The organism is Bordetella genomosp. 10, assembly GCF_002261225.1.
GTDB lineage: Bacteria > Pseudomonadota > Gammaproteobacteria > Burkholderiales > Burkholderiaceae_B > Bordetella_C.
On sequence record NZ_NEVM01000005.1, the window covers coordinates 2797597 to 3025938 of the forward strand.

The 228342-nt window shown below is 68.2% G+C and carries 197 protein-coding genes, 1 tRNA gene, 1 pseudogene and 1 riboswitch (2 of these 200 cut by a window edge); of the genes and pseudogenes, 103 read left to right on the top strand and 96 right to left on the bottom strand.

Annotated elements, in window-relative coordinates; genetic code table 11:
* The 10 genes from CAL29_RS28545 to CAL29_RS28590 form a co-directional block, all read right to left on the bottom strand.
* Positions 1–1040, bottom strand: partial view of a TonB-dependent siderophore receptor gene (locus tag CAL29_RS28545; protein ID WP_143277764.1) — the start only. Its footprint begins 1237 nt before the window's first position; the window shows 1040 of its 2277 coding nt (coding positions 1–1040); it begins with the start codon at positions 1038–1040; its stop codon lies beyond the left edge, outside the window.
* 334 nt (positions 1041–1374) lie between these two features.
* Positions 1375–2364 carry a FecR family protein gene (locus CAL29_RS28550; protein ID WP_094856250.1) on the bottom strand — a complete coding sequence of 330 codons (990 nt, stop codon included), beginning with the start codon at positions 2362–2364 and terminating at the stop codon, positions 1375–1377.
* Positions 2365–2453: 89 nt separating this feature from the next.
* Positions 2454–2963, bottom strand: a complete 510-nt coding sequence (locus CAL29_RS28555) for an RNA polymerase sigma factor (RefSeq protein WP_094856251.1) — start codon at positions 2961–2963, stop codon at positions 2454–2456.
* A 94-nt stretch (positions 2964–3057) separates the two neighbouring features.
* Entirely contained in the window at positions 3058–3339 is a 282-nt protein-coding gene (locus CAL29_RS28560) for a DUF3325 domain-containing protein (protein ID WP_094856252.1), read from the bottom strand.
* Entirely contained in the window at positions 3336–4991 is a 1656-nt protein-coding gene (locus tag CAL29_RS28565; protein ID WP_094856253.1) for a PepSY-associated TM helix domain-containing protein, read from the bottom strand. The genes CAL29_RS28560 and CAL29_RS28565 overlap by 4 nt, the downstream gene beginning before the upstream one ends.
* Entirely contained in the window at positions 4988–5266 is a 279-nt protein-coding gene (locus tag CAL29_RS28570) for a DUF3649 domain-containing protein (RefSeq protein ID WP_094856966.1), read from the bottom strand. The genes CAL29_RS28565 and CAL29_RS28570 overlap by 4 nt, the downstream gene beginning before the upstream one ends.
* Positions 5267–5292: 26 nt before the next feature.
* The gene (locus CAL29_RS28575) at positions 5293–6009 is read right to left on the bottom strand and encodes a DUF4198 domain-containing protein (protein ID WP_094856967.1); all 717 of its coding nucleotides are present in this window, start codon (positions 6007–6009) and stop codon (positions 5293–5295) included.
* 72 nt (positions 6010–6081) lie between these two features.
* Positions 6082–8556, bottom strand: a complete 2475-nt coding sequence (locus CAL29_RS28580) for a TonB-dependent receptor (protein ID WP_179284210.1) — start codon at positions 8554–8556, stop codon at positions 6082–6084.
* A gap of 189 nt (positions 8557–8745) precedes the next feature.
* Positions 8746–9750, bottom strand: a complete 1005-nt coding sequence (locus CAL29_RS28585) for a FecR domain-containing protein (protein WP_256977784.1) — start codon at positions 9748–9750, stop codon at positions 8746–8748.
* A gap of 26 nt (positions 9751–9776) precedes the next feature.
* Positions 9777–10322 carry a sigma-70 family RNA polymerase sigma factor gene (locus CAL29_RS28590; RefSeq protein WP_094856255.1) on the bottom strand — a complete coding sequence of 182 codons (546 nt, stop codon included), beginning with the start codon at positions 10320–10322 and terminating at the stop codon, positions 9777–9779.
* 465 nt (positions 10323–10787) lie between these two features.
* On the opposite strand from CAL29_RS28590, the gene CAL29_RS28595 reads away from it, so the two are divergent.
* The 3 genes from CAL29_RS28595 (at position 10788) to CAL29_RS28605 (ending at position 13984) form a co-directional block, all read left to right on the top strand.
* Positions 10788–11741 carry a YncE family protein gene (locus CAL29_RS28595; protein ID WP_256977785.1) on the top strand — a complete coding sequence of 318 codons (954 nt, stop codon included), beginning with the start codon at positions 10788–10790 and terminating at the stop codon, positions 11739–11741.
* Positions 11742–11751: 10 nt separating this feature from the next.
* Positions 11752–12717, top strand: a complete 966-nt coding sequence (locus CAL29_RS28600) for a sterol desaturase family protein (protein ID WP_094856257.1) — start codon at positions 11752–11754, stop codon at positions 12715–12717.
* Positions 12718–12865: 148 nt separating this feature from the next.
* Positions 12866–13984: a Fic family protein gene (locus tag CAL29_RS28605; protein WP_094856258.1), complete on the top strand. Its 1119-nt coding sequence runs from the start codon at positions 12866–12868 to the stop codon at positions 13982–13984.
* 101 nt (positions 13985–14085) lie between these two features.
* Here CAL29_RS28605 and CAL29_RS28610 read toward each other — a convergent pair whose 3' ends face one another.
* Positions 14086–14976, bottom strand: a complete 891-nt coding sequence (locus tag CAL29_RS28610) for a LysR substrate-binding domain-containing protein (RefSeq protein ID WP_094856259.1) — start codon at positions 14974–14976, stop codon at positions 14086–14088.
* Positions 14977–15110: 134 nt separating this feature from the next.
* Here CAL29_RS28610 and CAL29_RS28615 point away from each other — a divergent pair, with 134 nt between their 5' ends.
* Both CAL29_RS28615 and CAL29_RS28620 read left to right on the top strand, forming a co-directional pair.
* Positions 15111–15953 (top strand): class II aldolase/adducin family protein, encoded by an 843-nt coding sequence (locus tag CAL29_RS28615; protein ID WP_094856260.1) that lies wholly within the window; start codon positions 15111–15113, stop codon positions 15951–15953.
* A 79-nt stretch (positions 15954–16032) separates the two neighbouring features.
* A complete protein-coding gene (locus CAL29_RS28620) occupies positions 16033–17346 on the top strand; it encodes an MFS transporter (RefSeq protein WP_094856261.1) in 1314 nt (437 codons plus the stop codon).
* A 55-nt stretch (positions 17347–17401) separates the two neighbouring features.
* Here the strand turns inward: CAL29_RS28620 and CAL29_RS32230 are convergent, their stop codons facing one another.
* The gene (locus tag CAL29_RS32230) at positions 17402–19024 is read right to left on the bottom strand and encodes an IclR family transcriptional regulator (protein ID WP_094856262.1); all 1623 of its coding nucleotides are present in this window, start codon (positions 19022–19024) and stop codon (positions 17402–17404) included.
* A 127-nt stretch (positions 19025–19151) separates the two neighbouring features.
* Here CAL29_RS32230 and CAL29_RS28630 point away from each other — a divergent pair, with 127 nt between their 5' ends.
* The 5 genes from CAL29_RS28630 (at position 19152) to CAL29_RS28650 (ending at position 23573) form a co-directional block, all read left to right on the top strand.
* Positions 19152–20126: a Bug family tripartite tricarboxylate transporter substrate binding protein gene (locus tag CAL29_RS28630; RefSeq protein ID WP_094856263.1), complete on the top strand. Its 975-nt coding sequence runs from the start codon at positions 19152–19154 to the stop codon at positions 20124–20126.
* A 9-nt stretch (positions 20127–20135) separates the two neighbouring features.
* Positions 20136–21344: a CaiB/BaiF CoA transferase family protein gene (locus CAL29_RS28635; RefSeq protein ID WP_094856264.1), complete on the top strand. Its 1209-nt coding sequence runs from the start codon at positions 20136–20138 to the stop codon at positions 21342–21344.
* A gap of 16 nt (positions 21345–21360) precedes the next feature.
* Positions 21361–22524, top strand: a complete 1164-nt coding sequence (locus tag CAL29_RS28640; protein WP_094856265.1) for an acyl-CoA dehydrogenase family protein — start codon at positions 21361–21363, stop codon at positions 22522–22524.
* A 352-nt stretch (positions 22525–22876) separates the two neighbouring features.
* Positions 22877–23257, top strand: a complete 381-nt coding sequence (locus CAL29_RS28645; RefSeq protein WP_094856266.1) for a type II toxin-antitoxin system RelE/ParE family toxin — start codon at positions 22877–22879, stop codon at positions 23255–23257.
* On the top strand, positions 23238–23573 hold the full coding sequence (locus tag CAL29_RS28650) for a helix-turn-helix domain-containing protein (protein WP_094856267.1): 336 nt from the start codon (positions 23238–23240) through the stop codon (positions 23571–23573). The genes CAL29_RS28645 and CAL29_RS28650 overlap by 20 nt, the downstream gene beginning before the upstream one ends.
* Before the next feature lie 75 nt (positions 23574–23648).
* Here CAL29_RS28650 and CAL29_RS28655 read toward each other — a convergent pair whose 3' ends face one another.
* Positions 23649–25946, bottom strand: coding sequence for a TonB-dependent hemoglobin/transferrin/lactoferrin family receptor (locus CAL29_RS28655; protein WP_094856268.1), 2298 nt, complete (start codon positions 25944–25946; stop codon positions 23649–23651).
* Positions 25947–26100: 154 nt separating this feature from the next.
* On the opposite strand from CAL29_RS28655, the gene CAL29_RS28660 reads away from it, so the two are divergent.
* The 5 genes and pseudogenes from CAL29_RS28660 to CAL29_RS28680 form a co-directional block, all read left to right on the top strand.
* A complete protein-coding gene (locus CAL29_RS28660) occupies positions 26101–29919 on the top strand; it encodes a cobaltochelatase subunit CobN (protein ID WP_094856269.1) in 3819 nt (1272 codons plus the stop codon).
* A 145-nt stretch (positions 29920–30064) separates the two neighbouring features.
* Positions 30065–30730: a hypothetical protein gene (locus CAL29_RS28665; RefSeq protein ID WP_094856270.1), complete on the top strand. Its 666-nt coding sequence runs from the start codon at positions 30065–30067 to the stop codon at positions 30728–30730.
* Positions 30731–30775: 45 nt separating this feature from the next.
* On the top strand, positions 30776–31375 hold the full coding sequence (locus CAL29_RS28670) for a MotA/TolQ/ExbB proton channel family protein (protein WP_094856271.1): 600 nt from the start codon (positions 30776–30778) through the stop codon (positions 31373–31375).
* Between the two features lie 103 nt (positions 31376–31478).
* Positions 31479–31862 carry a DUF2149 domain-containing protein gene (locus CAL29_RS28675; protein ID WP_094856272.1) on the top strand — a complete coding sequence of 128 codons (384 nt, stop codon included), beginning with the start codon at positions 31479–31481 and terminating at the stop codon, positions 31860–31862.
* Between the two features lie 228 nt (positions 31863–32090).
* Positions 32091–32294 (top strand): annotated as a pseudogene (locus CAL29_RS28680) (hypothetical protein); the annotation flags it as partial.
* Between the two features lie 21 nt (positions 32295–32315).
* On the opposite strand, the gene CAL29_RS28685 reads toward CAL29_RS28680, so the two are convergent.
* The 3 genes from CAL29_RS28685 to CAL29_RS28695 all read right to left on the bottom strand — a co-directional run bounded on the left by CAL29_RS28685 (position 32316) and on the right by CAL29_RS28695 (position 36649).
* Complete coding sequence (locus tag CAL29_RS28685) at positions 32316–34736, bottom strand: TonB-dependent siderophore receptor (protein WP_179284211.1); 2421 nt, start codon at positions 34734–34736, stop codon at positions 32316–32318.
* Between the two features lie 331 nt (positions 34737–35067).
* Positions 35068–36054 (bottom strand): FecR family protein, encoded by a 987-nt coding sequence (locus CAL29_RS28690; RefSeq protein WP_143277768.1) that lies wholly within the window; start codon positions 36052–36054, stop codon positions 35068–35070.
* A gap of 91 nt (positions 36055–36145) precedes the next feature.
* Positions 36146–36649 carry an RNA polymerase sigma factor gene (locus CAL29_RS28695; RefSeq protein ID WP_094856275.1) on the bottom strand — a complete coding sequence of 168 codons (504 nt, stop codon included), beginning with the start codon at positions 36647–36649 and terminating at the stop codon, positions 36146–36148.
* A 526-nt stretch (positions 36650–37175) separates the two neighbouring features.
* On the opposite strand from CAL29_RS28695, the gene CAL29_RS28700 reads away from it, so the two are divergent.
* From CAL29_RS28700 to CAL29_RS28775, 16 genes are all read left to right on the top strand, one after another.
* Positions 37176–37679: an excisionase family DNA-binding protein gene (locus CAL29_RS28700; RefSeq protein WP_179284212.1), complete on the top strand. Its 504-nt coding sequence runs from the start codon at positions 37176–37178 to the stop codon at positions 37677–37679.
* Positions 37679–38317, top strand: a complete 639-nt coding sequence (locus tag CAL29_RS28705; RefSeq protein ID WP_094856277.1) for a PIN domain-containing protein — start codon at positions 37679–37681, stop codon at positions 38315–38317. Before CAL29_RS28700 ends, CAL29_RS28705 begins: the two co-directional genes overlap by 1 nt.
* A gap of 126 nt (positions 38318–38443) precedes the next feature.
* Positions 38444–39019 carry a helix-turn-helix domain-containing protein gene (locus CAL29_RS28710; protein ID WP_094856969.1) on the top strand — a complete coding sequence of 192 codons (576 nt, stop codon included), beginning with the start codon at positions 38444–38446 and terminating at the stop codon, positions 39017–39019.
* Between the two features lie 4 nt (positions 39020–39023).
* Complete coding sequence (locus tag CAL29_RS28715) at positions 39024–39566, top strand: GNAT family N-acetyltransferase (protein ID WP_094856278.1); 543 nt, start codon at positions 39024–39026, stop codon at positions 39564–39566.
* Between the two features lie 216 nt (positions 39567–39782).
* Entirely contained in the window at positions 39783–40274 is a 492-nt protein-coding gene (locus tag CAL29_RS28720) for an Hsp20/alpha crystallin family protein (protein ID WP_094856279.1), read from the top strand.
* 303 nt (positions 40275–40577) lie between these two features.
* On the top strand, positions 40578–41495 hold the full coding sequence (locus CAL29_RS28725; protein ID WP_179284213.1) for a LysR substrate-binding domain-containing protein: 918 nt from the start codon (positions 40578–40580) through the stop codon (positions 41493–41495).
* A 95-nt stretch (positions 41496–41590) separates the two neighbouring features.
* Entirely contained in the window at positions 41591–42757 is a 1167-nt protein-coding gene (locus CAL29_RS28730; RefSeq protein WP_094856281.1) for an acyl-CoA dehydrogenase family protein, read from the top strand.
* 42 nt (positions 42758–42799) lie between these two features.
* Entirely contained in the window at positions 42800–43972 is a 1173-nt protein-coding gene (locus CAL29_RS28735) for an ATP-grasp domain-containing protein (protein ID WP_094856282.1), read from the top strand.
* Positions 43962–44825, top strand: a complete 864-nt coding sequence (locus CAL29_RS28740) for a succinate--CoA ligase subunit alpha (RefSeq protein WP_094856283.1) — start codon at positions 43962–43964, stop codon at positions 44823–44825. The genes CAL29_RS28735 and CAL29_RS28740 overlap by 11 nt, the downstream gene beginning before the upstream one ends.
* A 10-nt stretch (positions 44826–44835) precedes the next feature.
* Complete coding sequence (locus CAL29_RS28745; protein ID WP_094856284.1) at positions 44836–46260, top strand: aldehyde dehydrogenase family protein; 1425 nt, start codon at positions 44836–44838, stop codon at positions 46258–46260.
* A 37-nt stretch (positions 46261–46297) separates the two neighbouring features.
* On the top strand, positions 46298–48082 hold the full coding sequence (locus tag CAL29_RS28750; protein ID WP_094856285.1) for a thiamine pyrophosphate-binding protein: 1785 nt from the start codon (positions 46298–46300) through the stop codon (positions 48080–48082).
* 55 nt (positions 48083–48137) lie between these two features.
* Positions 48138–49106 (top strand): Bug family tripartite tricarboxylate transporter substrate binding protein, encoded by a 969-nt coding sequence (locus CAL29_RS28755; RefSeq protein WP_256977786.1) that lies wholly within the window; start codon positions 48138–48140, stop codon positions 49104–49106.
* On the top strand, positions 49103–50152 hold the full coding sequence (locus tag CAL29_RS28760) for an NAD-dependent epimerase/dehydratase family protein (RefSeq protein ID WP_094856287.1): 1050 nt from the start codon (positions 49103–49105) through the stop codon (positions 50150–50152). Before CAL29_RS28755 ends, CAL29_RS28760 begins: the two co-directional genes overlap by 4 nt.
* Entirely contained in the window at positions 50149–50961 is an 813-nt protein-coding gene (locus tag CAL29_RS28765; protein WP_179284214.1) for a sugar phosphate isomerase/epimerase family protein, read from the top strand. Before CAL29_RS28760 ends, CAL29_RS28765 begins: the two co-directional genes overlap by 4 nt.
* A gap of 13 nt (positions 50962–50974) precedes the next feature.
* A complete protein-coding gene (locus CAL29_RS28770) occupies positions 50975–51427 on the top strand; it encodes a carboxymuconolactone decarboxylase family protein (protein WP_179284215.1) in 453 nt (150 codons plus the stop codon).
* Between the two features lie 18 nt (positions 51428–51445).
* Positions 51446–52474, top strand: coding sequence for a Bug family tripartite tricarboxylate transporter substrate binding protein (locus CAL29_RS28775; RefSeq protein WP_143277770.1), 1029 nt, complete (start codon positions 51446–51448; stop codon positions 52472–52474).
* 5 nt (positions 52475–52479) lie between these two features.
* On the opposite strand, the gene CAL29_RS28780 is transcribed toward CAL29_RS28775, so the two are convergent.
* The 3 genes from CAL29_RS28780 to CAL29_RS28790 are packed head-to-tail and all read right to left on the bottom strand — an operon-like array spanning position 52480 to position 57094.
* A complete protein-coding gene (locus tag CAL29_RS28780; RefSeq protein ID WP_256977787.1) occupies positions 52480–53940 on the bottom strand; it encodes an efflux transporter outer membrane subunit in 1461 nt (486 codons plus the stop codon).
* The gene (locus CAL29_RS28785; protein WP_094856291.1) at positions 53937–55916 is read right to left on the bottom strand and encodes a MacB family efflux pump subunit; all 1980 of its coding nucleotides are present in this window, start codon (positions 55914–55916) and stop codon (positions 53937–53939) included. The genes CAL29_RS28780 and CAL29_RS28785 overlap by 4 nt, the downstream gene beginning before the upstream one ends.
* Positions 55910–57094 carry an efflux RND transporter periplasmic adaptor subunit gene (locus tag CAL29_RS28790; RefSeq protein ID WP_094856292.1) on the bottom strand — a complete coding sequence of 395 codons (1185 nt, stop codon included), beginning with the start codon at positions 57092–57094 and terminating at the stop codon, positions 55910–55912. Before CAL29_RS28790 ends, CAL29_RS28785 begins: the two co-directional genes overlap by 7 nt.
* A 461-nt stretch (positions 57095–57555) precedes the next feature.
* Between CAL29_RS28790 and CAL29_RS28795 the strand changes: the two genes are divergently transcribed.
* Positions 57556–58860 (top strand): SLC13 family permease, encoded by a 1305-nt coding sequence (locus CAL29_RS28795; RefSeq protein ID WP_218831909.1) that lies wholly within the window; start codon positions 57556–57558, stop codon positions 58858–58860.
* On the opposite strand, the gene CAL29_RS28800 is transcribed toward CAL29_RS28795, so the two are convergent.
* Positions 58815–59738, bottom strand: coding sequence for a LysR family transcriptional regulator (locus CAL29_RS28800; protein ID WP_094856293.1), 924 nt, complete (start codon positions 59736–59738; stop codon positions 58815–58817). The genes CAL29_RS28795 and CAL29_RS28800 overlap by 46 nt on opposite strands.
* Before the next feature lie 196 nt (positions 59739–59934).
* Here CAL29_RS28800 and CAL29_RS28805 point away from each other — a divergent pair, with 196 nt between their 5' ends.
* The 12 genes from CAL29_RS28805 (at position 59935) to mdoH (ending at position 75389) form a co-directional block, all read left to right on the top strand.
* Complete coding sequence (locus CAL29_RS28805; protein WP_094856972.1) at positions 59935–61404, top strand: NAD-dependent succinate-semialdehyde dehydrogenase; 1470 nt, start codon at positions 59935–59937, stop codon at positions 61402–61404.
* Positions 61405–61474: 70 nt separating this feature from the next.
* Positions 61475–63112, top strand: coding sequence for a GMC family oxidoreductase (locus tag CAL29_RS28810; RefSeq protein ID WP_094856294.1), 1638 nt, complete (start codon positions 61475–61477; stop codon positions 63110–63112).
* Positions 63113–63283: 171 nt separating this feature from the next.
* Positions 63284–64447: an ABC transporter substrate-binding protein gene (locus tag CAL29_RS28815; RefSeq protein ID WP_094856973.1), complete on the top strand. Its 1164-nt coding sequence runs from the start codon at positions 63284–63286 to the stop codon at positions 64445–64447.
* Positions 64448–64560: 113 nt separating this feature from the next.
* On the top strand, positions 64561–65439 hold the full coding sequence (locus tag CAL29_RS28820) for a branched-chain amino acid ABC transporter permease (RefSeq protein WP_373559841.1): 879 nt from the start codon (positions 64561–64563) through the stop codon (positions 65437–65439).
* The gene (locus tag CAL29_RS28825; RefSeq protein ID WP_094856296.1) at positions 65436–67199 is read left to right on the top strand and encodes a branched-chain amino acid ABC transporter ATP-binding protein/permease; all 1764 of its coding nucleotides are present in this window, start codon (positions 65436–65438) and stop codon (positions 67197–67199) included. Before CAL29_RS28820 ends, CAL29_RS28825 begins: the two co-directional genes overlap by 4 nt.
* A 9-nt stretch (positions 67200–67208) precedes the next feature.
* Positions 67209–67931, top strand: a complete 723-nt coding sequence (locus CAL29_RS28830; RefSeq protein WP_094856297.1) for an ABC transporter ATP-binding protein — start codon at positions 67209–67211, stop codon at positions 67929–67931.
* Positions 67932–67944: 13 nt separating this feature from the next.
* The gene (locus CAL29_RS28835) at positions 67945–69135 is read left to right on the top strand and encodes a CaiB/BaiF CoA transferase family protein (RefSeq protein WP_094856298.1); all 1191 of its coding nucleotides are present in this window, start codon (positions 67945–67947) and stop codon (positions 69133–69135) included.
* A gap of 11 nt (positions 69136–69146) precedes the next feature.
* Complete coding sequence (locus CAL29_RS28840) at positions 69147–70088, top strand: hydroxymethylglutaryl-CoA lyase (protein ID WP_094856299.1); 942 nt, start codon at positions 69147–69149, stop codon at positions 70086–70088.
* A 77-nt stretch (positions 70089–70165) separates the two neighbouring features.
* Complete coding sequence (locus CAL29_RS28845) at positions 70166–70567, top strand: hypothetical protein (RefSeq protein WP_143277771.1); 402 nt, start codon at positions 70166–70168, stop codon at positions 70565–70567.
* 119 nt (positions 70568–70686) lie between these two features.
* Positions 70687–70950: a DUF1488 family protein gene (locus tag CAL29_RS28850; RefSeq protein ID WP_094856301.1), complete on the top strand. Its 264-nt coding sequence runs from the start codon at positions 70687–70689 to the stop codon at positions 70948–70950.
* 394 nt (positions 70951–71344) lie between these two features.
* The gene (locus CAL29_RS28855; protein WP_373559842.1) at positions 71345–72856 is read left to right on the top strand and encodes a glucan biosynthesis protein G; all 1512 of its coding nucleotides are present in this window, start codon (positions 71345–71347) and stop codon (positions 72854–72856) included.
* On the top strand, positions 72837–75389 hold the full coding sequence (mdoH, locus tag CAL29_RS28860) for a glucans biosynthesis glucosyltransferase MdoH (protein ID WP_094856303.1): 2553 nt from the start codon (positions 72837–72839) through the stop codon (positions 75387–75389). Before CAL29_RS28855 ends, mdoH begins: the two co-directional genes overlap by 20 nt.
* A gap of 24 nt (positions 75390–75413) precedes the next feature.
* Here mdoH and CAL29_RS28865 read toward each other — a convergent pair whose 3' ends face one another.
* The 5 genes from CAL29_RS28865 to apaG all read right to left on the bottom strand — a co-directional run bounded on the left by CAL29_RS28865 (position 75414) and on the right by apaG (position 80683).
* Positions 75414–76364 (bottom strand): D-2-hydroxyacid dehydrogenase family protein, encoded by a 951-nt coding sequence (locus tag CAL29_RS28865; RefSeq protein WP_094856304.1) that lies wholly within the window; start codon positions 76362–76364, stop codon positions 75414–75416.
* A gap of 141 nt (positions 76365–76505) precedes the next feature.
* Positions 76506–77384 (bottom strand): DsbC family protein, encoded by an 879-nt coding sequence (locus CAL29_RS28870; RefSeq protein ID WP_094856305.1) that lies wholly within the window; start codon positions 77382–77384, stop codon positions 76506–76508.
* Positions 77385–77611: 227 nt separating this feature from the next.
* Entirely contained in the window at positions 77612–78781 is a 1170-nt protein-coding gene (locus tag CAL29_RS28875; RefSeq protein WP_094856306.1) for a UbiH/UbiF family hydroxylase, read from the bottom strand.
* Positions 78778–80166 (bottom strand): murein transglycosylase A, encoded by a 1389-nt coding sequence (mltA, locus tag CAL29_RS28880; RefSeq protein ID WP_256977788.1) that lies wholly within the window; start codon positions 80164–80166, stop codon positions 78778–78780. Before mltA ends, CAL29_RS28875 begins: the two co-directional genes overlap by 4 nt.
* A 142-nt stretch (positions 80167–80308) precedes the next feature.
* Complete coding sequence (gene apaG, locus CAL29_RS28885; RefSeq protein WP_094856307.1) at positions 80309–80683, bottom strand: Co2+/Mg2+ efflux protein ApaG; 375 nt, start codon at positions 80681–80683, stop codon at positions 80309–80311.
* Between the two features lie 185 nt (positions 80684–80868).
* Between apaG and rpe the strand changes: the two genes are divergently transcribed.
* The 4 genes from rpe (at position 80869) to CAL29_RS28905 (ending at position 85986) form a co-directional block, all read left to right on the top strand.
* Positions 80869–81570 carry a ribulose-phosphate 3-epimerase gene (gene rpe / locus CAL29_RS28890; protein ID WP_094856308.1) on the top strand — a complete coding sequence of 234 codons (702 nt, stop codon included), beginning with the start codon at positions 80869–80871 and terminating at the stop codon, positions 81568–81570.
* A gap of 103 nt (positions 81571–81673) precedes the next feature.
* Positions 81674–82369: a phosphoglycolate phosphatase gene (locus CAL29_RS28895; RefSeq protein ID WP_094856309.1), complete on the top strand. Its 696-nt coding sequence runs from the start codon at positions 81674–81676 to the stop codon at positions 82367–82369.
* Between the two features lie 296 nt (positions 82370–82665).
* Entirely contained in the window at positions 82666–84186 is a 1521-nt protein-coding gene (gene trpE / locus CAL29_RS28900; protein ID WP_094856310.1) for an anthranilate synthase component I, read from the top strand.
* Between the two features lie 159 nt (positions 84187–84345).
* A complete protein-coding gene (locus CAL29_RS28905; RefSeq protein ID WP_094856311.1) occupies positions 84346–85986 on the top strand; it encodes a hypothetical protein in 1641 nt (546 codons plus the stop codon).
* A 37-nt stretch (positions 85987–86023) separates the two neighbouring features.
* Here the strand turns inward: CAL29_RS28905 and CAL29_RS28910 are convergent, their stop codons facing one another.
* Both CAL29_RS28910 and CAL29_RS28915 read right to left on the bottom strand, forming a co-directional pair.
* A complete protein-coding gene (locus CAL29_RS28910; RefSeq protein ID WP_094856312.1) occupies positions 86024–87130 on the bottom strand; it encodes an AbrB family transcriptional regulator in 1107 nt (368 codons plus the stop codon).
* Complete coding sequence (locus tag CAL29_RS28915; RefSeq protein WP_094856313.1) at positions 87127–87579, bottom strand: MarR family winged helix-turn-helix transcriptional regulator; 453 nt, start codon at positions 87577–87579, stop codon at positions 87127–87129. The genes CAL29_RS28910 and CAL29_RS28915 overlap by 4 nt, the downstream gene beginning before the upstream one ends.
* Positions 87580–87689: 110 nt before the next feature.
* Here CAL29_RS28915 and gnd point away from each other — a divergent pair, with 110 nt between their 5' ends.
* Entirely contained in the window at positions 87690–88934 is a 1245-nt protein-coding gene (gene gnd, locus CAL29_RS28920; protein WP_256977789.1) for a phosphogluconate dehydrogenase (NAD(+)-dependent, decarboxylating), read from the top strand.
* 145 nt (positions 88935–89079) lie between these two features.
* Positions 89080–89823: a 6-phosphogluconolactonase gene (gene pgl / locus CAL29_RS28925; RefSeq protein WP_094856315.1), complete on the top strand. Its 744-nt coding sequence runs from the start codon at positions 89080–89082 to the stop codon at positions 89821–89823.
* 24 nt (positions 89824–89847) lie between these two features.
* Here the strand turns inward: pgl and CAL29_RS28930 are convergent, their stop codons facing one another.
* Complete coding sequence (locus CAL29_RS28930) at positions 89848–90996, bottom strand: FUSC family protein (protein WP_094856316.1); 1149 nt, start codon at positions 90994–90996, stop codon at positions 89848–89850.
* A gap of 547 nt (positions 90997–91543) precedes the next feature.
* Here CAL29_RS28930 and CAL29_RS28935 point away from each other — a divergent pair.
* Genes CAL29_RS28935 through trpC form a run of 3 tightly spaced genes read left to right on the top strand, consistent with a single transcriptional unit; the run spans position 91544 to position 93978 of the window.
* Entirely contained in the window at positions 91544–92113 is a 570-nt protein-coding gene (locus CAL29_RS28935; protein ID WP_094856317.1) for an anthranilate synthase component II, read from the top strand.
* A 35-nt stretch (positions 92114–92148) separates the two neighbouring features.
* A complete protein-coding gene (trpD, locus tag CAL29_RS28940; protein ID WP_094856318.1) occupies positions 92149–93174 on the top strand; it encodes an anthranilate phosphoribosyltransferase in 1026 nt (341 codons plus the stop codon).
* 15 nt (positions 93175–93189) lie between these two features.
* Positions 93190–93978: an indole-3-glycerol phosphate synthase TrpC gene (gene trpC / locus CAL29_RS28945; protein ID WP_094856319.1), complete on the top strand. Its 789-nt coding sequence runs from the start codon at positions 93190–93192 to the stop codon at positions 93976–93978.
* Positions 93979–93994: 16 nt separating this feature from the next.
* Here the strand turns inward: trpC and CAL29_RS28950 are convergent, their stop codons facing one another.
* Entirely contained in the window at positions 93995–96151 is a 2157-nt protein-coding gene (locus CAL29_RS28950; RefSeq protein WP_179284216.1) for a sigma-54-dependent Fis family transcriptional regulator, read from the bottom strand.
* Between the two features lie 277 nt (positions 96152–96428).
* Here CAL29_RS28950 and adh point away from each other — a divergent pair, with 277 nt between their 5' ends.
* Both adh and CAL29_RS28960 read left to right on the top strand, forming a co-directional pair.
* Positions 96429–97958, top strand: coding sequence for an aldehyde dehydrogenase (gene adh, locus CAL29_RS28955; protein ID WP_094856321.1), 1530 nt, complete (start codon positions 96429–96431; stop codon positions 97956–97958).
* 95 nt (positions 97959–98053) lie between these two features.
* Entirely contained in the window at positions 98054–98476 is a 423-nt protein-coding gene (locus tag CAL29_RS28960) for a DUF779 domain-containing protein (protein WP_094856322.1), read from the top strand.
* A gap of 20 nt (positions 98477–98496) precedes the next feature.
* Here CAL29_RS28960 and CAL29_RS28965 read toward each other — a convergent pair.
* From CAL29_RS28965 to fdnG, 7 genes are all read right to left on the bottom strand, one after another.
* A tRNA-Sec gene (locus CAL29_RS28965) sits at positions 98497–98592 on the bottom strand.
* Positions 98593–98679: 87 nt separating this feature from the next.
* Positions 98680–100782 carry a selenocysteine-specific translation elongation factor gene (gene selB, locus CAL29_RS28970; protein WP_256977790.1) on the bottom strand — a complete coding sequence of 701 codons (2103 nt, stop codon included), beginning with the start codon at positions 100780–100782 and terminating at the stop codon, positions 98680–98682.
* Positions 100779–102401, bottom strand: coding sequence for an L-seryl-tRNA(Sec) selenium transferase (selA, locus tag CAL29_RS28975; RefSeq protein ID WP_094856323.1), 1623 nt, complete (start codon positions 102399–102401; stop codon positions 100779–100781). The genes selB and selA overlap by 4 nt, the downstream gene beginning before the upstream one ends.
* 3 nt (positions 102402–102404) lie before the next feature.
* Positions 102405–103385: a formate dehydrogenase accessory protein FdhE gene (gene fdhE, locus CAL29_RS28980; protein WP_094856324.1), complete on the bottom strand. Its 981-nt coding sequence runs from the start codon at positions 103383–103385 to the stop codon at positions 102405–102407.
* Positions 103386–103560: 175 nt separating this feature from the next.
* Positions 103561–104277: a formate dehydrogenase subunit gamma gene (locus CAL29_RS28985; protein ID WP_094856325.1), complete on the bottom strand. Its 717-nt coding sequence runs from the start codon at positions 104275–104277 to the stop codon at positions 103561–103563.
* Positions 104270–105172: a formate dehydrogenase subunit beta gene (fdxH, locus tag CAL29_RS28990; protein WP_094856326.1), complete on the bottom strand. Its 903-nt coding sequence runs from the start codon at positions 105170–105172 to the stop codon at positions 104270–104272. The genes CAL29_RS28985 and fdxH overlap by 8 nt, the downstream gene beginning before the upstream one ends.
* 13 nt (positions 105173–105185) lie before the next feature.
* Complete coding sequence (fdnG, locus tag CAL29_RS28995; protein WP_143277772.1) at positions 105186–108254, bottom strand: formate dehydrogenase-N subunit alpha; 3069 nt, start codon at positions 108252–108254, stop codon at positions 105186–105188.
* Positions 108255–108653: 399 nt separating this feature from the next.
* On the opposite strand from fdnG, the gene CAL29_RS29005 reads away from it, so the two are divergent.
* On the top strand, positions 108654–109163 hold the full coding sequence (locus CAL29_RS29005; RefSeq protein WP_094856329.1) for an acyl-CoA thioesterase: 510 nt from the start codon (positions 108654–108656) through the stop codon (positions 109161–109163).
* Between the two features lie 22 nt (positions 109164–109185).
* Here the strand turns inward: CAL29_RS29005 and CAL29_RS29010 are convergent, their stop codons facing one another.
* Positions 109186–110796, bottom strand: a complete 1611-nt coding sequence (locus tag CAL29_RS29010; RefSeq protein ID WP_256977791.1) for a response regulator — start codon at positions 110794–110796, stop codon at positions 109186–109188.
* 391 nt (positions 110797–111187) lie between these two features.
* Here CAL29_RS29010 and CAL29_RS29015 point away from each other — a divergent pair, with 391 nt between their 5' ends.
* Positions 111188–113068, top strand: coding sequence for a glycoside hydrolase family 15 protein (locus CAL29_RS29015; RefSeq protein ID WP_094856976.1), 1881 nt, complete (start codon positions 111188–111190; stop codon positions 113066–113068).
* Between the two features lie 61 nt (positions 113069–113129).
* Positions 113130–114233, top strand: coding sequence for a DNA topoisomerase IB (locus tag CAL29_RS29020; protein WP_094856331.1), 1104 nt, complete (start codon positions 113130–113132; stop codon positions 114231–114233).
* Positions 114234–114320: 87 nt separating this feature from the next.
* Here the strand turns inward: CAL29_RS29020 and ppk2 are convergent, their stop codons facing one another.
* The 3 genes from ppk2 to CAL29_RS29035 all read right to left on the bottom strand — a co-directional run bounded on the left by ppk2 (position 114321) and on the right by CAL29_RS29035 (position 117517).
* The gene (ppk2, locus tag CAL29_RS29025) at positions 114321–115232 is read right to left on the bottom strand and encodes a polyphosphate kinase 2 (protein ID WP_373559820.1); all 912 of its coding nucleotides are present in this window, start codon (positions 115230–115232) and stop codon (positions 114321–114323) included.
* Positions 115233–115323: 91 nt separating this feature from the next.
* Positions 115324–116877 carry an MDR family MFS transporter gene (locus CAL29_RS29030; RefSeq protein ID WP_094856332.1) on the bottom strand — a complete coding sequence of 518 codons (1554 nt, stop codon included), beginning with the start codon at positions 116875–116877 and terminating at the stop codon, positions 115324–115326.
* A 145-nt stretch (positions 116878–117022) separates the two neighbouring features.
* A complete protein-coding gene (locus tag CAL29_RS29035; RefSeq protein WP_094856333.1) occupies positions 117023–117517 on the bottom strand; it encodes a MarR family transcriptional regulator in 495 nt (164 codons plus the stop codon).
* Positions 117518–117653: 136 nt separating this feature from the next.
* Here CAL29_RS29035 and CAL29_RS29040 point away from each other — a divergent pair, with 136 nt between their 5' ends.
* Positions 117654–118400: an aldolase gene (locus CAL29_RS29040; RefSeq protein ID WP_094856334.1), complete on the top strand. Its 747-nt coding sequence runs from the start codon at positions 117654–117656 to the stop codon at positions 118398–118400.
* Positions 118401–118490: 90 nt separating this feature from the next.
* Here CAL29_RS29040 and CAL29_RS29045 read toward each other — a convergent pair whose 3' ends face one another.
* The gene (locus CAL29_RS29045; protein ID WP_094856335.1) at positions 118491–119282 is read right to left on the bottom strand and encodes a MetQ/NlpA family ABC transporter substrate-binding protein; all 792 of its coding nucleotides are present in this window, start codon (positions 119280–119282) and stop codon (positions 118491–118493) included.
* A gap of 245 nt (positions 119283–119527) precedes the next feature.
* Here CAL29_RS29045 and argB point away from each other — a divergent pair, with 245 nt between their 5' ends.
* The 3 genes from argB (at position 119528) to slmA (ending at position 121891) form a co-directional block, all read left to right on the top strand.
* Positions 119528–120430 carry an acetylglutamate kinase gene (gene argB, locus CAL29_RS29050; protein WP_094856336.1) on the top strand — a complete coding sequence of 301 codons (903 nt, stop codon included), beginning with the start codon at positions 119528–119530 and terminating at the stop codon, positions 120428–120430.
* Positions 120430–121173, top strand: coding sequence for a pyrimidine 5'-nucleotidase (locus CAL29_RS29055; protein ID WP_094856337.1), 744 nt, complete (start codon positions 120430–120432; stop codon positions 121171–121173). The genes argB and CAL29_RS29055 overlap by 1 nt, the downstream gene beginning before the upstream one ends.
* A 133-nt stretch (positions 121174–121306) precedes the next feature.
* The gene (slmA, locus tag CAL29_RS29060) at positions 121307–121891 is read left to right on the top strand and encodes a nucleoid occlusion factor SlmA (RefSeq protein WP_094856338.1); all 585 of its coding nucleotides are present in this window, start codon (positions 121307–121309) and stop codon (positions 121889–121891) included.
* Between the two features lie 28 nt (positions 121892–121919).
* On the opposite strand, the gene CAL29_RS29065 is transcribed toward slmA, so the two are convergent.
* A complete protein-coding gene (locus tag CAL29_RS29065) occupies positions 121920–122972 on the bottom strand; it encodes a Bug family tripartite tricarboxylate transporter substrate binding protein (RefSeq protein WP_094856339.1) in 1053 nt (350 codons plus the stop codon).
* Between the two features lie 118 nt (positions 122973–123090).
* On the opposite strand from CAL29_RS29065, the gene CAL29_RS29070 reads away from it, so the two are divergent.
* From CAL29_RS29070 to CAL29_RS29080, 3 genes are read left to right on the top strand one after another with little or no spacing between them, the layout of a single operon-like run.
* Positions 123091–124824, top strand: coding sequence for an IlvD/Edd family dehydratase (locus CAL29_RS29070; protein ID WP_094856340.1), 1734 nt, complete (start codon positions 123091–123093; stop codon positions 124822–124824).
* Between the two features lie 39 nt (positions 124825–124863).
* Positions 124864–125580 (top strand): GntR family transcriptional regulator, encoded by a 717-nt coding sequence (locus tag CAL29_RS29075; RefSeq protein ID WP_094856341.1) that lies wholly within the window; start codon positions 124864–124866, stop codon positions 125578–125580.
* A complete protein-coding gene (locus CAL29_RS29080; RefSeq protein ID WP_094856342.1) occupies positions 125577–126533 on the top strand; it encodes a 3-hydroxyacyl-CoA dehydrogenase family protein in 957 nt (318 codons plus the stop codon). Before CAL29_RS29075 ends, CAL29_RS29080 begins: the two co-directional genes overlap by 4 nt.
* A 110-nt stretch (positions 126534–126643) precedes the next feature.
* On the opposite strand, the gene CAL29_RS29085 is transcribed toward CAL29_RS29080, so the two are convergent.
* The 5 genes from CAL29_RS29085 to gpmA form a co-directional block, all read right to left on the bottom strand.
* Positions 126644–128053, bottom strand: coding sequence for an FAD-binding oxidoreductase (locus tag CAL29_RS29085; RefSeq protein WP_094856343.1), 1410 nt, complete (start codon positions 128051–128053; stop codon positions 126644–126646).
* 67 nt (positions 128054–128120) lie between these two features.
* Positions 128121–128870: a HesA/MoeB/ThiF family protein gene (locus CAL29_RS29090; RefSeq protein ID WP_094856344.1), complete on the bottom strand. Its 750-nt coding sequence runs from the start codon at positions 128868–128870 to the stop codon at positions 128121–128123.
* Positions 128871–128949: 79 nt separating this feature from the next.
* Complete coding sequence (locus CAL29_RS29095) at positions 128950–130440, bottom strand: S41 family peptidase (protein ID WP_094856345.1); 1491 nt, start codon at positions 130438–130440, stop codon at positions 128950–128952.
* Positions 130441–130474: 34 nt separating this feature from the next.
* A complete protein-coding gene (locus CAL29_RS29100; protein WP_094856346.1) occupies positions 130475–132016 on the bottom strand; it encodes a murein hydrolase activator EnvC family protein in 1542 nt (513 codons plus the stop codon).
* Positions 132017–132021: 5 nt separating this feature from the next.
* Positions 132022–132774, bottom strand: a complete 753-nt coding sequence (gene gpmA, locus CAL29_RS29105; RefSeq protein WP_094856347.1) for a 2,3-diphosphoglycerate-dependent phosphoglycerate mutase — start codon at positions 132772–132774, stop codon at positions 132022–132024.
* 170 nt (positions 132775–132944) lie between these two features.
* Here gpmA and CAL29_RS29110 point away from each other — a divergent pair, with 170 nt between their 5' ends.
* From CAL29_RS29110 to CAL29_RS29130, 5 genes are all read left to right on the top strand, one after another.
* Positions 132945–133361, top strand: coding sequence for a rhodanese-like domain-containing protein (locus CAL29_RS29110; protein ID WP_094856348.1), 417 nt, complete (start codon positions 132945–132947; stop codon positions 133359–133361).
* Between the two features lie 91 nt (positions 133362–133452).
* On the top strand, positions 133453–133710 hold the full coding sequence (gene grxC / locus CAL29_RS29115; protein WP_094856349.1) for a glutaredoxin 3: 258 nt from the start codon (positions 133453–133455) through the stop codon (positions 133708–133710).
* Between the two features lie 82 nt (positions 133711–133792).
* The gene (gene secB / locus CAL29_RS29120; protein WP_094856350.1) at positions 133793–134305 is read left to right on the top strand and encodes a protein-export chaperone SecB; all 513 of its coding nucleotides are present in this window, start codon (positions 133793–133795) and stop codon (positions 134303–134305) included.
* Entirely contained in the window at positions 134289–135434 is a 1146-nt protein-coding gene (locus CAL29_RS29125) for an NAD(P)H-dependent glycerol-3-phosphate dehydrogenase (RefSeq protein ID WP_094856351.1), read from the top strand. Before secB ends, CAL29_RS29125 begins: the two co-directional genes overlap by 17 nt.
* 67 nt (positions 135435–135501) lie before the next feature.
* A complete protein-coding gene (locus CAL29_RS29130; RefSeq protein ID WP_094856352.1) occupies positions 135502–136506 on the top strand; it encodes a Bug family tripartite tricarboxylate transporter substrate binding protein in 1005 nt (334 codons plus the stop codon).
* A gap of 15 nt (positions 136507–136521) precedes the next feature.
* On the opposite strand, the gene CAL29_RS29135 is transcribed toward CAL29_RS29130, so the two are convergent.
* Entirely contained in the window at positions 136522–136992 is a 471-nt protein-coding gene (locus tag CAL29_RS29135) for a tRNA (cytidine(34)-2'-O)-methyltransferase (protein ID WP_094856353.1), read from the bottom strand.
* A gap of 83 nt (positions 136993–137075) precedes the next feature.
* Positions 137076–137921, bottom strand: a complete 846-nt coding sequence (locus CAL29_RS29140) for a ComF family protein (protein ID WP_256977792.1) — start codon at positions 137919–137921, stop codon at positions 137076–137078.
* A 157-nt stretch (positions 137922–138078) separates the two neighbouring features.
* Here CAL29_RS29140 and CAL29_RS29145 point away from each other — a divergent pair, with 157 nt between their 5' ends.
* Together CAL29_RS29145 and CAL29_RS29150 are read left to right on the top strand one after the other, a co-directional pair.
* The gene (locus CAL29_RS29145) at positions 138079–138996 is read left to right on the top strand and encodes a methyltransferase domain-containing protein (RefSeq protein ID WP_256977793.1); all 918 of its coding nucleotides are present in this window, start codon (positions 138079–138081) and stop codon (positions 138994–138996) included.
* A 212-nt stretch (positions 138997–139208) separates the two neighbouring features.
* Positions 139209–140186 (top strand): Bug family tripartite tricarboxylate transporter substrate binding protein, encoded by a 978-nt coding sequence (locus CAL29_RS29150; protein ID WP_094856355.1) that lies wholly within the window; start codon positions 139209–139211, stop codon positions 140184–140186.
* A 282-nt stretch (positions 140187–140468) separates the two neighbouring features.
* On the opposite strand, the gene CAL29_RS29155 is transcribed toward CAL29_RS29150, so the two are convergent.
* The 7 genes from CAL29_RS29155 to rsmB form a co-directional block, all read right to left on the bottom strand.
* The gene (locus CAL29_RS29155) at positions 140469–141734 is read right to left on the bottom strand and encodes a YbdK family carboxylate-amine ligase (protein ID WP_094856356.1); all 1266 of its coding nucleotides are present in this window, start codon (positions 141732–141734) and stop codon (positions 140469–140471) included.
* 312 nt (positions 141735–142046) lie between these two features.
* On the bottom strand, positions 142047–143474 hold the full coding sequence (locus CAL29_RS29160; protein WP_256977887.1) for a TrkH family potassium uptake protein: 1428 nt from the start codon (positions 143472–143474) through the stop codon (positions 142047–142049).
* Between the two features lie 120 nt (positions 143475–143594).
* On the bottom strand, positions 143595–144974 hold the full coding sequence (gene trkA / locus CAL29_RS29165; RefSeq protein WP_094856358.1) for a Trk system potassium transporter TrkA: 1380 nt from the start codon (positions 144972–144974) through the stop codon (positions 143595–143597).
* 7 nt (positions 144975–144981) lie between these two features.
* Positions 144982–145692 (bottom strand): response regulator, encoded by a 711-nt coding sequence (locus tag CAL29_RS29170; RefSeq protein ID WP_094856359.1) that lies wholly within the window; start codon positions 145690–145692, stop codon positions 144982–144984.
* Between the two features lie 12 nt (positions 145693–145704).
* Positions 145705–148023, bottom strand: a complete 2319-nt coding sequence (locus CAL29_RS29175; protein WP_094856360.1) for a sensor histidine kinase — start codon at positions 148021–148023, stop codon at positions 145705–145707.
* The gene (locus tag CAL29_RS29180) at positions 148020–148625 is read right to left on the bottom strand and encodes a DUF4390 domain-containing protein (RefSeq protein WP_179284267.1); all 606 of its coding nucleotides are present in this window, start codon (positions 148623–148625) and stop codon (positions 148020–148022) included. Before CAL29_RS29180 ends, CAL29_RS29175 begins: the two co-directional genes overlap by 4 nt.
* Before the next feature lie 18 nt (positions 148626–148643).
* Positions 148644–150038: a 16S rRNA (cytosine(967)-C(5))-methyltransferase RsmB gene (rsmB, locus tag CAL29_RS29185; protein WP_094856361.1), complete on the bottom strand. Its 1395-nt coding sequence runs from the start codon at positions 150036–150038 to the stop codon at positions 148644–148646.
* Between the two features lie 331 nt (positions 150039–150369).
* Here rsmB and CAL29_RS29190 point away from each other — a divergent pair, with 331 nt between their 5' ends.
* On the top strand, positions 150370–150732 hold the full coding sequence (locus CAL29_RS29190) for a hypothetical protein (RefSeq protein WP_094856362.1): 363 nt from the start codon (positions 150370–150372) through the stop codon (positions 150730–150732).
* A 129-nt stretch (positions 150733–150861) separates the two neighbouring features.
* Positions 150862–151311, top strand: coding sequence for a PA2169 family four-helix-bundle protein (locus CAL29_RS29195; protein ID WP_094856363.1), 450 nt, complete (start codon positions 150862–150864; stop codon positions 151309–151311).
* Between the two features lie 60 nt (positions 151312–151371).
* Here CAL29_RS29195 and CAL29_RS29200 read toward each other — a convergent pair whose 3' ends face one another.
* Positions 151372–152307 carry a hypothetical protein gene (locus CAL29_RS29200; protein ID WP_143277773.1) on the bottom strand — a complete coding sequence of 312 codons (936 nt, stop codon included), beginning with the start codon at positions 152305–152307 and terminating at the stop codon, positions 151372–151374.
* A 215-nt stretch (positions 152308–152522) separates the two neighbouring features.
* Here CAL29_RS29200 and CAL29_RS29205 point away from each other — a divergent pair, with 215 nt between their 5' ends.
* Both CAL29_RS29205 and rimO read left to right on the top strand, forming a co-directional pair.
* A complete protein-coding gene (locus tag CAL29_RS29205) occupies positions 152523–152774 on the top strand; it encodes a helix-turn-helix domain-containing protein (RefSeq protein WP_094856365.1) in 252 nt (83 codons plus the stop codon).
* 213 nt (positions 152775–152987) lie between these two features.
* Positions 152988–154304 carry a 30S ribosomal protein S12 methylthiotransferase RimO gene (rimO, locus tag CAL29_RS29210; protein WP_094856980.1) on the top strand — a complete coding sequence of 439 codons (1317 nt, stop codon included), beginning with the start codon at positions 152988–152990 and terminating at the stop codon, positions 154302–154304.
* A gap of 104 nt (positions 154305–154408) precedes the next feature.
* Here rimO and CAL29_RS29215 read toward each other — a convergent pair whose 3' ends face one another.
* The gene (locus CAL29_RS29215) at positions 154409–157804 is read right to left on the bottom strand and encodes an RHS repeat-associated core domain-containing protein (protein WP_143277774.1); all 3396 of its coding nucleotides are present in this window, start codon (positions 157802–157804) and stop codon (positions 154409–154411) included.
* Positions 157805–157974: 170 nt separating this feature from the next.
* The gene (locus CAL29_RS29220; RefSeq protein WP_094856367.1) at positions 157975–158523 is read right to left on the bottom strand and encodes a ferritin-like domain-containing protein; all 549 of its coding nucleotides are present in this window, start codon (positions 158521–158523) and stop codon (positions 157975–157977) included.
* A 316-nt stretch (positions 158524–158839) separates the two neighbouring features.
* Here CAL29_RS29220 and CAL29_RS29225 point away from each other — a divergent pair, with 316 nt between their 5' ends.
* The 3 genes from CAL29_RS29225 to CAL29_RS29235 are packed head-to-tail and all read left to right on the top strand — an operon-like array spanning position 158840 to position 160666.
* Positions 158840–159427, top strand: coding sequence for an LOG family protein (locus CAL29_RS29225; protein ID WP_094856981.1), 588 nt, complete (start codon positions 158840–158842; stop codon positions 159425–159427).
* Between the two features lie 4 nt (positions 159428–159431).
* Positions 159432–159986 (top strand): hypothetical protein, encoded by a 555-nt coding sequence (locus CAL29_RS29230; protein ID WP_094856368.1) that lies wholly within the window; start codon positions 159432–159434, stop codon positions 159984–159986.
* A gap of 53 nt (positions 159987–160039) precedes the next feature.
* Positions 160040–160666, top strand: coding sequence for a pyridoxamine 5'-phosphate oxidase family protein (locus CAL29_RS29235; RefSeq protein WP_094856369.1), 627 nt, complete (start codon positions 160040–160042; stop codon positions 160664–160666).
* Between the two features lie 43 nt (positions 160667–160709).
* Here CAL29_RS29235 and fmt read toward each other — a convergent pair whose 3' ends face one another.
* Together fmt and def are read right to left on the bottom strand one after the other, a co-directional pair.
* Positions 160710–161645: a methionyl-tRNA formyltransferase gene (fmt, locus tag CAL29_RS29240; RefSeq protein WP_094856370.1), complete on the bottom strand. Its 936-nt coding sequence runs from the start codon at positions 161643–161645 to the stop codon at positions 160710–160712.
* Positions 161646–161647: 2 nt separating this feature from the next.
* Positions 161648–162160 (bottom strand): peptide deformylase, encoded by a 513-nt coding sequence (gene def, locus CAL29_RS29245; RefSeq protein WP_094856371.1) that lies wholly within the window; start codon positions 162158–162160, stop codon positions 161648–161650.
* Positions 162161–162361: 201 nt separating this feature from the next.
* Between def and dprA the strand changes: the two genes are divergently transcribed.
* Positions 162362–163642 (top strand): DNA-processing protein DprA, encoded by a 1281-nt coding sequence (gene dprA, locus CAL29_RS29250; RefSeq protein WP_094856372.1) that lies wholly within the window; start codon positions 162362–162364, stop codon positions 163640–163642.
* Between the two features lie 71 nt (positions 163643–163713).
* Positions 163714–164622, top strand: coding sequence for a hydroxymethylglutaryl-CoA lyase (locus CAL29_RS29255; RefSeq protein ID WP_094856373.1), 909 nt, complete (start codon positions 163714–163716; stop codon positions 164620–164622).
* 20 nt (positions 164623–164642) lie between these two features.
* Here the strand turns inward: CAL29_RS29255 and CAL29_RS29260 are convergent, their stop codons facing one another.
* The 8 genes from CAL29_RS29260 to CAL29_RS29295 all read right to left on the bottom strand — a co-directional run bounded on the left by CAL29_RS29260 (position 164643) and on the right by CAL29_RS29295 (position 174384).
* The gene (locus tag CAL29_RS29260) at positions 164643–165674 is read right to left on the bottom strand and encodes an amino acid ABC transporter substrate-binding protein (protein ID WP_094856374.1); all 1032 of its coding nucleotides are present in this window, start codon (positions 165672–165674) and stop codon (positions 164643–164645) included.
* A gap of 134 nt (positions 165675–165808) precedes the next feature.
* On the bottom strand, positions 165809–167071 hold the full coding sequence (locus tag CAL29_RS29265; protein WP_094856375.1) for a phenylacetate--CoA ligase family protein: 1263 nt from the start codon (positions 167069–167071) through the stop codon (positions 165809–165811).
* Positions 167072–167132: 61 nt separating this feature from the next.
* Entirely contained in the window at positions 167133–167963 is an 831-nt protein-coding gene (locus tag CAL29_RS29270) for an ABC transporter ATP-binding protein (RefSeq protein ID WP_094856376.1), read from the bottom strand.
* 59 nt (positions 167964–168022) lie between these two features.
* Positions 168023–169351 (bottom strand): ABC transporter substrate-binding protein, encoded by a 1329-nt coding sequence (locus CAL29_RS29275; RefSeq protein ID WP_179284217.1) that lies wholly within the window; start codon positions 169349–169351, stop codon positions 168023–168025.
* Positions 169352–169482: 131 nt separating this feature from the next.
* On the bottom strand, positions 169483–170547 hold the full coding sequence (locus CAL29_RS29280; RefSeq protein WP_094856378.1) for a branched-chain amino acid ABC transporter permease: 1065 nt from the start codon (positions 170545–170547) through the stop codon (positions 169483–169485).
* Positions 170548–170567: 20 nt separating this feature from the next.
* Positions 170568–171497, bottom strand: a complete 930-nt coding sequence (locus tag CAL29_RS29285; RefSeq protein WP_094856379.1) for a branched-chain amino acid ABC transporter permease — start codon at positions 171495–171497, stop codon at positions 170568–170570.
* A gap of 18 nt (positions 171498–171515) precedes the next feature.
* Complete coding sequence (locus CAL29_RS29290) at positions 171516–172319, bottom strand: ABC transporter ATP-binding protein (protein WP_094856380.1); 804 nt, start codon at positions 172317–172319, stop codon at positions 171516–171518.
* Positions 172320–172437: 118 nt separating this feature from the next.
* On the bottom strand, positions 172438–174384 hold the full coding sequence (locus tag CAL29_RS29295) for an AMP-dependent synthetase/ligase (protein ID WP_179284268.1): 1947 nt from the start codon (positions 174382–174384) through the stop codon (positions 172438–172440).
* 303 nt (positions 174385–174687) lie between these two features.
* Here CAL29_RS29295 and CAL29_RS29300 point away from each other — a divergent pair, with 303 nt between their 5' ends.
* On the top strand, positions 174688–175392 hold the full coding sequence (locus tag CAL29_RS29300; protein WP_094856382.1) for a Crp/Fnr family transcriptional regulator: 705 nt from the start codon (positions 174688–174690) through the stop codon (positions 175390–175392).
* A gap of 112 nt (positions 175393–175504) precedes the next feature.
* On the opposite strand, the gene CAL29_RS29305 is transcribed toward CAL29_RS29300, so the two are convergent.
* From CAL29_RS29305 to CAL29_RS29325, 5 genes are all read right to left on the bottom strand, one after another.
* Positions 175505–176227, bottom strand: coding sequence for an ABC transporter ATP-binding protein (locus tag CAL29_RS29305; protein WP_094856383.1), 723 nt, complete (start codon positions 176225–176227; stop codon positions 175505–175507).
* 68 nt (positions 176228–176295) lie between these two features.
* On the bottom strand, positions 176296–178218 hold the full coding sequence (locus tag CAL29_RS29310; protein WP_094856982.1) for a branched-chain amino acid ABC transporter ATP-binding protein/permease: 1923 nt from the start codon (positions 178216–178218) through the stop codon (positions 176296–176298).
* 2 nt (positions 178219–178220) lie between these two features.
* Positions 178221–179093, bottom strand: coding sequence for a branched-chain amino acid ABC transporter permease (locus CAL29_RS29315; RefSeq protein ID WP_094856983.1), 873 nt, complete (start codon positions 179091–179093; stop codon positions 178221–178223).
* A gap of 135 nt (positions 179094–179228) precedes the next feature.
* On the bottom strand, positions 179229–180461 hold the full coding sequence (locus tag CAL29_RS29320) for an ABC transporter substrate-binding protein (RefSeq protein ID WP_094856384.1): 1233 nt from the start codon (positions 180459–180461) through the stop codon (positions 179229–179231).
* A gap of 421 nt (positions 180462–180882) precedes the next feature.
* Positions 180883–181518 carry a LysE/ArgO family amino acid transporter gene (locus CAL29_RS29325; RefSeq protein ID WP_094856385.1) on the bottom strand — a complete coding sequence of 212 codons (636 nt, stop codon included), beginning with the start codon at positions 181516–181518 and terminating at the stop codon, positions 180883–180885.
* Between the two features lie 239 nt (positions 181519–181757).
* Here CAL29_RS29325 and CAL29_RS29330 point away from each other — a divergent pair, with 239 nt between their 5' ends.
* On the top strand, positions 181758–182714 hold the full coding sequence (locus CAL29_RS29330; RefSeq protein WP_094856386.1) for a LysR family transcriptional regulator ArgP: 957 nt from the start codon (positions 181758–181760) through the stop codon (positions 182712–182714).
* A gap of 22 nt (positions 182715–182736) precedes the next feature.
* Entirely contained in the window at positions 182737–183300 is a 564-nt protein-coding gene (locus CAL29_RS29335) for a copper chaperone PCu(A)C (protein ID WP_094856387.1), read from the top strand.
* A 49-nt stretch (positions 183301–183349) separates the two neighbouring features.
* Here CAL29_RS29335 and CAL29_RS32160 read toward each other — a convergent pair whose 3' ends face one another.
* Positions 183350–183475 carry a hypothetical protein gene (locus tag CAL29_RS32160; RefSeq protein ID WP_256977794.1) on the bottom strand — a complete coding sequence of 42 codons (126 nt, stop codon included), beginning with the start codon at positions 183473–183475 and terminating at the stop codon, positions 183350–183352.
* Between the two features lie 82 nt (positions 183476–183557).
* Positions 183558–184364: a YggS family pyridoxal phosphate-dependent enzyme gene (locus tag CAL29_RS29340; protein WP_094856388.1), complete on the bottom strand. Its 807-nt coding sequence runs from the start codon at positions 184362–184364 to the stop codon at positions 183558–183560.
* A gap of 197 nt (positions 184365–184561) precedes the next feature.
* Here CAL29_RS29340 and CAL29_RS29345 point away from each other — a divergent pair, with 197 nt between their 5' ends.
* Positions 184562–185806, top strand: coding sequence for an aminotransferase-like domain-containing protein (locus CAL29_RS29345; RefSeq protein WP_094856984.1), 1245 nt, complete (start codon positions 184562–184564; stop codon positions 185804–185806).
* Positions 185807–185897: 91 nt separating this feature from the next.
* On the opposite strand, the gene selD is transcribed toward CAL29_RS29345, so the two are convergent.
* Complete coding sequence (gene selD, locus CAL29_RS29350) at positions 185898–186959, bottom strand: selenide, water dikinase SelD (RefSeq protein WP_094856389.1); 1062 nt, start codon at positions 186957–186959, stop codon at positions 185898–185900.
* 121 nt (positions 186960–187080) lie between these two features.
* Between selD and pap the strand changes: the two genes are divergently transcribed.
* The 6 genes from pap (at position 187081) to CAL29_RS29380 (ending at position 193946) form a co-directional block, all read left to right on the top strand.
* The gene (gene pap / locus CAL29_RS29355) at positions 187081–188565 is read left to right on the top strand and encodes a polyphosphate:AMP phosphotransferase (RefSeq protein WP_094856390.1); all 1485 of its coding nucleotides are present in this window, start codon (positions 187081–187083) and stop codon (positions 188563–188565) included.
* Positions 188566–188613: 48 nt separating this feature from the next.
* Positions 188614–189078 carry an HIT family protein gene (locus CAL29_RS29360; protein ID WP_094856391.1) on the top strand — a complete coding sequence of 155 codons (465 nt, stop codon included), beginning with the start codon at positions 188614–188616 and terminating at the stop codon, positions 189076–189078.
* A gap of 80 nt (positions 189079–189158) precedes the next feature.
* Positions 189159–189629 carry an STY0301 family protein gene (locus CAL29_RS29365; protein ID WP_094856392.1) on the top strand — a complete coding sequence of 157 codons (471 nt, stop codon included), beginning with the start codon at positions 189159–189161 and terminating at the stop codon, positions 189627–189629.
* 58 nt (positions 189630–189687) lie between these two features.
* On the top strand, positions 189688–190443 hold the full coding sequence (locus tag CAL29_RS29370) for a uracil-DNA glycosylase (RefSeq protein ID WP_094856985.1): 756 nt from the start codon (positions 189688–189690) through the stop codon (positions 190441–190443).
* Between the two features lie 325 nt (positions 190444–190768).
* Positions 190769–192652 (top strand): DEAD/DEAH box helicase, encoded by a 1884-nt coding sequence (locus CAL29_RS29375; protein WP_094856393.1) that lies wholly within the window; start codon positions 190769–190771, stop codon positions 192650–192652.
* Between the two features lie 121 nt (positions 192653–192773).
* The gene (locus tag CAL29_RS29380) at positions 192774–193946 is read left to right on the top strand and encodes a class I SAM-dependent methyltransferase (protein ID WP_094856394.1); all 1173 of its coding nucleotides are present in this window, start codon (positions 192774–192776) and stop codon (positions 193944–193946) included.
* Positions 193947–193950: 4 nt separating this feature from the next.
* Here the strand turns inward: CAL29_RS29380 and CAL29_RS29385 are convergent, their stop codons facing one another.
* A complete protein-coding gene (locus CAL29_RS29385; protein WP_094856395.1) occupies positions 193951–195054 on the bottom strand; it encodes a CCA tRNA nucleotidyltransferase in 1104 nt (367 codons plus the stop codon).
* On the bottom strand, positions 195051–197354 hold the full coding sequence (locus tag CAL29_RS29390) for a lytic transglycosylase domain-containing protein (protein WP_256977796.1): 2304 nt from the start codon (positions 197352–197354) through the stop codon (positions 195051–195053). The genes CAL29_RS29385 and CAL29_RS29390 overlap by 4 nt, the downstream gene beginning before the upstream one ends.
* Before the next feature lie 24 nt (positions 197355–197378).
* Between CAL29_RS29390 and CAL29_RS29395 the strand changes: the two genes are divergently transcribed.
* The 5 genes from CAL29_RS29395 (at position 197379) to CAL29_RS29415 (ending at position 202551) form a co-directional block, all read left to right on the top strand.
* Positions 197379–198005 (top strand): 5-formyltetrahydrofolate cyclo-ligase, encoded by a 627-nt coding sequence (locus tag CAL29_RS29395; RefSeq protein WP_094856396.1) that lies wholly within the window; start codon positions 197379–197381, stop codon positions 198003–198005.
* Between the two features lie 423 nt (positions 198006–198428).
* Positions 198429–199859, top strand: coding sequence for a circularly permuted type 2 ATP-grasp protein (locus CAL29_RS29400; protein WP_094856987.1), 1431 nt, complete (start codon positions 198429–198431; stop codon positions 199857–199859).
* 6 nt (positions 199860–199865) lie between these two features.
* The gene (locus CAL29_RS29405) at positions 199866–200834 is read left to right on the top strand and encodes an alpha-E domain-containing protein (protein WP_094856397.1); all 969 of its coding nucleotides are present in this window, start codon (positions 199866–199868) and stop codon (positions 200832–200834) included.
* A gap of 16 nt (positions 200835–200850) precedes the next feature.
* Positions 200851–201651, top strand: a complete 801-nt coding sequence (locus CAL29_RS29410) for a transglutaminase family protein (protein ID WP_094856398.1) — start codon at positions 200851–200853, stop codon at positions 201649–201651.
* A gap of 36 nt (positions 201652–201687) precedes the next feature.
* Positions 201688–202551 carry a proteasome-type protease gene (locus CAL29_RS29415; RefSeq protein WP_094856399.1) on the top strand — a complete coding sequence of 288 codons (864 nt, stop codon included), beginning with the start codon at positions 201688–201690 and terminating at the stop codon, positions 202549–202551.
* Between the two features lie 52 nt (positions 202552–202603).
* Here the strand turns inward: CAL29_RS29415 and metF are convergent, their stop codons facing one another.
* The 7 genes from metF to CAL29_RS29450 form a co-directional block, all read right to left on the bottom strand.
* Positions 202604–203446: a methylenetetrahydrofolate reductase [NAD(P)H] gene (gene metF, locus CAL29_RS29420; RefSeq protein ID WP_094856400.1), complete on the bottom strand. Its 843-nt coding sequence runs from the start codon at positions 203444–203446 to the stop codon at positions 202604–202606.
* Positions 203443–203781, bottom strand: coding sequence for a phage holin family protein (locus tag CAL29_RS29425; RefSeq protein WP_094856401.1), 339 nt, complete (start codon positions 203779–203781; stop codon positions 203443–203445). The genes metF and CAL29_RS29425 overlap by 4 nt, the downstream gene beginning before the upstream one ends.
* A 166-nt stretch (positions 203782–203947) precedes the next feature.
* The gene (ahcY, locus tag CAL29_RS29430) at positions 203948–205366 is read right to left on the bottom strand and encodes an adenosylhomocysteinase (protein WP_094856402.1); all 1419 of its coding nucleotides are present in this window, start codon (positions 205364–205366) and stop codon (positions 203948–203950) included.
* Between the two features lie 141 nt (positions 205367–205507).
* Positions 205508–205639: riboswitch (S-adenosyl-L-homocysteine riboswitch) on the bottom strand.
* A 104-nt stretch (positions 205640–205743) separates the two neighbouring features.
* Positions 205744–208206, bottom strand: coding sequence for a TonB-dependent receptor domain-containing protein (locus CAL29_RS29435; RefSeq protein ID WP_094856403.1), 2463 nt, complete (start codon positions 208204–208206; stop codon positions 205744–205746).
* 279 nt (positions 208207–208485) lie between these two features.
* Complete coding sequence (locus CAL29_RS29440; RefSeq protein ID WP_256977797.1) at positions 208486–209505, bottom strand: FecR family protein; 1020 nt, start codon at positions 209503–209505, stop codon at positions 208486–208488.
* Positions 209506–209535: 30 nt separating this feature from the next.
* Positions 209536–210114: a sigma-70 family RNA polymerase sigma factor gene (locus tag CAL29_RS29445; RefSeq protein WP_256977798.1), complete on the bottom strand. Its 579-nt coding sequence runs from the start codon at positions 210112–210114 to the stop codon at positions 209536–209538.
* A gap of 82 nt (positions 210115–210196) precedes the next feature.
* Positions 210197–211210 carry a glycosyltransferase family 4 protein gene (locus tag CAL29_RS29450; protein WP_094856405.1) on the bottom strand — a complete coding sequence of 338 codons (1014 nt, stop codon included), beginning with the start codon at positions 211208–211210 and terminating at the stop codon, positions 210197–210199.
* A gap of 246 nt (positions 211211–211456) precedes the next feature.
* Here CAL29_RS29450 and CAL29_RS29455 point away from each other — a divergent pair, with 246 nt between their 5' ends.
* Positions 211457–212104, top strand: a complete 648-nt coding sequence (locus CAL29_RS29455) for an OmpW/AlkL family protein (RefSeq protein WP_094856406.1) — start codon at positions 211457–211459, stop codon at positions 212102–212104.
* Here CAL29_RS29455 and CAL29_RS29460 read toward each other — a convergent pair whose 3' ends face one another.
* The 4 genes from CAL29_RS29460 to CAL29_RS29475 form a co-directional block, all read right to left on the bottom strand.
* Positions 212105–212275, bottom strand: a complete 171-nt coding sequence (locus CAL29_RS29460; protein WP_094856989.1) for a DUF1289 domain-containing protein — start codon at positions 212273–212275, stop codon at positions 212105–212107.
* A gap of 289 nt (positions 212276–212564) precedes the next feature.
* On the bottom strand, positions 212565–213815 hold the full coding sequence (locus CAL29_RS29465) for an ABC transporter substrate-binding protein (RefSeq protein WP_094856407.1): 1251 nt from the start codon (positions 213813–213815) through the stop codon (positions 212565–212567).
* Between the two features lie 107 nt (positions 213816–213922).
* The gene (locus CAL29_RS29470) at positions 213923–214807 is read right to left on the bottom strand and encodes an alpha/beta fold hydrolase (RefSeq protein ID WP_094856408.1); all 885 of its coding nucleotides are present in this window, start codon (positions 214805–214807) and stop codon (positions 213923–213925) included.
* Positions 214808–214994: 187 nt separating this feature from the next.
* On the bottom strand, positions 214995–215897 hold the full coding sequence (locus CAL29_RS29475) for a LysR family transcriptional regulator (RefSeq protein ID WP_094856409.1): 903 nt from the start codon (positions 215895–215897) through the stop codon (positions 214995–214997).
* A 233-nt stretch (positions 215898–216130) separates the two neighbouring features.
* Between CAL29_RS29475 and CAL29_RS29480 the strand changes: the two genes are divergently transcribed.
* A complete protein-coding gene (locus CAL29_RS29480; RefSeq protein WP_373559843.1) occupies positions 216131–217600 on the top strand; it encodes an SGNH/GDSL hydrolase family protein in 1470 nt (489 codons plus the stop codon).
* Here the strand turns inward: CAL29_RS29480 and metK are convergent.
* The gene (gene metK, locus CAL29_RS29485; RefSeq protein WP_094856410.1) at positions 217519–218682 is read right to left on the bottom strand and encodes a methionine adenosyltransferase; all 1164 of its coding nucleotides are present in this window, start codon (positions 218680–218682) and stop codon (positions 217519–217521) included. The two genes, CAL29_RS29480 and metK, sit on opposite strands and share 82 nt — an antisense overlap.
* A 271-nt stretch (positions 218683–218953) precedes the next feature.
* On the opposite strand from metK, the gene CAL29_RS29490 reads away from it, so the two are divergent.
* From CAL29_RS29490 to xerC, 5 genes are all read left to right on the top strand, one after another.
* Entirely contained in the window at positions 218954–219817 is an 864-nt protein-coding gene (locus CAL29_RS29490; RefSeq protein ID WP_094856991.1) for a lysophospholipid acyltransferase family protein, read from the top strand.
* 224 nt (positions 219818–220041) lie between these two features.
* Positions 220042–220908, top strand: a complete 867-nt coding sequence (locus tag CAL29_RS29495) for a lysophospholipid acyltransferase family protein (protein WP_256977888.1) — start codon at positions 220042–220044, stop codon at positions 220906–220908.
* Between the two features lie 137 nt (positions 220909–221045).
* Entirely contained in the window at positions 221046–221963 is a 918-nt protein-coding gene (dapF, locus tag CAL29_RS29500; RefSeq protein ID WP_094856412.1) for a diaminopimelate epimerase, read from the top strand.
* Between the two features lies 1 nt (position 221964).
* Positions 221965–222630: a DUF484 family protein gene (locus tag CAL29_RS29505; protein WP_094856413.1), complete on the top strand. Its 666-nt coding sequence runs from the start codon at positions 221965–221967 to the stop codon at positions 222628–222630.
* Between the two features lie 284 nt (positions 222631–222914).
* Complete coding sequence (xerC, locus tag CAL29_RS29510; protein WP_256977802.1) at positions 222915–223844, top strand: tyrosine recombinase XerC; 930 nt, start codon at positions 222915–222917, stop codon at positions 223842–223844.
* A gap of 57 nt (positions 223845–223901) precedes the next feature.
* Here xerC and CAL29_RS29515 read toward each other — a convergent pair whose 3' ends face one another.
* From CAL29_RS29515 to aztA, 5 genes are all read right to left on the bottom strand, one after another.
* Entirely contained in the window at positions 223902–225119 is a 1218-nt protein-coding gene (locus CAL29_RS29515; RefSeq protein ID WP_256977803.1) for a nickel/cobalt transporter, read from the bottom strand.
* Positions 225120–225215: 96 nt separating this feature from the next.
* Positions 225216–225950: a DUF1007 family protein gene (locus CAL29_RS29520; RefSeq protein WP_094856414.1), complete on the bottom strand. Its 735-nt coding sequence runs from the start codon at positions 225948–225950 to the stop codon at positions 225216–225218.
* Entirely contained in the window at positions 225950–226957 is a 1008-nt protein-coding gene (locus CAL29_RS29525) for a metal ABC transporter substrate-binding protein (protein ID WP_094856415.1), read from the bottom strand. The genes CAL29_RS29520 and CAL29_RS29525 overlap by 1 nt, the downstream gene beginning before the upstream one ends.
* A 21-nt stretch (positions 226958–226978) precedes the next feature.
* Complete coding sequence (locus tag CAL29_RS29530) at positions 226979–227851, bottom strand: metal ABC transporter permease (RefSeq protein WP_094856416.1); 873 nt, start codon at positions 227849–227851, stop codon at positions 226979–226981.
* Positions 227842–228342, bottom strand: partial view of a zinc ABC transporter ATP-binding protein AztA gene (gene aztA, locus CAL29_RS29535; RefSeq protein ID WP_094856417.1) — the 3' portion only. It continues 237 nt past the right edge of the window; the window shows 501 of its 738 coding nt (coding positions 238–738); the start codon falls outside the window, past its right edge — the gene reads right to left on this strand; the stop codon is at positions 227842–227844. Before aztA ends, CAL29_RS29530 begins: the two co-directional genes overlap by 10 nt.

Sequence of the window (228342 nt, forward strand, 5' to 3'; positions counted from 1 at the left end):
TCGAGGCTGGAATTGGTCGACCTGGAGACGTCGGGAAGGCCGCCCGTGATATATCCGGGCAAGCCATTGAAAACCGGGCTGGCCTTGCTGTACTGGGTCGTGGCGGAAAGCGTCAGCAGCGTGTCCGGCGTCAGGTCCGCTTCGATCACGCCATAGGCCATGCCCAGTTTTCCATGGGACCGATCGTAGAAATAATGCTGGTCCTGGCCGACGACCACGGCGCGCCCGCGCACCGTGCCCGACTCGTTGAGGGGACCGCTGGCATCCAGTTCGGCCCTGCGGTAATCCCACGAACCCAGCGACAAATTCGCGGAAAGCCGGGTTTCGGACGTCGGGCGCTTGCGCACCATGTTCACCACCCCGCCGGGTTCGCCCGAGCCTTGCAGCAGTCCCGATGGCCCCCGCCATATCTCCACCCGGTCGTACATGGACATATCGAAGGCTTGCAGGGCGCCATTGGCGTTATAGGCGGGGATGCCGTCGTATTGGCCCAGCAGGTTGTAGCCGCGCGAGTAATACCACGCATGCCCGCCCGTATCGGTTCCGCCCGAGTATGCCGAATAGACGCCGGGCGCCCAGGTCATCACCGCGTCGATGTCGCGCATATTCTGGTCGTCCATGCGCTGGCGTGTCATGACGCTGACCGACTGTGGAATCTCCCGTGGCGCCAGCGGCAATTTGCCTATCGTCATCGCATTCGTCGTGTACGAGCCGGTGCCTTCCGTCGTCGGATCCTTTACCGGAGCGCCGACGACACTGACGGACGAGAGTTGCGTAACGGCGCCGGACTTGTCGGCGGCGAGAAGCGTGATGCTGTTGCCCTTGCGCCGATACGTTATTCCCGTCCCTTCCAGCAGCCGTTGCAGCGCCTGCTCGGGAGACAATTGCCCGTATACGGCAGGCGCGGAACGTCCCTTCACCAGATCGGGGGGATAGAAAATCTGCAGCGATGCCTGCTCGCCCAACTGTATGAGCGCATCTCCCAGCGGCGCCGCCGGAATGCTGATCCGAATCGGCGCATCCTGGGCCAGGGCCGCCACGGGCGTTCCGCATAAACCGATCAGGATGGCGACGAGCGCGCCGATGAACCGCCATGATTGCCGTCGAATGGACAGCCTTGTCGTGCAGGGATGCCTTTGAAGCCTTGAGGTAGACACGATGAATCACGTTCCGGAGATATCGCTGCGCGTGTTCGCGCCAGTCCCGTCGTCGCGGGGCCACAGAGCGCAGGCAAGGTCCGCCCTCCGTTAGCTTTGACGGTTGGGAAGAAAAAAAACCGGAACGGCTACGGCGCCTCTTTTTGAAACAAGATGAAACTCATCAATGGCGCGGTGTCGCGGGCGTTTTTCCCACGACGATTCAAGCGACGGAAACTCAGCGAGGCGCGATCATGTATCCGCCGTCGGCGTCGCGAACGATGCGCAGCGCCGCGATGGCGGGCAAGGCATCCAGCATCGACTCGGGGTCGTCGATGCCGAGCGTGCCAGCCACGCGCACGGAATTCAGCCGCGGGTCGGCGATGCGCAGCGGTTTTCGCAGATAGCGGTTCAGCTCCGCCACCACGGTGACCAACGGCGTATCCTGGAAGACCAGACGCCCGCGTTGCCATGCGGTCGCGGCGGCGACATCGCCTTGATGGGCCGGCTGCAATCGGGCGCCTTGCAGTCGCGCCACCTGGTCCGCCGCGAGCTGGGTCGTCTGCCGATTCCACCAGTGTCCTGTCGAAAACCGCACGCTGCCGCTGCGGACGGCCACCGATACTCGATCGGCGTCGATCCGCACGTTGAAGACCGTGCCCGTGACGAGGACTTCGGCCTGGTCCGCCGTCACGATGAATGGACGCGACTTGTCCGGATAGACCGTGAACAGGGCTTCCCCCGCTTCCAGGAGAACTTCCCGCCGGGTCGCGTAGAAGCGAACCGTGGCGCGCGTGGCCGTGTTCAAGGAGAGTACCGATCCGTCGGGAAGACGCACTTCCCGCCGCTCGCCTTGGGCAGTGGAAAGGTCAGCCGTGAAATCGGGAGGACCGTCATGCCACTGCGTCCAGGCGATGCCGGCGACGACCGCAGCGGTACAGGCCGTGCCCAGGCCCCATACGAACCCGCGCCGGCCGTAGACCGGCGCGACAGCCTTTTCGGTTTGCCCCAGCATGGCACGCATCTTTTCGCGAGGCACGTTGTCCGCGGCCGTCCAGATGGTTTCGAGAACGCGGCAATGCCGGTCGTTGTGGGGGCTCGCGGCGCGCCATGCTTCGTATTCCGCGCGCTCCGCGGGCGTCAACGGTCGCAACTGCATGCGCGAAAACCATTCTATGGCCTGAGCGCGGGCAGCTTTGTCCGCGTCATCGCTGTATGGATCGGTCATGGCAAGGGTAGCCCTCGGACGGGTCCCGGATGGCAGGAAACAAACGGTCCTTTCATACGCTTGACGTTTCGCTGGCAGGAAATCCGGAATCAATGAGAGGCGTAATTCTGCAAACGATCATACAGGTGATCCAACGCCCGCTTCATATACTTCTCCACCATGCTCTGGGACAGCCCCATCGTCAACGCGATTTCCTCTTGCGTGCGCCCTTCGATCTTGTTCCAGATAAACACCTGGCGGCATTTGAGCGGCAGTTCTTCCAGGGCTCGCTGAAGCGCATCATTGAGCAGCGAGGCACGGACGGTTGCCTCCGCGTCGGTCCCGTGCGGATGTTCGTGCTCGGCCAGTTCATCCAGGGTAACGGTCTCGATCACGCTGCGGCGGCGATGGATGTCCACCAATTTATTGTGGGAGGCCCGGCCCAGGTATGCACGGAGATCCTTGACCGCGCCGACGCCATTTTCCAGCATGCTGAGCACCGCGTCGTGCACGGCGTCCTCGCGATCCGAATGGGAGTGCCGGGAACGCGTGGTCCACAGGCCGAGCAACTCGCCGTAATAGGCGAGCCATCCATGTTCGGAAGAGCGGCGACGGGACATGGCGATGGAAAGTGCGCTGGGCGGAGTTGCAATTATTGCAAACAGTTCTCATTTCGACAAATATTCTGCCTGGGAACGCTGCATCCGCTGCCGCTCAGCGCGCCTTGAACCGCTCCCACGCGATCAGCGCCAGGAGGACCAGTCCGGCGCCCAGGCCGATGTGCCCGCACCAGGCCACCAACCCCAGCGACCAGCCTTGGGCATGGACGGCGATGGCGAGCGAGGCGGCGAGCGCCCCCCACCCACCGATGCGCAACAGGCTGCTCGGGCCCGCGCCCAGTTCGCGGCTGAACAGGTTCTGCTGATGCCGGTCCATCGCCAATGCCAACAACGCAAAGGCGATCAGCGACACCAGGGCTGTCAGGGCATGGCTCATCGCGGGGACGTCCCGGGCACCTGGCCAGAAGCGGGATCGCCGGCCGCTGGCGCGCTGGCGGACTTGGACACCGGCCGCGCCGGTTTCGTCCTGGGCCGGTGGCGCAGGGTGCGCAACGCCAGCATGGCATGCAGGGCGGCCAGCGCCCACAGGGTCAGTTCGAAGCCCGCGAATACCCAGTCGCCCTGCGCCACGCTACGCCACAGGGGCCGGCTCGTCGTCACCGCGCTCACCACGGGCAGCAATGCCAGCAGCCCGGCGGCGGCCCACAGCAGTTCGACCCAGGCCCGCTTTGCGGGCCGCAGCAGCGCCCACGCCAAGGCCAGCCCCCAGGCGATGAAGAACACATGGATCTCCCAGTCGGCGCGCTTGGCCAGATGCGGCGCCAACAAGCGGTTGGCCCACAGCAAGGACGCCGCCGCGACGGACAGCCCCGCGATCGACGCGATGTTCAAGCGTTCCACCAACCGGAAGCCGAAATAGGGCTTGTCGGGGTCGGGCAGCCTGGCCCGTCGCTTGACGGTCCACAACACCAGCCCGGTGCCGACCATCGCCGTCCCCGCCAGGCTTACCAAAAAGTACAGCCAGCGCACCGTGGCGTCGGCAAAGCGCCCCATGTGCAACGCATACAACACCCCGCGCGTCTCGGCCATTGCGCCCACCTTGTCCCTGGTCTGGAGCAGCTCGCCGCTGGCGCCGTCGAACAGCATGTACTGCGGGCTGACCGATGCGCGTTCGAAGTCGCCGCGCAACACGGCCACCCGGGCCGCCGCGTCGCCAGGGTGGTTGACGATCACGCGGCCGACGTTGTCGCGGCCCCAGCGCGCCTGGGCCTGGCGCACCATATCGGCCACCGATGCCAGATCCGCCTTGTGCCCGCTGGGCTTGCCGGGCGGGATACGCGCGCTCATCTCGGCGGTCAGCGCCTGGCGCTGCTTGAAAGCCGCGTCGGCCCCCCACGGCATGTACAGCAGCATCAGCGTAATCAACCCGCTATAGGTGATCATCAGGTGAAAGGGCAGTCCGAAAACGGAGAGCGCGTTATGTGCATCCAGCCAGCTCCGCTGCCCCTTGCCCCAGCGGAAGGTGAAGAAGTCGATGAATATCTTCTTGTGCGTAATCACCCCGCTGACGATGGCCACCAGCATGAACATGGCGCAAAAGCCCGCGATCCAGCGGCCCCATAGCGGCTTCATGTAGTGGAACTGAAAATGGAAGCGGTAGAAAAAATCGCCGCCCTCGGTGTCGCGGGCATTCAGCTTCTGTCCCGTGGACGGGTTCAATACCGCGGTCCTGAAGCCGGCACGGCCGGGCACATTCGGATCGAGCCAAAAGACGTTCACCACATTGTTGCGTTCATCCGGCAGGCCGATATTCCACGTCGGGCTGGCAGGCGCCAGCGTGGCGAACGCGCCCACGATGCGTTGCGCCACCTCGGCCGCGTCCGGCACGTGCCGTTGCGCGGGCAGCTCGGGACGCATCCATTGCGACATCTCGTCGCGGAAGTAGGCCACGGTGCCCGTGAAAAACATGGCGTAGAGGATCCAGCCCGCCAGCAGACCCGCCCAGATGTGCAGATCGGACATCGTCTGGCGGATGCCGCGCGGCTGCGGCCCTGCCTTGCCTGCCTTGGAATCGCCATGAGAGGTCATGAGGGGACTCCCGCGTTCCAGACGGACCAGGCCGCCAGCCCCAGCGGCAACGCGGCCACCAGCAGCCCCACCCAGGCGCGCGTGGCCGAGCGCACCGCGAAGACCCAGACGACCGCCAGCGTGTAGACCAGGAAGCTAAGCAGCATGCCGGCGAATACGGCCTGGGTGCGATCGATCGGCAGGACCACGGCCGCCACGCTGGTCAGCGCCGCCAGCCCGTAGCCGCCAAACAGGGCAGCCACGATGCGCGCGACGAGCGGCCCCGCGCCGAGCATCCGGCGCGCCTTGACGAACACCGTATTCACTTGTTCGGCGTTGCCGCCGGGCCAGCGGGAATCGGTGGCACGCCGGCGGGCTTCACGTAGGTGAGCGTGGTCACATGATTGATGCCGTCATACTTCTCCCCGGCACGCTCGCCCGGCACGCGCTCGATATGCATCGCCTCCGCAACGTACTGCCCCTTCCAGGGCATATCGAACTTCACCAAACCCTGTTCATCGGTGTGGCCTTCCTTTCCCCAACCTGATTGGGTGAGGAGGACGACCTTGGTCCTGGGCAGCGGCTGCCCCTTGAAGGTGAGCCTGAATTCGCCCGGTTGGCCGGTGGGCACCAGGTCGAGCGTCAGTTTCGGGGACTGCTCGGCGAAGCCGGTGATCAGGCGCGCGGCGGGGTAAAACCAGCTCGTCACTTCCTTATCGCCCTGCTTGAACTTGCGCAGCGGGAAATTCGCGTCTTCGGCCACGATGGATTGGCCCGTCTTGGCGGCGAAGGGCAGCGCGAAGCCGCTGGCGGTCTTGCTGCCGTCGGCGCTCGTGTCCTTGCCCTGGGCAGAAAGCAGCGTGGCAGTGGGTTTGCCGAATTTGTCCAGCAGACCGGGAGAGGCTTCGCGCAGGTTCTCCCCGAATTCGCCGAACCGGATCACGGCGTTGCCCTTGGCGGGCTGTTCGAGCCAGATCTGGTGCGCGTTTGCCGTTGCGGCGAGGGTGGCCAGGCTCAGTAGAAGGAAAGTCTTGCGGATCATTGTGTTCTCCATTTATCTATCAAGGAAGATGGCTGCCGTCGCTCGCGGCGTAGCGAAAGGCAGGCTTATTCAGAAATCCACCGAGGCCGACAGCATGAACGTGCGCGGCGAGCTCATCACCGCGCCACCGTTGACGGCAATCCAGTAGTCTTTGTTGAATACGTTTTCGACGTTGCCGCGAAAGGTGACAGCCTTGCCGGCGATGCGGGTGGTGTAGCGCGCCCCCAGGTCGAAGCGCGTCCAGCCGCTGACTTGCTGGGTATTGGCGGCGTCGAGATAGGCGTTGCCCGTTCGTATGACCCGACCGCCGACCGTCAGGCCCGGCACCCCCGGCACGGCCCAATCGAGGCCCAGATTGGCTTGCAATTTAGGCACCCCCGGAGCGCGATTGCCATTATTCGTCCCGCCAGCGGTGTTGGTCAGCTTGGCATCGATGTAGCTCACGCCGCCCATCATGCTCAAGCGCGGCGTCAATTGGCCGAAGACATTCCATTCAATGCCGCGATTTCTCTGTTTGCCGTCCCGGCTGTATTCCCGTGTGGCCGGGTCCACGATCTGGCTCGGCTGCTTGATCTCGAACAGGCTTATGGTCGTCGCAAAGTCGCCGAAATCCTTCTTGACCCCCACTTCGTATTGCCTGGTCTTATAAGGGGGAAAGACAGTGCCGTTGTCGGGCGAGGTCGGGTCATTGACGACAGAGCCCTGCAGCAGCCCTTCGATGTAATTGGCATACAACGAAAGATCGGAAAGAGGTTTGACCACCAGTCCGACCATGGGCGTCAAGGCGTCGTCTTTATAGTCAACGCCAGTGGTCAGGACTTCTTGCTCGACATATTGCTTGCGGACGCCCGCGATGACGTTGAGCCGGTCTTCCATGAATGAAAGCGTATCGGCAACGGCGACGCTCTGCCTGTCGACAGTGGAAAGATCGCCCCACGTACCTGTCCGGAGTTGGGCAGGCAACCGCCCGGTCGTGGGTTCGTAGATATTTCCCGAAACCGTAGGGCCGCTGATGCTTCGTCCGCCGGAACGTTGCAGGTTGCGCTGATGGAACCGATCGGCGGTCAGCGCCAGTTTGTGCTGCACCGGGCCCGTGGCAAAACGGATCTGCGTGCCCACCTGGATGTTGGTGTTGTCCATGCCATAGGCATCGGAGGCCAGCGTGCCCCGGTAGTCGCCGTTCGGCATGACATTCGCGATCTGGGTGGTGACCACGTCCGAACGCTGCCGCAGATGTCCCGCCGCCACGTAGGCGGACACGGCATCGCTGAAATCGTATTCGGCGCGGAAGGCGGCCGACGATTCCTCGTGCTCGGCCTCGCCGCCCAGCAAGACGGCGTTGCTGGACCGGGGCGCGTCCGGAATATCGGCCGTGGCGAAAGAAAATGAAAAGGGAGAGATATTGCGCAGCCTGGCCTTCTGATGCAGCAGGTCCAGAGACAGGCGCAACCGCTCGCCCCGATAGTCCAGGGCGACGGCGCCCATGCCGAGGTGGCCGCCCTGCTGATCGATCGGCGTGTCGCCATTGCGATACACGGCATTGACGCGGATGCCCCAGGCATTGTCCTCTCCAAACCGCCTTCCCACATCGAGATGGGTATTGATCTGGCTGTCGGACATATAACCGGTAGTCAACCGGGTCAGGGGTTCATCGGCGGCTCGCTTGGGAACGAGGTTTATGTCGCCCGCGATGCTGCCACCCATGCTGTTGAGCAATGCGTTCGGCCCCTTGAGCACTTCGATGCGTTCCAGGGCCTCGACGGGCTGCCGATACATCGGGAAAATGCCGCGCAAGCCATTGAATGAAGCATCCGCCGTGCTAAACGGCAAGCCGCGAATGAAGAAGGCATTGGACGCCTGGCCGTACTTGCGTCCCGAATCCCTTACCGACGGGTCCCCCACCAACACATCGGCGATCATCTGCGCCTGCTGGTTTTCCATCAGCTCGGCGGTGTAGCTGGTCTGGTTGAAAGGCGTATCCATGAAGTCCATGTTGCCCAGCAACCCCACGCGACCGCCACGCGCCACCTGCCCTCCCGCATAGGCTTCGGGCAGGCCATCCGCACGGGCGGCTTGCGCCGTGACCGTGACGGCCTCCAGCGTGCTCACGGTGGGCGCTTCCGCGCCTCCCGGCGCCGGCCGCAGCAGGTAGCGCCCGCGTGCATCCGGCACGGCTTGCAGGCCAGTGCCTGCCAGCAGCGCGGCGAGCGCGGCCTCGGGCGTGAAGATGCCTTGCACACCGGAACTGTTCTTGCCTTGGGCGAGTTCCGTGCTGCCGGAAAGCAGCACGCCCGATTCGGCAAGAAAGCGCATCAGCACCGCGTTCAGCGGTCCGGCGGGAATATCGTAGCTACGGGCGGCCGCCGCGCCGGGCTGAGTTGCCGGCGCGGACGCGGCGTGCTGCGCATACGCGTGGCCCGCCCAGCCGGCGCCGATGGCGACGCCGCCGGCCACCAGCAGGTGCGTGGCCAGCGGCGGGGACCTGCGGATAAAGCGCGGGGGATGCGCCGACCTGAAACGGCCATGCGCTGGGTGACGAGACATGTTTACCTTCCTCGGTTCAAACGAATGAAGCATCGGACCGAGACTCGTCGCCATTCCCGCCTTGCGGCATGCCATTGCCTGCCGATCGCCGACTTGTTTCGATCTCACCAGGTAAACCGGATGAAAGGAAAAAATGTGGAAATGGCTTGGGCGGATTTCGCCATAGAATTTTGTAACCACCGGAGGACACTAAGAAGCGCGCGCCTCGATCGTCGTCCACCAGGGCAGAGGACGACGGATCCGGATGGGAAGCGACTTCTGGAGCATGGCCAAGGCGCCGTCCACATCGTCGAGCGGGTAACTGCCGAGAACGGGAAGCCCTGCGACGTCGGGCGCCACCGCCATGTGTCCGTGGCGGTAGCGGGATAGTTCTGCGACGACCTGGCCCAGCGGTATGTCCTGCGCGAGAAGAACGCCGCGAGACCAGACTTCGCGCGCGGGATCGGCGGGGACGATCGCTTCCAGCCGGTCGGCGGTGAAACGCACCTGCTGGCCGGCGCCTATGGTGGCGTTTCCGGCGGCGGCGCTTCCTGCAGCGGCGCGTCCGGCGCTCGCGGCCAGGGTGATCTGGACGGCGCCCTCGTAGACGGCCAATAGCGTGCCGCCCTCTCCGTCCAGCCGCACATTGAAGCGCGTGCCCAGCGCGCGCATGCGGCCTTGGGCCGTATCGACGACGAAGGGGCGGGCCGCCTCCGCGGCGGTCTGGATGAGGATTTCGCCGGCACGCAAGCGTAGCCGGCGCAGGCTGGCGCCGTAGTTCTGGTCGAAAGCGCTGGCGCTTCCGAGCCAGACCCGGGTGCCGTCGGCCAGACGGACTTCGTGCCGCTCGCCGGTACCAGTGCGGTAATCCGCGGCCCAGGCCAAGAGGGCATCCACCGCGCCGGGTTGCCGCCAGAGCGTCCAGCCAAGCGCGCTGCCCGCGCCGGCGATGGCGGCTACGCCGAGCACGACGCGGCGCCGGGCGAGCCGGCGATTGGCCAGTTGCAGCGCGTCGGCGGCCTGGCGCGGCGAAGCATCGGCCTGCAGAGACCGGAAGCGTTGACTGACGCGCTCGACGACGGCCCACGCGGCACGGTGGTCCTCGCTGCTGGCCAGCCAGCCTTGCCAGCGCGCACGGTCGGCGTCGATAACCGTTCCGGAGTGCAGCAGCGAGAACCACGCGGCGGCCTGCTCCATCGCCTCGTGCGAAGGCATGGCGGCGCCGGCGTGTAGCAGGACGCTCACGGGATGGTGGCGCCGGCCTGGGCCAGGTTGCGCGCTTCCAGCCGCATGCAATGGAGCATGGCCTGGGTGAGATAGTGTCCGACCATGCGCGAGGACACGTCCAGTTCGCGTGCGACTTCCTGATGCGTCATGCCGCACGCCACCGCCAGGACGAAGGCGCGAGCGGCCTTGGGCGGCAGATGGCGCAACATGGCGTCGATTTCATACAGAGCCTGAAGCACCGCCGTCTGGTCTTCGGCCGAGGGGGCATACGCCTCGGGCCGCGCGGCCAAGGTTTCCAGCCAGGCACGTTCGATTTCGCGGTGGCGCCAGAGATCGATGCACAGGCCGGAGGCGATGGTCCTCAGGTAGCTTCGGGCCTCCTGGCTGCTTTCGAAGCATCGTGGGCGGGTGATCAACCGCACGAACGTGTCGTGCGCCAGGTCCGCCGCATCAGCCGCATCACCCAGGCGAAAGCGCAGCCACCCCTGCAACCAACCATGGTGGTTGGTGTAGAGCGTTTCGACTTGTTGTTGCGGAAGCGGGACCGACGCGGCGCCCATGAGGCCTTTCCTTTGCCTCATATCCGACAAAAAGAGGCGATGTGAATGAGAATTAATATGATTCTATCGAATTTCAGCCACAATTCAACAAAAGGCACGGGACGGCCAGGCAATGCCACGATGGAATCGTTGTGAACGGTTCCGCGGTTTTCCTATCCAAGAATCAGTCCGCACTGAGTCCACACCGGCCGCCGGCTTCCCGGAAGACGCTCCCGCCGCCCACGAGGGCGGCACAAGCTCGCCGGGTGTCGGCCGCGATCTGTGGGCCACGATCCTAGTCGGCCGATTGAAAGCTTGAAACACTATAGTTTTTGTATACACGTCTCTCCCGCGCACGGTGCGCCGTGCAACCTTTGCCTTGCGCGCATCACTCCGCATTTCGGACCTTACATTCCAATGAAGTCTTCCCGTCGTAAGTGGCTTGGCCGTGGTCTTGCCCTCCCCCTGGGCTTGAGCCTGCCACCGTTGCTTTCGCTTCGTCCCATCCTCGCCGCCGCGGCCGCGCCAGCCCCGGCACTCGCCATCGTCATGAATTCCGGCGAGGCGAGCGTGTCGGTCATCGACATGGCCACGCACAAAGTCGTGCGCACGCTGCCGACGCTGCGGGAGCCCAGCCACTGGGCGCTGGCCCCCGATCGCAGCAAGCTCTATATCGCCGACGCCAGCGGCAACGCGCTGTTCGTCGTGGATCCGCGCGACGGCACGGCGATCGGCCACAAGACGATCGCCGACCCCTATCAACTCGGTTTCAGTCCGGACCATCGCTACCTGGTCGTCAATGCGCTGCGCCTGAACTACGTCGATTTCTATCGCGCCGACGACCTCACGCTCGTGAAACGCTTCAAGGCCGGCAAAATGCCGAGCCATCTCGATTTCACGCCGGACTCGCGCACCAGCTTCAGTTCGATGCAGGAGTCCGACAGCGTGGTCGCCTTCGACCTCGCCAATATGACGGTCCGCTGGACGTCGAAGGTTGGCGCGACGCCCGCCGGCGTGCTGTACCACAACGGCAAACTGCTGGTCTGCGTCATGGGGGCCGACTACGTCGCCGAACTCGATCCCGCGGACGGCAAGATCCTGCGCAAGATCAAGACCGGCGTGGGCCCGCACAATATTTTCCTCACGCCGGACGGCAAGACGCTGTACGTAAGCAACCGCATCGGCGGCTCGCTCGTCGCGCTCGACCCCAATACCTACGCGCTGCGCCGCACCTATCCTTTTCATGCGTCGGGTCCCGACGACATCGGCGTCGCGCCGGACGGCAAGCTGTGGGTCACGCTGCGTTTCCGGGAGCAGGTTGCCGTGCTCGATCCGGCCAGCGGCGACTACGAAACGATCGCGGTCGGCCGCTCTCCGCACGGCATTTATCTCACGACCGAACTGAACCGTTCCGGCCTCATCACGGCCGAAACCCTGTAGCAAGCCCGCCATGCTGACCTTCATCGACAGATTCTTCAATATGGTGGCCGGCGAGATCGATCAGTATCTCGTGTTGCCGTTGCTTTATCGCTTCGGCTGGATGCAGTGGGAAGAACTCTCTTTCGACTGGGCGCTCATCTGCGTATACGGCTTTTTTGCCGTGATCGCGACATATGCCGTGTGCTGGCCGCTCGAGGCCTTTTTCCCGATCGAACGCTGGGAAAACCGCAAGGCCGTGCTGACCGATGCGTTCTATACCATCCTCAACCGGGTAGGCGTGCTGCCGGTCTTCAGTTTCCTGCTGTTCTACCAGGTGCAGGTGTGGGTCAACGGTTTCCTCGTGAGCCAGGGCTATATTCCGCCGACGCTGGAGACGATCTTTCCCCCCTTGTTCGGGCACCCGGTCGTCACTTTCATCTGCTATGCGCTGATCCTCGACTGCGCGGACTATTGGCGGCATCGGCTATCCCATATGTTCCGCAGTTGGTATGCGCTGCACGCGCTGCATCACGCACAGCGGCAGATGAGCTTCTGGTCCGACGACCGCAATCACCTGCTGGACGATCTCGTCGCCGGCGTGTGGTTCGGCGTTGTCGGACTCGCCATCGGCGTTCCGCCGCTGCAGTTTCCCCTGCTCTTCCTGTTCATGCGCTTTATCGAAAGCCTCAGCCACGCGAACATCAGGCTCTCGTTCGGCTGGCTCGGCGACAGGCTGCTGGTGTCGCCCCGTTTTCACCGGCTGCATCACGGCCTGCGCGCGGCCGGCCGCAACTCGTGCAACTACGGCGCGGTCTTTCCGTTCTGGGACATGCTGTTCGGCACGGCGGACTTCTCGGACGAGTATCTACCCACCGGCGACAAGCGCGCGCCGGAATCGATGGCAACGGGGAGTTATCTGGAGCAGCAGGTGGGCGGCCTGCGGTTCTTCCTGGACGAATTCAAGGCCGCGTCCCGCAAAGCGCACCGGGGTTCGTGAGGCCAGAGGGCGGGAATTTGCCGCATGCTGAATGAGCTACGGTTTCGATACCGCAGGCCAGGTCAATGCGGTGAATAACGCCCCTATTCTCCGTATAATCTGCGGAGAATAGCTTGCTCTTGCGGCGAATCGGCTGTTTAATCTCCGCATGAATCGCGGAGAAAGTCTCTATATCTGGCAAGCCCCCGACTGGCCGGCCTGGCGCTACGACCTGTCGGCGCTAGCCGGGCCGTTGGCCGCGGCCAGCCGTGCCCAAGGCGTGCTGCTGGGCCGTCTGGCCGACGTGGGCATGGCGCTGCGCGACCAGGCCAGCCTGGCCGCGTTGACCGAGGACGTGGTGAAGACCAGCGAAATCGAGGGCGAGGTGTTGAACGTCGTATCGGTGCGCTCGTCCATCGCCCGGCGCCTGGGCGTGGACATCGGCGCGGTCGCGCCGGTGGACCGGCACGTCGAGGGCGTGGTCGAAATGGTGCTCGACGCCACCTCCGGCGGCACCGACCCACTGACGGAGAAGCGCCTGTTCGGTTGGCACGCAGCGCTGTTCCCGACCGGCTATTCGGGCATGACCAAGATCGCCGTGGGTCAGTGGCGTGGCGATGCCGGCGGACCGATGCAGGTCGTATCCGGTCCGGTGGGACGACACAGGATTCACTTCCAGGCGCCGCCCGCCGATGTGCTGCCTGTCGAGATGGCACGCTTCCTGGCGTGGGCCAGCGAGGAAACCGACGAGCCGATGCTCATCAAGGCCGGGCTGGCGCATCTGTGGTTCGTGACGCTGCATCCGTTCGACGACGGCAACGGACGCATCGCCCGCGCCGTGGGCGATCTGTTTCTCTCTCGTGCCGACGGCAGCCCGCAACGCTTCTATAGCCTATCGGCGCAAATCCAGCGCGAGCGCAAGAACTACTACGACATGCTGGAGCGCACGCAGAAGGGCTCGCTGGACGTCACCGGCTGGCTGTCGTGGTTCCTCGATACGCTGGCTAGCGCGGTAGCCAGTGCGCAGACCACGCTGGATGCCGTGCTGGCCAAGTCGCGGTTCTGGCAACGATGGGCGGGCCTGCCGCTAAACGAGCGGCAGGTAAAGCTGCTCAACCGCCTGCTCGACGGCTTCGACGGCAAGCTCACCAGCAGCAAGTGGGCCGCCATCGCCAAGTGTTCGCCCGACACCGCGCTGCGCGACATCACGCAATTGCTCGAACTGGGCGTGCTGGAGAAGTCGCCGGGCGGCGGGCGCAGCACCGGCTATGAACTGGCGGGCGGCTGAGGGGGGGCGAGAGATACGGGATACGTACTGGCCGGGACGAGATCCGATCGCGTGCGGCGTAATGCGGATTGGTATCCAGGCCCGGCACGAAACACCGCGACTCAATCCTGCGCGGCCTTTTCCAGCAGCCACGCCCGGAAGGCCGCGACCTTCTTCTGGCCGAGTTCGTTCTTCCGGCACGACAGGAAATGCGTGTGCCGCCGGAACCGCACCAGCGACGCGTCGCGGATTTCCACCAGTTCGCCGCGGCGTAATTCCCGCGCGGCCAGACGCGTGCTTTCGAGCACCACGCCCATGCCGTCGGCCGCCGCCGAGATCGCCATCGCCGCGCGGTCGAAGGACGGCCGCGGACGTTCCGGCAACGGCAGCTTGTTGGCCTCGAACCAGTCGCGCCATTTCAGCGGGCTCAGGGGAGAGTCGATCAGCACCGACTCGCGCAACAGCCGGCGGATGTCCACGGCGCCGGCCAGCAGCTCGGGCGCGCACAGCGGCACGGTAGGCTCCTCGCCCAGCGACACCACGTCGACCCCGGGCCGTTCCAGCGCGCGGCCGTAGGAGATCGTCGCGTCGACCTCATGTATCTGGTTCAAATCCAGCGCTTCCGATCCGGTCGTCAAGCGGATGGTGACGCCGGGACAGGCATGCGTGAAGTCGCTCAGTTTCGGGCCCAGCCACTTCACCGCGAGGCTGGGCGAGCAATGCACGGCCAGCACTTCCTGGCTGGGCGACAGCGTCACCTCCGCACAGGCGGCCTCCAGGGCGTTGAATACGCGCGTCAGGCTGTCGAGCAGGCGCGTGGCCGCGGGCGTGAGTTCGACGCGACGGTTGCGCCGCAGGAACAACGCCAGCCCGAAGTGCGCTTCGAGCTCCTTGATCTGATGGCTGATGGCCGAGGGCGTCAGGTGCAGTTCCTGTGCGGCGAGAGTGAAACTTTCCAACCGGGCAGCGGCCTCGAACGCCCTCAGCAAAACGAAATTGGGCAGGCGTCTCATGAATGAATCGAAATAACTGGATTACCCGAATAGTTGAATGGCATTCACAATTCCATGAACAGTCTTTGTTTGTCAATCGGTAAACGCCCATGTGACCATCGGCCGTGCTTTGACCTACATCAAGGAGACAAATCATGGCCGCAGTCATGGAACGCCCCGCGACCGCCCTGGACCTGGGCGACCGCGTTTCCATCTACCAGCCCGAGCAGAAGGGGCTGATATTCCCTGAAATCCCCGAATTCCCGAACCACGCGGAGCACCGGCAGTACCGCAAGGAACATCTGGTCGGCGCCTGTCGCGCCTTCGCCCTGCAAGGCTTCGACTACGGTTTCGCCGGCCACCTGACCGTGCGCGACCCCGAGCATCCCGAGCTGTACTGGACCAACCCCATGGCCGTGCATTTCTCGCAGGTGAAGGTGTCGAACCTGATCTGTGCCGACCACCAGGGCAAGGTGGTCGAAGGCCGCCACGCGATCAACCGCGCCGGCTTCGTGCTGCACGCGGCCGTGCACGAGATGCATCCCGACATCGTCGCCATGTGCCACGCGCACACGCTCTACGGCACCGCCTTCGCGGCGCTGGGCAAGCCTATCGCGCCCATCAGCCAGGACGCCGCCGCCTTCTTCGAAGACCACGTCGTCATCGGCGACGAGGCCGGCCAGGTCGCCGTGGAAGTCAAGGCGGGCAACAAGGTCGCGCACGCTTTCAAGGGCGTGAAGGCCGCCATCCACCAGAACCACGGCCTGCTCACCGCCAGCCGGCACAGCATCGACGCCGCCGCGTTCTGGTTCATCGCGCTCGAACGCTGCTGCCAACAGCAGTTGATGCTCGACGCAGCCGGCATCACGCCGCGCCTGGTGTCCGAGGAACGCTCGCGCTACAGCCGCGAACACGTCGGCAGCGACTACATCGGCTGGCTGCACTTCCAGACCATCTGGAACGAACTGGTCAACACCCAGCCCGACATGTTCGACTGACGCGGCCGACGCCCCGGCCGCCCCGCCGGACCACCGGCGGGGCGCGACAACTATTCCTACAAAAAACGAGGAGACAACCATGAACTCGGTTTCCGCAGACGCGCTGGACGCGCGCACCGCGAAGTCCGACGAGGACCGCATCTATTCCAAGGTCACCTGGCGCCTGGTGCCCTTCCTGCTGCTTTGCTACATCGTGGCCTATCTGGACCGCGTCAACGTCGGCTTCGCCAAGCTGCAGATGCTGCAGGACCTGAACTTCAGCGAAGCCGTCTACGGCCTGGGCGCCGGCATTTTCTTCATCGGGTATTTCATCTTCGAGGTGCCCAGCAACATCATCCTGCACAAGGTCGGGGCGCGCATCTGGATCGCGCGCGTCATGTTCACCTGGGCCATCGTGTCCGCGGCGATGATGTTCGTGACCACGCCCGGCATGTTCTATCTCCTGCGCTTCCTGCTCGGCCTGGCCGAGGCCGGCCTGTTCCCGGGCGTCATCCTGCACCTGACCTACTGGTATCCGGCTCAGCGGCGCGGCAAGATCATCGCCATGTTCATGACGGGCATTCCGCTGGCCGGCGTGATCGGCGGTCCCATCTCCGGCTGGATCCTGCACGCCATGGGCGGCGTCAACGGCTGGGCCGGCTGGCAATGGCTGTTCCTTCTGGAAGCCCTGCCCTCCTTCATCCTCGGCTTCTTCGTGCTCGGCTACCTGGACAACGGCATCAAGACGGCCAAATGGCTCACGCAGGAAGAAAAGGACGTGCTGAGCACCAACGTCACCAATGACGCCAGGCAGGTCGCCTCGCACTCGCTGCGCGACGGCTTCACCAACCCGAAGGTGTGGCTGCTGTGCGGCATCTACTTCTTTTTCATCATGGGCCTGTACGGCGTGGGCTTCTGGCTACCCACCCTCATCAAGGACTCCGGCGTGAGCGACCCGCTCGTCATCGGCATCCTGACCGTGCTGCCCTACGCCATCGCGGCCATCGCGATGGTCTGGGTCGGCCATAGCTCCGACGCGCACCGCGAGCGCCGCTGGCACATCGTCTGGCCCGGCATCATCGGCACCATCGGCTGGCTTTGCGTGGTGCAGGTCGGGCATAGCAACGTCGCGCTGGCCATGGCCGCCCTTACCGCCGCCACGGTGGGGGTGCTGGCCACGCTGAGCCAGTTCTGGTGCCTGCCCACGGCCATCCTCAGCGGCGCGGCCGTCGCGACGGGCGTGGCGGTGGTCAATTCCACGGGTAACCTGGCGGGCTTCGTCAGCCCCTACGTGATCGGCTGGATCGTCGACAAGACCCACTCGACCAATATCGGCGTCTACACGCTGGCGGCTTCGCTGCTGATCGGCTGCCTGCTGCCGCTGGTGCTGTCGAAGAAACTGGTCAACCGTTGATCCTCAAGGCCTGCCACGCCAAGGCGGCAGGCCTTTGCAGGATCGAGGAGCACGCTCATTCACCCACCAGTTCCTTCTGAATAAGCGCGGCGATTCCTCTCAAGGCGGTGGCGATCGCCTTTATCTGCGCTTGCGTGGAACAACGCTCCTTGAGCATTCCGCAGTTCAGTACATACGAGACGCCATCGACCGGCACGGCCAGGGGGACGGCCACCGCGACGATCTCGGGGCGGAAATCGTTCGAACTGCACCAGCCTTGCTGCTTGCAGGCCTGCGCGGACTGCAACGCGGCGCGGGCGTATCGCGCGTAGGCCTGGGGCTGCTCCAGTCCGATACGGCGCAGGACATCGTTGCGCTCTCCTTCGCCCGCGCTTGCGATCCAGGCGCGTCCCATCGCCGTGAGCAGCATGGGCATCGGCGCGCCCGTGTCGGGCGGCAGAAATCGCGCGTCCGTGCGCCAGGCCGTCTCCACGTAGACCATGCTGGTTCCGTGCCGGCGTCCCAATGAAACGGCTACGCCCAGTCTTTCGGATAGCGCAAGCATGTGCGGGCGCGCGATACGCCGTACCCGCAGGCTCGACAGCATCGGATATGCCAACGCCAGCGTGGCCGCCCCGAGCCGGTAACGCCCGGTGGCGGCATCCCGGCGCAGATATCCTCTCTCGCAAAGGGTGTACGTTATCCGGGTAATCGTCGAGGGCAGCGCCCCGGTTCGGCGCGCAAGCTCCCGCGTGCCTATGTAGGCATCGTTGGGACCGAAACACTGCAGAACGTCGATGCCGAGCGCGAGCGTTCGCGCGAAGGTGCCATCCCTCGGGTCCGTCAGCCACTTGCTTTGGTATTGGTTTTCGCGCCACGCGAACGGAACCGCCTCGCCGGCCTGGGAAAGCGGTTCGTCCGGCGACTCGTTGGCCTCGGACCAATCTGCTTCGATACGGGCCGCGAGGGCAAGCAGCCGCGGGCCGACGACACGGCGTAGATCGGCCGGACCCAACCGCCGGGCCGCCATTCCGCAATTGAGCACCATCCGTTCCCCGAGCACGTCGATGGACAGCGGCACGGCCACCGCGTGCACGTCGGGCAACCAATCGCCTTCGGACCAGCAGAAGCCATGGGTTGCCAGTTGCTCGCCCGCGCGATGAACGATCGCCGACACGCGTTGCGCGGATACGGCCTCGGCCGCCCGCAGGCCTGCCTTAACCTCGGCACGCTCCCGTGCATGCGCCGAAGCCAGCCATGCCCGGCCCATCGCGGTCTTCAGCATCGGGAGCGGCGCGCCGACGTCGGGCTGGAAGCTGACGGGGTCATTGCTGCGCAATGTCTCCACGTACACCATCCGGAAGCGGTCCCGGACCCCGAGCGATACGGAAGCGCGCAAGGACTCCGCCAGATGCTTCATCGGCAGCCGTGCCAGGCGGCGCAGGCGCAGTTGCGCCAACAGCGGGTAGCCGAGCGTCAGGGTCGCGGTGCCTAGCCGATGGCCTCGCCCCCCTGAAAGCTGCTCCACCAGGCCGCGGGTGGCCAGCGTCGTCGTCATCCGGGTAATCGTGGCCTTGGACAGGCCGGTACGCCGGGCGAGTTCGCCATTGCTCAACACCTGCGGGCCATTGGCGTATGCCTCGGCGACATCGAGCCCATGCGCGAGCGTCGTCGCGAAGCGGGGATCACGGTCTTGCATTTGATGGGAGGTGGCGTCGTCGTGTTCAACATATTAAAACAAACCTGGATCGGCGCATCGCCCCTTCGTACTCTCCGTAGTCCGAACCGGGAGGCACGTCGCTTCGCGGTGGGGATGGAGACAAAAAATGATCAAGACCCTTATTTCCGCCGCGCTCGCGATCTGCGCGGCGTCGGTGCATATGAGCGCGGTGGCGCAAGACGAATATCCAACGAGACCCATCAAGATCGTGGTGCCCTTCGCGCCCGGCGGGTCCGCCGACCTGGTCGGCAGGTTGATTGCGGACGAGTTGCGGCGCGAGCTGAAAGAGACGGTGGTCGTCGAGAACCGTCCGGGCGCGGGCGGCAACATCGCCGGCGATTACGTCGCGAAGTCCCCCGCTGACGGCTATACGCTGCTCCTTGCCGCCACCGGCCCCATCGTGGTGAATCCGAGCCTGTACACCAAGATGTCCTACAACCCGCTCAAGGACCTGGCGCCCGTGGCGTTGCTGGCTCGCGAGCACAACCTGATGGCGATCAACCCCGCGGTGCCGGCGAAGAACGTCAAGGAATTCATTGCGTACGCCAAGGCCCATCCGACCAGCGTTTCCTTCGGCTCGCCCGGCAACGGAACGCCCGCGCATCTCGGGGGCGAGTTGTTCAACCGCATGGCGGGCACGACGATGACCCATATCCCGTACAAGGGCAGCGGCCCCGCATTGAACGACCTGATTGCCGGCCAGATCACCGTGATGATCGACAACATGCCGGCCTTGCTTCCCCAGGTCCGGTCAGGCCGCCTGCGGGCGCTCGGCGTAGCCAGCGAAAGCCGCGCATCGGGCGCGCCGGATATACCGACGATTTCCGAATCGGGGCTGCCCGGTTTTGTCGTGACCGCATGGAAGGGGCTGATGGCGCCCGCGGCGACGCCCCAGCCCATTATCCGCAAGCTCAACGAAGCCGTTGCGCGTTCGATGGAGAAACCGGAAATCCGCAAGCGGCTTCTGGACCTGGGCGCGGAACCAGGCGGCGGAACGCCCGAGGAATTCGCGGCGCTGATCGCGAAGGAGTCGGAGAGCTGGGGCGCCCTGGTGAAATCGACCGGCGCGCACATCGATTGAGGATGGGACATGAGCATCGACACTACGAATGGCCCCTTGCGCGGCTTGCGCATCCTTGACATGGGAACCGTGGTTGCGGCGCCGTTCGCGTCGTCCTTGTGCGCGGATCTGGGCGCGGAGGTCGTGAAGCTGGAGTTGCCCGACGGCAGCGACCCGCTGCGTTTTCTTGCGCCGGTGGAGCCCGAGCACGCGCTGTATTGGAAAGTGCTTAACCGTGGCAAACGCGGCATCTCCCTGGACGTGCGCAAGCCGCAGGGACGAGCGCTTTTCCTGCAACTGATCGAGGACTTCGACGTGCTGGTCGAGAATTTCCGGCCCGGCACCCTGGACCGCTGGGGCCTGGATTTTGCCACCCTGCAAGCGCATAACCCGCGTCTGTCCGTATTACGGCTGACCGGCTTCGGCCAGGACGGCCCCTACGCCAACCGGCCGGGTTTCGCGCGCATCTTCGAAGCCATGAGCGGACTGGCCAACCTCACGGGCGAGGAAGGCGGCTCTCCGTTGCACATCAATTTCCCGCTGGGGGATTCAGTCGCGGGCCTGTTCGGCGCGTTCTCTATCGCCGCCGTGGCCGCCGAACGGGCGCGATATCCCGACGCACCCGGACGGGACGTAGACCTGTCCGCCACCGAGGCGCTACTTCGCGTGCTGGAGCCGTTGCCCGTCGAGCGGGAACGCACCGGCACCGAGCGCGCACGAAGCGGCGCGCGCGCGACCTATACCGCGCCGTCCAACATCTATCGCACCAAGGATGGCGTCTGGATCACGATCGTCGGCTCCTCCGACGCCACCTTCCGGCGGCTTTGCGCGGCCATGGGGGAGCAGGAACTCGCCAACGACGCGCGCTTTGCCAGCAATCCGCAGCGCATGGCGCACCTGCGGGAGCTGGACGACCGCATCGCGGATTGGTGCGCGCGACATGCGCAAGCCGAACTTTGCTCGCTGCTCGATTCGCATTCGGTCCCCTGCTGCAAGGTCTACTCGATCGACGATGTCCTGGAGGATCCGCACTTCAAGGCCCGGGGCGCCCTGGTCCGCCTGCCCGATCCGGCGCTCGGTTCACTGCCCGCGCCGGCCACCGTCCCGCGATTCAAGGGATCGCCGATGAGCGTACCGCGCACAGGCCCCGACGTCGGCGAACACAACGCCGAGATCTATGGCGCGATCGGCGTGTCCGCCGAAGAACTCGCGCGCCTGCGATCCCTGCAAGTCATCTGAGCATCAGGAGCCCGCCATGATTCGTGACGCTTCCGCATTCGAACAGACCATACATTCCCTACGGCGCTTTGTGCGTGACAAGCTCATCCCCAGGGAAGCCGAAGTCGAGCAACGCGACGAGGTTCCCGACGACCTCGTGGACCTGCTGGCACGCCAGGGATTCTTCGGCTGGTCGATTCCCGAGGACTGGGGTGGCGCGGGCATGACCACCGAGGAACTGGTGTTGGCCGCCATGGAGCTGTCGCAGGCCTCCGTGGCGTTTCGCGCTCGCGTCGGCACGAATACCGGCATCGGATCGGAGGCGCTGGTCGCGGATGGCACGCCGGAGCAAAAGGACCGCTATCTCCCACGCCTGGCTCGCGGCGAGATAACGGGGGCCTTCGCCCTGACTGAACCGGAAGCCGGTTCGGATGCGACGGCCTTGAAGACTTCCGCCATCCGCGATGGCGATCACTACGTGCTCAACGGTTCCAAGTGCTTTATCACCAATGCGCCGATCGCGGGGGTCTTCACGGTGATGGCTCGCACCGACCCGCGGGATCCGACCGCGAAGGGAATCACCGCCTTCCTCGTCGACCGCGATACGCCGGGCCTGAGCACCGGCCCGGGCTATGAAAAGATGGGACAGGCCGGCTCTCCCGTTTCGGAAGTCTATTTCGATGGATGCCGGGTGCCGGCGTCGAACGTGATCGGGGGGCGCGAAGGGATGGGCTTCAAGACCGCGATGAAGGTCCTGAACAAGCAGCGCATCCATTTGGCCGCCCTATGCACGGGGCCCGCGATTCGCATGCTGGACGAGGCCATCGCCTGGACTGTCCAGCGCCGCCAGTTCGGACAAAGCATCGCGAACTTCCAGCTCGTGCAGGCCATGATCGCGGACTGCCAGACGGAGATCCAGGCAGCCAGGGCGCTCATCCTGCAAACGGCACGCGAAAGGGACGAAGGAAAGGACGTGACCATGCAGGCGTCGATCTGCAAGTATTTCGCATCCGAGATGTGCGGCCGGGTCGCGGACCGGTGCGTGCAGATGCTCGGAGGCACCGGCTTCATCCGGGGGAATCCTGTCGAGCGCTTCTACCGCGATGTCCGCCTGTTCCGGCTTTACGAGGGCACCAGCCAGATCCACCAGCTCAATATTGCAAGGCGCACGATTTCCCTGGCGGGGTTCAAGCTGGAATGAGGCAGGGCGAGTAAATATCGATCCCCGCCTGTCGCGAACGCAGGTGGCTCAGAAAGCAGCGGCGGCGAATGCGACGCCTGCGACGCAAACTGGTCGGTGAACGCTTGACTGGAACGCGGACACGCTCGAACGATACTTAGCGCACACGTCGGACGAAAGCTCGGCAGCGGCCATGACCGCGCGACCTTCGTCGCACAACGCAAAGCGATAGGGCAGCAACGGGCCGACTTCCTGAACGCACAGGAAGTCGAGAAACTGCCTTCCGCAGTCAACGCATTGCAGTTCATCAGCGAGTCTCCGACGGTTGAACTACGAGCCCAACCGTAAATATCCTGGAAATGGTATATTTGGCATGACCGATGATCGTGAACGGCCGCTGCTATGGATTGGCAGCAGCAAAAAGGACTTGCTTGGCTTGCCGGCTCCAGTGCGCCGCTTTTTCGGTCACGCGCTGGATTTTGCCCAGCGAGGCGAACAGCATGATGCCGCCAAGGTGCTCAAGGGTTTCGGTGGCGCGGGCGTCCTGGAAGTCGTGGAAGACGACGCCGATGGCACTTATCGTGCCGTCTATACCGTACGCTTTCAGGAAGCTGTCTTCGTGCTCCACGCCTTTCAGAAAAAAAGCAAACGTGGCATCCAGACACCCCAGGCGGATATCGCGATCATCCGCCAGCGACTGAAGGTCGCGGCAATCGTGGCACAGGAGTTGAAGGATGAAAAAGCGCATCGTTGAAGGAGTAGAGGTCGAGGTCAGCACTGGCAACGTGTTTGCCGATCTTGGGCTGCCCAACGCCGACAAGCTCAAGATCAAGTCCGGCCTGACCGTTGAAATCACCAAGGCCATCCGCGAGCGTGGATTGACCCAGGTGGAAGCCGCGAAGCGCATGGGCCTGACGCAACCCAAGGTCTCCGCCCTCCTGCGCGGCGAATTCTCCGATTTCTCCGAACGCAAACTGATGGACTGCCTGAATCGGTTGGGCTACGACATTGAAATCCGCGTCCATCCCGCGCAAGAACCCTTGGGGCACCTGACCCTTACCTGCGCTTGAACAGTTGGCGGCCATGCTCCCAAGAAGGGGCAGCCGCCTTTTACCCGGCGGCTCGAGTCCTCCGCCTGCCTCCACTCAGAACGTCACCCGCAAGTTCGCCGAGACCGTCCGGCCGGGGGCGGTGTAGGCGGCCAGGCGGGCGTCGTTGCCGGTCAGGCCGCTGACCATGGACCAGTCGTAGTAGCGGCGGTCGAACAGGTTGTAGACCGCCAGGTACAAGGTCGTGCGTTTGTTGACGTGCAGGTAGCCGGTCATGTCGACGGTGGCGTAGCCGGCGGTCGTCAGGGGCACCGGCGCGGTGGGGCCGGTCTGCGCCAGGTCGCGGTCGACGCGTCGCTTGCCGGCGACGAAGTTGCCGGTCAACTGGGCGCCGTAGCGTCCCGCGCCGCCGTCCCAGCGCAGGCCCGCCACCAGCTTGAAGGGCTGGATGCTGTTCAGCGGCTGGTCGTTGGTCTTGTCATTGCCCATGGACCACTGGGCCGCGCCCAGCAGGTTCCATCGATCGGCGGCGTCGATCCACTGGTTCAGCGACAGCGATCCCTTGGCCTCGACGCCGTAGATCTCGACCTCGCCGATATTGCGCGACTGAAAGCGGCGGATGGCGCGCGGACCGCCGCTGGCGCCGGGCGGAATGTAGGCGATCATCTGGGTGTCGATGAAATCCCGGTAGCGGTTGTAGAAGCCGGTCAGGTCATAGGACCCGGCCGGCGATTCGCCGCGAATGCCCAGTTCGACGCCGCGGCTGCGTTCGGGCCTCAGATTCGGCGCCGGCACGAAATCGTGGATGAAGGTGGCCACCGGCACCTGCCCGATCCGGTTCAACTGATCGTAGGTGGGCATGCGGAAACCCGTCACGTAGTTGGCATAGACCACCTGCCGCGGCCGCCATTCGTAGCTCAGGCCCAGGCGCGGCGTGACCGCGCTTTTCGACAGGCTGACGGGCTTGCCGCCGGTCACGTTCGCATTGGCGAATTCCTCATCGGGCCGCGGCGTCAGCCGGTAGTAGTCGTAGCGCGCGCTGGGCGTCAGCTTCAGGCGGCCGTCGCCAAAGGAAATCTCGTCTTCGACGAAGAAGCCGACGTTGCGGACATCGGTATCGGGCGCGATCTTGCGCGGGTAGACGTCGCCGTCGACGACGTGCGTGGACGCCCCGCCGGCCGCGGCGCGCTGGCTGGCGTCGTTGTAAAGGCTGATGGACTTGCCCAGCAGGTCGACGCCGGCCACCCAGCGGTGCGTCGTCGCACCGAGCTGGGCATGGCCGTTGAGCTGGAAGGAACCGGACCATTGCGGCTCGCGGTAGGACAGCAGCGAGTCGCGCAACAGGGGCCGCGCGCCGCCGGGCGGCAGGCGCAGCTCCGAGGTGCGCTCCCTGCTGGTGCTGTGCTGGTAGTCGACCTGCGCCGTCAGCGTATCGAACCAGCCCATGTCGGCGTCCCAGCGATAGGCCAGCCCCAGCCGCGCGCGGGTGCTGTCGTCGTCCGCCGAACTGCGCGCGATGCGCGTGCCGCCGGCGATCGGCACGGCCAGCGAACGCTGGTTCGTGCGCACGGTCTGGTCGTAGTACTCCCCCGTCAGGGTAAGCGTCTGCGCCGCGCCGAGATCGACCATCGATTTCAGCAGGAAACTCTGCTCGTGCGTGTCCTGCGGGTTGGGCGTCACGTGGTGATCGTTGTTCTCCAGTTCATGGCCCTCGCGCAGCGTGGCGCCGATCAGGGTTTGCGTCGGACCGGCGCGGAACGCCAGGTTGGCCGTGGTCGAGCGGCTCTGCGTGGCGCCGTCGTAGCCGATGGCGGCATCGCCGGCGAAATCGCGTCCCTCGTCGAGGAAGTCCGTCGGCGACAACGTGTGGAACAGCACCACGCCGGCCAGCGCGTCGCTGCCGTACAGGCTGGACGCGGGGCCGCGCAGGATCTCGATGCGCGACAACGAGGCGGGGTCGAGCTTGAGCTGCCCCAGGTTGGCGCCGGCCGCGACGTAGCCGTTGGGCAGGCGCACCCCGTCCACCAGCATGGCCAGGCGCTGCCCGCCTATGCCGCGCACTTCGATGCCCGCCTCGCCGCCACGGCCGCGCGGCTCCTGCTTGACGGCGATGCCCGGCTCATAGCGCAGGGCGTCGCGGAAATCCGTGACGATGTTTTCGCGCAACTGCGTCTGGTCGATGACGTCGATGGTCGCGGGCGTGGTCAGCGCGTCGGTGGCGCGCCGCGTGGCGGTCACCGTGACGGGCGCCATTTCCGTGGCGGCCAGGGTGGTGGCGGGGGTCGCGGCGGCGGTCGATGCCGGCTTGAGATCCTGTTCCTGTGCTTCCGCGCCGACCGCGAGGGTGCTGGCGATGGCAAGAGCGAGTGGGGTCCAACGAAAACGGGCGGCCATGAATCGTGTCGCTAAAACGTGAAGATGAGGTGAAGGAAATTTGAATTAAAATCGATACGTTATAACATTTCATTTATATCGGGTAGCATTTGTGGAAAATGGACGGTCGATTGTGAAGAACGGACCCGGGCCGCGACGCGCCTGGCGCCGGGTCATGCTAGGGGGGTTGGTGGTGGCGGTGGTTCTGACGCTGGGCGCCGGCTGGCGCTTCTGGCTGGCGCCGACGCGCGTCGCGCTGGTCCACTATCCCGATTTCCAGGCGGCCCGCATCGTCCAGGCGCGCCCCGGGCCCTTCGTGCGGGTCGATGCGCTGGATACCGGCAAGCTGGCCGAGCTGCGCGGCTACGACCTGGTCCTGATGTTCGGCCGCGGCCTCGCCCTGGACGACGCGCAGCGCGCGCAACTGCGGGCGCTGGCCGGCGCGGGGACGCGCATCTACGTGGAAGCGCCGACCAACCCGCAACTGGACTACACCAACCTGGCCGGCCCCGACCGCGAGGCCGTGGCCGGCTATCTGCGCAACGGCGGCCCGTACAACTACGCCCAGTTGCTGAACTACGCGCGCGCCAGGCTGGACGGCAAGCGGCTGTTCGCGCGCGCGGCCCAGCCGCCGCGCGCCGTGCCCCATGACGTTTTCTTCGGCCTGGACGACGAGGCGGTGTTCACGGATTTCGCGGCCTTCCAGGCGTGGCGGCAGCGCCAGCCCGGATGGCAGGCGGGCCGGCCGCGGCTGGCGCTGCTGACCAGCGTGCCCGGCCCCTTCAACGCCAACCGCGATCAGGTGGACGCGGCCATCCGCGCCTTCGAGGCCGCCGGTTTCGACGTGGTCCCCATCGCGGCGATGCAGCGGCGGCTGGAATTCCTGCGCCAGGTCGAACCGGCCGCGGTGGTCTACATGCCGCACGGCCGCCTGGCGCCGGGACAGGCCGACGAAGCCGGCCAATGGCTGACACGGCACGACGTGCCCGTCTTCGCCCCGCTCACGGTGTTCGACGAAGAAAGCAAGTGGCGCGCCGACCCGCGCGGCTTCGAGGGCGGACTGCTGACGATGTCGGTCACGCTGCCCGAACTCGACGGCGCCATCGCGCCCATGGTCATCGCGGCCCAGGAACGCGACGAGCACGGTTTCAAGGTGTTCCGCGCGCTGCCGCGGCGGCTGGAACGCTACGCCGCGCGGGTGCGCAACACCGTGGCGCTGCGCGCCATGGCGAACGCCGACAAGAAACTGGCGATCTACTACTACAAGGGGCCGGGACAGAGCGCCTTGACCGCCGGCGACCTGGAGGTCGTGCCCTCGCTGTACGCCCTGCTGCGGCATCTGCGCGCCCAGGGCTATCGCGTCGACGGCCTGCCGGATACGGAGGCCGGCTTCGCGCGGCTGCTGCAGGAACGCGGCCCCAACATCGGCCCCTATGCCAAGGGCGACTTCGCCGACTTCGCGCGCCACGCCGACCCGGCCGCCGTGTCGGCGGCGCAACTGCGCCAGTGGTGCGGCGCCAGCCTGGCGCAGGTCTTGTGCGACCAGGCGGCGCAGCGCTACGGCCCGGCGCCGGGCGACTACCTGCGCATCGGCGACCAGGTCGCGGTGGCGCGTGTGCCACTGGGCAACGTGGTGTTGCTGCCGCAGCCGCTGCCCGGCATCGGCGAGGACACCTTCAAGCTGGTGCACGGCACGCAGTTGGCGCCGCCCTGGCCTTACGTGGCCTCGTACCTGTGGACGCGCAACGTGTTCAAGGCGGACGCCATCCTGCATTTCGGCACGCACGGCAGCCTGGAATTCACGCCGCGCAAGCAGGTCGGCCTGTCCGGCATGGACTGGCCCGACGCGCTGATCGGCGACATGCCGCACGTCTATCTCTACACCATGGGCAACGTCGGCGAAGCCATGATCGCCAAGCGGCGCAGCTACGCCACCATCGTGTCGCACCTGACGCCGCCGCTGCGCGAAGGCGGCGCGCAGTCCGCCTACAAGCGGCTGGGCGACCTGCTGCAATCCTGGGACGCCGCGGCCAACCCCGCCTTGCAGGCCGAGTACGCGCGCGACGTGCAGAGCGAGGCGATCGCCCTCGGGCTGCACCGGGACATCGGCCTGCCCGCCGACGCGCCCTGGACCGCGGCGCAACTGCACCAGTTGGACGAGCACATGGAATCGCTGGAGCATGCCCGCATCACCGCGGGCCTGTACACGCTCGGAACGCCTTATTCCGACGCCGGCCTGGACGCCACGGCGCGCCTGATGGGGCGCGACCGGCCGCAGGCGATTCCCTCCTACCGGGACCTGCTGGCGCGCAGTCCCGCGCTTGAACTGGCGGCGCTGGACAATGCCCTGGCCGGCGGCTACACGCCGCCCTCGTCCGGCGGCGATCCGCTGGTCAACCCCGACGCGCTGCCCACGGGCCGCAACCTGTATTCGATCGACGCCGAGCAGACGCCATCGACGCAGGCCTGGCGCGTGGGCCGGCAACTGGCCGACCAGTTGCTGGCGCGCCACCGGGCCGAGCACGACGGCGCGTGGCCGAAGAAAGTCGCCGTCACGCTGTGGGCCGGCGATTTCATCCAGACCGAGGGCGCCACGCTGGCGCAGATCCTTTATCTGCTGGGCGTCGAGCCGGTGCGCGACCCGTCCGGGCGCGTCGCCGGCCTGCGCCTCATTCCGCGCGCGGCGCTCGGCCGGCCGCGCATCGACGTCGTGGTCCAGACCTCGGGCCAGTTGCGCGACCTGGCGGCGTCGCGCCTGTACCTGATCGAACGCGCCGTGACGATGGCCGCCGGCGCGCAGGAGGACGACAACGCGGTGGCGCAGGGCGTCGCCGCGGCCGAGCGCCAGCTCAAGGAACGCGGCCTGGCGCCCGCGGACGCGCGCCGCTACGCCTCGGCGCGGGTGTTCGGCGGCATCGACGGCAACTACGGCACCGGCATCATGGGCATGGTGGAGGCGGGGGACCGCTGGCAGAGCGATGCCGAGGTGGCGCGGACCTATCTGCACAATATGGGCGCGACGTTCGGCGCGGGCGATATGTGGGGCGCCTTCCAGCCCGGCGTCTTCGAGGCGGCGCTGGCCGGCACCGACATGGTGGTGCAGCCGATCGGCTCCAATACCTGGGGACCGATCTCGCTGGACCACGTCTACGAATTCATGGGCGGTCTCGACCTGGCGGTGCGGCAGGTCACGGGCCGCGATCCCGCCGCGTATTTCAGCGACTACCGCGATCCGGCGAAGCCGACGGTGCGCGAAGCAGGGGCGGCCATCGCGCTGGAGGCGCGGGCGACGCTGCTCAATCCCGCCTACGTCGAGAGCATGGCGCGCGGCGGCGCGTCGTCGGCCGAAACTTTCGCCGAGACCTTCCGCAACGTGTACGGCTGGAACGTCATGAAGCCGTCCGTCATCCAGCCGCAGTTGTGGGACGCGCTGTATGCCGCCTATGTGCGGGATGCCGGCGGCCTGGGCGTGCATGCCTTCTTCGAACGCGCCAACCCCTATGCCTTGCAGGAGATGACGGCGGTCATGCTGGAGACCGCGCGCAAGGGCTACTGGAAGCCGGACGCGCAGGCGCTGCGCGACACGGCGCGCCTGCACGCGGACCTGGTGGCCCGTCACGGCGCCAGCGGCACCGGCTTCGTCAACGACAACGCGGCGCTGCGCGCCTTCATCGCCGGCCAGCTCGACGCGAACGCGCGCGCGGGCTACGAGGATGCCTTGCAGCGCGCCAACGAAGGCGGCGCCATCGATACGGACAAGGGGCTGGTGTTGCGCAAGCAGGACGACGTGGGCGGCGCGTCCCAGGCCGCGGCCCAGCCGGCCGGCGCCACGCCCGCCCAGGCCGCTCAGGCCACCCGCACCGAATCTACAACTAGCCCCACGAACGAGCGCCACGCGGCATCCGTGGGCCTGCTGCTGGGCCTCCTGCTGGCGCTGGCCCTGGCCATCGTCTGGCTGCGCCGGCGCCATGGCGGCGCGGGAGGTGGCCGATGAACGGGCCGGACTGCACCAAGCGCGAATCCTCCTTCGTGGAGACGCCCGCGCAGCGACTGGAGGACGCGCCTATGCACGCGCCGGGTCTACTCACGCGCGAATCTTCCCTTGAGGAAGCGTCGCGCAACGGCCGGAGGACACTTCCATGAACCTGCCTGACGCCCTGCTGCTGGTGCTAGGCCTGGCCTGCGTCGTCCTGGCCATGGCGCAGATGGCGGACCTCGGGCCGGCGCGGCTGGGTGTGCTGGCGTTGGCGCTGGCCGCCATGCTGGTGCTGACCGGCGCCACCGCCAGCCGCACCAGCGTGGCCGAACTGGGCCAGTGGCTGGCGCTGCCGCAACGGCGCCTGGACCTGGCGGCGCTGCTGCTGGTCGAAGCCCTGGTCTTCGGCAGCCAGGCGGTGGCCGCCGCGCAAGGCCGCGCGGCGTTGCGCTGGCGCCTGCTGGGCGCGGTGCCGCCGCCGTCCCTGCTGATCGCCTTGTTCCTGGCGCAGGTGTGGGCGATGCTCGCCATCGACGGGGTCGATTTCGACGTCCTGGCCTGGATCTGCGCCGTTGTGTTCGCCGCCCTCTTCGCCGGCGGCGCCGTCCTGCTGCGCTCGGCCCTGCCCGATCCCCTCATGCGCACGGGCCTGCGCCTGCTGCTGCACGCGGTGCAGGTCGCCGCCGGCCTGTGGCTGGCGCGGCCCGCGCAGCCGGCCCAGCCGCAGCCGACGCCGGCCATGTGGGACCGGCTCGCCCTGCTGGCCGCGCTGGTGCTCGCCCTGGTGGCGCTGGGCTGGCTCGCACAGCGCTGGCGCGCCGGCCGATGACCCTCAACGACAAACCCGACCGCAACCCCAACCGGAAACGCTGACTTGGAACAACTGATACAGACCCTTTCGTGGATCGCCGCGGCCCTCCAGGTGCCCGTGGTGGTGGCCATACTCTATCTGCTGGCGCGCGGCCTGATCGCCCTGGGCGCGTTCTACGGACACTGGTCCGACCGCTTGCGGCGCCGCCGCCGCATGGCGGCGCATCCCGACGGGCAGGCCGGCGCCGAGGCGGCCGCGCTGGCGGCGGCGTTGAGCGGCCCCGGCAGCAAGCCGGACGCCCTGCAGCGCGCCGCCGAGGCCCTGCAACGCAAGCCCGGCGACGCCGCCTGGCACGAGCGCGTACTCACCGAATTCGAACTGCAAAGCGACCGCCAGCTCGGCCTGTACCGCACCATGACGCGCATCGGCCCGCTGCTGGGACTGATGGGCACCCTGATCCCGCTCGGACCGGCCCTGGTGGGCCTGGCGGCCGGCGACATCACCCTGCTGGCCCGCAAGATGGAAGTGGCCTTCGCCACCACGGTGGTGGGCCTGGTGATCGGCGCCATCGGCTTCCTGCTGCACCAGGCCGCCAGCCGCTGGGCGCTCGACGATCTTTCCCTGCTCGAATACTTCAGCAGCAAGCTTCGGGAGGCGGCATGAGACAGCCTGTGCCAACCCCCGGTAGCGAGATGAGGTCTTGGGCCGCCCCAAGCGCGCCTCCTCCCTCGGGGAGGAGGCCGCGCAGCGGCAGGAGGGTAGTCCAATGAAACGGCGGCGCTCCCTGCTGCGCGGCGACCGGGCCGGCGACGAGATGGACCCGCTGGGTTTCCTCATCAATCTGTTCGACGTGGCGCTGGTGTTCGCGCTGGCGCTGATGATCGCCCTGGTGTCCAACCTCAAGATGGCGGACCTGCTGACCTCGCGCGATTTCACCATCGTGAAGAATCCCGGCAAGCCCGATATGGAGATCGTCACGCGCGCCGGCGGCAAGGTCTCGCGCTACGTGGCGGCCGATGCCAAGGCGGGTTCGCGCCAGGGCCAGCGGATCGGCACGGCGTACCGGCTCGACAGCGGCGAGATCATCTACGTCCCGGACGCCGGGACGGAGGGAGGGACGGAGGCGGGCGGCGGCGCAGATAAACATTGAAGCGGCGGCCGCCGTAATCGGCCGCGGGCAAGCCCGAGACAAGGATCCGCAAGGCCGTCTCATATCTCAGAAATCGAACTGCATAGAGAGCATGAAGATCCGGCCGACGCCGAGCGCGAGCCCGTAGCTTGCATCGGCATTGGCCCAGTAGGCACGATTGAACAGGTTTTGCACATTCGCCCGAATCGTGACCGGTTTGCCATTCTCACGGTAGCAGACGTAGGGTAGGCCAACACCCAATCCGTGCCGTCATGGACGACGCTGGACCTGGGCGCGCGCTACAGCACCAAAGTCTATGGCAAGGAAACCACCTTCCGCCTGACCGTGCTGAATGTCTTCAACCGTGCCTATTGGTCAGGCGTGGCGTCGTACGGGACGATTTCGCAAGGGATTCCACGGACGGTGATGCTGTCTGCTTCCGTGGATTTCTAGCATCTTCGCGCCGGCCGCGATTCAGTAGCTGGCCCGCACGGTCAGCATGACACTGCGCGGCGCGCCATATTCGGCGAAGAGCGTATACGGCGCACGGCTGTAGTATTTCCTATTGAAGACGTTATTGACCGTCACATCCGCCTGGACGTGCGAATTGAACTGATAGCCCACCTTGGTGGAAAAGGTGGCGTAACCGCCCTGGTGGTATTGGGGTTTGAACCGCCAGGTATTGCTTTGCACGTACATGCCGCCGCCGACGCTGAATCCCTGCAATGCCTCTTGCGTGAAACGGTAGGTCGTCCACAGTTTGAACAGGTGTTGAGGCGTCTCGCCGCTATACGATTGCCCCTGGGCGGTAGGGCTGGACAAGTATCGCGTATTGGCCAGCGTATAGCCCGTGACGATATTCCAGTTCGGTAGCGGCGAACCGGACAGTTCGGCTTCCCAACCCTGGCTCCGCACCGCGCCGCTGTCGACGTAGTAGCCGGCGTGGGTTTGATCGCTGACTGCCAGGTGATCGCCGTTGATGCGGAACGCGGCAATCGTCGCGTTAAGCCGGTTGTCCAGAAAACCGCCCTTGAGCCCGACCTCGTATTGCTCGCCGGTGAACGGCTGGATGGCTGCTCCCGAATACGTGCTGGACGTCTGGGCGGAAAAGATTTTCGAATAGCTGGTATAGGCGGAAATCTGGGGCGTCAGCGCATAGATCAAGCCGCCGTACGGGACGAACTTCCCGTTCTGTTTCGCCACGGTGTTCCAACTGGTGTCGGTCGGCAGGGTCGTTCTCGTCCTCTCCCGGAAGAAGACATCGCGTCCTCCCAGGACCAAGGAAAATTTGTCCGTCAGGTGAGCGTGCACCTGGCCATAAAGGCTGTATTGCTCGATTCGCGTCCGGGTTCCCGATGTATACGGCAAATCCGGTTCCGGGATGCGCGGCGAAAAAATATCGTATGTCCCGATATTCTGCGAGGCGCTCAGGAATTTGTAGTTATACGAAGCGTAGCTGGCGCCCAGCAGGACATCATTCTTGCGTCCCAGGACGGTAACCGGCCCGGACACGTGGGCGTCCACGCCTAGCCAATCGTCCTTTACGTCCTGCCTTTGACCGTAATAAGCGGCGGTATTCGTGCCGGCGACGGGCGTATTGGTGTAGGCATATTTGTAGTACGCGTCGTACTCGTGCGACAAAACGGTTGCCTGCGCGTTCCAGCCGTTGTCGAACCGGTGTTTCAGCGTCGCGTTGGCTTCCTTGATCGTCGTGTACGATCGATTCCAGTCGGGACCGAAATTCTGCGACCACCCTCTTGGGCCTATCACGAGATGGTTCGCGGAATCGTAGCCCACGCCAAAATCGAATCGGTAGACAGGCGCCGTCTGATATCCCGCGGATAGCGATACGGTTGTTCTTGGGTCGATGTCGTATTCCAGTACGGCGTAGCCCATGCCTTCCCGGGAACGCTCGCCGTCAAGATACGAGTTGCCCTTGCTAGCCACGCCGACCACGCGTCCGCGCAAGGTGCCTTCCTTGTTCAACGGCCCCGACACGTCCACCATTTGCCGATAATTCGCCCAGGAGCCAATGGATGTTTCGCTCTTGATCTGGAACGTGTCGGTGGGCATCTTGCGCACCAGATTGACGCTGCCGCCGAACGAACCCTGCCCATCGAGCAGGCCCGCCGGTCCGCGGAAAGTCTCGACCCGGTCGTACATCGCCATATCGAATTGCGACAACCACTGGATGCCGCTGACGATAGACTGTCCATCCAGCAGCACATCGACGGGAAATCCGCGTGCGTTGTAGTACGCCCGGGTGCCCGCCCCCATCGTTCCCGCATAGCCGATCGACGAAACACCCGTCGTGTAGAGCATGGCATTGTTGATGGTCGTGATGTTCTGGTCGTCCATCTGTTGGCGGGTCAGGACGGAAACCGAACTCGGAATGTCTTTCAACGATTGGGCGTTGCCGAACATCGTGACCGCATTCGCCGCGTAGGAGCCCGACCCTTCGGTCGTGGCGCCGGTCGCCGGCGCGCCGATGACCGTTACCTCGGGCAATTGCGCCACGGAAGACGACGAGCCGGGCCTGGACAACGTAACGGTCTTTCCACTCGTCCGGAACTCGATGCCCGTGCCGGCCAGCAGCTTCTGTAGCGCCTGGTCGGGCGTCATCGTCCCGGAGACGGCCGGGGCGTTCAATCCCTGCACGGTTTCCGGCAGGTAGTAGAGCTGGATGTCCGTTTGCTGCCCGAGCTGAAGCAGCGCCCGGTTCAGCGATTGCGCCGGAATATCGATCCTTACCTGCATGCCGGCTTGCGCATGCGCCGCCGGCGGCGCCATGCCAAAGGCCAGCGCCACCGAAATGGCCAATGTGTTCAAGGCCGCGCCAACGGGCTTGCCACGACGATTCCCCGCCGTCGTCTTCCGGATGTCCTGACTGTTCACGGTTTTACTCTTGTCTGACGAATACGACGCACAACGCGCCAAACCCTTTGGCCAAAGGTTCATGGGAGCGGCCATGCTCGACACATGGCGCGCGTCCTTATCAGGTAAGAGTTTTCAGGGCCCCGAACCCCGTAAAGTTTTCGCCGGGCAAATAGAAACTATTTGTATCTTCCATGGCGCGGAACCCCTCCCTTCCACCCGGGAAGCGTTTTCAAATCAACGGGCTATGAAAAAAGGCCCCCACGCCGCGCGGCTGCGCCGCTTGCTGCCCCCCGAGGGGGCGTTTTTCATCTTGGGAGCGGCCCGGCGATGAAAAATTTCCACGGGGAAATCAGCGCGCCACGATCTCGCTGCCGCCGTCGTCGCGCTGCACCACCCGGACCGGCGCGACGGTGGGCAGCACGGCCAGGAAATCATTGGTGTTGTCCACGCTGAACACCCCCGCGATGCGCAACTGGCGCAAGGCGCCTTGCACGCGGATGGGGGAGCCGCGATAGCGGTTCATCTCGTCCACCACCTGGAACAGCGGCGTGCCGTCGAAGACCGCCTTGCCTTGCCGCCAGGCCGTCAGCGCCGCCACGTCCATGCGCCTGGCGTACAGGTCCCCGGCGTTCGCCGTGACGTCGACGCCGAGCCCCGCCGTCAACGTCGCGGTATGGCGATGCCACCAGGAACCGGTGGAAACCTCCACGGAACCCGACTCCACCGTCACCGTCATGTCGTCGGCGTCGCGCCGCACGTTGAAACGGGTGCCGGTCACGCGTACGCGTCCCACCCCCGTCTCGACGATGAAGGGGCGCGCCTTGTCGTGGCTTACCTCGAACATCGCCTCGCCTTCCTCCAGGACCACGACGCGCTCGCCTTCGTAGAAACGCGCCGTGGCCGACGAAGCGGTATTCAAGGTCAGCACGGAGTCGTCGGGCAGCACGATCTGGCGGCGTTCGCCGCGCTGCGTGGCGTAGTGATCCGTGAAGGAAGGCTCGGCCCGCCACCATTGCGGCGCAAGCACGGCGGCGGCCACCGCGGCGGTACAGACGGTCCCCATTCCCAGGGCCAGATAGCGACGCCGCGACGCATCGGGCGCGGCCCGGCCATCCGCGACGATGGCGCGCAATTCGCGGTCGGGCACGGCTTCGGCCACGCGCCACACCTGGCACATCTCCTGGTACGCCTGCTCGTGGCGCGCGTCCGCCTGGCGCCACCGCTCGAATAGCGGCCGCTCGGCGTCGCTCATCAGACCGCCGTGCTCGCGGGCGAACCAATATGCCGCGGCATCATGGGGGTCGTTCGGGATCTCCAAGGCGTCAGGGGTTTCCATGATGTTCAATGTGCCGGCATGCTCGCACCGTCGTCGCTGGTCCTTTCTTCATGAGTAAGACATCCGGGACAGGCAAATCCCGTAATGCATGTTAGTGGGAAAACCTCTGTAGCCGCCCGTGGATATGCCGCATGGCGCGCGCCAGATATTTCTCGACGCTGCTGACCGACAACTGCATGTGGTCGGCGATTTCCGGCACGGTCCAGCCCTCCAGGCGATGCCAGGCAAAGACATGGCGGCAGCGGGGCGGCAGTTCGTTCAAGGCCGCCATCAACGCGTCCGACAACTGCGCGGCCCGTATGCTGGATTCCGGATCGTCCAGCACGGGATGATCGGTTTCGTTCAGTTCATGCAGGGGAATGGCCTGCTCGCGGACCTGCGCGCGGTACTGGTTTGCCAGGCCATTGTGGACGCTGCGATGCAGATAGGCCCGCGGATCGCGAATAACCGAAACATCGCCCTCCAGCATATTGGCGATGGCATCGTGCGCCGCATCCTCCGCATCGAGCCCGTTCCGGGACCGGCGCGCCCACGTCCCCAGCAGCTCGCGATAATAGGCGAGCCAGCCGTGTTCGGGAGAGCGGCGGCGGGACATGGCGATGTAAAGCGAAGCGAAGGCGGCTGGACACGGGATGCGGGTTGAGGAGGAATATTAACAATAATTCTCATTTTCATCGTGTGGTTTTTGGCGTCGACCGCCCCGTGACAAAAGGCTCTCACCGGGGAGCAAGCGACGCAGGCCGCACGGCGCTGGGGGCATGGACGGCGCCAGGCATCGTTCGATCTATCGCCAGGGCACCAACGAGCAGGCCAGGTGACCTACGGAAGCGGAAGCGTGTGAGCATGACGCTACTACCCACCCGTGCGCCCCACGCCGCCGCATAAGCACAATCGCCCTGCCCCATCGGCGAGACGCAGATCACGGACTTTGCATGACAGACTCCCCCCTGAAAATGAATGACCTTGAGAATGACCTGGACGTTTCGAGATTTTCGTTTCTTCGGGAACGAGCCTATACTGCCTGCATGGCTTCCGAGAAATCCCTCGCCCGATCGCCTCAGCGCGTAAAGCGCGGCCCTTCCCAGCTCGCTCATGAGCTGAAGACGGGTCGCCCTATGGTCATGGAATCGTTGGAAAGCGTCGTGCTGACGGCGCTCAAGACGGTGCCGCGGCGGCAGGCGAAAGCGAACTCGCAGGACCAGGTCCAGGAACGCACAGTCAGGATGCGCCGACAAGGCGAGCCGGACCGCCGCTTCCTGGTGGCTTATGCCATCGACCCGAACGATAGTGAAGCGGTCATTTTCCGCATCCGGCCAGCCACGAGCCGCGACCTGGGGCCGGCGCGTACGCCCATGCTGTCCACCCAGCAGGCCGCGGATCAGCTCAACGTGAGCCGACCCTACGTCGTCAAGCTGGTCGAAGACGGCGTATTCCAGGGTGTCGAGCGCACCCAGGCCGGCCATCGCCGCATCCCCGCGGCGGAAGTGGCGCGTGTCCAACAGGCGATGCAGGTTTCGCGCCGCACCGCGCTGAAGCGCGTGGATACCCTTACCTCCGACCTTCGGCAGCAGGAACTTGACGAGGCGCGCACGGCCTCGAAGCGTCGCTGGGTCAAGACCGCCTGATGGCCCAAACCGCATTGCCGGCGGCTGCCTTGGTGCGGCCCGGTCAGGTTCCCTTGGTCTATCTCGACGCCAACGTCCTGTTGCCACAATACCTGCGCAGCGTTTTCCTGGACCTGGCCGACGCCGGGCTCATCAGGGTCTACTGGGGCCGACAGGTATTGGAGGAAGTAGGCCGCAACCTGGTCCAATCCGCTTTCGGCAAGACAGCTCGCCAGGCCGTCCGCCTGCTGCGCACGATTACCCAGGCCTTTCCCGACGCCCTGGTGCTCGGCAGCGAGCCACTTGAGCCCCATTTCGCCCGCAGCACGGATCCCAAGGATGCCCACGTCGCGGCGGGCGCGTTGAAATTGAGCCAGGCAGTCTATGCCGGTCAGCCAGTCGTCCTGGTGACGAGCAATACCAAGCATCTGCCGCAGTCGGCTTTCGACGGCACACAGGTTCGATCCGCACGGCCGGGCGCCTTCCTCGTCGCGCTGCTGGCCGCCCAGCCGCAAGTGGCGACGGTGCTGGCGGCCATGCTCACGCGCTTCAGGAAACCCACGGTCAGTCAGGAAGATTTCCTGATGATCCTGGACCACGCCGGCTGTTCCATGTTTGCCACGGCATTGGCCAAGCATTGGGGATTCAAGGCTGTCTAGATGCGGGCAGGCTGTCTAGATACTGGCTTGGAAGCGATGTCCTCCGGTAGGCCAGATTGACGTCTAGAATGATTTCCATAAAAATGGATGAAATATCTATTTTTGTGGATGACGATGGACACCAGCATGGACATCAACCAGATCATTGCGTTGCGCGTTCGGGATCTGCGAAGCCAGCGGGGCTGGTCGCTGGACGTTCTCGCCAGCCGCAGCGGGGTGAGCCGCTCCACTATCTCCTTGATCGAGCGGGGTGAGAGCAGTCCGACGGCCATTGTCCTGGACAGGTTGGCCACGGCGCTTAATGTGCCGCTTGCGTCGTTGTTCGAGCAGCATGCGCGGGAAGACAGTCCTTCCCCCCTCTCCCCGGCCGGCCAGCAGGCGGTTTGGACGGACCCGGCGTCGGGATATGTTCGCCGCCACCTCTCCTCGGCCGTTCCCTGCCCGACCCAACTGGTCGAGGTTCTCTTTCCCGCCGGCCAGCGCGTCTCGTACGAGACATCGCTACAGGAATCCGACGTTATCCAGCAATTGTGGATGATCGGCGGAACGATGGAAGTGCGCGTGGGAGAGACGACGTGGCAATTGCAGAAAGGCGATTGCCTGACCATGAAACTGGATCGGCCGAACGCCTTCCATAACCCCGGCCGTGTGACGGCACGCTATCTCGTGGCGCTGACGAGGCTTTCCCCCGAAGGAATCTAAGACGATGGCTGAAATGAAAATTCGTTCTATCGGCGCCGGCGAGGCGCGAGCCTTGGCGGAAGCGCTGGCTGAAGTGCTGATGGATTGCGTTGCCGGCGGCGCCTCTGTGAGCTTTACCGCGCCGCTTTCGAAAGCGCGAGCCACGCAATTCTGGATGGGCGTCGCCGATGAAGTCGAGCGCGGCAACCGGATCCTGCTGATCGCCGAATCGGATGGCGGACGCGTCGCCGGCACCGTCCAGATCGTCACCGGGCAGCCAGAGAACCAGCCCCATAGGGCCGACGTGTCCAAGCTGCTTGTGCATCGCGACTTCCGGCGCCACGGCGTCGGAAGCAAGCTGATGGCGGAGGTGGATGTCGTCGCCGCGCGTTCGGCGCGCACCGTGTTGGTCCTGGACACCGAGACGGGCAGCGATGCCGAGCGGCTCTATGTGCGGGCCGGCTGGACGCGCGCCGGCTCGATCCCCGATTATGCGTTGAGGCCGTATGGCGGCCTGGCGGCGACGACTTACTTCTATAAGCAATTGCCGCCTTCCGATCCTCGCTGACGTACAGCGCCGCTGAAGTGCTGATCCGCTGAGCCGCCGACGTCCTGACCCCATAACCTGCCGGCCAGGAACCCGATAACGGCCCCCCTTGAACCCGCGCAGCGCCACCCTCATATTGGCATCGTGGCCAGCCCAAAGGGCTGATGGAAGCTTGATCAACCGCGGCGCCATCCTGCCACGCGGACGGCGCCCGCCACTTTCGATGAGGAGAAGATGATGAGCATTCGTGATCTTATTCCCTCGGGCCGTAATGCTCAGGTGCCTGCCAATACCCGCGACAGCGAACGCAATCCCTTCCTTTCCCTGCATCGGGAAATGAATCGATTGTTCGACGATGTCTTTCGCATCTACGACGCCGGCTCGCCCGCCGGCCGGGCCTTTGCGGGATGGCCCAACATCGAGGTCGCCGACGAAGAGAAAGCCGTGCGCGTGACGGCGGAGCTGCCCGGCATGGAAGAGAAGGACGTCGAGGTCATACTCGAAGACGGCACGCTGACGCTGCGTGGGGAAAAGCGCAACGAATCCGCGAACGCGTCGCGCCAGTTCTCCGAGCGGTTCTACGGCCGTTTCGAGCGGGCAATCTCGCTGGGTTATGAAATCGACGAAGACCAAGTCAAGGCCAGCTTCAAGAATGGCGTCCTGACCGTGACGCTGCCCAAGAGCGAACGCGCCCAGACGCGCGCCCGCCGTATCGCCGTCGACACCTGACGCCGTGGCGGCGGGGCTTCGGCCCCGCCGCCATGGGCCCGCGGCGAAACCCGGCCGCCGTCGTGTTCGAGAGCGCCGTCCTCGCCATCGACCTGGCTCCAGGTCCGTCCTCGCGCGGACGACGGATCCGCGGAAGTATTTCTTGCGCGCCGCAACATCGTAGCCCCCGTAGATCGGCAACGCCTCCCGCCGTGGAATAACCGTAATAGCCGGAATATCCGGATTCCAGGCCCGGTGATACGATCGGCGCCATCGCACGCCTCCACTGCATGCCTCCATCGCATGCCCCGACCGGCATCCTTCATGACGCGCCGCATCCCTCCCCTCAATCCCCTGCATTCTTTCGAAGCGGCGGCCCGGCATGGCAGCTTTTCGCGCGCCGCCACGGAGCTTTCGGTGACGCCGGCCGCCATCAGCCGGCAGGTGAAGCTGCTGGAAAACTATTTCGGCGTGGAATTCTTCGAACGCGAACCGGGCGGGGTGACGCTGACGCCGGAGGCGCATGCCTATGCCCGGGCGCTGAGCAAGGCATTCCGCCAGATTTCCGCCGCCACCGAGGAGTTCCGCACGCAACACACCTCGATCATCCTGACGATACAGGGCTACACCACTTTCCTGGTGCGCTGGCTGGTGCCGAAGCTGCCGGATTTCCAGGCCCAGAACCCCCATATCAAGGTGCGCCTTATCAGCGGCTCGGCGACGCTGTCCCCTCGCAAGGAAAGCGACGTCATGATCCGCTACGGCGGCCCGGGCCAATGGACCGGATACGCCCGCGCCACGCTGCTGTTCCAGGACGAACTGGTGCCCGTGTGCAGCCCCCTGCTGCTGAAAGACCAGGGCGGCCTGCCCGCGCCCGAGCAGATCGCGCGCATGCCGCTGCTGCTGCTGGACGCGCGGCGCCAGGACTGGGCCGACTGGTTTGCGCTGAGCGGACTGAAGCCGCCCCGGGAAGGATTCCAGACCTTCGAGGACCTGACGGTGGCGCTCGAATTCGCGCGCCGGGGACTGGGGGTGGCCCTGGCCCAGCGGCGCTATATCGAAGAAGAGCGGGCCGCCGGCAACCTGGTCGAAATGTCCGACGTCGTGCTGCGGCGCGAGCTGGGCTACTACGCCCTGGCCCGCGCCGACAGTTCCGGCAAGAGCAAGATAGAGGCCTTTTTCCGCTGGCTGGAGAACCACGTCCAGCAAACGTCCCCAGGCCGCCAGGCTAACGAAAAGTAAGCCTCGGGCCTACATAAGATCGTTTGAAGCGCCTGGCGGCCCGCCCTAGACTGCCTGTCAATCACCTCATCACCGACAGCGCGGGAGGAAGCCTGGTGGACCCCATCATCAACGAACAGCGCCGGCTCATGATCGAGTCGGTGCGCAATCTGGCGCAGAGCAAGTTCAGGGAGCGCGGCCTGCGCTATTTCGACGGCACCTTCCCCTGGGAAAACATCAAGGAGCTGGCCGACCTGGGCGTGCTGGGCATGTCCGTGCCGGAGGAATACGGCGGCCTGGGGCTGCCGGTCTTCGACACGGCGCTGATTCTCGAGGAGATCGCCAAGGTCTGCTATGTCACGGCCATGGCGGTGCTGGGCGAGGCCGGCGTGCAAACCCGCGTGATCTCGACCTACGCGCCGCGGGAAATCCGCGAACGCATCCTGCCCAAGGTCTGCACGGGCGAGTGCATCCTGGCCGTCTGCATGACCGAGCCCCACGCGGGCACCGACGTGGCCAATTACCGCACCAATACCGTCGTCAAGGGCGACCGCCTGGTGCTCAACGGCACCAAGACGCTGATCAGCCGCGCCGCCGAGGCGGGCATGTTCGTGGTCTTCACCCGGGTCGACGGCAAGCCCGGACGCGAAGGCATCGGCTGCGTGCTGGTCGAGCCCGACACCCCGGGCTTCGCGGTGACGGGCACCTATCACACGATGGGCGGCGAGAACCTGCACGAGGTCCAGTTCAACGATTGCGAGCTGCCGCTGGAAAACCTCGTCATCCGCGAAGACGGCTTCCGCAAACTGCTGACCGCCTTCAATACCCAGCGCTGCCTCAACCCCAGCATTTCCCTGGGCCTGGCCGAAGGCGCCTTCGACGAAGCGGTCAAGTACGTCAAGGAGCGCAGCATCTTCGACAAACCCATCAGCGACTACCAGGGCGTGCGCTGGAAACTGGCCGACATGTACCGGGAAATCGAAGGCGCGCGGGGGCTGCTGTACAAAGCCTGCCTGTCGGCCAGCCCCTTCCCCGACCCCTTCCTGTCGGCGGTCGCCAAGATCACCTGCAACGAAACGGCCATCAAGGTCACCAGCGAGGCCATCCAGGTCCATGGCGGCTACGGATTCACCGACGAATACCTGGTTTCCCGGCTCTTCCGCGGCGCGCGCTACGGCACGCTCGGCGGCGGCGCCACGGAAACGCTCAAGGACCTGATCGCCAAGAAAATCATCAACGAAGGGGATTCGCCGGACGGCATCCTGTCACTGGCAATGGTTTGACCCCCTGAGATCCGGCCATGAACGGACAAAGAGGAGACACGCATGTTGTTATTGGAGGTCGACGGCAAGCGGCTGTTCCGCGCGGCCGGCATCGCCACGCCTGAAGGCGTATTGCTGGCCGAGGCGGCGCCGCCCGCATCCCTGCCCGGCGCGGGCCCCTGGATCGCCAAGGCCCAGGTGCCCGTGGGCGGCCGCGGCAAGGCCGGCGGCGTGCTGCCCGTGGCCGGCCTCCAGGCGCTGCCCGAGGCGCTCGGCAAGCTGCTGGGACTGGAGATCAAGGGCTGCGTCACGCGCGAAGTCCTGGTCGAGGAAGTGGCGGCGGGCGACGAGCACTATCTGTCCATCATGGTCGACGCCGGCGCCGGCGGCATCCGCCTGATGCACACCGCGCACGGCGGCATGAACGTCGAATCCCACGCCCCCGCCGGCGATGGCTTCGACGAACTGCTGCCGCTGGACCGGCAAGCGGTCGCGTCCGCCATTTCCCGGCTGGTCCAGCGCCAGCCGGCAACGCTGCGCGACGGGCTGCAAGCAACGGCATCCCGGCTGGCCGACCTGTTCTTCGAGCGCCAGTTGATGCTGGCCGAGATCAATCCGCTGTTCGCCCTGCCGGATGGCCGTTTCGTCGCCGGGGATGCCAAGGTCGTCATCGACATGAACGCCCTGCCCGCGCAGCCGGAACTGCGCGAGCTCATCGAACGGGGACGCGAGCGCTATCCCGATGCCTGGCGCAAGCTGGCCGAGGACTTCGATTTCGTCGAGATCGACCGCCAGGGCCAGGTCGGCCTGGTGACCACCGGCGCCGGCCTTTCGATGATGCTGATCGACGAAATGGTCGGCCGCGGACTCAAGCCCTTCAATTTCTGCGACATGCGCACGGGCCAGATGCGCGGCAGTCCCGCGCGCCTGCTGCGCATCTTCGACTGGCTGGAAGCGGCGCCGGACGTGCGCGTGGTGCTGGTGAACATCTTCGCCGGCATCACCGACCTGTCCGAGTTCACGCAACTGCTGATCGACGCGCTGCACGAACGGGCCGCTTTCCGCCGCCCCATCGTGGCGCGCCTGGTGGGCAATGGCGAGGCGGCGGCGCGGCGCATCGTCGCCGCCCATCCGGATCTCCACATACGCTTCGAGCCCGACCTGGAACGCGCCATCGCGCTGACGGCCGAGCTGCTGGCCAACCCGCTTCCGTCCCGGGCAAATCATGCTGCTTGATCTGAACGAAGAAACCCCTGTCATCGTGCAAGGCATATCCGGCCGCATGGGCCAGAAGCACGCCGCGCTGATGCAGCGCTACGGCACGCGCATCGTGGGCGGCACGGGCCGCGTCAAGCCGGGAGAGACCTCGGACTTCCCCGTGTTCGCCGATTGCGCGCAGGCCGTGCGGGCCACTGGCGCCGTCGCCAGCATCGCGCTGGTGCCGCCGGCGGCGACGCTGGCCGCCGTCGCCGAGGCCGCGGAAGCCGGCATCGCCGTGATCGTGACGGTGGCCGAAGGCGTGCCCGTGCACGATGCCCTGCGCATCCGCGCCCTGGCCCGGTCGGCCGGCATGCATTGGCTCGGCGCGTCCACGCCGGGACTGTGCATCCCGGGCAGGATCAAGATGGGTTTCCTGCCCGACGTGTCGCTGAAGCCGGGGCGGATAGGCATCATGTCCAAGAGCGGCACGCTTTCCTACGAGGTGGGCTGGCGCATGGCGGCCATCGGCTTGGGGCAAAGCGCGTGGATAGGCGTGGGCGGCGACCCCGTGAAAGGCACCCGCTTCGCGGACCTGGCCCCGGGCTTCGCCAGCGATCCGCGCACGGACGCCGTGGTGCTGGTCGGGGAAATCGGCGGCAACGAGGAAGAAGAATTCGCCGACGCCTGGCAAGCCCTGGGCAGCCCCAAGCCCGTCCACGCGCTGATCGCCGGCGCGCAGGCCAAGGAAGGCATCAGCATGGGCCACGCCGGCGCCATGATCATGGGCGAACAGGGTTCGCTGCTGTCCAAGCAGCGCAGCCTGCGCGCCGCGGGGGCACGCGTGTACGACACCGTGCAGTCGCTCATCGACAGCCTGGCCGCATCCTAGGAGCAACGCCATGCGCATACCAGAGAAGGCGGCGCTGTATATCGACGGCGAGTGGGTGGACACGGACAGGCGCCGTCCGGCCGTCAATCCGTATACGGGCGAGGAAATCGCCACCGTCTGCGAATGCCCGCCAGCGCTGCTGTCCCGGGCGCTGGCCGCGGCGGCGCGGGGCGCGGCCGACATCGCGGCGATGGCGGCGCGCGAGCGCGCGAGCCTGATACGCCAGGCCGCCGCCGCCGTGCGCGGCCACGCCGACGAACTGGCCCATCTCATGGCCGTGGAGACCGGCAAGCCGCTTGCCGACGGCCGCACCGAGGCCTTGCGCAGCGCCGAAACGCTGGAGCTTTCCGCCGAGGAAGGTCTGCGCATCGAAGGCGCGCACATCCCCATGGAAAGCAGCGCCATCGGCGCCGGCAAGATCGGCGTGAGCCTGCGCTTTCCCGTCGGCGTGGTGGCGGCCATCACCCCCTTCAACGCGCCGGTCAACCTGACCGCCCACAAGCTGGGCCCGGCCTGGGCCGCGGGCAACGCCGTGGTTCTCAAGTCCTCCCCCATGGCCGCGCTGACCCTGCAGCGATATGTCGAGATCCTGGCGCAGGCGGGCATCCCGCCGGGCTGGCTGCAATCGATCCAGGGCGACGAAGCGGCGATCGGCCTGCTGCGGGCGCCCGAGGTCGACTTCATTTCCTTCACGGGTTCGAGCCGGATCGGCGAACAGGTGAAAGCCGGCAGCGGCCTGAAGCGGGTCGCGCTGGAACTGGGCGGCAATGGCTACACCATCGTCGCGCCGGACGCCGACCTGGAAGAAGCGGCGCGGACCTGCGCGCGCAACGGCATGCGCCTGGCGGGCCAAAGCTGCATCTCGGTGCAGAACGTGTGCGTGCACAGGTCGATATACGAAGAATTCGCGCGCAGGGTCGCATACCACGCGTCGACGCTGCGGGCGGGCGACCCGCTGGACGCCGCGACGGACGTGGGGCCCGTCATCAACGCGCATTCCGCCGGACGCATCCAGGGCCTGGTGGACGATGCGGTGCGGTCCGGCGCGCGGCTCATGCTCGGCGGAACGCATCGCGGCGCATTGGTGCAACCGACGGTGCTGGCCGACGTGCCCGCGGCATGCCATGCGGTGCGCGGCGAAATCTTCGGGCCGGTGGTGGCGTTGATGCCCTACGACGACATCCAGGCCGTGTTCTCGCAGATAAACGCCGGACCGTTCGGCCTGCAAGCCGGCATTTTCACAGCCTCGCTGCCCCTGGCGCTGGAGGCGGCCAGGAAGCTGCGCATGGGCGCGGTCATCGTCAACGGCTCCTCCACCTGGCGCTCCGACCAGGCCCCCTATGGCGGCGTCAAGGCCAGCGGCATCGGCCGCGAGGGGCCGCGCTTCGCCATCCGCGAAATGACCGAGGAGAGATTCGTCGTGTTCAACGCATGACGACACTCGCGCACGGAAACAGCCAGGAAAAAACATCATGTCCAACACGAGCAAAGGGTCCGGGATCATCGTCGATCACCTGATCGCGGAAAAAGTGCCTTTCCTTTTCGGGCTTTGCGGCCATGGCATCGTGGGCTTGATGGACGCGGCCCGCGACCGGCAGGACCGCATCCGCACGGTGTCCGTGCACAACGAGCAGATCGCCGGTTTCGCCGCGGACGCCTACTATCGCGTCACCGGCCAGCCCGCCGCGACCTTCACGTCCTGCGGTCCCGGCTCGATCAACATCCAGATGGCCATCGCCAATGCGATGTTCGATTCGTCGGCCGTGTTCGCCATCACCGGCAATATTCCCACCCAGCAATTCAACAAGGGGCCCTTCCAGGAACTGGTGCATCACCACCAGGCCGACTTCGTCACGGCCATGCGCCCCTACGTCAAGCGCAGCTTCCAGGCCACGCGCGCCGACATGCTGCCGGCCATGATGCGGCAGGCCTATACCGCCATGCTGGCGGGCCGTCCCGGACCGGTGCACCTGGACGTGCCCTTCAATGTGTTCGAGGAAACCGCGGCGCACGAACCGGCCCGGCCGCATGGGCAGCGCCTGGACTACCGCGCCGCCGTGCCGCCCGGCGCCATGGCGCGCGTGCTCGACCTGCTGGGCCAGGCCGAACGGCCGCTCATTCTCGCCGGCCATGGCTGCCTGGTCGGGCGCGCCGGCCAGGCCTTGTCCGAGGCCAGCAAGGCGTTGAACGTGCCCGTGGCGACGACGCCGCAGGGCAAGGGCATCCTCGACGACGCCAACCCGCTCTACCTGGGACCGACCGGCCGCGACGGCGGCTATCCGGGCAACCGGGCCGCGCGCGGCTGCGACGTGCTGCTGGCCGTGGGCACCCGTTTCGGCGACCGCGGCACCAGCAGTTGGGCCGAGGGCGTGACCCACGGCGCGCGCACGCGCATCGTCCATATCGACATCGACCCGAACGTGCTGGGACGCAATTTCGATACGGAACTGGGCCTGGTGGCGGACGCGTCGAGCTTTTTCGAACAATTGGCCGACGCCGTCCGCGCCCGTCCCCTGCCCGACAGCCAGGCCAGGCGCGACTGGCTGTCCGCCACGGCGAAATGGCGCGCCCTGTGGCAGGAAGCGCTCGGCCCGGGCCGCGGCAGCGACGCGACGCCGATCCATCCGGGCCGGGTCGTGGCGGAGCTGGCCGGCGTCGTGCCGCGCGACGCCGTGGTGCTCTCCGATATCGGGCAACACCATAGCTGGATGGTGCAGCAGTGGCCGGTGCGCGACCCCGGTCGGTTCCTGCAATCGGGCGGCTCGGCCACCATGGGCTTCGGCGTGGGCGGCGCCATCGGCGCGCAGTTCGCCGCGCCGGATCGCAAGGTCGTGGCGGTGGTGGGCGACGGCGGCATGCTGATGCACGCGAGCGCGGTCGCCACCGCGGCCGAATACGGCCTGCCCATCGTCTGGGTGGTATGGAACAACAAGGGCTACGTCTCGATCCGCGACCTGCAGAAAGGCTTCTTCGGCAAGGACCGCGAATTCGCCACGCGCTTCCGCGACCGTGGCACCGAAGGAGACCTGTTCAGCACCGATTACGCCGTGCTGGCCCAGGCAATGGGCGCGCACGGCGTTCGCGTGGAGCGGCCCGGCGACCTGGCCGAACAGGTGCGCTGCGCGCTCGCCCGGGACCAGCCGACCGTCCTGGACGTGCGCGTCGATGCCAATGCCCATCGGTACACAGCCGGCGCGTGGGACATGCCGCCCCTGACCGGCCCCAGGCCGGATTTCGATCCGGATCCACAGCCATGAAGTGATTCCAGAAGCGCCGCCCATGAAGCGCCGGGCCATCATCGAGGAGACTAAGGTGAAGACATCCAGAAGGACTTTCATTGCGTATGCAGTGGCCGCTGGCATGCTGGGGCCCGGCATTGCGCGGGCCGCCTACCCGGAGCGCCCGATCACCATCGTCGTGCCGCTGGCCGCCGGCGGCGTCACGGACATCGTGGCGCGCTACGTCGCCCGGGAACTCAGCCAGGCGCTGAAGACATCCATCGTCATCGAGAACCGGCTGGGCGCCGGCGGCGGCGTCGCCGCCGAATATGTCGCCAGGGCCGCTCCCGACGGCTATACCCTGGTCGCCGGGACCGTCAGTTCGCACGCGATAAACATGTCGCTGTACAAGAACCTGACCTACAACAATCTGCGCGACTTCGCGCCGGTCACCATGCTGGCGGCCGGGCCCAACCTGCTGGTGGTCCACCCCAGCCTGCACGTCAAGACCGTCGACGAATTGATCGCCTACCTGAAGGCGAATCCCGGCAAGGTCAGCTACGGATCGACGGGGGTGGGCACGTCCACGCACGTGCTGGCTGAGTTGTTCAAGATGATGACCGGCACCAGCATGACGCACGTGCCCTACAAGGGCAGCAGCCAGATGATGACCGACCTGATCGCCGGCCGCGTGCAACTGGCGTTCGACAACATGCCCACCGCCCTGGCCCAGGTGCGCGCCGGCACGCTGGTTCCCCTGGGCGTCACGTCGGCGGAACGCTGGCCCAAGGAACCCGCCATTCCCACCATCGCCGAGACCCTGCCGAAGTTCGTCGCGACCTCCTGGCAGGGACTGTTCGCGCCGGCGGGGACGCCGCCCGCCATCGTCGAGCGCCTGTCCGCCGAGGTGCGGAAGATCCTGGAAAGGCCGGAAACCGTAAAGCGCTTCCGCGAGCTGGGCACCAACGCCGTCGGCATGGATCCCGCGGCGTTCACCGCCTTCGTGCGCGAAGACACGGCGCGCTGGGCCAAGGTGGTGAAGGAATCGGGTGCCTCCCTATGAAATCCGCGCTCATCGTCGGGGGATCCGGGCTGGTGGGCGGACACCTCCGGCAGGAACTGCTCGCCCGGGGCGGATGGTCCGTCACGGCGACCCAGCGCGCGGCGCCGCCGCGCCAGCCTGGCGACCATCGCATCGTTCGGCTGGACCTGCTGGACCCGGCCTCGATCGCGCGGGCGATGGACGAGACCCCGCAGGTGTCGCACGTCTTTTTCCTGGCGCGCGTCTGGCGCCCGGGCTATGTGATCGAGCGCGACGAGAACACCCTGGTGCTGGAACGCCTGCTGGACCGCTTGCAGGACCGCCCGGAACTGGAGCACATCCAGCTCATACACGGGCTGAAGTGGTACGGCTCGGTGCAAGGGCCGTTCCGCACGCCGGCACGGGAGACCGACCCCGTGGCCGGCCGGCATTTCTACTACGAGCAGCGCGTGCTACTCGATGCGCGGCGCCAGGGCCGGCCCTGGCACTGGTCGACCCTGCGTCCGCATTGCGTCAGCGGCGTGGCGCTGGGCAGTCCCAGCAACGTCATGCTCGGCATGGCCGTCTACGCCACGCTGATGAAGGCTTCCGGCAAGCCATTGGCGTTTCCGGGCAGCGAGGCGGCGTTCGCGGCGCGGCTGAACTACACCGACGCGCGCCTGCTGGCGCGGGCCATGGCCTGGGCGGCCACGGCCCCCGGGGCGCGCGACCAGGACTTCAACATCGCCAATGGCGACACCTTCTCGTGGCGCCAGGTCTGGCCCGCCATCGCCCGCTATTTCGGCATGGAAGCGGCGCCGGCGCATCCGGTCAACTTGAGCCGGGACATGCCGGCGCTGGCCTCGGCCTGGCGTTCGCTGGCCGCGCGGCACGATCTCGCGGAAGCCGACCCGGCGCGGCTGGTGGATTGGAACTTCATGGACGCGACGCTCGCCCTGGCATGGGACCAGCCCATGTCCCTGGAAAAGATACGCGCGCACGGCTTTACCGAGACCGTGCACACGCCGGCCATGATCCTCGACATCTTCGACGCCTATCGCCGGCTAAGGATATTGCCCCTCCCATGAACCGGATCGCCTTCACCACCATCACGGCCGGCGGCTCACTGGCGGAGAAGGCCAGGGCCATGCGCGCCGCCGGCTTCACCGCCACCGAAATCTGGGCGCGCGACCTGTTCGAGCACCTGGAAGGCCCGGAGGCGGCGCTGGGCTGCCTCGAAGACGCGGGACTGGCCGTGACCGCCCTGCAGGCGATACGCAACGTGGAAGGCTGTCCGCCCGGCAAGCGGCGCCTGAAGTTCGACATCGCCGAGCGCATGATGGACCTGGCATGCCTGGCCGGCACGCCCATGATCACCCTGGCGGCCAATCTCGATCCCCAGGCAAGCGGCACGGCCGCCAACCTGGTGGACGACCTGGGCCGATTGGCCGAGCTCGCGGCGCGGCGCGGCTTGCGCATCGCCTACGAACCCATCGCCTGGGCGCCGTTCGTGAATACCTGGCGGCAAGGCCTGGCATTGGTCGAGCAGGTAGGCCACGATGCCCTGGGCCTGCAACTCGACGCGTTCCATGCCTTCGTGCGCGGACTGCCCATCGACCTGGCCGCCATCCCGCCGCAGCGGCTTTTCCTGGTGGAAGTCAGCGACCTGGTTCCCAGCGGCCTGTCCGCCCGCGAAATCAGCCGGGGACATCGCCTGTTCCCGGGCGAGGGCAGCGCGCCGGTGCGGGCCTTCGCGCAGGACCTGCGGCGCCACGGCTATGCGGGCGACGTGGTCGTCGAGGTCTTCAACACGGAATACCTCGCGCAGGACCCCGCGTCCGTCATCGCGCGAGCCTGGCGCAGCATGCAGCCCTTGTTCGGGCCAACCTTTTCTTGAGGATGCCTCTTCCATGAAAGCCGCTTTCGATCCCGTGGGCGTGGCCAGCCGCCGAGGCGTGCTGGGCGACGAGCATGTGTCGTCCCTGCAATCGCAAACCAGCGAATTCGACCAGGCCTGGAACATGTACGTGACCAACGTCAGTTGGGCCGGCACCTGGTCGAGAAACATCATCGACCGGCCGACATTGAGCCTCATCAGCCTGGCCATGCTGGCCGGCGCGGGGCAGATGGAGGAGTTCGAACGCCATGTGCGCAATGCGCTGGAGCGCACCGGCGTGCCCTTGCCGCAATTGCGCGAAGTCCTGCTGCACATAGGCCATTACTGCGGCATCCCCACGGGCGCCGCCTGCTTCGCCATCGTGCGCAAGGTGATGCGCGAACTGGGCGTCGACGCGGACGCGCGCGACATGCCCGACGTGACGGACGTCTACCGCACCACACGGGCCAGCGCGCCCGAATTCTGACCATCGGGAAGGACACTCGTGAAACCTATCCATACTCCACGCGGCGACGCGCGCTTCGCGCCGGCCCTCGATGCACGGCGGCGCATGCTGATGGCCGGTGGCGCTGCCGCCCTGGCCGGCTGGCACCTCGAGCCGTTCGCGCAGCAGGCGCCGCTGCCCAAGATGATTTCACTGATCGTGGGCTTTCCGCCCGGCGGTCCGAACGACCTGATCGCGCGCCTGCTCGCGCCGCCGCTGTCGGAACGCATCGAGCGCAACGTCGTGGTCGAGAACCGCCCGGGCGCCGACGGCGAACTGGCGGCCGCCTACGTCGCGCGCGGCCCGGTCGACGGCGGCATGCTGCTGTTCGCCTCGGCCGGCGCCATGACCATCAGCCCCGCGCTGAAGAAGGACCTGCCCTACGACCCGATGAAGGACTTCGCGCCCGTCGCGCGCGTGGCCAGCAGCCCCATGGTCATGGTGGCCAATCCCGCGCGGCCCTACAGGACGGCCGCCGACGTGATCGCCGCGGCCAGGCGCGCGCCGGGCAAGATCACCTATGCGTCGGCGGGCGTCGGCAGCCCGACCCACCTGGCCGGCGCCCTGCTGTGCAACCTGGCCCGGATAGACATGCTGCATGTTCCCTACAAGGGCGGCGGCCCCGCCCTGACGGATACGGTGGGCGGCCAGGTCGAGCTTTACTTCGCGGGCGTATCGACCGCGCTGCCCTTCATCCAGAGCGGCAAGCTGCGGGCCCTGGGCGTGACCGGCTCGGCGCCGCTGGCCTCGCTGCCCGGCGTGCCGCCCCTGGCCGACACCCCCGACCTGAAGGGTTACCTGATCGACAATTGGTACGGCGTGCTCGGGCCCGCCCGGCTGCCGGGCGCGCGCGTCGCCCTGCTCGGCGACGCCATCGAGGCCTGTTTGAAAGACGACAACCTGCGCAAGAAACTCCAGGTGCAGGGCGTGGAGCCCGCGCTGGCGCGCAATGCCCGGTTCGGGGAACTGATCGGCGCGGATATCGCCAAGTGGAAGACCCTGGTCCGTGCGCTGGGCCTCTCCACCTGACCCCGCTACCTGGCGCCTTGAACGGCGGGGGCGTCCTGCCGCCAGCCGCCGCCCAGCGCCTTGTACAAGGACACCGACGCCTGCAGGCGCGCGAGGCGCAGTTGCACCGCGGCGTCCTCGGCGGCGTATTGGGAGCGCTGGGCGTCCAGCAGCGTCAGCAGCGTTTCCGCGCCGGCCCGGTAGTGCGATTCCGCCAGCCGCACCGTCTCGCGCGCCTGGGCCACGACCTCGTCCTGGTCCCGTTGCTGGCGCGCGTAGCCGTCCAGGGCATTGAGCGCCGTCTCCACGTCGCCCAGGGCGTTGACGATGGCGCCGCGATAGTCCGCCAGCAATTCCTCGCGGCGCGCCAGCGCCAGGTCGCGTTGGCCGCTCAGGCGACCGTTGTTGAAAATGGGCGCGACGAGGCCGGCCGCGAGATCGTGGATGGGATGATCGAACAGGCCGCGCAGATGGTCGTTGCCGTAGCCGAAAGAGGCCGTCAGCGTCACGTTGGGCAGCATGGCGGCGCGGGCCACGGTGACGTCGGCGTCGGCCGCGGCCAGTTGGCGTTCGGCCTGGGCCAGGTCCGGACGCTGCGTCAGCAGATCCGCCGGCACGCCCGCGTCGGCCACCGGCGCGCGCAGGGCGTCCAGCGTCGTCGCGGCGACGGCGAAGCCCTGCGGCGGCCGGCCGGCCAGGATGGCCAATGCGGTCTGGCTCTCGCGCGCCTGCTGCGCGTATAGCGTCACGGCCTGGCGCAGGCCGGCGACCAGGCCGCGCTGCTGGCTCAGGTCCAGCGCCGTGGCCGCGCCCGCGCGGTACTGCGAATCGATGAAAGCGAGGATGCGTTCGCCGGCGGCTAGGTTGCGGCGGGCGATATCGGCGCGCTCGCGCAATGCGAGCGTTTGCAGATAGGTGTTGGCGACGCCCGCGGTCAGCGTCATCAGGACGGCGTCGCGGCTGTACTCGGTGGCGGTCAGCGTGGCGAGCGCGGACTGCCGGGCCGCGCGATTGCCGCCCCACAGGTCCAGTTCATAACTGGCCGAAAGCGCGGCGGTGTAAGTGGAATAGGCGGAATAGCCGGCCTGCTTCGCGCGCTCGGCCTGGAAATTGCCCTCGACCTCGGGCAATAGCGGCGCGCCCGCAATGCGGGCGGATGCCTCGGCCTGGCGCACCCGCGCCACCGCGGCGGCGACGTCATAGCTGCCGGCGCGCGCCTGGTCGACCAGGCGGGACAGCTCGGGATCGCCATAGCCGCGCCACCACGCCGCGTCCACGCGGGCCGCGTCGGGCGCGTTCGGGGCGTTGGGCGTGGCGGCCACATTGGGCGCCTGCCAGCCGGCGGGCAGGTCCAGGCCCGCCTCCGTGTGCGCCACGGGCAGGCCGCAGCCACCCAAGGCCAGCACTCCGGCCAACATCGCGGCCAGCGCCGTCGCCAAAGGCAGCTTGCGCATCGCCGCCGGCAAGGAAAGTCCACGCATCGTCATTCGCTCGCCAACGCCACGACGGGGTCCAGCCGCGCCGCCTGCCGCGCCGGCATGAACCCGAAGATCAGGCCCGTCGCCAAGGCGCAGGCGAAGGCGCCCAGGATGGCCCGCACGGAAAAGATCACGGGCGCGCCGGCGGCGATCAGGGCGATGCCTATGCCCAGTCCGATCACCACGCCCGCCGCGCCGCCCACCAGCGACACCACCACCGCCTCGCTCAGGAACTGGCGCTGGATATCGCGCTGGCGCGCGCCGGTGGCCATGCGGATGCCGATCTCCCGCGTGCGCTCGCGCACCGTCATCAGCATGATGTTCATCACTCCTATGCCTCCCACCAGCAGCGAGATGGCCGCGATCAGCCCCAGCATCATGGTCAGGGTCTGCTGGGTCTCCTGCTGCGCCTGCACGGCCGCGGCCGCGTTGAATATCTTGAAGTCCTGCATGTGGTGCGCCTCGGTCAGCGCCTCCGTGATGAGCTTTTCCGTCGCGGCGGACTTGGAGACGTCGTCGAGCAGCACCGAGATCCAGGACAGGTTGGTGATGCCCAACACCCGCCGGCTGCCGGTGGAGAAAGGAATCAGCACCACGTCGTCGTCGTCGGAATCTCCGGTGATCGCGCCCTTCTCCTTCATCTCGCCGATGACCTGGAAGGGCACGTTGTTGACCAGCACGTATTGCCCGATCGGATCCCGTTCGCCGTACAGCCGCTGGCGCACTTTCTTGCCCAGGACGATCACGGTTGCCAGTTGGCGGTCGTCCGCCTCGGTGAAGAACAAGCCGCGCGACGGCTCCCAGTTCAGGATGGCGGGCGCGTGGCTGGTCACCGACCAGACCGAGACCGAGGTGTCGACGTTGCCGGCGCGCAGCGTGACCTGGCCCTTGAGGAAAGGAATCGCATCGGCGACGTTGGGCACGCGCCGCACGATGGCCACGTCGGCCTCCGACAGGGTGCCGCCCGGCGCACGCGGGTTGTCGCTGCCCGGGATGACGTACATGCGCTTCGTCCCGTAGATGGCCATTTTCTCCAGCACCTTGGCCTGCGTGCCCGCGCCGATGGCCAGCATGACGATGACCGACGCCACGCCGATGATGATGCCCAGCAGCGTCAACAGCGTGCGGAAGCGGTTCACCGCCAGGGCGCGCCGGGCCGAGACCAACGCCTCGCGCATATCGGCCCAGGCGCTGGCGGTGTGCGAGACGCCCTCCGCCATGCGCGCGGCGAAGTCGCGGGTCGCCGCCGGCGTGGCCGGGGGCGTGGCCGCCGCGCCGCCGGAATCGGCGATCACGCGGCCGTCGCGCACCTCGATGATGCGGCGCGCCTGCCCGGCGACGTCGCGGTCGTGGGTAATGAGGATGATAGTGTGGCCGGCGTCGGCCAGTTCCCTGAGCAAGGCCATCACCTCCGCCCCGCTCTTGCTGTCCAGCGCGCCCGTGGGCTCGTCGGCCAGGATGATGTGGCCGCCGTTCATCAAGGCGCGGGCGATGGAGGCGCGCTGCTGCTGTCCGCCGGACAACTGGTTGGGCAGGTGCTCCATGCGCTCCTCCAGGCCCAGGCGGGCCAGCAGGGCGCGCGCGCGGGCCTCGCGCTCGCGCGCCGAGCCGCCGGCGTAGACAGCCGGCACCTCGACGTTGCGCAAGGCATCCAGGGTGCGGATCAGGTGATAGCCCTGGAACACGAAGCCGAAGGCCTCGCGGCGCAGCCAGGCCAATTCGTCGGCGGAGAAGGTGGCGATGTCCTGCCCGGCGTAGCGATACTCGCCGGCGGTGGGACGGTCCAGGCAGCCCAGTATGTTCATGAGCGTCGACTTGCCCGACCCGGACGCCCCCATGATGGCGACGAACTCGCCCTCGGCGATGGACAGCGACACGCCGCGCAGCACCTCGGTCGCCGGGCTGCCGTCCGCCCCGCCGTAGGACTTGCGGATATCGCGCAGCTCGATCAGCGCCGGCGTCCGTTCCGCGCCCGCCGCTACCATTGGACCTTCCCGTCCGCGGCGCGCACGCGGTGGATCGCCGTGATGATGCGGTCGCCCGCCTGCAAGCCCGACAGCACTTCCGCCTGCAGGCGGTCGCGCACGCCCGTCCGGACTTCGCGGGCGGCGATATGGCCGTCGGCTTCCTGGACCTGCGCGGTGTAGACCCCCGGCTTGTCCGCCACGGGATGCAGGGACGGCAGGGGCGCCAGCACCACGTCCTTGGCCGCGCTTTCGACGAAGAACACCTGCGCGCTCATTTGCGGCATCAAGGCGCCGTCCGCGTTGTCGACGTCGAACAGGACGGTGTAGAGGACGACCTTGCCGGCGCCGGAAGCGGCCGCCGTTTTCTGGCTGCTGCCCGAGGTATCGGATTCGGGCGGATTGGGCGGCGCGGGCAGGATCTGGCGCACGCGCCCCGTCCAGCGGCGGTCCTCGCCCAGGGTCTTGAAATAGACCGCCATGCCCGGCTTGACGCGCCGCACGTCGGCCTCGGACACGTCCGTCCAGACGGTCATCGACGAAAGGTCGGCGATGCGCAGGATCTTGGGCGTCTGGTAGGTGGCGTTCAGCGTCTGCCCTTCGCGCGCGTCCAGCGTGACGATGGTGCCCGGCATGGGCGCATAGATACGGGTGTAGCCCAGTTGCGCCTGGTCGCCCTTCAGGGTGGACGAGGCGCCGGCGATCTGGGCCTTGAGGTTGGCGACGCGCGCCTCGGCCACGCGCAGGTCGGCATAGGCGGTCTGCACGTCCTCTTCGCGGGTGGAGCCTTCGCGGGCCATGCGTTTCTGGCGTTCGTACTGCTGCCGGGCCAGGGCGCTCTGGGCCTCCTGCTCGGCGCGCTGGGCGCGCAGGCCGTCGAGCGCGGCGACGTCGGCGTCGACCTTGGCCTGCTGGACCGAGGGGTCGATTTCCACCAGCAGGTCCCCCTTGTTGACCTTGTCGCCCGGCTGCACGGCGATGCGGCGGATCTCGCCGGAGGCCTGGGCGCCCACGTCCACATAGCTGCGCGGCTGCAGCGTGCCCAGCGCGGTGACGTTGACCTCGATATCGCCACGGGCGATGGCCACGGTGTCGACGACCTCGCGCGTGCGCAGCAGGGCCCAGGCGCAGAGCGCCAGGAGAACGATGACGACGGGGATGACGATGCGGGAAAGCGGCCGTTTCGATGACTTGGGCATTCAGTGTCTCAATGCGGGAAATTCCGTCTCGTTCGAAGACTGCGATTCAGCGGCTGCCGCCCTGTTCCGCGAGGGAGCGAAACGGGGCATCTTATAGACATAGACGCACGAGCGAGGCATTTCCCCCACTTTCCGCGGAAAAAATTTTCGTCAGGCATCGGCATGCGGATCGAGCGCCGGGCGGCAAGGGGCCGATGCGGCGCTCATAGTACAAATAAGAATCAATATTAACAATGAGATGCGGCGCGGGAATCTCCGCCGCCTGACGTTTGGCTGTCGGCGCAACCCGCCGGCGGGCTGACGCCGGTCTTCATCGTCGGGCGATGACGCGCCGACGCACCGGCCATCGCCAGTAGCACGCGCATCCCGGCCGCCGCCGCGCGATTTTTCAATTTGCCCGTTTCGCTTTATTCTCCGCGCCAAACATGAGCCGAACATGAGCATGGGACGAGGAGACATTCGTGGATCATGGCTTGCTGCCGGCCGCCATCCTGGTGGCCGTGACCATCGCGCTGTGGGCGACCGCGCGCCTGCCCGAGTATCTGGTCGCCTTGCTGTTCTTCGCGGCCGCCGCGATCCTGCATGTCGCGCCGGTCGACGTCGTCTTCTCCGGCTTCGCCTCGGCGGCGTTCTGGCTGGTGCTCAGCGGCTTCGTGCTGGGCCTGGCCATCCGCAAGGTCGGCCTGGCCGATCGCATGGCCGGCGCGCTGGCCGCGCAATTGAACGGCTCGTGGCCGCGCATGGTGGGCGGCGTGATCCTGCTGACCTATGGCCTGGCCTTCGTCATGCCGTCGAACATGGGGCGCATCGCCCTGCTCATGCCCATCGTGATGGCGCTGGCCGATCGCGCCGGCCTGGCCGAGGGCAGCCGCGGGCGCTATGGCCTGGCCCTGGCGGTCGGCATGGGCACCTACCAGTTGTCGGCCAGCATTCTTCCGGCCAACGTCCCCAACCTGGTCATGGCGGGCGCGGCGGAACAGGCCTATGGCCTGCATTTCGCCTATCTCTCGTATCTCTGGCTGCATGCGCCGGTGATGGGGATACTGAAGGGCCTGGCGCTGCTCGGCTGCATCTGCCTGATGTTCCCCGCGCGGCCGCAGCCCGTCGCCGCCGGCGCGGCCCGCGCGCCCTTGAGCCGTGGCGAAAAGCGCCTGAGCGCGCTGCTGGCCATTACGCTGGCGCTGTGGATGACCGACGCCTGGCACGGCATTTCGCCCGCCTGGGTGGGCCTGGCGGCCGCCTGCGTCTGCCTGCTCCCCCGCGTGGGTTTTCTCAACGGCGACGAATTCGCCGCCGGCGTGAATATCCGCACCTGCATCTACGTCGCCGCCATCCTGGGCCTGGCCGCGGTGGTCACCGCCTCCGGCCTGGGACATGCCATCGGACGCTGGCTGCTGGCCCTGCTGCCCCTGGACCCGGCGCAGCCGCTGCGCACCTTCTACGCGCTCGTCGGCCTGACCGGCGTGCTCAATTTCGTCGTCACCGCCAACGGCGTGCCGGCGCTGTTCACCCCGCTGGCGCAGGCGCTGGCCGACGGCAGCGGGCTGCCCCTGCTGACCGTGCTGATGATCCAGGTGATCGGCTACGCGACGCCGGTCCTGCCCTACCAGGCCGCGCCCTTCGTCGTCGCCATGGGCATGGGCAAGGTCCCGCCGCGCGCGGGCCTGGCGCTATGCCTGGCCGTCGCCCTGATCACCGTCGTCGTGCTGGTGCCGCTGGACTACGGCTGGTTCAAGCTGCTCGGCTGGCTGCCCGCGCCGTCCTGAAACGCAAGGTGGTGGACGAAGAGCTTGGCCGCGGTCGGCAAGGCATCGAAGGCGCGCACGCAAATCTGGATCTTGCGCCGCGCCCAGGCCTCCGACAGCGGGATGATGCGAAAGTCGAACATCACCGAATAACGACGCGCGATTTCCAGCGGCAGCACGCCCACGCCCAGCCCCGAATTGACCATGAAGCACAAGGCATCGAAACCGGTGCATTGCACCTTGAGCCGGATGGTGCGCTTCTCGTCGTCGGCGGCGTTCGTCAGCACGCGATTGATCGCGCTGCCGCGATGCAGGCCGATGAAGTCGTAGTCCAGGGCATCGGCGAAGCGGAAGCCCGGCTTGCCGGCCAGCGGATGGCCGGCCGGCACCACCAGGGCCAGGACATCCTCGCGATAGGGAAACACCTCGACGTCGTAGCCGGCGGCTTCCCCGGAAAAAATGCCGACGTCGGCCGCGTTCTCCGCCACGGACTTGATGATGGTGGACGTGATTTTTTCTTCCAGGTCCACCTGCACATTGGGATACTCGCCGAGAAATCGCTTGATATCGTCGGGCAGGAACTGGGTGATGGCGGAAATATTGGCCTGCACCCGGATGAAGCCGCGCAGGCCGATCGCGTATTCGCTCATGTGCACGGCGATTTCGTCCAGCTCGTGCAAGGCGCGGCGCGCCATGATGGACAGCTCCATGCCCGCCGGCGTCGGCCGTATGCCCTTGTTCGTGCGTGTCAGCAGCCGGATGCGCAGCGTTTCTTCCAGTTCGCTGATGCGCTTGCTGACGGCGGCCGCGGCAATGTGCTCGCGTTCCGCCGCGGCGGCGATGGTGCCCAGTTCAACCACGCTGATGAAGAGCTTGAGGGAAAGCGGATCGAGACGCATGGCACGCGAAAAAAAACCGGAGGCGCGCCTATTGTAGCCACGGCGCTGTCTTGCCATCGCGAACGGCGATGGCAGCATCACAAATCGCTGCTTTTGGCCGGTGCAAGGCCGTTGCTAGACTGCGGAAAAATACCAGCAGGCGGCGGCTTTCCCCCTGGAAAACGGCGTGCCGCCGGAAGAAGCGAGCGAGACAGGCATGACTTTGAATGACGGCCAGTTGCTGCGGCAGCAGGCATATATCGGCGGCGCCTGGTGCGATGCCGACGACAAGGCCACCATCACGGTGCGCAATCCCTACGACGGCAGCCCGCTGGGCACGGTCCCCAACCTGGGGGCGGCCGAGACCGCGCGCGCCATCGCGGCAGCCGATGGCGCCCTGCCCGCCTGGCGCGCCAAGACCGGCAAGGAACGCGGCGCCATCCTGCGCAAGTGGCACCAGTTGATCGAACGGCACAGCGACGACCTGGCCCTGCTGCTCACCCTGGAGCAGGGCAAACCCCTGGCCGAGGCCCGCGGCGAATTGAACTATGCGCTGTCCTTCGTCGAATGGTTCGCCGAGGAAGCCAAGCGCATCTATGGCGACGTCCTGCCCACGCCGCGCGGCGACCAGCGCCTGCTGGCGATCCGGCAGCCGGTCGGCGTCGTGGCGGCCATCATCGCCTGGAATTTCCCTTCGGCCCTGGTCACGCGCAAGGTCAGCCCGGCGCTGGCCGCCGGCTGCACCGTGGTGCTCAAGCCTTCCGAGTTGACGCCCTTCACCGCGCTGGCCCTGGCCTGGCTGGGCGAGCAGGCCGGCATTCCGCCCGGCGTCCTGAACGTGGTGACGGGCGACCCGGCGCCCATCGGCGGCGAGCTCTCGGGCAACGCCACGGTGCGCAAGCTCACCTTCACCGGATCGACCGCGACCGGCCGGCTGCTGATGCAGCAGAGCGCGTCGAACATCAAGAAACTGTCGCTGGAACTGGGCGGCAACGCGCCCTTCATCGTGTTCGAGGACGCCGACCTGGACGAGGCCGTCCAGGGCCTGATGGCGTCCAAGTTCCGCAACGCCGGCCAGACCTGCGTCTGCGCCAATCGCGTCTATGTCCACAGCGCGGTGGCCGCGGCCTTCGGCGAGAAACTGCGCGCCGCCATCGAAGGCATGAAATTGGGCAATGGCCTGGAGCCGGGCGTGACCATCGGTCCGCTGATCGACCGGCGCGCGGTCGACAAGGTCGGCCGCCTGGTCGCCGACGCCACGGCCAAGGGCGCGCGCCTGCTGGCCGGCGGCGATCTCGCCCAACCCGGCACGCTGCTGTTCCAGCCCACGCTGCTGGACGGCATCACGGACGGCATGGACATCGCGCACGAAGAAATCTTCGGCCCGGTGGTCGGCCTGAGCACTTTCGAATCGGAAGCCGAGGCACTGGCGCGGGCCAACGACAGCGAGTCGGGCCTGGCCGCCTATTTCTATACCGCCGACATGGAACGGGTCTGGCGCGTGATGGAAGCCTTGGAATACGGCATCGTCGGCGTGAATACCGGCGCCGTCTCCAACGAAGTCGGCCCCTTCGGCGGCGTCAAGGAATCCGGCGTGGGCCGCGAAGGCTCCAAATACGGGATCGAGGAATTCCTCGAACTCAAGTACGTCTGCCTCGCGGGCAAGTCGCTCGGCGCGGCGGCGTGAACCGTTCGGGCCTTTTTTCTTTCAGTGGCAATTCTTGCGTGGACAGGCGGCCGCCGCCTGCGGACAGGTCATGAATCCAGCACAGCAGGCATCCTTGCGCGATGCCGACAGCTTCGATTACGTCATCGTCGGCTCGGGCGCGGCCGGCGCCATCCTGGCCAATCGCCTCAGCGCCGGCGGCGCCTCGGTCTGCGTGCTGGAGGCGGGCCCGCCCGACCGCAGTCCCTTCCTGCATATCCCGGCCGGCTTCATCAAGGCGGTATTCAACCCGACCTACGCCTGGCAGTTCTCCAGCGAGCCCACGCCCCTGACCAATGGCCGCCGCGTCCCCATCCCGCAAGGCCGCACGCTGGGCGGGTCCACCTCCATCAACGGCCTGGTCTACAACCGCGGCCAGGCCGCCGACTACGATCACTGGGCCAGCCTGGGCAATGCCGGCTGGTCCTATGAAGAGGTGCTGCCCTATTTCAAGTCCATGGAACGGCGCGCCGGCGGCGACGACCGCTATCGCGGCCGCGACGGCGAACTGCCGGTCAGCGACATCGACTGGATACATCCCCTGTGCGAGGCCTTCATGGCCGGCGCGCAGGAACTGGGCATGCCGCGCAATCCCGACTACAACGGCGCCAGCCAGGCCGGCGTCGGCTACTTCCAGCGCACCATAGACCGCGGCTGGCGCATGAGCACGGCGCGCTGCTTCCTGAAGCCGGCCCAGGCGCGCCACGCGCTCACGGTGCGCACCCACGCCCAGGCCACCCGCATCCTGTTCGACGGACTGCGCGCGGCCGGCGTGGCCTACTGCGACCCGCGCCAGCCCTCGGCCGCGCGCGCCGTGAAGGCGCGCCGCGAGGTCATCGTCTCCAGCGGCGCCATCAATACGCCCAAGCTGCTGCAGCTCTCCGGCCTGGGACCCGCCGAATTCCTGCGCGGGCAAGGCATCGCGGTCGTGCGCGACCTGCCCGGCGTGGGCGAGAACCTGAGCGACCATTATTCGGTTCGCGTGGTGGCGCGCGTGAAGAACATGCAGACGATGAACCAGTTGGTCAAGGGCCTGCGGCTGGCCGGCCAGATCGGCCGCTGGTTGCTGAAGAAGCCCAGCATCATGGCGCTCAGCCCCTCGCTGCTGCACTATTTCTGGCAGTCGCGGCCCGGCCTGGACGCGCCCGACCTGCAAGGCGTGTTCACCCCCGCCAGCTACAAGGAAGGCTATGTCGGCGTGCTCGACGACTTTCCCGGCATGACCACCGGCATCTGGCAGCACCGGCCGCAAAGCCGCGGCCAGGTGCGCGTGCGCTCCAGCGATCCGATGCAGGACCCGGTCATCAATGCCAACTACCTCGCGCATCCCGACGACCAGATCACCCTGGTGCGCGGCATCCGCCTGGCGCGCAGCCTGTTGCAGTCGCAGGCGCTGGCGCAGTATTTCGATGGCGAATCGCTGCCCGGCGCGCTGTGCCAGTCGGACGACGAATTGCTCCACTTCGCGCGCCAATACGGCGTGTCGTCCTATCACGTCAACGGCACGGCGCGCATGGGTCCCGCCGACGATCCGCTGGCGGTGGTCGACCCGCAGTTGCGGGTGCGCGGCGTGCAGGCGCTGCGCGTGGTCGATTCCTCCGTCATACCGGCCATGCCGTCGGCGAACATCTGCGCGGCGACCATGATGATAGGCAACAAGGCCGCCGACCTGATCCGGCGCACCGGGTAGGCGTCGAATAAGCATCGAATAGGCATCGAACCCGTTACCCACGCAGTCCACCACGAACGCAGTCCCCGGCAATACGAGCCCATACCTATCGCGAGTCGCGCCGCCCGGGCGGCGTCCTCGAAGGAGAGAGACACAGTGAACAAGACCTTCATCAAGCGCGCGCGCATCGCCATGCTGGCGGCCGCCCTGGCCGGCGCGAGCGCCGCCGCCCTGGCCGACGACATCAAGATCGGCTTCAACAGCGACATGTCGGCCACCGGCAGCGCCGACTTCGGCATCTCCGCCCTGGCCGGCGCGCGCCAGGCCGCCGACGAACTGAACGCCGCCGGCGGCGTGCTGGGCCGCAAGGTCGTGATCGTCGCGCGCGACGACGTCGGCGCTCCGCCCAAGGCCATCCAGAACACCAACGAACTGGTCGACAACGAGAAGGTCAGCGCCATGATCGGCGGCGTGAACTCGGGCAATATGCTGGCCTGGCTGCACATCGTGCAGCAGAAGAAGATCCCCACGATCTCGCCCGTGGCCACCGCCACCGACATCACCGCGCGCTACGCCAAGCAGCCGCCCAACTACATCTTCCGCGTGTCCATGCGCGACCGCGACCAGATCGCCCTGCTGGCCGCCTATGCCGCGCGCGCCAGCAAGAACGGCAAGGTCGCCATCATCGCCGACACCACCGGCTACGGCCAGCAGGGCGCCAAGGACGCGCAGGAAATCCTCGCGCTGCACAAGATCACGCCCGTCGCCAACGAGAAGTTCGGTCCCAAGGACACGGACATGACCTCGCAGTTGAACAAGATCAAGGCCGCCGGCGCCGACACGCTGATCGTCTACGCCCTGGCCGACTCCAACGCGCACGTCATGCGCAGCCTGGAGAAGATCAACTACTTCCCGGTGACGCTGGCCTCCTGGGCCAACCTGAGCTCGCCCTTCCTGCGCATCGCCGGCCCCGACCTGGCGAAGAAGATGATCTTCACCGCCTCCATCACGGAAGACTCCTCGCCGCAATCCAAGGCCCTCTACGAGACGCTGCTCAAGCGCGAGGGCCGCGTGCCCACCTACGTGATGGCCGCCCAGGCCTACGACTCGGTCAAGCTGTTCGCCGCCGCCATGGAACAGGCCAAGTCCACCGACGGCGACAAGGTGCAGGCCGCGCTGGAGAACCTGGCCCAGGCCAAGGGCGTGATCAAGACCTATGAAAAGCCGTTCAACGCCCAGAACCACGAAGCCCTGTCGGTGAAGGACTTCCGCCTGGTGCGCTGGATCGACGGCAAGGTGGTCTCGGTCGACGACGACATCATCAAGGCCATCACGCCGGACGACCTGAAGCTCTAAGCGCCGCGTTCTTATCGTTACCGCGTCCTGCCCCCGCCGCCGCGGCCGGGGGGCGGCCGCGCCAGAGGGGCCCCAGCATGCAGATACTACAAGCCATATTGAGTGGATTGGCCATGGGCAGCGTCTATGCCCTGGTCGCGTTCGGCTTCAGCATCACCTACACGACCACCAAGACCTTCAACTTCGGCCAGGGCGCGTTCCTGGCGCTGGCCGGCCTGATCGGCGTCAGCGCCATCGTGCTGTTCAGCCAGGGCCGCCTGACGGGCTTCCCCGATCCGTCCGACGTCACCTGGGGCGCCTTCCTCTTCGCGCTGTTCGCCGCCATGCTGGTGCTGGCCCTGCTCGGCTACCTGCTCTACGCCACCGCCATCAAGCACTTCGTGGGCGAAGCCGGCCTGTCCTGGGTCATGAGCACCATCGGCTTCGGCATCATCATCCAGAACCTGGCGCTGCTGATCTGGGGCCCGGCGCCCATCGCGCTGGCGTCGCCCCTGGGCGACGGCATCGTCAACGTGCTGGGCACCGGCGTGCGACCGCAGGAAATCCTGGTGTTCGGCACGACGCTGGTGCTGATGATCGTGTTCGACTGGCTGTTGCACAAGACCAAAATGGGCAAGGCCGTGCGCGCCGTGGCGTTCAGCAAGACCACCGCCAGCCTGATGGGCATCAACGCCAACGCCGTGGCCATCGGCGTCTTCGCCATCAGTTCCGCGCTGGCCGCGGTGGCCGGCGTGATGGTGGCGCCCATCGCCACCGCGTCCGTGTTCGTCGGCACGCTGCTGTCGCTGAAGGCCTTCTCCGCCGCCATCCTCGGCGGCCTGGAAAACCCGCGCGGCTGCATCTTCGGCGGCTTCCTGATCGGCCTGCTCGAATCGCTGATCGGGCTGTGGTACTCGAACCTGCGCGAGATCGCCGTCTTCGGCCTGATCATCGTCGTGCTGTATTTCCGCCCGGCCGGCATCCTGGGCCGCGTGCACGCGGAGAAAGTATGAACCTCGCCAAAATCCTCGCGCCGCTGCTGGTCGCCGCCGTGGTCGTCGGCGTGGCCTATTCCGGCCTCAACGACTTCTACCTGCTGATCCTGTTCAACATCGGCGTCTACTACATCGCCGCCACCGGCTTCAACATCCTGGTCGGCCAGACCGGCCAGAAGTCGCTCGGCCACGCCGGACTGTTCGGCGTGGGCGCCTATACCGTCGCCCTGCTGACGGTGAACTACCAGGTCGACCCGTGGCTGGCCCTGCTGGCCGCCGTGGCGGTGTCGGGCGTGTTCGGCGTGCTGATCGCCATCCCGGCCCTCAAGGTGAAAGGCCCCAGCCTGGCGATGGTGACCATCGCGTTCGGCCTGCTGATCGAGAAAATCGTCTCGGAGTGGACCGACGTCTTCAAGGGCCAGGAAGGCTTCTACGGCATCGCCGGCCTGTCCTTCAACGGCGCGCCGCTGGACGGCCGCCAATGGGTCATCGTGGTGGTGGCGATCGGCCTGCTGCTGCACGCCATGACCTCGCTGCTGCTCAACGGCCGCTTCGGCCGCGGCTTCGCCGCCGTGCGGACGTCGGAAATCGCCGCCGAAAGCGTGGGCATCAGCGTCTACCGCTTCAAGATCCTGGCCTTCGCCATCAGCGCCATTACCTGCGGCATCGCCGGCGGACTGGTGGCGCAGCAGAACCAGTACATCAACTCGGACTTCGTCAATTTCAACCTGTCGGTGTTCTTCCTGGTGCTGGTGCTGTTCGGCGGCCGCACGCCGGCCGGCTCCTTCCTGGGCGCGGTGGTGCTGACCGTCATCGACGCCATGCTGGCGCGCTGGCCCGAAGTGCAGCATTTCGCCTATGGCCTGATCCTGCTGTTCGCGCTGTACGCCATGCCCGAAGGGCTGTCCGGCCTGCTGGCCAGGATGCTCCCCCGCCGCAGCAAGCTGTCCGGCGCCGACCGGGCCCAGGCGGGCGCGTGGTCGCCGGTCAAGCCGGCGGCCGGCCACGCCGCCGGCGGCGCGCTGCTGGAAGTCCAGGACCTGTACAAGGCCTTCGGCGGCGTGGTGCCGACCAACAAGGTGTCCTTCAGCCTGAAGCGCGGCGACATCGTATCGTTGATCGGCCCCAACGGCGCCGGCAAGACCACGACGCTGAACCTGCTGTCCGGCCTGGTCAAGCCCGACGCCGGCGCCATCAATTTCCAGGGACGTCCCCTGGTGGGCCTGTCCGCCAGCCAGATCGCCGCCGCCGGGATCGGCCGCACCTTCCAGAACCTCAAGCTGTTCGAAGGCCTGACCGCGCTGGAAAACGTCATGGTCGGCTTCTACCGCGTGCAGAAATCCGGCTTCCTGGCCAACCTGCTGGGCCTGCCCGGCGCCCTGGCGGAAGAACGCCGCATGCGGCGCGAGGCCTACGCCATCCTCACGTTCTTCGGGCTGCAGCGCTACGCCGACGACATCGCCAACAGCCTGCCCTACGGCCTGCAGCGGCGCCTGGAGATCGCCCGCGCGGTGGCCGCCATGCCGGACCTGCTGCTGCTGGACGAGCCGGCCGCCGGCCTGAATCCGGCCGAGACCGACGAACTCACCGAACTCATCGTGAAACTGCGCGACAAGGGCCTGACGGTGCTGCTGATCGAACACCACATGGACCTGGTGATGGCCATTTCCGACCACATCGTGGTGCTGGACTACGGCGTGAAGATCGCCGCCGGCCTGCCCAACCACATCCAGGAAAATCCCAAAGTCATCGAAGCCTATCTGGGCGCGGCGGCATAGGAGACGGCCATGACCCGATTGCTCGATATCAAGAACCTCGCGGTCAGCTACGGGGCGGTCAACGCCCTGAAGCAGGTCTCCCTGCACGTCGACCGCAACGAGATCGTCACCATCATCGGCGGCAACGGCGCCGGCAAGAGCACCATGATGCGGGCCTTGTCCGGCATCGAGAAGTCCACCGGCCAGGTGCTGTTCGACGGCCGGGACATGGCCGGCATCCCCGCCCACAAGCGGGTCGGCCTGGGCATCGCCCACGTGCCCGAAGGCCGCCAGGTCTTCCCGGACCAGACGGTGTTCGACAACCTCCTGCTGGGCGCCTTCCTGCGCCGCGAACCGCTGGACGCGCTGATGCCGGAAATCGAGGCCTGCTTCGCGATGTTCCCGCGCCTGAAGGAGCGGCGCGCCCAGTATGCCGGTACGCTGTCGGGCGGGGAGCAGCAGATGCTGGCGATCTGCCGCGCATTGATGGGCAAGCCGCGCATCCTCATGCTGGACGAACCTTCGCTGGGGCTGGCGCCGCTGATCGTGGCGGAGATCTTCCGTATCATCGAATCCCTGAAGGAACGCGGCATGACGATCCTGCTGGTCGAGCAGATGGCCAACCAGGCCCTGGCCATCTCCGACCGCGCCTACGTGCTGGAAGTCGGCAACATCGTCATGGAAGGCAGCGGCCGGGAACTGCTGGCCAGCGACCGCGTGCGCGAGGCCTATCTGGGCAAGCAGAAACACTGATTCAAGAGGCTATATGTCAACCAAACCTTTGAGCGGCATCCGCGTGCTGGAACTCGGTCAACTCATCGCCGGCCCGTTCGCCGCCAAGATGCTGGGCGAATTCGGCGCCGAGGTGATCAAGATCGAACCGCCCGGCAAGGGCGATCCGCTGCGCAACTGGCGCCTGCTGCACGACGGCACCTCGGTATGGTGGCAGGCGCAGTCGCGCAACAAGAAATCCGTCAGCCTGGACCTGCGCCAGCCGGAAGCGCAGGACCTCGTCCGCGCGATGATCCGGGACGTCGACGTGGTGGTGGAGAACTTCAAGCCGGGCGCCATGGAGAAGTGGGGCCTGGGCTGGGAAGACCTGCGCGCCATCAACCCGCGCCTGGTCATGCTGCGCGTCTCGGGCTACGGCCAGACCGGTCCCTATCGCGACCTGCCCGGCTTCGGCGCCATCGGCGAAGCCATGGGCGGCCTGCGCCACCTCAGCGGCGAACCGGGCCGCACGCCGGTGCGCGTCGGCGTTTCCATCGGCGACTCGCTGTCGGCCCTGCACGGCGTCATCGGCATCCTGCTGGCGCTGCGCACCCGCGACCAGACCGGCGAAGGCCAGATGATAGACGTGGCGCTCTACGAGTCCGTCTTCAACATGATGGAAAGCCTGCTGCCCGAATACGCCGTCTTCGGCGAGGTACGGCAGCCGGCCGGCAGCAGCCTGCCCGGCATCGCGCCCAGCAACGCCTATCGCTGCCAGGACGGCAAGTACGTATTGATCGCCGGCAACGGCGACAGCATCTTCAAGCGCCTGATGGGCGTGATCGGCCGGCCGGATCTCGCCGAACTGCCCGAACTGGCCAACAACAGCGGCCGCGTGCGCCACGTCGAAATGATCGACGCGGCCATTTCCGAATGGACCGGCCGCCATGGCATGGACCACGTGCTGCAGTGCCTGAACGACGGCCAGATCCCCGCCGGCAAGATCTACGACGTGGCCGACATCGCCACCGACCCGCACTACCGCGCCCGCGACATGATCCTCGACGGCCAGCTTCCCGACGGCACGCCCATCCAGTTGCCCGGCATCGTGCCCAAGCTGTCGGCCACGCCCGGCGAAGTGCGCAGCCCCGCGCCCACCCTGGGCCAGCACACGGACGAGGTGCTGGAAGCGCTGGGCGTGGACGCGCAGCGCCGCGCCGACTGGCGCGCGCGCGGCATCATTTGAGGAGCGGCGCCATGTCCACGCAAGCCGAACGCGGCAAGAAAATCCACATCCAGGAAGTCGCCCCGCGCGACGGCTTCCAGAACGAAAAGCAGTTCATCGAGACCGAGGACAAGATCGCCTTCGTCGACCGCCTGTCCGCCGCCGGCTACGCCAAGATCGAGGTGACCTCCTTCACCTCGCCCAAGGCCATCCCCGCGCTGCGCGACGCCGAGATCGTCATGCACCGCATCCGGCGCAACCCGGACGTGGTCTATACCGTGCTGGTGCCGAACGTGCGCGGCGCGCAGCGCGCGCTGGAGTGCAACGTCGACGAGGTGAACCTGGTGATGTCCGTCAGCGAAACGCACAACCAGGCCAATCTGCGCATGACCCGCGCCCAGTCCCTGGACCAGTTGGCGGACGTCATCTCGGCGGTGCGCGACAGCCGCGTCGCCATCAACGTCTCGCTGTCCACCGTGTTCGGCTGCCCCATGGAAGGGGACATCGATCCTTACCAGGTCTTCGAGCTGGTGGGCCGCTTCGCGGCCCTGGGCGCGCACGGCGTCACCTTGTGCGACACCACGGGCATGGCCTATCCCTCGCAGGTGGCGCGCATCGCCCGCGAAACGCGCCGGCTGTTCCCGGACCTGGCGCTGACCCTGCATTTCCACAATACGCGCGGCATGGCGCTGGCCAACACCATGGCGGCGCTGGAGGCGGGCGTCGACCGCTTCGACGCCTCGCTGGGCGGGCTGGGCGGCTGCCCCTACGCGCCCGGCGCCAGCGGCAACGCCTGCACCGAGGAACTCGTGCACATGCTGAACCTGATGGGCTACGACACCGGCATCGACGTGCAGCAACTGCTCGACATCGGCGCCGCCCTGCCCGGAATGGTGGGCCATGACGTGCCCAGCCAGTTGCTGAAGGCCGGGCCGCGCTCGAAGCTGCATCCGGCGCCGAGGCAAGGCAACTGAACAGGCGAGGCGGCATGGCGCTTGCGCCGCCGGAGATTCATTTCAATGCCCTTTCCACCCTCGGCAAGGAGATAGACATGAAGCTTCGCCGCCTGGCCACCACCCTGGCCATTGCCTCGTTCTGCGCCGCGGGCGCCGCGCAGGCGCAAAGCCTGACCCCCGCCGTGCCCAGCACGCCGAATTCCACCACGGCCACGCCGCCGAACACCGCTCCCGTCACCCCGGTCCCCCCGTCCACCGCGAATCCGGCGGCGAGGAGCTCCGGCGCCCACGCGCCCACGGGCGCCCGCAACGGCAATGCCACCCATCGTGGCAGCACATCGGGCGGCGCCAGGAGCCCGGGCACGATGAATCCCGGCATGGCGAATCCCGCCACGACGAATCCGGGCGTGCCGAACTCCGGCGCGACGAACCCCGGCGCCGGGGGTAATATGGCCGGGCCGAGCAATTCCGCCCCCGCCACCGGCGGCTCCCGCTAAGCGCGGGGAGCGCCGTCGCCCTGGCGCCGTCCACGGCCGGCGGCGGCCCGTTTCTGACCATCATGCGCACGCCTCGCGGCGACGCGCATGGTGTTCGTTTCACGCACGGGAGATGCAATATGGGAACTTTTGCCAGCGCGACCAATGCCCAGGTCAAGGACGACGACATCGTCTTTTCCCTGACCGTCAAGGGCGAGCCACGCAAGTTTGAAATTTCCGGCGATGCCCTGCGGGAATGCTTCGGCGCCGAGGACGGCACCGGCAGCGCCCTGCTCAAGGCCTTCGAACGCGGCAGCGAACGCATCCGCGCCGCGGCCGAGGAAGCGCTCAACGCCCCCACCGATGGCATCACGCCCCTGGGCACGGGGGATTTCGACGAGTAGGCAGCCGGGCGGCGGACCGGACCGCCACATGACAAAGGATGACGAAGGCCGCGCCTCGCGCGGCCTTCTCGTTGCGCCCCACGCGGCCGCGGCATGGCCCGCTCGGGCGCCGGCCGACCCAGGGCCCGGGCCTATCGGATGGCCTTCCCGATCCGGCGGATTTCGCCTCGTCCGCCGCCCCGGCGCGCTGAAGTAAGGGATAACGCCTCGCAAGAATTTATTTCACGATTCCCGGCCTGCCAGCCCAATCACCGTGGACATTGTGCAAAAATCGCGCTGTAACATCCTTCCCACCTTCCGGAGCCAGAGGCCGACCCACGTGTTCTCGCTTTCCTATCGCCGGTTGACCGGCGCGTTGTCTGCTCTTGCCTTAACGACGGCCATGTTCGCCGGAATGGGGGTCGCCCAGTCCGCGCGCGCCTTCTCGTTTTTCGATGTCATGAAACAGGCCAGGGAACTGGCCGACAAAAGCTACAAGGCGCCCGAGCCGAACCTGCCCGATTCGCTGCAGGAGTTGAAGTTCGCCGGCTACCAGCAGGTGCGCTTCAAGAACGACCGCCTGCACTGGCGCGGGGCGGGCACCAAGTTCCAACTGAACTTCTATCACGAGGGCATGCACTTCAATACCCCCGTGAAGATCAACGAGATCGACGCCGCCGGCGTGCATGAGATCCAGTTCGATCCCAACGATTTCGATTACGGCAGCCTGAAGCTGGACCCGTCCGCCCTGAAGAACCTGGGCTTCGCCGGCTTCCGCGTGCTGTACCCGGTCAACAGCCCGGACAAGAAGGACGACGAACTCGCCTCCTTCCTGGGCGCCAGCTATTTCCGCGTCATCGGCAAGGGCCAGACCTACGGCCTGTCGGCGCGCGGCCTGGCCATCGACACGGCCCTGCCCTCGGGCGAGGAATTCCCGCGCTTCCGCGAATTCTGGATCGCCCGTCCGGCCCCCGAGGACAACTACCTCACCATCTACGCACTGCTCGACTCGCCGCGCGCCACCGGCGCCTACCGCTTCGTGCTGCGGCCCAACAGCGAGGACACGGTGATCGACGTCAAGGCGCGCATCTTCCTGCGCGACCAGGTGGGCCGCCTGGGCGTGGCGCCGCTGACCAGCATGTACCTGTTCGGCTCCAACCAGCCTTCGCCGGTCGCCAACTATCGCCCCGAGATGCACGATTCGGATGGCCTGGCCATCCACACCGGCAACGACGAATGGGTGTGGCGTCCCTTGAACAACCCGCGCCGCCTGCAGGTCAGCGCCTTCTCGGCGGAAAATCCCAAGGGCTTCGGCCTGCTGCAGCGCGGCCGCGAGTTCAGCCGCTACGAGGACCTGGACGATCACTACGAAAAGCGGCCCAGCCTGTGGATCGAGCCCAAGACCGATTGGGGCAAGGGCAGCGTGCAACTGATCGAGATCCCCACGAAAGATGAAACGAATGACAACATCGTCGCTTTCTGGGTGCCCGAGAAGCCGCCCGGCAAGGGCGAGCCGCTGGACGCCGACTACCGCATGACCTGGACGATGAACGACAGCAAGGCGCACACCACGCCGCTGGCGTGGGTCATGCAGACCCGCCGTTCGCGCGACGAAGTCAAGGGCGCGGACCTGGTGCGCCGCTCCGACGGCAGCATCACCTTCGTGGTGGACTTCGTCGGCGACTCGCTCAAGTCGCTGCCCGCGGACGCCACCATCACCGCCGACACCTGGGTCGACGGCAACGGCCAGATCGTCGAAAACAGCGTACGTCCCAATAGCGTGACGGGCGGCCGCCGCCTGACGCTGCGGGTGAATGTGAAAGACCCGACCAAACCGGTGGAAATGCGGGCTTTCCTGACCAACGGCCAAGCGCCCTTGTCGGAAACCTGGAGCTACCGCCTGCCCAATGAACCTGAAGCAAAATAATCCCCCCTCCCTGGACGACGTCTCCGACTACCTGAACCGCCTGTCCCTTCCGCCCGAAAACCGCGAGGCGTTCGAGCGGCTGGCGGCGGAGGCCGCCGGCGCGGGCGACGCGCCCCTGGCCGCGGTGCACCGCCGGCTGGCCGACGGCGCACCGCCGGCCGGCGACGTGGTGGCCGCCTCGGCGCGCGGCCGGCTCGCGGCCGGCGACGCGGTGGACCAGGAGGCGGCCCAGCGCGCGACCCAGACCGAGACCGCGGGCATCTGTCTGCCCTCGGCGCCGCCGCTGAACCGCACGGCCATGTCGCCCGAACCCTGGATCACCAACCCGCTGGTGCGGGGCTGGCGCCGCCTGCGCGGCCAGGCCCCCAGCACGGCGGAGGACTACAACGCCGTCAGCCCGAGCATGGACCCGCGTTGGCGCCAGGCCGGCAGCCGCCGGCGCCTGGCCCTGCTGTTCCTGGTGGTCGTGCAGACGGTCATCGCCACCTACTACATGAAAGGCGTGCTGCCCTACCAGGGCAGGCAGATCCTCGAAGTCGGCATTCTTTTCCTGTTCGCCCTGCTGTTCTGCTGGGTGTCGGCCGGCTTCTGGACCGCCATGATGGGCTTCCTGCAACTGCTCATCGGCCGCGACCGCTACAGCATCTCGGCGCGCGGCGTCGACGACAAGGCCATCGAGCCCGGCGCCCGCACGGCCATCGTCATGCCGATCTGCAACGAAGACGTGTCGCGCGTCTTCGCCGGCTTGCGGGCGACGTACGAATCGCTGGCCCAGACCGATTCGCTGGACCGCTTCGATATCTTCGTCCTCAGCGACAGCTACAAGGCCGACATCTGCGTGGCCGAACAGCGTGCCTGGGTCGAGCTGTGCAAGGCGGTGCAGGGCTTCGGCCGCATCTTCTACCGGCGCCGGCGCCGCCGCGTCAAGCGCAAGAGCGGCAATATCGACGACTTCTGCCGCCGCTGGGGCGCCAATTACCGCTACATGGTGGTGCTGGACGCCGACAGCGTGATGACGGGCGACTGCCTGAAGAAACTGGTCCAACTGATGGAAGCCAGCCCCGACGCCGGCATCATCCAGAGCTCGCCGCAGGCCAGCGGCATGGACAGCCTGTACGCCCGCATCCAGCAATTCGCCACGCGCGTCTACGGCCCGCTCTTCACGGCCGGCATGCACTACTGGCAACTGGGCGAATCGCACTACTGGGGGCATAACGCCATCATCCGGCTGGCGCCGTTCATGCGCCACTGCGTGCTGGCGCCGCTGCCGGGCAAGGGGTCGTTCTCCGGCGCCATCCTCTCGCACGACTTCGTCGAAGCGGCCCTGATGCGACGCGCGGGCTGGGGCGTGTGGATCGCCTACGACCTGCCGGGCAGCTATGAGGAACTGCCGCCCAACCTGCTGGAGGAATTGCAGCGCGACCAGCGATGGTGCCACGGCAACCTGATGAACTTCCGGCTGTTCTTCATCCGCGGCTTCCACCCGGTGCACCGGGCGGTCTTCCTGACCGGCGTGATGTCCTACCTGTCGGCGCCGCTGTGGTTCCTGTTCCTGCTGCTGTCGACCGCGCTGCTGGCGGTGCATACGCTGACCGAACCGCAGTACTTCGTCGAGCCGCGCCAGCTCTTCCCGATCTGGCCGCAATGGCATCCGGACAAGGCCATCGCCCTGTTCTCGACCACCTTCGTCCTGCTGTTCCTGCCCAAGATCCTGGGCGTGGTGCTGGTCTGGGCGCGCGGCGCGCGCCTCTACGGCGGCCGCGCCAGCGCCCTGCGCAGCATGCTGCTGGAAGTGCTGTTCTCCATGCTGCTGGCGCCGGTGCGCATGCTGTTCCACACGCGCTTCGTGGTGGCGGCCTTCCTGGGCCTGTCGGCCAAGTGGATTTCGCCGGCGCGCGACAACGACCAGACGACCTGGGGCGACGCCTTCAAGCGCCACGGCGGCCAGACCTTGCTGGGCATCTGCTGGGCCGCGCTGGTGGCGTGGCTCAACCCGGTCTTCCTGCTGTGGATGGCGCCCATCCTGGCCGCCCTGCTGTTGATCATCCCGCTGTCGGTGTTCTCCAGCCGCGTCGACCTGGGCCGCCGCGCCTACCTGAACCGGCTGTTCCGCATTCCCGAGGAAACCCAGCCGCCGACCGAGCTGCAGGCCACCCGGCGCTATACCGCGCAAAACCGCGGCGTGGCGCACATCCCCACCTTCGAGGATGCGGTGGCCAACCCGACCGTCAACGCCCTGGCCTGCGCCATGGCCGGCGGCCGCCACCGCCCCAACGCGCTGAACGAAGCGCAGCGGCGGCAACAGGTGGATCGCGTGCTGGACCTGGGCGTGGACGTGCTGACCGAGCCGCAGAAGATCAAGCTGCTGGACGACCCCGTGGTGCTGGCCCGCGTGCACGCCGGCATCTGGAACAGCCAGGCCGAGCATGCGGTGCACCTGCGGCAGCGCACCGCGCCGCCGCCGCCCGAGGAGGCCGCCCCGGCCGAACCGGACGAGACGGATGCGATGCAGGCGCGGGTGCAGATGGCCTGAGCGGCGCCCGGGCTATCCGGGCTCTCAGAGTTCGCGAATAGGCTTGCCGTCCGCCCAGGCCTGGATGGCGGCCACGGCGTTGGCGTAGAAGGCGCGGAAGTTGTCTTCGCTGACGTAGCCCAGGTGAGGCGTCAGCACCACGTTGTCCAGCTTGCGCACCGGATCGTCGGCCGGCAAGGGCTCCACGCTGAACACGTCCAGCCCCGCGCCGGCGATGCGCTTGTGGCGCAAGGCGTCCATCAGGGCATCCTGGTCGACCAGCCCGGCGCGCGAGGTGTTGACCAGGAAGGCGCTGGACTTCATCGCCCGCAGGCATTCGGCGTCGACCACGTTGCGGGTGCGGTCCGACAGGATCAGGTGCACGCTGACGACGTCCGAGGTGGTGAACAGATCCTGCTTGCTCACGTAGGTCGCGCCGCCCTCCTGCGCCCGCTCCGGCGTCAGGTTGGGACTCCAGGCCACGACGTCCATGTCGAAGGCCTTACCGACGCGGGCCACCGCCTGGCCCAGCTTGCCCAGGCCCAGCACGCCCAGGCGCTTGCGGGCCAGCGGCACGGGCATGCCGGTCTGCCAGCTTCCGCGACGCATGTTCGCGTCCTCGGCGCAGAGGTTCTTGAACAGGCCCAGGATCAGCGTCCATGCCAGTTCGGCGGTGGCGTTGACGGCGTTGCTCGCGCCGGGCGCGCCGCACACCGTGACGCCGCGCGCCTTGCAGGCAGCCATGTCGACGGCGTTGTTGCGCAGCCCGGTGGTGACCAGCAGGCGCAGATTGGGCAGGGCATTCACCAGCGCCGCCGGGAAAGGCATGCGCTCGCGCATGATGACGATGACGTCGAACGGTTGCAGCGCGTTGGCGCGCTCGGCTTCGGGCAGGGGTTCACGGAAGACCCGCACATTGGCTTGCGGGCCCAGCGCCGACCAGTCGGCGTAATCGGCGGCGACGCCGTGGTAGTCGTCAAGAATCGCGATATTCAAAACCGTCTCCTGGAAAGGGAAAAATCAGGGGCGCGAGCCGGGGCAGGTTGCCGGTACTGAGCTTCCCTTAGCGCGGCGCCGCTCGTGGTCGGCGCATCATGGGCAGTCTCGTAGATTTGGATTCGGTGCGAGCGTTTCAGGCTACTTGGCGTCCAGGCGCGCCTGCAATTCCTCCAGCGGCAGGGCGCCGCTGACGCGCGCCCCGTTGGCGAAGAACAGCGTGGGCGTGCCGCGCACCATCAGCTTCTGGCCGAGCGCCAGCAACTTGTCCACGGGCGCGTTGCAATTCGCGGTCGGCGGCGTCTTGCCGTGCAGCATCCAGTCGTCCCAGGTGGCCGCCTTGTCGGACGCGCACCAGACGTCGCGCGTCTTGGTCTTGGAATCCGGCGCCAGGATGGGGTAGAGGAAGGTGTAGATGGTCAGGTTGGTCTGCCCTTCCAGCGTGTGGCGCAACTGCTTGCAATAGCCGCAATTGGGATCCTCGAAGATCGCCACCTTGCGCGCGCCATTGCCGCGCACCTGCTTGATGGCGAGGTCCAGCGGCAACTGGTCGAAGGGAACGGCGCCGATCTTCTCCTGGCTGGCCCGCGTCATGTCGCGGCGCGTGGCGGCGTCGATCAGCGGTCCTTCCATCACCCAGGAAACGTCCTCGTTGGTGTAGACCAGGTCCATGCCGATCTGCACTTCGAACAGGCCGTAGGGCGTCCGGCGCACCGCGGTGACCTGCATGTCCGGGAAACGCTGGGCGAAACGGTTCTTGACGGCATCGTCCACCGGATCGGCCGCGCCCCGCATCTGGCTCGTGCCGACCGTCTTGGCGCCGGCGGGCGCCGGCCGGTCGGTGCCGTAGACCTTGCTGCCCGGCGCGCCGGCCTGCCCGGTGCCGGTGACCTTTTCACCGGCCGCGGCCGGCTGGCCCGCCGATTGCGTGGAAACGGTCTTGTCCTGCGCCTGCGCGGGCGCCGTTAGGGCCAACGCGGCCGCCAGGGCCGCGACGGCGGACCAGCATCGAAAATTCATTACATCTCCCAAACAAGATAGGCAAGACAGCGGCGCCACGGGGGCGATACCGGAGCAATACAGGGCCGCCGATACGGCGCCACATACGGCGCCACTATAGCGGCAGCACGGCGGCGATACCGAGCCCCCGGTCCCGGCGGACACAGGGGTTGGACACCGATCCCCCGGCGCGGTTCAGCGCCCGGCGGCATCCCCGGCCCCGGTTATTCACGGCCCTTGCATGCCGATCATAGCCCGGAGGCTTGCGCGATCAGGCGGCGCTTGAGCGCGGGCGTCCGGTCCACCCAGGACATGCCGGTATTGCGCAGCCAGGCCAGGGGCGCGGCGCGGCTGCCGAACAGGCGATGCAGCCCATCGGTAGCCACCCGCATGGCCAGCAGCGGCTCGGCGCGGGCGCGGCGATAGCGGCGCAATACGCGGATATCCCCGGCGGAGCGGAACGATTCGCGGCCGGCAACCGCTTCTGCCAGCGCCAGCGCATCGCCCAGCCCCAGGTTCAAGCCCTGGCCCGCCAGCGGGTGCACCCGATGCGCGGCGTCGCCCACCAGGGCCACGCCGGGCGCGATCATCTGCGATTGCTCCAGGAACAGCGGAAATCCGTGCACCGGCGCGTTGACGGCCAGCCGGCCCAGGCGGCCGCCGGTGGCCAGCGCCAGGTCGGCCTCCAGGCGGGCGGCCTGCTGCGCCGGTGGCAGCGCCAGGATGACCCGAGCCGCGGCCGCGCGCAGGGACCAGACCAGGGAAACCTGGGGGCCGCGCGCGCTGTCCGGCAGCGGCAGCAGCGCCAGCACCCCGTCCTCGCGGAACCATTGCAAGGCGGTCCCCCGGTGCGCGATCTCCGCGTCCAGATGGGTGACCAGGGCGATGTCGTCATAGGGACGCGATTGCTGCCGCAGGCCGGCGGCCTCGCGCAGGGGCGACCCCGCGCCATCGGCGCCGATGGCCAGGTCGGCGCGCAATTGGCCGCCCTGCTCGGTCAGCACCGCGCCGTTCTCATAGCCGACGCAGCGGTCCTGGATCCAGGAAATACCCGACAGGCGGGCGGCCTGCATCAGCACGCGCTCGATTTCGCTGGACTCGGCGATCCAGGCCAGTTGGGGCACGGCCGCCTGCCAGGCGTCGAGCGTCACGCCGCCATCGGCGTCGCCATGGATTTCCATGGCCTGCACCGGCATGATGCGCTCGGCCGGCAGCGCGTCCCAGATGCCCAGCTCGGCCAGGAAACGCTGGCTGGCCGGCGAAATGGCGTACACGCGCGGATAGTAGGGGTCGCCGGCCGGCGGCAGCGGCGCGGGCGCGGGGGCCAGGATGGCCACCGGCTGCTTGCGCCTGCCCAGCGCCAGCGCGGTGGCCAGGCCGACGATGCCGGCGCCGCAAACCAGAATTTCCTTGCTCATCGCGCCGACGGCTCCCCTGCCTGTTTGGGCCACAACACCCACATCTGGCCGCGCTGCTTCATGCGGCCCGCCAACTGGCCGGCCTCGTCGCCGTAGCCCCAGTAGAGATCGGTGCGCGCCGCCCCGCGTATGGCCGTGCCCGTGTCCTGGGCGAACACCAGGCGGTCGAACGGCTGCTCGGACGCCGGCATCGTGGTGTCCAGGAAAACGGGCGTGCCCAGCGGGACGAAGCTGGCGTCGACCGCGACCGAGCGGCGCGGCGCCAGCGGCAGGCCGTAGGCGCCGCGCGGCCCCAGCTCGGGATCCGTCACCGGCTCCTCGCGGAAGAACACCACCGCCGGATTGGCGTTGAGCATTTCCTGCACGCGGCCCGGATTGCGCTGCGCCCAGGCGCGGATGTTCTGCATCGACGCCTGGTCGGCGGTCATCTGGCCTTTTTCCACCAGCCAGCGGCCGATCGACATATAAGGCTGGCCGTTGTGATCGGCATAGGCCAGGCGTATGACCTTGCCGGCGTCCGGCCCGTCCGTCAGCAGGACGCGGCCCGAGCCCTGCACCTGCAGGAAGAAGTTATCCACGGGATCGTCGACGTAGACCAGCGCGGGCGGCCGGCGCGCCGGGTTGGCCTCCATGGCGGCCCGGGTGTCGTAGGGCACCACGCGCTTGCCGTCCAGCTTGCCGCGCACCCGCTTGCCCGCCAGTTCCGGGTAGATGGCGCCCAGGTCCACGGTCAGCAGGTCGGCCGGCGGCGCGTACAGCGGCCATCGGTGCAGGCCGCCCTGGGTGCGCGAACCCCGCACCAGCGGCTCGTAGTAGCCGGTGACGGTATTGCCGGCCGGCTTGCCGTCGGCGCCCAGCAGGCGCCAGGGCTGCAGATAGGTCTGCAGGAAGCGCCGCACGCTTTCGGGATCGTTCGCCGCGGGCATGCGGGCCGGGTCGATGGCGGCCGCGCAGACCGGCTGCCAGGCGCGCGGGGCCGCGCGCGCGGGCACGGCCAGGCTGCCCGAGGTGGGCCGCATCAGGCCCTTGCAGTTGCGCAGGAACAGCGGCCAGAAATGCGCGAGGTCGTCATCGCGCCAGCGCGGCAGGTCGGCGTAGTTGACGCGCTGGAAGCGGCCGGCCAGGGGCCGCGCCGCGGTGTCCGGCAGGGCCGACAGGGGAGGCACCGTCAGCGGGCTCTCCGGCGCGGCCACGGCGGGCCCGGCCGGGGTTTCGGGGCTTTCCGGTTCGGACTGCAGGGCCGAGCAGCCGGCCAGGAGGACGCTGGCGGCCAGCAGGGTTGCCCCGGCCAGGGAGCCCCACGCGGCGCGCCCGGCATCGCCGGCCGCCGCGGAGGGCGTTCCCGGCCGGGCGGGGCCCGAGGCCGGGAAAACGAAACGCTTCATGCGGGTAAATCTTCGGGAGTTCTGAGGCATACGGTTAGATCCAGGCCCAGGGCCGGCCACGGGGCCGGCCGGTCGCGCCATGCGGGCGCACACGGCCGGCGCCTGCCCCGACCGGGGTCGGGAGGCCGACGCGAAGGCGCTTTCAATGCAGGGTGCGGGGCATCGCCAGCAGGAATTCGGGAATGGCCACTTCGAACGGGATGCCGTTCTCGCCGACGCAATGGTAGGTGCCGCGCATGGTGCCGACCGGAGTAGGCAGCGGACAGCCGCTGGTGTATTCGAAGGTCTCGCCCGGCGCCAGCAGCGGCTGCTGGCCGACCACGCCCAGGCCGCGCACTTCCTGCACGCGCTCGTTGCCGTCGATGATGATCCAGTGGCGGCTGATGACCTGCGCCGGGTGCTGCCCGGTGTTGGTGATACGGACCGTGTAGGCGAACACGTATTGCTGCTCGCCCGGGTCGGACTGGTCGGGCACGAAACGCGGCTCGACAGTCACGGAAAGATCATAAGGTTTCACGGGATTTCCGGCTCTCCAGATGGCCTGACTGCGCGCCCGGCGGAACGGGGAGGAACGCGCGGCGCGGCCAGGAGGCCGCCCCGCCCGCCGCGTCCGCCGCGGCAAACTGCAATAATGGCACATTATCCCCCGAATTCCCGCCGCCCTCCCCGCTGTCCGTTCTCCTTGCACGAGCGCCGCCGATCATGTCCCTGACCCCCGCCCCCCGCATCGCCCCCAGCATCCTGTCCGCCGATTTCGCCCGCCTGGGCGAGGAAGTCCGCAACGTCGTGGAGGCCGGCGCGGACTGGATCCACTTCGACGTCATGGACAACCATTACGTGCCCAACCTCACCATGGGCCCCATGGTCTGTGCGGCCATCCGGCCGCACGTCAAGGCGCCGATCGACGTGCACCTGATGGTCGAGCCGGTGGACGCCCTGATTCCCGAGTTCGCCAAGGCCGGCGCCGACATCATCTCCTTCCACCCGGAAGCCACGCGGCATATCGACCGCACCCTGTCGCTGATCCGCGACCATGGCTGCAAGGCCGGGCTGGTCTTCAATCCGGCCACGTCGCTGGAGCACATGGACTACGTGATGGACAAGCTGGACCTGGTGCTGATCATGTCGGTCAACCCCGGCTTCGGCGGCCAGAGCTTCATCGACAACGCCCTGGTCAAGCTGCGCCAGGCGCGCGCCCGCATCGACCGCTGGACCGAGGCCGGCGGCCACCACATCGCGCTGGAAGTCGACGGCGGCGTGAAGGTGGAAAATATCGCGCAGATCCACGCCGCCGGCGCCGACACCTTCGTCGCCGGTTCGGCGATCTTCGGCAAGCCGGACTACAAGGCGGTCATCGACGCCATGCGCCAGGAACTGGCGCGCGCCAAGACGCTGGCGGCCTGAACGCCGCGCCGCCGCGCCACCCGCAGCCACGCCGCACCGCCGGTCCTTCACGACAGCGCGGCCCTCGCCTCCCCCTCAACGCCTCCTGTACAGGAATCCCACCATGACCCTCTTCCGCGCCGCCTTGCTGGACCTCGACGGGACCTTGCTCGATTCCATTCCCGACCTGGCGATGGCGGCCAACGCCATGCGCGTGGAACTGGGCATGGACGTCCTGCGCGAGGACGTCATCGCCACCTTCGTCGGCAAGGGCGTCGATAACCTGGTGCGCCGCACGCTGGCCGCCTCGCTGGAAGGCGAGGCCTGCGATGAAGCCCTGTTCCAGCGCGCCCGCGAGTCCTTCTACCGCCACTACCACCTGGTCAACGGCGACAAGGCGGTGGTGTTCGACGGCGTCCTCGACGGCCTGAAGGCCATGCGCGAGCTGGGCCTGAAGCTGGCCGTCGTCACCAACAAGCCCACCGAGTTCACGCTGCCCCTGCTGCAACGCACCGGCCTGGCCGGTTTCTTCCAGGCCGTGGTCTGCGGCGACACCTGCGAGCGCAAGAAGCCGGACCCGCAGCCCGTGCAGCATGCCTGCGCGCTGCTGGACGTGGCGCCCGAATACGCCGTCACCATCGGCGACTCCCTGAACGACACCCAGGCCGGGCGCGGCGCCGGCACCCGCGTGCTGGTGGTGCCCTACGGCTACAACGAAGGCGTCGACGTGCGCACGCTGGAAGTCGATGGTATAGTTGCCACGCTGGTCGACGCCGCCGACTGGATCGCGCGCGATGGCGCCGTCCTGAAAACGGCCTGATGCCGGCCACGCGCCGCGGCCGGGCTCCATGCTCCCGCGGCGGCCACCCTGAAAGCAGCACCCCACACTCGCAAACGTCAACGATCATGATCGCCCTGACCCTGTCGCAACCCGCTCGCGCCACCTGGCGCTGGTGGCGTTTGTCTTCCGGGTGGCGATGACCGACGCGCCGCGCTGAACGTATTCGTACGGCGCCGCGCACAGCAGGACGATCCCCAAGCCCGGAACCAGATGATGGCCGGGCTTTTTGCTGTTTACTACGCCCGGCCGGCAACGAAACCCCACCCGAGACCGACATGACCGAACTGGAATTCAAAGCGCTGGCCAAGGAAGGCTATAACCGCATCCCCCTCGTGGCAGAGACCTACGCCGACCTGGATACGCCGCTGGCGATCTACCTGAAACTGGCCCACGCCGGCCCGCAGGGCGGCCGCATGAGCTGCCTGCTGGAATCGGTGGTCGGCGGCGAACGCTTCGGCCGCTATTCCTTCATCGGGCTGCCCGCCAGCACCGTGATCCGCGCGCAAGGCACGCTGACCGAGGTGCTGCGCGACGGCCAGGTGGTGGAGACCCACGAAGGCGATCCGCTGGCCTTCATCGAGCAATACCAGGCCCGCTTCAAGGTGGCGCTGCGCCCGGGCATGCCGCGCTTCGCCGGCGGCCTGGCCGGCTATTTCGGCTACGACACGGTCCGCCACATCGAGCCGCGCCTGGGCCCGGCCGTCAAGCCCTTCCCCGCCGGCATGGACGAAGGCACGCCGGACATCATGCTGCTGCACGTCGACGAACTGGTCATCGTCGACAACCTGGCGGGCCGCATCTACCTGATGGTCTACGCCGATCCGCGCCAGCCCGAGGCCTATGGACAGGCCCAGCGGCGCCTGCGCGAACTGCGCGCCAAGCTGCGCAAGCCGGTGGAGATCCCGTACAGCCACGCCAGCATGCAGACCGAGGAGCGGCGCGACTTCAAGAAGGAAGACTACCTGGCGGCCGTGCGCCGCGCCAAGGAATACATCGCCGCCGGCGACCTGATGCAGGTGCAGGTGGGCCAGGTCATCGCCAAGCCCTTCCGCGACGCGCCGCTGTCGCTCTATCGCGCGCTGCGGTCCCTGAATCCGTCGCCGTACATGTACTTCTGGAATTTCGGCGACTTCCAGGTGGTGGGCTCCTCGCCCGAAATCCTGGTTCGGCAGGAACGCGTGGTCGACCAGGGCGCCGAGAAATCGCAGATCACCATCCGCCCGCTGGCCGGCACGCGCAAGCGCGGCGGCACGCCCGAGGAAGACGCCGCGCTGGCCGCCGAACTGCGCGCCGATCCCAAGGAGATCGCCGAGCACGTGATGCTGATCGACCTGGCGCGCAACGACGTCGGCCGCGTCGCCGAGGTGGGTTCGGTCAAGGTGACCGACACCATGGCCATCGAGCGCTATTCGCACGTCATGCACCTGGTCTCCAACGTGGCGGGCAACCTGAGCCCGGAGATGACCAGCATGGACGTGCTGCGCGCGGCCTTCCCCGCCGGCACGCTGACCGGCGCGCCCAAGGTGCGCGCCATGGAATTGATCGACGAACTGGAACCCGTGCGCCGCGGCATCTACGGCGGCGCGGCGGGCTACCTGAGCTACGGCGGCGAGATGGACGTGGCCATCGCCATCCGCACCGGCGTGATCAAGAACGGCACGCTCTATGTGCAGGCGGCCGCCGGCATCGTGGCCGACTCCAGCCCGGAAGCCGAATGGGCCGAGACCGAAGCCAAGGCGCGCGCCGTCCTGCGCGCGGCCGAGCAGGTGCAAAACGGGTTGGACGAGCCGATCTGAACGGGGACTGGCGTCGTGTCCCGGAAGTGGGCGGGACACGGCGCCGGCCTGTCCTGACGGGGACGAACCTATCGTCCCAGGCGGTTACTCACCAGCGCAATAGGGCCGGCCGGGCATGCGAGCCCGGCCGGACTTCCAACCTGTTGAGAGGCCTCCGCCATGACTTTCCCGCCCCCGCTCGCCGGCTCCGGCCCGGCAGACGTTGTATTAGAGCCGGCGCAGATCCAGGCGCTGCGGCGTCTCGGCCCGCCCGTGCCGGCCATCACGGTCAGGAAGGGCACGCAAAGAGCCCTGTTCCGCTCGGTCGAATACTTTCTCATGATGGACACCGCGGAGGTCCGCGCCATCATGTCCGGGGCGCATCCTGAAAAGCGCGCCATGCGCCCCGGCACCGATCCGGCGCCTGCCGCCCAGGACAGCGCGGGGGATGACATGGGGGCGTCGCGTCTTGATTTTCCCCGGTTTGCCCGTCTTCCCGAGTCCGCGGACGCCGCTCCCGGCAGCCGCCGACCGTCGTCGGCGTCCCTGGCCTCGCTGGCGCTTGCGTCGGAGGATGCGTGGAACCTTGGGTCCGATATCTCGTCGGACGCCGGCTATGCCAGCAGTTCCAACGAAGAGGCGTGGGCGTCCCGGGATGACGTGTCCCTCCCTTCGAGCCGCAGCGCTTCCTTCCGCGGTGCATCTTTCCGTGGCGCCTCCCTCCACGACGTGTCTTTCCGTGACGCCCCCGTACCTGGCGATGCCCTTTCGGCCGCCGATACGGATCCGCCGCGGTTGGCGCATGCGCCGCCGCCCGTGCCCAACGCGCTGCTCGACCGCGACGGCGCTTCGTGCGACAAGGCAAACGAAGCCGCCCGGCTCATGGATCGATTGCCCGAGGAAATCCGCATGGCGCCGATACAGACGGCCTGGGCCAAGGCGCGCCGGCTGCGCCAGGACCTGACCCGGCTCGCCAGCCTGGACCAGCAGGCCGAGTACTACCGCAACGGCGGATTCATCGAGGAAGGGGGAAAGGCGAAAGGCTCGGGAGACGGCCCGCTGCGCAGCGTCGCAACACTTTGCCAGCTCCTGGAATACCCCTCCTACGCGGACATCCTCGCATCCTTTCCGGCATGGCCGCAGACCTCCGGCTTCCTGAAGTCCTGGGGCAACCAGGACGCGTACCAAGTCCAGGATGCCGCCACCGGCGACGCGGACGCATACACGCTGCTGCGCGCGGAATTCGTGGAACATCTGGCTTGCCTGGAACAGGTGCTCCTGCAAGTGAAGGAAAGAAAGCATCCTGCCTTGCGCTTGCCGCCGCTGGACGTGCCGCCCACGGCCGACGAACTTTCGCCATCTCGGCCGTATGGAAAGGCGCCGTCCGCGGCAGGACAGCGAGCGCGTGCGCCGAGGATGGTCAGGCTGTGGACCGGAATCCGGCAGCGTCTGCCGCAGATGCGGCGTCTGCCGGCCGCGATCATGGGGATCGTCCATCGCGCCAGGGAAAGAATCCGTGCCTGGTTCGGGCCCGCGCCAGGCGGCGATATCCTGTCGAAGGACATCGGTGCCCCCTTGATCCCGACGGAAGCCGCCGCCAGCCCATCTCCGGCGCGAAGACTCCGGCCAGCCTTCACATGGCCGGGCGCGACAGGAGCGACCGAAGCGACCGCTGAGCCCGGCGAATACCGGAGACTGTCCGAGGACAACTTCAGCGATATTGCTTTTATCGACGAAGACGAGACGGATGGCGCGCCACCCGCTATCCCTGCCGCGCGCACTGGCATGGCGGCACGCGACGCGAACGCCCTCTCGCGATAGCCACGGAGCCCGACGCGCGGCCTGTCGACACGGCCTGCTACAGGCCCTCGGCCGGCCGGCCGCGCGTGACGCGGGCGGCGATGAAGCGGGCGATGGCGGGCCCCGTCATCACCACCAGCACGAAGCGCAGCGTCTGCATCGCCAGCACGAAGGACATGTCCACGTCGTGGCTGGTGGCCGCGATGATGGCGACCGAGTCGGCGCCGCCGGGGCTGGTGGCCAGGTAAGCGGTCAGGGGATCGATGCCGGCCCAGTCCACCAGGGCCACGGCGAACAAACCGCAGATGCCGATCAACAGGAAAGTCGACACCAGCACCTTGGGCAGCGCCCGCCACGCCACCGCCAGGATGGGACGGGTGAAGCGCAGCCCGATATTCCAGCCGACGACGGCGTACGCCAGGGCGAGCAGCCAGGGGGGCAGTTCCAGCGTCACCCCTTCCACCAGGTGCAGGACGATGCCGATCGCCATGGGCAGCAGCAGCGCGCCGGCCGGGATGCGCAGCACGCGCCCCAGCCAGGCTCCGCCCAGCGCCAGCAACAGCGTGCCCAGCAAGGACCAGGGCGACACCGGCGGAAACCAGTCCATCGCCACGGGCGGCGGCGCTTCCGGCGCGCCGCTCTCCACGAAGACGTGCGCCACCAGGGACGCGACCACGGCCACGCACACCACGCGCAGGTATTGCATGAACGCCACCAGCCGCGTATCGGCGCCGTAGGATTCCGCCATCAGGGTCATCGCGGCGGCGGCGCCGGGGGACGCGCCCCACACCGCGGTGGTGCCCGGAAACACGCGCAGGCGCGCCAGCAGCCACCCCAGGCCATTGGCCGCGACGGTCACGGCGGCCACGCCGCCGAAGAACAAGGGCCACTTGTCGCCCACCGTGCCCACGACCGAAGGCGGGATGCCGCGCGCGATCATGCAACCGATCAGGCCCTGCGCCGCGATGAACAAGGAACCGGACAGATGCACCTGCATGCCGGCCATCATCGCCAGCACGGCGGCCAGCATGGGGCCCAGCATCAGGCCGGCCGGCAGGCCCGCATGATGCAGCAGCGCGGCCAGCAAGGCGGACACGGCGGCGAGCAGGCCCCAGGCGCGCAGGCGGGGCGGGACGATGCGAGGCAGGGACAGGGCTCTGTTCATGCCTGCGCCAGCCTTTCCAGCAATTGCACGGCCTGCGCCAGCGTCTTGCGCTCGGCCGGGTCCAGGCGCGCATGGATGGCGCCGGACAGCCAGTCCTCGCGCACCGCCCGGTGCGTCTTGAACCAGGCCTGGCCCTTGGGCGTCAGCGACCACAGGGTCTGGCGGCCATCGTGCGGGTCGGCGACGCCTTCCGCGTAGCCGCCTTCGTGCAGGGCGGCCACCAGGGCGCCCATCGTCTGCGGCTTCACCCCTTCGGCGCGCGCCAGCGTGCTCACCGTGGCGCGGGCCAGCCGTTCCAGTTGCGCCACCACGCTGATCTGCGGCCACGTCAGGGCCGCCGCCGGCGCCTCCTCGCGCAAGCGCCGGCGCAAACGGCTCATGGAGGCGCGCAGGTCGGCCGCGATGCGCAGCGTTTCCTGGGTGCCCGAACGGGCGCGCGGGGTGGTCATGGAGATGCCTGGACGGATGGACGTCCTCGGGAAAGGACGCCCGGAAAGCCGAAACACGCCGCGGGATGACGAGAGACGCCGCCGCGCGGCCTGGGTCGGGAAGGGAATATATGAAGTTTACCTTCAAAGGTTGCCTGTATAAAAGCGATAAATGCATATCCGCGAAGGTAGAACCGCCGGCGCCCGCCCGGCAGCCGCCGGACCGCCCGGGAACCGCCTCGTTATCTCCCGCCTGCTCGCGGGCGTGGCGGCGAAACGGCAATCGCGGCACGACAGCTAGGCGTCAGATCCGCCGGCGCGATAAAGTAGCGGGGGTCGGGCCGGGCGGCCGGCCAGCGTCGCCGCCCTCATGGGCCCCTGCCTTGGAAGGAAAGAACATGCACATAGGATTGATCGGCCTGGGCCGGATGGGCGCCAACATCGCCCGCCGCCTGCTGCGCGGCGGCCATGCCGTGACCGGATACGACCGCGCCGAGGCGGCGGTCGGCGCCCTGCGCGCCGATGGCGGCGGCGGCGCGGCCAGCGTCGCCGAACTGGTGCAGGCCCTGCCCGCGCCGCGCGCGGTATGGGTCATGCTGCCCGCCGGCGCCATCACGGAAGCCACCATCGACGAGCTGGCGGGGCTGATGCAGCCCGGCGACGTCATCATCGACGGCGGCAACACCATGTACAAGGACGACATGCGGCGCGCCCGGGCCCTCGCCGGCCGCGGCATCGAGTATGTCGACGTCGGCACGTCCGGCGGCGTGTGGGGCCTGGAGCGCGGCTACTGCATGATGATAGGCGGCGAGAAAAAGGTGGTCGACCACCTCGACCCCATCTTCGCCTGCCTGGCGCCCGGCCTGGGCGACATCCCGCGCACGCCCGGCCGCGAAGGCAGCGACCCGCGCGCCGAACAGGGCTACATCCATGCCGGCCCCGCGGGCGCCGGCCATTTCGTCAAGATGGTGCACAACGGCATCGAATACGGCCTGATGCAGGCCTACGCGGAAGGCTTCGACCTGCTGCGTTCCAAGGGTTCGGACGCCCTGCCCGAGGACCAGCGCCTGCCGATCAACGTCGCCGACGTCGCCGAGGTGTGGCGCCGGGGCAGCGTGGTGTCGTCCTGGCTGCTCGACCTGACGGCCATCGCGCTGGCGCGCGACGCCGAACTGAGCACCTTCTCCGGCGAAGTGGCCGACAGCGGCGAAGGCCGCTGGACCATCGACGCGGCGGTCGAGCAGGCGGTGCCGGTGCCTGTCCTGGCCGGCGCCCTGTTCGCGCGTTTCCGTTCACGCCAGGAACATACGTATGCGGACAAGATCCTGTCCGCCATGCGCTTCGGCTTCGGCGGCCACGTCGAGAAAAAGGACTAAGCTCAACGACTCCCGGGCATGCCGTATGCATGTCCCGCGCGCCGGTTGCCGCGTGAAGCCCGACGGCCGGCGCGCCTGGATGGAACCGCCCCCCTGGCCCCAACCCTCGGGACCTCTCCACGAGGTCCTCAACCTGGAGCAAGCCATGACCGGATCTTCCCGTACTCCCGCCGCCAGCGGCACCTTGCATGTCTACGCCACGCCCGCCGAATTGATCGAAGGCGCCGCCAAGTGGCTGGTGGAACACATCGAGGCCAGCGAGGACCGCTACGCCCTGGCCCTGTCCGGCGGGTCCACGCCCAAGCCGCTGTATGAAAGACTGGCCCGTCCCGACCTGGCCCGCCGCATCGACTGGAAGCGGGTCCACCTGTTCTGGGGCGACGAACGCTTCGTGCCGCACGATCACCCGGACAGCAACTACCGCATGGCGAAGCTGGCGCTGATCGACCACGTGCCCATCCCGCCCGCCAACGTGCATGCCGTGCCCACCGACGGCACGCCCGAATCGGCCGCGCAACGTTATGCGCAGACGTTGCGCGATTTCTACGGCGCCGACCGGCTGGATCCCAACCGCCCGCTGTTCGACCTCAACCTGCTGGGCATCGGCGACGACGGCCACACCGCCTCCCTGTTTCCCGGCGCGCCGCAGTTGCTGGAGGAAAAGGAATGGGTGGCGGCAGTGGTCGGCCAGAAGCCCGAACCGCGCATCACGCTGACCTATCCCGTGCTGGACAGCGCCGACACGGTGGCCTTCCTGGCCCAGGGCGCGGCCAAGCGCGAGCCGGTCGCGCGGGCGCGCCGCCACGATCCCAACACGCCGGCCGGCCTGGTCGCGCCGCGCGGCGACCTGCTCTGGTTCCTCGACAAGGCGGCGGCGCCGGCGCAATAAGGCCAGGACCGGGCAAAGCCGGGCTCACGCGTCGCGCGACCCGAGCAGCGCCCGCAAGGCGTCCTCCAGTTGCTGGGCGTTGTCCCGCACCAGGGCCCACTCGGGCGCCGGCATGGACGCGTCCGCGGCGGCGGATTGTGGCCGCGGGCCCATATGAGCGCGCCGGGCCGCCCCAAGCGCGAATCCTCCCTCGGGGAGGCGGTCGCGCAGCGACAGGAGGGCAGTCCAGCGGGCGCGCGGGTCGTCGTCATTGAGCACGACCACCGCGGACTCCTTGGCCAGCGCCATGCAACTGTCGGACAGCCATTGGCAATACGCCGTCACCGCGGCGGGCGGCGCCGTATTCGTATGCGAGATGGCGCGGCTCAGGCTTTCGGCCAGCAGGAGCGCCACGGCATAGGCGCGCACCGCATGGCGATCGTAACGGCGCGCGACGAAGGCGATGCGTCCGGCATTGAGCCGTCCCCGCAGCGACCAGCGCTTGCTGACCTGCGCCTCCGCCACGGCGGCGCGCAAGGCGGCCAGGGATTCCTGCGCCTGCTGCAGGCGGCCCAGCGCCGCCTCGGCGGCATCGCCGCTGCGCGCCTCGCAGGCCTTGAGCGACCGGTCCAGGCCATTGCCGATCTGCAGCAGGAAGTCGGAGGCGGCGCGCCCTATGTCCTTGAAGGGGTTGGACGTGAACAGCACCTGGCTGAACAGCAGCCCGACCGCGGCGCCCAGCAGGACGTCGAGCAGGCGCGTGCCGCCCGCCGTGCTTGGCCCCATGGCCAGCACCAGCGCCACCGACACGCCGGCCTGGATAGGCACCACCGGCGTCGGGCCGATGACGGCGCCCGCCAGGATGGCGAAGAACATGCCGACGCTCATGCGGACCAGCGGGTAGGTGTCCGGCAATTGCCACATCAGCTCGCCCATCACGATGCCGAGCGCGCAGCCGATCACCAGGTTGCGCGCCTGCTTGAGGTGGCTGGGCACGCCCGGCGCCAGGCACACCACGGCGCTGACCAGGGCAAAGGTGGGGTGCTGGTGGCCCCACAGCCGCACCGCCAGGAGCCACGCCACCGCGCAAGCCAGCGCGGTCGCCAGCGCATCGCGCGCGGCCAGCCGGGCCCGTGAAGGAAACGTGGTGGTGATCTGGCGCCAGGCCAAGCGTAGACGAACGAGCCAGTGCAACAATAGACTCCCGAAAGACGGCGCTCATCGTTATCGGCCTGGTCCGTGCCGGGCCAGGCCGCTAGACTTATATCACGGCGCGCAACGCCGTTCCCGCACGGTCCGCTGGCGTCCATTCCCAAGGTTCATGGTAGAATCACCGCCAAGAGAGAAACCTCAAGGGGCTGGCTGTATCCGGCCTCTTCGACTCACAGGATTTTCCGGTCTGCCATGACCCGTACCGCTTCGACCTGCATTGCTCAATGGTGGCGCTTCCAATAGGAAGCGGCACGTCGTTGCGGACATTCCCGCACCTTGCCGCCGTAACGGCTAGCAAGGTATAGCGCTCTCCGGCACGGCGGCTCCAACACCCAAGGAGACGCTCGATGCCCTCAGATCCTTCCCGCCATAGTCTGCTGCCTCGCACGAAGCCGGCGCTGCGGTCGCGCGCGCCCAGGGCTTCCACATTCCGGGCTTCCATCCCCTGAAATCCCGTGCAGACGCGTATGGCGCTGTGTATAACGACGACGGATTCCTGAAGTTTTATCTTCCAGATCAAGGATTTGCAATGTCTAAACTCCTGATGCTCGACAACTACGACTCCTTCACCTACAACCTCGTGCAGTACTTCGGCGAATTGGGCGAGGACGTCAAGGTGGCTCGCAACGACCAGATCACCCTGGAAGAAATCCACGCCATGAAGCCGGACCGCATCTGCGTCTCGCCCGGCCCCTGCTCGCCCAACGAGGCCGGCATCTCGGTGGCGCTGATCAAGGAATTCGCGGGCAAGCTGCCCATCCTGGGCGTGTGCCTGGGCCACCAGGCCATCGGCACCGCCTTCGGCGGCGACATCGTGCGCGCGCCGCAGATCATGCACGGCAAGACGGTGCGTATTACGCATACGGGTACGGACATATTCACGGGCCTGCCCTCGCCCTACACGGTGATCCGCTACAACTCGCTGACCATCGATCCCGCCACGCTGCCGGACTGCCTGCAGGTGACCGCCACGGCCGAGGACGGCGACATCATGGGCGTTCGTCATAAAACGCTGCCGATTTACGGAGTACAGTTCCATCCGGAATCGGTATTGAGCGAGCATGGCCACGCGCTCATGCGCAACTTCCTGAACCTGTGACGACAAGCCGCGAACAAGCCGCAAAGGCGTAGACCATGACCATTTCCCCCACCGAAGCGCTGACCCGTTGCATCGAGCATCGTGAAATCTTTCACGACGAAATGCTGCACCTGATGCGTCTATTGATGCGCGGCGAGATGTCGCCGCAGATCGCCAGCGCGCTGCTGATGGGCCTGCGCGTCAAGAAGGAAACGGTAGGCGAAATCACCGCCGCCGCCCAGGTCATGCGCGAATTCGCGACCCCGGTGGAAACGCCCTATCCGGAACAACTGCTGGATATGTGCGGAACCGGCGGCGACGGCAGCCACACGTTCAACATCTCGACCACGGCCATGTTCGTGGCCGCGGCGGCCGGCGTGAAGATCGCCAAGCACGGCAATCGCAGCGCGTCGTCGTCCTCCGGCAGCGCCGACGTCCTGGAAGCCCTGGGCGCCAACCTGCAATTGACGCCCGCGCAGGTGGCCGAGTGCATCGAGGCCACGGGCATCGGCTTCATGTTCGCGCCGGCCCATCATGGCGCCATGAAGAACGTGGCGGCGGTGCGCAAGGAACTGGGCGTGCGAACCATTTTCAATATCCTCGGTCCATTGACCAACCCCGCCTCGGCGGCCAACCAGTTGATGGGCGTGTTCCATCCGGACCTGGTCGGCATCCAGGTGCGCGTGCTGGAGCGGCTGGGTTCGCGCCACGTGCTGGTGGTGCATGGCAAGGACGGAATGGACGAGGCTTCGCTGGGCGCCGCCACCATGATCGGCGAGCTGAAGGACGGCGTCATCAGCGAGTATGAAATCCATCCGGAAGACTACGGGCTATCCATGATGTCCAATCGCGGCATCAAGGTGTCCAATCGGGAGGAATCGCGCGCGCTGATCGTCGAGGCCTTGTCCGGCAAGGCCGGGCCCGCGCGCGACATCGTCGCATTGAATGCCGGTCTGGCGATTTACGCGGGGAATGGCGCGCCTTCCATCGACGCGGGCTTGAAGCTCGCTTTTGAAACCATTGCTAACGGCGCTGCCCGGGACAAGTTGGAACAATTCTGCGCCTACACCCGGAAGTTCTGAACGGGAACATTTGAGATGAACGACATTCTTGCGAAGATCCTCGCCGTCAAGGCCGAGGAAGTCGCCACCGCGCGCCAGATGCGCAGCGAAGCGGAGTTGCTGCGCGAAGCGCAGGCCCGCCAGGACGTGCGCGGTTTCGCGCAAGCCATCGAAGACAAGATCGCCGCCGGCAAGCCCGGCGTCATCGCCGAGATCAAGAAGGCCTCGCCCTCGCGCGGCGTATTGCGCGAAAACTTCAACCCCGCCGAGATCGCCGCGTCGTATGCGGTGCACGGGGCCGCCTGCCTGTCGGTGTTGACCGACGTGCAGTTCTTCCAGGGTTCGCACGATCATCTGCGCCAGGCCCGCGCGTCCTGCCCGCTGCCGGTGCTGCGCAAGGACTTCGTCATCGATCCCTACCAGATCATCAAGGCGCGCGCGCTGGGCGCGGACTGCGTGCTGCTCATCGCGGCGGCGCTGACGCCCGCCCAGCTCAAGGAAATGGAAGCCTGCGCGATGGAACTGGGCATGGACGTGCTGGTGGAAGTGCACGACGCGCAGGAACTGGAAGTGGCGCTGGACATGCGCACGCCGCTGCTGGGCATCAACAACCGCAATCTGCGCACCTTCGAGACCTCGCTGCGCAACACGCTCGACCTGCTGCCGCGCATTCCCGCCGGCCGCCGCGTCGTCACGGAAAGCGGCATCCTCAAGCCCGAGGACGTCCAGTTGATGCGCTCGAAGGGCGTGGACGCCTTCCTGGTCGGCGAAGCCTTCATGCGCGCGCCGGACCCGGGCGCGGAACTGGCGCGGCTGATCGCCTGACGCCTGGCGGACGCCCTCAGGCCACGCCGTTCTTGACGCGGCGGTACAAGGTGCTGCGATGCACGCCCAGGCGGCGCGCGGCTTGGCTGACGTTGCCGCCGCAGGCCTGCAACGCCGCGCGGATGGCGGCGTCGGTTTGGCCTTGCAGGGTGCCGGCCGCCGCATCGCGGTCCAGGACCGGCAAGGCGCCGCGGATATCGGCCGACAACATATCGACCCGCACGTCCTCGTCGCCGGCCAGCACGCGCAGCGTCCGCAGGGTCGTCGACAACTGGCGGAAATTGCCCGGCCATGCGTAGTCGGCCAGCAGGCGCATCACGTCGGCGGGCAGGCGCGGGCCGGCGTCGGGGGCATTGCCGGACGCGCGCCACAGCGCGCGCACGATGGCGGCGCGGTCGGCATGCTCGCGCAGGGCCGGCAGGCGCACCGTGTATTCGGCGATGCGGAAATACAGATCGCTGCGGACCGGGCCGCTCACGGCCAAGGCCGGCGCCGCGCGCGCGGTGGAAATGCCGCCCGCGCCCGCCATGGCGCCCATCCCCGCCGCGCCGGCCGCACCGATGCCGTCGCCATGGCCCGCGCCGATGTCCAGCGCCTGGTGCGTGGCGCAGATCAGCGCGAAATCCACAGGCACCGCCCGGCCGCCGCCCAGCGGCGTGACTTCGCGCGCCTGCAGCACACGCAGCAGCCGCGCCTGCAAGGGCAAGGGCATGTCGCCGATCTCGTCCAGGAACAGGACCCCGCCGTGGGCCTGGCGCAGCAGGCCCTTGCTGCCCTGGCGGCGCGCGCCGGTGAAGGCGCCGTCCTCATAGCCGAACAATTCCGATTCGATCAGGGTTTCCGGCAGCGCGGCGCAATTGACCGCCACGAAAGGACCGCCGGCGCGCGCGCTGCGCTGATGCATCTGGCGCGCGAAGACCTCCTTGCCCACGCCCGTCTCGCCTTGCAGCAGCACCGCCACGCCCGCATCCAGCAGGCGCACCGTACGCGCCAGTTCGCCCAGGGTGGCGGGATCGAACCAATAGGATGGGGACGGAGCGGCCCTGCCACGCGCGACGGCGCGCGCGTCGTCGCCGTCTTGCGCATCGCGATTCCGTGCGCGGCGATCTTGCGGCAGGCCGTCCGGCGCGGGGCGATCCTGCGCGGGATGCGCGGGTTCGCGGGTGACCGGCGCCGCGGGAGGAACCGGGGGCACGGGCGGATCGGTCCGCACCGGACTGACGGGGGTGACGCCGCCGATGCCGATCAGGCTCGCCTCGCGCGCCGGGCCGGCCGGGCCATGGCCGGGCCAGCGCACCTGCGCGTGCAGCATCCGCCCGTCCTGGCGGTGCAGGCGCCCGTCGGCGGCGGCCTGGCCGGGCGTTCCCGCGAAAAGGTCGTCGTAGCGGAACACGCCCAGGCCGGCGCGGTCGATGCCGAGCAGGGCCAGCGCGTGGCGATTGGCCGCCGCCAGCACGTCGCCGTCGAAAGCCAGCAAGGCCGCGGTGTCGCGCGCCAGGCCGTCGGGCCGCTCGTGCAGGCATAACAGCATGCAAGACCCCGCCAGGTCCTCGAACAGCGCGCGCTCCACCCTGTCGATCGCCGCGCGCAGGCTGTCGCCCGCGCCGGCCCAGCGGCCGTCGGCATGGCAGGTCAGGTCCAGCAGGCCCAGGGTGCGGCCGGCGGGGTCCAGGATGGGCATGGCGGCGCAGGTGAGCACCCGGTTGGGCTCGAAATAATGCTCGGCGCCCTGCACGGCGATGGCGCGGCGTTCGACCAGCGCCGTCCCGATGGCGTTGGTGCCGGCCGCCGATTCGCTCCAGCAGGCGCCGGGCGCCAGCGCCAGCAGGCTGGCGCAGTCGAGAAAGTCGAGGCTGCCGCCGCTGTCCAGGACCAGGCCGGCGGCGTCAGTGAGCACCACCAGTCCGCCGGCGTCCCGCGCCCGCCGCTTCATCTCCGCCATGACCGGCCCGCACAGCCGGCGCAAGGCCGCGTGGCGGTCCAGTTCCTGGCGCAGCTCGGCCTGGGTCAGCAGTTCCGGCGGGCGGGCGCCGCGCATGTCCTGCCCGGACTCGGCGCAGCGGCGCCATGAGCGCAGGATGGGTTCGGCCAGCACGTGTTCCGGGACGACACCCTTCTGCCGGAACAGCCGGCGCGCGGCACTGAGCGCGGCCTGGTGGGACGGGATGGACATGATGGTCTCCGGTAGGCGTTCTGCGACACCTGTCGCCGTCCGCTGTCGCAAAACGCGACAGGGCGGTCCGGCGCGCGCCAGCGGCCGGCGATTATCGCGTACTTTCGCACGCGCCCCCGCCCTTGTCCACGCGCGTAACGTTCCTATACGTTCGTTCCCATACGTTCCGCGGCCGGGCCGGGACCGCCGCGCCGGATTGGCATGCATATTGCAAGAAGGAGAAGCAGGCCCGTCGCAGGGCTGCCCCCCAACCCGGGGCCATTCGAAAGGAGACACCATGGACACCGCTACCCGCGTCGCGCCGGATGCCTACGGCACGCCCGTCAATTTCAAGAAACAGTACGACAACTTCATCGGCGGCGGCTGGCAGGCGCCCGTCGAGGGACAGTATTTCGACAATGTGACGCCGATCACCGGCCAGGTGCTGTCGCGCAATGCGCGCTCCACCGCGCGCGACATCGAGCTGGCGCTGGATGCGGCGCACAAGGCCGCGCCCGCCTGGGGCAAGACCTCGGTGGCCGAGCGGGCCCGCATGCTGTCCCGCATCGCCGACATCATCGAGGCCAACCTGGAACTGCTGGCCACGGCGGAGACGTGGGACAACGGCAAGCCGATACGCGAAGCGCGCGCCGCCGACATCCCCCTGGCCGTCGACCACTTCCGCTACTACGCGGCGGCCATCCGCGCGCAGGAAGGCGGGCTCTCGGAAATCGACGCAGATACCGTGGCCTACCACTTCAAGGAGCCGCTGGGCGTGGTCGGCCAGATCATTCCCTGGAACTTCCCCATCCTGATGGCGGCCTGGAAGCTGGCCCCGGCGCTGGCCGCCGGCAATTGCGTGGTGATCAAGCCGGCCGAGCAGACGCCCACCGGCATCATGGTGCTGGCCGAGCTCATTGCCGACGTGCTGCCGCCGGGGGTGCTCAACATCGTCACCGGCTTCGGCCTGGAAGCGGGCAAGCCGCTGGCGTCCAACAAGCGCATCGCCAAGATCGCGTTCACCGGCGAGACCACCACCGGCCGCCTGATCATGCAGTACGCCGCGCAGAACCTCATCCCCGTGACGCTGGAGCTGGGCGGCAAGTCGCCCAACATCTTCTTCGCCGACGTGGCCGCGCAGGATGACGATTTCTTCGACAAGGCCATCGAGGGTTTCGTGATGTTCGCGCTGAACCAGGGCGAGGTCTGCACCTGCCCCAGCCGCGCGCTGATCCAGGAATCCATCTACGACCGTTTCATGGAGCGCGCGCTCAAGCGCGTGGCCGCGATCAAGCAGGGCAACCCGCTGGACGCCGACACCATGATAGGCGCGCAGGCCTCCAGCGAGCAGTTGGAGAAGATCTTGTCCTACCTGGATATCGGCAAGCAGGAAGGCGCCAAGGTGCTGGCCGGCGGCGCGCGCGCGCAACTGCCGGGCGAGTTGAAGGACGGCTATTACGTGCAGCCCACGGTGTTCGAGGGCAAGAACAATATGCGCGTGTTCCAGGAGGAAATCTTCGGGCCGGTGGTGGCGGTGACCTCCTTCAAGGACGCCGACGACGCGCTGGCCATCGCCAACGACACGCTGTACGGCCTGGGCGCGGGGGTCTGGTCGCGCGACGGCAATACCGCCTATCGCATGGGACGCGCGATCCAGGCGGGCCGCGTGTGGACCAACTGCTATCACGCCTATCCGGCGCACGCGGCGTTCGGCGGGTACAAGCAGTCGGGCATCGGGCGCGAAAACCACAAGATGATGCTGGACCATTATCAGCAGACCAAGAACCTGCTGGTCAGCTACAGCCCGAAGAAACTGGGCTTCTTCTGAAGCTTTTCTGAAGCGGGACGCAACGGGAGCGAGGCGGGGCCGGACGGTGCGAAGCCGCCCGGCCCCGCCTTGCGACAACATCGGAGCAAGGCATCATGTCCCAGGCAGATCTTGAACAACGCGGCGCGCCCGGCGGGCAGGCCGCTCGCACGGCGGCGCGCGAGGACGGCGATGGCGGCAAGGTCACGGCCACGCCCGCCGCGCTGGCATTCATCGCGGAGCTGACGGCCGAATACGGGCCCATCATGTTCCACCAGTCCGGCGGCTGTTGCGACGGCTCGTCGCCCATGTGCTATCCGCAGGGCGAATTCCTGCTGGCCGACCACGACGTGCTGCTCGGTGAAATCGGCGGCGCGCCCTTCTATATCGGCGGCGCGCAATACGAAGCGTGGAAGCACACCGATCTGATCATCGACGTCGTCCCTGGACGCGGCGGCATGTTCTCGCTGGACAACGGCCGGGAAAAACGCTTCCTCACCCGCTCGTCCATCTGCGCCGTGCCGCCCGCGAAGACGTAGGCGGCGGACGATTCGTTCAATGGCGGAAGGCAGCAGGAGTCGAACCTACCTGGGAACGGCTGACGCCCCCAACCGGGTTTGAAGCCCGGCCGCGCCACCGGGCACGGATGCCTTCCCCGGCGGCAAGCGCCAGAACCTGTCTGGCACATGCCGGCGAAAAGGGATGAAAGGGAAACATGGGATGCGTGGCGCACAGCCGCGCATCAGATTTCCCATTGAGTGTCGGCACGCAGCAGATGCGTGTCGCGCACGCGGCGAGTGTATCCGACGCGGTCGAAGAACTCCAGGATCTGGATCGCGCGCTTGCGGCCCAGGCCCGTGGCGTCGCGGAAGGCCGCCGCCTCGACGCCCTGCGATACGCGATTCGGCGACGCGGCCTCGGCCCGCGCCGCCAGCCGCGCCACCAGCGCCGCCAGTTCGCGCACGCGATCGCGGTGATAGAAGAGATCCTTGACCACCTGGCTGGCCTCGCCGCGCCGCATCAGCTTGCGCAGCAAGGTCCGCACGCGTTCTTCGGACTGGTTGTGGCGGCGCGCCAGGTCGCGCACCCAGGGCGGATCGTAGGCGCCCGCCGCGAGGTCGGGCAGCAGCCGCGCCGCCAGCGCCTCGTCTTCCTCGCTCAGCGTCGCGCTATGCCCGGGCAGATGCAGCCAGGGACCATTGCGCTGGAGATCGCCGTCGCGCAGCAGGTCATCGACCAGCGCGCGCAGCAGCGCATCGTCCAGCGTGGGCCAGGCCATGCGGCGCAGGCGGCTGATGTCCGCGCCCGGCTCGTCGGGAAGGTCGTCGTGGAACTTGCGCAAAGCGCCGAGCGCCGCATCGCGCAAGGCATCGCGATGCCGGCGCAGGATGACGATATCGCCGATGCGCAACGCATCCGCGGGCAAGCCGGACGGCGCGGGTTTTGCGGCGGCATCTTGCGCGGTCGGCGTCGACGGCGCCAGGCCTTCGATCGGCCGGCCGGCGAGGCGTTGCAGGTCGGCGATGCGGATGCCCAGCGGGGCTTCGGCCAGGAGGGGAGCGAGGCCGCCATCCGCCAGCAGGGAAGCGACGGCGTCCAGCCAGGCGAGGCGCGCGGGCGCGCGGCGCTTTCGGTCGGGCGCCTGCGGGTCGAGCACGACGCCGCCGCCTATGGTGCGCGTGGCCTGGGCATTGCGCGCGATGAAGCGGTCGCCCGCGCTGGCGCACACGGGCCTGTCGAAGACCAGTTGCACGCGGCCGCCGGCGCCGGGCGCCACGGTATCCGCGGTCAGGGGCACGACGTGCGCCAGGCGCCGGGCGGCGCCCCAATGGATGTGCAGCGGCGTCCAGGCCTTGACGGTGGTGCCGGCGTCGGCCAGCAGGCGCAGGTCGACGTCGATGCGGGTGGACGGCGCCATCGCGCGGGCATCGGCGATCCAGTCGCCGCGCTCGATGGCGCGGGTGTCGATGCCGGCCAGGTTCAGGGCGCAACGCTGGCCCGCCACGCCCACGCTGGCGGCGCGGTTCTGCGCATGCAGGCTGCGCACGCGCACGGGCGTGCCGGCGGGCGCCAGCACCAGCGCCGCCGCGTCCTCGCCGCCCGCGTAGCCGTCTGGACGTTTGCCATCGTCCGTAGAACGGCCGTCCTGCCGCTGGCTGTCCTGCTGTGAGCCGTCCTGCCGCGGGCCGTCTTCCGCCTTCGCCGTCTTGCCCGGCGCCGCCACTTCCAGGCGTCCGCCGAAGACGGTCCCCGTGACCACGGTGCCGTGGCCCGGCAGCGTGAACACGCGATCCACTGCCAGGCGGAAGAAGCCGTCCTCGCGCCGCGCGGGCAAGGCGGCGGCGCAGGCGAACAGGTGGTCGCGCAGTGCCGCCACGCCTTCCCCGTCGGCCCCCGCCTGGGCATTGACGGGAAATACCGGCGCGTCGGCCAGGGGGGAGCCGGCCAGCAGCGCGCGCGCCTGCATCCCGACTTCCGCCACCCGCGCCGCGTCGACGCGATCGATCTTGGTAATCGCCACCGCGCCGCGGGTCACGCCCACCAGATCCAGGATGGCGAGGTGTTCGCGCGTCTGCGGCATGACGCCGTCGTCCGCGGCAATGACCAGCAGGCCGAAATCGATGCCGCTGGCGCCGGCCACCATGGTGTGGACCAGCTTTTCGTGGCCGGGCACGTCGATGAAGCCCAGCACCTGCCCGTCCGGCGCGGGCAGGTAGGCATAGCCCAATTCGATGGAAATGCCGCGCGCCTTCTCTTCCTTCAGGCGATCGGTGTCGACGCCGGTGAGCGCGCGCACCAGCGTGGATTTTCCATGGTCGATATGACCGGCGGTGCCGACGATCACGGCTGGCGCGCCTTTCCGGACGCGTCCGGACGGTCCGCCGCGGCGGGCGTGGCGGACGTGGCGGACGTGGCGGGCGCGGGCGGCGAGGAAGACGACGGCCCGTCCCGCAGCGAGGACGACGACCCGCCGTTCGGTGCGGTTGCGAGGGAGGACGCAGGGGAAGCCGCGGCGGGCCGCGCCGGATGCAGTCCCGCCATCAGTTGCGGCAACTGCGCCGTGAAGGCCGCTTCGTCGTCCGCCTCCAGGCAGCGCAAGTCCAGCCACAGCGCGTTATCGGCGATGCGCCCGATGACCGGGCGCGGCAGGCCGCGCAAGGCTTCCTCCAGCCGGCCCAGGGCGCGGCCCGCGCGCGCCTTGCCGGCGGCGCGCACGGCCAGGCCGCAACTGGGCAACTGGTCCACCGGCAGCGCGCCGCTGCCGATCTGGCTGAACATCGGCGCCACGCTCGCTTCGTAGGCATCGCCCATGGCCGCCTGCAAGAGCGGCGCCAGGCGCATGGCCTGGGCCTGCATCTCGGCCTGCGGCCGTGTCAGCAGCCGCAGCGTGGTCAGGCGCTGGGGCAGCAGCTCCGGCGCGCGGTACAGCGCCAGCACCGGCTCCAGGGCCGCCAGCGTCAGCTTGCCCACGCGCAGCGCCCGCTTCAGGGGATTCTTCTTGATCTTGCGGATGAGGTCGGCGCGGCCGACGATGAGGCCCGCCTGCGGGCCGCCCAGCAACTTGTCGCCGCTGAAGGTGACCAGGTCGGCGCCGGCGGCGATGGTCTCGCGCACGGTGTCCTCGCGCGGCAGGCCCCACTGGGTCAGGTCGACCAGGGTGCCGCTGCCCAGGTCCACCGCCGCCGGCAAGCCCTTGGCATGCGCGATGCGGGCCACCTCGGCGATGCCCACGCTGTGGGTGAAGCCGGAGATGGCATAGTTGCTGCAATGCACCTTCATCAGCATGGCGGTGCGCGGGCCGATGGCGTTCTCGTAGTCGGCGGCGTGGGTGCGGTTCGTGGTACCGATTTCGACCAGGCGCGCGCCTGCCCGCTTCATGATGTCCGGCACGCGGAAGGCGCCGCCGATTTCCACCAGCTCGCCGCGCGACACCACGACTTCCTTGCGTTCGCCCAGCGCGTTGAGCATCAGCAGCACGGCGGCCGCGTTGTTGTTGACCACGGTGGCCGCCTCGGCGCCCGTCAGCTCGCGCAACAGGTCCACGATGAGATCGTCGCGATCGCCACGGCCGCCGCTGGCCAGGTCGAATTCCAGGTTGGCGGGCGCGGTCAGCGCCCGCGCCACGGCCTGCACCGCCACTTCCGGCAACAGGGCGCGGCCCAGGTTGGTGTGCAGGACGGTGCCGGTCAGGTTGAAGACCGCTCGCAGGCGCGGCGCGTTCAAGGCCGCGAGCCGCGCGCCGACGGTGTCCGCCAGCCGCGCGGGATCCAATTCGGCGGCGGCAGCGCCAGCCGCAGCGCCGCCGTCCGTCCCCGCCGCCAGCACCGCCGGCCGCAGTTCATCCAGCCGCGTCCGCAACGCCGCCAGGGTGGCACCGCGCCCGTACTGGGCGGCTAGCGCCGCCAGCGCGGGCGCGGCGAGCAGGCGATCGACGGAGGGAATACGAAGCACGCCGTCCGCCATGGCCTACTCCCGCGCCGCCGCCGCCGCCGCAGCCTCCTCATCCCCGTCTCCTTGCCAGAGAAAGGGATTGCCGCTGGCGCGCTGGTAGCCCGCCTCGCCCACCAGCACGTCCAGGCCCAGCGTGGCCAGGTCGTCGGCGACGGGATCGACGTTCAGGTCCTTGTCCTGCGAGAAGATCTTGCGATAGCTGTGGCAGCTTTCGCAGGTCTCGGCGCGGGCGGCCTCCTTCTCCGGGGCGCGCCCCTCCGCCTCGATGCCCCGGTAGGCGATGTCCTTGGTCTCCCCGCAGGTGGTGCACTTCACCCGCACCACGTGCCATTGCGTCGCGCACAGTGCGCAGCACAGGTAGCGGTAGCCGTCATGCTGGCCGCCCACGCGCACCACGCTGGCGACCGGCAGCGACCCGCAGACGGGGCACAGGCCGTAGGGGCTGACCACCGGCAACTGCGCGGCATCGAAGCGGCAGGCCTGGTCGGTGGCGTACACCTGCAACGCGGCCATCAGGAAAGGCGCCGTCGCCACGTCTATCTGCCCGCTGCCCTCGCCCACCAGGGCGGCGGCCGCGCGGTCCAGCCCTTCGGGGTCGTCCCGCACGGACAGGCGCAGGTCGGCGCAGATGGCGCGCGCGGGCGCGGGCACGCCCGGCGCGGCGTCCAGATGGTCCAGCAACTGCAACAGGATGCCGCGCCAGGCCGGATCGTTCGGGATCTCGGCCGCCGCCACCGGCGCCATGCCGTGCGCCTGGGCCAGCGCGATGCGCTGCGCGTCCACCGCCGGCGTCTCGCAGTCCGCCAGGGCGGCGTGCTGGGCATCGGCCAGCGCGGCGATCAGCCGCAGGTAGTCGCCGATGGCGCTGTCCTGCGCCAGTTGGCGCAGGCGCGCGGCGCGCAGGCGAAAGACCTCGGCGCGCACCGGCGCGATGAGCCGCGGAATATTGTTATGGTCGAGGGACTCGATCTCGCCCCGCGGCAGAATACGTTGCACTGCGTGCTCCTGAAATGAAATCCCGCGCCCTACGCGCCGGTGCGCGCCCCATCGAGGACGCGGCGCCTGGATGACATCGACGCGGTTTCATGCGTCGGCGCGGCGCGCAACGCCAAGGATAACCGGCATGAAAAAGCGGCGGACGCGGGCGCATCCGCCGCCCGCCAGGATCCGACTACTTGCGCGCGCGGCCGGCAACGGCATCGCGGAACCAGGCGCGATGATGCTTCCACGCCCAGCCCCAGGTGACCCTGCCGCGCACCATGGCGCCTATCGATCCCTTCACCCACAGCGCCGCATAGATATGCACGATGATCGCGCAGATTATGCCGAAACCGCAAACCGCGTGCAGCACGGCGGCGGCGCGGATGACGCCGATGGGGAAATAGAAGCTGAAATACTGCCGCCAGATCACGATGCCGCTGGCCAGCAGGCCCAGCATGCAGAGGATCAGCACGTAGAACAGCACTTTCTGGCCGGCGTTGTACTTGCCCACCTCGGGCAGCCGGTCCTCGCGGTTGTTCAGCACGTCGCCGATCTGCTTCAGCCACTGCACGTCGCGCGCCTGCATCAGGTTGTGGCGCCACATGCGCAGCGCCAGCAACACGAAGCAGACGAACATCACCACGCCGACGAAGGGGTGCAGGATACGCACCCACGGGCCGCCGCCCAGCACGCCCGCCAGCCAGAACATGGACGGATGGAACAACGCCAGGCCGGAGGCGGCCAGCAGGATGAAGGTGATGGCGACGATCCAGTGGTTGGTGCGCTCGCCGGCGGTATAGCGCTGGATCCAGCGCGGCCGGCCGTGCCCGGCGCCGGCCCCGTCCGCCGTCTCGCCGTGCAGCAGGGGATCGCGAGGCAGGGCCGCGCGGTTCGGGTTCTCAGCCATGGCGCACCTCCTCTTCGGCCTTGCGCTCGTCTTCTTCCTCGGTTTCGTTGGGACCGACACGCACGTAGTGGAAGAAACCCGCCAGCGCGGTCAGCGCCATGGCCGCCACGCCCAGGGGCTTGGAAATGCCCTTCCAGAACGACACCATCGGGCTGATGCGCGGATTCTCCGGCAAGCCGTGATACAGCGCCGGCTTGTCGGCATGGTGCAGCACGTACATGACGTGCGTGCCGCCCACGCCCTCGGGATCGTACAGGCCGGCCTTGTCGAAACCGCGCGACTTCAGGTCCTCGATGCGCTCTTCCGCATGGTGCTTCATGTCCTCCTTGGTGCCGAACACAATGGCGCCGGTGGGACAGGTCTTGGCGCAGGCGGGCTCCTGGCCGACCGCAACGCGGTCGGAACACAGGGTGCACTTGTACGCCTTGTGGTCCTTCTTCGAGATCCGCGGCACGTTGAACGGGCAGCCCGTCACGCAGTAGCCGCAGCCGATGCAGTTTTCCTCGTGGAAATCGACGATGCCGTTGGTGTACTGGACGATCGCGCCCGGCGAGGGGCAGGCCTTCAGGCAGCCCGGATCCTCGCAGTGCATGCAGCCGTCCTTGCGGATCAGCCACTCCAGGTTGCCCGAGTCGGGATTCTCGTACTCCGAGAAGCGCATCACCGTCCACGAATGCTCGGTCAGGTCGGCCGGGTTGTCGTAGACGCCGACGTTGGTGCCGATGTCGTCGCGCAAGTCGTTCCACTCCATGCACGCGGTCTGGCAGGCCTTGCAGCCGATGCACTTGGAGACATCGATCAGCTTGGCCACGGAGCCGGTGGACGGCTCGCGGACCTGCGGCATGGGCGTGGTGGTGGCGGAGCGCCGTTTGATATCTAGGGATTGCATGGACATATCGGTTCTCCCCTCAGGCCTTTTCCACGTTCACCAGGAAGGACTTGAATTCCGGCGTCTGCGAATTGCCGTCGCCCACGAAAGGCGTCAGCGTGTTCGCCAGATAGCCGGGCTTGGCCAGCCCCACGAAGCCCCAGTGAATGGGAATACCGACGTGATGCACCGTCTTTCCTTCGACCGTCAGCGGCTTGATGCGCTTGGTGACCAGGGCCACCGCCTTGATGTAGCCGCGGTTGGAGGACACCTTGACCGTGCTGCCGTTGGCCACGCCCAGTTCCTGCGCCAGGGCCTCGCCGATCTCGACGAACTGCTGCGGCTGCACGATGGCGTTCAGGCGCACGTTCTTCGTCCAGTAGTGGAAGTGCTCGGTCAGGCGATAGGTGGTCGCCGCATACGGGAAGCGGTCGGCCTTGCCCATCTGCGCCAGGTCGTCCTTGAAGATCCGCGCCGCCGGGTTGTTGGTGACCTCCGGCCGCTTGGGATTGAGCGGATTGAAGCCGAGCGGCGTCTCGAAGGGTTCGTAGTGCTCGGGGAAAGGCCCTTCCGCCATGCCGGCGCGCGCGAAGAAGCGCGCCACCCCTTCGGGGTTCATGATGAAGGGTCCCATGCCGCCGGCCGGATCCTCGTCGAGCTTGAAGTCGGGCACGTCGGCGCCGCCCCAGGCCTTGCCGTTCCAACTGATCAGCTTGCGGTCGGGGTTGAAGGGCTTGCCCGTCACGTCGCAGGACGCGCGGTTGTACAACACGCGGCGGTTGGCCGGCCACGCCCAGGCCCAGTTCAGGGTCTGGCCGATGCCGGTCGGGTCGCTGTTGTCGCGGCGCGCCATCAGGTTACCGGCCGGCGACCAGGCGCCGGCGAAGATCCAGCAGCCGCTGGAGGTGGTGCCGTCGTCGCGCAGCTCGGCGAAGCCGGCCACTTGCTCGCCGCCCTTGCGGGTGATCTTGGACGGATCCTTGGGATCGGCCAGGTCGACCAGGGCCTTGCCGGAGTACTCCTTGGCCAGTTCCTCGGCCGTGGGGCTGAGGGGGTTGGAGTACGGCCAGTCCAGGTTGACGATGGGATCCGGGTAGGCGCCGCCCTCGTCGCGGTACAGCTTGCGCAGGCGCGTGAACAGGGCCGACATGATCTCGATGTCGCTGCGCGCCTCGCCCGGCGGCTCGGCGCCCTTCCAGTGCCATTGCAGCCAGCGGCCCGAGTTGACCAGCGCGCCGTCTTCCTCGGCGAAGCAGGTCGTCGGCAGGCGGAACACCTCGGTCTTGATGGAGGCGGAATCGACGTTGTTGAAATCGCCCGCGTTGCGCCAGAACTCCGAGGTCTCGGTGTTCAGCGGGTCCATGACGACCAGGAACTTCAGCTTGGCCAGGGCCCCGTTCAACTTGTTCTTGTTGGGCGCGGCCGCCAGCGGATTGAAGCCCTGCGCGATATAGCCGTTGACCTTGCCTTCGTTCATCAGCTCGAAGACCTGCAGCATGTCGTACATGCGGTCCAGCTTGGGCAGGTAGTCGTAGGCCCAGTTGTTTTCCGCCGTGGCCGCCTTGCCCCACCAGGCCTTCATCAGGCTGACGTGGAACTTCTTGTAGTTCTGCCAGTAGCTTAGCTGGTTGGGACGCAGCGGCTTGGAGGCGCGCGCGGCGATGTACTTGTCGAAGTCCTGCTCCGGCTCGTTGGGCAGCGTCATGTAGCCCGGCAGGAGATTGGTCATCAGGCCCAGGTCGGTCAGCCCCTGGATGTTGGAGTGACCGCGCAAGGCGTTCATGCCGCCGCCGGCGATGCCGATATTGCCCAGCAGCAACTGGACCATGGCGCCGGTGCGGATGATCTGCGAACCGATGGAGTGCTGCGTCCAGCCCAGGGCATACAGGATGGTCGCCGCGCGCCCGGCCGTGGCCGTGCTGGCGAGCATCTCGCAGACCTTGAGGAACTTGTCCCTGGGCGTGCCGCAGGCGCGCTCCACCATCTCCGCCGTGTAGCGGGAGTAGTGCTTCTTCAGCAGTTGGTAGACGCAGCGCGGATCCTGCAGCGTGGGGTCGGTCTTGACGTATCCGTCCTCGCCCTTCTCGTAGTCCCACGACGTCTTGTCATAGCTGCGCTTCTCCGCGTTGTAGCCGGAATACAGGCCGGCATCGAAGGCGAAGTCGTCGCGCACGAGATAGGGGAAGTCCGTGTAGTTGCGGACGTACTCGTGATGGATCTTGTCGTTGGTCAGGAGATAGTTGATCACCCCGCCCAGGAAAACGATGTCGCTGCCGGTCCGTATGGGCGCGTAGAAGTCCGCCACCGACGCCGAGCGCGTGAAGCGTGGATCCACGACGATGAGCCTGGCCTTGTTGTGGGCCTTGGCTTCGGTGACCCATTTGAACCCGCAAGGGTGGGCCTCGGCGGCATTGCCGCCCATGATCAGTACTACGTCCGCGTTCTTGATGTCGACCCAATGGTTCGTCATCGCTCCACGGCCAAACGTCGGGGCAAGACCTGCCACCGTCGGGCCATGTCAGACACGAGCCTGGTTGTCGAACCCCAGCATGCCGGTGCTGCGTATCACCTTGTGCGTGATGTAGCCGACCTCGTTGCTGGACGCCGAGGCGGCCAGCATGCCGGTGGTCAGCCAGCGGTTCACGGTCTTGCCGTCGGCGGTCTTGGCGACGAAGTTGGCGTCGCGGTCCTGCTTGAGCAGCCGCGAGATGCGGGTCAGGGCGTCGTCCCAGGAAATGCGCTGCCACTTGTCGGAGCCCGGCGCGCGGTATTCCGGGTACTTGAGGCGGTTGGGGCTGTGGACGAAATCGACCAGGCTGGCGCCCTTGGGACAGAGCGTGCCGCGGTTGACGGGGTGGTCCGGGTCGCCTTCGATGTGAACGATGCTGGCGGCGGCGTTCTTGGCGCCGTCTCCCAGGCCGTACATGAGAATGCCACAGGCGACCGAGCAGTACGGACAGGTGTTGCGGGTTTCGGTCATCCGGGCGAGCTTGTAGGCGCGGACCTCAGCGAGCGCCGGCGTGGGGGAAACCCCCAGCACGGCAAGGCTGGATCCCGCCAGGGTCGCCCCGGTCACCTTGAAAAATTGGCGCCGGTTCATGTTAACCATGGAACGTTACTCCTTGGACGTTTGACGCTGGCCGGCCGCGCGGAGGATTGCCCCGGCGTGCCGGACGGAACGATCGATTCGTTCCGAGTGGTCATACTTCTATAAGTATAGGAGGGATTTGTGAGCCTTACCTCAAGTTGAAGCAGGAAGACCGCCGGATACGAGCGGATCGATTCTCAATACGGTGATTCGCGCGAACGGCGGCCGACGACGGGCCGCGGCGCGGCAAGTTGTTAAGATGCGCGCATGCGCGCGTGCCTGCGGCGGCGCAGCAGAAATGCCCCCACGCCGCGCGGCTGCGCCGCTTGCTGCCCCCCGAGGGGGCTTTATTTGCCTTGGGAATGGCCCGGCGGCAAAAAATGCCCCTCCCTTCAAACTTCTCTTTTCCGGCCACGCACCATGGACGAAGCCTTCAGCCATCAGTTGTCGATGACCATCCTCATGACGCCCGACATGGCCAATTTCTCGGGCAATGTGCACGGCGGCCATATCCTCAAGTACCTGGACCAGGTGGCGTACGCCTGCGCCAGCCGCTATGCCGGCCAGTACGTGGTGACGCTGTCCGTCGACCAGGTCGTGTTCCGCGAACCCATCCACGTGGGCGAACTGGTGACCTTCCTGGCGTCGGTCAACTACACCGGGCGCACCTCGATGGAGATCGGCATCAAGGTGGTGACCGAGGACATCCGCCAGAAGCTGGTGCGGCATACGAATAGCTGTTATTTCACGATGGTCGCGATGGACGAGCTGGGCAATCCCACGCCCGTGCCGCCGCTGGAACTGCGCACCGACGAGGAAAGAAAGCGCTACGAAGCGGCCGCGCTACGCCGCGCCCTCCGGCAGGAAATGGAAAAACGCCACGAAGCCATCAAGCAGGACGTAGCGCAGAACGGCGGCAACGCCGACTGAAGGGCGCGGCGGCGGGTCCCGCTCACGCGCGGCGCAAGGCCTGGCGCACCATCGCGGCCAGGTCGTCGATGTCGAAGGGCTTCTGCAGGATCAGCTCGCGCTGGAGCAGCTCGTCGCTGGCCTGGGCATCGACATAGCCGGTGGCCAGGATGATGGGCAGCTCGGGCCGCTCGGCGCGCACGCGCTCGATCACTTCCGCGCCGTTCATCCCCGGCATGATGAAGTCGACCATGAGCAGATCGGGCGGCCGCTCCTCGAGCAGGCGCAGGCCGCTTTCGCCGTCGGCCGCCTGGCGCACCTGGTAGCCCAAGGTCTGCAGGCACTCGACGATGAGGTTGCGCACGATGGGATCGTCGTCGATGACGAGTATGTCGCCGACCGCGCCGTCGGACGCTTCCTCCGTTGCATCGGCAGCCTCGGACGCGGCCTCCGCCGCCGGGTCGGCCTGCTCGTCGCGCGGCGCCACGCTGAGCCACAGCTCGACCACCGTGCCCTTGCCCAGTTCGCTTTCTATGCGGGCGGTGCCGCCGGACTGGCGGGCGATGCCGTAGACCTGGCTCAGGCCCAGGCCGGTCCCCTTGCCCACGGGCTTGGTCGTGAAGAAGGGATCGAACACTTTCGACAAGGCGGCGGGAGCGATGCCGCGGCCGGTGTCGGTGACGGCGATGACGACATAGTCGCCCTCGGTCAAGTCGGCATCGCCACGGCGCAGGGAAGTGGCCAGCGTGACCGTGCCGCCGGCCGGCATGGCGTCGCGCGCGTTGATGCCGAGGTTGAGCACCGCCAGCTCCAATTGGTTGGCGTCCGCGATGGCCTTGGGGATGGAAGGATCCAGGTGCGTGACGATCGTCACCGTCGGCCCCAGCGACAGGCCCAGCAGGTCGCGCATGCCGCTCAACAGGCCGTTGACGTCGGTGACGCGCAGGTCCATGGTCTGGCTGCGGGCGAAGGCGAGCAACTGGCTGGTCAGCCGCGCGCCGCGCGACACCGCCTGCCGCGCGTTGCCGGCGAGACGGCGTATGCGTTCGTCGTCGGTGGCGCGGTCGATCAGTTCGATGCTGCCCATGATGATGTTGAGCAGGTTGTTGAAGTCATGCGCGAGGCCGCCGGTCAACTGGCCGATGGACTCCATTTTCTGCGACTGCACCAGCGCGCTCTGCGTGCGTTCGCGGGCGCGCACCTCCTTCATGAGCCGGTCGTTGGCGCGCGCCAGGTCGTGCGTGCGCGCGGAGATGCGGCTTTCCAGGGTGTCGTTCAGGACGTGCAGCGCCTCTTCTATCTCCCCCTGCCGCGCCAGTTGCGCGCGCGCCTGGTACTGGCGCAGGCGCACGCGCAGCGCCGCTTCGATCGCCCGGCGCAGGACTTCGCCGCGCAAGGGGCGTTCGAGCAGGGTGACGTTGCCCAGGGCCTCGACGCCGGTGGGCGGACCGCTGGCGCCATTGAGCACGATGAAGGGAAAGTCGGACCATGACGGCTGGGCCCGCACCCATGCCGCCAGGCGGTCGCACTCGCGGGTGCCCAGGGATTGGGCCGCCACGAGGCCGCAGGCCGCGCCCTCCAGGCTGCCGAGAAAGGTCTCGAAATCGGCACACTCGCGCACGCGGTCGCCGTACTCGGCCAGTACGGCGCTCATCGCGCGCTTATCGCGACCCCGCGGCGCCAGGACCAGGATGGGATCGCGCTCGCCGGCGGCTGTCTCTCCAATTGACGGGACGGTTGTCGGACGGTTTTCCATGAGCGCATGTTCCTGATGGGAACGCTGTGGTGGATGACCCAGTCTATACAGACGATTCGCGCTTGGCCCTCGTACTTGTAACAACGAGCGAGCCACAAGCCGAGAATGTTACTCAGTCCGCCTTGCCGCTACGGGTGTTACGCCAGGTTGCACCGCGGCATGAGAATGCGCCCGCCCCATGCTAGTGTCGTGCGGCCGACGTTCACGCGGAAGTTCGCGCGGAAATTCGTGCGGACTTCCGCGCCACGACTCTCCTGATCGCCCTATGCCACGCCAACACGCCTCCTCCCTGTCCAAGCCCCTCGAAGACTATGGCCTGATCGGAAACATGCTGTCGGCCGCGCTGGTCGCGCGCGACGGCTCCATCGACTGGCTGTGCCTGCCTCACTTCAATTCGCCGGCCTGCTTCGCCGCCTTGCTCGGCGACGCCTCGAACGGCCGCTGGCAGATACGCCCGCGCGACCCGCACTGCCGCACCACGCGCCGCTACGTGCCCGGGACGGCGGTGCTGGAAACGGTCCATGAAACGGCGACCGGCAAGGTCACGGTGTTCGATTTCATGCCGCTGTCCGAAGACGAGCATCGGGTGGACGTGGTGCGCCTGATCCGCGGCGACGAAGGCCGCGTCGAGATGGACATGGAGCTGGTCCTGCGCTTCAACTACGGCCAGGCCGTGCCCTGGGTGCGCCGGCGCGACTACGGCCTGAGCGCGGTGGCCGGGCCGGACGCCGTGGAAATCCATACCCACGTGCCCATGAAGGGCGAGGACATGAAGACCACGTCGCGCTTCACGGTGCGCAAGGGCGAGACGCCGGCCTTCACCCTTTCCTATCATCCCTCGCACAAGCCGCCGCACTTCGTGCCCGACCGCGGCGAGAGCCTGGACCGCACCATCGCCTGGTGGCGCGAATGGTCCAAGCGCTGCCGCGGCGACGCGGAGCGCCACCCCGAGTGGCACGAGGCCATCGTGCGTTCGATGATCACGCTCAAGCTGCTGACCTTCCGTCCCACGGGCGGCATGGTGGCCGCGCCGACGACCTCGCTGCCGGAGCAACTGGGCGGCGAGCGCAACTGGGACTACCGCTATTGCTGGCTGCGCGATTCGGCCATGATCCTGTACGCCCTGCTCAACGGCGGCTACCGGGACGAGGCCGAGGCCTGGCGGCACTGGCTGATGCGCGCCACCTCCGGCCTGCCTGACCAGTTGCAGATCATGTACGGCGTCTCGGGCGAGCGGCATCTGCCGGAATTCGAGCTGCCCTGGCTGCCCGGCTACGAGAACAGCAGGCCCGTGCGCATCGGCAATGCCGCGTCCACGCAAATCCAGATGGACATCTACGGGGAAGTGATCGAGGCCCTGCATGCCGCGCGGGAAGCCGAACTGGCGCCGCTGGAACACGCCTGGCGCCTGCAGCGCGTGCTGCTGCAACCCTTGAAAAAGCATTGGAATACGCGCGACCACGGCATCTGGGAAGTCCGCGGCCCGCGCCGCGCCTTCACTCATTCGCGCGTGATGTGCTGGGTGGCGTTCGACCGCGCCATCAAGTCGGTCGAGCGTTTCAATCTGGAGCTGCAAGGCTCCAAGGAAGAGCTGATCGCCCTGCGCGACCAGATCCACGAAGATATCTGCCGCCACGGCTTCGATCCCAAGCTCAACAGCTTCGTGCAGTCCTATGGCGGCAAGGCGCTGGACGCCAGCCTGCTGATGATTCCGCAGGTGGGTTTCCTGCCCATCGACGACCCGCGCGTCGCGGGCACCATCAAGGCCATCGAGCAGCGCCTGCTGCGCGACGACGGCCTGGTCTACCGCTACGACACGCGGGAGACCGACGACGGGCTGCCCGACGGCGAAGGCGTGTTCCTGGCCTGCAGCTTCTGGCTCGCCGACGCCTACGTGATGCAGGGCCGCATGGACGACGCGCGCGAGCTGTACAACCGGCTGCTGGGCTTGCGCAACGACCTGGGACTGCTGGCGGAGGAATACGAGCCCGTCAGCAAGCGATTGATCGGCAACTTCCCGCAGGGCTTTTCGCATATCGGGCTCATCAACACGGGCTACAACCTGATGAAGGCGGCCTCGGGCCCGGCGCAGCAGCGCGCCCACAGCTCGGCGCCGCACAACGGCGACGCCCCGCACAACGGGCCGGCCGCGGACGTGCCGCACGTATAAAAGGGGCCGGCCGCGGACGGGCACGCGGTTTGCATGGCGACGGCTTCTTGCCGGAGCCGCCATGTTGCAAGCCGCCACCCCTACCCCCGCCCCCCAGGCCCGCAGCGCCCCCCGCGCGCGGCAGGTCGTGGCCGTCACCGGCGTCGTGTGCACGCCCGCCAAGGAGTGCAAGGCGGCCGGCCTGGTGTATGTGGACGACAGCACGCCCGGCGTCACGCGCCGGCTCGTGCGCAGCCGTTTCCAGTATTTCGCGGCCGACGGCACGCGCATCCGCGATGCGGAAACCATCAAGCGCATCGATGCGCTGGCGATTCCGCCGGCCTACGTCGACGTCTGGATCTGCCCCAAGGCCAACGGCCACATCCAGGCGACCGGGCGCGACGCGCGCGGCCGCAAGCAATACCGCTATCACGATGCCTGGCACGAACTACGCGGCGCCGACAAGTACGGCCAGCTACCCGAATTCGCCGGCGCACTGCCGCGCATCCGCCGCCAGGTGCGGCGCGACATGGCCCGTGCGGGACTGACGCAGGAGAAGCTGGCGGCGGTGGTGGTGCGCCTGCTGGAGACCACGCTGGTGCGCATCGGCACCCCCGCCTACGCGCGCGCCAACGGGTCCTATGGGCTGACGACGCTGAAGCGGCGGCACATTACGGTGGCGGGCGGCCGCATCCGCCTGCGCTTTCGCGGCAAGAGCGGCGTGGAGCACGACCTGACCGTGACGGACCGCCGCATCGCGGCCGTGGTCAAGCGCTGCATGGAGATTCCGGGCCAGGAGCTGTTCCGCTACCTGGACGACGAAGGCCAGCCTCGCGGCGTGGATTCGGGCAGCGTCAACGATTACCTGCGCGAGGCCGGGCGCGCCGACTTCACGGCCAAGCACTATCGCACCTGGGCCGGCTCCGTGCTGGCGCTGGCCTTGCTGCGCCGGCGTCCCTGGGAAAGCGAGACGCAGGCCAAGCGCACGGTCGTGGAGGTGGTGAAGGAGGTGGCGCGCCGGCTGGGTAACACGCCGGCGGTATGCCGCGAGTGCTACATCCACCCGCGCGTGCTGGAGACCTACCTGGCCGGCGAGCTGCGGGCCGGGGGCCCCGCGCCCGCCAGCCCCAGGGGCCTGAACGCGGACGAAAGACGCCTGCTGGCCTTCCTGAAAGCGCAGGCCTGAGGCGCCGGGGAGCGGGAAGCCGGCCAGGGGCGCGCCATGCCGCCGGCGCGCCCGGCCCCTGCCCGACCTTCTGTCCCGGCAAGCCGGTCAGTACTTCTCCGGCACCATCATGTTGTCCGGCACCGGGTGGCGCGCGTAGTCTTCGTGACGCTCGCGCTGGGGCAGCACCACCACCGGCGGCTCGGTATCGACGTAAGGCATCTGTTGCAGCAGGTGGTCGATGCAGTTCAGGCGCGCGCGCTTCTTGTCCACGGCCTGCACCACCCACCACGGCGCCTCGGGGATGTGCGTGCGCTCCAGCATGATTTCCTTGGCGCGGGTGTAGTCTTCCCAGCGGCGCCGCGACTCCAGGTCCATCGGGCTGAGCTTCCATTGCTTGAGCGGGTCGTGGATGCGGCCCAGGAAGCGGATGTTCTGCTCGTCGTCGGTAATGGAGAACCAGTACTTGATCAACTGGATGCCGGAGCGGACCAGCATTTTCTCGAACTCGGGCACGGAGCGGAAGAATTCCTCGTATTGCTCGTCGGTGCAGAAGCCCATCACGCGCTCGACGCCCGCGCGGTTGTACCAGCTACGGTCGAACAGGACCATCTCGCCGGCGGCCGGCAGGTGCGAGACGTAGCGCTGGAAATACCACTGGGTGCGTTCGCGGTCGTTGGGCGCCGGCAGGGCGGCGACGCGGCAGACGCGCGGGTTCAGGCGCTGGGTGATGCGCTTGATCACGCCGCCCTTGCCGGCGGCGTCGCGGCCTTCGAACACGATGACCACCTTGTGCCCGGTGGCGACCACCCAGTTCTGCAGCTTGACCAGCTCGCCTTGCAGGCGCAGCAGTTCGCGGAAGTAGCGGCGGCGCCAGGCGCGTTCCTCGTCGTCCGGCTCGGGGCGGCCCTCCAGTTCCTCGAACGTGCGGTCCTCCAGTTCGAGCTCCAGTTCTTCGTCGTAATGGTCGGCCAGGTCGCGGTGCAGGCGACGCAGCAGGTCGTGATCGATGGGGGACACGTGAGGCTCCAGAAGCTTCGGAAATAAGTCGCCCCATCGTATGACGCGCCCGTGGCAGAAATATGACGAGGGGGGCCCGCCCCGGCCGCGGTCAGTCGGCGGCGACGTGCATTTCCTCGGCGGAGGGCGGGGCGGCCTTTTTGTTGGCGCGCAGGAAGATCAGGCAGGGGATGGCCGCCAGGGTCATCCACAGCATCAGCCGGAAGTCGTCCAGGTAGCTGACGAAAGCCGCCTGGTTGTCGATCACGGCGTTGAGCCCGGCCATGCCGGCCTGGCCTTGCAGGTTGAAGACCTGGGACAAGGCGTCCGGATGCTGCATCAGGCTCTCGGCCGAGACCAGCGTCGCCAGGGAGGCGTGCATGGTCGAGGTGTTGCGCACGAACAGGCTTTGCATGGCCGAAATGCCGATGCTGCTGCCGATATTGCGCGACAGGCTGTAGATCGCCGTGCCGTCCGGGCGCAGGCCGCGGTCCAGGGTGGCGAAGGTCATGGTGGTCAGCGGCACGGAGATGAAGCCCAGCCCCAGGCCCTGGATGAAGCCCGGAATGGCGATCCCCCATGCCGTGACCTGCGGGCTGTAGCCCGCCATCTGCCACAGGGACACCGCCGTCAGCCCGAAGCCCAGCGCGAGGATCAGCCGCCCGTCCACCCGGCCCACCAGGCGCCCGGCGAACAGCATGGACACCATGGTGCCGGCGCCGCTGGGCGCCGTGACCAGGCCGGTGGTGACCACCGGATAGCCGAGGACGTTCTGCAGCATGGGCGGCAACAGCGCGCGGGTCGCGTAAAGCAGCAGGCCGATCAGGAAGTAGAAGACCAGGCCCATGGCGAAATTGCGGTCGCGCAGCAGGTCCACCTTGAAGAAGGAATCGCGGCCGGCGGTGGCGGTGTGCAGCAGGAAGAAGGTGAAGGCGACGAAGGCGGCGATGGCGTAGGTGCGGATCTCTATCGCGTCGAACCAGTCGACCTGCTCGCCGCGGTCCAGCAGCAGTTGCAGCAGCCCGATCGACAAGGCCAGCGTGGCGAAGCCGAAGACGTCGAAACGCCGCGCGCCCTCGCCCGGCGCTTCCTCATGGATGAAGCGGTAGACGCCGTAGAACGACAGCACGCCCACCGGCAGGTTGATCAGGAACACCCAGCGCCAGTTCATGTTGTCGGTCAGCCACCCGCCCAGGGTGGGGCCGAGGATGGGGCCCAGCATCACGCCCATGCCCCACACCGCCATGGCGCGGCCATGGTCCTTGGGCTCGTTGATGTCCAGCATCACGGCCTGCGACAAGGGCACCAGCGCGGCGCCGAACGCCCCTTGCAGCAACCGCGCGGCCACGATCTCCAGCATATTGCCGGCCGCGCCGCAAGCCAGCGACATGATGGTGAAGCCGGCGATGGACACCAGGAACACCCGCTTGCGGCCGTAGCGGCCGTTCAGCCAGCCGGTCACCGGCGTGGCGATCGCCGCCGCCACGATGTACGAGGTCAGCACCCAGGTGATCTGGTCCTGCGACGCCGACAGCCCGCCCGCCATGTGCGGCAGCGCCACGTTGGCGATGGTGCTGTCCAGCGTCTGCATGATGGTGGCCAGCATGATCGACACCGTGATCATCAAACGATGCGGAACGGCGGAGGCTTGCGATGCGGTTTGCATGGAAATTGATAACGGCTTGATAGCTGCCCGATAACGGCTTGATGACTACCCGATGACTACCTGATAACCACACTAATAACTACAGTTACTACTTCGATAAAAAAAAGCGCTGGCGCCCCGCGGCGCGCCCGGCCGGCGGCGGCCGTCAATCGAAGCGGAGCAGGAGCTTGCGCAGCAAGCGCTCCAGCTCATCGAGCTCCGCCGGCTCGAAGGTCTCGAACATCTCCCTCAACTGCCCGCGCCGGCGCGGGATGTTCTCCGTGACGAAATCCATGCCCTTGGGCGTCAGTTGCAGGAACACCTGGCGCCGGTCCTCTTCGCTGCCGATGCGCTCGACGAAGCCCTGGCGCTCCAGTTCCTTGGCGACCCGCGTGCTGTTGGTGCGGGAGGAATTCATGAAGACGCTCAGTTCCGACGGCTTGAGCCGGTGGCCTTCGGCCGCGTAGATCACCACCAGGGAGGTCCACAGCGTCGAATTCAGCCCGTGCGCCCGCAGCGGCGCGTCCATGTAGTCGCCCATGCTGGCGGCGAGGTGCAGGACCAGCCGGCTGAGCACCGACTCGTGCATCGGCTGGTTCGAGGACAGGCGCCGCGCCAGGTCGCGCATGGCCTGCTCGAAGGGCTCGAAGGAAGACGTCATGGAAAGGGCCGGCCGGGTCGCGCGCGGCGCAAACTAGTAACGGAAGTTATTATATCGCCGGCAAGCTTTCATTGCCCTGTGATTGGAGGTTAAATGGGCGGCTACGCGGCAAGGCCGCTCCCCTCCTCCGTGGATCATGGATATTCTGTCTCGCGATTTCGTCGCCCACCCGCTCGACACCCTGGCCCTGCGCGCCGACCTGGCGCTGGCATTGCGCGCGGCCGCGCACCACGGCCTGGAAGAAGGCGTCTGCAACCACTTCAGCGTGCTGATTCCGGACGGTTCCGACCGCTTCCTCATCAATCCGCGCGGCTTGCACTGGAGCGAAATCGACGCCGACGACATCGTCATGGTCGACGGCGACGGCAAGCGCCTGGCGGGCCGCCACGAGGTCGAGACCACCGCCATGTTCATCCACGCGGCCGTGCACCGCATCGCCGGCAAAGCCTGTGTGCTGCATACCCACATGCCCTACGCGACGGCGCTGACGTTGACGTCGCGGCGCATGCTGGACACGACGCTGTCGCAATCGGCCATGCGCTTCCATGGCCGCGTCGCCACCGACGGCAAGTACAACGGGCTGGCGCTGAGCCCGGCCGAGGGCGAGCGCATCGCGCGCGCGATGAACGGCGCCGACATCGCGTTCCTGGGCAACCACGGCGTGGTGGTCTGCGGCGAGCGCATCGACTACGCCTACGAGGACCTGTATTTCGTCGAGCGCGCGTGCGAGGCCGAGGTGCTGGCCCGCTCCACCGGCCTGCCGCTGGAGCCGGTCGCGCCCGAGATGGCGCAGTTCGTGGCGGACCAGACCGCCGGCGAACGCCTGCAATCGACCCTGTTCTTCGAGGCGCTGCGCCGCATGCTGCCGCCGCCGCGCCGCTGAGGCCGGCCGCGGCCCGGCCGGACGCCGATCGATTCGGCGCCCAGCCGGCTGCCGGCTATGCAGTAGCAGGATCGCGCCGCCGTCCCGCCGTCAGAACGCCGGGACGATCGCGCCCTTGTACTTGTCCTGGATGAACTTCTTCACCTCGGGGGTGTGCAGCGCCTGCACCAGCTTGGCCAGCGCGGGCGAGTCCCGGTTGTCCTCGCGCGCGACGATCAGGTTGGCGTAGGGAGAATCGGCCCCCTCGATGAACAGCGCGTCGTGCGTGGGCACCAGGCCGGCCTGCAGCGCGTAATTGGTATTGATCAGCGCCAGGTCCACGTCGTCCAGCGAACGCGGCAGCATGGCCGCCTCCAGTTCGCGGAACTTCAGGTGCTTGGGATTATCGGCCACGTCCAGCGCGGTCGCCTGGATGTTGGACGGGTCCTTGAGGGTGATCAGGCCCTGCCTGGCCAACAGCAGCAGCGCGCGGCCGCTGTTGGAGGGATCGTTGGGAATGGCCACGGTGGCGCCGTCCTTCAGGTCGGCGATCTTCCCGATCTTGCGGGAATAGGCGCCGAAGGGCTCGACGTGGACGGCGGCCACGGCCACCAGGTGCGTCCCGCGGTCCTTGTTGAAGGTATCCAGATAAGGCTTGTGCTGGAAGAAGTTGGCGTCGACCTGCTTGTCCACGGTTTGCAGGTTGGGCTGGACGTAGTCGCTGAACACCTTGATGTCCAGGTCGACGCCTTCGCGCGCCAGCGTCGGTTTGACGAATTCCAGGATTTCGGCGTGCGGGACCTGGGTGGCCGCGATCACCAGTTTTTCCGCCGCCGGCGCCGTGCCGGCCAGCAGCAGCGCGCCCGCCAGGGCGGCGGCCGCGCGCAGGGTGGTCTTGAACATGAGTTGTTTCCTCCTGGATGTGATGCCGGCGCAAGGCCGCGAGGCGCGGCGCCGGTGGGCGCCATGCGTCGTCGCGCGGCGCGCCGCGAGGGCCGAATCTACATGAAGCGGACTTATTTGTATCCCATATTCACATGGCCCGCCGGCATAAGCCCCGGTGGGTACTACAATCGCGCTTGCGCTTAGCCGCCGGGCCCGGGCCCCCTTTCCTTACCTCCCTTTTATTCCCAGGGTAACGCACCGCCATGACCGACATCCAAGATCCTGCCGCCTCCTTGACGCCCGCAGTCAAGGCCAGTGTTTTGTCCGAGGCCCTGCCCTATATCCGACGATTCCACGGCAAGACCATCGTGGTGAAGTACGGCGGCAATGCCATGACCGAAGAGCGCCTGCAGCGCAGCTTCGCCCACGACGTCGTCCTGCTCAAGCTGGTCGGCCTGAATCCCGTGGTGGTGCACGGCGGCGGCCCGCAGATCGACGACGCGCTGCGCCGCATCGGCAAGCAGGGCACCTTCGTGCAGGGCATGCGCGTCACCGACGCCGAGACCATGGAAGTGGTCGAATGGGTGCTGGGCGGCCAGGTGCAGCAGGACATCGTGATGATGATCAACGAAGTCGGCGGCAAGGCCGTGGGCCTGACCGGCAAGGACGGCGGCCTGATCCGCGCCCGCAAGAAGCTGATGGACAACAAGGACAATCCCGCCGAGCCGCTGGACATCGGTTTCGTCGGCGACATCACCCAGGTCGATCCGGCGGTCGTCAAGGCGCTGCAGGACGACCAGTTCATCCCCGTCATCTCGCCCATCGGCTACGGCCAGGACGGCACCGCCTACAACATCAACGCCGACGTGGTCGCCGGCAAGATGGCCGAGGTGCTGGGCGCCGAGAAACTGCTGATGATGACCAACACCCCGGGCGTGCTGGACAAGAACGGCAAGCTGCTGCGCAGCCTGTCGGCGCGCGCCATCGACGAGCTGTTCGCCGACGGCACCATCTCGGGCGGCATGCTGCCCAAGATCTCGTCGTCGCTGGACGCGGCGCGCAGCGGCGTGAACTCGGTGCACATCGTCGACGGCCGCGTGCCCCACTGCCTGTTGCTGGAACTGCTGACCGACCAGGGCGTGGGCACCATGATCACGTCGCGCTGATGCTGGCGCACCGCTATCTGCTGCGGCCGGCGGCGCGCCTGCGGCGCTCGCGCCGCCTCAGCGCGGACGCCGGCCGGCGCCTCTGGCTGTTCGATCTCGACAATACGCTGCACAACACCTCGCACGCCATCTTCCCGCGCATCGACGCGGGCATGACGCGCGCGGTTGAGCACGCGCTCGGGGTGGATACCGACACCGCCAACGCGCTGCGCAAGGAATACTGGAAGCGCTACGGCGCCACGGTCATCGGGCTGGTGAAGCACCACGGCATCGACGCCGACGAATTCCTGCGGATGAGCCACGATTTCGACGTGCGGCCGCTGGTCCGCTCGGAAAGCGGCCTGGCGGCCAAGCTGCGCCGCCTGCCGGGCCGCAAGGTGCTGCTCACCAATGCGCCCTTTCACTACGCGCGCGCCGTGCTGCGGCACATGGGCGTGCTGCGCCAGTTCGAAAGCCTCTGGTCGATCGAGCACATGCGCTGGCACGGCGGTTTCCGTCCCAAGCCCTCGTCGGCGCTGCTGCGCCACGTGCTGGCGCGCGAAGGCGCGGCGCCGCGCGACACGGTGCTGGTGGAGGATACGCTGGCCAACCTGCGGGGCGCGCGCCGCGCGGGCCTGCGCACGGTGCACGTGTTCCACCCCGGCACGCCGTTCGCGAGCGGCCTGCGGCAAAGACCGGCCTATGTGGACTTGCGGGTAAACTCGGTCAGCGAGTTGCTGCTGAGCCGGCGCCCGCTGCGATAAAACGTACCTGCCGCGGGCGCTCCGCTCCCCGGCGCGCCGCGGCCGGATTCCGGCCGGCACGGGCCAACGGCCCGCAAGGCACGCGATCCGTCCACCAACCCTTTGAAAATCCGCGTCCGACGCGGCGACAGCCATGGCAAGCAGACCCGGCGAGAAAAAAACGCAGATCCTGCAAACGCTGGCCGAGATGCTGGAACAGCCGCACGCGGCGCGCATCACCACCGCCGCGCTGGCCGGCCGCATGCAGGTTTCGGAAGCGGCGCTGTATCGGCATTTCGCGAGCAAGGCCCAGATGTTCGAGGGCCTGATCGAATTCATCGAGACCACCATCTTCACGCTGGTCAACCAGATCAACGCCGCCGAGCCGCGCGGCGTGCAGCAGGCGCGCGGCATGATAGGCATGCTGCTGTCCTTTTCCGAGAAGAACAAGGGCATGACGCGCGTGCTCACGGGCGACGCCCTGGTCACCGAGGACAACCGCCTGCAGGAACGCATCAACCACATCAACGACCGCATCGAGGCCTCGATCAAGCAGGCCCTGCGCACCGCCGTGGAAGACGGCGGCCTGCCGGCGGACGCCGACGTCGCCGCCCACGCCAGCCTGCTCACCCATTTCGTGCTGGGCCGCTGGCTGCGCTACGCGCAGAGCGGCTGGCGCGTGCCGCCGACGGCCCATATGGAAGAACAACTGCGGCTGACGCTGGGCGCGGCCGCCTGAGGCCGCGCCCGCCGTATGTCGCGGGCCGCTACTGTTCCGGCTTGATGTTCGCCTTCTGGATCACCATGGTCCATTTGTCGATTTCCGCCTTGATTTCCTGTGCCGTGCCCTGCGGCGTGGCGTACTCGGCGATGACGCCCTGCTCCAGCATCTGCTTCTTCACCGCGTCGCTGGACAGCACCTTCTTCAAGGCGCCGTTGAGCTTGTCGACCACGGCCGGCGGCGTGCCGGCCGGCGCCAGGATCCCGAACATGGAACTGACCTCGAAACCTTGCAGGCCGGCCTCGGAGGCGGTGGGCAGGTCGGGCAGCGTGGGAATGCGCGTGGCCGACGCCGCCGCCAGCGGACGCAGGTTGCCGGCCTTGATCTGCGGCTGCGCGGCGGGCGCGGTCTCGATCATGGTCAGCACCTGGCCGCCCACCAGGTCGGTCATGGCGGGGCCGCTGCCCCGGTAGGGGACGTGCAGCATGTCGACCCCCGCCGCCACCTTGAACAGCTCGCCGGCCAGGTGCTGCGGCGAACCGTTGCCCGACGAGGCGAAGGTCAGTTGTCCCGGCTTGGACTTGGCCAGGGCGATGAGTTCCTGGAGATTCTTGGCCGGCACCTGGGGATTGACCACGAAGACCAGCGGCACCCGGCCCAGCATCGAGACCGGCGCGAAGCTCTTCTGCAGGTCGTAGGGCACCTTGCTGCCGTAGAGGGCGGCATTGATCGAATGGCTGGTCAGGGCGCCCATCAGCAGCGTATAGCCGTCCGGCGGCGCGGCCGCCACGGCCGCCGCCCCGATGTTGCCGGTGGCGCCCGCGCGGTTCTCCACCACCACCGACTGGTTCAGCTCCTGGCCCAGGGCCTGGGCGGCGACGCGGCCGATCACGTCGGTGGCGCCGCCCGGCGGATAAGGCACGATCAGGCGGATGGGCTTGTCCGGGTAAGCGGCCGCCTGGGCCGCCGGCGGCGCGGCAGCGGCCAGGACGCCGGCCAGCGCCAAGGCGCCGGCGAGGGCGGCGCGTCGGGTGGCCGAGGCCGGGGCGGCCCCGTCCGCCGTGAGAACGCGCAGGGATTGCACGCGGTTGGATCGCATGGTCTTGTCTCCGTTTTATGGCGGGCGCCGCGATGGCCCCGCATTTTTGAGCGACCATGATAGAAAGTTGGTGATACTATCGTCAACATTATTATCGATAATCTGGCGAGACACGGCGATGAGCGACAAAGACGATCCCCAAGGCATGCGCAAGGGCCTGACCAGCTACGGCGATGCCGGCTTTTCCCTGTTCCTGCGCAAGGCCTTCATCAAGGGCGCCGGCTATACCGACCATGCCCTGGACCGGCCGGTCATCGGCATCGTCAACACCGGCAGCGCCTACAACCCCTGCCATGGCAACGCGCCGCAACTGATCGAGGCGGTCAAGCGCGGCGTGCTGATGGCCGGCGGCCTGCCGATGGATTTCCCCACCATCTCCGTCCACGAGAGCTTTTCCTCGCCGACCAGCATGTACCTGCGCAACCTGATGTCCATGGACACCGAGGAAGCCATCCTCGCGCAGCCCATGGACGCGGTGGTGATGATAGGCGGCTGCGACAAGACGGTGCCGGCGCAGTTGATGGGCGCGGCCTCGGCCAACGTGCCGGCCATCGAGCTGGTCACCGGCTCGATGCTGACCAGCTCGCACCGCGGCGAGCGCGTCGGCGCCTGCACCGATTGCCGCCGCTATTGGGGCAAGTACCGCGCCGAGGAAATCGACGACGAGGAAATCGTCGAGGTCAACAACCGCCTGGTCGGCAGCGTCGGCACCTGTTCGGTGATGGGCACGGCCAGCACCATGGCGTGCATCACCGAGGCCCTGGGCATGATGGTGCCCGGCGGCGCCTCGGCGCCCGCGGTGACGGCCGACCGCGTGCGCGTGGCGGAAGTGACCGGCGCCACCGCCGTGCAACTGGCGCGCGACAAGCTGACGCCGGACCGCATCATGACGGCCAAGGCCTTCGAGAATGCGTTGCGCGTGCTGCTGTCCATCGGCGGCTCGACCAACGGCATCATCCACCTGACCGCCATCGCCGGCCGCATGGGCTACGAAGTCGACCTGGCGCGCGTCGACGCGCTCAGCCGTGAAACGCCGGTGCTGGTGGACCTGAAACCGTCCGGCCAGCACTACATGGAGGATTTCCACAAGGCCGGCGGCATGCAGGCCCTGCTGCGCGAACTGCGGCCCTTGCTGCACCTGGACGCGCTGACGGTGACCGGCCGCACGCTGGGCGAGGAACTGGACGCCGCCCCGGCGCCCTTCGCGCAGGACGTCATCCGGCCCTTTGCCCAGCCCATCTATCCGCAAGGCGGCATCGCCGTGCTCAAGGGCAACCTGGCGCCGGGCGGCGCCATCATCAAGCAGTCGGCGGCGGCGCCGGCGCTGATGGAGCACGAGGGCCGCGCGGTCGTGTTCGAAAACGCGGAGGACCTGGCGCAACGCGTCGACGACCCCGACCTGGACGTCAAGCCCGAGGATATCCTGGTGCTCAAGATGATCGGCCCGAAGGGCGCGCCGGGCATGCCCGAGGCGGGCTACATGCCGATCCCACGCAAGCTGGCCAAGGCCGGGGTCAAGGACATGGTGCGCATTTCCGACGGCCGCATGAGCGGCACGGCGGCCGGCACCATCGTGCTGCACGTGACGCCCGAGTCCGCCGTGGGCGGCCCGCTGGCCTATGTCCGCAGCGGCGACCGCATCCGCCTGAGCGTGGCCAACCGCGAGATCAGCCTGCTGGTGGACGACGCCGAGCTGGCGCGCCGCGCGGCCGAGCAGCCGCAGGAAACGCCGGCCGCGCCGCGCGGCTACCGCAAGCTGTTCCTGCAATCCGTGACCCAGGCCGACCAGGGCGTGGACTTCGACTTTTTGCGGGCCGCCGAGATTCGCGGGAAAATCCCGGGTTCACGCTGACGGCCTCCCGGCCCGGCCTTGCCCGATACCCGATCGCCCATGACCCGCCTCTCCGCCGTGCCCGATATCGCTTCCCCCGTCGCGCAGACGGCGCCGGAAAAGGCCGTGCAGGCGTTGGAAGAAGATATCGTGCTGGGCCGCCTGCACCCGCGCGAGCGGCTCATCGAAGACGACCTGATGCAGCGCTTCGACCTCAAGCGCCATGCAGTGCGCGAGGTGCTGGCCGAACTGGCGCGGCTGGGCCTGGCCGAACGGCGCAAGAACATCGGCTCCGAAGTCCGTTCCTTCGCGCCGCGCGAAGTGGTCGAGCTGTACGAGATGCGCGAACTGCTGGAGACGCAGGCGGCGCGGCTGGTGCCCTGCCCGGCCGAGCCCGAGGCGCTGCAAGCCCTCATCGAGATCCAGCGCGAGCACGACGCGGCCGTCGAGGCCGAGGATCCGCGCCAGGTCTTTCGCAGCAACCTGCGCTTCCATCAAGCCCTGTTCGGCATGTGCGGCAACAGCGTGCTGGTGCGCGCCATCCACGAATATGCGCGCCAGACGCACCCGATACGCTTCGGCACGCTGGTGGCGCCCGAATACCGCCACCGTTCCCGCCGCGAGCATTGGGCCATGATAGAGGCGCTGCGCGAAGGACGGCGCGACGACCTGGTCGCCTTGTGCCGCGCGCACTTGCAGCCGTCGCGCGACGCGTACCTGGCGGCGAACCGGCACCTGGCCGATCCGCCGGCGGCCATTCATCCGGAGACATCATGAGCCCAGCCATCCTGCCCGCCCCTTCCGCCTGCCATGCCGTCGTCGTCGGCGGCGGCACCATGGGCGCGGACGTCGCCGTGGTGCTGGCGCGCGCCGCCTGCCGCGTGACGGTGGTCGAACGCGACGCCGCGCGCCACGCGGGCATCCTCGACAGCGTGCGCGCGAATCTCGCGCAGCGCGGGCTGGAACGGCATGCCGCGGGCGTGTCCGTGGCGGCGGCGCTGGAGGACGTGGCCTGGTCCGACGTGCGCCTGGTCATCGAATGCGTCCCGGAATCGCTGCCGCTGAAGCAGGCGCTGTTCGCCGACCTGACGCGGCTGGCGCCGGCCGGGGCCTTGCTGGCCAGCAACAGTTCCAGCTTCCCCATCAGCCACATCGGCGCCGGCCTGCCCACGCGCCAACGCATGCTGGGCCTGCACTTCTTCATGCCGGCGCACCTGGTGCCGCTGGTCGAAGTGGTGCTGTCGGCCGACAGCGACCCGGCCGCGGGCGAGGCCCTGCATGCCTTCATACGCCGCTGCGGCATGGTGCCGGTGCTGGTGCGCAAGGACGTGCCGGGCTTTCTCGGCAACCGGTTGCAGCATGCGTTGACGCGCGAAGCCTTCGCGCTGGTGCAGGACGGCGTGGCGAGCGCGGAGGACGTCGACGCCGCCGTGCGTTTCGGTTTCGGCTTCCGCTTTCTCGCCGCGGGGCCCATCCTGCAGCGCGACCACGCCGGCCTGGAAGTCCATTGCGCCGCCACCGCCACCACCTACCCCTCGCTGTCCAAGGCCGACGGCCCCTTCCCCGTCCTCACCGAACGCGTCGCCGCCGGCAAGCTGGGCATGAAGACCGGCGAAGGCTTCTTCAAATGGACGCCGGAGACCATCGCCGCGGAGAAGGCGCGCTACGCGCAGACCTTGCGCGCGGCGCTGGCGCTGATCGAAAGCGAACTGCCGCCGATCGAGCCGTGATCGCCATGATGCCTCGCCGGGACCGCATCCCGGCGGGATAGCCGCGCACGGAATCGCGGCACTCAGGCGTGCCCGTAAGCGTGGAATCGCGCGGGATACGCCTGCCCGCGCTACAGCAGCTTGCCCGGATTCATGATCCCGGCCGGGTCGAGCAGCTTCTTGATGTCCTGCATCAAGCGCAGCTCCAGGGGATGCTTGTAGCGGTGGAAGTACTCGCGCTTGAGCTGGCCGATGCCGTGCTCGGCGCTGATGCTGCCGTTGTAGCGCATGACTTCGTCCATCACTTCGGCGGTGATGGCCTCGCCCTGTTCGGCGGCCCAGGTGCGCGGCGCGCCGGCCGGGCGCGAGATGTTGTAGTGCAGGTTGCCGTCGCCGAAGTGGCCGAAGATGAAGGGCCGCACGCCCGCGTCCACCGCTTGCAGGCGCTTCTCGCACGACGCCATGAAGGCGGGAATGTCCTCGATGGGCAGCGAGATGTCGTGCTTGAGATGCGGGCCGTCGGCGCGCTGCGCCTCGGAGATTTCCTCGCGCAGCTTCCACAGCGCCTGCAACTGGCTCAGGGAGGCCGACACGGCCGCGTCCAGGCACAGCTCCTGTTCCAGGGCCTGGCCCATGACGGCTTCCAGCAAGGCGTTCAGGCCGTCCTCGTCGACGCTGTCCGCCAGCTCCACCAGCACGTAGGCCGGATAGCGCTGCGCGAATGGCTCCTGCACGCCTTCGGCATGCGTCAGCACCAGGTCCACGCAATCGCCCGTGAAGAATTCGAAAGCCTGCAGGCGCGCGCCGCATTGGCCGTACAGCAGCTCGAACAATTGCAGCGCCTGCCGCGAGGAGGAGACCGCCGCCAGCACCACCGCGCGCACGTCCGCGCGCGGCAGCAGGCGCAGCGAGGCCGCGGTGATCACGCCCAGCGTCCCTTCGGAGCCGATCAGCAACTGCTTGAGGTCGTAGCCCGTGTTGTCCTTGCGCAAGGGCCGCAGTCCGTGGAAGACCTCGCCGTTGGGCAGCACGGCCTCCACGCCCAGCACCAGTTCGCGCGTCATGCCGTAGCGCACGACGTTGACGCCGCCGGCGTTGGTGGCCAGGTTGCCGCCGATCTGGCAGGAATCCTCGGCGGCCAGGCTCAGCGGCAGCAAGCGGCCCGCCTCCTGCGCCGCGCGGCGCAGATTGCCCAGGATGCAGCCGGCCTCGGCCACCAGCGTGTTGGCCACCGTGTCCAGCGACCGCACCGCGTTCATGCGGTCCAGCGAAAGAATCACGTTGTCGGCCGAACCGTCCGGCGTGGCGCCGCCGCACAGCCCCGTATTGCCGCCGCGCGGCACCACCGGCACGCCGGCGTGCTGGCACAGGGCCAGGCAGCGCGAGACCTGCTCGACGTTACGCGGCCGCACCACCGCCTGGGCCTGTCCCTTGTAGATGCCGCGCCAGTCCGAGAGCCAGGGCGCGATGCCGTCCGGATCGATGGTGACCACGTCGGCGCCCAGCGCCTCGACGAGTTGGGAAGCAATAGTCTTCGTCATTTTTCTACCCCCGGAGGTTCGGATCAGGGAATTCGGATCAGGGAATTCGGCGCGGCGGCGGCCGCCCTCAGCGGCCGGCGCATACCGCGCATTCGCGATCGCGCGGCACGTTCATGCTGCGCCATTGCATATTGCGCACGTCGAGGTGCAGCAGGCGGCCCGACAGGCTGGTGCCCACGCCCGCCAGCAGCTTGAGCGCCTCGGCGGCCTGCGTGCTGCCGATGATGCCGACCAGCGGCGCGAACACGCCCATGGTGGCGCAATTGGCCTCCTCGACGTCGTCGGCTTCGGGAAACAGGCAGTGGTAGCAGGGCGCGGCATCGTCGCGCAGGTCGAAGACGCCGACCTGCCCGTCGAAGCGGATGGCCGCGCCGGAGACCAGCGGCTTGCGGTGCCGCACGCAGGCGCGGTTGATCTGGTGGCGCGTGGCGAAGTTGTCGGAGCAATCCAGCACCACGTCGGCGGCCGCGACCTGCTCGTCCAGTTCGGCGCCGAGCAGCCGGCGTTCGAGCGCCTGCACCTCGATGCCGGGGTTGAGCGCCAGCAGCGTGGCGCGTCCCGATGCCGCCTTGGGCTGCCCCAGGCGATCCGTGGTGTGCAGCAACTGGCGCTGAAGATTGCTCAGTTCGACGATGTCGTCGTCCGCCAGCACGATGTGGCCGACGCCGGCGCTGGCCAGGTACATGGCGGCCGGCGAACCCAGGCCGCCGGCGCCCACCACCAGCGCCCGCGCGCCGAGGAAAGCCTCCTGGCCTTCGATACCCAGCTCGTCGAGCAGGATGTGGCGCGCGTAGCGCAGTAACTGCTGGTCGTCCATGTGGTCTTGCCGGTGTCTGGTCTTGCCGGTATCGCGGCGACGGCCGGGGCCATCGCCAGGATACGCAAGGCCGCGCCGCTCAGCGCTTCTTGGACGGGCTCGGCTCCACGCCGTCCGGCGTGATGATCATGCGCTCGGTCGGCGCCGACGCGCCCGCCTTGGCCGCCGCGGCGGTGGCATCCTTGGCGTCCTTGGCATCCTGGTTGGACGCGGTGCGCGGCTGCGCCTTCTGGATGGGCTTGCCTTGCAGCGCATTGACGGCCTGCTTGAGCTGGAAGTCGTCCTTGCCGCCGAACTCGAACACCTTGGTCGGCGGATTGGCGGCTTCATCCGCGGCGGAGGACTTGAACTCGATCTTGGGCTGGAGCGGGTTGTCCAGGTGATGCTGCAGGTCGGCTTCGCGCGGCAGGCGGAACAGGTCGCCTTCGGCGGTGTCGGCCACCACGTAGTCGGGTTCGATGCCGGTGGCCTGGATGGAGCGGCCGCTGGGCGTGAAGTAGCGCGAGGTGGTCAGCTTGATGGCCGTGTCCTCGGTCAGCGGCAGGATGACCTGCACCGAGCCCTTGCCGAACGTGCGGTTGCCCATCACCTTGGCGCGCTTGTGGTCCTGCAGCGCGCCGGCCACGATTTCCGAGGCCGAGGCCGAGCCGACGTTGACCAGCACCATCATCGGCACCGTCTTGACCCAGGCCGGCAGGCCGGCCAGGTAGTTGGTCTCGCCGCGGGCGTATTCGGACGGCGTGGCCAGGTACTTGTGGCGCGCATCCGGGGTGCGGCCGTCGGTCGAGACCACCAGCGCGTCGGGAGGCAGGAAGGCGCCGGCCACGCCGATGGCGCTGGTCAGCAAGCCGCCGGGATCGTTGCGCAGGTCCAGCACCAGCGCCTTCGGCGCCTGCTTGGCGCCCAGCTCGGCCAACTGGCGGGCCAGGTCGGAACCGGTCTTTTCCTGGAACTGGGCGATGCGCACGTAGGCGACGCCGTCGTCCAGCATCTTGCTGCGCACGCTGCGCACCTTGATGACGTCGCGCACGATATGGAGCACGATGGGCTGCGGCTGGTTGGCGCGCAGGATGGTGAGCGTGATCGGCGACTTCGGCGCGCCGCGCATCAGCTTGACGGCGTCGTTCAGCGCCATGCCCTTGGTGGAGGCGTTGTCGATCTTGGTGATCAGGTCGCCCGCCAGCACGCCCGCGCGCGCCGCCGGCGTGTCCTCGATGGGCGAGATGACCTTGACGAAGCCGTCCTCGGCGCCCACTTCGATGCCCAGGCCGCCGAACTCGCCCTGGGTCTGCGTCTGCATGTCGCGATAGGCGTCGGCGTCCAGGTAGGCGGAGTGCGGATCCAGGCCCGAGACCATGCCGGAGATGGCGTTCTTGATCAGGGTCTTGTCGTCGACCGGCTCGACGTAATTGTTCTTGATGGCGCCGAACACGTTGCTCAGCGCGCGCAGCTCGTCCAGGGGCAATGGGCTGCCGCGTTGTGCGACGGCGGTCACGCCTACGCTGAGCAGCACGCCGGCAACGACACCGACCGATACCAGACCGAAACTGCGATACTTGCGAGTGCCCATGCACACATCCTGATTTTGGTTTGCCGAAACGCTTCTACTGGGCCAACCAAAGGGCTGGGTCCACTGGCGCGCCACCGTGACGAACTTCAAAGTATAGGCCCGATTCCACTTGGCCGCCCGTGGCGCCGACCGTGGCGATGGCCTCGCCGGCCGCGACGCGGTCGCCCACCTGTTTGAGCAGGCTCTGGTTATAAGCGTAAACGGTTAAATATTGCTGACCGTGATCGACAATGATGAGGTTGCCGAAGCCCCGCAGCCAATTGGCGTAAACCACGGTGCCGGGGGCCACCACGTGCACGGGAGCGCCTTCCGGCGCGCGCAGCACGATGCCGCGCCAGGTGCCGCCGTCGGGACGGCCGACCCCGAAACGGCCCTGGATGGTGGCGCCGCTCACCGGCATCGGCAGGCCGCGCCGCAGGCCCTGCCCGGCCGGCGGCTGCGGACGCGCCGCCACGGGCGGCTGGCGCGCCGGTTCAACCGGTTTTAAGCCTTCGAGATTGCCCCGCGCCACCGGACGGCCGGCGTCCTTCGCGGCGGCTTCGGCCTCGGCGGCCTGGCGCGCGGCCGTGGCGGCGGCGGCCGCATCGCGGCGGGCGGCGGCCTCGGCCTGTTCCCGCGCCTGGGCCGCGTCCTTCTGTTCCTGCGCCCGGCGCGCCAACTGGGCGGTGCGCTCGGCCTGCTCAGCCTTGCGGCGGGCGTCGTCGGCCTTGCGACGGGCGTCTTCCTGCGCCTTGCGGCGCGCTTCCTCGGCCTTGCGGGCGGCCTCGGCCTCCGCCTGGCGCCGCGCCTCCTCCGCCTTGCGGCGGGCTTCCTCGGCCTGGCGCGCCTCTTCGGCCTGTTTCTCGATGGCGGATTGCAGGTCGTCGATCAGGCGGCTCATGCGCTGGTCGTCGCGCCCCAGCTTGGTGGCTTCCTCGCGCTGGGCGTTGATCTGCCCTTCGATGCGCGCCAGCACCGTGGCGCGCTCCTTCTGCTGCACCACCAGGGCGTTCTTCTGCTCGGCCGTTTCCGCCACCACCTTGTCGATCTCGGCGCGGCGGGCGTCGGCGCGGCCCTGCAACTGGGCCAGCCGGTCGAGGTCCTGCCGCAGGGCCTGCACCGTTTGCGTGCGGGCCTGCGAGACGTAATCCAGGTAGGCCAGGTTGCGGCCCAGTTGCTGGGGGTCGTCGCCCGACAGCAGCGCGGTCCAGGGCGACAGGCCGCTGGTGTACTGCGCGCGCAGTTGGCGCGCCAGTTCCGCGCGCCGCTGCGCCAGCACGTCCTGCTGGCTGGCGAGCTGCTTCTCCAGGCTGGCCAGGTCGGCCTGGGCCTGCCGGCTCTGCTCGCCCAGCTCCGCCAGGCGGCGGTTGATCTGCGAGATGGCCGTTTCGGACTGGCGCAGCGCGTCGGCGGCCTCCTTGCGGTCCGACTCGCGCTGCTCGATGGTCTTCTGCAGCGACTGGATACGGTCGCGCAGCGCCGATTGCTGGCGCTGCGCCTCGGTCTGGCGCTGTTCCAGGTCCGCGGGCGCGGCCCAGGCCGCAACGGCCGGCAGCACCAGGGCGGCCGACCATACCAGGCATGCAGCCAGACGCATCGCTATCAGGCCTTCTTCGCCTTGCCCTGCGCCGCCACCGCGGCCATCGCGGCCTCGATCGCCGCGGGGTCGCCCAGGTAGTAGTGACGGATGGGGCGCAGGTCGTCGTCCAGCTCGTACACCAGCGGCTGGCCGGTGGGGATGTTCAGGCCGACGATGTCCTCGTCCGAGATATTGTCCAGGTGCTTGATCAGGGCGCGCAGGCTGTTGCCGTGGGCGGCCACCAGCACGCGGCGGCCGGCCTTGATGGCCGGCGCGATGGACTCGTTCCAGAACGGCAGCACGCGCGCCACCGTATCCTTCAGGCATTCGGTGGCCGGCAACTGGTCGGCGGGCACCTTGGCGTAGCGGCTGTCGAAGCGCGGATGGCGCTCGTCGTCCGGCGACAGGGGATCGGGCGCGATGGCGTAGGCGCGGCGCCAGATCAGCACCTGCTCGTCGCCGAACTTGGCGGCGGTTTCCGCCTTGTTCAGGCCCTGCAGGGCGCCGTAGTGCCGCTCGTTCAGGCGCCAGCTATTGCCCACGGGGGTGTACATGGCGTCCATGGCGTCCAGCGCGATCCACAGGGTGCGGATGGCGCGCTTGAGCACCGACGTGAAGGCGACGTCGAAGGCGTAGCCTTCCTTTTTCAGCAGCTCGCCGGCGGCGCGGGCCTCGGCCCGGCCCTTTTCGGTCAGGTCCACATCCGTCCAGCCGGTGAAACGGTTTTCGAGATTCCACTGGCTTTCGCCGTGGCGCATCAGAACGAGTTTGTGCATGGTGGGATCACATGAAACGGAAGTTGAAAAAACCGCGATTGGCGCTCATTTTATAATTGCTGGCTTGTACCCCGCTGACACCCCCTCCCGGCCAGGCCGCCGAACGGGCGCGCGGCCTCGTCTTCCGCGATCGAACATCGTGGATAAACCGTGATATTTCAGGACCTTCCGTGGATTTTCTGCACTTTTTGCTGGGCCAGAACAACATCTTCATCCTTGCGGTCGCGGTGGTTTCCGGCGTCATGCTGCTGATGTCCACCCGCAAGGGCGGTTCCGGCGGCGTCAGCACCGCCGAAGCCATCCAGATGATCAACCAGCGCCAGGCCGTCTGGGTCGACGTCCGCCCGGTCGAGCAGTTCCAGGCGGGCCACATCGCCCAGGCACGCAGCGTGCCGGCCGGCGACATCGAGAAAAAGGCCGCCTCGCTGCCCAAGAACAAGCCGCTGGTGGTGGTCGGCCAGATCGGCCGCGACGCCTCCAAGGCCGTGGCGGCGCTGCGCGCCGCCGGTTTCGCCGACGTGGTGGCGCTGGACGGCGGCATGAAGGCCTGGAGCGATGCCGGCCTGCCGGTTACTCAGCGGGCTTGAATCCCCGCCCGTGGCGGTCAACGAGCCTCAACCCCCTGCGTGGCCTGAGCGGCGACCCGCCTTCATCCCACGGTAAGCCTAGAGACGCAAAATGAAGAAAGTCGTGATGTACGCAACCGGGTATTGCCCGTACTGCTCGCGCGCCGAGCAACTGCTCAAGCAGCGCGGCGTCGAGCAGATCGAGAAAATCCTCATCGACCAGGATCCCGCCCAGCGCGACGTCATGATGCAGCGCACGGGCCGCCGCACGGTGCCGCAGATCTACATCGGCGAGGACCACGTCGGCGGCTGCGACGACCTGTACGCGCTCGATCGCGCCGGCAAGCTGGCGCCCATGCTGGCCGCCTGACCGCGCGCCCGTTCCCTATTCCTCGGCGGCGCCTCCGCGCGCCGTCGCAAGCAGCACCCACACCATCCACCAGGAAATCCACATGGCCGATCAGGACCAAACCAACCAGCCGTCGTTCAATCTCCAGCGCGTCTACCTCAAGGACCTGTCGCTGGAAATGCCCAACGCGCCGCACGTGTTCCTGGAACAGGAAACGCCGCAAGTCGAAGTCAACATCAACGTGGGCGGCCAGCGCCTGGCGGAAACCATTTTCGAATCCACCGTCACCTGCACCGTGACCACCCGCATCAACGACAAGGTCCTGTACCTGGTCGAAGCCACGCAGGCCGGTATCTTCGAATTGGCCAACATTCCGGAAGACCAGATGGATCCGCTGTTGGGCATCGTCTGCCCGACCATGCTGTATCCCTATCTGCGCGCCAACATCGCCGACGCCATCACCCGCACCTCGCTGCCGCCCGTGCACCTGGCCGAAGTCAACTTCCAGGCCCTGTACGAGCAGCGCCTGGCCGAACTGGCCCAGCAGCAGCAAGCGGGCGGCGCCAATGGCAATGACTCCGGCATCATCCTGCCGCCCAATGCCACCCGGCAATAAATCCGGCAAGGCGGAACAGGCCACGGGGCAAGCCGTCCCCGGCGGCCGCTCCGCGCCCGCGGCCGCGACGCCGGCCGCCCTCTCGCCACGCGTGGCCGTGCTGGGCGCCGGCAGTTGGGGCACCGCGCTGGCGGCGGTGGCGGCCCGCCGCCATCCCACCGTGCTGTGGGCGCGCCAGGCCGAACAAGCCGAACAGATCGCGTCCACCCGCGAAAACGCCCGGTACCTGCCGGGCGTTTCCTTGCCGCCCGCGCTGGCCGCGACGGCCGACCTGGCGCAGGCGCTGCGCCACCTGCAGGCCCCCGGCGCCGATCCGCTGATCGTGCTGGGCGTGCCGGTGGCGGGACTGGCCGACATCTGCCGCGACCTGCTGGCCCTGCTGCCTACCCTGACCGGCCCGCTGCCCCACATCGTCTGGACCTGCAAGGGCTTCGAGAAAACCGACGGCCGTCTGCCGCACGAGATCGTGCGCGACGCGCTGGCCGGCCTGCCCGCCATCCGCGTCGGCGTGCTGTCCGGCCCGTCCTTCGCGCGCGAAGTCGCGCAGGGCCTGCCGGTAGGGCTGACCATCGCCAGCGGCGACGCGGCCGTGTGCCGCCTCGCCACCGCCGCCCTGCATGGCGGCGCCGTGCGCGTGTACGCGGGCGACGACGTCGTCGGCGTGGAAGTGGGCGGCGCCTTGAAGAACATCATCGCCATCGCCTGCGGCGTCTCCGATGGCTTGCAACTGGGCACCAATGCCCGCGCCGCCCTGATCACCCGCGGCCTGGCGGAAATGACGCGCTTCGGCGTGGCGCTGGGCGCCCGTCCCGATACCTTCGCGGGCCTGACCGGCCTGGGCGACCTGGTGCTGACCGCCACCGGCGACCTGTCGCGCAACCGGCGCGTGGGCCTGGAAATCGGCGCCGGCCGCAAGCTGGACGAGATCCTGGCCGGCGGCATGACGGCCGAAGGCGCCTACGCGGCGCGCGCGGCCCTGGCGCGCGCCCGCGCCCTGAACGTCGACCTGCCCATTACCGCGGCGGTCTGCGCGGTGCTGTTCGAAGGCGTCGCGCCGATGACGGCGGTGTCCACGCTGCTGGCGCGCGACGCCCGCCACGAAGGCGGCAACCTGCGCGCGCCCGATTGAGAAGGCCGCCACGGCCCGGTTATATCGAAGACCCCGGTTATATCGAAAACCATTGGAGACATCCATCATGACGTCCCGCGTACGTCCCAGCATCGGCAAGCGCCTGCGCGGCTTCTGCCTCGGCCTGGCCAGCCTCTGCATCCTGGCGGCGGGCGGCCCCGCCAAGGCCGACTGGCCCGACCGCCCCATCGTCCTGATCGTGCCCTTCCCGGCCGGCTCCTCGCCGGACCTGCTGGCGCGCCTGGTCTCCGAGCCGCTGTCGCAGACGCTGGGCCAGCCCATCATCGTCGAGAACAAGCCGGGCGCCGGCGGCAACATCGGCACCCGCATGGCGGCGCAGGCCAAGCCGGACGGCTACACGCTGCTGTTCACCATCAACGGCCCGCTGACGACGGCGCCCACGCTGTACAAGAAGACGCTGGGCTACGATCCCTTCACCGACCTGGCGCCGGTGACGCTGGTGGCCACCAGCCCCAACGTGCTGGCCGTGCCGGGCGACCTCAACGTCAAGGACCTGAAGCAGTTCGTCGACATGACGCGCGAGCGGCCGGGGGCGCTGAACTACGGCACGGTGGGCCCGGGCAGCGCTTCGCAACTGGCGATGGAGATGTTCAAGAGCCAGGCCGGGCTGGACCTGGTCCACATTCCGTACGCCGGTTTCCCGCAGGTGATCGGCGCCATCATCGGCGGCGACATCCAGGCCGCCTTCATGGTGCCGGCCATCGCCATGCCGCAGACGCGCGACGGCCGCGTCAAGGTGCTGGCCGTGACCAGCCTGCAGCGCTCGCCGGTGCTGCCGGACGTGCCGACCATGGCCGAGCAGGGCTATCCCGACTTCGAGGCGATTTCCTGGGATGCGGTGCTGGTGCCCGCCGGCACGCCCAGCGTCATCATCGAGCGCCTGAACAGCGAGCTGGCGCGCATCATCGACAGCGACAAGGTGCGGCAGCAGATGGCCATGCAGTACTTCACGCCGGCGCCTTCCTCCCCCGCCGAGCTGACGACCCGCATGCGCGACGAAAAGGCCCGCTGGGACAAGATCATCGAGAAGCTGAACCTGTCGCTCGACTGAGGCGCGCGGCTCGAATCAAACGCCGCCCGCGTAGCCGTTCTGGCGCCAGGCCTCGAACACCGTCACCGCCACCGCGTTCGACAGGTTGAGGCTGCGCTGCCCCTCCCGCATCGGCAGCCGCAGGCGCTGGGAGGGCCCGAACAGGCGCAGGTCGTCCTCGGACAGCCCGGCCGTCTCGCGGCCGAAGACGAAGACGTCGCCCGGCTGGAAGGACTGTTCGGCAATGGGACGCGCGCCGCGCGTGGTCATGGCGAAGATGCGGCCCGGGGGCGCGCCCGTCCCGGCCAGGGCGTCTTCCAGCGTCTTGTGCACCTTCATGGGCTGCCACTCGTGATAGTCCAGGCCCGCGCGGCGCAGGCGCGCATCGTCCAGTTCGAAACCCAGGGGCTCCACCAGATGCAGTTGCGAGCCGGTATTGGCGCACAGGCGTATCGCGTTGCCCGTGTTGGGCGGGATTTCGGGGTGGACCAGGATGACGTGGAACATGGCTTGGGGCAGGGTCGGGGGAAGGCTGGCCGCGGATGGCTGGCTGGTAGCGGAAGGCTGGTGGCGGGCAGCGGCCACGCCGACTACGGCAGGCGATATTGTGCCAGCGCGCCCCCGTCCTCGGCGGGCGCCCGCATCGCCACCAGGCCCAGGACCGTGCTGGCGCCGGCGGCGCGCAGGGCCCGGGCGGCGGCGTCCAGGGTGGCGCCGGTGGTCATCACGTCGTCGACCAGCAGCACCGGACGAGGCGGCAGGCGCACGGGACAGGCATAGGCCGCAACCGCGCCGCCGAGACGCGCGGCGCGGTCCAGGGAGGCCTGGCGCGGGCCTTCCGCGACGCGCCGCAGCCAGGACGAGCGCACGGGCAGGCCCGTGGCGCGCGCCAGGGCGCGGGCGATCTCGGCCGCGGGATTGAAGCCGCGCCGGCGCAGCGACGCGCGCGCGGCGGGCACGGGCACCAGCGCGGCCCCGGCCGGGCGCGGCGGCGCGCCCGGCTGCGCCAGGGCATCGAGGATCAGGGCCGCCAGCGGGCCGGCCATGGCGAAGCGCCGCTCGCCCTTGAGCCGCGTGATCAACAGGTCCGCCGGGGCTTCGTAGTCGCCGCCGGCCACCACCCGTTCGTAGGCCGGCGGGCAGCGGGCGCAATCCGGACAGGCCGGCATGGCCCAGCCCAGGCGCAACGCGCAGCGGTCGCAACGGCGTTGCGACGGATGCTGGGTCGCCCGCGCGTCGGCCCGGCAACCCTCGCACAATCCGCCGCCGCGCGCGCGGCCTTCGCACATGGGACAGTCGGACGCGATGCCCGCCAGCCAGGCGCGCCACCAGGAAGCCGGCCGCACCCAGCCGCCCGGCGAGGCAGCCGCCGGCGGCAAGCCCGGCCGGCCGACGGCCGACCGCCCGGAAACCCGCGTCGGCGGCATCCCTTTCATTTGCCCTCCTGTTCCGGTTTCCCAGGCGCCTGCCCGCCAGCGGCACATACCCTGCCTCGCGCCGCGGGGATCCCCCGTCCGCCCGGCGCGGTGCGCAATAATGGCGGGTATCCATCTGAACACGTATCGCGCCGCGCCGCCGGCCGCCGCGCCCCTTATGTCACCCGCCCCGATCTCGACCCTTCCCCTGAACAGCGCCGACGTGACGCGCCAGTTCGCCCGCCGCGGCGACCTGGCCGACGCGCAATTCCTCTACGGCGAGATCGCCGGCCGCATGCTGGACCGCCTGCGCTACATCCGCATCCAGCCGCAACGGCTGCTGGACGCGGGCTGCGGCGCCGGCGCCGCCCTGCCCGGGCTGCGCGAGCGCTATCCCGACGCCGCCTATGTGGGCCTGGACGCCTGTCCGCCGCTGCTGGAGATCGCGCGCGAACGCCATGTGCCGGCCGGCCTGGCCGGCATGCTCGGCCGCCTGACCGGCAAGGCCGCCGCCAAGCCGCAATTCGTGCTGGCCGACATGGCCGCGACCGGATTGCAGCCGGAATCGGTGGACCTCGTATGGTCCAACCTGGCGCTGCACTGGCACCCGGCCCCGCATGCCGCCCTGGCCGAATGGCGCCGCGTTCTCAAGGTGCAGGGCCTGGCGATGTTTTCCTGCCTGGGCCCCAACACGCTGCGCGAATTGCGCGCGGCGCTGGACGACGCCGGCCTGCGCACCGCCACGCCGGCCTTCGTCGATATGCACGACTTCGGCGACCTGCTGGTGGAGAACGGCTTCGCCGACCCCGTCATGGACCAGGAAACCCTCACCCTCACGTACCAGACCCCGCAGCGCCTGCTGGAAGACGTGCGCGCGCTGGGCGGCAACCCGGCCAGCAACCGCCGGCGCGGCCTGGCCACGCCGGCCTGGCGCGACCGCCTCTACGCGGCGCTGGAAAGGCAGCGGAGCGGCGACGGGCTCATCAAGCTCAGCATCGAGGTCGCCTACGGCCACGCCTGGCGCGCCGCCGCCCGCCAGGCGGCCCCCGGCGAAACGCGGCTGTCGGTGAGCGCCATCGGCGGCCGGAAGGGCTAGCGTCCCGTCGCGGGCATTCGCGGCATTCGCGGCCCCGGCCGCGGCTTGCGCGCCGCACACGACCGCATAGGGCGCGCCGCATCCCTTCCCTTGTTCGGGTTAACGATTGTGCCGGGGGCCGACACGACGATGCCGGCGCGGGTATGCTATGGCACAAAACGGCGCTCCGACGCCGATCCCATGAACATGGAAAACCATAAAACGGAGACAACATGCGTTTCGGCATCCGCTTTGCCCTGCCCCTCCTTTGCGCGCTCGGCGTCGGCGCGGCCGCCCAGGCCGCCGATGAATGGCCCGCCGGCAAGCCCATCACCTACGTCGTGCCCTTCGCGCCCGGCGGCGCCACCGACGTGATCGGCCGCATCGTGGCCACCAAGCTGGGCCCCGTCCTCGGCACCAGCATCGTGGTGGAGAACCGGCCCGGGGCGGGCGGCAATATCGGCTCCGAATACGTCGCCAAGGCCAAGCCGGACGGCTACACGCTGGTGGGCGGCACCATCAGTTCGCACTCCATCAACGGCAGCCTGTACCACAACATGCCGTACGACATGGTGAAATCCTTCGTGCCGGTGGCGCTGACGGGAAAACTGGGCAACGTGCTGGTGGTGCCGGCCGCCAGTCCCTACAAGACCGTGGACGACGTGCTGGCGGCGGCGCGCAAGACGCCCGGCCACCTCAGCTACGGCTCGGCCGGCAACGGCACGTCGCAGAACCTGTCCGGGGAGCTGTTCAAATCCATCGCCAAGGTCGACATCATGCACGTGCCCTTCAAGGGCAGCGGCCCGGTCCTGCAGGCGCTGCTGGGCAACCAGTTGTCCATGGCCTTCGACAACATCCCGCCCACGCTGCCCCTGATCAAGTCCGGCAAGATCCGCGCGCTGGCGGTGACCTCGGCCAAGCGCGATCCCAACCTGCCGGACGTGCCCACCATGCAGGAAGTGGGGCTGAAGGACTACGAGATCGTTTCCTGGCAAGCCGTGTTCGCGCCGGCCGGCACGCCGGCGCCCATCGTCAACCGCCTGTCGACCGAGATCCTCAAGATCCTGCAGCAGCCGGACGTGAAGGAAAAATTCGCCGCCATGGCCATCGACGGCTCGGGCATGGACTCCGCCCAGCTCGCCGCCTTCCAGAAGGCGGAAGTCGCCAAGTGGCATGACCTGATCAAGAAAGCCAACATCCAGACGGACTGAGATTTAGCGCCGGGTCCCGGAGCTTCGCCCTCATGCGCGCGTCCACGCGCGCATGGCCGGCACGGATTTCCAGGACCCGGCGCTAGCGCGCGCGGGCAGGCCCCGCGCCGCGCCAGCCCCCGAGGGAACGACACCGCCGCGGGCCACCCCCAGGGCGGGAAGCAAAAAGAAAACGGCGCCGGGATGAACGACATCCCGGCGCCGCTTTTTTTCTCGGGGCGGCGCAAGAAAAAGGGCCCCGTGGCGGGGGCCCTTTTTTCGCTCAGTGCAAACGCCGCGGCCTCAATGCAAGCGCCGGGGCGTCAGCGTTTCTTCCGGCTCGGCCAGGGTCTGCACGCCGACGGCGCCGAGCAAGGGTTCGGACGTGGCGCGCACGCGGCGCCGCGCCACCGCGGTGGGATCCGCGCCCGACAGGCCCACGGCCGCGGCCATGCCGCCGTCGCCACGGAACGCCACGGCCATCGCGTCCACCACCGAAGGCAGGTCGCGCAGGCGGTGGAACTGGCCGCGCAGCCAGCGCGCATCGTTGCCCGACTTCAGGGCGTCGTCGCGCAGCGAACCCAGCATGTCGCCGGTGCCCAGTTCCTCGGCGATGGGCGCCAGCAGGCCGAAGACGCTGCGCAAGTGGTCGATCAGACGCAGGCGCTGCCCGTCGCCCGTCACGTAGCTGCCCTGCAGGCCGAAGCGGCAGGCCTGGAAATGGTTGTTGCGATAGGCCAGCCACAAGCCCTTCTCCGACTGCGGCTGGCGCTTGAGCAGCACCGCCAGGGCCTGCGCGAAGGCGGCGATCTGGCAGGCGCGCTCCACCGTCAGCGGGGTATCGCAGACGCGGATTTCCACCGTGCCGTACTCGGGCTTGGGACGGATGTCCCAGTAGAGGTCCTTGATGCTTTCCGCCAGGCCGTAGGTGCGCAACTGGGACAGATGGGCTTCGAACTGGTACCAGTCGTTGACCTCGGGCGGCAGGTGGCCGGCCAGGGGGAAGCTGTTCACCGCGTTCAGGCGGCAGCAGGAAAACAGCGTATCGACCCCTTCGTAATAGGGCGACGACGCCGACAGGGCGATGAAGTGCGGCACGTAGGCCGACAACTGACGGGTCAGCTTGATGGCGTCGTCGCCGTTGGCCACGCCCAGGTGGATGTGCTGGCCGAACACCGTGAACTGGCGCGCCAGATAGCCGTACATCTCGGCCAGGTACTGGAAGCGCGGCGTATCGGAAATCGAGCGTTCCTGCCAGCGCATGAAGGGATGGGCGCCGCCGCCCGCCACCGTCACGCCGACCGCGTCGGCGGCTTCGCACAGGGCGCTGCGCATTTCGCGCATTTCGGCCAGGAGGCCCATGGGATGTTCATGCACCGACGAATTCAATTCGATCATCGACCGGGTGATTTCCGGTTTCACCCGGTCCGCGATGGGATGGTTCGCCATCTGGGCCAGCAATTCGTCGGATGCGGCCGTCAAATCGAAAGTGCGAGGGTCGATCAGTTGCAGTTCGAGTTCGATGCCCAGGGTGTGGGGGGCGGAAGGGACGAACGGGATCTGTTCCATCTCCGGCTCCTAGTAACTTATTTATGTGGAGAAGACGCCACCCTGCCTTGAAGCCCGGAAACTGCCCGGGGGGCATCTCTTGATGTGGCGCGACGAGGTGGCAGTTTAGCTGCTCACTTTCATCATCGTAGGTGAAAAACGTGACATTTATAAGCAACGGCATCGATCTCGCCGTGTTCATGCCGTCTAAGGCGTAGCAAGCACTTACGCGCCCCGGGAAATCCCCTAGGCCGCCTTGCCGTGCCCCTTGCTCCGCCTTGGCGGGCAAGCCGTTTTCGTCACGCCCTGAGCAGGAAACGTTCCCGGGGCGCGTTATGTCCGCCAGAAGGCCGGGGTGAAGAGCATCAGCACGGTGAACAGTTCCAGCCGCCCGATCAGCATGCCGAAGGTGCAGATCCAGGTCTGGAAGTCGCTGAGCACGGCGAAGCTGCCCATGGGGCCGATGGCGCCCAGGCCGGGGCCGGTGTTGTTGACGCTGGCCACCACGGCGCTGAAGGCGGTCAGCGCGTCGAGGCCGGAGGCCAGCATCAGCGCCGTCAGGACCGCGATGGAAAACCCGTAGGCCACCATGAAGGCCAGCACCGACGTCAGCACGCGCGGATTGATCACCCGCCCCTTGATGCGCACCGGGCTGACCGCCTGCGGATGCAGCATCATCTTGAGTTCGGCGCCCGCCGTCTTGGCCAGTATCACCGCGCGGATCATCTTGATGCCCCCGCCCGTCGATCCGGCCGACGTCGCCACGCCGGAAAGCAGCAGCATCAGCAAGGGCGCAAGGATGGGCCACGCGGTGTAGTCGACGTTGGCGTAGCCCGTGGTGGTGAGCACCGAGATCGTATTGAAGACGCCATAGCGCAAGGCGTCCAGCGGCGCCCGGTAGACGCCCTCGATGTACAGATAGGCCGACACCAGCAGCGAGGCGCCCAGGGTGAGCGCCAGGTAGGGAATGGTCTCCGGACAGGTCAGGTAGGGGCGCAGGCGCCGCTGGCTGAGGGCGCTGAAATGCGTGGCGAAGTTGATGCCGGCGATCAGCATGAAGACCATGGCGACGATTTCCACCGGCACCGAATCGAAATGGGCGAAGCCGTCGTCCCAGGTCGAAAAGCCGCCCAGCCCCATGGTGGTGGCCATGTGGCACCAGGCCTCGAACCACGGCAGCCCGGCCGCGCGGTAGGCCAGGAAGCACAGCAGCGAGAAGCCGAAATACACCGCGTACAAGGCCTTGGCGGTGCCGGCGATGCGCGGGGTCAGCTTCTCGTCCTTCATCGGGCCGGGCGTTTCGGCGCGGAACACCTGGTGGCCGCCCACGCCCAGCAGCGGCAGGATGGCGACCGCCAGCACGAGTATGCCCATGCCGCCCAGCCACACCAGCGTGGCGCGCCACAGGTTGATCGAGGGCGGCAGGTCGTGCAGCCCGGTCAGCACCGTGGCGCCCGTGGTGGTCAGGCCCGACATCGCCTCGAAATAGCCGTCCGTGAAGGACAGGCGCAGGCCGGCGCGATCGAAATAGATGAACAGCGGTATCGTCGCCAGCAGCGGCAGCACGGTCCAGACCAGCGACACCAGCAGGAAACCGTCGCGCGGCCGCAATTCGTAGCGATGGCGGCGCGACACCAGCCACAGCCCGGCGCCCGCGCCGAAGGCCACCAGGAAGGCGTCCACGAAGGCCGACAGCGCCGCGTCGCCCAGGTAGGCGGAGACCGACAGCGGAATCGCCATGGTCAGCGCGAACAGCGTCATGGTCAGCCCCAGCAGGTTGACCAGGGCCAGCAGCCGGCTGACGGGGGTCGACCTCCCCGGCGCGGGTCCCGGCACGGCGGCGGCGAGAGGTCGGAAACGGGGCATGGGGCCTGGCGATGCCTAGAAAAACGAGGCGGAGACCTGGAACAGCTTCTCCACGCGGGCCATCTGCTGGCGGGACGGCACGAACACGATGACGTGATCGCCCGATTCGATGACGGTGTCGCCGTCCGGAATGAGGATTTCCTCGCCGCGCGCCAGCGCGCCTATGCTCGCTCCCTTGGGCAGGCGCAGCTCGCCCACCCGCCGCCCCACCACGTGGGAGGTCTTGCGGTCGCCGTGGGCCACCGCTTCCACGGCCTCGGCCACGCCCTGGCGCAGCCGGTGCACGGCCACCACGTCGCCGCGCCGCACGTGGCGCAGCAGCTCGCTCATGGTGGCCTGCGCGGGCGACACGGCAATATCGATATGGCTGCCCTGCATGAGCTCGCCGTAGGCGGGACGATTGATCAGCGCGATCACCTTGTGCGCGCCCAGGCGCTTGGCCAGCAGCGAGGACATGATGTTGTCCTCGTCGTCGCTGGTCAGCGCCAGCCAGGTGTCCATGTCGCCGATGTTCTCCCGCCGCAGCAGGTCCTCGTCGGTGCCGTTGCCCTGCAGCACCAGCACGTTGCCGGGCAGGTTCACGGCCAGGTACTCGCAGCGCTCCGGGTCGCGCTCGATGAGCCGCACGCTATAGCCTTCCTCGGCCAGTTGGCGCGCCAGCCTCAGGCCGATATTGCCGCCGCCGGCGATCATCACGCGGCGCACGGTCTTCTCGGCCTCGCACAGTTGCCGCACGGCGCGGCGCGCATGGCGGGTATCGACCACCAGCACGACCTCGTCGTCCGGCGCGATCACCGTCTGGGTGGCGGCCTGCAGCGGCCGGCCGCCGCGCAGCACGTCGACCACACAGGCCGTGACGTCGGGCCAGGCCTCGCGCAGCGCCTCGACGGAGCGGTTGGCCATGGGGCTGGCCTGGCCGACGCGGGCGGTGATGACGCTGATCCGGCCTTCGGCGAATTCCACCACCTGCAAGGCCTCGGGGAATTCGATCAGGCTGTGCAGGTAGGCGGTGACGCTGCGTTCCGGGCTGATCAGGGCGTCGATGCAAAAGCCGTCGTCGCCCATGAGCTCGGGGTATTCGGCGACGTCCGCGGCGCGGATGCGGGCGATGCGGCGCGGCACGTTGAAGTGCTGCCGCGCGATGCGGCACGCCACCATGTTGACGGCGTCCGAGGCGGCACAGGCGATGAAAAGGTCCGTGTCCGCGGCGCCGGCGGCCTCCAGCACCGCGACCTGGGTGCCGTCGCCGTGCATGCCGCGCAGGTCGTAGCGTTCCTGCAGGCCTTGCAGGTTGCGCGCGTCGGTATCGATGACCGTGATGTCGTTCTGTTCCGAAACCAGGTTTTCCGCGACGCTGGTCCCCACGCGGCCGGCGCCGACGATAAGAACTTTCACGGCGGACTCACGAGCTGCGCTTGCGCGCCGACTCGATGCCCAATTGCTTGAGCTTGCGGTACAGGTGGGTCCGTTCGAGCCCGGTGCGCTCGGAAACCCGCGTCATGCTATGGCTTTCCCGCACCAGGTGATATTCGAAGTAGATGCGCTCGAAGGCGTCGCGCGCCTCGCGCAGGGGCTGGTCCAGCGAAATGCTGCCGAGCTGGCCGTTGCCGTTGGCCGGCAATTCGGCGGCCGCGGCGGGGGGATTCGCGCCCACGGCCGGCACGCCGGCGCCCAGAGGAGCATCGGAGTCCTCGTCGCGCGCGCTGGGACTGACCGACACGGCGGGCATGGGCACGGACTGCGGCGCGCGGCCGCGCGCGAGGCCGGCCGAAATAGTTTTTAACAACCGTTGCAGAGTAATCGGCTTTTCCAGGAAGTCCATGGCGCCGATGCGGGTGGCCTCGACCGCGGTGTCGATGGTGGCATGGCCGCTCATCATGATGACGGGCATGTCCAGCAGGCCCTGCGAGCCCCACTCCTTGAGCAGGCTGACGCCGTCGGTGTCCGGCATCCATATGTCGAGCAGCACCAGGTCGGGACGCGCCCGCAGGCGGGCGGCACGGGCCTGCGCCGCGTTTTCGGCCAGCTCCACCGTGTGCCCTTCGTCGTACAAGATTTCAGACAGAAGTTCGCGAATGCCAACTTCGTCGTCAACCACCAGAATTCTGGCCATAAGCCCATCCACCTATTGCGTAGCCGCATTATCCTGTTGTTGTGCGGATGCGTCCAGAGTATCGACCGCGCCTGCCAGACGGGTCAATAGTATGGAAATACGCGCCCCGCCCTCGCGGCGATTCGCCAAATCGATGCGTCCGCCGTGTTCTTCCACGATTTTGCGGACGATCGCCAATCCTAACCCAGTCCCGTGCGACTTGGTTGTCACGTAGGGTTCGAAGGCCCGCTGCATGACCTGCTGCGAGAAACCCGGGCCGGTATCGGAAACCGTGAAACGCACCGCGCGGTGCTCCTCGCCCTCGCTGCGCGGCGTCTGCGTCAGTTGCGTCGACACCCGCACCCGGCCGTCGTCCTGCCCCGCGATCGCGTCGCGGGCATTGGCCAGGAGGTTATGGATGACCTGGCGCAACTGGGTCGGATCACCCTCGATGGCGGGCAGTCCGGGCGCCAGCTCGACCTCCAGGTTGAGCGAGTTGACGTGGTCGCGCAGCAGCCCTTCCACCGGATCCCAACCATACAACGACAGCACGTCGGAGACCAGCGCATTGAAGTCGATGCGCTGCATGACGGCGGGCGGGGTGCGGGCGAATTCGCGGAAATCGTCGACCATGTGCTTGAGCGAGCTGACCTGGTTGACGATGGTATTGGTGGAGCGCTCCAGCATCTGCCGGTCGGCCGGCTGCAGGCGGTCGGCCAGTTTCATGGCCAGGCGCTCGGCCGACAACTGGATGGGGGTCAGCGGGTTCTTGATTTCGTGCGCCAGGCGGCGCGCCACCTCGCCCCACGCCACGGTCCGGTTGGCCGACATCAGTTCGGTGATGTCGTCGAACACCACCAGGTAGCCGTTGCCGCGCCCGTCCACGCGCAGGTGCGTGCCGCGCGCCAGCAGCGTCAGCGATTGCGCGTGGGCGCCGCCCGAGGCTTCCGCCTGCACGGGCTGGATCTCGAACTGCTGCTGCCAGTGCTGGCGCTCCGATCCCACGGCGGCATGCGCCGCGAAGGCCTGGCGCACCACCTGCGCGAACGCCAGCAGGCCGTCGATGGTTTCCAGCGGCCGGCCGATGACCGAGCGCAGGTCGCTCTGCAGGATGGTCTGCGCGCCCTGGTTGACCGTCGTCACGCGAAACGCCTCGTCGAAGACCAGCACGCCGGACGACAGATTGGACAGCACGCTTTCCAGGTAGACGTTGGAACGCTCCAGTTGCTGGCGGTTGCTTTCCACCATGCGGCGCGCCTCGTCCAGTTGGCGGGTCATGGCGTTGAACGAGCGGGTCAACTGGCCCACCTCGTCGCGTTCGGGCGGCTCCGGCAGCGGGCGATAGTCGCCCACGCCCACCGCCTGGGTGCCGGCCGCCAGCCGCAGCAGCGGGCGCACCAGACGCTTGGAGAGCGACAGCGCCACGGCGATGGCGGTGAAGACCGACACCAGCAGGGCCAGGGTCAGCGTGATGCCGTACAGCTTGCGCAGGCCCAGCCGCGCCAGCGCCAGTTCCTGGTAGTCGCGGAAGCCCTGCTGGACCAGGTTGGCGTTGTGGGCGATCTGGTCCGGCACGGGCTGCACCAGTTGCAGCCAGCGCGGCTCCGCCGAGGCGCCGAGCAGCCCGTCGAAGCGTTCGTTGGGCAGTAGCGGGATGACCACCCGCAGGTGCAGCGCGCCGCCGCCTCCCGCTTGCAGCGGATCGTCGGCCTCGGCGGCCGAGTAGCCGCGCGACAGGCGCAACTGGTTCAGCACCGTGGCCGGCGGCAGCGCCGGCATCAACTGCCCGTATTGATTGGTCGAGAAGGCCACCATGCGGCCGCTGCCGGTGAAGACCATGGCCTCCTGCACGCCGTTGGCCTCGCGCAGGCGGGTCAGGGTCAGCGCGATGTTGCTGTCGCTGGCGCGGTTGAGTTCGGCGGTCATGGAGCGGGCGCGGGCGTCGAGATCGGCCAGCAGCGAATCGAGCGCGGCGCGGCCCAGGTTCAGGCCCGCCTCCAGGGCGGTATCGACCCGCACGTTGAACCAGGACTCGATGGAGCGCGACATGAACTGCACCGACAAGGTGTAGATCAGGGCGCCCGGGACCACGCCGATGAGCGTGAAGGCCAGGGCGAAACGGGCGGTCAGGCGGGCGCCGAACTGGCGCCGCCGCAGTTGCCGCACCAGCTTCACGGTGAGGGCCAGCACCCAGGCGAACAGCGCCAGGGCGACCACGCCGTTGAGGATCAGCAGAGCGTCGTAATAGCGGGCAAGGCGGGAGGCGTTGCCGGTGGACCAGGCCAGCAGGCCCAGCAGCGCCACGCCCGCCAGCGCCCCTGCCACCAACGCGAAGCGCAGCAGTTTTCTCATCGGTCCGGATTCCCGTCGTCGGCGATGGCGAAGTCGAAGCGGGTCCAGGGCGTGGCCAGGGACCAGGAGCTGCTGTTCAGGGCGTTGACCTGGAAGGGCCGCGCCAGCAGCGAGGTATCCAGGCGCAGCCGCAGTTGGCCCTCGTACTTGATGCCCGGCTTGAAGTCGCCGGCGTCGGCCACGGCCCAGCCGCGGATGTGACGGATCATGTCCATGGCGTCGTCCAGGGAACGCACGGGCAGCGACAATTCGCCGACGCCGGCGCGCCACTGCCGGGTCAGCGCGTTATAGACGATGCGCCACGTGATGCTGGTGTCCACCACCGTGCTGTCCAGCCACCACCAGCGCGAACGGGTGATGGTGACGTCCGCGGTGAAATACAGCGGGAGCCCGCGCTCGGCCGCTTCGCGCAACTGGTCGTTGAGCTTGATGTCGACGTCGGCGTCGATTTCGACGCGGCCATTGCGCAGCGCCGGGTCGATGCGCGCCACCTTGGGCTCGGCCGCCATGCCGTCGCCGCTCCACGGCAACAGCGTGAACAGGCAGACGAGGGCCAGGAGCAGGCGCGGGAGTAGGGGCATACGGAACATTTGCGCGACGATGCCGATATTCTTGGCGATTCAGGAAAGCTTGGCAAACAAGGCGTAGAAAAAACCGTCGCGCTGGGCGCCCGGTGTTGTATCTCCCGCCACGGGCAAGAGCTGGCCGGGCGCGTCCAGGCGCCGGGCATCGGCATGGCGGGCGGCGAAGGCGGCGGCCTGGCGCTCGTTTTCCTCCGGGAAAATCGAGCAGGTGACGTAAAGCAGGCGGCCGCCCGGGGCAACCGTGCGCCACAGGGCGTCGACGATGCGGGCCTGCAACTTGACGGTGCGCGCCACGTCGTCCGCCCGGCGCAGCCAGCGGATGTCGGGGTGGCGCCGCACGATGCCGGAAGCGGTGCAGGGCACGTCGGCCAGCACGGCGTCGTAGGGCACGCCGTCCCACCATTCGGCCAGGTCGGCCGCGTCGGCGCGCCGCAGCACGGTGTCGGGACGGCGCAGGCCCAGGCGCTCCAGGTTTTCCCGCACCTGCTGCAAGCGCACGCCGTCGGCGTCGAGGGCGGTGAGGGAGACGTCGGCCAGTTCCAGCAGATGGGCGGTCTTGCCGCCCGGCGCGGCGCAGGCGTCCAGCACCCGTTCGCCGTCGCGCACCGACAGCAGGGGCGCGGCGAGCTGCGCGCCGGCGTCCTGCACCGACCACCAGCCCTGCTCGTAGCCGGGCAGTTGCGCCACCGGACGCGGCTGGGCCAGCGCCACGCCGGCATCGCCGCTGGGCCCGGCGGCAATGCCGGCGGCGGCGAAGGCCTCGAGCACCTGTTCGCGCGTGGCGCGGCGGCGATTGACGCGCAGGGTCAGGGGCGCGGGCACGTTGGCGGCCGCCAGCAGGTCCTGCCAGGCGTCCGGATAGGCCGAGCGCAGCTTGTCGACCCACCATTGGGGGTGGTTCCAGCGCCCTTCCACCGTCTTGGTGGCCTGCGCCAGCAGCCCGGCCGGATCGCGCAGGAAGCCGCGCAGGCAGCCGTTGACCAGGCCCTTGAAGGGCAGCAGGCGGCGCATGCTGGCGGCGGCGCGCACGGCCTGGTCGACCACGGTATGGGGGGTGTAGGAGGGGGCGGCGGAGGCGGAGGCCGTGGTTGCGCCGGTTGTAGCGGCCCCATCGGTCCCATCGGCCGTATCGGTTGCACTGGTTGCGGCGCTGGGCAGCAGCAGCGCCAGGCTGACCTGCAGCAGCGCATCCAGCAGCGCTTCCGGCGGGTCGCGCGGCACCAGCAGCCGGCGCAGCGCGCGCGCCTCGCCCAGGTGGCGCATGGCGTGGAAGGACAGGGCCTGGGCGCCCGCGCGGAATTCCGGCGGCACCTGGGCGATGGCATCGGTCATCGAGCGCCCCGCCTGCACGGCGCGCACCACCTCGGCGCTTTCCAGCAAGAGATCCTGCAAAGGCGCGCTGTTGCGGGGTGAGGGAGGAACTGAAGACATGTGCAATCGCCGGGCAAAGACCGATATGGTAACCGTGGAAGCCAGGCGCTGATACACCGGCATGCCGGGCCGGGCTTCGGGCCGGGGATGAAGGAACGTGGGTTCTTGGCGCCAGGCCTGAAGATCGAGCCCAAGGCCTGGTCTCGCAAAACCCATCGACACGGATGGGCAGGAACATGGCCATGCGAAGACGCGGCAAGCCGATGCGGGCGAACCCGGGCACGACGGTTGCTTTGAGGCTCACGACCCGGCGCGTTATGCCGCCAGGGTGTTCAGGCGACTGGAAATGCCGAGGGGGCATTCCGGTGATGCCTGATCAAAGGAGAACCCCATGAAAAACTTCAAGCCTGTTTTCGTTGCCGCCGCCCTGAGCCTCACCGCGCTGTCGTTCGGCGCGCATGCGCAGACCGCCACCACGGCGAAGGACATCGATGCCAACTACAAGGCTGAGCAAAAGAAATGCGACGCCATGAAGGGCAACGACAAGGACGTGTGCGAGCAACAGGCCAAGGCCACGCGCGACAAGGCCAAGGCCGACCTGAAGGAAAACAAGGACCAGGCTGAAGCGCGTCGCGATGCCGACAAGACGAAGAACAAGGCCGATTACAAGGTGGCGAAGGAGAAGTGCGATGCGCTGTCCGGTGACGCCAAGGACACCTGCGTCGCCAACGCCAAGAAGCAGTACCACCAGTAAGCAGCAAGCTGCGTCTCGTGGCGGACGAGGACATGACCCCGTCCGCCGTTTTTTGCCGCCGGGCCGTCCCAAGGCAAAAACGCCCCCTCGGGGGCAGCTTTCGGGAACCGATTTCACCAGGAGATGACCATGGCCGATCACATCGTCAAAGTGCTGAATGAACTGATAGAAACCTCCAAGAACGGCGAAAAGGGCTTTGCCAAGGCCGCCGAGGACACCAAGACCGCCGAGCTGAAGATGCTCTTCGAGAACCGCTCCCGGGATTGCGCATCGGGGGCCGGCGAACTCCAGGCCATCGTCCGCCAACTGGGCGGCGACCCCGCCACCGGCGGCACGGTCGCCGGCGCCATGCACCGTGGATGGACCGAACTGAAGTCCACCGTCACCGGCCGCAGCGACGCCGCCATCCTCGAGGAATGCGAGCGCGGCGAGGACCATGCGAAGGAAAAATACGCCGATGCGCTGAAGGAAGACCTGACGCCGGACGTGCGCGCAGTCGTGGAGCGGCAGTACCAGGGCGTCCTGCGCAACCACGACCAGATTCGTGACCTGCGCAATCGCTTCAAGGCGCAGGAATAAAACTTCGACGGCGCCCGCGGGCGCCGTTTTTCTGCTCCCGCTGCCCGGCATGCAATGCAATCAATCGCCGTTCTTCTTGAACCCGAGCAGCGCCCAGTGGGACCGGTCCTGCACGCCGGGCATGGGAGACGGAAAAGGACGCGCCGTCCCGAACGCCCCTGACGGAAGTTCGCGAAACGAGATGACGCCGCTATCCGTGTCCACGGCGTGCACCAGCTTCAACGACATATCGCGCCCTTCCCTGCGTATGAACAGAACGTAGTCGAACATCGACGCCAGGGCCTGGTGCATCGTGCCGACAGCCTGTTCCGCCGCCAATGCGTTGCGCGAGAATTTCCCCTCGTCCAGGCCCTCACGGTTCTCTATCTCCACGAGCATCCGGCATTCGCCGTAGCGCTTGATGCTTCGCCCCGCGTCGTCGCCGAGCAGGAACCGATAGACGAGATAGTCGGACATTCCGCGCCGGGACGCCACGGGCGGCTCCGCCAATATCCTCATCGCCTCGTCCTGGCGCTTGCCATCGCAGATCGCCGCCCGCAACAGGCATTCGATCTCGGAAATCCTGTTCGGTTTCGGGCACACCATCCACCTGTCGCCAACGAGGTAGGCGCGGCTATCCGGCAGATCCAACGGCGCCACCACGGATTCGATCACGGCATAAGAGGAGCTTCCATCGGCATTCTTTACAAACTGCGCGTGAACCGCCTGCGCGGGATCCATGGCGCAGGAGGCCCTTCCATGACTCGCCGCCCGCGCGCTGAATCCGCCGGAATACAGATCGATGGAAACACGCGCATGGGACGACGCACCGCCAGGCCTGCACGCCGCCCGCCCGCTTGCATGCGCGCGTGCCTGCCCCGCCGACGCACCAACGGCGCGCGCCCCCTCGGTCGCCTGCGCATCAGGCCACGAAGGAGAGCCACCGGAAGATGCCGGATCCGAAGCAGGACTGTCAGGGTTAAGAGAGTCGAGAGGGTTGAGAGGGTTGAGATGCATGGCGCTCCATCCTCCTGTAGGCAGTTGGCGGCGCTGATGGGAAACCAAAGCCGGCGGACCGGTTCCATCGATGCCTACCTTGAACCGGGCGCCGTAGCCCTCGCGCGGAGTCCGGCAATGCCGTATAATCCCGCCCCATCCCCGTTGCCGACCCCGGCGCGGCGGCCTTGAACGAGGTGGCGGCGATGACGCGCGCTGCCTGAGCGATCCACGATATGAATAAAGCAGCCCCATCGGGGAATTCCGCCCGATGGCTGGCATCACGCATCAGCGAAGCCCGCAGCCGCGTAGGCCTGCCTCAAGCCGAGTTTGCCGACTTGCTTGGCGTCAGCGTCCGAACGCTGCAGGATTGGGAACAGGGCCGGCGCAACCCTTCCGGCGCGGCAAGGACCTTGTTGCAGGTGGCCATGCTTCACCCGGAAACCTTGCGCGACCTGCCCCCTTGGCATGCGGCCGAGCCAGCCTGACATCACGAATCCTCGACGAATATCCCAGTCGCACGGCCCACGCCGGTGCGCGAACCTACGGTGAATAGATTGGAAGTCCTAGAAAAATCCCGGCCCGGCAGCGGCGCCGACAAGACGCCCGGCAAGGCCGCGGCCATCGATGCCCGCGGCGGCAATGGCGCCGGCAACGGCAAGACCGGCAACGACGGCCCCGGCGACGGCCGCACGCCCCGCGTGGGGTTTGTTTCGCTCGGCTGTCCGAAAGCGCTCGTCGACTCCGAGCGCATCCTCACGCAACTGCGCACCGAGGGCTATGAGGTCACGCCTTCCTACGACGATGCCGACGTGGTGGTGGTCAACACCTGTGGCTTCATCGACAGCGCCAAGGCGGAATCGCTGGAAGCCATCGGCGAGGCCATCGCGGAGAACGGCAAGGTCATCGTGACGGGCTGCATGGGCGTGGAAGAAGCCGTCATCCGCAACGTGCATCCCAGCGTGCTGGCCGTCACCGGCCCGCAGCAGTACGAGGAAGTGGTGCGCGCGGTGCACGACGCGGCGCCGCCCAAGGCCGACCACAATCCCTACCTGGACCTGGTGCCGCCGCAAGGCGTCAAGCTGACGCCGCGCCACTACGCCTACCTGAAGATCTCCGAAGGCTGCAATCACCGTTGCAGCTTCTGCATCATTCCCTCCATGCGCGGCGACCTGGTCAGCCGGCCGGTGGGCGACGTGCTGAACGAGGCCGAGCGCCTGGTGAAGGCCGGCGTGAAGGAACTGCTGGTGATTTCGCAGGACACCAGCGCCTACGGCGTCGACGTCAAGTTCCGCAGCGGCTTCTGGAACGGCCGTCCGGTGAAGACCCGCATGACGGAGCTGTGCTCGGCCCTGTCGGACCTGGGCGTGTGGACCCGCCTGCACTACGTCTATCCCTATCCGCACGTCGACGAGGTGATTCCGCTGATGGCCGAGGGCAAGATCCTGCCCTACCTGGACATCCCCTTCCAGCACGCCAGCCCGCGCGTGCTCAAGGCGATGAAGCGCCCGGCCTTCGAAGACAAGACGCTGGCGCGCATCAAGCGCTGGCGCGAGACCTGTCCGGACCTGACGCTGCGCTCCACCTTCATCGTCGGCTTCCCCGGCGAGACCGAGGAAGACTTCCAGTACCTGCTGGACTGGATGAGCGAAGCGCAACTCGACCGCGTCGGCTGTTTCCAGTATTCGCCGGTGGACGGCGCGCCCGCCAACGCGCTGGAAGGCCACGTGTCCGACGAAGTGAAGCAGGAACGCTGGGAGCGCTTCATGGCGCACCAGCAGGCGATTTCCGCCGAGCGCCTGCAAGCCAAGGTGGGCCGCGAGATCGACGTGCTGATCGACGAGGTCGACGAAGACGGCGCCGTCGGCCGCAGCAGCGCCGACGCGCCGGAGATCGACGGCAGCGTCTACCTTTCGTCGGACCGCGACCTGAAGCCGGGCGACATGGTGCGCGCGGTGGTCACGGACGCGGACGAGTACGACCTGTGGGCCGACGAGGTCGATACGCCGCGCCTGTGATCCGGATCCACGGACGGCAAGAAAACCATCCCCGTTGAACCGCTTGAACCGCCCCCGCGCCGTACCCGCGCCTGGCCGCGGGGTACGGTTCACGGGTTCGCTTTTTACGGCGGCGGTTCGGCAACAGTGGCGCGCCCGGCGGGAAGGGGCCGCCTCACAAGCAGTCTTTGTGCTGGATCGCCATGCCTGGAAATTAGCTGCCGGTATTTATAGGCGCTCACGATCGAGGCTTTCTCGCTTGCGCTGAAGTCGAAATCCACCGGGCCGCCGCGCGCTTTTTGGGCGATCATCTTTTTGATTACGGTGCTACGAGCCGAGCTCATCACAGGCGGCGACTCGCCATCATGTATGAAAAACTGCCTCGTCCCATGCGAGTCGGCCAAGAGTCCTGACAGCATCGTGCGATCCCCATAGCGGACACCGCCTGGGTTCATCCGCACGCTGGCCTCCATGCTTTTCATATAGTCTTCAGGATGATCGAGACCGAATATCGCGTGTCCTCCTTCGTGAATCAGCACCATGCGCAGGGACGCCGCGGCGACTGCTCCGCGAGCCGACTCGCTTAACGAAGACGCCCACTCGGAAATGAGGGCGTGATCGTTTTTCGCTTTCTGCAATTGATCATCGAACCACTGCCCGTTCAGTTCGGGACTCTGCAGGTAATGCATTAAAAACGAATCCAGCTCGCGCACGGACTGCTTCGAGCCGAGAACGATACGACCGACATACCGCTCGCCCTCGTCTTTCAGACGCACCGGGATACGCAGCGCCCATGCGATGGCATGAAAGCCGTCGCCGACATCTTCCGCCGCTCCGACCGTGAATAACAGATTCGCATCGGACGAATTTTCCGCTTTGCCTACGGAGACATCCACTTCCCGCGCGGTACGGGAGAGCACGCGCATTGCTTCGTCGATTTGCGCGTCATAATCCACGTCGACCGGAATGCCCGCAACAGTGAAGGATGGGCGGTGGCCGCCGAAATCGACGAAATAACGGATGGCAGGGCCAAACAATGCCCGCGGCGACGTTATCCTGCCGTCCAGGCCGGCCATGAAGGCCACCACGTTGGTGATCTTGGCGCCATCGACGATCCGTTGGATTTCGGCGGCATCGACGGCGATGTCCTCGTGATTCGTCGCCCATGCAGGGCGCGTGTCATCATCGCCGGTGCACCTGTCCAGTTCGTCGAGCAAGCTCGCGGTTGGCGACTCGGTGTCCAGGTCGGCATCCTCGACGCGGCTCGCGGAAGGACGGGTAAAGCAGGAAGTGAATGCCCCCGTTACGCTTTGCCAGAACGACCGCGGCTCCTCTCCCACCGCACCGAATGCATCGACCAGGGTCGCCGGGTTATTCCCCATGGCGCGATACAGGTTGAGCCCGTCTATCGCGCCAGCCGGGTCCGGACTTATCCATCGCCCCGTCCAGGGCTGGTAATAGCGCAGGCCGTAGTAATAGAAGCCCGTCGTATCGCGCTCCTTGCCGCAATAGCGGATGAACTTGTATTTGACTTCGCTGTCGGTGCGTGAGGTCAGCACCGCCGTGCCGCCGTAGGGATAGTATTCCTCCCGCGTGATGACGTTGCCGTCCTCGTCGGTTTCGAGCGAGCAGGAGTCCTGACGATCGGCGTATCGGTAGCGCAGTTGCAGGTTGGGCATATCCGCGGGCTGGCCCGTGCCGTCGGGCCAGTTCAAGACGCGCGCGCCGTCGTCCAGCACGATCACTTCCAGCCGCTCGCCGGTGCCTGTGTCGCCGCGCAATTCCAGGCCGGGGAGATAGCGGGTGTCCGTGTGGTTCCAGATGCTGCCGGCCTTGCTGCTGCCGTATTTGCGCACGCGTTGGCCGTCGCCATCGTAGGCATACTGTTCGCGGTCGCTCTCGCTCCAATCGGAAACCTGTCCCTGCCCGGGATCGCGGTAGGCCGTGACCACGCAATAAAGACGATGCAGGGGCGTCCAATACATCGGCTGGTTGACATTGCCGTCCATGCATATGCTTTTTCCGGCGCCGTCGAAGTAATCGTCGATGTTCTCCGGCGTCGGCCCCGAACCGTTGGCCGTACACACGGCGCGGTTGCTGGCACGGCCCACGGCCAGGTTACGCGTGGGAGGCGTCGCGCCGGTCCAGTCGGCGCAGCCGATGGCGGTGAGATTGCCGCCGAGGTCGTAGGTATAGCGGCGCGTGTAGGGCCGATAGTCGGGCGTGCTCGACGGGCTGAAGGCGCCGCCCGGCCAGTCGGTGCCTTTAGGGGTGTCGTCGACGTAGTTCTCGCGGCCGCTGGCGCTGGTCAGTCGATACAGCGCATCGTAGGCGTAGGCCCGGTCGGGCGTGGTCATGCGATTGCGGAAGAAACCGACCTGCGCGCCGGCGCCCGCGTCGGACAGGGCGGTGACGTTGCCCACGCCATCGTAGGTATAGGTCAACGCCTGGAGCGTGGTCGTGGCTGCGTGGCCGGCGGCCGAAGTCCGCGATGCCGTCATGGAAACCAGGCGTTGGGTCGCCTGAGGTTCATAGGCATGCACGACCTGGATCCGGTTGGCGTCGCTGCGGGTGTCGATTCCCCCGGCCGCCGTATAGGTGACGGCGGCGGTGACAGGCATGAGGCCGCCGCCGGCAGGCGTGACCGAAACCGAATACTTGCGCCCGGCGCGGTCGTAGGCCGTGTGCTGCCGATGGCCCCTGGCGTCGGTCCGGACCAGCACCTGGGACAGGGCGTTGAGCGTCCAGCACGTCGAATAGGGATCGCCCGGCTCCAGAAGCATCCTGTTCCGGGCAAACGGCGGTTTGGTGTCGGCGGGATCCCAGGTGTTGTCCGGATCGCACGTCGCGGCCAGGAAAAAACGGTCCTGCCGCAAGGCGGCGGGCTCACCGTCGTCGCCTTGCACGCCATAGCCCAGGGCGCTCATGTCGAGCAGGCCCGCGGTATCGAAATGCTGGAGCAATTGCCCGCGCTGGTTGGCGTTGCGCGGATCGCTGGCGTCATGCGGATCGTAGGCGGCGCCCGCCGGCCCGCCGTAATCGCCATACCACCACAAATCGGTCGAGCCGGCGGGTACGTTGGCCGGCTCCTCGGTAATGGATTGCAGGGTGCGGTCGCGCCGCGCCGGCCGGCCCAGGGCATCGTAATACTGGAAGACGGCGATCTCGTTGTCGCGCTTCTGTCCGGCATCGCGTCCCCGGCTGGATTGCCAGAAGGGCCGGCCCGCGATATCCGCGCAGGCCAGCGACGTGCCGCCGTCCGCGCTCGCGGTTGCCAGCGCCTGGCCGGTCAGCGCCGGGGTGTAGCGGGCGTTCAGCGTCGAGCCGCCGAAAAAGCGCGGGTCCTGCGACGCAACCAGTTGGTCCAGGGCGTTATATGCCAGCGCCTCGACGCACTGAGCCGCCACCGCCCCCGCGACAGCCCGGTTGTAGCGCAGCGTACGCACCTCCAGCCCGCGATTGTCGCGGACGGTGATTGTCGGCGTACCGGCGCAGAGGGGCGGCATGGATGATGTGTTCAAGGAATGGACCCTGTAGCCCTCCTTGTAGCGATATGCGCGATGGGCCGCGGTTGCGCGCCATCCGTTTTCTTTTGCATTCCCGCAGCGTTCGGCGCGAGCCGGCCGGCAAACACGAAAACCCGCGCCGCGGCATGCCGCGGCGCGGGTGTGGCCCCGCCGTAGGTGAAATTTCAGTCAAGAAAGTCCGCCAGATCGTCGGCGTGCTCCTCCTCGACCGCGAGAATCTGCTCCAGCAGGCGGCGCGTGGTCGGATCCTTGTCGCCGACGTATTCCACCATCTGCTTGTAGCTGTCGATGGCGACGCGCTCGGCGATGAGGTTTTCCTTGATCATTTCTTCCAGCGTATTGGCCTCGACGTATTCCGAATGGCTGAGCTTGCTCAGCCGGTCGGGATTCAGGTCGGGCGCGCCGCCCAACTGGACGATGCGCTCGGCCAGGCTGTCGGCGTGCTGCTGCTCTTCGGTCGCGTGCTCGGCGAATTCGGCGGCCACGGGCTCGGCGTTCATGCCGCGGGCCATGAAAAAGTGGCGCTTGTAGCGCAGCACACAGACGATTTCCGTGGCCAGCGCCTCGTTGAGCAGCTTGAGCACGGTTTCGCGGTCCGCGCGATAGCTGTCGGTGACGGCGCCGTCCTCGATGTCCTTGCGCGCCTTCTTGCGGATGGCGCCGACGTCAATCTTGAAGTCTTTTTTTTCGGCCGAACGGGTGGGCATATCCATGGCGTACTCTCCTGATCGCGTTGCGGTGAATGAAACGGCGTCCTGCGACGCCGTTTCGGCGGAATCCCCGGCCGGAGCCGCCTGCCCGTCGAGCAGGCCGGGCGGCCGCGGACCCGCTGTGGTCGGGGAGTGTCGCAAGCGCCGTGCCGCGGGCGTCCCCGCCCCGGCGCGGACGGCGGAAAAATATGCGTAAACTACCCAGCTTGCCCCGGGCGCACCGCCGTCCGGCCGGGCGGCCCCGCGCCGCCGTGGAACCGGCCAGCAGGAAAACGCCATGCGTCCCCGCGGCCGGCCCTCCCGCATTTCCGACGTATTCATGGCACTTGAAAATATTTGCGTCTATCTGGGCTCCAACTCGGGCCGCCGGCCCGTCTATGTGGAACAGGCCGCCGCCTTCGGCCGTGAACTCGCCAGGCGCGGCCTGGGCCTGGTCTATGGCGGCGCGCGCGCCGGCACCATGGGCGTGCTGGCCGACGCGGTCCTGGCCGCGGGCGGCCGCGTCATCGGCGTGATTCCCGAATCGCTGGTGCAGAAGGAAATGGCCCACGCGGGCCTGACCGAGCAGCACATCGTCGGCTCCATGCACGAACGCAAGACCATGATGGTGGAGCGCGCCGACGGCTTCGTCGCCCTGCCCGGCGGCGCCGGCACGTTCGAGGAAATCTTCGAGACCTGGACCTGGGCGCAGCTCGGCATGCACAAGAAGCCCTGCGGCCTGCTCAACATCGCGGGCTTCTACGACAAGCTGGCCGAATTCCTCGACCATGCCCGGGAGGAAGCCTTCATGCGTCCCGAACATCGCGCGATGCTGATGGTGGAAAACGATCCCGGCAAGCTGCTGGACCGTTTCGCGCACTACACGGCGCCCACCGTTTCCAAATGGATCACCCCCGGAGAACATTGACGCCATGACCCGCCCGCAACCCACCAGCGAAGAACTGCTGCGCGAATACTTCCACGGCAAGGACGAGAACCGCCCGCTCCATATCGCGCGGGCCTTCGCGCCGGACGCGCGGCTGCGCATGGTCCTGAAGACCCAGGCCATCGCCTTCCCTTCCGAGGTCGACGGCGAACCCGGCATCGCCGATACGCTGGTGCGCAAGTTCGGCCAGACCTACGAGAACGTGTACACCTTCTACCTGGCACGGCCGGCGGCCGGCGCGCGGCTGGACCGCTTCGCCTGCGACTGGCTGGTGGCCATGACCGACAAGGCCAGCGGCCAGGTGCGCGTGGGTTGCGGCAGCTACGACTGGCGCTTCCAGGCCGATCCGCATCGCGTGCGCGAGCTGACCATCGCCATCGACGCCATGGAAGTGCTGCCGGCCGAGACGGCGGGCACGGTCTTCGACTGGATCACCGCCCTGCCCTATCCCTGGACCGACCGCGCGACCGTCGCCGCGGGCGCGCCCAGGCTGCCGGCCTTGCAGCCGGTGCTGGACTATCTCGGCCGCGAGGGCGCGTAGCAGGACCGCCCAGGACCGCCAAGGCAAACCACACCAGAGCGAGAGAAGCCACCATGAAAGTCGACGCAGCCCACCGTGTTACCGACATGGAGACGCTGAGCGCCCTCTACGGGCAGCCCAGCGAGGCCTCCCTGCTCAAGGAAACGCCGTACATCCATCCGCACTATCGCGCCTTCATCGAAGCGTCGCCCTTCATGGCGCTGGCCACCAGCGGCCCGGGCGGGTTGGACGTCTCGCCGCGCGGCGACCCGGCGGGCTTCGTCGCCATCGCCGACGAGCACACCTTGCTGCTGCCCGACCGGCGCGGCAACAACCGCGTCGACAGCCTGCGCAACGTCATCACCGATCCGCGCGTGGCGCTGCTGTTCCTGGTGCCGGGCGTGGGCGAGACGCTGCGCGTCAACGGGCAGGCGGAGATCAGTATCGACCCCGAACTGCTGGCGCGCTTCGAGGTGGACGGCAAGGCGCCGCGCTCGGTCCTGGTGGTGCACGTGGAGACCGTCTTCTTCCAATGCTCGCGCGCGCTGCTGCGGTCGCGCCTGTGGGACCCATCCATCCAGATCGATCGCGCCGCCCTGCCCAGCACGGGCAAGATCATCAGCGATATCAGCAAGAGCGGCTTCGACGGCGAAGCCTACGACAAGGCCTTGCCGGAGCGGGTCAAGCAGACCTTGTATTGATCGGCGGGCAGCGCCGGAGACAGGGCTGAGGCTAGCAGCAGGGCTAGGGCTGCCAGCCGCGCACGAACACGTCGGCGGGCTGCCGCTTGCCGCCGGCCTTCTGCAGTTCCAGCAGGCGCAGGATGCCGTCGGCGGTGGCGATGTCCACGCCTTCCGGCCCGGCATGCAGCACGGCGCCGGGCGTGGCGCCGGCGGTGTCGGCCGGCACGGCGCAAGCGCGCCAGACCTTCACCGGATCGTCCAGCCCGGGCAGGCGCGCGGTGGCGCCCGGCGCGGGATTGAAGGCGCGCACGCGGCGCGCCAGCAGCGCCGCCGCCTGGGTGAAGTCCAGCGCCGCCTCGGCCTTGTCCAGCTTGGCGGCGTAGGTGACGCCTTCCTCCGGCTGCGGCTCGCGCCGCAGGGCGGGCAAGTTCGCCAGGGCCTGGACGATGGCCTGCGCGCCGGCATGCGCCAGCGCGTCATGCAGTTCGGCCGCGTTCTGCCCGGCGCCGATTTCCACCGGCTGCACCAGCAGCATGTCGCCGGTGTCCAGCCCTTCGTCCATCTGCATGATGGTCACGCCGGTGCGTTCGTCGCCGGCCTCGATGGCGCGCTGGATGGGCGCCGCGCCGCGCCAGCGCGGCAGCAGGCTGGCATGGATGTTCAGGCAGCCGGCGGGCGGCAGTTGCAGCACCCAGGCCGGCAGGATCAGGCCGTAGGCGGCCACCACCATCACGTCGGGGGCGGCGGCCAGCAATTGCTCGCGCGCCTGCGCGGCTTCGTCGGGATAGCGGCCGTCCAGCCGCAGGCTGCGCGGCTGGGCCACCGGGATGCCGGCCGCCAGCGCGGCCTGCTTGACGGGGCTGGGCGTGAGCTTGAGCCCGCGCCCGGCCGGGCGGTCGGGCTGGGTCAGGACCAGCGGGACTTCATGGCCGGCCGCGAGGATGGCGTCCAGCGCGAGGCGGGCGAATTCCGGCGTGCCGGCGAAGACGACGCGCATGGTCAGGCCCGCAGCGCTTCGCGCTCGGCCTTGCGCAGCTTGGTCTTGATGCGGTTCTGCTTGAGGAAGGACAGGTACTCGACGAAGACCTTGCCGTCCAGGTGGTCCAGCTCGTGCTGCACGCACACCGCCAGCAGCCCGTCGGCTTCCATCTCATAGGGCTTGCCATCGATGTCCAGGGCCTTGAAGCGGACCCGCGCGGCGCGTTCGACTTCGTCGTAGATCTCCGGCACGGACAGGCAGCCTTCTTCGTAGCGCTTGCGCTCTTCGCTTTTCCAGGTGATTTCCGGATTGATCAGGACCAGCAGCTCGTTGCCTTCCTCGGACACGTCGATGGTCACCACGCGCTCGTGCACGTCGACCTGGGTCGCGGCCAGTCCCACGCCGGGCGCCGCGTACATGGTCTCGGCCATGTCGCGCACCAGCGCGCGGATGCGCTCGTCCACTTCCGCCACCGGCTGGGCCTTTTTGTGCAGACGCGGATCGGGGTAACGCAGAATATTGAGCAATGCCATGACGTATTCCTGCCGCGGCGTCACCGCGGCAGAAGGAATGAAGGGGTGGGAATGTTGTAATGATAAATCAACAACGATTTGATTTCTAATAGTTTTCGGCTAAAGAAGGGATAAAGGGGACGCAAGAACACGGCCGCGGCCAGGCGCGCGTTTCGGACGCGGCGGGGCCGGGCCGCGCGGGCGGCCGTGCGACACTGCCGCATGCCTTTTACCCACGATCCCATGGAACTTTCCGCCTGGCTGCGCCTGTCGCTGGAGCCCGGCCTGCGGCCCGCCGACGCCTACGTCCTGCTCGGCGCCATGGGCCTGCCGCAGCAGGTGTACGCGCGTCCGGCCGCCGAACTGGCGCAATGGGTGCCGGGCCCGCTCGCGCGGCAATTGGCCGCGCCGCCGGTCCCGGCCCTGGCGGCGCGTATCGCGGCGGCCCTGGACTGGGCGCGCCAGCCGGACCATCACCTGCTCTGCCTTGCCGACGCCGCCTATCCCCGCGCGCTGCTGGACGTCGGCGACCCGCCGCCCTTGCTGTACGTGCGCGGCGACCCGGCGCTCCTGGCCCGACCCTCGCTGGCCATCGTGGGCGCGCGCAACGCCACTCCCGACGGCTGCGACAACGCCCATGCCTTCGCCCGCCACCTGGCGGCGCAAGGCTGGTGCGTGGTCAGCGGCCTGGCGGCCGGCATCGACGCGGCGGCGCACGAAGGCGCGCTGGCGGCAGGGGCGGCCGGCGCCGCCACGGTCGCCGTGCTGGGAACGGGAATAGACGTGGTCTACCCCTTGCATCACGCAGCGCTGGCCACGCGCATCGCGGAGAGCGGCGCCCTGGTCAGCGAATTTCCCCTGGGCACGCCGGCGCTGCCCCATCATTTCCCGCGCCGCAATCGCCTGGTGGCGGGGCTGGCGCGCGGCGTGCTCGTGGTGGAGGCGGCCAGCCGCAGCGGCTCCCTGATCACCGCGCGGCTGGCCGGGGAATACGGCCGCGAGGTCTTCGCCATCCCGGGCTCCATCCACTCGCCGCTGACGCGCGGCTGCCATGCGCTGATCCGCCAGGGCGCGAAGCTGGTGGAAAGCGCCAGGGACATCGCGGACGAGCTGGGCGGCGGAAAGCCGGCACGCGCGCATGGGCCGGGGATGGACGAAGACCCGGAAGAAAACGTCGACGAGAACGCGCACGAAAACACGGACCCGCATGCGGACTCGCAGACGGACCAGAACACGGACGCGAGCACGCACGAAGCCATGGACAAGGGCATGGCCGGCGCCGCGCGGGCGCACGCGCTGCCCGGCCGGCCGGACGCCGCCTTGCTGGCCTGCCTGGGCCACGATCCCGTGCATCGCGAAACGCTGATGCTGCGCAGCGGCCTGGCGAGCGCCGAGCTGGACGCCGCGCTGCTGCGGCTGGAATTGGCGGGGCAGGTGGCGCGGCGTGAAAGTGGGTACTTCCAACGCTCGCGCGGCGGCGCCCGGGCCCGCGGCAAGGACTAAAATCCGCCGCAGGAGCCAGACAGACAGAACCACGGACAGAACCAAGAACAGAACCGAGAACAGGAATCGCCATGCCCTTCCCCCAACGCGTGAAAATCGTCGAGGTCTCGCCCCGCGACGGTCTGCAGAACGAGAAAGCCTTCGTCCCCACCGAGGTCAAGATCGAGCTGGTGAACCGCCTGTCGGCCGCCGGCTTTCCGAATATCGAAGCGGCCTCCTTCGTGTCGCCCAAATGGGTGCCGCAGATGGCGGACGGCGCCGAGGTGATGGCGGGCATCCACCGCAAGCCGGGCGTGGTCTATTCCGTCCTGACCCCGAACATGAAAGGCTTCGACGCGGCGCTGGCCGCCAAGGTCGACGAAGTGGTGATCTTCGGCGCCGCCAGCGAAGCGTTTTCGCAGAAGAACATCAACTGCTCCATCGCCGAATCGATCGCCCGCTTCGAGCCCGTGGCCGAAGCCGCCAAGGCGGCCGGCCTGCGCCTGCGCGGGTCGATCAGCACCGCGCTGGGCTGCCCGTACCAGGGCGAGGTGCCGGTTTCCGCGGTGGTGGACGTCGCCCAGCGCTACCTGGCGCTGGGCTGCGACGAGATCGACGTCGCCGACACCATCGGCGTGGGCACGCCGGCGCGGGTGCGCGAGGTCATGCGCGCGGTCACGGCCAAGGTGGATCCGTCGCGCGTGGCCGGCCACTTCCACGATACCTATGGGCAGGCCGTCGCCAACATCCTGGCGGCGCTGGAAACCGGCATCGGCATCTTCCACACCTCGGTCGCCGGCCTGGGCGGCTGCCCCTACGCCAAGGGCGCCACCGGCAACGTGGCGACGGAAGACGTGCTGTACATGCTGCGCGGCATGGGCATCGAGACCGGCATCGATTTCGACGCGGTGGTCGACATCGGCCAATGGATTTCCGGCCACCTGGACCGCAAGTCGGCCAGCCGCGCGGGCAACGCGGTGGCGGCCGGGCGCGCGGGCTGATTCCTGCCCGCGGCTGATTCCTATCGTATCGGCAGGGCGTACATCAGGCCGCCCTTGTTCCACTGCGCGTTCAGGCCGCGCTGGATCTTCAGGGGGCTGCCCTGGCCGACGTTGCGCTCGAAGCTTTCACCGTAGTTGCCGACCTGCTTGATGATGTTGTAGGCCCATTTGTCATCCACCCCCATGTTCTTCCCCGCGCCCTGGATCACGCCCAGGATGCGCTGGATATTGGGGTTGTCGCTCTTGAGCTGCTGGTCCACGTTGGCCGACGTCACGCCGTATTCCTCCGCCTCGATCATGGCCGACAGCGACCAGGACACGATGTTCAGCCAGTTGTCGTCGCCCTGGCGCACGAAGGGGCCCAGCGGCTCCTTGGAGATGATCTCGGGCAGCACCACGTAGTCGTCCGGATTCTGCAGCTTGGAAATGCGGATCGACGCCAGGCCCGAGGCGTCGGTGCTGAAGACGTCGCAGCGGCCGGCGACGAAGGCGTTGACCACCTCGTTGAACTGGTCGATGACCACCGGCTTGTACTCGACCTTGTTGGCGCGGGCCCAGTCGGCCAGGGTGTTCTCGTTCGAGGTACCGGCCTGCAGGCAGATGGTGGCCCCGTTCAGTTCCTTGGCGCTCTTGACGTTGAGCGACTTGGGCACCAGGAAGCCCTGGCCGTCGTAGAAATTGATGCCGGCATGGACCAGGCCCAGGGCCGTGTCGCGCTGCTGCGTGACCGAGGTGTTGCGCGCCAGCAGGTCGACTTCGCCGGATTGCAGGGCGGTGAAGCGCTGCTGCGAATTCAGCGGCACCACCTTGAACTTGCTGGCGTCGCCGAACACGGTGGCGGCCACGGCGCGGCAGACGTCGACGTCCAGGCCTTTCCAGTTGCCCTGGGCGTCCGGCGCCGAAAAGCCGGGGAAGCCGGTGGTGGTGCCGCACAGCACGGTGCCGCGATGGCGCACCACGTCGAGCGTCTTGCCTTGTTCGGGGGCGGCTTGCGCGGCGTGGGCGGCGCCGGCCAGGAGGGCGGCGCCGATGAGGGCGTTGACGATACGCATGACGAGTCCTTTTTATGCAATTCGGGCGTGGCGCCAGGCGGCGAACGGCCGGCGCCGAGGACATAAGCTTAGCCCGCCGGGCGGCGGCATGTTAAATGCCTTGCGGCAATAAGGTCCACGCGATCCCGCCGGCGTCAGTCATAGGACCGCGCGTCTTCGATGACCTTGCCGTCGTTGGGCAGGCTGCCGGGCGCGGCCAGCTCGATCTCGGCCCGCAGCTTGGTGACGTCGCGCACGGATTCGGCGACGGCCTGCGCCAGCCCCGGCGCGTCGTCGGCCTCGATCCGCAGCACCATGCGGTCGGTCCCGGTCGCGCCCGTGACCACCAGGCGGCCCCGGCGCACCCGCGGGTGGCGCCGCAGGATCTCCGCCACTTGCGACGGATGGACGAACAGGCCCCGCACCTTGGTCGTCTGGTCGGCCCGCCCCATCCAGCCCCGCAGGCGCAGGTTCGTGCGGCCGCAGGGCGACTGGCCCGGCAACACGGCCGACAAATCGCCGGTGCCGAAGCGCACCAGCGGGTAGTCCGGATTCAGCGTGGTCACCACCACCTCGCCGACCTCGCCTTCCGCGACCGGATCGCCGGTGCCCGGGCGCACGATCTCGACGATGATGTCCTCGCCCACCACCAGGCCCTCGCGCGCCCCGGTCTCGAAGGCGATCAGCCCCAGGTCGGCGCTGCCGTAGGCCTGGTAGCCCTGCACGCCGCGCGCCGCCAGCCAGTCGCGCAGCGAAGGCGGGAAGGCCTCGCCGGAAACCAGGGCATGCCGCAGCGTGTCCAGCCGCACCCCCAGTTCCTCGGCCTTTTCCAGGAGGATCTTCAGGAAGCTGGGCGTGCCCGTATAGCCGCTGGGCCCCAGATCGCGGATGGCCAGGACCTGCTGTTCGGTCTGCCCGGTGCCGCCGGGAAAGACCGTGCAGCCCACGGCATGCGCGGCCGTCTCCATCATCGAGCCGGCCGGCGTGAAGTGATAGGAAAAGCAGTTGTAGGTCAGTTGCCCCTGGCGAAAGCCCGCGGCGTACAGCGCGCGGCCGAAGCGCCAGTAATCGGGGCGTCCGCTTTCCGGTTCGTAGATGGGGCCGGGCGAGGCGAACACCCGCAAGGCCCGCCCCCAGTCCAGGGCCGCGTAGCCGCCGAAGACCTTTTCCGCGCCGGCCGGTCCCGGCAACGCACGGCTGCGCCGCTGGTCTTCCAGCAAGGCGTGCTTGCGCAGCACCGGCAGCGCCGCCAGCGCGGCGCGCGAGGTGATGGCGCGCGGGTCGACGCCGGCCAGTTGCCGGGCCAGGGCCGGCGCCCGCGCCTGCGCGTGGGCGATGGCGCCAGGCAGCGCCGCCATCAAGGCCTGCTCGCGCTGCTCGGGAGGGCGCGTCTCCAGGCTATCGAAGAAAGTGGACATGGGTCCGGTCTCCGTCAAAGGGCGTCGGCATGCGGCCGCGCGGACGAGCCGCGCGAACGCCTCACGCCAGCCAGCGCTTGCGCCGGCGGTAGAACTTGGTGTCGCGGAAGCTCTTGCGCGCGCCGCTGGAAATGCCCAGGTAGAACTCCTTCACGTCTTCATTGGCGCCCAGCGCCTCGGCCGCGCCGTCCATGACGACGCGGCCGTTTTCCAGGATGTAGCCGTAATCCGCGTAGCGCAGGGCGATGTTGGTGTTCTGCTCGGCCAGCAGGAAGCTGACGCCTTCGCGCCGGTTGAGGTCGCGCACGATCTGGAAGATCTCCTCGACCACCTGCGGCGCCAGGCCCATCGACGGCTCGTCCAGCAGGATCATGCCGGGGCTGGCCATCAGCGCGCGCCCGATGGCCGTCATCTGCTGCTCGCCGCCCGAGGTGTAGCCGGCCTGGCTGGTCCGGCGCTGCTTCAGGCGGGGGAAATACTGGTAGACGCGCTCCAGCGCCTCGCGGATCTCGCCGCGTCCCAGCCGGCGCGTATAGGCGCCGGCCAGCAGGTTCTCCTCCACCGTCAGGTGGGCGAAACAATGCCGGCCCTCCATCACCTGCACCACGCCGCGCCGCACCAGCTCGGCGGGCGACAAGTGCTCCACGCGCTCGTCGCGATAGCGGATCTGGCCCTTGGTGACGTCGCCGCGCTCGCCCTTGAGCAGGTTCGACACGGCGCGCAGGGTGGTGGTCTTGCCCGCGCCGTTGGCGCCCAGCAGCGCCACGATGCTGCCCTCCGGCACGCGCAGGGACACCCCCTTGAGCACCAGGATGACGTGGTTGTAGATGACTTCGATGCCGTTGACGTCCAGCAGCGCCGGCGGCGCCGCGGCGGGAGGCGACATGCTCATACGAAAACTCCTTCGGGACTGCCGGCCGGCGGGGCCGCGAGGGCCGCCGCCGGCGCCGCCTACCCCGCGCAATTCACCGGCGTGATGTTCTTTTCCTTGGCGTACTTCGCCGCCTCGGCCTTCACCAGCGGGCCCACCATAGCGGGATCGGCCTGGTACCAGTCCGATGCCGGCTTGAACTGCTTGCCGTCCCACTGCACGATGCGGGCCCAGTCGGCGCCCAGGTGATTGGCGCAGGACGTCTTGAAGGGCCGCACGATGCCGCCGAAGCCCAGCTTGTCCAGCTTCTCCTGCGTCAGGTCCAGGTTCTCGAAGCCCCAGCGCACCTGTTCCGGCGTCATGGACTTGCCCTTGCCGTACTTCTCCTGCGCGGCGCGGATGGCCTCGACTTGCAGCATGGAAATGATCATGCCGCGCGTGTGGGCGATGGTGCCCAGCGTCGTGTTGTTGCGGTCGCTGCCCTGGCCCTTGTCGTAGACGTACTTCCTGAGGTCCTGCATGACCTTGCCCTGCTCGCCGCTGTTGTGGATGGTGATCGCGTTGTAGCCCTTGGCGACCTCGCCCAGGTCCCTGACGTCGCCCTCCGAGCCCGCCCACCAGATCGCGTACATCTTGTCGCGCGGATAGCCGCTGGCCTGGGCCTCGCGGATGGCGGTGGGCGTCATGATGCCCGCGCTCCACAGCAGCACGTAGCTGGGCCGCGCCTGGCGGATCTGCAGCCAGGTCGATTTCTGCTCGACGCCGGGCGCGGTGACCGGATACAGCAGCAGTTCGAAGCCGTTGGCGGCGGCGCGCTTCTGCAACAGCGGGATGGGCTCCTTGCCGTAGGGCGAGTCGTGGTAGACCAGGGCGATCTTCTTGCCCTTGAGCTTGTCCATGCCGCCTTCCTTTTTGGCGATGTCCTGGATCATCACGTCGGCGGCGGTCCAGTAGGTGCCCAGCAAGGGGAAGTTCCACTGGAAGACGGAACCGTCGGCCGCTTGCGACAGGCCGTAGCCGACGGTCTCCACGGTCACCTTGTCCAGCGGCGCCTTGTCCGTCACCGCGAAGGTGATGCCGGTGGATTGGCTATCGAAGCCGGACGCGCCGGTCGGCCCATGCGTCTTCAGGCGCTCGTAGCACTCCACGCCCTTGTCGGTGGCGTAGGCCGTCTCGCATTCCTCATAGGTGATCTTCACGCCATTGACGCCGCCGTCGCGTTCGTTGACCAGCTTCAGGTAATCCAGCTTGCCGTCGGCCCAGGGAATGCCCAGGGGCGCGAAGGAGCCGGTGCGGTACACCAACAGCGGCACGAACTGCTCGTCGGCCAGGGCCGGCGAGCTGGCGGCGCCCAGCGCCCCGCCCAGGGCGAGCGCGGCGGCCACGCTTTTCAGGTTCAAACGCTTCATCTCCACTACCTCCAGGGGTGCTCTCTGGCACCGTGACAGGCCCGGTCCACGCCGGGCGAACGCGTGCAGCCGGTGGCGGTATCGCTCGTGGCGTACCGTGCCGGATGCGCCAACCTCGGCGCCGCGGCCGTTCAATACGGAAACGGCCACAGGCGCAATTTCTCCTTGGCGACGCTCCACAAACGCGCCAGGCCGTGCGGCTCGGCGATCAGGAAAACGACGATGAGGGCGCCGAACACCATGTGCTCGATGTGCGAAGCCGTGTCCACCGCCAGCGGCAGGCCCAGCAGGCCCGGGATGTTCGACAGCAGCACGGGCACCAGCACGATGAAGGCCGCGCCGAAGAAGCAGCCGAGGATGGAGCCCAGGCCGCCGATGATGACCATGAACAGCAACTGGAAGGAACGGCTCAGGTCGAACGCCAGCGGCTCCCACGACCCCAGGTGGATGAAGCCCCACAGCGCGCCCGCCACGCCGACGATGAAGGAGCTGACGGCGAAGGCGGTCAGCTTGGCGTGCATGGGCCGGATGCCGATCACCGACGCCGCCACGTCCATGTCGCGGATGGCCATCCATTCCCGCCCGACGGCGCCGCGCACGAGGTTCTTGACCAGCAGCGTGAAGCCGCACACCAGCGCCAGCACGAAAAGGTATTTCTCCATCGCGCTTTGCAGGGGCAGGCCGAAGACGGTGAGCGGCGGCACGGACACGTTGCCGGAGGACGAATAATTGGTGAAGTAGGGAATCCGCAAAAAGGCCCAGTCGACGAAGAACTGCGCGGCCAGCGTCGCCACCGCCAGGTACAGCCCGCGGATGCGCAGGCTGGGAATGCCGAATATCACGCCGACCACGGTGGCGCACAGCCCGCCCAGCACGATCTGCAACAGCAGCGGCATGCCGGGCATGCGCACGCCGAAATTCCAGGCGGCGTACGCGCCCACCGCCATGAAGGCGCCCGTGCCCAGCGAGATCTGGCCGCAATAACCCACCAGCACGTTCAGGCCCACGGCGGCCAGCGACAGGATGAGGAAAGGGATGAGGATGGCGCGCAGCAGGTAGTCGCTGGCCAGCAGGGGCACGGCGACGAAGGCCACGGCCAGCAGCAGCAGGATGAAGATACGGTCCTGCCGGATCGGGAAGATCTGCTGGTCGGCCAGGTAGCTGGTCTTGAACTGGCCGTTCTCGCGGTAGAACATGGTCGCGCCTCCCTTGGCCGTCAGACGCGGTCGATGATTTTTTCGCCGAACAGGCCTTGCGGCCGGAACAGCAGGAAGACCAGCGCCAGCACGTAGGCGAACCAGATTTCGATGCCGCCGCCGACCAGCGAGCCCAGGTAGACCTCGGAAAGCTTCTCGCCCACGCCGATGATCAGGCCGCCCAGGATGGCGCCGGGCACCGAGGTCAGGCCGCCCAGGATCACCACCGGCAAGGCGCGCAAGGCCGCGGTGGACAGCGTGAACTGCACGCCGAACTTCGAGCCCCAGATCACGCCCGCCACCAGCGCCACCAGGCCGGCCACGCTCCACACCACCACCCAGATGCGGTTCAGCGGAATGCCGACGGACTGGGCCGCCTGGTGATCGTCGGCCACCGCGCGCAAGGCGCGTCCGGTGGAGGTGTACTGGAAGAACAGCGCCAGGGCGGCCACCAGCAGCGCCGCCACCACCGCCGCGGCCAGGTCCTCCAGGTTGATCAGGAGGCCGCCCTCGAAGACGGAATCCAGGATGATGGCCGGGTCCTTGGGCATGCCGACGTTGATCGAATACACCGAACTGCCGAAGGCAATCTGGCCCAGGCCGTCGAGGAAATAGCTGATGCCCAGCGTCGCCATCAACAGCGTGGTGGCCTCCTGGTTGACCAGGTGGCGCAGCACGAATTTCTCCACCGCCACCGCCAGCGCGAACATCACCGCCGCCGCCACGATGAACGCCAGCACGTTGGCCAGCAGGGCGTTATGGAATCCCAGCCAGCGCGGGGTCCATTCGGAAAAGCGCGCCATGGCCAGCGCCGCCACCAGCACCATGGCGCCCTGGGCGAAATTGAAGACGCCGGACGCCTTGAAGATCAGCACGAAGCCCAGGCCGACCAGGGCGTAGAGCATGCCGCTCATCAGACCGCCGAACAGCGTTTCGAGAAAGAATCCCATGCCGCCCTCCTCCGGCGTTCAGTGCGCCACGCCCAGGTAGGCGCGGACGACGTCGGGATGGGCGCGCACCTCGTCGGGCTCGCCGTCGCCGATCTTCTTGCCGTAGTCCAGCACCACCACCCGGTCGGAAATGTCCATCACCACGCCCATGTCGTGCTCGATCAGGACGATGGTGGTGCCGAACTCGTCGTTGACGTCGAGGATGTAGCGGCTCATGTCCTGCTTCTCCTCGATATTCATGCCCGCCATGGGCTCGTCCAGCAGCAGCAGGCGCGGCTCCATGGCCAGGGCGCGCCCCAGGTCGACGCGCTTCTGCAAGCCGTAGGGCAGGCGTCCCACCGGCACCTTGCGGTAGGCCTGGATCTCCAGGAAGTCGATGATGTTCTCGACGAACTCGCGGTGGCGGCTTTCCTCGCGCGCGGCGGGGCCGATGCGCAGGGCTTGCGCCAGCAGGCCGCATTTCATGCGCAGGTTGCGGCCGGTCATGATGTTGTCCAGCACGCTCATGCCCTTGAACAGCGCGAGGTTCTGGAAGGTGCGGGCGATGCCCATCTCCGCCGCGCGGCGCGGCGTCATGCGCATATCGTCGCGGCCGTCGAAGGCGATGGCGCCTTGCTGCGGCGTATAGACGCCGTTGATGACGTTGAGCATGGAGCTCTTGCCGGCGCCGTTGGGGCCGATGATGGCGCGGATCTCGTGCTCGCGCACATTGAAGGAAATATCGGTCAGCGCCTTGACGCCGCCGAAGGACAGCGAGATGTTCCGCATGTCGAGAATGACGTCGCCGCCGCGCCGCGAACGCGCGTCCTGCCGCGGCGCCATCGGGTCCACGACGGTCAGGGCGGCGGCAGGCTGACCGGGCGCAGCGCACGCGTGACCGGCCGCGGGCGCCGCCCCCGCGAGGGGTGGCGGGCTGGCGCGCAGGGGGTGGGATCTCATCTCAGGCCGCCTCCCCGGCCAGCGCGGGGAAGACCCGCGCGTCGCGCAGTTTCAGGTCCGCGGCGATGCGGCCGCTGCGGCCGTCCTCGAACTTCACCTCGGTCTCGACGTATTGCGTGGCCTGCCCCGCGAACAGCGCGTCCACCAGCACGGCGTACTTCTGCGCGATGAAGGCGCGCCGCACCTTGCGCGTGCGCGTCAGCTCGTCGTCGTCCGGGTCCAGCTCCTTGTGCAGGATGAGAAAACGCCGCACCTGCGAGGCCGCCAGGCGGGGATCGCGCGCCAGCTCGGCATTGGCCTGCTCGACGCAGCCCAGGATCAGTGCGTGGACTTCATCCTTGCCGGCCAGGTCGGCATAGCCGGCATAGGGCAGCCCACGCCGCTCGGCCCAGTTGCCGACTGCCTCCAGGTCGATGTTGACGAAGGCGCACACCCGGTCGCGGCCGGCGCCGAAGGCCACCGCTTCCTTGATGTACGGGAAGAACTTCAGCTTGTTCTCGATGTACTTGGGCGCGAACAGGCTGCCGTCCGAGAGCTTGCCGACGTCCTTGGCGCGATCGATGATCTTCAACTGGCCGTCCAGGTCCAGGTAGCCGGCGTCGCCGGTATGGAACCAGCCGTCCTCGCCGCGCGCTTCGCGCGTGGCCGCCGGGTTGCGGTAATACTCCTTGAACAGGCCCGGACTGCGCACCAGGATCTCGCCGTCGTCGGCGACCTTGATCTCCACCCCCGCCACCGGCGGTCCCACGGTGTCGGCGCGCACCTTGCCGTCGGGCTGCACGCAGACGAACACCGAGGTCTCGGTGGAACCGTACAACTGCTTGAGGTTGATCCCCAGCGAGCGGTAGAAGGTGAAGAGGTCGGGCCCGATGGCCTCGCCCGCGGTATAGGCCACGCGCACGCGGCTCATGCCCAGCGCGTTGCGCAGCGGCCCGTAGATCAGCACGTCGCCCAGGGCATAGCGCAGCCGGTCGTACGGGCCCACCGCCTCGCCGTCCAGGATGCGCACGCCGACCCGCCGCGCCAGGTCCATGCAGGCCTTGAACAGGCGGCGCTTCAGGTAGCCCGCGTCTTCCATGCGGATCAGCACGCGCGTCAGCAGGTCTTCCAGGATACGCGGCGGCGCGAAGTAGTAGGTCGGGCCGATGTCGCGCATATCGATGGCCACGGTGGACGGCGATTCCGGGTGGTTGACGGTGAAACCGGTGACCAGCAACTGCGTGTAGGAAAACATGTTCTGCCCGATCCACGCCGGCGGCAGATAGGCCAGCACGTCCTCGCGGTCGGTCAGCCTCTCCATGTCCTGCACCGCGCGGGCCCGGTCGATCAGCGCCGCGTGGGTCAGCACCACGCCCTTGGGCCGGCCGGTGGTGCCGGAGGTGTAGAACATGGCCGCGGCGTCATGCGGGCGCACCGCGGCCACCGCGCGGTCGAAGAAGGCGGGATCCCGCGCCGCGTGCGCATCCCCGGCGGCCAGCAGCGCGTCGAAGGACGTCAGCATGGGATCGGCGTAGTGGCGCAGCCCGCGCGGATCGTCGTAGACGACGCGGCGCAGGTCCGGGCAGGACGCCCGCGCCTCCAGCATCTTGTCGACCTGCTCCTGGTCCTCGGCGATCGCCACGCCGATGGCCGCATCGCGCAGCACGTAGGCCATTTCCTGCGCGATGGCGTCCTGGTACAACGGCACCGGGATCGCGCCCAGCGCCTGGGCCGCCATCATGGAAATATAGAGACGCGGACGGTTCTCGCCGACCACCGCCACGTGCTGGCCCGGCGCCACGCCCTCGGCGGCCAGGCCGTGCGCGGCGCGGCGCACCAGGGCCGCGACCTGCGCCCAGCTCAGGGTTTGCCAGATGCCCAGGTGCTTTTCCCGAATCGCGGGACGGTCGCCGCGCACGCGCGCATGCGCCAGCAGCAGGGCGGGAAAGGTGTCCGCCGCCGCCGGCATCGGCGAGGATGCAGACAGGTCTTGCGCCACGTTGTCTCCTGTTCGGATCCGGAAGCGTCGTCCTGCCCGGTGTGACGATCGGTGGACCGTCACACCCCTAGCGACCTCCGGCCCTTGTCCTTATCGGTATCGGGCTGCGCTTGCTGCTGTATGGCTGCGCTCGAGTGCATCTGAGCGCGTGTGAGTGCGCTTGGCTGCGCCTGGCTGGCGCCTGAGTGCACCCAAGCGCACTTAAGGTATAAGGTTAAAAATCAGTCAACTGTCGTCCCTACGACATTTCATAGTCTTTTAGGGTATATCCCGATGCAGCATGCCGCCGACTCATTGCAGCTATCCGCCGCCTGGCTCCGTGTGCTGACCGCGCAGGAGCAGGCGCGGGTGCTCAAGGACCTGACCGTCCAGCAGGCGACGGCGGGGACCATCATCGAGCGCAAGGGCGAACTCGGCCAGGCCTGGATCGGCGTCCTGGCCGGACTGGTGAAAGTGTCGGTGGGCAATGCGGACGGCAAGCTGGCCTCGCTGACCGGCGTGCCGGCGGGCGGATGGATCGGGGAAGGCACGCTGCTCAAGCGCGAGATCCGCAAGTACGACGTCGTCGCCCTGCGCGACTCCGTCATCGCGCGCCTGCCGGCGGCGACCTTCGAATTCCTGCTGGACACCAGCATTCCCTTCAACCGCTACCTGCTGCAGCAGCTCAACGAACGGGTGGCGCAATTCATCGGCAAGGCGGAGAACGACCGCCTGCTCGACACCGACGCGCGCGTCGCGCGCTGCCTGGCGGAATTGTTCAATCCCCTGCTCTATCCCGGCATGGGCATGAAGCTGGCCATCACGCAGGAAGAGGTCGGCTACCTGGCGCGGGTCTCGCGACAGCGCGCCAACCAGGCCCTGGGCGCGCTGGAGGGGGCCGGCCTGCTGCGCGTGGAATACGGCGGCGTGCGGGTGCTGGACCTGGAAGGGCTGAAGCATTACGGGGAGGATCCGCTGGCGGGCAAGGGGCTGCCTTGATTAGTCCTGGTCTGCCCCGGCCAGCTCCGGTTTGCCTTATCTGCCTGATCTGCCCCGGCTTGCGCCGGCCTGCCCGGTCCGCTCCGGCCTTCTCTTCCCCGCCCCGCCTCGGTCAGTGCGACCCGCCGAGATAGGCCGCCACCACCGCCGGATCGTGGCGCAGCTTGTCGGGGGTGCCGTGCACCGAGATGCGGCCGTTCTCCAGCACGTAGCCGTAGTCCGCCACGTTCAGCGCGGCCGCCGCGAACTGCTCCACCAGGAGCATGGTGACGCCCTCCTCCTTCAGGCGGCCGATGATGCGGAAGACCTCTTCCACGAGAATCGGCGCCAGCCCCATGGACGGCTCGTCCAGCAGCACCAGTTCGGGATTGAGCATGACGGCGCGCGCCATGGCCAGCATCTGCTGTTCGCCGCCGGACAGCGTGCCGGCCAACTGGGTCCGTCTTTCCTTCAGGCGCGGAAAGAGCTCCATGGCGCGTTCCAGGTCCCCCTCGACGTCGCCGCGCGGACGCTTGCCCGTCAGGCGCGGATAGGCGCCCAGCCGCAGGTTGTCGGCCACGGACAAGGTCGGGAACACGCGCCGGCCCTCCGGCGAATGCGCCAGGCCGAGACGGGCGATGCGATGCGAGTCCATGCCGTCGATGCGCTGCGCGCCCAGCGTGATTTCCCCCGCCGTGGGCTTGATCATGCCCGACAGCGCGCGCATCGTGGTGGTCTTGCCGGCGCCGTTGGAGCCGATCAGCGTCACCACCTTGGCCTTCGGCACATCCATGCTGATGCCGTGCAGGACCTTGACTTTGCCATAGCCGGCTTCGAGGTTCTTGATGGATAACATGTCCGGTTCCTGTTCTTCGATATTCCGCGCCTGCGCCCGCGCTCGGGCGCGGTGCCCGGGCGCCCGCCTCAGGCGGCCGACCCGCCCAGGTAGGCTTCCACCACCCGGGGATTGGCCTGCACCTCCGCCGGCAATCCTTCGGCGATCTTCTGCCCGAAGTCCAGCACCGACACCGTGTCGCAGACGCCCATCACCACGTCCATGTGATGCTCGATGAGGATCAGGGTGATGCCGTGATCGCGAACCTTGCGGATGATGGTCAGCAGCTCGGCGATGTCGGGCGCGGTCAGGCCGGCGGCCGGCTCGTCGAGCAGCAGCAGTTGCGGGTCCAGCGCCAGCGCGCGGGCGATCTCCAGCAGGCGCTGCTTGCCGTAGGGCAGGTTGCGCGCCTCCTCGTCGGCCAGGTTGTCCAGGCCGACGAATTCCAGCAGGGCCAGGGCGCGCGCCCGCGCCGCGTTTTCCTCGCGCTTCCAGCGCGGCGTGCGCAGGGCGATGTTGGCCAGGCCGGTGCGGAAGGTGTGGTGCAGGCCGACCAGGACGTTTTCCAGCGCGGTCATTTCGCCGAACAGCGCCACGTTCTGGAAGGTGCGCGCCACGCCGGCCGAGGCGATCTGCGCCGGCACCAGGCCCACCAGCGAGCGGCCGTCGAAATCCACCGCGCCCGCGGTGGGCACGTAGATGCCGCTCAGCACGTTCATCATGGTGCTCTTGCCCGAGCCGTTGGGCCCGATGAGCCCATGGATGGAACCCCGGCGCACCACCAGGTCGACCTGGTTCAGAGCGCGCAGGCCGCCGAACTGCATCAGGATGCCCTTGGCGGCCAGCAGCTCCTGGCCATGATCGACGCGCGCCTGCGGCACGGCGTCGGCTTCCTGGACCAGCTCCTTCTTCACCGCCAGCGCGGCGCGATGCGTGTTGAAGAACAGGTTGCGCACGAAGCCGACGATGCCGTCCGGCAGGTAGTACACGACGAAGAGGATCATCAGGCCGAAGATGGTCAGGCGCCAGTCCGTCAACGCCTCCATCCAGTAGGCGAACACCGTCAGCGCCACCGTGCCGACGACCGGCACCGCCATGCGCCGCGCCGTGGTGCGGCCCTTGGCGACCGCCACGGCGCCGCCTATGGCGACCAGCAGCGCCAGGCCCAGGGCGATCAGGCGGAAGGTCTCGATGTCGTCCAGCATCTTGGGCAGCAGCACCACGATGGCGGCGCCCAGCAAGGCGCCCACGCGCGTCTTGCGGCCGCCCATGATGATGGCCAGCAGGAACAGGATGGTGAGCTCGAAGTTGTAGGTGTTGGGCGAGATGTATTGCTCGGAATAGGAATAGAGCCCGCCCGCCAGGCCGGCGAAACCGGCGCTGATGACGAAGGCCACCACCTTGTAGCGGTACACCGAGACGCCCATGCAGTCCGCGGCGATGGGGCTGTCGCGCAAGGCCTCGAAGGTGCGGCCGATGTGCGACTTCAGGATGCGGTGCACCACCAGCAGCGCCAGCGCCAGCAAGGCGCCGACGAGCCAGAAGTACTCGCGCTTGTCCAGCATGTGGCCGCCGATGAGGGGCTTGTCGATCTTGATGCCCATGGGCCCTTCGGTCAGGAAGCTCATCTCGTTGATGAGGATCTGGATGATGGTGCCGAAGGCCAGCGTGACCATGGCCAGGTAGGGGCCGATCACGCGCAGCGCCGGCAGGGCCAGGATGGCGCCGAAGCAGGCGGTAATGGCGATGGCCGCCGGCAGCGTGAGCCAGATCGGCCATTGCAGGTGGAAGAACAGCACGCCCACGACATAGGAGCCGATGCCGAACAGGCCGGCATGGCCCAGCGACACCTGCCCCGTGTAGCCCACCACGATATCCAGCCCGAACAGCAGGATGGCGTAGATCATGATGGTTTCGATGAGGTGCAGGTAATACGGGTTGCCCACGGCCAGCGGCAGGCCGACCAGGAAGACGATGCCCAGAATCGAGGCGATCAGGGTAAGCGGTTTCATCATCAGACCTTCTTGATCGCGGTCTTGCCGAACAGGCCGGCGGGCTTGAACGCGAGGACCAGCAGCAACAGCACCAGGCCCGGCACGTCCTTGTAGCCGGTCGAAATATAGAAACCGGTCGTGGTCTCGGCGATGCCGAGGATGAGGCCGCCGACCACCACGCCGGCGCCGCTGGACAGGCCGCCGATGATGGCGACGGCGAAGGCCTTCAGGCCCAGCACCGCGCCCATGGTGGCGCCGGTCAGGGTGAGCGGCGCGATGAGCACGCCCGCGAAGGACGCGGTCAGCGAGGACAGCGCGTACGAGAAGGTGATGACCAGCCCCGTGTTGATCCCCATCAGGCCGGCGGCGTCGCGGTCGTTGGAGGTGGCGACGAAGGCCTTGCCGTGGATGGACTTGCGGTTGAAGAGCTCCACCAGCAGCATCATGGCCAGCGCGCCGAACACCACCAGCAGCTCCATGGGCAGCACGTTGGCGCCGGCCAGCTTGATGGGCGCGACCGGCAGCGGCGAGGGAAAGGGCAGGTCGTCGCGGCCCCAGACGTTTTCCGCGACGTTGCGGAAAATGATGCCCAGCGCGATGGTGGCCATGATCCAGCCGAACTCGGACCGCGTCTTGATGGCGGGCCGCACGGCGATGCGCTCCACCACCGCGCCCTGGATGAAACCGAAGACGCAGACGATGGGCACCATCAGCCAGTAGTTGACGCCCAGTCCCACCAGGGTCAGGCCGACCAGCGCGCCCAGCATCAGGGCTTCGCCCTGGCCGAAGTTCAGCGTGCCGGAGGTGGCGAAGGTGAGTTGATAGCCGAAGGCGATGACCGCGTAGATCATGCCCAGCGCGATCCCGCTGTAGATGAGTTGCAAGAGAATCATCGGATTTTCCGCGAAGAAACCCATCCCCCGCCCGGCCGGCGCCGCATCCCGGAAATTCCGGTGCGCGGCGCCTGGGCGGGGGGCTGCTTACTGCCTGGCCTTGGTACGGCCTTTGCCTGGTCTTGCTTCGCCGGCCTATTTCGACGTGGCTGCCGACGCGCTGCTGTCCTTCTTGCGCGGCTGGGCGGTGGTCTTCAGGTCGTCCGGATAGGCGTAGACCACGCGGCCGTCCTTGACCTCGCCGAACACCACCAGGTTGGGCGTGATGGCGTCGTGGTCGTCGTGCGTGAACGGATGGTCGTAGGTCATGACCACGCCTTCCACCGGCGTCTTCAGGTCTTCCAGCGCGGCGCGCACCTTGGGACCGTCGGTCGAGTTGGCCTGGGTGATGGCCGCCGCCAGCAGGTAGATGGAGTCATAGCCCTGCGCCGCCGACACCGGCGAATCGATGCGGTTGTTCTTGGGCTTGAACTTGGCCAGGTAGGCGTCGATGAAGGCCTTGCGCTTGGGCGTGTTGGGTTCCTGGATGAAGGTCTGCGGCATGCGCGCGCCGGCGCCGTTGGGGCCGGCATTGTCGATGTAGTTGGCCATCGACAGCGTCCAGCTTCCGACGATGGGCACCTTCCAGCCCAGCTTGGCCATGCCGTTGGCGATCTGCGCCAGCTCGGGGCCGATGCCGTAGGTCAGCACGGCCTGGGCGCCCGCCTCCTTGGACTTCAACAACTGGGCCGTCATGTCGACGTCCTTGATGTTGAATTTTTCCGTCGCCACGGCCTTCACGCCCTTGGCGGCCAGGGCCTTCTCCAGGTCCTCGCGGCCCAGTTGGCCGTAGTTGGTGGAGTCCGCCAGGATCGCCACCTTCTTGTAGCCGCTGCGGACCACGGCTTCCTCGACGATCATCGGCGCCTGGATGCTGTCGTTGGCGGCGTTGCGGAAGACGTAGTTGTCGGGATACTGCGGCGGCTTGAACTGGTGCGTAATGATGCTGCCGGTGGCGACGTTGTTGAAGACGGGAATCTTCGCATCCTGGAAGAAGCGCTGCGAAGCCAGCGCCACGCCGGTGTTGATGTAGCCGACGACGGCAGCGACCTGCTCCTTGTTGATCAGCTCCTGCGCGATCTGCACGCCGCGCTCGTTCTTGGCCTCGTCGTCGCGCTCGATCAGGACCAGTTGGCGTCCCAGCACGCCGCCGTTCTTGTTGATTTCCTCCGCGGCCAGGCGCACGCCGTCGCGCATGCTGACGCCCATCGAGGAAGACCCGCCGGTGTAAGGACCGCTGACGCCGATCTTGATGGGATCGGCGGCGTGGGCGCCCCCTGCGCAAGCCAGGGCCACGGCGCCGACGAGCAGCTTGATGCGATGATTCATTAATGTCTCCTTTATGATTTTTACTGCGTAGGACCGCTTGATTCTTGAGACTTTCCTGCCTGCCTGGATCGCTTGCCCGAAACGGTATTGCGCGGGCATGCAGCACCCGGGACGCGCGATCGGCAAGCCTCGCGCGCCGGCGGATGTATCGCTGGTGTTCTGGTCTCCCTACTCGTCTTCTTCTGATCGGTGCGCCCGCATGTGCATCGTTCCCGGCGGGGAAATCGATGGGCGGCCGCCTTGGTGTAAATGATAGTGACAGTGCGGCGAGGGCTCAATGGCGCGCGCACTAGGGATTGCCCGCGTCGCCGCAAGCTTCGCGTAAGTTGCGATGCAGGAAGGGGGAGGAAGGCCCGAATCGGGGCGGTTCGCGCGTGTTTTTACGGGACGCGCAGCGCAGGGATGCGAAGCGCAGGGACCCCTAGGCCACCCGCAACAGCAGGCGCAGCGCCATGCCGGCCATGACGACCGCGATGCCGCCGTCCAGCACCCGCCAGATGCGGGCGTCGCGCAGCAAGGGCGCGGCCAGGCGCGCGCCGCCGCCGAGAATCAGCAGCCACAGCACGCTGGCGCAGACGGCGCCGGCGGCGAAGGCCACGCTGGCCGCGCCGAAGTTGTGCGCCAGCGCGCCGACCAGCGCCATGTCCAGCCAGAAATGCGGATTGAGCAGGGTGAAGGCCAGCGCGCCCAGCACCGCGCCGCGCCGAGTATGCGCCACCCGCGCGGCCGGCGCCAGGCCATCGCCCGCGCGCAGGGCGCGCCGCGCCGAACGCCAGGCGTAGAACGCCAGGAAGGCCGCGCCGCCCCAGCCCAGCACGGGCATCAGCCAGGGCGCCTGCTGGTCCAGGGCGCGCAAGCCCAGCGCGCTGGCGAAGATGACGACGGCATCGGACAGCCCGCAGACCAGCAGCACGCTGGGAAGATGCGCGCGCATCAGGCCCTGGCGCAGGATGAAGGCGCTCTGCGCGCCCACGGCGGCGAACAGGCCCAGCCCGGTGAGCAGGCCGGCGAGCCAGGCGTGCAGATCGAAAAAGGAGGAGGCGGCAATCGTGGACATGGACGTGATTCTGGCGCTGCCGGCGTCATTAGTTAAGCTAATTTTGTTTAGGTATATTTAGAGTTTCTAATGTCGTGGCATGATGGGCGCCTGGCGGCATTCCCGGTCCAGGGAACTCCGGCGGCGTTCCTGCGACTCATCTGTCGCCCTGTCCCGCTAAGAAGCTTATTCATCCCGATACAGCGAACCCCTCACCCTGAACCTCGCACCTTGAAACCCCGCACCGTGAGCCTCGTCCCGTGAACCTCGATTACGCCCAAGTCCGCGCCCTGGCGGCGGTGATCCGCGAGGGCAGCTTCGACCGCGCCGCGCAGGCGCTGAACGTCACGCCCTCGGCCATTTCGCAGCGGATCCGCGCGCTGGAAGACCGCACCGGCCGCCTGCTGGTGCAGCGGACCATTCCCGCCGTCGCCACCGCCGACGGCCAGGTCATCGTGCAATATGCGGAGCAGACGGCCCTGCTGGAGCACGACGCGCTGGCCCGGCTGGGCATGCTGGCCGACGATATGCCGCGGGCCACGCTGCCGGTGGCGGTGAACCACGACAGCCTGGAAACCTGGTTCATGGACGCCGCCATCCGGTTTTCCAGCGGCGTTACGAACGAAGCGGCCAACGGGGTGCTCAGCAGCCATCAGGTCACGCTGGACCTGCGCGCCGAGGACCAGGACCACACCGCCGCCCTGCTGCGCAACGGCACCGTGCTGGGCGCCGTCACCGCGCTCTCCGAGCCGGTGCAGGGTTGCCGCCTGCATGCCCTGGGCAGCATGCGCTACGTCGCCACCTGCAGCCCCGACTTCCATCGCCGCCATTTCGCCGGCGGCGTCAACGCGCAATCGCTGGGGCAGGCGCCGGTGCTGGTCTACAACCGCAAGGACGCGATGCAGGCCCGCTTCGCGCGCAAGATCATGGGCGACATTCCCTGGCAGCCGCCCGTCTGGTGGCTGCCTTCGGCGCGCGCCTTCGTCCAGGCCTCGCTGGCGGGCCTGGGCTGGACGATGAATCCGCTGGCCCTGATCCAGAAGGAACTGGACGACGGCGCCCTGGTGCCCTTGCGGGCCCGCGCCTATGAAGACACGCCGCTGTACTGGCAACACTGGCGGGTAAACTCGGACACCATGTCGGCCCTCACCGACGCCGTGCTCGCCGCCTCCCGCAACCTCATCCGCCGGAGCCGGCCCGAGCCGCGCGGCGCCTGACCCCAAACCAGGAGACCACCTCATGACCTTACGCAAATACGTCCTCGCCGCCGCCTTGGCGCTGGCCGCCCACGGCGCCGCGCACGCGCACGATTTCAAGGCCGGCGCCATCGAGATCGACGATCTCTGGATGCGGGCCACGGCGCCGGGCCAGTCCGTCGGCGGCGGCTATATGGAAATCGACAACGACGGCAAGCAGGCCGACCGCCTGCTGTCGATCACCTCGCCCATCGCCGACAGCGTGGAAATGCATGAGACGCGCACCGAGAACGGCGTGTCCAGCATGCGCGCCACCGGTCCCGTGACCATTCCGCCGGACAGCGAGATCAAGTTCGCGCCGGGCGGCTACCACCTGATGTTCCTCAAGCTCAAGCAGCCGCTGAAGCAGGGCGACGAGATCCCCGCCACGCTGGTGTTCGAGCACGCCGGCGCGGTCGACGTGAGGTTCAAGGTGAAGCCCATCGGCTATAAGGCAGGAAGCGGCGGCGCCATGAACCACGACATGGGGCATGGGATGGGGGACATGGGCAACATGGGGAATATGGGCAGCATGCCCGGCATGAATCACGGCACGATGCAACGCTGATGCCGGTCCCGGCCGCTGACCGGATACGCCGGATACGCCGGGCGCGCGCTCAGCCCTCGTCGCCGAGGACATAGGCCAGCAGGCAGGGATGCTGCGCCATGCTCGACCGGCAATCGTCCAGCATCAAGGCGATGAGGACCTTCTCGCGCCCCCGTCTTTCCTCCGGGCTGGACACGGCCTTCGTTCACTGAATGCCGGGCACTATACGTTGCCGGGCACTACGCGTTGCCGGCTCTACACCTCGGAAACCGAAAGCCTCAGACCGCCGGGTAATCGCGCGCGCCAAAGAGCGCGCTGCCGATGCGGACCTCGGTCGCGCCTTCCTCGATGGCCAGTTCGAAATCGCCGCTCATGCCCATGGACAACCGGTCCAGGCCGCCCCGGTCGCCCTCGGCGCGCCAGGACGCGGCGGCCAGGCCGGCGGCGCGCGCCGCATCGCGCAATTCGCGCAAGCGGCGGAAGCAGGCGCGCACCGCCTGCTCGTCGTCGCTGTTCACCGCCAGCGTCATCAGGCCGCGCACCCGCAGGCTGGGATAGTCCGCCGCCAAGACGCGCAGGAAGTCCAGCAAGGCGTCGCCGTCCAGGCCGAACTTGGACGGTTCGTCAGACGTCTTGACCTGGACCAGCACGTCCAGCACGCGGCCTTCCGGACGCAGCCGGCGCTCCAGCGCCTGCGCCAGGTCCAGGCGGTCCAGGGATTGCACTTCGGCGGCCAGGGCGGCGGCGTCCTTGGCCTTGTTGGTCTGCAAGTGGCCGATCACCACCCAATCGATCGGGCAATCGGCCAATAGCGGCGCCTTCTCGCGCACCTCCTGCATCCGGCTTTCGCCGAAACGGCGCAAGCCGTGGGCGGCGGCCTCGCGTATCAGGCCGGCGCCGAAGGTCTTGCTGACCGGCAGCAGCGCGACCTCGGCGGGATCGCGGCCCGCGCGGCGGCAGGCGTCATCGATGCGCGCCCGGATGGCGGCGAGGCGGGCGGCGAAATCGTCGGCGGAATGGTTGATGGGATCCCTGACGGAATCATTGGCGGAATCATTGGCGGAATGGTTGGCGCAATCAGGCATGGCGGCAGGCAAGTACCTTCGGTTCTACTTTCAGTTCCCTTCTAGTTTAGAATCCCCGATGCCCGGCAAGCCATGCCTGCCGCGGCGGTCGTGGGACCGGCCAGCCGGCGACACGCGCGCCGCATTGCCCGCGCCGGGACGTCGTACGCAGTTTGGCCCGCCTCAGGCGGATCATCGTCCTTCCCGAAGCGACCACCATGCCGTCCTCCACCGTGCCCGAATACGCGTTCGCGGCACCTTTCACGCATCCGCCCGTCTCCCCCATCCGCCGTCTGGTGCCTTATGCCAGCCGCCCCGGCACCATCTCGATGGCGGGCGGCTATCCCGCCCAGGAATTGTTCGACGTCGCCGGCCTGAACGCGGCCGCCGCCAACGTCGGCGCCCGGCTGGCCGATTGCCTCCAGTATTCGAACATCGAGGGCCAGGCCAGCCTGCGCCACGCGCTGGCCGCCCTCTCGGCGCGGCGCGGCATCTCCTGTGACCCCGACACCGAACTGGCCGTGACCGGCGGTTCGCAACAGGCGCTGGCGCTGCTGGCGCGCGTCATGCTGCAACCGGGAGACGTCGCCTTCGTCGAAAGCCCGGGTTTCCCCAATTCGGCCCAGACCATGCGCCACACCGGCGCCACGGTGCTCACCGTGCCGTCCGGCCCGGAGGGCGTGGACGTGGAGGCGCTGGCGCGCATGGCCGAAATCCACAAGCCCAAGCTGGTCAGCGTGGTCGCCACCTTCTCCAACCCCTGCGGCGCCACGCTCACGCGCGAGAAGCGGCTGCGCCTGCTGGCGCTGGCGGTGGAACACCGCTTCCTGCTGGTCGAGGACGACCCCTACGGCGAACTGCGCTTCACCGGCGAGGCGGTGCCGCCCATCCTGGCCCTGGCCACGGGCGAGGCGCGCAACTGGGCCGCGTACATTTCCAGCATGTCCAAGACCATGGCGCCCGGCCTGCGCATCGGCTGGATGGTCGCGCCGCCCGAAGTGCGCCGCCGCTGCACCGGCGCCAAGGCCGCCGACGACATGGCCTGCTCGGCCTGGATCCAGGAAATCGTCGCGCAATACCTGGGCGACGGCGCCTACGACCGCCACGTGCCGCGCATCCGCGAGGCCTATGGATCGCGCTGCGCCGCCCTGGGCGACGCCCTGCGCGAACACATGGGCGGGGAAATCGCCTTCCTGCAGCCGCAGGGCGGCATGTTCTGCTGGGGCCGGCTGACCGGCGCCGTCGACAGCACCCGCCTGCTGCCCTACGCCATCGAGCACGAGATCGTCTACGTGCCGGGCAATGCGTTCTACGGCGACCCGGCGCAGGCCGACACGCAGGCCATGCGCCTTTCCTTCGCCACCATGAACGAGGCGCAGATCGCCGAGGGCATCGTCCGCCTGCGCCGCGCCCTGCGGGCCTGCGAGGCCAACGAGCCCGTGTCCATCGCATTGGCGGCGTAAGGCAGAGGCAGGCCGGCGCCGTCGTCCACGAGGATTGCACGGAGGCCGGCCGCGCGCGGCGCAAAGCCGGCATCGGCCGGCGCGGGCGCCGTCAGTCCACCTGGACCACCGGCTCGCCCGCCGCCATCTCGCCCACCACGGCGGCGCCGTCGAAGCCTTGCTGGGCCAGCGTCTTCATCACCGCATCCACCGCCTCCGGCGCGCAGGCGACCAGCAGCCCGCCGGAGGTCTGCGGATCGGTGAGCAAGGCGCGGGCGACGTCGTCGATGCCCGCGCCCAGCCGGATCGACGCGCCATAGGATGCCCAGTTGCGCCCGGACGCGCCGGTCACGTAGCCGTCGCGCGCCAGCTCCCGCACATCGGGCAGCCACGGCAAGCCGGCCAGGCGCAGGCGCGCCGTCAGGCCCGCGCCGCGCGCCATTTCCAGGGTATGGCCGAGCAGGCCGAAGCCGGTGACGTCCGTGATGGCGTGCACGCCGTCCAGGGCCGCCAGGGCCGGCCCGGGGGTATTCAGGCGCGTGGTGCTGGCGATCATGGCGCGGTAGCCGGCCTCGTCCAGGTGATTCTTCTTCAGCGCCGCCGACAGCACGCCCACGCCCAGCGGCTTGCTCAGGACCAGCACGTCGCCGGCCCGGGCGTCGGCGTTGCGCTTCACGCGATCGGGATGCACCAGGCCCATGGCGGCCAGGCCGTAGATGGGTTCGACCGAGTCGATGGTGTGGCCGCCCGCGACGGGAATGCCGGCCTGGGCGCACACGTCCTGGCCGCCCTTCAGGATCTGCGCGATGGTCTCGGGCGCCAGCACGTTGACCGGCATGCCGACGATGGCGAGCGCCATGATGGGAACGCCGCCCATGGCGTACACGTCGGACAGCGCATTGGTCGCGGCGATGCGGCCGAAGTCGTAGGGATCGTCGACGATGGGCATGAAGAAATCCGTGGTCGCGATCAGCGCCTGCTCGTCGTTCAGCCGGTAGACGGCGGCGTCGTCGGCGGTCTCGGTGCCCACCATCAGCCGCGGATGGGCCATGGCCGGGCCGAAGCGCGCCAGCAGGTCGGACAGCACGCCGGGCGCGATCTTGCAGCCGCAGCCGCCGCCGTGGGACAGGGAAGTGAGCCGGGGCGCGGCGCCGGCTTGGGCGTCTTGTGTCATGTGCAATCTCCAGTGCAGGCAAGCATAGCACCGGGCCCGCCGCCGGAATCGCGCGGCTTGCCGCGGCTGGCCTTATGGTTCAACATCCCCCGCACCGACAACCTTCCCCACCGCCGACCGCATGTTCGCCGAAGCCGAAGCCGACCCCACTCTCAGCCGCGAAGCATTCAAGAAAGAGGAGACCAGGCTGCGCACCGCCCTGGTCAAATCGCAATACGCGCAACTGCAGGCCGGCGAACGCGCCCTGCTGATCGTGATCGCCGGCATCGACGGCGCGGGCAAGGGCGCCACGGTCAACCTGTTGAACGAGTGGATGGACCCGCGCCACATCCTGACCCAGGGCTTCGGCGCGCCGGACGAGCTGGAGCGGCAGTACCCGCCCCTCTGGCGCTACTGGAACGCCCTGCCGGCGAAGGGGCGCACGGCCATCGTCTTCGGGTCCTGGTACGCGCCGCTGTTGTTCGAGGGCGCGCGCAAGCGGCCCGACACCGACCGCCTGGACGCCCTGGCCGCCTCCATCCGCCGCTTCGAGGACCAGTTGTCGGCCAACGGCGTGCAGATCCTCAAGCTCTGGTTCCACCTGTCGCCCGAGGCGCAGAAGACGCGCAGCAAGCGCCTGCTGGCCTCGCCGGAGACCGCCTGGCAGGTCCTGCCCGAGGACCTGCTGGTGCAGAAGCATTTCGACCGCCTGCGCGAGTCCGGCCATCACGCGATCAGCAGGACCGACCGCCCGCATGCGCCCTGGGTGGTGATCCCCAGCGCCGACGACAACATGCGCGCCGTGTCGGCCGCGCGGGCGGTACTGCACGCGCTGCGGCGCGGCGCCGTCCGCGTCCCCGCGCCGTCGCCCACGCCCGCCGACGCCGGCGCGCGCCGGTCCGGCCGCCGCGACGTGCTGGGCAAGCTGGACTATCGCGGCAGCATCGACAAGGACGACTACGAAGACCGCCTGGGCGTGCTGCAGGGCCGTCTGGCGCGCGCCCTGCGCGACCCGGCTTTCCGCCAGCGCGCCCTGGTCCTGGCCTTCGAGGGCCAGGACGCCGCCGGCAAGGGCGGCGCCATCCGCCGCGTGACGCAGGCGCTGGACGCGCGGCGCTACGAAATCACGCCCGTTTCGGCGCCGTCGCCACACGAACTGCTGCGCCCCTATCTCTGGCGCTTCTGGCGCCGCGTGCCCCGCCAGGGCCGCGTCGCCATCTTCGACCGCTCCTGGTACGGCCGCGTGCTGGTCGAGCGGGTCGAGGAACTGACGCCCGCGGCGGCCTGGAAACGCGCCTATGGCGAGATCAACGACTTCGAATCGCAACTGGTGGGACACGGCGCCATCGTCCTCAAGTTCTGGCTGGCGATCAGCCGCGAGGAACAGCTCAAGCGCTTCCGCGAACGCGAGAAGTCGCCCTACAAGACCTTCAAGATCACCCAGGACGACTGGCGCAACCGGCGCAAGTGGCCGGCCTACCTGGGCGCCGCCAACGAGATGATCGCGCGCACCGACACCCTCGCCGCGCCGTGGCGCATCGTCGCCACCGACGACAAGCGCCTGGCGCGCCTGCAGGTGCTGGAACACATCGTCGAGCGCGTGGAAAAAGCGCTCGGACGCGAATGATCTTGGTATAAAGCGTCTTATTCCCAGCCAGCCCACGGCCCGACGCCCATGACCACCCTGCATCCCGACTGTCCTCTCTGCCAGCAAGCCGGCGGCGACGTGCTCTGGCGCGGCGACCATCTGCGCGTGGTGGAGGTGGACGACGCCGACTACCCGGGCTACACGCGCGTCATCTGGAATTCGCATATTTCCGAGATGACCAGCCTTTCGCGCCATGGCCGCGAGCTGCTCATGCAGACCGTGTGGACCGTGGAGGAGACGCAGCGCGAGATTTTCCATCCGGACAAGGTCAACCTGGCCTCGCTCGGCAACATGGTGCCCCACCTGCACTGGCACGTGATCCCGCGCTGGCGCGGCGACCGCCATTTCCCCGACGCCGTCTGGGCCGCGCCGCGCGTGGCGCCGGGGTCCGAAACCGAAGAATGGCAGGCGCGCATGACGCGCGTGCGGGGCCTGATGCAGCGCTACCGCAACCGTCTGCTCGAAGCCCTGGACGCCATGCCGCGCCATTGAATCCTCGGCCGCGCCGGCCCGTCCCTCGACGCGGCGCGCGCGGCCATCGGCGCCGCCGCGCCGCAGCCACAGGAATCTCCATGCCGAAGTCCACGCCACGCACCGTTTCCGCCCGCCTGCCGCTGCTGCTGGGCGCGCTGCTGCTCGCCCCGGCGGCCTGGGCCGCGCGCCCCGTCAACAACACCCCCTGCCCGCCGATGATGCAGATCGCGCAGACGCCCATCGCCACGCCGCCGGGCTGGTCGCTGATGGCCGATCCCCGCCGCGACGCCAACCACCACCTGCAAGCGGTCACCTTCTTCTCCGGCGATCCCGAGGACATGGCGGCCCTGTCGCCGGACATCGAGAAGCGCACGCCTAAGGGCTATTCCTCGACCTGGCGCTTCCAGCAGCACGGCCAGCAGCAGAGCTACTGGATAGGGTGCAGCTACACCGACACCAACCTGCTCGCGATTCGCAAACTGGCCAGCAACATCAGCCAATGCGACATGACCCAGTACCTGAGCGACCGCCGGCGCCCGGGCGGATCGGTGGATATCGTCTGTTATTGAGGGATCGACGCCCGCCCCCCACGCGCGGCGGGCCGCCGGCTTTGGCACAATGGCGACCATGCCGAACGACAACCGCCTGACCATTCCCCTCGCCACGCAACTCGCCGGCCTGCCCGACGCCTGGGCGGCCGCCCTGCGCGAACCCGCCGTGGCCCAGGCCCTGGCGCAACTGGACGCGCTGGTCGCGCGCCGCCTGGCCGAGGGCGCCACCATCTATCCCGCCGAACCCTTCCGCGCCCTGCACGGCCTGGCGCCGGCCGACGTGCGCGTGGTGATCCTGGGCCAGGACCCCTACCATGGGCGCGGCCAGGCCCAGGGCCTGGCCTTCTCGGTGCCGGACGACGAGCGCCGGCCGCCGAGCCTGCGCAACATCCTCAAGGAAATCGCCGCCGAATATCCGGGCGTCCCGGTCGCCGCCAACGACCTCACCCCCTGGACCCGCCAGGGCGTGCTGCTGCTGAACACCTCGCTGACGGTGGAGGACGGCCAGCCGGCCTCGCACGCCAAGCGCGGCTGGGAAGTGGTCACCGACGCCCTGATCCGCCTGGTGGCCCGCGAGCCGCATCCCAAGGTGTTCATGCTGTGGGGCGCCCACGCCCAGGCCAAGCAGGCGTTGTTGCCCCCGGACAACAGGCATCTGGTCCTGACGGCCAACCATCCTTCCCCCCTTTCGGCCCTGCGCCCGCCGCAGCCTTTCCTCGGCTGCGGCCACTTCAAACGCGCCAATGAATGGCTCCAATCCCAAGGGCAAAAAATTGTCGATTGGGGTTTGCCCGATAAAAAGCTGGCATTACAAACAGAATTCACGTTATGATTTGCGCGCTGCACCAATAAAGTTTCGGCACTTTCCCGCGCCTTCGTCCGGTTTCCGCATCTGGCACTCGCCTTTGCGCACCGCGTCTCCGGGTCCGGTAGTCATGCAGTCGCCGCCGGGTAAAACAGATTCCCGGCCCAAGCCGAACTTCATCGCTTCCTGACCTCCTTTCCTTTCGCCCTGCGTTCAGTTTCCAGGAACGCGCCCCGCGCATGGTTGATCCGGTCGGCTTCGATGCTCACTCAACCGCGCCAGGACCCGGCCTCCCATCCCTTCAGCCGTCCGCGCATTTTTGTTGCCGCTTATCAAGCGGCAAGGGCTAGTAATGTCTTTCGAATCCTTGGGACTCGCTCCCACCCTGTTGTCCGCCCTCGAAGCCGCGGGTTTCAACGCCCCCACGCCCGTCCAGGCCGCCGCCATTCCGCAGGCCCTGGCCGGCCATGACCTGATGGTCTCCTCGCAAACCGGCAGCGGCAAGACCGCCGCCTTCATGCTGCCCGCGCTGAACCGCGTCGCCAAGCAGCCCGCCAACAAGGGCTCCGGCGTGCAAGTGCTGGTGCTGACCCCGACCCGCGAACTGGCGATGCAGGTCAACGACGCCACGCGCGCCTACGGCCGCAACATCGCCGACCTGCGCACCACCATCGTCGTCGGCGGCATGCCCTACGGCGCCCAGCTCAAGGCCCTGTCGCGCCGCGTCGACGTGCTGGTAGCCACCCCGGGCCGCCTGCTGGACCACCTGCAAGCCGGCCGCGTCAAGCTCAATACCGTGCACACCCTGGTGCTCGACGAAGCCGACCGCATGCTGGACATGGGCTTCATCGAGGACATCGAAACCATCCTCAGCCGCCTGCCGGCCGAACGCCAGACCCTGCTATTCTCGGCCACGCTGGACGGCAGCGTCGCGCGCCTGGCGGCCAAGATGATGCACGAACCGCAGCGCATCGAAATCGCCGGCGCGAAGGAAAAGCACGGCAACATCACGCAGAGCCTGCTGTACGCCGACGACCTGGACCACAAGAAGCAGTTGCTGGACCACGTCCTGCGCGACGCCACGCTGGACCAGGCCATCGTCTTCACCGCCACCAAGCGCGGCGCCGACGACCTGGCCGGTCACCTGAGCGACCAGGGCTTCGCCGCGGCCGCCCTGCATGGCGACATGAACCAGCGCCAGCGCACCCGCACGCTGGGCCTGCTGCAACGCGGCCAGTTGCGCGTGCTGGTGGCCACCGACGTGGCGGCGCGCGGCATCGACGTGCAAGGCATCAGCCATGCCGTCAACTACGACCTGCCGATGCAGGCCGAGGACTACGTCCACCGCATCGGCCGCACCGGCCGCGCGGGCCGCGACGGCCTGGCCTTCACGCTGGCCACCCACGCGGAACGCCACAAGGTGCGCCGCATCGAGCATTTCATCGGCCAGACCATCGCGCCGCAAGTCATCGCCGGCCTGGAACCCAAGCGCGCGCCGCGTCCTTATGAAGGCGAGCGCGGCGGCAAGCGCCCCTTCGCCGGCAAGCGCCCGCAAGGCCGCGGCCGTCCCTTCGAAGGCGGCGACCGTCCCCGTTCGTTCGGCGGCGGCGACCGTCCGCAAGGCGGCTGGCGCGGTAGCGATCGCCCGGCCTACGAGCGGTCGCAGCGTCCGGAAGGCGGTTTCCGCAGCGAAGGCGGCTTCCGCGGCGAAGCGGAAGGCCGCTCCGGCGGTTTCCGTGCCGAACGCAGCGAGCGCGGCGGCTTCCGTACCGATGAGGCCTTCCGCTCCCACGCGGACAGCCGTCCCGGTGGCTTCCGTCCGGAAGCGGGTGGTCGCCCCGGTGGTTTCCACCGTGAAGGCGGCGCTCGCCCCGAGGGTGGCTTCCGTCGTGAAGGCGGCGCCCGCCCCGAAGGTGGCTTCCGTCGTGAAGGCGGCGCCCGTCCCGAAGGCGGCTTCCGTCGCGAAGGCGGCGCCCGTCCGGAAGCGGATGGCCGCCCCGGCGGCTTCCATCGTGAAGGCGGCTCGCGTCCCGAAGGCGGCTTCCGCCGCGAAGGCAGCGCCCGTCATGAATCGGAAGGCCGTCCCGGCGGTTTCCGCGCCGAGCGCCGCGAAGGCGCCGGCGGCCGCGCCGCGGGCGAAGGTTATGCCCGCCCGGCCCGTCCGGGTTTCGAGAAGCGCGCCGGCGGTCCCGCCAAGCGTTTCGACAAACCGGGTTATGCCGGCCGCCGCGACTAAGCGCTTACTCCCCTTTGTTGGATACCAGCCGGGCGGTAGCCCGGCGGTCGAAGCGGAATTCCCCATTTGCTGAAAAAATGGGGGTTCCGCTTTTTTGCATTCATCGTCCCGACGCCGCCGCATGACACCCCACCCCGCCTTCGAGTTCGACCCCGATACCCGCGCCCATGGCGAACGCGTCGCCCGCCACCTGCGCCAGGCCATCGCCGGCGCCGGAGGCTGGCTGCCTTTCGAGGCCTGGATGGCCGAAGCGCTGTATGCACCCGGGCTGGGCTATTACGCCGCCGGCAGCGCCAAGCTGGCCGAGGCCGCCAATGGCCAGGCGCCGACCGGCGACTTCGTCACCGCCCCGGAATTGACGCCGCTGTTCGGCCAGACGCTGGCCAACCAGGCGGCACAGATCCTGCGCGCCAGCGACAGCCTGGACGTGTTGGAATTCGGCGCCGGCAGCGGCGCGCTGGCCGCCAGCGTCATCGCCGCGCTGGACGCGCTGGGCCTGCGCGTGCGCTATGCCATCGTCGAGGTCTCCGCCGACCTGCGCGCGCGCCAGCAACTGCGCCTGGCCTCGCTGGGCGACCGGGTCGCGTGGCTGGACCGCCTGCCCGAATCGTTCACGGGCTGCGTGCTGGCCAACGAAGTGCTGGATGCGATGCCGGTCGACCTCTTCCGCTGGGACGAACAGGAAACCCTGCGCCAGCGCGGCGTCGCCGTCGATGCCGAGGGCGGCTTCGTCTGGGAGGACCGGCCCGCGGCGGCGGACACCGCGCGCCGGGTGGCCGAGCGGATGCCGCCGCTGGCGGGCTATGTCTCCGAAATCAACCACCAGGGCGAAGCCTGGGTGCGCGGCCTGGGGCAATGGTTGCAGCGCGGCGGCGCGCTGCTGTTCGACTACGGTTTTCCGCGGCGCGAGTACTACCACCCGCAGCGCACCGGCGGCACGCTGATGTGCCACCTGCGCCACCATGCGCACGCCGATCCCTTCCTGGCGCCGGGCTTGCAGGACATCACCGCCCACGTCGATTTCACCGCCATGGCCGATGCCGCGCTGGAAGGCGGGCTGGACGTCCTGGGCTACACCTCCCAGGCGCGCTTCCTCATGAATGCCGGCCTGATGGAACGGCTGGCCGGCCTGGACCCCAGCGACGCCGCCGCCTATGCCCGCATCGTGGCGCCGGTGCAGAAGCTGCTGTCCGAAGCGGAGATGGGCGAGCTGTTCAAGGTCCTGGCCGTCGGCCGCGGCATCGACGGGCCGCTGCTGGGCTTCAATCGCGGCGACCGGCGCGACACGCTGTAGGGGATCAACCCGCCTCGCGCAGGGCCCGCAGGCGCGCGGCGCGCAGCGCGGGCTTGATCTTCGCCGGATCGCCGCCTTCGGCCCGGGCGATGGCGCCGGCGTCGATGGCGCGCACCCTGGCGACGCGCGCCGACCAGGCGTCGACGTCGACCGGGCGCACGATGGCGGCGGCCCTGAGCAGATCCAGGTAGCGCTCGGGCTTGCGCAAGGCGTCGCAACGCTCCATCAGGTCCAGTGCGGCGGCATCGTCCGCGCCGGCATCCAGCTCGGCCAGCACCACCGGCAGCAGGCGCGCCTCGTCCGTACACGCCGCCGGCACGCGCAGCCGCGCGCCCAGCGCCGCGGCGTCCGCCGCATGGCGGCAAAGCAGGGCCCAGCGCCCCGGCAGCGGCAAACCGGCCGCGGCGGCGCGGTCGAGCTCCGCCCCGGTGTCCTTGGCCAGTCCCAGGCCCGGCAGCACGCGCGGCAGCGCGTCGCTGTCGCGCAGCACGTCCAGCATGCGCGACGGCGCATCGTTCATCAAACCGCGCGAAATCTCCTTCCACACCCGCTCCGGCACCAGCGCATCCGCTTCACCCGCCGCCACCATCCGGCGGCAAAGGGCCAGCGTCTCCGGCGCGACGGTGAAATCCGCGAACCGCGCCGCGAATCGCGCCAGCCGCAGGATGCGCACCGGGTCTTCCTCGAAGGCCGGCCCGACGTGGCGCAGCACGCGCGCGCGCAGGTCCGCGGCGCCCCCCAGCGGATCGATCAGGCCCCCGTCGGCGGCGCGGGCAATCGCATTGACGGTGAGATCGCGCCGCCGCAGGTCGGCTTCCAGCGTGACGTCGCTGCCGGTATAGAAAGTGAAGCCCTTGTAGCCCCACCCCGATTTGCGCTCGGTGCGCGCCAGCGCGTATTCCTCGCGCGTGACCGGATGCAGGAAGACGGGAAAATCGCCGCCGACCGGCAGGAAGCCGCGCTTGGCCATCTGCTCCGGCGTGGCGCCGACGACCACCCAATCGCGGTCGCCGGCGGGCTGGCCCAGCAGCTCGTCGCGCACCGCGCCGCCGACGACGTAGACGGCCAGGCCGGCCGTGGCCGGATCGTGGGCGGGACCGGCGCTCACGGCAAGGGTATCGGCTCGGCGGCCTGCGGCGAGATCAGGCCCAGGCGCTGCTTCAGCGATTGCGGCTGGCCGGTGAACATCGCCGCGTAGTAGGTGGCGTTGGACATCACGTTCTTCACGTAGGTGCGCGTCTCGGTGAAGGGGATGGTCTCCGCGAAGATGGCGCCTTCCACCGGATGGTTCAGCGTCGAGCGCCACAGGATGGGCCGCCTCGGCCCCGCGTTGTAGCCGGCGCTGGCCAGCACCTGCGAGCCGCCCAGGTCCTGCAGCACCATGTTCAGGTAGTTGGTGCCGAGGATGGTGTTGGTGTCGAAATCGTTGACGCTGGCCGGCGTGAAGTTTTCCATGCCGATCTTGCGCGCCACCCACTTGGCGGTGGACGGCATCAACTGCATCAGGCCGGAGGCGCCGACCGAGGAGCGCGCGTCCATGATGAAACGCGATTCCTGGCGAATCAGGCCGTAGACCCAGGCCGGGTCGAGCGATATCTCGTTGGCCTTGGCGGCCACGCGGCCCTCGAAAGGCGCGATGAAGCGCTGGGTGAAGTCGAACTGCTTTTCGGTGCGGTCCGAGGTGTTCACCACGCGGTCGTAGATGTTCTCGGTGCGCGCCAGCTCGGCGGCGGCCAGCAACTGGCGGTCGTCCATGCCGCGTATGGCGAAATTCCACTCCGGCACCGCCTCGGGCCGCCAGCCCAGGTGGAACAGGGCGATCGCGCGCTGCAAGCCGGGATTGGCGCGGGCCTGGGCCAGCTCCTGCGCGGTGACCGGCGCCGCGCGCGGCGGCACGGTGATCGGCCGGCCCAGTTCCTCGGCCGCCAACTGGCCGTAGAAATTGAACTGGTCGGCGATGCCAGCATACATGCGCCGCGCCTCTTCCTTGTGGCCGGTGGCGGCCAGGCCGCGCGCATACCAGTAGATCCAACTGGGATCGGTGCGGTCGGAGGCCGGCATCGCGTCGATGCTGGCCATCACCCAGCGCCAGTCGATCTTGGGCTGGCGCAGCGCGGCGCGCACCTTCCAGGCCTGGTTATAGGAGGTCATGCGGATGTGGCCGGCCTCCACGTACCAGTCGTGGGCCCGCGTATCCAGGTTGAGCACGGCCACCAGCGCATACTGGCCGCGCAGCCACGCGACGTTCTCGCGCGGCAGGCTCTTGGCCCATTCGCGGCGGAAATAGGCGTCGGCCACGTCCAGGTCCTTGCGCGGCAGGCGCGCCAGGGCGATGGTGACCAGTTCGGTATCGGCGCGCGAGCGCGGCGGCTTGGGCTGCTTGACCAGCCACTTCATCGGATCCCGCATCAAGGCGTCGTACGCCTTCATCTGGCCGGGATCGAACATGTAGCCGGCGAACTTGCCGGCATCCGACGTCTTGTTGTTCTCGATGGCGTCGCGCAACTGCGGTTCGAACTGCTCCCAGCCCAGCACCTTGTCGGCCGCCAACTGGTCGTAGAGCGTCCAGCACCAGGGCCCGGGCGCGAACACGTCCATGGCTTCCCGCGCGCTCACCTTGCGGCCCGTCATGTAGCGGGCGTTCAGGATGGCGCATTCGGTCTGCGGACCGCTGTTCTTCACCGGCCCCAGCTTGTTGACCGTATCGAAGTCGCCGGAGCGCGCCGCGACCAGCAGCCAGTCCTGGCGCAGCTTGTCGCCCAGATAGGAATCGGCATAGCGGCGCACGAAATTCTGCAGGTCGGGCGTGGGCCGCTGGTTGGCGGGCAGGTTCCAGAGCTGGTAGCGCAGCAGCCAGTACTCCGGGTACATGCCGAGGAGGTCGGACCGCGCCTGCGGCACCGTCATGGCCAGCACCGACCATTGCTTGCGCTGCATGGCGTCGCGCGCGGCGATCACGGCCTGCTGCGCCATCGACGGCGCGGAAGCGGACGGCAGCGGCGCCTCCTGCGGCGCCGGGATGCCGGGCATGGCAGGAACCCCGGGCGTGGCGGGCACGGCGGGTGGCAGGACCGGCGCCGGCATGCCGGGCGCGGCCGGCGTCGGGGCCGGGGCCTGCAAGCCCGGCGCGGCGGGCGCCAGCGCGGGGGCCGGCTGCACCGCGCCCAGGTCCTGCTGGAGCGTGGAGGGCGGCGGCGGATTCGCGCCGGCTCCCGGCTGGCCGACGGGCTGGGCCGTCGCCACGGCCACGCCGTTACGCGCGGACGTGCGCTGCTGCGCGTCGACAGGCGCGCAGGCCACCGCCAGCAGCGACAGCAGGGGCAACAGGCGGCGCCATGTCCGCGCCTGCTCGACGCATGGGGATTTCTGATAACGTCCGGATTCCAGGCCGAGTCTCCTTAGCGCCACGCCGCATCACCTGTACGGAAAGATATGTCCATCAAAATTACGCAAGAGGATAACGCAGTACCGCTCCGCACGCGATTAAGACAACTCCGCGCGGCCTTGCCCGACGACCAGCGCCGGCGCGGCGCCCTGCTGATGCGCGGCCGCCTGTACACCTGGCTGGGCCTGGCCCGCGACGCCGCCCTGAAGGCCGGCCGGCCGGCGCCCTCCATCGTGGCGGCCTATTGGCCCTTGCAGGACGAACCCGATCTGCGTCCCCTGCTGGAACAGTGGGTGGAGGCGGGGATCACGGTGGCGCTGCCGGCGGTCCGCGAACGCGGCCAGCCGCTCGAATTCCGTCCGTGGACGCCGGACGCCCCCATGGCCGAAGGCCCCTACGGCATCCAGGAGCCGCTGGCCGGCACGGCCGTCCTGCCCGACCTGGTGCTGGTGCCCACGCTGGGCTACACCCCGCTGGCCGACCGGGTGGGCTACGGCGGCGGCTACTACGACCGCACCCTGGCCGCCTTCCAGGCCGCCGGCCATGCCTGCACCCGCATCGGCGTGGCCTGGAGCTGCGGCCGGCTGGATCCCATCGCACACGTGCCGCAGCCCCACGACGTGCGCCTGGACGCCGTGCTCACGCCGGACGGCTGGGTGCCCAAGGCGCCCTGAATTCCCTGGCCTGAATCGCCCGGCCCTGATTCACCCGCCTCTGAACCGCCTGAATCACCAGCGCGCCATGAATCATCCTGGCGCCGCGCGCCCCCGCCCTGCCCCGAGACGCACCATGTCGGGGCATTGTTTTTTGCCGCCGGGCCGCCCCAAGGCAAAAACGCCCCCTCGGGGGGCAGCAAGCGGCGATAGCCGCGCGGCGTGGGGGCATTTTTTGGCTATTACCTGCGCGCTCATCGGGCAAATCCTGAAAGACATCCGCGCGCCGCTGCCCTATAACTAAAAAAGCAGCGTGAAACCATGCCGGGCATCAACCAGGAAGGACGCCCAAAAAGTTGGCATGCGTGTTGCTTATTGTCCACTACCAGGCCCCAACAGGCTGTAGCGCGGGCTGCGTCCCGCGTATCGAGGAGGAGCCACATGATGGACACACGGTCCGGCCGCATCGCGGCTTATGACGAAATGGTGGACGGCGACGGCGCGATACGTCCCCATTACCAGGAATTCCAGCACTGGCTGGCATCGCAATCCGACGAGGTCATGGCGGCCCGGCGGGTGGAGGCGGATCTCAGTTTCCGCCGCGTGGGCATCACTTTTTCGGTCGCCGGCGACGATGCCGGCACCGAGCGCCTGATCCCTTTCGACCTGGTTCCGCGCATCATCCCCGCGCACGAATGGCGCGAACTGGACGCCGGCCTCAAGCAGCGCGTGCGCGCGCTGAACATGTTCATCCACGACATCTACCACGGCCACGACATCGTGCGGGCCGGCATCGTGCCCGCCGAACAGGTCTTCATGAACGCCCAGTACCGGCCGGAAATGCAGGACGTGGACGTCGCCGAGAATATCTACTGCAACGTCGCCGGCATCGACGTGGTGCGGGCCGGCCAGGGCGAGTTCTACGTCCTGGAAGACAACCTGCGCGTGCCTTCCGGCGTGTCCTACATGCTGGAAAACCGCAAGATGTCGATGCGCCTGCTGCCCGACGCCTTCGGCCGCATCAACGTCAAGCCGGTGGCCCACTACCCCGACCTGCTGCTGGACAACCTGCGTGAAGTCGCGCCGGGCAACATCGACGATCCGACCGTGGTGGTGCTGACGCCGGGCCAATACAACTCGGCCTACTTCGAGCATGCCTTCCTGGCGCAGCAGATGGGCGTGGAGCTGGTCGAGGGGCGCGACCTCTTCGTCGAGCAGAACACCGTCTACATGCGCACCACGCGCGGCCCGCGCCGCGTCGACGTCATCTACCGCCGCCTGGACGACGACTTCCTCGACCCCCTGTCCTTCCGCGCCGACTCGGCGCTGGGCGTGCCGGGCCTGCTGTCGGTCTACCGCGCCGGCCGCATCACGCTGGCCAACGCCATCGGCACCGGCATCGCCGACGACAAGTCGACCTACCTGTACGTGCCGGACATGATCCGCTTCTACCTCGGCGAGGAGCCCATCCTGCAGAACGTGCCCACCTGGCGCTGTTCGCGTCCCGACGAACTGTCGCACGTGCTGGCCAACATGCAGGACCTGGTGGTCAAGGAAGTGCACGGCGCCGGCGGCTACGGCATGCTGGTGGGCCCGTCCTCGACCCGCGCGCAGGTGGAGGCCTTCAAGGAGCGCGTGCGCGCCCACCCGGCGGCCTACATCGCGCAGCCGACGCTGGCGCTGTCCACCGTGCCGACCTATGTCGAAAGCGGCGTGGCCCCGCGCCACGTCGACCTGCGCCCCTACGTGCTGTGCGGCAAGGAAATGCGCACCGTGCCCGGCGGTCTGTGCCGCGTGGCGCTGACCGAAGGCTCGCTGGTGGTCAACAGCAGCCAGGGCGGCGGCACCAAGGACACCTGGGTACTGGAGGAGTGAACCATCATGCTTAGCCGTACCGCCGACAATCTGTTCTGGATGTGCCGCTACGTCGAGCGCGCCGAGAACACCGCCCGCATGCTGGACGTCAACCTGCAAATGTCGCTGCTGCCGCAGGACGAGGCCACCCGCGAACGCGCCTGGCGCGCGCCGATGCGCATCTCCGAACTGCAAAGCCAGTTCGACGCCCGCTACCCCGACGGCTCGCCGCAGGACGTGCTGCGCTTCATGGTGCGCGACGAGGACAACCCGTCGTCCATCTACGCCTGCCTGCGCATGGCCCGCGAAAACGCCCGCGCCGTGCGCGGCAGCCTCACCACCGAAGTCTGGGAGACCTACAACGCCACCTGGCTGGAACTGCTCAAGCACCTGCGCACGGGCCTGCCGGAACGCAATCCGGGCGAGTTCTTCGAATGGGTCAAGTTCCGCTCGCACGTGGCCCGCGGCGTGACGATAGGCACCATGCTGGAGGACGAGGCGCTGGACTTCATGCGCCTGGGCATGCACCTGGAGCGCGCCGACAACACCGCGCGCATGCTGGACGTCAAGTTCCACGAGTACGGGCACGGCGACGATGCCCCCAGCGCGGTGGAGCGCGCCAGCGAAACGCACACCGAGTTCTACCGCTGGTCGGCCATCCTGAGCTCGGTCTCGGGCCTGGAGATCTACCGCCAGGTCTACCGCGACGTCATCACGCCCGACCGCGTGGCGCAGTTGCTGATCCTGCAAGGCGACATGCCGCGTTCGCTGCTGGCCTCGGTGCGGGAGGTGGCGGGCACGCTGTCGCGGGTGTCCAACGACCGCTCCGCCGAAACCGAGCGGCGCGCCGGCAAGCTCTGCGCGGAACTGCAATATGCGCGCGTCGAGGACATCCTGGCCGGCGGCCTGCACCGCTACCTGGAACAGTTCCTCGACCGCGTAAGCGACCTGGGCAATCGCATCAGCCAGGACTTCCTGCTCCCGATATCGGCATAACTCAAGGACGCTGGCCATGAAGCATTTCATCAAGCACGTGACGCACTACCACTACACCGCTCCCGTGACGTACAGCATCCAGACCCTGCACCTGACGCCGCGCCCGGAGGAGCACCAGCGCTCGCTGCGCTGGCACATCGAGGCGCCCGGCGCCATGCAGGAACAGGTCGACGCCTACGGCAACGTCACCCACACCCTGACCCTGAACCGTCCGCACGACGAAATCGAACTGCGCGTCAGCGGCCAGGTGGAGATCGATCCCCTGCCCTACGGCGTGGTCAACGGCGACGAGAGCCGGCTGCCGGTGCACGCGTATTGCGTGCCCACGCCGCTGACCGAAGCCGACGACGCCATCCGCGCCTTCTGCCGGGAAGTGTTGCCGCAAGGCCTGTCGCGGCCGGAAGACAGCCTGACCCTGGCCAGCGCGATCTGCGAGAGGGTCGCCTACGAGCCCGGCACCACCGACGTCACCACCGCCGCCGGCCAGGTGCTGGCCCTGGGCCACGGGGTGTGCCAGGACCACGCCCATCTCTTCCTGGCCTGCGTGCGTTCGCTGGGCGTGCCGGGCCGCTACGTCAGCGGCTACCTGTACACCGAAGCCGACCACGCCGCCAGCCACGCCTGGGCCGACGTCTGGCTGCCCGGCCTGGGCTGGAGCAGCGTGGACATCACCAATCGCCAGTTCGCTTCCGAATGCCACTGCCGGCTGGCGGTGGCGCGGGACTACGACTCGGCGGCGCCGGTGCGGGGGGTCCGCAGCGGCGGCGGCAAGGAGTCGATGACGGTGTCCGTGCAGGTCCAGGCGGCGCAGCAGTAATACAATGCCCGGATAGTCTTTCCTCCTATCCCGATAATGACTTACTGTGTAGCGGCCCGCCTGCGCGACGGCCTGGTTTTCCTGTCCGATTCGCGCACCAACGCGGGCGTGGATCAGATCAGCGTCTTCCGCAAACTCACCGTGTTCGAGCGCCCCGGCGAACGCGTGATGGTCCTGATGACCTCAGGCAACCTGGCCGTCAGCCAGGCCGTCGTCAACCTGCTATCGATGCCGGACAGCGAACATCCGGCATCGATCTGGCGCGCCGCCAATATGTTCGAGGCGACGCGCCTGGTCGGGGAGGCGGTGCGCCAGGTGCACAAGCGCGATGCCGAGGCCCTGCACGACCAGGGCGTGGAATTCAACGTCAACCTGATCTTCGGCGGGCAGATCCGGGGCGAAGGCTGTCGGCTGTTCCAGATCTACTCGGCCGGCAACTTCATCGAGGCCCACGACGAATGCCCGTATTTCCAGATCGGCGAAGCCAAGTACGGCAAGCCCATCCTGGACCGGGTGCTGCAACCCGACACCTCGCTGGACGAAGCGGCCAAGTGCGCGCTGATTTCCATGGATTCGACGCTGCGCTCGAATCTCTCGGTGGGCTTGCCGCTGGACTTGTTGCTTTATGACAACAATGCGCTGCGGGTCACGCGCTTCGCCAACATCGACGAGCACAACGAATACTTCAACCAGATCCGCAATAGCTGGGGCGAGCGGCTGCGCCAGGTCTTCGTGGAAATCGAGGATCCGGTGTGGACCGATCCTCTCAGCCCCGACAGCCTGGTGCCCGCGGGCCGCGTGCACCAACCGGTGCGCGTGCTGCCCGGCAGCGCCGAACCCACCAGCTTCTCGCCCCTGCAATCCCTGGCCGAAAGCCCGGACACCTTCCAGCACCGCTGAACGGGCGGGCAAGGGCTTTAGAGGCTTAAAGGACTGAAGGGGCTGAAAGGACTCAAAGGTCCAGGTTCTTCCAGATCCCCATCGGCGCTTCGGCGTTGTTCAGCGTGTAGAAGTGCAGCCCGGGCGCGCCCTGGTCCAGCAGGCGCTGGCAAAGGCCGGACACGACGTCGACGCCGAAGGACCGGATGGACGCCTTGTCGTCGCCGAATTCGGCCAGGCGCATGCGGATCCAGCGCGGGATCTCGGCGCCGCACATCTGCGAAAAACGCAGCAACTGGCTGTGGTTGGTGATGGGCATGATGCCCGGCACGATGGGCACGTCCACGCCCTTGGCGCGCGCCCGGTCGACGAAATCGAAATAGGCGTCCGGGTTGAAGAAATACTGGGTGATGGCGCTGTCGGCCCCCGCCCGGACCTTGTCGACGAAATGATCGAGGTCGGCCGACGGGCTTTCCGCCTGTGGGTGGGTTTCCGGATAGGCGGCGACTTCGATGTGGAACCAGTCGCCGGTTTCTTCCCGGATGAAGGCCACCAGGTCGCGCGCGTACCGCAATTCGCCGGCGTCGCCGCCCATGCCGGACGGCAGGTCGCCGCGCAAGGCCACGACCTGCTTGACGCCTTCCTCGCGGTAGGCGCGCAGGATGCCGCGCAGGTCTTCGCGCGACGCGCCCACGCACGACAGGTGCGGCGCGGCCGGCACGCCGAGGTTGCGCATGGTGCGCACCGTGCCGGCGGTGCCTTCGCGGGTGGAGCCGCCGGCGCCGAAGGTGACGCTGACGTAGCGCGGATGCATGGCCAGCATCTGCTTGGCGGCGCGAACCAGCCGCTCCTGGGCCGCGATGTCGCGCGGCGGAAAGAATTCGAGGCTGAGCGCCGGCGTCTTCGTATCGGTCATGAGCTTACGAGCATGGAAAGCAGGCCCGAAATGATCGAGTACAGCACCGCACCGATCATGGCCCACCAGAAGCCGTTGACCTGGAAGCCCTTGAGGATGGAGCCGGCGAACCAGAACAACAGCGCGTTGAGAACGATGAGAAAGAGACCCAGCGTGACGATGGTGATGGGCAGCGTCAGCAGCACCAGCACCGGCTTGACCAGCATGTTGAGCAGCCCCAGCACCAGGGCGGCGATCAGGGCCGATCCGAAACTGGCTACCGAGATGCCGGGCAGCACGTAGGCCACGATCAGCAAGGCGACGGCGTTCAGTATCCAGACGAGTATCAAGCTCATAGTGGGTCTCCCGCGAGATTGGACGAACAAGGTTGGCGTATGCATCGGCCGATGCATCCCGGCAAAGGATACGACGGAACGACGCGCCGGAATGACACGCCGGCATCGGCCAGGGCGGTCCCGCGTCCGGCGGACGCGGTGGACCTGACCCTATTTTGCGCCAAAATCAATAACGGTAGTGATTGCTCTTGTAAGGACCGTCAACCGAGACGCTGATGTAGTCGGCCTGTTCCTTGGTCAAGGTGGTCAGGTTCACGCCCAGCTTCTTCAGGTGCAGGCGCGCGACCTTTTCGTCCAGTTGCTTGGGCAGCACGTAGACCTGGCCCTTGGTGTAGGCCTCGTTGCGCGTGAACAGCTCGATCTGCGCGATGGTCTGGTTGGTGAAGGACGAGGACATCACGAAGGACGGGTGGCCGGTGGCGCAGCCCAGGTTCACCAGGCGGCCCTTGGCCAGCAGGATGATGCGCTTGCCGTCGGGGAAGATGACGTGGTCGACCTGGGGCTTGATCTCTTCCCATTGCAGGCCTTCCAGGCCGGCGACGTCGATTTCGTTGTCGAAGTGGCCGATGTTGCAGACGATGGCCTGGTCCTTCATGCGGTCCATGTGGGCGCGCGTGATGACGTTGTAGTTGCCCGTGGCGGTGACGAAGATGTCGGCCTTGTCGGCGGCCTCTTCCATGGTCACGACCTTGTAGCCTTCCATCGCCGCCTGCAGGGCGCAGATGGGATCGATTTCCGTGACCCAGACCTGGGCGCGCAGGGCCATCAGCGCCTGGGCGCAGCCCTTGCCCACGTCGCCGTAGCCGGCCACCACGGCGACCTTGCCGGCCACCATCACGTCGGTGGCGCGCTTGATGCCGTCGACCAGCGATTCGCGGCAGCCGTACAGGTTGTCGAACTTGGACTTGGTGACCGAGTCGTTGACGTTGATGGCGGCGAAGGCCAGTTCGCCCTTCTGCGACATCTGGTACAGGCGATGCACGCCGGTGGTGGTTTCCTCGGTCACGCCGCGGATCTGCGCCAGGCGGGTCGAGTACCACTTGGGATCGCGCGCCAGGGTGGCCTTGATGGCCGCGAACAGCACGCGCTCTTCCTCGCTGCCCGGCTTGGCCAGCACGGAGGCGTCTTTTTCAGCCTTGGCGCCCAGGTGCAGCAGCAGCGTGGCGTCGCCGCCGTCGTCCAGGATCATGTTGGCGTGTTCGCCATTGGGCCATTCGAAGATCTTGTGGGTGTAGTCCCAGTATTCGGCCAGGGTCTCGCCCTTGACGGCGAACACCGGCGTGCCGCCGGCGGCGATGGCGGCGGCGGCGTGGTCCTGGGTCGAGAAGATGTTGCACGAGGCCCAGCGCACGTCGGCGCCCAGGGCCGTCAGGGTCTCGATCAGCACCGCGGTCTGGATGGTCATGTGCAGGCTGCCGGCGATGCGCGCGCCCTTCAGCGGCTGCGCCGCGGCGTACTCTTCGCGGGTGGCCATCAGGCCGGGCATTTCGGTTTCGGCGATGGCGATTTCGCGGCGGCCCCAGCCGGCCAGGCCGATATCGGCGACGATGGAATCGGCCACGGACTTATCGGAAACGGTGTTCATTGTGATTGCTCCACATGAGAAAACGGACGGCGCTGCCGCGCGGCCGGCGGGACGAGCGCGCGGACCCGCCCATGCCTGTGGGGGTCCGGCCGTACCGGTGGAGAACCAGACGGCGTACTCGTCTTCACCGCAGCGATGCAGTAAAGATGAGCGCCGTTTCATGGCGCCGCGCGAACGCGGCATGCCTTGGAATGCTTGAGCCTGGCGGACCCGCCGGCAGCGATGGCGTCCATCGATTTGCCCGGCCTGTCCGTCGCAACGCTCCTCAAGCGTGGGCGATATTGTAGCGGGTGGCCGGCGTCAGCGATACCGGGCCGCCCGCCGGCGCGGGCGCCCGGGCTTCGCCCCCCGATCCAGGGCCCGCCGGCGCCCCCCGTTCAGAACGAAATGGACGTGCTCAGCCACAACCGGCGTCCGTCGTCCACCAGCCAGTTGCCGTCCAGGCCGTCGGTGCGGGCGCGGTAGTCCACCGGCACCCGCTTGTCGGTGACGTTGAGGACCGACAGGCGCATGGTGACGTTCTTGTTCACCACGTAGCTGGCGCCCAGGTCATAGGTCGTGGCGCCGGGGCGGCGGCGGGTGGTGGTCGAGGCGTTGCGGTAGTTCGCCCAATACTGCTCGCTCTGCACGTGGGCGGCCGCGTACAGCGCCCATTTCTCGGCGGGCTCCCAGTCGGCGCGCAGGTTCAGGGAATGACGCGGCGTGCGGTCCAGCGGCTTGCCCTTGAGCGAGGTGCCGTCGAACGCCGTTTCGTCGTCGCTCTTGCGCTTGGACGCCGTGTACGTGTAGTTGGCGGAGAACTTGAGCGCGTCCGTGACGGGCAGCGTCAGCGAGGTTTCCACGCCCTTGAGGGTGGCGCGGCCGATGTTGCCCCAGGCATAGGTCGCGCCGGCGCTGCCGCTGCAGCCGGAAATGCACTGGCTGTAGATCTTGTCGTGGAAGTCGTTGTGGAAGAAGGTGATGCCGCCGGCCGTGCCGTCCGGATCCGTGTAATGCAGGCCGAGTTCGGTATTGGTGCTGGTCTCCGGCTTGAGATCGGGGTTGCCGGCGATGGTGCCGCGCGGCGCGCCCACGGCGCCGCCCGTGGCCTGGTAGTAGTCGGGCGCGACCTGGCGCAGTTCGGGCGCGCGGAAGCCGCGCGCCACGCCGCCCTTGACCGTCCAGCCCGGGCTCACCTGGTAGACCAGGTAGCCGCGCGGGCTCCAGTGCTGGCCGTAGAACTCGTGATGGTCCATGCGCAGGCCGCCGGTGAAGCTGAGCCGGTCGGTCAGCGCCCACTCGTCCTCGCCGAACAGCGCCCACGAGTGTTCGCTCAGGCGGCTGACGGTGTTCATCTTGGCGCTGGAAGCGGCCTCGTTGTCCGTGCCCGAGAGCTTCTCCTGCAGGAACTGGCCCCCCAGCGTCAGGATGTGGCTGGACAGCGGCACCACCGCCTTGGCGTCCAGCACCGTGGTGCTCAGCCGGGTGTCGGGATAGCTGGTGGTGTCGGCGCCGCCGATGGTGTTGTGCGAGGTGCCGATCTCGTGCTGTAGCGACACCGTGGTGTTGCCCCAGCCCCAGCGGCCTTCGTGCGTGGCGCGGAAATGCGTGTCGCGCATGTTCAGGCGGTAGTCGTCGGTGCTGTCGTCCAGCGATTTGCCGGTGGTGGCGTAGCGGAAGTATTCGTCCTGCCCCGCCTCCAGCGTGATGTCCTGGCCGCTCGTCGGCTTGATGTTGAGCTTGGCGGTCACGCCGCGGTCGCGGATGCCGTAGCTGCCGTCCTGCACGTCGGCCTCGGTGCGGCCGTTGGCCTTGCCGTAGATCTGCAGGCCGACCTTGTCTTCCTTGATGGGGCCGGCCAGGTAGAAGTCGGCCTGGCGGCTGTTGCCCAGCCGGCTGTGCTGTTGCAACACGGTGCCCAGGTCGATGTTGCCGGTCCATTTTTCCGGCACCTTACGGGTGATGATGTTGATCACCCCGCCCAGCGCGTCCGAACCGTAGAGCGAGGACATCGGGCCGCGGATCACTTCGATGCGCTCGATGGCCGCCAGCGGCGGGATCTGCGCGCCCTGCACCATGCCCAGCTCTTCGCGGTTCAGCAGCTCGCGCGTGCCCTGGCGCACGCCGTCGACCAGGATCAGCGTGTACTTGCCCGGCATGCCGCGGATGTTGATGTCCTGCTTGTTGGCGCTGGCGCCCACCACGCTCACGCCCTCGACGTCGGTCAGCGCGTCCTGCAGGTTGGCGTAGGGTTTCCGGGCGATCTCCTCGCGCGTGAGCACGGTGACGCTGGCCGGCGCCTCGGCGACCGATTGCTCGTAGCCGGTGGCGGTCACGGTGACGGTGCCCAGGGTCTGGGGGGCGGCTTCGCCCGAACGGGCGGACGGCGAGACGGCGGCGGCGGCGGCCGCGCCCGTGGCCGCGGGCGTCGCCGGCGCCTGGCGCAATACGTAGGCGCCGCCGTTGCCGGCGACCGCCGTCAATCCCGTCCCCGCCAGCAGGCTGTCCAGCGCGGCCTGCGTGTCGAAGGTGCCGCGCAAGCCGGCGCTTTGCCGGCCCCGCACCAGCTCGGGCGCGGCGGCCAGCGGCACGCCGGACTCGGTCACGAAACGCGCCAGCGCGATGTCGAGCGGCCCCGCCGGAATATCGTAGGCGCGGGCGGCGGACGCCTGGCGCGCCGGGTTGCCCGCGGCCTGGGCGTGGGCCGCGGGCTGCCATGTTGCCGCCCCCAGGCCGACGAGCAGCGCCAGATGGATGGCGGCCGCGAGCCGCGTGGGGCGGAGTCCCGCTTGCGTTCGCGCCGGCGCGCTGGAAACGTGCGCCGCGGCGGCGGCCACGGCATGGGAGGGCTGGTAAGACATGGCGAAAACAATTCCTCGTGCAAGGTATTTGGTGATGGATACGGACCGCCGTGCCGCCGGGCGCGGCGGCGCCGGCCGGCGAACCGGACCGGGGCCGCGTCGCGGACGGCTGGGCGATCCCTTCACCCCCTTAATCGAACGAGCGGCCGAAAAGTAGAAGCCATCCGCGAAAATTTTTTCGCGGGCCGTGCCGGGGACGGCGGCGCCAGGGGAAGGAGGGTCGGCTGGGAGGGGTCGGCGGCCGAAGCAGCAGGGGCGCCGAGGGAATCGGCGGCGAGGTCAGCCGCCCGGCGCCGCGCCGCGCGCTTCGATGCTCACCCACCACGGCAGCGTGCGCCGGACGCGGATGGGCAGCACGGCTTCGAGCATCGCCAGGGCCTGGTCCGGGCGGTTGAGCGGGTAGCCGCCGAAGACCGGCAGATCGGCCACCTCCGGCGCCAGGCCCAGGTGGCCCGGGTAATAGCGCCGCAGTTCCCCCACCACCTCGCGCAGCGGCGTGTCGCGGGCGACGAGCAGCCCGCGCGTCCAGGCCTCGCGGGACGGATCGGCGGCTTCGGTCGCCGCCAGCGCCGCGCGGGTGAAGCGGGTCTGTCGGCCGGTGGGGATGACGGCGCCGGCGTCCGTGCCAGCGGTGCGCACCTGGACGGCGCCCTCGTAGACGGCCAGGAAGGTCTCGTGCGCGTCCTGGCGCACGGCGAAACGGGTGCCCAGGGCCTGCATCCGGCCTTGCGGCGTCTCGACGTAAAATGGACGCCCCTGCGGATCGGCCGCGGTGTCGACGAGGATTTCTCCCCTGACCAGATGCAGGCAGCGCCGGTCCGTCCGGTAGTCCCGGTTGAAGGCGCTCTGGGCGTTGAGCCACACGCGGGTGCCGTCGGACAGCACGACGTCGCGCACTTCGCCGGTGCCGCTGCGGTAGTCCGCCACCCATGCCAGGGCCAGCCGCGGCAGGTCCGTCTGGCGCCACGCGGCCCAGCCGGCCAGGCCGCTGCCGGCCAAGGCGGCCAGGCCCAGCAAGGTGCGCCGCTGGCGCGCCCGGTCGCCGCTGGCCTGCCGGTAGGCGGCCAGCGCGCTGCCCCGCTCCGGGCTGGTCTTGATCGGGTCGAAGCGGCGGCTGATGCGCTCGACGTAGCGCCACGCCTCCCGGTGCTCGGCCGACTCGGCCAGCCAGGCTTCCCAATGGCGCCGGTCGGCGGCCGTCGCCTCGCCCGAATCCAGGACCGCGAACCAGCCGGCGGCCTGCTCCAGGCTGCGGTGCGACGGTTCGGCGGCGGGCGGGTCGAGGGAGGATGCGGTCACGGCGTGCCGGGCGGGACGAACGATCCGGCGTCAGAAGGCGTCATGGAGGACGGCGGCCGAGCCCGCCGGCATGCGCGCGCCTTGCGGCAATTCCGCCACCACCTGGCGCGCCTCCAGGCGCAGGCAATGCAGCATGGCCTGGCCGACATAGGTCGTCACCGTGCGCGTGGAAACGCCCAGTTCGCGGGCCACTTCCTTGTGGGTCATGTCGCCGGCCACGGCCAGCACGAAGGCGCGGGCCGCCTTGGGCGGCAGGCTGCGCAGCATGGCGTCGATTTCCTGCAACGCCTCCAGCACGATCGCCTGGTGCTCGGCCGAGGGCATGGCGGCGTCGGCGCAGGCGGCCAGCGCCTCGAGCCAGGCGCGCTCGATGCAGCGGCGGCGCCAGAGATCCACGCACAGGCCGTTGGCCATCGTGCGCAGGTAGCCGCGGGCTTCCGGCGCGCTGTCGAAACGGCGCGGCGTTTGCATCAGGCGCAGGAAGGCGTCATGGGCGAGATCCGCCGCGTCGTCGGCATTGCCCAGCCGGCGCTGGAGCCAGCCCTGTAGCCAACCGTGATGGCCGCCGTACAGGGATTCGAAGTTCGACGGGGATGCCAAGCCTGGCACGATGCGTTCCTGTAGCGCCGGGCTACGGGAGCGCGGCTAAAAATCTAAATAAGAATTGTTATTAATCATAATGAGAAATCCGCTACCCCGCAACACGGAGCGGATGCGCCAGGGCCGCCAGCAGGTCCCGGGCCACGCCGTCCCAGGTGCGCGCCAGGGCATGCCGGCGCACCGTGTCCCGGTCCAGCGCCAGCGCCGCGCGGCAGGCCGCGCCCAGGTCGTCGTCGAGGCAGCCGGTGACGCCGTCCTGGATCACCGCCAGCGGCGCTTCGCTGCGGAAGGCCGCCACCGGCGTGCCGCAGGCCTGGGCCTCCAGCATCACCAGGCCGAACGTGTCGGTCAGGCTGGGAAAGACGAAAACGTCGGCGGCCGAGTAGTAGCGCGGCAGGTCGGCGTCCGAGCGCATGCCCTCGAAGCGGACGCCGGGATATTTCCGGCGCAGGCGCGCCTCGTCCGGCCCGGCGCCCACCACCATCTTCGAGCCGGGCAGGTCCAGGGACAGGAAGGCGTCCAGGTTCTTTTCCCGGGCGACGCGGCCCACGCTCAGGAACAGGGGGCGCGGCAATTCGGGAAAGGCGTCGCGGGGGCCCGGCGTGAACTTGCCGCCGTCCACGCCGCGCGACCACACCTGCAGGTTCTGCAAGCCGCGGCCGGCCACGATGTCGCGCACCGTGGGCGTGGGCACCAGCACCCGCTGCGACGGCCGGTGGAACCAGCGCAGGAAGCGCCATGGCAGCGACGCCGGGATGCCCAGGCGCGCTTCCAGGTAGTCGGGGAACATGGTGTGGAAGGAGGTGGTGTAGCGCCAGCCCCGGCGCTTGGCCATGCGCCGCGCGGCCAGGCCCAGCGGGCCCTCGGTGGCGATGTGCAGGGCGTCGGGCGTCACGTCGCCCAGCATGCGCTCGAGCTGCCGGCCCGGGAACAGGCACAGCCGCAGGTCGGGCTCGGACGGCGCCGGCACGGTGCGCGCGCCCTCCGGGCTGACGACGAGGACTTCGTGCCCCCACTCCCGCAACAAGCGGCACATGGTCGTCCAGGTGCGGACGACGCCATTGACCTGCGGATGCCAGGCATCCGTAACCAGCGCGATGAGCATGGGGAGCACCCGGGGGGGCGAGAAAAACGCCATTAGGCCCGCCCTACATGACATGAAAGCGACAGCACGGCACGCGGCGCCGGCGCCACGTCTGCGCCACATCTGCGCCACATCTGCGCCGTAACGGCGCGGTACGGCTGGGCAATCGTCGACGCCATTGATTTTTATCAACGGGCGCGCGTGTCCCCGCTGCCATCCTTGCTGCACAGGACCTCGATTATTGGAGATACGAAGATGTCTATTCCCATGGCAACCCTGGCGCGCGCCGTCCGCACGGGCGCCGCGTCATGTGCTCTGTTCGCCGCCCTGCTGGCGGCCGCGCCGGCGCATGCCTACGATGCCGGAGACTGGCTGCTGCGCGTGGGCGCCACCCAGGTCCGGCCCAAGTCCGACACGGGCCACGCGCTGGACGGCGCGGTGGGCCTGCACGCCAACAACAGCGTGCGCCCCAGCTTCACGGTCACGTACATGGCCACGCAGAACATCGGCATCGAATTGCTGGGCGCCGTGCCCTTCCAGCACGACGTGCGCGGCAGCGGCGCGGTCGGCGGCAACATCGTCAACACCAAGCAACTGCCGCCCACGCTCAGCCTGCAATGGCATTTCCTGCCGGACAGTCGCATCCAGCCCTACGTGGGCGTGGGCCTGAACTACACCCACTTCTTCGACACCAAGAGCCGCGGCGCCCTGGCGGGCAACGACGTCAAGCTGACGGACTCGTGGGGCGTGGCGGGGCAGATCGGCGTGGACTACAAGCTGAGCGACCGCTGGCTGCTGAACGCCGACGTGCGCTACATCGACATCGATTCCAAGGTGAAGCTCAATGGCGACACCATCGGACGCGCGCACGTCGATCCCTGGGTGTTCACGGTGGCGGTCGGCTACCGGTTCTGATCAACCCTTGCGCCGCGGATAGCCTTCCGCGCGGATGCGGGTCCAGATCACCTGCTTTTCCTCGGGACTGAGGAAAACCCATTCCGCCACTTCCATGGCCGTGCGGCCGCAGCCGCGGCAGACGTCGTCGTAGAGCGTGGAGCAGACCGCGACGCAGGGCGAATCGGTCATGGTGAAGACGCCCCTGCCCTCGGGGGCGGGAGGCGTGGCGGCGCCGCCGGCGCGGCTGTCGGCGGGGCTGTTGCCGGTCCCGGAGGCGGCGCCAGAGGCGGCATCTTCGGGACCGGCGGAAGAAGAATCGATGTACGGGCAAACCATGGGCCAGAGCATAGCACCGGGGCCGCCCGCTTACCCTCGCCGGTCCAAGGGACATCGCCCGATGTAAGCGCCTACTGCGCCGCTACGCATTGCCTTGCGGAGCGACGCATACCTGGCCGATCTCCCGGCCTTGGATCCGCGCCTACTGCGCCGGCCGCAGCTTGCGGACCTCGTCGTCGGGCGGCAGGAAGTCCGCGCCGTCCTTGTACTGGTAGTCCACCATCACGCCCTTGCCGTCCTGCACCGCCAGCTTGCCGACGTAGGCGCCCATGGTCGACTGGTGATCGATGGCGCGGTACTGGATGCGGCCGAAGGGAATATCGACCTGCAAGCCTTCGAAGGCCGGGATCAGCTTGTCCGGCTGCGCGCTGCCGCCGGACTTCTCCAGGCCGGCGGCCAGCGACTTGATGGCGCTGTAGCCGACCACCGCCCCCAGGCGCGGATAGTCCTTGTAGCGGTCGCGATAGGCCTTGAGGAAGGCCGTGTGCTCGGGCGTCTGGATGGTCGACCAGGGGTAGCCCGTGACGATCCAGCCCACCGGCGTTTCATCCTTGAGCGGATCGAGGTATTCCGGTTCGCCCGTCAGCATGCTGACCACGGGCGTGGCCGGGAACAGGCCGCGCGTGGTGCCTTCGCGCACCAGCTTGGTCAGGTCGCCAGCGAACAGGACGTTGAAGATCGCGTCGGGCTTGGCGTCGGCCAGCGCCTGCGTCACGCTGCCCGCGTCCACCTTGCCCAGGGGCACGGCCTGGTCGCCGACGAATTCCACGTCGGGCTGCGCCTTCTTCAGCAGCGTCTTGAAGGTGGACACCGCCGACAGGCCGTATTCGTAGTTCGGATAGACGAAGGCCCAGCGCTTCTTGCCCAGCTTGGCCGCCTCCGGCGCCAGCATGGCGGCCTGCATATAGGTCGAGACGCGCAGGCGGAAGGTGTAGCGGTTGCCGTTCTGCCAGACGATCTTGTCGGTCAGCGGTTCGCTGGCGAGGAAGAAGATCTTTTTCTGGCGGGCGAAATCCGCCAGCGCCAGGCCGATATTGGACAGGTAGCCGCCCAGCAGCACGTCGACGCGCTCGCGCGATATCAGTTCCTCGGCGGCGCGCACGGCGTCGCCCGGGTTGGCGTTGTCGTCGCGCGTGAACAACTCCAGCTTCTTGCCGGCCACGCCGCCGGCCGCGTTGACCTCGTCCACGGCCAACTGCATGCCGTTGCGGTAGGGTTCGAGAAAAGCGGGCTGCGCCTTGTAGCTGTTGACCTCGCCGATGCGCACGGTGATCTGCGCGTGCGCGGCGCCGGCCGCCAAGGTCCAGGCGGCCGCGGCCACGCACAGCCGTTGCGCGGCGCGCGCAAGGCGGGAGAACGGGGCGGGCTGGGCGAGAGGGTAACGCGGATCCATGATGCCTCTTCCGGTTGCTGATCGCGTGACTATACCGGAGGGGTCCGCGCGGCGGCAGCCCGGGCAGACCCGTGTGGGGGGATGCCGCTATCCGCCGCCGGACGAAGTCAGCCGAAGAAGGCCAGCGCCCGTTCGGTCACCGCGTCCGGCACTTCCTCGGCCAGGTAATGCGCGGCGTCCAGGGCCTCGCCGTCGACCTCGCCGGCCACCGCGCGCCACAAGGCCAGGACGTCGAAGTTGCGTCCCACCGCGCCGCGCGCGCCCCACAGGACACGAACGGGACAGGCCAGCTTGCGGCCGGCGACGCGGTCGGCGCGGTCGTGCTCCAGGTCCAGCGTGGCGGAGGCGCGATAGTCCTCGCAGATGCCCACGGGCAGGCCCGGCAGCGCGGCGCAGCGCTCGTATTCGGCCAGGGCGCGCGGGTCGAAGATGGCCAGGCCGCCGGGGCGCCCGCCCATCACGGCGCGCACGTAGAACACCGGGTCGTGGCCGATCATGGTTTCCGGCATGGGCGCCGGCTGTATCAGCCAGAACCAGTGATAGTAGGCCTGGGCGAAGGCGCGGGTGGTGCCCTGGTACATATCCAGCGTGGGCGCGATATCCAGCAGCATCATGCGGCCGACGCGCTCGGCGTGGTCCATCGCCAGCCGGTGCGCCACGCGCGCGCCGCGGTCATGCGCCAGCACGTCGAAGCGCTCATGGCCCAGGGCGCGCATCAGGTTCACCATGTCCCGCGCCATCACGCGCTTGGAATGCGCGGCGTGGTCCGGTGAAGCGGGCGGCTTGTCGCTGTCGCCATAGCCGCGCAGATCGGCGGCGATGCAGGTGTAGCGCGCGGTCAGCGCCGGCCAGACGCGGTGCCAGATGACGTGCGTCTGCGGATGGCCGTGCAGCAACAGCAAGGGCGGCCCTTCGCCCGCGACGCGCGCGGCGATATGCATGCCGTCGCCGACGTCCACGCGTTGCAGGGGCAAGTCGAACAGCGCGGTCATGATGTCTCCTGGTTCAGTGTGTCCAAGCCGGGGCGGCCTGATTGAATGGGCCGATTGAATGGCCTGATCGAACGGCCTGCTTGACTGGCCTGCTCGAACGGCCCGCCTCGGCGGCCGGCTTCGATGCAGCGGCAAGGAAGCCGGCCGACCTCCAACCATAGACAAGGACGCCCCCGCGGCGCAAGCGTCATAGACGCACGTGCTCGGCCAGGAAATCCAGGAAGGCGCGCACGCGCAGCGGCAGATGGCCGCCCTGGCCGACGAAGACGGCATGCACTTCCTCCCTGTCGCCGGGATTGCAGGCCTCCAGCACCGGCGCCAGCCGCCCCGCCTCGATGTCCTCCCGCACCTGGAAGCTCGCCAGGCGCGCCAGCCCCAGGCCGGCCACGGCCAGCCGGCGCAGGGCTTCGCCGTCGCTGGCCAGGGCGTTGCCGGCCGGCGTCACCAGATGGTCCTCGCCCTCGAAGCGCAGCGGCCAGCCGTTGCCGGCGCGCGCGTAGTTGAAACCCAGCAGGTTGTGCCCGCGCAGCGCCGCCGGCGAATCGGGCGTGCCGTGGCGCTTCAGGTAGTCCGGCGCGGCGACGATGGTCATGCGCGTCGCGCCCAGCTTGCGCGCCACCAGGCTGGAGCTTTTCAGCGGCCCCGCGCGCACGGCCACGTCGGTCCGCTGTTCCAGTATGTCCACCACTTCATCGGTCAGCACGATGTCCAGGCTGACTTCGGGATAACGCGCCAGGAACGCCGGCGCCAGCGGCAGCAGGAAACAATGGCCGAAAGGCACGTTCGCATTCACCCGCAGGCGGCCGCGCGGCGCGCCGTGGGCGCCGGCGCAGCGTTCGGCCTCGTCCAGATCGGCCAGCACCCGCACGCCGCGCTCGTAGAAGGCGCAGCCTTCGGCGGTCAGTTGCAACTGGCGGGTGGAGCGGTTGACCAGGCGCGCGCCCAGGCGCCGCTCCAGCCGCGCGACCAGCTTGCTCACGGCGGACGGGGTCATGTCCAGCGCGCGGGCCGCGGCGGAAAAACCGCCGAGGTCGATGACGCGCACGAAAACCTCCAATTCACCGGCGCGATTGACGTCGAGACGGGCCATGCGGGTTTCCTTTGTGAATTCGGCTCATGAGTGTTGATCGCGCCGCCAGTCTATGCCGAAAGCGTCCTTGAATTCATCATTGGCCCCGTTATTGACCTTGAATTCACGAATCCATGACGCTGAAAACACCGCGGCGCGGCAGGCCGCCTCTTCCTGTCCACCGCCATCAGGTCGCCGCCGGACGCGGCCCGGCGCGCCTTTCCCGGCATGCCCTGGCCGCGGCCGCCCTGGGCATGGCCATGGCGTCAGCTTCGGGCCACGCCCAGGGCGGGGAAAGAGTGCCGGCGTGGCTCGCCACCTGGACCGCCAGCCCGCAACCGGTATGGGGACCGGACTTCCTGTTTCCCACCAACGTGCCTGCCGTGCTGGCGGGCCAGACCGTGCGCCAGGTGGCGCGCGTCAGCCTGGGCGGGCGCCGGCTGCGCCTCGTCCTTTCCAACGCCTACGGCAAGCAACCTGTCGTCGTGGGCCGCGGCAGCGTGGCGCTTGCGGGCACCCATGGGAGCCTCGTGCCCGGCAGCCTGCGCGCCGTGACCTATGGCGGCAAGTCCAGCGCGGTCATCGCGCCGGGCGCGCCGCTGCTCAGCGATCCCATCGACCTGCCGCTGCCCGCGCTGGCGCGCGTGACCGTCAGCCTGTACCTGCCGCAAGCCACGCCGGCCGCCACCTTCCACTGGGACGGCCGCGCGACTGCCTGGATCGCGGCCGGCGACCAGACCGGCGCGGCGCGCCTGGACCCCGCGGCCCAGGCCACGACCGCGCGGCTGTTGTTATCCGGTATCGAAGTGGAGCAGGACGTGGAACGGGACGGGAAGCCGGCCTCGGCGCGGGCCTTGCCGCAACGGTCGATGCCGGGGCCACCCACGACACGGCCGGGCGCCGCGTCTCCCATGACGGCCGGCGTCGGCGCTGCGGCGGACCTCGGCATGAACGGCATCGACGTGCAAGGCTTCCGTACGGCCGGCGTCGTGGCGGCCATCGGCGATTCCATCACCGACGGCGCCGCCGCCACGCTGGATGCCGACACCCGCTGGCCGGACTTCCTCGCCGAAGCCCTGGCGCCGCGCGGCATGGCGGTGATCAACGCCGGCATCTCCGGCGCGCGCCTGCTGTCCGACGGCATGGGCGTCAACGCCCTGGCCCGGCTGGACCGCGACGTCCTGTCGCAGCCGGGCGTGAGCGCGGTCGTCACGCTGCTGGGCATCAACGACATCAGTTGGCCCGGCACGGCCTTCGAGCCCGACCGCGCCGCGCGGCCTTCGCTGCAAGCGCTGATCGCGGGCTACGAGCAACTGATCGCGCGCGCCCATGCGCGAGGCGTGCGCGTGATCGGCGCCACCTTGCCGCCGTTCGAGGGCGCGCTGCCCGGCACGCCCCTGGCGGATTACTACCAGCCGGAAAAGGATGCCCTGCGCCAGGCCCTGAACGCGTGGATACGCGGCAGCCGCGCCTTCGACGCCGTGGCCGACGTCGATGCCGCGCTACGCGATCCCGCACATCCGGCGCGCCTGGCGCCGCGCTTCGACTCCGGCGACCACCTGCATCCGGGCGACGCCGGCAACCGGAAGATGGCCGAGGTCATATTGCCCGCGGTGCTGGACCGCGGGACCTTGCACGGCGATCAGGCCGACTTCTTCAGCGCGGCGGCCTTGTCGGTGGCTTCCCACGAGAACTCCGGCTCCGAACGGCCGAAGTGGCCGTAGGCGGCGGTCTTCGCGTAGATGGGACGCAGCAGGTCGAGCATGTTGACGATGCCCTTCGGACGCAGGTCGAAGTGCTCGCGCACCAGCTTGGCCAGTTGCTCGTCGGGCATCACGCCGGTGCCTTCCGTGTACACCGTGATGTTGATGGGCTCGGCCACGCCGATGGCGTAGCTGACCTGCACCTGGCACTGGCGCGCCAGGCCGGCCGCGACGATGTTCTTGGCCACGTAGCGGGCGGCGTAGGCGGCCGAGCGGTCCACCTTCGACGGATCCTTGCCCGAGAACGCGCCGCCGCCGTGCGGGCACGCGCCGCCGTACGTATCGACGATGATCTTGCGGCCGGTCAGGCCGCAATCGCCTTGCGGGCCGCCGATGACGAAGCGGCCGGTCGGGTTGACCAGGAACTTGGTCTTGGCCGTGATCAGGCCTTCGGGAAAGCACGGCTTGATGATGTCTTCGATGACGGCTTCGCGGATGGTCGACTGCGACACTTCCGGATGGTGCTGGGTCGACAGCACGACCGTATCGACCTCGGCCGGCTTGCCGTCGACATAGCGGAAAGTCACTTGCGACTTGGCGTCCGGGCGCAGCCACGGCAGGCGGCCGTCCTTGCGCAGTTCGCTCTGGCGCTGCACCAGGCGGTGCGCATACCAGATCGGCGCGGGCATCAGGTCGGGGGTTTCGTCGCAGGCGTAGCCGAACATCAGGCCCTGGTCGCCGGCGCCCTGGTTGAGGTAGTCCTCGGAGCTGCGGTCCACGCCCTGGGCGATGTCGGGCGATTGCTTGTCGTAGGCGACCAGCACCGCGCAACCCTTGTAGTCGATGCCGTAGTCGGTGTTGTCGTAGCCGATGCGGCGAATGGTGTCGCGCGCGACCTGGATGTAGTCGACGTTGGCGGTGGTGGTGATTTCACCGGCCAGCACGACCAGGCCGGTGTTGCACAGGGTCTCGGCCGCGACGCGGGCGTTGGGGTCCTGCGTGAAGATCGCGTCCAGGATGGAATCGGAAATCTGGTCCGCCACCTTGTCGGGATGGCCTTCGGAAACGGATTCGGAAGTGAAGAGGAAATCGTTTTGCGCCACGGCAGGTCCTTCTGACATTAATACCGGCATGGGCCGGCAAGATTGTTCATCGGCGCGTTGCACCTGAAATCGCAATCTCGAAAGGGACCTCGATCGGGCGCGACGCTTTAGCGGATTTTGCCCGGCCGGCCGCAAGGCCTGCCGCGCGTCGCCCCGCAAGTTGTCGGTTAACTCGGCGACCCGGCGATTTTAAGCGAAAATGGCGGTTCCCGCTGCCGCGCCTCCCTGCCCATCCGTCCCACCCGTCCTTGCCGCCCGCCTTTCCCGCATGTTGATCGTTGTCTTCTTTCGTCTGCTGGCCTGCCTGCCGCTGACCCTCCTGCAAGGTCTGGGGCGGCTCTGCGGACGGCTGGCCTATGCCCTCCCCGGCCGTTTCCGCGACCGCCTGCGCGCGAACGCGGCCCAGGCGGGCTATACGGATGCCGCCTTCGCGCGCGCGTCCGCCGGCGAAATCGGCGCCATGATGCTGGAGCAGCCCAAGATCTGGTTCCGCCCGGAGGACTGCTTGGCGCGCACCGTCACCGACGAGTGGACCGTGGCCGAGGCCGCCCTGGCCGAACAACGCGGCGTCATTTTCCTGACGCCCCATCTGGGCGGCTTTGAAATCAACGCGCGCTATCTGGCCAAGCGCATGCCGCTGACGGTGATGTTCCGCCCGCCGCGCCAGGCGGCGCTGGCGCCGCTGCTGGAACGGGCGCGCAATACGGCCGAGTTGCGCGCCGTGCCGGCCACCATGCAGGGGGTGCGCGAATTCGTCCGCACCCTGCGCAAGCAACAGGCCATCGGCCTGCTGCCCGACCAGGCCCCGGGCGCCGGCGAAGGCGTGTGGGCGCCCTTCTTCGGCCGCATGGCTTACACCATTACCCTGCCGGGCAAACTGGCCGCGCCGCACGACGTGCCCATCGTCCTGATGGCCAGCGAACGGCTGCCCCGCGGCCGCGGCTGGCGCATCCATCTCATGCGCGTGCCCGCGCCGCTGCCCGAGACGCCGCAGGAACAGGCCGCCCTGATCAACGCCGCCATGGAAACCCTGATCCGCCGTTTCCCCCGGCAATATCTCTGGAGCTACAACCGCTACAAGACGCGCGGCGCGCTGCCCCCCGACGCCGTCGCGGGCCAGGAGTCCGCGCCATGAGCGCGCCGGGCCGCCCCAAGCGCGAATCCTCCCCCGGGGAGGAAGTCGCGCAGCGACAGGAGGGCACACCAATTAACGCGCCGGGCCGCCCCGAGCGCGAATCCTCCCTCGGGGAGGAGGTCGCGCAGCGACAGGAGGGTAGTCCAGTGAGCGCGCCGCAGGACAAGGCGCAGACCGCCGCGCCCGCGCCCCGGGCCGGCAAACCCGGCCTCAAGCGCCGGGCGCTGGAAGCGCTGTTCCGCTGGTTCGGCAGCGTCAGCCCCGCCACCCGCCAGCGCCTGGGCGCCGGGCTGACCTGGCTGACGCTGCGCTGCGCGCGCCGCCGCCAGCGCATCGTGCGCATCAACCTGCGGCTCTGCTTCCCCCACGAAAGCGAGGCCACGCGCGAACGCTGGCTGCGCGAGCACTTCCGCGCGCTGTGCCAGTCGCTGATCGACCGCGGCGTGCTCTGGTACGGCAGCCGCGCGGCCATCGAGGAAATGGTCAGCGTCACGCGCGATCCCGAATTCCAGCGCCGCGTGGACGCCGGCGAACCCCTGCTCCTGCTGGCGCCGCACTTCATCGGCCTGGACGTCGCCGCCACCCGGCTGACGATGGACGCGCCCACCGGGGCCACCATGTACACGCCGCAGCGCGATCCGGACGTCGACGCCATCGTGGCGGCCGGCCGCACCCGCTTCAACGACGTCCACCTGGTCAGCCGGCGCGACGGGGTGCGCGGGCTGATCCGCCATATCCGCGAATCGCGCCCGGTCTATTACCTGCCGGACATGGACTTCGGCCGCGACGGCGCCATCTTCGTGCCCTTCTTCGGCGTCATGGCGGCCACCGTGCCGGCCACCGCGCAGATCGCCCGCAAATGGCAACTGCCGGTCTTCCCGGTGCTGGAGCATTGGGACCCGGCCACCGGCCATTACCACGTGGAAGTGCTGCCGGCCCTGGCCGATTTCCCCGGCGGCGACACCGTGGAGGCCGCGACCGCGCGCCTGAACCGCGAGCTGGAGGGCTGGGTGATGCGCTGCCCCAGCCAGTATTACTGGGTGCACCGCCGTTTCAAGACCCGTCCGCCGGGCGAAGCCAAGTTCTACTAGCGACCCGAAGGAACACGACCCGGCCACGGCCGGGCACGGAGCGACGCGGCGTCCTTGGACGCGAAGGAACACGGCGCCATCCGCCCGTCCCGGCAAGTCCGGCTCCCTCGCGGCGGGATTGGAGGATAATGGCCCGCATGAACTGGAACTTCACCAAAATGCACGGCGCCGGCAACGACTTCGTCGTGCTCGACGGCGTGCGCCAAACCATCGAAATGACGCCCGAGCGCGCGCGCGCGCTCGGCGATCGCCATTTCGGCATCGGCGCGGACCAGATACTGCTGGTCGAGCCGGCCTCCTCGCCGGCCGCCGATTTCCGCTACCGCATCTTCAATTCGGACGGCGGCGAGGTCGAACATTGCGGCAACGGCGCGCGCTGCTTCGTCCGCTTCGTGCACGAGACCGGCCTGTCCGACCGCAATCCCCTGCGCGCGGAAATCGCCACCGGCATCATCGTGCTGGACGAGGGCGACGACGAACAGGTCACCGTCGAAATGGGCAGCACCCGCTTCGATCCGGCGGCCCTGCCCTTCGACGCCGCCGGCCTGGCCACGCGGACGGAAGGCGCCGACACGCTCTATACCCTGCCCCTGCGCGCCACGGCCCCGGCGCCGGCCGCCGGCTGTGACGACGTGCCGGCCACGGTCGAAATCTCGGCCGTCGCCATTTCCAATCCGCACGCGGTGCAGGTCGTCGACGACGTCGACCGCGCGCCGGTCGAACGCATCGGGCCGCTGGTCGAATCGCATCCGCGCTTCGCGCGCCGCGTCAACGCCGGCTTCATGCAGATCGTCGACCGCAACACTATCCGCCTGCGCGTCTACGAACGCGGCGCCGGGGAAACCCTGGCCTGCGGCACGGGCGCCTGCGCGGCGGTGGCGGCCGGCATCCGCCGCGGCCTACTCGATACGCCGGTGCGCGTGCACGCGCGCGGCGGCCGATTGACGGTGGACTGGGACGGTTCCTCGCTACGCATGACCGGCCCGGCCACCTCGGTCTACACCGGCCAGATCGACATCGACCAGCTCGTTTTTTCCATGGCATTGAATCGCTGACATGACCGACACGACCCTTAGCGCCGACCAGGTTGCCGACTTCCTGAGCGAGAACCCCGAGTTCTTCACCGCGCACGCCGACCTGTTCTCCACCCTGCAAGTGCCCCATCCGCACGGCGGGCGCACGATTTCGCTGGGCGAGCGGCAGATATTCACGCTGCGCGAACGCATCCGCGAATTCGAATGGCGGCTCAACGAACTCGTCAGCAACGCCAGCTTCAACGAGAGCATCAGCACCAAGCTCACGCAATGGTGCTGCCGCCTGCTGGCCGAAGCGGAAATCCAGCGCCTGCCCGGCGAAATCGCCCTGGGCCTGGCGCAGCAGTTCGACCTCAACGAAGTCGGCCTGCGCCTGTGGCGCCTGGCGCAATTGCCGGAGACCGGCTACGGCGCGCCGGTGCCGGAGGACGTGCGCACGTTCACCGACAGCCTGAAAGTGCCGTATTGCGGCACCGACACGGCTTTCGAGGCGGTCAAGTGGCTCTCCGCCACGCCGCGTTCGCTGGCGCTGGTTCCGCTGCGCCCCGCGCCCGGGGAACCCAGCATCGGCCTGCTGGTGCTGGGCTCGGACGATCCCGAACGCTTCGCGCCGGAGAAGGGTACGACCTTCCTGGAAACCGTCGGCAGCCTGGCCTCCGCCACGCTGCATCGCTTGGCCGAGGCGTAGTGCCGTGTCCCGGAAATTCGCGCTCATGAAATCGCGTCTTCGCACGGACGCGTCGATTTCATCGCGGGCGCGAACTTCCCCGGCGTGACGCCGGGACGCGGAAACGGACGGAGACAGGGACCATGGCGCGCGCTCCTTGCACCGTGAAGGACTCAGTGGATAACGCGAAGGACGCATCGCTCGCGGCGTCGCCGGCCATGGCGCCGGGAGCGCCGAAACGATCCGCGTCACCGTCCGAGCCGGAGCCAGCCTCGACGCCATCGTCAGCGCCCTTGCCGGCGCCCATGCAGGCCTGGCTGGCGCATCTGGAAACGCATCGGCGCTATTCCCCGCATACGCTGGCCGGCTATCGGCGCGACCTCGCCCACCTGGCCGCCCTGGCCGGCGATCGCCCCCTGGACCGGCTCGCCAACGGCCACATCCGCCAGTTCGTCGCGCGCCTGCATGCGCGCGACCTGGGCCCGCGCAGCCTGGCGCGCGCGCTCGCGGCCTGGCGCGGCTTCTATCAATGGTGGGCGCGGGAAGCCGGCTTGCCGGGCAATCCGGTCGCGGGCGTCAAGGCGCCCAAGGCGGCGCGCGGCCTGCCCAAGGCGCTGTCGGTCGAGCAGGCCCAGGCCTTGCTCGAAAGACCCGCCGCGCAGGCCGCGACCGAACCCGTCGCGCTGCGCGACCAGGCCATGTTCGAACTGCTGTATTCCAGCGGCCTGCGGCTGTCCGAACTGACGGGGCTGGACTGGCGCTATGAACGCAACGCCGATCATGAATCCACGAGCTGGCTGAACCTGGACGAGCACGAGGTATCGGTGCTGGGCAAGGGCGGCAAGCGGCGCGCGGTGCCGGTGGGCGCGGCGGCGCTGGCCGCGCTGCAAGCCTGGCTGCCGATGCGCGCGCGCCTGCTCGGTCCCGCCAGCGGGCCGGCCGACGCGGCGGCCCTGTTCCTGGGCGAACGCGGCCGGCGCATCACGCCGCGCGTCGTACAGCGGCAACTGGAAAAAATGGCCCAGGCCAGCGGCCTGCCCGTGCACGTCCACCCGCACGTGCTGCGCCACAGCTTCGCCAGCCACGTCCTGCAATCGGCGCAGGATCTGCGGGCGGTGCAGGAAATGCTGGGACACGCGAACATTTCCACCACGCAGGTCTATACCCGGCTGGACTTCCAGCACCTGGCCAAGGTCTACGACCAGGCCCACCCGCGCGCCGGGCGCAAGTCCTGAATACGCCGCGAACACACGTTTCGTGGCGGGATTGCGCGATCGTTGCGGTGACGCGCCTCAAGCCGCGCCGGTAACGGCGCCGCCCAATAGCAGCAACCCGAAGGCGAACACGGCGACCGCCGCGCAGGCCTGCGTGGCGTAGCGCAGGCGGCCGGCCCAGGACGGCGACAGGCGCGCGCCGCCGCGCACCAGCAGATCGCTCGCCGCCACCGCCGCCCATACCAGGGTGGCGACGGTCAGGCCGGTGCCCAGGCCCATGGCCAACGCGGACACGACGCCGGCCAGGTAGAAATCCTGCGCCAGCGCGAACACCAACACGATCAAGGCGCCGCTGCATGGGCGCAATCCGACCGCGAGAATGGCGGACCACGCCTTGCGCGGACTCAGCCGGCCCGCCACCGCTTGCGGTGGCGGCACATGGGCATGGCCGCAACCGCAGTCGACGCCGTGAGCGTGCGGCGCATGGCCGTGGTTGTGATCGTGGTTGTGATCGTGGCTGCGGTCGTGGGCGTGATTATCGGCGTGGCTTCCGTCATGACCATGATCGTGATCGTGATCGCCATGCTCATGGCCGTGCCGATGATGGCCGCCGCCATGGTCCTGCTCCACGCCGGACGCAGCATCGTCCGGCGCGCCCTTTCGCCATAAGGGCCGGAGCGCCTTGCGCCACACCAGCCATGCCCCCAGCGCCACGATCATCGCGAACGAGCCGGTCTCCAGCCACCGCGTCGCGGCGTTCATCGTGCCGGCCGTGACGCGCAGGATGCCCGCGGCCACGCTGACCAGCAGGATCGCGACCAGCGCCTGCACCAAAGCCGACAGCAAGGCCAGCACCGCGCCGTTGCGGGCGGTCTGCCGGTTGGCCAGCACATAGGTGGCGACCACCGCCTTGCCATGGCCCGGCCCCAGGGCGTGGAAAATGCCATACGCGAACGACAGGCCCACGAGCGGCCATGCCGCCCAGGCGTCGGCCTGCCAGCCGCGCACCGCCCCCGTGAGCTGGCGATAGAAATGGCTTTGCCAGGCGGAGACCCAGCCCAGCAGGCGCAACAGCCAGTCGGGCCCATCCACCGCGCCGCCCACCTCCGGAACCCCGAACGGATGCGCCGCCGCGGCCGGCAGCGACAAGGCGGACAGAAGCAATCCCAGGCATGCCGCCAAACCCTGCGCGCCCGCGAACCGGGCCCCATGCCGCGTCCCCGCGCCGCCTCGCCGCGACGACAGCCTGGCCCACATCGGCATCGCGACCAGCAGCAGCACGAGTATCGGCATCATGGACATAGGATCAAGAACATCAGCATTCAGGACGCCGGCATCTCGGACACGGGATCAAGGATATCGACATCCAGGACACCGGCGCCGTCGCCCCGGTCACGGGCACGTCACCCGGATCCGATGCGTCAGGCCCTTGGTGGCCGCGAACAGCTCCTCCGGCAGGTCCGACTGGTCGGCGGGGATGGCCGCCAGTTGCTGCACCAGCGCCGCGTCCAGGGGCTTGGGCGGACGGTAGTCGGCGCGGCAACCCGCCGGCGCGCGGTCCATGGAAACAGCGCCCGGCGCGCTGAAATCGTAGGCGACGAAATACGTCGGGTCGATGATGTCGACGTCCACGCCCGCGGCGCCCGGCGCGGGCGGCTGCTGCAAGGGCAAGGTGAAGGATAGCGCCATCGCCTTGCGCCCGGCATCCCACTCGACCTTGGCGTCGCGCGGCGCGGCATAGGCGAGCACCTTGCCGCCCACGGCGACCCGCGTGAAGTAATGGGAAATCGGCTCGCCCAGGGCGTTCATCCATTCCTTCGCCATGCGGTCCAGCGTGGCGGGCGGCAACTGGCCCTTCTCGTCGGCCAGCCCCTGGGTCGTGTACGCGACGAACATCTCGTCGAACTTCCAGCGCTCCCGCACCGCCTCCAGCCGCCCCTGGCCGTCGAAGACCAGCACGGCCTCGCCGTCTATCCACATGTGCGGATGCGCCCGCGCGGGCGCGGCGGCCAAAAGCGTCGCCGCCGCCAGCAAAGCGCCGGCAGCCGGCAGGAGACGGCGCCGCGCGGAAGACGACGCGCGCGCCGCCACGGCGCTTCGCCCGGGATCGCGGAAAGCTTGCCTCATCAAGGCTTCAGCGCGGCCATGAACTGGCTCAGGTTCCACTCGAACATGCCCAGGTAGGTGGCGGCCGGCAGGCCCGGCTTGGCCAGGGCGTCCGAGTACAAGGTGCCGCCGACGCGCGCGCCGGTTTCGCGCGCGATCTGCTGCGCCAGCCTGGGGCTGCTGACGTTCTCGAAAAACACCGCGGGCACTTTCTCCTGGCGGATCTGGCCGATGATGCGCGCCACGTCGGCGGCCGAGGGCTCGGCCTCGGTCGAGATCCCCATGGCGGAGATGAACGTCATGCCATAGGCATCGCCGAAATAGCCGAAGGCGTCGTGCGAGGTCACCACCCGGCGGCGCTCTGGCGGCAAGGCGGCGAAGGCCTGCTTCACGCGGGCGTCCATGGCCTCGATGCGCGCGACATACGCGTCGGTGCGCTGGCGATAGGCATCGGCATGCGCGGGATCGGCCGCCGCCAGCGCGGCGCCGATATTGCGGGCGTAGCGGGCGCCGTTGGCCAGGCTCTGCCAGGCATGCGGATCGGTGTTGCCTTCATGGCCATGGTCGTCGTGGTTGCCGCCGCCATGATCGTGATCGTGCCCGCCCGTCGCGTCGCCGCCGAAGTCGCGCGGCGTCACCCCTTCCGAGGCCACCACCGTCGTGCCCTTGAAGCCCGACGCGCGCACCAGCTTGGGCAGCCACGCCTCGAAGCCCAGGCCATTGACCACCAGCAACTGCGCGGCCGCGATACGGCGGGCGTCGGCCGGCGTCGGCTCGTACTCGTGGGCGTCGCCGTCCGGGCCGACCAGCACGTCCACCTGCACGTCGCCGTCGCCGATCTGCTTCACCATGTCGCCCAGGATGGAAAAGCTGGCCACCACCTTCAGCGGTCCCGCGGGAGCAGGCGCCTGGGACTGGGCGAAGGCGGCCGGGCCGCTGCCCAGCACGCCGCAGGCGGCCAGGGCCAATGCCGCCAGCGCCTGGCGGCGCGCCGGCAGGAACCGGTGGGAAAAAGTCGCGAATGCCATGGATGAATACCCCGTGGAAGATCAGCGCGCGCCGCGCCGGGCGCGCCGTGAGAAATCCAGCAGGCCGCCCTGCGGCCCGCCGGCGACGGAAACCAGGTAGACGACGCCCGCCGCGAGAATGATGGCGGGCGAGGCCGGCACGTTGTAGTGATAGGAGATCAGCAGCCCCGCCAGCGAGGCGAAGGCGCCCAGGAAGGCGGCCAGGGGAATCTGCCCGGCGGCCGAACGCACCCAGAAGCGCGCGGAGGCCGCCGGCAGCATCATGATGCCCACCACCATCAGCGTGCCCAGCACCTGGAAGCCGGACACCAGGTTGAACACCACCAACATCAGGAAGGCCATGTGCACCAGTGAGCCGCCGCCGCCGGCCGCGCGCAGGAAACCCGGGTCCAGGCATTCGGCCACCAGCAGGCGGTACAGCATGGCCAACGCCACCAGGGTGATGCTGGCGCACACCGTCACCAGCAGCAGCGCGGCGTCGTCCAGGCCCAGCACGGTGCCGAAAAGCACGTGCAGCAGGTCCATATTGGAACCGCGCAGCGACACCAGCAGCACGCCCAGGCCAAGGGAAATCAGATAGAAGGCGGCGAAGCTGGCGTCCTCGCGCAAGGGCGTCAGGCGCGACACCACGCCCGCCAGCAGCGCCACCGCCAAGCCGGTCACGATGCCGCCCAGCAGCATGGCCGTCAGCGACAGGCCCGACAACAGGAAGCCCGCCGCGACGCCGGGCAGGATGGCGTGCGACATCGCGTCGCCCATCAGGCTCATGCGGCGCAGGACCAGGAACACCCCCAGCGGCGCGGCGCCGCAGGACAGCGCGAAGGACCCGGCCAGGGCGCGCCGCATGAAGCCATAGTCGACAAAGGGCGCCACCACCCACTCGTTCAATCCCACGCCAGCTCCTCGTCGCGCAGCGCCCGCGCCGCGCGCAAATTCTGCGCGGTGAGCACGGCCGCGGTATCGCCCCAGGCCACGCTGCGGCCCGCCAGCAGCAGGGTGCGGGGGAAATGCGCCCGCACCAGGTCCATATCGTGCAGCACGGCGATCACCGTGCGGCCCTGCGCGTGGCAGTCGGTGAGCAAGGCCATCAAGTCCTCGGTGGTGTGGCTGTCGACCGCGGCGAAGGGTTCGTCCAGCAGCAGCACGCCGGCATCCTGCAGCATCAGCCGGGCGAACAAGGCGCGCTGCAACTGGCCGCCCGACAGCGTGCCGGCGATGCGGTCGCCCAGGTCCGCCAGCCCCACGGCGGCCAGCGCCTGCTCGACGCGGTCGCGCTCGTCCCGTCCGAAACGGCGCCACGGCCCCACGCGGCGCCAGGCGCCCATGGCGACCAGCTCGCGCACGGTAATGGGAAAGGAACGGTCCAGGTCGGCCGCCTGCGGCAG

Excerpts from the sequence above, each read along its gene's own strand:
- CAL29_RS28550 (WP_094856250.1), bottom strand. The coding sequence starts at position 2,364 with ATGACCGATCCATACAGCGATGACGCGGACAAAGCTGCCCGCGCTCAG.
- CAL29_RS28555 (WP_094856251.1), bottom strand. The coding sequence starts at position 2,963 with ATGTCCCGTCGCCGCTCTTCCGAACATGGATGGCTCGCCTATTACGGC.
- CAL29_RS28560 (WP_094856252.1), bottom strand. The coding sequence starts at position 3,339 with ATGAGCCATGCCCTGACAGCCCTGGTGTCGCTGATCGCCTTTGCGTTG.
- CAL29_RS28565 (WP_094856253.1), bottom strand. The coding sequence starts at position 4,991 with ATGACCTCTCATGGCGATTCCAAGGCAGGCAAGGCAGGGCCGCAGCCG.
- CAL29_RS28570 (WP_094856966.1), bottom strand. The coding sequence starts at position 5,266 with ATGCTCGGCGCGGGGCCGCTCGTCGCGCGCATCGTGGCTGCCCTGTTT.
- CAL29_RS28580 (WP_179284210.1), bottom strand. The coding sequence starts at position 8,556 with ATGTCTCGTCACCCAGCGCATGGCCGTTTCAGGTCGGCGCATCCCCCG.
- CAL29_RS28585 (WP_256977784.1), bottom strand. The coding sequence starts at position 9,750 with ATGCCTTCGCACGAGGCGATGGAGCAGGCCGCCGCGTGGTTCTCGCTG.
- CAL29_RS28590 (WP_094856255.1), bottom strand. The coding sequence starts at position 10,322 with ATGGGCGCCGCGTCGGTCCCGCTTCCGCAACAACAAGTCGAAACGCTC.
- CAL29_RS28600 (WP_094856257.1), top strand. The coding sequence starts at position 11,752 with ATGCTGACCTTCATCGACAGATTCTTCAATATGGTGGCCGGCGAGATC.
- CAL29_RS28605 (WP_094856258.1), top strand. The coding sequence starts at position 12,866 with ATGAATCGCGGAGAAAGTCTCTATATCTGGCAAGCCCCCGACTGGCCG.
- CAL29_RS28610 (WP_094856259.1), bottom strand. The coding sequence starts at position 14,976 with ATGAGACGCCTGCCCAATTTCGTTTTGCTGAGGGCGTTCGAGGCCGCT.
- CAL29_RS28615 (WP_094856260.1), top strand. The coding sequence starts at position 15,111 with ATGGCCGCAGTCATGGAACGCCCCGCGACCGCCCTGGACCTGGGCGAC.
- CAL29_RS28620 (WP_094856261.1), top strand. The coding sequence starts at position 16,033 with ATGAACTCGGTTTCCGCAGACGCGCTGGACGCGCGCACCGCGAAGTCC.
- CAL29_RS32230 (WP_094856262.1), bottom strand. The coding sequence starts at position 19,024 with ATGCAAGACCGTGATCCCCGCTTCGCGACGACGCTCGCGCATGGGCTC.
- CAL29_RS28630 (WP_094856263.1), top strand. The coding sequence starts at position 19,152 with ATGATCAAGACCCTTATTTCCGCCGCGCTCGCGATCTGCGCGGCGTCG.
- CAL29_RS28635 (WP_094856264.1), top strand. The coding sequence starts at position 20,136 with ATGAGCATCGACACTACGAATGGCCCCTTGCGCGGCTTGCGCATCCTT.
- CAL29_RS28640 (WP_094856265.1), top strand. The coding sequence starts at position 21,361 with ATGATTCGTGACGCTTCCGCATTCGAACAGACCATACATTCCCTACGG.
- CAL29_RS28645 (WP_094856266.1), top strand. The coding sequence starts at position 22,877 with ATGACCGATGATCGTGAACGGCCGCTGCTATGGATTGGCAGCAGCAAA.
- CAL29_RS28650 (WP_094856267.1), top strand. The coding sequence starts at position 23,238 with ATGAAAAAGCGCATCGTTGAAGGAGTAGAGGTCGAGGTCAGCACTGGC.
- CAL29_RS28655 (WP_094856268.1), bottom strand. The coding sequence starts at position 25,946 with ATGGCCGCCCGTTTTCGTTGGACCCCACTCGCTCTTGCCATCGCCAGC.
- CAL29_RS28660 (WP_094856269.1), top strand. The coding sequence starts at position 26,101 with ATGCTAGGGGGGTTGGTGGTGGCGGTGGTTCTGACGCTGGGCGCCGGC.
- CAL29_RS28665 (WP_094856270.1), top strand. The coding sequence starts at position 30,065 with ATGAACCTGCCTGACGCCCTGCTGCTGGTGCTAGGCCTGGCCTGCGTC.
- CAL29_RS28675 (WP_094856272.1), top strand. The coding sequence starts at position 31,479 with ATGAAACGGCGGCGCTCCCTGCTGCGCGGCGACCGGGCCGGCGACGAG.
- CAL29_RS28690 (WP_143277768.1), bottom strand. The coding sequence starts at position 36,054 with ATGGAAACCCCTGACGCCTTGGAGATCCCGAACGACCCCCATGATGCC.
- CAL29_RS28695 (WP_094856275.1), bottom strand. The coding sequence starts at position 36,649 with ATGTCCCGCCGCCGCTCTCCCGAACACGGCTGGCTCGCCTATTATCGC.
- CAL29_RS28700 (WP_179284212.1), top strand. The coding sequence starts at position 37,176 with ATGGAATCGTTGGAAAGCGTCGTGCTGACGGCGCTCAAGACGGTGCCG.
- CAL29_RS28705 (WP_094856277.1), top strand. The coding sequence starts at position 37,679 with ATGGCCCAAACCGCATTGCCGGCGGCTGCCTTGGTGCGGCCCGGTCAG.
- CAL29_RS28710 (WP_094856969.1), top strand. The coding sequence starts at position 38,444 with ATGGACATCAACCAGATCATTGCGTTGCGCGTTCGGGATCTGCGAAGC.
- CAL29_RS28715 (WP_094856278.1), top strand. The coding sequence starts at position 39,024 with ATGGCTGAAATGAAAATTCGTTCTATCGGCGCCGGCGAGGCGCGAGCC.
- CAL29_RS28720 (WP_094856279.1), top strand. The coding sequence starts at position 39,783 with ATGAGCATTCGTGATCTTATTCCCTCGGGCCGTAATGCTCAGGTGCCT.
- CAL29_RS28725 (WP_179284213.1), top strand. The coding sequence starts at position 40,578 with ATGACGCGCCGCATCCCTCCCCTCAATCCCCTGCATTCTTTCGAAGCG.
- CAL29_RS28735 (WP_094856282.1), top strand. The coding sequence starts at position 42,800 with ATGTTGTTATTGGAGGTCGACGGCAAGCGGCTGTTCCGCGCGGCCGGC.
- CAL29_RS28740 (WP_094856283.1), top strand. The coding sequence starts at position 43,962 with ATGCTGCTTGATCTGAACGAAGAAACCCCTGTCATCGTGCAAGGCATA.
- CAL29_RS28745 (WP_094856284.1), top strand. The coding sequence starts at position 44,836 with ATGCGCATACCAGAGAAGGCGGCGCTGTATATCGACGGCGAGTGGGTG.
- CAL29_RS28750 (WP_094856285.1), top strand. The coding sequence starts at position 46,298 with ATGTCCAACACGAGCAAAGGGTCCGGGATCATCGTCGATCACCTGATC.
- CAL29_RS28760 (WP_094856287.1), top strand. The coding sequence starts at position 49,103 with ATGAAATCCGCGCTCATCGTCGGGGGATCCGGGCTGGTGGGCGGACAC.
- CAL29_RS28765 (WP_179284214.1), top strand. The coding sequence starts at position 50,149 with ATGAACCGGATCGCCTTCACCACCATCACGGCCGGCGGCTCACTGGCG.
- CAL29_RS28770 (WP_179284215.1), top strand. The coding sequence starts at position 50,975 with ATGAAAGCCGCTTTCGATCCCGTGGGCGTGGCCAGCCGCCGAGGCGTG.
- CAL29_RS28780 (WP_256977787.1), bottom strand. The coding sequence starts at position 53,940 with ATGACGATGCGTGGACTTTCCTTGCCGGCGGCGATGCGCAAGCTGCCT.
- CAL29_RS28785 (WP_094856291.1), bottom strand. The coding sequence starts at position 55,916 with ATGGTAGCGGCGGGCGCGGAACGGACGCCGGCGCTGATCGAGCTGCGC.
- CAL29_RS28790 (WP_094856292.1), bottom strand. The coding sequence starts at position 57,094 with ATGCCCAAGTCATCGAAACGGCCGCTTTCCCGCATCGTCATCCCCGTC.
- CAL29_RS28800 (WP_094856293.1), bottom strand. The coding sequence starts at position 59,738 with ATGCGTCTCGATCCGCTTTCCCTCAAGCTCTTCATCAGCGTGGTTGAA.
- CAL29_RS28805 (WP_094856972.1), top strand. The coding sequence starts at position 59,935 with ATGACTTTGAATGACGGCCAGTTGCTGCGGCAGCAGGCATATATCGGC.
- CAL29_RS28810 (WP_094856294.1), top strand. The coding sequence starts at position 61,475 with ATGAATCCAGCACAGCAGGCATCCTTGCGCGATGCCGACAGCTTCGAT.
- CAL29_RS28815 (WP_094856973.1), top strand. The coding sequence starts at position 63,284 with ATGCTGGCGGCCGCCCTGGCCGGCGCGAGCGCCGCCGCCCTGGCCGAC.
- CAL29_RS28820 (WP_373559841.1), top strand. The coding sequence starts at position 64,561 with ATGGGCAGCGTCTATGCCCTGGTCGCGTTCGGCTTCAGCATCACCTAC.
- CAL29_RS28825 (WP_094856296.1), top strand. The coding sequence starts at position 65,436 with ATGAACCTCGCCAAAATCCTCGCGCCGCTGCTGGTCGCCGCCGTGGTC.
- CAL29_RS28830 (WP_094856297.1), top strand. The coding sequence starts at position 67,209 with ATGACCCGATTGCTCGATATCAAGAACCTCGCGGTCAGCTACGGGGCG.
- CAL29_RS28835 (WP_094856298.1), top strand. The coding sequence starts at position 67,945 with ATGTCAACCAAACCTTTGAGCGGCATCCGCGTGCTGGAACTCGGTCAA.
- CAL29_RS28840 (WP_094856299.1), top strand. The coding sequence starts at position 69,147 with ATGTCCACGCAAGCCGAACGCGGCAAGAAAATCCACATCCAGGAAGTC.
- CAL29_RS28845 (WP_143277771.1), top strand. The coding sequence starts at position 70,166 with ATGAAGCTTCGCCGCCTGGCCACCACCCTGGCCATTGCCTCGTTCTGC.
- CAL29_RS28850 (WP_094856301.1), top strand. The coding sequence starts at position 70,687 with ATGGGAACTTTTGCCAGCGCGACCAATGCCCAGGTCAAGGACGACGAC.
- CAL29_RS28855 (WP_373559842.1), top strand. The coding sequence starts at position 71,345 with ATGGGGGTCGCCCAGTCCGCGCGCGCCTTCTCGTTTTTCGATGTCATG.
- mdoH (WP_094856303.1), top strand. The coding sequence starts at position 72,837 with ATGAACCTGAAGCAAAATAATCCCCCCTCCCTGGACGACGTCTCCGAC.
- CAL29_RS28870 (WP_094856305.1), bottom strand. The coding sequence starts at position 77,384 with ATGAATTTTCGATGCTGGTCCGCCGTCGCGGCCCTGGCGGCCGCGTTG.
- CAL29_RS28875 (WP_094856306.1), bottom strand. The coding sequence starts at position 78,781 with ATGAGCAAGGAAATTCTGGTTTGCGGCGCCGGCATCGTCGGCCTGGCC.
- mltA (WP_256977788.1), bottom strand. The coding sequence starts at position 80,166 with ATGAAGCGTTTCGTTTTCCCGGCCTCGGGCCCCGCCCGGCCGGGAACG.
- rpe (WP_094856308.1), top strand. The coding sequence starts at position 80,869 with ATGTCCCTGACCCCCGCCCCCCGCATCGCCCCCAGCATCCTGTCCGCC.
- CAL29_RS28895 (WP_094856309.1), top strand. The coding sequence starts at position 81,674 with ATGACCCTCTTCCGCGCCGCCTTGCTGGACCTCGACGGGACCTTGCTC.
- trpE (WP_094856310.1), top strand. The coding sequence starts at position 82,666 with ATGACCGAACTGGAATTCAAAGCGCTGGCCAAGGAAGGCTATAACCGC.
- CAL29_RS28905 (WP_094856311.1), top strand. The coding sequence starts at position 84,346 with ATGACTTTCCCGCCCCCGCTCGCCGGCTCCGGCCCGGCAGACGTTGTA.
- CAL29_RS28910 (WP_094856312.1), bottom strand. The coding sequence starts at position 87,130 with ATGAACAGAGCCCTGTCCCTGCCTCGCATCGTCCCGCCCCGCCTGCGC.
- CAL29_RS28915 (WP_094856313.1), bottom strand. The coding sequence starts at position 87,579 with ATGACCACCCCGCGCGCCCGTTCGGGCACCCAGGAAACGCTGCGCATC.
- gnd (WP_256977789.1), top strand. The coding sequence starts at position 87,690 with ATGAAGTTTACCTTCAAAGGTTGCCTGTATAAAAGCGATAAATGCATA.
- pgl (WP_094856315.1), top strand. The coding sequence starts at position 89,080 with ATGACCGGATCTTCCCGTACTCCCGCCGCCAGCGGCACCTTGCATGTC.
- CAL29_RS28935 (WP_094856317.1), top strand. The coding sequence starts at position 91,544 with ATGTCTAAACTCCTGATGCTCGACAACTACGACTCCTTCACCTACAAC.
- trpD (WP_094856318.1), top strand. The coding sequence starts at position 92,149 with ATGACCATTTCCCCCACCGAAGCGCTGACCCGTTGCATCGAGCATCGT.
- trpC (WP_094856319.1), top strand. The coding sequence starts at position 93,190 with ATGAACGACATTCTTGCGAAGATCCTCGCCGTCAAGGCCGAGGAAGTC.
- CAL29_RS28950 (WP_179284216.1), bottom strand. The coding sequence starts at position 96,151 with ATGTCCATCCCGTCCCACCAGGCCGCGCTCAGTGCCGCGCGCCGGCTG.
- adh (WP_094856321.1), top strand. The coding sequence starts at position 96,429 with ATGGACACCGCTACCCGCGTCGCGCCGGATGCCTACGGCACGCCCGTC.
- CAL29_RS28960 (WP_094856322.1), top strand. The coding sequence starts at position 98,054 with ATGTCCCAGGCAGATCTTGAACAACGCGGCGCGCCCGGCGGGCAGGCC.
- selA (WP_094856323.1), bottom strand. The coding sequence starts at position 102,401 with ATGGCGGACGGCGTGCTTCGTATTCCCTCCGTCGATCGCCTGCTCGCC.
- CAL29_RS28985 (WP_094856325.1), bottom strand. The coding sequence starts at position 104,277 with ATGGCTGAGAACCCGAACCGCGCGGCCCTGCCTCGCGATCCCCTGCTG.
- fdxH (WP_094856326.1), bottom strand. The coding sequence starts at position 105,172 with ATGTCCATGCAATCCCTAGATATCAAACGGCGCTCCGCCACCACCACG.
- CAL29_RS29005 (WP_094856329.1), top strand. The coding sequence starts at position 108,654 with ATGGACGAAGCCTTCAGCCATCAGTTGTCGATGACCATCCTCATGACG.
- CAL29_RS29010 (WP_256977791.1), bottom strand. The coding sequence starts at position 110,796 with ATGAGCGCCGTACTGGCCGAGTACGGCGACCGCGTGCGCGAGTGTGCC.
- CAL29_RS29020 (WP_094856331.1), top strand. The coding sequence starts at position 113,130 with ATGTTGCAAGCCGCCACCCCTACCCCCGCCCCCCAGGCCCGCAGCGCC.
- CAL29_RS29030 (WP_094856332.1), bottom strand. The coding sequence starts at position 116,877 with ATGCAAACCGCATCGCAAGCCTCCGCCGTTCCGCATCGTTTGATGATC.
- CAL29_RS29035 (WP_094856333.1), bottom strand. The coding sequence starts at position 117,517 with ATGACGTCTTCCTTCGAGCCCTTCGAGCAGGCCATGCGCGACCTGGCG.
- CAL29_RS29040 (WP_094856334.1), top strand. The coding sequence starts at position 117,654 with ATGGATATTCTGTCTCGCGATTTCGTCGCCCACCCGCTCGACACCCTG.
- CAL29_RS29045 (WP_094856335.1), bottom strand. The coding sequence starts at position 119,282 with ATGTTCAAGACCACCCTGCGCGCGGCCGCCGCCCTGGCGGGCGCGCTG.
- argB (WP_094856336.1), top strand. The coding sequence starts at position 119,528 with ATGACCGACATCCAAGATCCTGCCGCCTCCTTGACGCCCGCAGTCAAG.
- CAL29_RS29055 (WP_094856337.1), top strand. The coding sequence starts at position 120,430 with ATGCTGGCGCACCGCTATCTGCTGCGGCCGGCGGCGCGCCTGCGGCGC.
- slmA (WP_094856338.1), top strand. The coding sequence starts at position 121,307 with ATGGCAAGCAGACCCGGCGAGAAAAAAACGCAGATCCTGCAAACGCTG.
- CAL29_RS29065 (WP_094856339.1), bottom strand. The coding sequence starts at position 122,972 with ATGCGATCCAACCGCGTGCAATCCCTGCGCGTTCTCACGGCGGACGGG.
- CAL29_RS29070 (WP_094856340.1), top strand. The coding sequence starts at position 123,091 with ATGAGCGACAAAGACGATCCCCAAGGCATGCGCAAGGGCCTGACCAGC.
- CAL29_RS29075 (WP_094856341.1), top strand. The coding sequence starts at position 124,864 with ATGACCCGCCTCTCCGCCGTGCCCGATATCGCTTCCCCCGTCGCGCAG.
- CAL29_RS29080 (WP_094856342.1), top strand. The coding sequence starts at position 125,577 with ATGAGCCCAGCCATCCTGCCCGCCCCTTCCGCCTGCCATGCCGTCGTC.
- CAL29_RS29085 (WP_094856343.1), bottom strand. The coding sequence starts at position 128,053 with ATGACGAAGACTATTGCTTCCCAACTCGTCGAGGCGCTGGGCGCCGAC.
- CAL29_RS29090 (WP_094856344.1), bottom strand. The coding sequence starts at position 128,870 with ATGGACGACCAGCAGTTACTGCGCTACGCGCGCCACATCCTGCTCGAC.
- CAL29_RS29095 (WP_094856345.1), bottom strand. The coding sequence starts at position 130,440 with ATGGGCACTCGCAAGTATCGCAGTTTCGGTCTGGTATCGGTCGGTGTC.
- CAL29_RS29100 (WP_094856346.1), bottom strand. The coding sequence starts at position 132,016 with ATGCGTCTGGCTGCATGCCTGGTATGGTCGGCCGCCCTGGTGCTGCCG.
- gpmA (WP_094856347.1), bottom strand. The coding sequence starts at position 132,774 with ATGCACAAACTCGTTCTGATGCGCCACGGCGAAAGCCAGTGGAATCTC.
- grxC (WP_094856349.1), top strand. The coding sequence starts at position 133,453 with ATGAAGAAAGTCGTGATGTACGCAACCGGGTATTGCCCGTACTGCTCG.
- secB (WP_094856350.1), top strand. The coding sequence starts at position 133,793 with ATGGCCGATCAGGACCAAACCAACCAGCCGTCGTTCAATCTCCAGCGC.
- CAL29_RS29125 (WP_094856351.1), top strand. The coding sequence starts at position 134,289 with ATGCCACCCGGCAATAAATCCGGCAAGGCGGAACAGGCCACGGGGCAA.
- CAL29_RS29130 (WP_094856352.1), top strand. The coding sequence starts at position 135,502 with ATGACGTCCCGCGTACGTCCCAGCATCGGCAAGCGCCTGCGCGGCTTC.
- CAL29_RS29135 (WP_094856353.1), bottom strand. The coding sequence starts at position 136,992 with ATGTTCCACGTCATCCTGGTCCACCCCGAAATCCCGCCCAACACGGGC.
- CAL29_RS29140 (WP_256977792.1), bottom strand. The coding sequence starts at position 137,921 with ATGAAAGGGATGCCGCCGACGCGGGTTTCCGGGCGGTCGGCCGTCGGC.
- CAL29_RS29145 (WP_256977793.1), top strand. The coding sequence starts at position 138,079 with ATGTCACCCGCCCCGATCTCGACCCTTCCCCTGAACAGCGCCGACGTG.
- CAL29_RS29150 (WP_094856355.1), top strand. The coding sequence starts at position 139,209 with ATGCGTTTCGGCATCCGCTTTGCCCTGCCCCTCCTTTGCGCGCTCGGC.
- CAL29_RS29155 (WP_094856356.1), bottom strand. The coding sequence starts at position 141,734 with ATGGAACAGATCCCGTTCGTCCCTTCCGCCCCCCACACCCTGGGCATC.
- CAL29_RS29160 (WP_256977887.1), bottom strand. The coding sequence starts at position 143,474 with ATGACGCTGTTCGCGCTGACCATGGCGATTCCGCTGTCGGTCTCCGCC.
- CAL29_RS29170 (WP_094856359.1), bottom strand. The coding sequence starts at position 145,692 with ATGGCCAGAATTCTGGTGGTTGACGACGAAGTTGGCATTCGCGAACTT.
- CAL29_RS29175 (WP_094856360.1), bottom strand. The coding sequence starts at position 148,023 with ATGAGAAAACTGCTGCGCTTCGCGTTGGTGGCAGGGGCGCTGGCGGGC.
- rsmB (WP_094856361.1), bottom strand. The coding sequence starts at position 150,038 with ATGTCTTCAGTTCCTCCCTCACCCCGCAACAGCGCGCCTTTGCAGGAT.
- CAL29_RS29190 (WP_094856362.1), top strand. The coding sequence starts at position 150,370 with ATGAAAAACTTCAAGCCTGTTTTCGTTGCCGCCGCCCTGAGCCTCACC.
- CAL29_RS29195 (WP_094856363.1), top strand. The coding sequence starts at position 150,862 with ATGGCCGATCACATCGTCAAAGTGCTGAATGAACTGATAGAAACCTCC.
- CAL29_RS29200 (WP_143277773.1), bottom strand. The coding sequence starts at position 152,307 with ATGCATCTCAACCCTCTCAACCCTCTCGACTCTCTTAACCCTGACAGT.
- CAL29_RS29205 (WP_094856365.1), top strand. The coding sequence starts at position 152,523 with ATGAATAAAGCAGCCCCATCGGGGAATTCCGCCCGATGGCTGGCATCA.
- CAL29_RS29220 (WP_094856367.1), bottom strand. The coding sequence starts at position 158,523 with ATGGATATGCCCACCCGTTCGGCCGAAAAAAAAGACTTCAAGATTGAC.
- CAL29_RS29225 (WP_094856981.1), top strand. The coding sequence starts at position 158,840 with ATGGCACTTGAAAATATTTGCGTCTATCTGGGCTCCAACTCGGGCCGC.
- CAL29_RS29230 (WP_094856368.1), top strand. The coding sequence starts at position 159,432 with ATGACCCGCCCGCAACCCACCAGCGAAGAACTGCTGCGCGAATACTTC.
- CAL29_RS29235 (WP_094856369.1), top strand. The coding sequence starts at position 160,040 with ATGAAAGTCGACGCAGCCCACCGTGTTACCGACATGGAGACGCTGAGC.
- fmt (WP_094856370.1), bottom strand. The coding sequence starts at position 161,645 with ATGCGCGTCGTCTTCGCCGGCACGCCGGAATTCGCCCGCCTCGCGCTG.
- def (WP_094856371.1), bottom strand. The coding sequence starts at position 162,160 with ATGGCATTGCTCAATATTCTGCGTTACCCCGATCCGCGTCTGCACAAA.
- dprA (WP_094856372.1), top strand. The coding sequence starts at position 162,362 with ATGCCTTTTACCCACGATCCCATGGAACTTTCCGCCTGGCTGCGCCTG.
- CAL29_RS29255 (WP_094856373.1), top strand. The coding sequence starts at position 163,714 with ATGCCCTTCCCCCAACGCGTGAAAATCGTCGAGGTCTCGCCCCGCGAC.
- CAL29_RS29260 (WP_094856374.1), bottom strand. The coding sequence starts at position 165,674 with ATGCGTATCGTCAACGCCCTCATCGGCGCCGCCCTCCTGGCCGGCGCC.
- CAL29_RS29265 (WP_094856375.1), bottom strand. The coding sequence starts at position 167,071 with ATGTCCACTTTCTTCGATAGCCTGGAGACGCGCCCTCCCGAGCAGCGC.
- CAL29_RS29270 (WP_094856376.1), bottom strand. The coding sequence starts at position 167,963 with ATGAGCATGTCGCCTCCCGCCGCGGCGCCGCCGGCGCTGCTGGACGTC.
- CAL29_RS29275 (WP_179284217.1), bottom strand. The coding sequence starts at position 169,351 with ATGAAGCGTTTGAACCTGAAAAGCGTGGCCGCCGCGCTCGCCCTGGGC.
- CAL29_RS29280 (WP_094856378.1), bottom strand. The coding sequence starts at position 170,547 with ATGTTCTACCGCGAGAACGGCCAGTTCAAGACCAGCTACCTGGCCGAC.
- CAL29_RS29285 (WP_094856379.1), bottom strand. The coding sequence starts at position 171,497 with ATGGGATTCTTTCTCGAAACGCTGTTCGGCGGTCTGATGAGCGGCATG.
- CAL29_RS29290 (WP_094856380.1), bottom strand. The coding sequence starts at position 172,319 with ATGGCGCCGCGGCAGGACGCGCGTTCGCGGCGCGGCGGCGACGTCATT.
- CAL29_RS29295 (WP_179284268.1), bottom strand. The coding sequence starts at position 174,384 with ATGCCGGCGGCGGCGGACACCTTTCCCGCCCTGCTGCTGGCGCATGCG.
- CAL29_RS29300 (WP_094856382.1), top strand. The coding sequence starts at position 174,688 with ATGCAGCATGCCGCCGACTCATTGCAGCTATCCGCCGCCTGGCTCCGT.
- CAL29_RS29305 (WP_094856383.1), bottom strand. The coding sequence starts at position 176,227 with ATGTTATCCATCAAGAACCTCGAAGCCGGCTATGGCAAAGTCAAGGTC.
- CAL29_RS29310 (WP_094856982.1), bottom strand. The coding sequence starts at position 178,218 with ATGAAACCGCTTACCCTGATCGCCTCGATTCTGGGCATCGTCTTCCTG.
- CAL29_RS29315 (WP_094856983.1), bottom strand. The coding sequence starts at position 179,093 with ATGATTCTCTTGCAACTCATCTACAGCGGGATCGCGCTGGGCATGATC.
- CAL29_RS29320 (WP_094856384.1), bottom strand. The coding sequence starts at position 180,461 with ATGAATCATCGCATCAAGCTGCTCGTCGGCGCCGTGGCCCTGGCTTGC.
- CAL29_RS29325 (WP_094856385.1), bottom strand. The coding sequence starts at position 181,518 with ATGTCCACGATTGCCGCCTCCTCCTTTTTCGATCTGCACGCCTGGCTC.
- CAL29_RS29335 (WP_094856387.1), top strand. The coding sequence starts at position 182,737 with ATGACCTTACGCAAATACGTCCTCGCCGCCGCCTTGGCGCTGGCCGCC.
- CAL29_RS29340 (WP_094856388.1), bottom strand. The coding sequence starts at position 184,364 with ATGCCTGATTGCGCCAACCATTCCGCCAATGATTCCGCCAATGATTCC.
- CAL29_RS29345 (WP_094856984.1), top strand. The coding sequence starts at position 184,562 with ATGCCGTCCTCCACCGTGCCCGAATACGCGTTCGCGGCACCTTTCACG.
- selD (WP_094856389.1), bottom strand. The coding sequence starts at position 186,959 with ATGACACAAGACGCCCAAGCCGGCGCCGCGCCCCGGCTCACTTCCCTG.
- pap (WP_094856390.1), top strand. The coding sequence starts at position 187,081 with ATGTTCGCCGAAGCCGAAGCCGACCCCACTCTCAGCCGCGAAGCATTC.
- CAL29_RS29360 (WP_094856391.1), top strand. The coding sequence starts at position 188,614 with ATGACCACCCTGCATCCCGACTGTCCTCTCTGCCAGCAAGCCGGCGGC.
- CAL29_RS29365 (WP_094856392.1), top strand. The coding sequence starts at position 189,159 with ATGCCGAAGTCCACGCCACGCACCGTTTCCGCCCGCCTGCCGCTGCTG.
- CAL29_RS29370 (WP_094856985.1), top strand. The coding sequence starts at position 189,688 with ATGCCGAACGACAACCGCCTGACCATTCCCCTCGCCACGCAACTCGCC.
- CAL29_RS29375 (WP_094856393.1), top strand. The coding sequence starts at position 190,769 with ATGTCTTTCGAATCCTTGGGACTCGCTCCCACCCTGTTGTCCGCCCTC.
- CAL29_RS29380 (WP_094856394.1), top strand. The coding sequence starts at position 192,774 with ATGACACCCCACCCCGCCTTCGAGTTCGACCCCGATACCCGCGCCCAT.
- CAL29_RS29395 (WP_094856396.1), top strand. The coding sequence starts at position 197,379 with ATGTCCATCAAAATTACGCAAGAGGATAACGCAGTACCGCTCCGCACG.
- CAL29_RS29400 (WP_094856987.1), top strand. The coding sequence starts at position 198,429 with ATGGACACACGGTCCGGCCGCATCGCGGCTTATGACGAAATGGTGGAC.
- CAL29_RS29405 (WP_094856397.1), top strand. The coding sequence starts at position 199,866 with ATGCTTAGCCGTACCGCCGACAATCTGTTCTGGATGTGCCGCTACGTC.
- CAL29_RS29410 (WP_094856398.1), top strand. The coding sequence starts at position 200,851 with ATGAAGCATTTCATCAAGCACGTGACGCACTACCACTACACCGCTCCC.
- CAL29_RS29415 (WP_094856399.1), top strand. The coding sequence starts at position 201,688 with ATGACTTACTGTGTAGCGGCCCGCCTGCGCGACGGCCTGGTTTTCCTG.
- metF (WP_094856400.1), bottom strand. The coding sequence starts at position 203,446 with ATGACCGATACGAAGACGCCGGCGCTCAGCCTCGAATTCTTTCCGCCG.
- CAL29_RS29425 (WP_094856401.1), bottom strand. The coding sequence starts at position 203,781 with ATGAGCTTGATACTCGTCTGGATACTGAACGCCGTCGCCTTGCTGATC.
- ahcY (WP_094856402.1), bottom strand. The coding sequence starts at position 205,366 with ATGAACACCGTTTCCGATAAGTCCGTGGCCGATTCCATCGTCGCCGAT.
- CAL29_RS29435 (WP_094856403.1), bottom strand. The coding sequence starts at position 208,206 with ATGTCTTACCAGCCCTCCCATGCCGTGGCCGCCGCCGCGGCGCACGTT.
- CAL29_RS29450 (WP_094856405.1), bottom strand. The coding sequence starts at position 211,210 with ATGCTCATCGCGCTGGTTACGGATGCCTGGCATCCGCAGGTCAATGGC.
- CAL29_RS29455 (WP_094856406.1), top strand. The coding sequence starts at position 211,457 with ATGGCAACCCTGGCGCGCGCCGTCCGCACGGGCGCCGCGTCATGTGCT.
- CAL29_RS29460 (WP_094856989.1), bottom strand. The coding sequence starts at position 212,275 with ATGACCGATTCGCCCTGCGTCGCGGTCTGCTCCACGCTCTACGACGAC.
- CAL29_RS29465 (WP_094856407.1), bottom strand. The coding sequence starts at position 213,815 with ATGGATCCGCGTTACCCTCTCGCCCAGCCCGCCCCGTTCTCCCGCCTT.
- CAL29_RS29470 (WP_094856408.1), bottom strand. The coding sequence starts at position 214,807 with ATGACCGCGCTGTTCGACTTGCCCCTGCAACGCGTGGACGTCGGCGAC.
- CAL29_RS29475 (WP_094856409.1), bottom strand. The coding sequence starts at position 215,897 with ATGGCCCGTCTCGACGTCAATCGCGCCGGTGAATTGGAGGTTTTCGTG.
- CAL29_RS29480 (WP_373559843.1), top strand. The coding sequence starts at position 216,131 with ATGGCCATGGCGTCAGCTTCGGGCCACGCCCAGGGCGGGGAAAGAGTG.
- dapF (WP_094856412.1), top strand. The coding sequence starts at position 221,046 with ATGAACTGGAACTTCACCAAAATGCACGGCGCCGGCAACGACTTCGTC.
- CAL29_RS29505 (WP_094856413.1), top strand. The coding sequence starts at position 221,965 with ATGACCGACACGACCCTTAGCGCCGACCAGGTTGCCGACTTCCTGAGC.
- xerC (WP_256977802.1), top strand. The coding sequence starts at position 222,915 with ATGCAGGCCTGGCTGGCGCATCTGGAAACGCATCGGCGCTATTCCCCG.
- CAL29_RS29515 (WP_256977803.1), bottom strand. The coding sequence starts at position 225,119 with ATGATGCCGATACTCGTGCTGCTGCTGGTCGCGATGCCGATGTGGGCC.
- CAL29_RS29520 (WP_094856414.1), bottom strand. The coding sequence starts at position 225,950 with ATGAGGCAAGCTTTCCGCGATCCCGGGCGAAGCGCCGTGGCGGCGCGC.
- CAL29_RS29525 (WP_094856415.1), bottom strand. The coding sequence starts at position 226,957 with ATGGCATTCGCGACTTTTTCCCACCGGTTCCTGCCGGCGCGCCGCCAG.